This is a genomic window from Opitutus sp. ER46 (assembly GCF_003054705.1).
Taxonomy (GTDB): Bacteria; Verrucomicrobiota; Verrucomicrobiia; order Opitutales; family Opitutaceae; genus ER46.
In genome coordinates, this window is sequence record NZ_QAYX01000024.1 from 115,343 (window position 1) to 346,028 (window position 230,686).

A 230,686-nucleotide genomic window follows, 5' to 3' on the forward strand; every position below is an offset into this window, starting at 1 on the left:
TACGCGGTGATCCCGTCCACGCGGTCCACCACCGTGGGCAGCGTCTGGTGAAACAGCGCGTCGTACGCGGCGCGGTGCGCGGGGTCCTGCAGGAGGTCGGTGTTGAGCCCCTCGATCTCGTTGTTGCCGCACCAGAGCGCGAGGCACGCGCGGTGCCGCAACCGCCGCACCTGCTGCTCCGCCTCCTCCTCGACGCTCTGGAGGAATGCGCGGTCGCCGGGATAGATCGAGCAGGCGAACATGAAATCCTGCCACACGAGCAGACCGAGTTCGTCGCACAGGTCGTAGAAGTCCTCGCTCTCGTAGATCCCGCCGCCCCACACGCGGATCATGTTCATGTGCGCCTCCGCCGCGCTGCGGAGGTCGCGCGCATACGCCTCCCGCGTCAGCCGCGTCACGAACGCGTCCGCTGGGATCCAGTTCGCGCCTTTGGCAAAGAGCGCCCGGCCGTTCACCCGAAACTGGAAGGTCTCGCCGGCGGCGTCGGCGTGCCGGTCGAGTTCGATCGTGCGCAGGCCCAGCCGGCGAATCCATGTGCCCAGCGCGTGGCCGTCGGCATGCCGCACCTCCACCGCCAGGCTGTAGAGCGGCTGCGCCCCTTGGCCGTTGGGCCACCACAACTGCGGCTGCGCCACGCGCAGGCGCGTCCCCGTGCCTTCGGCCACGACGATGTTGCCGAGCTTCAGCCGGTGATGGCAGGTCACCGTCCGGTCCGCGCGCGCCAGTTCCGGCGTGAGATCGAGCGTCACCGAACCGTCGTCCGCGTGCTCCTGCGTCACCCGCACGTCGACGAGCCGGTTGCGCGTCCAGCCTTCCAGCCGGAGGCCCTTCCAGATGCCCGCGGTGACGAAACGGGGCCCCCAGTCCCAGCCAAATTGGCACGGCTGCTTGCGCACCACCTGGCTGCGGCCCACCGGGTCGTTGAACTCCCGCGGCTGATGCCCGCGCCGGTGCGTGCGGATGTAGCCCATCGCGCTCGCGAAGCGGATCGTGAGCCGGTTCCCCGTCGCGCGCAGGTGCGGCTTCACTCGCCAGCGGTGGCCGACGAACATGTTCTCCGTCCGGCCCACGCGGCGGCCGTTCAGCGTCACCGTCGCCACGGTGTCGAGCCCGTCGGCGGCGAGTTCGACGACCTCCTCCGTCAGCAGCGCCACGGGGACGTCAAACTCCGCCGTGTACTCCCAGTCGTGCTCCTCGATCCACTGCAGCGCCGTTTCGTTCGCGCCCCAGAACGGGTCGGGGATGACGTCGTGGCGCCGCAGGTCGAGGTGCACGCAGCCCGGCACCACCGCGTCCCGCCAGGGACCGTCCGCCGTGGCGTCCCGGAACTGCCAGTTGGCAGAGTTGAGCGGGTGGTGGCGCACGGCGGCGAAGCGCGTCAGCGCTTGAGCGAATGATCCTTGATGAACTGGACGATCTCCTCGGCCTGGCAGAAGCACAGCGCGGAGAAGGTGTCCGCGGCGCCATAGTAGATCGCGATCCGGCCCGTCGCGGCATCGCACAGGCAGCCCACCGGGAAGCACACGCCCGGCACGAAGCCGGTCAGCTCGTACGGCGCCTCCGGGCAGAGGATGGCCTGGTCGGCCGAGGCGATGAGCTTCCACGGCTGCTCCAGGTCGAGGAGCATCGCGCTCATCGAATAGACGTAGCCGTTGCAGGTGTTCGTGACCGCGTGATAGAACAGCAGCCAGCCCTCGCTCGTCTCGATGGGCGACGGTCCGGCGCCGATCTTCATGCCCTGGAACCACGGCCAGCCGCGGCCGAAGATGTGCCGGTGCCTGCCCCAGTGGGTCAGGTCGGGCGACTCGCTGACGAAGATGTCGCCAAACGGCGTGTGCCCGGTGTCGGACGGCCGGGAGAGCATCAGGAACTTGCCGTTCACCTTGCGCGGGAAGAGCACGCCGTTGCGGTTGTACGGCAGGAACGCGTTCTCCAGCTGCTCGAAAGTCACGAAATCGGTCGTGCGCGCGAGGCCGATGGTCGGGCCGTGGTAGCCGTTGCACCAGGTAATGTAGTGCACGCCGTCGATCGGGGTGACGCGCGGGTCGTAGGCGTACTCGTGACGCCGGACCTCCGGGTCGTCGCATTTGAAGTCGATCGGCTTGGGCTCGAACGTGAACTTCAGCCCGTCTGGGCTGCGGCCAACGTGGAGGTGCGGCACCCGGTCCATGCCCTCGGTGCGAAAGACGCCGATGAACTCACCCTTCCATGGCACGACGGCGCTGTTGTAGATGCCGGTGACGCGCGGCAACGGCCGCCGACCGATCACCGGATTGGCGTCATAGCGCCACACGAGGTCCTGGTTCCCGGCAGGACGTGGCTGCCACGGAATGTTGGGAAGAGGAGATCCGACGATCTTGAGTTGCATGGCGGTGAAGGATGGCGGGCTTCGATCCGCGGCGTGGAACGCGGGGGCAGGAGGGCGGGGAACAGCCTCAACTCTACGGGTGGGCGCCGTCGTTGTTAATGAGTTCTATTGTTCGGGTCTTGAGAGCGGGCGGCGGGAGCGACGGCGGGCGCCGCTCCCGGTGCGTTTCGACGCGGAAACCAGGCGTGTCGGGTGAATTAAGTCGGCGTCGGGCGCCGGTAGGGCTCGACTATCAGCGATGCTTAGCCGGCGCGTAGGCGGACTACTTGGCGGGGGTGAGCCGGAAGAGCGCCACGTCGTGGGTGTCCACGCGCACCGTCAGCGGCTTGGTCGTGTCGCCCGCCGCCCGCTTGGCCCAAAGGTCGCGTACCTGATAGGGCCGGCGGTCGAGGGTCCAGAGACGTTCCCAATCGATGGTGAGGTCGGCCGGCGCGTTGCCGGTGTTGAGCGCGCAGACGGCCCAGTCGCCTTCACTCAGAGGCTTGATCCAGATCTCGATGGCGCGCGCCGGTTCGGCCAGCGCCCGGAAGCCCTGCTTGCCGAGTTTGTCCTGGTCGATGGCAATCACCTCACGGTCCGTGAGGATGGCCTGGATCTCCGGCTTCATGTGCCGGACGTCGTTTCCGGCCATGAGCGGCGCGGCCAGGATGCACCACAGCGAGAAGTGCGCGCGCGATTCGGCCATGCTCAGCCCGGCGTTGCCCACCTCGAGCATGTCGGGGTCGTTCCAATGCCCGGGACCGGCGTATTTGCCGATCCCGTCGGGCCCGATCGAATCCACCAGCGAGTACTGGAGGTCGAGGATGCGCTTCCAGCCCATCTCCCAGCCTTTGCGGCCATCGTAGGAGTCGTAGATATCGCCGGATGTGCGCCAGAGGTGGCCGATGCCGGAGGCCCACTCCCAGGGCTTGTTCTGGCCCCATTCGCAGATGCTGAGGACCACGGGCCGGCCCGCGGTGTAGAGCGCGTCGCGGATCCGCGTGTAGGCGTCGCGCGCGTCGGCATTGCCGCGGTTGCACCAGTCGTACTTCAGGTAATCGATGCCCCACGCCGCGAAGGTGCGGGCGTCCTGGAACTCGTGTCCCCAGCTGCCGGGATAGTCGGCGCAGGTGCGCGGTCCGGCGCAGGAGTAGATGCCGAGCTTGAAACCGCGCTCGTGCAGGTAGTCCGCCAGCGCCTTCATGCCGCTGGGAAACTTGGCGGGGTCCGGCACGAGGTTGCCCTGCTCGTCGCGCTGCTTCTTCGACCAGGTGTCGTCGATCACGATGTACACGTAGCCGGCATCGCGCATGCCGTTCGCCACCATCGTGTCGGCCGTCTGCTTGATCAGCGACTCGTGGATGTCGCTGGCGAACGTGTTCCAGGTGTTCCACCCCATCGGCGGGGTGAGGGCGAGATTCTCGAATTTCTGAGCCATCGCGGTGAGGGCGAGCGTGGAGGCAAGCAGGAGGGCGAGGGGCTTTCTCATGTGACGGGGAGGTTCGCGCCGCGGGCACGGATGGTTTCGCGGTACCACGCGTAGGAGTCCTTCGGCGTGCGTTTCTGGGTCTGGTAGTCGACGTGGATCAGGCCGAAGCGGTCCTTGTAGCCTTCCTTCCACTCAAAGTTGTCCAGGACCGACCAGTAGAAGTAGCCGGCGACCGGCACGCCGTCCTTGAGCGCCCGGCCGATCGTCGCGAGGTAACGTGCCATGAAGTCGATCCGCTGCGGGTCGTGCACCTGGCCGTCGAGGTGAACGAAGTCCGTGTTGCAGAAGCCGTTTTCCGTGAAGACCACCGGTAGTCCGTAGCGCTCGTGCTGCATCCGCGCGGCCCAGTATGGAGCGGAGGGCGCGACGTTGAGCCACGAGAGCGTGCCGCGGGGATTGCCGATGCCCCAGCCGCCGGGCGCCTGCTCCGGTGTGCCGTCGGCCCGGGCGCGGACAAGCCAGCCCGAGTAGCAGTTGTAGCCCATGAAATCCAGCGGCTGCGCGATGAGCTTGAGATCGGCGTCGGTGAATGCCGGCACGTCGGCGCCGAACGCGCGCAAGCCCTCCTCGGGGTAGTGGCCCAGGTACACCGGGTCGCCCCACCAGGAGAGGTTCCACATCGAGCGATCGTGGCACGCGAAGTAGTCGCGCCGCGCCGCTTCGATGTCGGTCGCGCTCTCGGTGGCCGGGATGCGCTCCCGGCCGGTGAGCGCGAGCGAGACCTTCACGCGATCGCGACAACCCGCCCGCAGCGCCTGCACCGCGGTGCCGTGCGCGAGCAGGAGATGATGCGCGCCCAGCAGGCACTCGCGGAAACTCAGCTTGAGCCCGGGCGCGTGCACCGCCTCCTGCAGCCCGAGCCCGATCGAGCAGGGCGGCTCGTTGAAGGTCATCCAGTGCTTCACGCGATCGCCCAGCCGCTGCGCGACGATCGTCGCGTAGGCGCCGAACCATTCCACGAACTCGCGGTTCAGAAAGCCGCCGCGCTGCTGCAGCGCCTGCGGCAGGTCCCAGTGGTAAAGCGTCACCCATGGCGTGATGCCGGCCGCCAGCAGCGCGTCGATCAGCCGGTCGTAAAACTCGAGGCCCTTCGCGTTCGCCGCGCCAGTGCCGTCGGGTATGATGCGCGGCCAGGACAGCGACAGCCGGTACGCGCTGACGCCGAGGTCGCGCATCAGGGCGACGTCCTCGGCGTAGCGATGGTAATGGTCGCACGCCACGTCGCCCGTGTGGCCTTCGAAAATGTTGCCGGGCTGGTGCGTGTAGACGTCCCAGATGGACGGCGCGCGGCCGTCGAGCGCGGCGGCGCCTTCAATCTGGTACGCGGCGGCGGCGACACCCCAGGTGAAATCAGCGGGGAAGTTCATGGGCGGGTCGGGTTACTTGAGGCCGAGGAAGGTCACGACGCGGTCCTGGTTTTCCGCGCCCTGCTCGGGCGTGTAGCTGTGCGCGAGTTCGAGGGTGAGGCCGAGTTTCTTGGGCGCGGTGATGACGTTGTACGCGGCGAACATCGAGGTCGGCGGGCACACGTCGTCGTTGTAGCCCCAGTTGTAGTAGCCCGGCACCTTCAGGCGGCGGGCGAAGTTCACCGTGTCGTAGTAGGCCGTCGTCGCGATCTTCGCGGGCGTGGCGTGCGGCGAGGGCGCGGGATAATTCCACTGCTGGAACGGCCGCGGCCAGCCGCCGGCGCGGCCGTGCAGGTCACCCGTTTGGTCACAACCGGCGGGGTGCGTGACCACGAGTGCCGTGACGCGCGGGTCGAGCGCGGCGGTGACGATCGAGAGCTGGCCGCCCTGGCTGGCGCCGGTCACCACGAGCGTGCGGCCGTCCCAGTTGTCGCGGGACGTGAGAAAGTCGTTCGCGCGGAGGCAGCTCAGGTAGACGCGGCGGTAGTAGTAGGATTCGCGGTCATCGAGATTGTAGAGCCAGTAGCCCTTCAGCGCGCTGCCGTAGAGCGAATCGTACACCTCCTTGGCCAGATTCACCGGGATGCCGTGGATGCCGATCTCGAGCGTGATCGCGCCCTGCGCGGCGGTGCCGGGATCGCCGGCGTACGGACGCACCCCCGCACCCGGGACGCGGAGCAGCGCCGGGTACTTCCCGGCTTTCTTCGGCTCGCAATAGATGCCGTACACTCGCGCCTGGGGCGTCCAGCTCTCGCCCACGGTGCGGAAACTCACGTGGTACACGTTCACCGTGTCGGTGCAGGCCTCGGGCAGCAGCGTCATGCGCGCTTCGAGCGGGACCTTGGCGAGCGCTTCGCGACCCTGCGTCCAGAACGCGTCGAAGTCCTCCGGCTCCGTTTGCGTGGGCTTGATCTTCTCCGGCTCAAACGCCGCGGTCGCGACCCCGCGCCACGTGCGGCCCGCGATTTCGGCTTTCACCGTGCACCGCAGGAAGCCGGGCGCCTGCAACGTGCCGCCGTCGATCACCAGCCCCTCGGGCGGGACCGTGGCAGTCTTCTCCTCGGTCGGACGCGTCTCCTGCCCGGCGGTGTAGGTGATGGAGGCGCCCTCGATCGGCTCGTTGTCCGCAACCACGGTCACCTTGAACTTCGCGGTCTCGCCGAGGCGGTAGGTCCAGTCGCGATGGTCGGGGGCCACGCGCACCTGCACGGCGGCGACGCGCAACTCGACGCCGGGCGGTACGGGCGTGATGGCCACCGGAGTGGCGGCGGGAAGGAGCGCGGGCAGGGCAAGCGCCACGATGCTCGCGAATAGCGGACGGGGGTTCTTCATGGGCCGGGAGGGGAGGGGGCGCGGAGTTTAGCCCAATGCCGCCAGCGGCGGAATGAGCTTCGTTGTTACGCGATTAAGAAATCGCGTCGGCGATTTCTTCACCTTCACTCCGGCGGCGGTACAGCCGCCGCCGGTCAGCCTAGCTTCGAGACGAAGGCGGTCTGCGCCGTGGCGTCGGCGCGGAGCCACAGCGGCGCCGGAGCACCTTCGCCGCAGTCGATCACCCGGACCACGTTGGCGAACGCCTCCGCCGTCGGCTCCATCTTCAGGAGCTGGCTGGGGGCGTCCTTGAACCATTCGGTGTCGAGGAAGTTGTCGGTCTTCTTCGGGAAGTACGCCAGGTACAGCATGTCATGCTCGACCAGATCGTTGAAGAAATGCGTTCCCAGTGAGACGTCGGGGATGAGCCGTTCGTGCATCGCGACGACCTCGCAGATCACCGAGGCCCGGCTGATCTCCGCGAACGAGACGGGAATCCCCAGCGCCGGGCTGTGCGTGCCCCAGCGGCCGGGGCCGATCAGCATGAGCCCGCGGTCGTTCGCCGGATGCTGCTGGTTCAGCCGCCCGATCAGTCGCGCCACCGCGTAACGGTCGCGCTCGCGCAACTGCGCGTACGTGTCCTGCACGATGTAGATGATCCGGCTGAGCGGCTGCTCCCGGCTCACGCCAATGACCGCGCCGTGCGCCGCCAGCACGCTTGGCAATGTCGGGTGGGCTGGAGTCGTCACGGCGGTCGGCAGTTCGCGGCGCACCTGGAACGTGCGGCACTGCAGCAGGTGGATGCGGTAGGTGCCGTCGGGGAGGAAGTTCAGCGCAAACTCCGTGTCGACTGGATGCTCATACGCCTCCTCGAGCAGCGTCAGCATGTGACGCAGGTCCTTGGCCACTGCCGTTTCGGTTAGCAGCCGGTCGAACGTCACGCACGGGTAACCCTCGGCTTCGGTCGGCGTGAGGTACAGGTCGACCGGGAAGTCAGTCGGTTCGCAGATCGCCTCGGCGAGCGGCAGCGACACGAACTGACCCTCGCGCAGGTCGAGGCAGTCCATCCGGCGCTGCGAGTGCTCCCGCACCTCCTCAAAGTTGGCCTCGGGCCGGCGCGCCGGGGCGTTGAGCGCCACCAGTCGCGTGTAGTCGTCGTCGCAACGGTCGACCGCGCGGGTGCCGAGGCCGAAGACCAGGCGCAGCACGCCCGCGCGGGGATCGATGTCGGGATGCCAGGCAAAGGGATTGTAGGAGAGCCCGACGCCCGCGGCCTGCGGGTAGTAGTAGCGGCCATGCGGTGCGCCGGACACGCGCATGATCAGCAGCGCCATGCGTTCCTCGCTCTCGAGCAGCCCGCGGCGGCGGCGATAGCGCAGCGCCTCCTCGTCGAGCACGCTCGCGTACACCCGGCGGACGGCGGCGAGCAGCGCGGCCATGCGCTCCTCGCGCGTGCCGCGGTTCACCACGAACACGCTCTCGTACTTGCCGGAGAACGCGTTTCCGCGGGCGTCCTCGAGGATCGAGCTGGAGCGCACGATGTACGGCGACTCGCCGAAGTAATCCAACACGCCCTGAAATTGCTCCAGGATGTGCAGCGGGAATTTGCCCGCGAGGATTCGCTCCCGGCCTTCGTCGAGCTGATCGAGAAAGGTGGCCGGGTTCTTCTGCCGCTCGCGGATCCACCAGACGCTGTTTTGCACCAGGTAGGTGATGAAGACCTCTGCGCCGACGAAGAACGAGTCGTGCACCTCGAGGCGGCTGGCGAGGTCGGGGTCGTTGTCGCGGATGATGGCACGGGCCACGAGCATCCCGAGCGTCTTCCCGCCGACCGAGCCGATGCCGATCATGCGGTCCCGGATCGCCAGGAAATCCTCCAGACTCAGGTAACGCTCCACCAGCGGCGCGATGCCCGACCGGTGCACGCGCAGCGCCCAGCGCACGCGCTCCAGCATCGCCGCGTACCGCTCCGGCTCGCAGTTGCCGTCGCGCTTGTCCTGCGCCACTCGCTGCGCCTCCTGGAAAAGCCGGCGCCAGTGGCCCACGCGGCGGTCGCTCTGCAGCCGCGGCCATTGCGTGCGCGACAGGATCTGCGCCAGCACCGCGCTTTCCTTCACGGGCACGAATGCCGCGCCCTGCCACACGTGGATCGTGTTGATGACCTCGCGCGAGCGGTGCTGCACCTTCACCGGCCGCACATAGAGCCGCTCGTCCAGCCGGAAGACATCCAGCATGAACTGCGTCGTCGCGCGCACCGACTCGATCGCGTAGCTCGAGTGGCGGTCTTGCAGTAGTCCAAAATACGCCACCGTCTCGAGCTCGCGGAGACGCGGGCACGTGAGGCTGAAGAAATTGCCCAGGCTCTGGTCGGACCACCACGCGTCCGCCAGGTGCGTGAGGCAGTCGAACACGTACAGCGCGCCGCGCCCGGCCTCCTCGATCACCGCGTGCACCTGGCGCACGAACGACTCGAAGCCCGTGGTGCAATCCAGCGTGTGAATCTCCGCGCCCGAGTCCGCGGTGAGCAGCGGCGCGTGACGGGCAAAACGGAGGTACACCAAGTGGCGGCCGGCTGCCTTGGCCGCGGCGGCGAAGGGCGCGATCAGGTCGGGGTAGGCGTCGATCGAGTCGACCTGCCAGACGATGTTGTCCCCCGGCTCGATGCCATGGAGCACCCGGTCGAGGCCGGGGAGTCCGGTGGTGACCGGCGGGAGGGCGTGGGTGTGCTTGGGCCGGGTGGACATAACGGGGGGACGGGGTGGTCCGGAGGTGGTGATGAAGACAAAATCGCCGGCCGGGCGCGAGCGCGCGCTCCGGCCGGCGAAGGGGGAACGGGCTCCGCGCGGGGCGGGACCCGGAGGCAGGGACCTCAGACGAGGCCCTGGTCGAGCATCGCGTTGGCGACCTTGGTGAAGCCGGCGATATTGGCGCCGAGCACGTAATTGCCAGGCGCGCCGTATTCCTTGGCGGTGGCGCAGCAGTTGGCGTGGATGTTCACCATGATCTCATGCAGCCGCTGGTCGACCTCGGCGCGGCCCCAATTGAGGCGCATCGAGTTCTGTGACATCTCGAGACCGGAGGTCGCCACGCCGCCGGCGTTGGCCGCCTTGCCGGGGCCGTAGAGGATGCCGGCCTTGAGGTAGGCATCGATCGCCTCGGGCGTGGACGGCATGTTCGCGCCTTCGGAGACGAGCTTGCAGCCGTTCCTCAGGAGCGTCGCGGCATCGCTGCCCTCGACTTCGTTCTGCGTGGCGCTCGGGAAGGCGCAGTCGCACGGCACGGACCAAGGCCGCTGGCCCGCGAGGTATTTGGCGCCCTTGAAGTGCTCGGCGTACTCCTTGATGCGGCCGCGGCGCACATTCTTGAGCTGCATGACCCAGGCGAGCTTTTCGGTCGTGAAGCCCTCGGGGTCGTGGATCGTGCCGTCGGAGTCGGACAGCGTCACCGGCTTGGCGCCGAGCATGAGCAGCTTCTCGACGGTGTACTGGGCGACGTTGCCGGAGCCGGACACGGTGCAAACCTTCCCGGCGAGCGCCTCGTTGCGCGTCTTGAGCATTTCCTCGGCGAAATAGACGGAGCCGTAGCCGGTCGCTTCCGGGCGGATGAGCGAGCCGCCCCAGGCGAGGCCCTTGCCGGTGAGCACGCCGCTGAACTCGCTCTTCAGGCGCTTGTACTGGCCAAACAGGTAGCCGATCTCGCGGCCACCCACGCCGATGTCGCCCGCGGGCACGTCGGTGTTCGGGCCGATGTGCCGGAAGAGCTCGTTCATGAAGCTCTGGCAGAAGCGCATGACCTCGCCGTCGGATTTGCCCTTCGGATCGAAGTCGGTGCCGCCCTTGCCCCCGCCCATGGGCAGCGTGGTCAGCGAGTTTTTGAAGACCTGCTCAAAGCCGAGGAACTTCAGGATGCCGAGGTTGACGCTCGGGTGAAAACGGAGCCCGCCCTTGTACGGCCCGATCGCGCTGTTGAACTGCACGCGGAAGCCGCGGTTGACCTGCGGGCGGCCGGCGTCGTCCTGCCAGGCGACGCGGAAAATGATCTGGCGCTCCGGCTCCACGATACGCTCGAGGATCCGGTTGTCGCGGTACTTTTTGTGGCGCTCGATGACGGGCGCGAGGGTCTCCAGGACCTCGTGGGTCGCTTGGAGAAATTCGGGCTCGCCGGCATTGCGGCGCGCCACGAGGTCGAGGACTTCTGCGATATAACTGTTCATGTGTGCGTGGACAAAGGCTGGGGCAGGGGCTGGGGGGAGCCTGCACGGGCCACGCGCGGACGGACGGCTCAGGCAAGCGCGGGCACGCGACCGTCGGGAAGCGCCGGGGTGACGGCAATACGGAATCCCGTCTTCATGCGATATTTTCGCCGCCTTCTGTGCGGCAGCAGCGTGCGTGATCGCGTTGGCTCGTGGTCCGATACTTCGGCCTCTGGTGCGATCCGTGGCGCTTGGCCCGGATGCTCGGCGTATTCTTGGGAGCACTGCTTTCGCGCCGCCGGCAGTGACGTGGAATCGGGCATGTGACGCGGTGACGCCCTGACCCCGTCTTCAGAAAACGGGGTCAGGGCGTCACCACGTCACATTTCCACGGGGTCAGGCCGTCACTTTGTCACATACTCGCGGCCACTTGCGAGGAGGCTGGCACGGCTCCGAGACCGGCATCGTCTGTTTTGATGAAGGGCGTTCTCCGGCGCGGGGCTTGCGGGGACGCGACGCATGTGGTTCGAGTCACGACGCCTTCCATGCGTGCCCCTCAACTCCTCCTGCTGTCGCTCGCGGCGGCGTTCCTGTGTTCCATTCCTGCCGCGCTCGCGGCGGAGTCAGCGGCCGCCCTCGCGGGTCCGGCGCCGACGCTCGCCGTGATTCCGGCGCCGCTGACGCTCGAGAACGCGGCGGTCGCATGGTCGGTCATTGATGACCGCACGCTCGAACTCGTCGCGCCAAAGCACACCAACCTGTTCAACGCGCCGGACGGAAAGCTCATGCTCAAGGGCGCCCCGATGCTGCTGTTTCCCGCGGCGCCCGAGTTTCTGCTGACCGCGAGACTGTCCGCGCCGCTGACCTCGCGCTTCGATGTGGCCGCGCTCGTCGTGTACCAGGACGCCACGACCTGGGTGAAGTTCTGCTACGAGAACTCCGCCACCCGGCAGCCGACTATCGTGAGCGTCGTGACGCGCGGATTGTCGGACGATTGCAACGCGCTGCCCGCCCCGGCGACGCACGCCTATCTGGCGGTTGCGCGAAAGGGCTCCGAGTTCTCGCTGCACTACTCGGAGGACGGGAAGAGCTGGGCGCTGATCCGGCACTTTGCGCTCGAGCTGAAGCCAGAGGCCCGCGTCGGCTTTGCCGCCCACGGCGCCGGCGCGACCGACCTCGCCGCGCGCTTTTCCGAAATTACCTACGCCCCCGTCGCCCCGAAAAACATGCGCCACCTGCAACTCGCGCCGTAACCAGCGCACCCGCCAATGAACCCTCGATGCGCCGGGCACGAGGGCTGCAATTATTAAGTCCCCGTCAACAACGGCTAACGGGATAATGTCCAGATACTCGGAATAATGTCCGGATACTCGCCGCCCCGAGATGCGCCTCGGGATGGCTCGACCTTTCTGTTTTCGCGAAAGCGAAAACGGCTCAGTCGTCGCTGCCGACGTCCTTCATGTGACCGGAGAGGTAGGAGTCGAAGGCGGCGAGATCGAGGAGACCGTTGCCGGTCAGGTTGAACATCAGGACCTTCTTCTTCCCTTCCTCGCGGCAGCGCTTCGCTTCGTCGATCAGGACGGCGAGCGCGTGCGAGGACTCGGGGGCGGGCACGATGCCCTCGGTGCGGGCGAAGAGCACGGCAGACTCGAACACCTTCAGCTGCGGGCAGGCGACGGCCTCGATCAGGCCGAGCTTCCGGCAATGGCTCACCATCGGCGCCATGCCGTGGTAGCGCAGGCCGCCCGCGTGGATGCTCGGCGGCATGAATTTGTGCCCGAGCGTGTACATCATCATCAGCGGCGTCAGCTCGGCCGTGTCGCCGAAGTCGTAGCGCAGCTCGCCCTGGGTGAGCGACGGACACGAGGCGGGCTCGACGGCGACGATGCGGTACTTTTTCCCGTGCTTCAGGTTTTGCTCGATGAACGGGAACGCGATGCCCGCGAAATTGCTGCCGCCGCCCGCGCAACCGTACACGATGTCTGGCTCCTCGCCCGCCAGCTCCATCTGCTTGATAGCCTCGATGCCGATCACCGATTGGTGGATGCACACATGATTCAGCACGCTGCCGAGCGCGTACTTGGTGTGCGGGTGCTTCACCGTGTCCTCCACCGCCTCACTGATCGCGATGCCAAGGCTGCCATTGCTCTGCGGGTCCTCGGCGAGGGCCTTGCGGCCAAACTCGGTCTCCATGCTCGGGCTCGCGTGGACCGTTGCGCCGTAGGTCTGCATGAGCAGCTTGCGGTACGGCTTCTGTTGATAGCTCACCTTCACCATGTACACCGTGCACTCGAGGCCGAAAACCTGGCAGGCCATGGCGAGCGACGAACCCCACTGGCCCGCGCCCGTCTCGGTCGCGAGACGCTTCGTGCCGGCCACCTTGTTGTAGTACGCCTGCGGAATTGCGGTGTTGGGCTTGTGGCTGCCCGCCGGACTCACGCCCTCATACTTGTAATAGATGTGCGCGGGCGTCTGCAGCGCCTTCTCGAGCCGGACGGCGCGCAGCAATGGCGTGGGCCGGTACAACGCGTACACGTCGCGGACTTCCTGCGGGATCTCGATGGAGCGCTCCGCGCTCATCTCCTGCGCGACGAGGTTGGCGGGGAAGATCGCCGTCATCAGGTCCGGCGTCACCGGCTGCCGCGTGCCCGGATGGAGCGGCGGGGGCAGCGGCTCCGAAAAGTCGGCGTTCAGGTTGTACCAGTGCGTCGGGATATCAGCGGCCGTGAGGTTGAACTGAAGCGGAGTGCTCATTGAAGCGGGGGGAAGAAAGGGAGGGGTTAGCCCGGCGAAAAACCCGTCGACGCTGCACGAGCCGCGACGCGGCGTCACGAAAGTAGTGCGTCACCACGAGGCGGCCGGCTGGGCCGCCCGAAATTGTTCTCTTTCTCGTTCTCGTTCTCTCAATCCGGCGGCCCTGCGCCGAGCCGGGCGATGCGACCTCACGAGAACGAGAACGAGAACGAGAACGTCGCGCCAGCTAGCAGGGCGTGAGGAAGACCAAACGAACACAAAAAAGAGAACGTTAGGAATGAAACATGCCGAAGATACCCTGCGGGTGAACGAATCCCGCCCCGGAAGGCTGGCTGCCGCCGGGAAGCGAACATTGCGTAGCGCGACCGAGAGGAGCGCACGAAGCGTATGGAGCGAGGACTGAAGCCACGTGACTGACCTCCGAAAGTTCCGAAGCCGTGGTCTCCCTGTTCGTTCTAGGGGGGACGAGACCGAAGCACCCGCAGTAAGTCGTGACCGGAAAGGCACGCCGGCCAGGGGTGTGGAGGCTGGCCGGAGGCTAAGAAGGTGGCAGAGGTTCGAGCGGGTATCCTGTGAAGCTGGGAGAGCCGCCAAACCGCTCTGGCAACAGGGCGACTGGACCGCGAGGGACAACCGAAGCGGGCTGGGGAGGTTGGGCGGCAGTCTTAGCGGCCCCATAGTAGCGTTGAAAGCAGGCGAACCTTGGACCGGAGGGAGCCTGTGAGTAGCGAAGGGGAAAGCCGCCGGGCAGAGGAAAGTGCTGAGGGCGCAAACGCCGGGGAGCAACCGCCCCGAGACAGCGTTTCCCAGCGTCAGCAGCACATAGCGAAGATGGCGCGCAAGTATGTCGGCAGTCCGATCACCACGCTGAATCATCATCTTGATCAGCTGTGGCTGTACGAGGCGTACCGGCGAGTGCGACGGGACGGTGCCCCCGGGATCGATGGGCAGACGGTGGCGGACTATGGCCGCGACCTGGACGCAAACCTGAAGGACCTATGGGAGCGGGTACATAGTGGCCGCTACCGGGCGCCTTTGGTGAAGCGGGTGCACATCCCCAAGAACGAAACGGAAACGCGTCCCATTGGGATACCGACCGTGGAGAACAGGGTGCTGGAACGAGCGGTGCAGATGCTGCTGGAGCCGATCTATGAAGTGGACTTCCTGGATTGCTCCTACGGCTTCCGCCCCGGGCGCTCACCGCACGACGCGTTGGCCGCAGTGCGAGAGATCGTGATGCGGATGGACGGTGGTTGGGTGGTGGACGTGGATGTGAAGCAGTATTTCGACACGATCCCGCACCAGCAACTGCGAGACATCGTGAGCCGACGGATACGTGACGGAGTGATTGAACGGCTGATTGCCAAGTGGCTGAAGGCCGGCGTCTGGGAAGACGGGCAGGTGAGCTACCCAGAGGCAGGAACACCGCAAGGCGGGGTGATCTCACCCTTGCTGAGCAACATCTACCTGCACGAGGTGTTGGATCGCTGGTTCATGGAAACGATCAGGCCAAAGTTGCAGGGTAAGGCGGAGCTGATCCGCTTTGCCGACGACTTTATCGTGATCTGCGAGCGCCAGGACGAAGCCCTTGCCCTGGTGGCAGAGCTGCGCACCCGGTTCACCGCTCATGGGCTGACCATCCATCCGGAGAAGACCCGCGTGGTGGACTTCCGGCATCCGTGGAAAAGCGGCCAGGTCCCGCAGACCTTCGACTTCCTGGGCTTCACCCACTACTGGGGGAAGACGCAGCGGGGCGGGTATGCGGTGACGCGCCAGACCCGAGGCAAGAAGCTGCACGCGGTGCTGAGCCGAATCCGCGCCTGGTGCAAAGCGCATCGGCACGACCGGCTCAGCGACCAGCACCGTGAACTCAGCGCGCAAGTGCGCGGGCATTACCAATACTACGGTATCCGCGGAAACTACCGCATGCTCCAGCGCTTCCGCCACGAGGTCGAACGGGGCTGGGCGTACTGGCTGATGCGCCGCTCGCGGGAGCGGCGCGGTCCCGCGGCGATCTGGCGGCTGCTCCAAGGTCACTTGGCGCTGCCGTCCGCTCATATCGTCCACGGCGCCACCCTCGAACCTGGATGCCTGTCACTCTAGCGTAGCGAACTCCTCTGCTTGAAGAACCGGATGCGTTAATTGCGCTCGTCCGGGTCTGTGGGGGCGTCGGCGGCCATACCGCCGGCGCTACCCGGAAGAACGAGCTGCGGGGCGGCTACGATAGCTGCGTTCGACCCTCAATCCCTCAATCCCTCCAGGCAGGACACGGAGGCCACAGAGATCGGAGGAGGGGCACAGAGCGAAGGCCCGGCCGATTTTCCTCCGTGTCCTCTTCCGGCCTCGGTGCACTCTGTGACGAGAACGAAGATTGTCCCCGCTTCAGTTTTCGCGGAGTGAAAACTGCCCTCAATCCCTTGAGAGAAAGAGGAAGAGTAAGAGGAAGAGAAAGAGATCCCGGCTCAACCCTCCCAGCGGCCGTAGATGCCGCAGGGGAGGACCTTGCCGTCCTTCTGGATTGGCAGGCCGACTTCGCCGGAGCTGAGCTTGCCGCCGCGGTCGTGGAGGAGCTCGGCGAGCAGGTTCTCGACGACCGTCGGCGAGAGGCGGGCGGTGTAGGCGTTGATCAGGAAGAAGAGCGGGCGCTCGGACAGCAGCGCGCGGCATTCCACGAGCAGATTCCAAAGGTGCTCCTCGAGTTTCCAGAGTTCCCCGGTGCTGCCGCGGCCGTACGTCGGCGGGTCCATGATCACGGCGTCGTAACGGCGGCCGCGCTTCAGCTCCCGGCGGGCGAACTTGAGGCAGTCGTCGACGATGTAGCGGATCGGCGCAGCGGCCAGGCCGCTGAGCGCCGCGTTCTCGCGGCACCACTTCACCATGCCCTCGGCGGCGTCGACGTGGCACACGCTGGCGCCCGCCTTCGCGGCGGCGACGGTGGCGGCGCCGGTGTAACCGAAAAGATTGAGCACGTTGATCTCGCGGCCCTCCGCGCGCGCCGAGCGGATCAGCCGGCTGAACCAATCCCAGTTGACGGCCTGCTCCGGGAAGAGGCCGGTGTGTTTGAAGGACGTGGGCCGAATTTTCAGCGTGAGCCCGAGCGGGTCATACTTGATCTGCCAGGACTCGGGGAGCGGGCGGCGGAATTCCCATTTGCCGCCGCCGGTATCGGAACGGTGATAAAAGCCATCCCAGCCCTCCCAGCGCGCGGGGGTCGCGGCGCCGGTGCGGCTGCGCTCAGTGCCGCTGCGGGGCCAGATGATCTGCGGATCGGGGCGCACGAGGTTGAAGCCGCCCCAGCGCTCCTGCTTCATGCCGTCGCCGCAGTCGACCAGTTGATAGTCCCGCCAGTGATCGGCGAGAAGGAGGCTGGGTCGGGAGGCGGGCGCGGCCATGGTTCCGGGCAGGCAAGAGCCGCCGGGGGCGGCTGTCGAGCTGAGTTTGGGATGGCCGGGGCGGGCCGTTTTGGGTTATTGACCAGAGGTCACGAGGTTCTGAACGTTTCCCCCTGTATCCGGATAGGCGTTTCGGCGCAGCCGGGTGCCCCACCAAGAACACACCATGAACTCCTCACTCGTTTCCCGCGTGCTCCTGTGCGCCGCCGCGCTCGCGGCCGGCCGGCTGGCTGCTGATACCATCGATACCCGCAACGGCGCCCATCTGGTCGGCAAGATCGTCAAGATCGACGCCGGCGAGATCACGATCGACACCGACTTCGCCGGCAAGGTGAAGGTGAAGCAGGCCGAAGTCGCCAGCTTCTCCACCGAGGCGCCGATCGCGGTCCGGCTGGCCAGCGGCACCCGCTTCGACGGTCAGGTGACCGGCGCGACCGGCGGGACGCTCCAGATCACCGGCCCGGACGGCACCGTGAACACCACAGTGGCCAAGGTGGCTGCCAGTTGGGAGGCGGGCGGCGTCGACCCGGCGGTCGAGCAGCGCCACTGGGAATACGAGGCGTCGGTCGACGTCTCCGGCAAGACGGGTAACAAGGAGCAGCTTGGCACCGCCGGCGAGGCGCGCGCCCAGATGAAGACCTCGCGCGACACGTTGCAGTTCTACACCGCGTACAACCGGCAGATGAGCGACGGCGAGAAATCGGCCGACCAGTTCAAGGCCGGCACCGACTACCAGAACAACTTCGCCGGCAAGACCTCGTGGTACGTGCGCGACGAGGGTGGCTTTGACCGCGTGAAGGATATCGAGGTGTACAACATCGCCGCGGCCGGTCTGGGCGTCGATTTTGTGAAGAAGGCCAAGCACACGCTGACGGCTCGAGGCGGTGTGTCGTTCCGCTTTGAGAACTACAAGAACCCGCTGACCGAGGACGTGAAGAGCCTCGGCTTGGACATCGGGCTGCTGAATGAAATGGAGTTCGAGAGCTCGAAGCTCGTGACGCGCATCTCATTCGTGCCGTCGTTCGACGACTTCGCGAATTACAAGCTCGTCCACGAAAGCTACTATCAGATTCCGCTCGCCAGTCCGGCCTGGAAGCTCCGCCTCGGCGTGAGCAACGACTACACCTCCAAGCCCGGCGTCGGCGTCGAGAAACTGGATACCGCCTACTTCACCCGCCTCGTGCTGAACTGGTACTGAGATCGCCGGGACGCTTCCGCTTCGCCGCCGGGAGCAATGACCGAGGGCCGACCACCGTGGAGGAGGTCGGCCCTCGTGCGTTTTCCGGGCGCGGCGCCCCGAGCGGCCGGAGGAGTGGATGCCTATGCGCATGGCTACGCTGCTCTTGCCATCGGGCGGCGAGTGCGGTGGCGTTCGCGGCTCCCGCCGTGGGCCACCCCGCTTTGCGCCGCGTTACTCGAAACTTCCCGAGACTCCGCCGTCTCGCCGGCGTGCTGGCCTTCGCCGTGCTCTCCGGCCCGCTGGGCGCCGCTGGACCGGCTCCCTCCCGGGCGGAGCTGACCGCCCTGTTCGCGCCCGAACGGGTGTCGCAGGTGGCGCTCTCGCCCGACGGAAAAACCCTGGTGTGCGTCCTGCGGGAGGGCCGGGCGCTGCGGCTGGTCACCCGCGACCTCGACCATCCCGCCGCCCGTGTGCCCCTGCGCGTCGAGGTCGAACCCCGGGGTTCGGCGTCCGGGCCGGGCGGCGGGCTCGGCCTGCCGTATCTGTGTTTCATGGACGCCACGACGCTCGTGTATGTCGTGCGCCTGCCGGCGAAGACCGAGGACGCGGTGCCGTCGGAGGAACTCCATGGGGTGGATCTCCGCACCGGCCAGGACCGGCGCCTGCTGGACCAGACGGTCTTCGAGCGCGACTACACGCCGCCGGTGCGGCGCCGCCATGTGAACCTCGACATCGAAACGGATGAGCCGGGGGAGATTGGGGAGGAGGGCGAGGACACCACCGCCGTCGCGCTGCCCGAAACCATCGATGTGCCCCGCGCGTTCCGGGTGCTGGGCCCCGTGCCGGGCGAACCCGGCTTCCTGGTCGTGGAGGCGCTGGGCAATGCGCTGGTGCCCGTGGAAACGTACCGCGTCGACCTCCGGACCGGCGTGCGGACCGCGGTCGCCGCCGAGGAGGATCCGGCCCGGATGCTGTACGATGGCACGGGACGTCCGCGCGTGCGGGAAACCGCCCGCGTGCAGGGGGTGGGTGCCGACAACATGGAGGACGAGCGCAGCCCGGTGCTGGCCCGGGCCTCCGGCAAGATTGTGCCGCAGGTCTTTGAATATCGCACGGCTCGGGGCTGGCGTCCGCTCGACGCGCTCGTGGGCGCAGCGGCCGGGCTGCGTTTCAGCCACGCCGATGCGGAGTACTACGAACCGCGTTCACTGCCGCTCGCGTTGGGCGGCGATCCGCGGGTGCTCTATTACGCGTCCAACGTGGGCCGCGACACGTATGCGCTCTTCAGCCTGGACCTGGAGACCGGGGCGCGGACGTCGGTGTACGCCGCAGCGAAGGTCGATCTCGCCGGTCCGGGCGATGCGTTGAGCGAACGCCCCCTGGTGTTTGATCGCGCGCGGCGGCTCGTGGGCGTGCACGTGCCCGGCCGTCCCGGTACGACGCACTGGTTCGACGCCGGGCTGGCGCGGCTCCAGGAGGAGGCGGAGCGTGCGTTTCCGGGGCGCCGCGTGACGCTGCGGGAATGGAGCGACGCGCAGGATCGCGTGCTCGTTGAGGTGGGAGGGCCGGGCGATCCCGGACGCGTTTACCTGTTGGAGACGACGCCGCGGCTGCGGTACACCGAGTTACTGCGGCGGGCGGGCAACCTCGACGCCCGGGGGCTGGCTTGGGCGTTCCCCGTGGCGCTCCCGGCGGCCACGGGCGAACCGCTGGCCGGCAGCCTGACCGTGCCGCGGCGCACCCGCCTGAAGCTGCCGCCGCTGGTGGTGCGTTTGCGCGATGCGCCGGGCACGCGGGCGGAGCGGGACGAGTTCGATCGCTGGGCGCAGGCGCTCGCGGCGTATGGTTTCATGGTGCTGGACCTCGATTACCGGGGCGCGACGGCTGGCGACCGGCTGGCGGCGGACGGGTTGCGCCGCGATCCGGATGGAGCGCCGGTGCGGGACGTGGTTGCGGCGCTGGACGCGCTGGCGGCGCAGCATCCGTATGACCAGCGGCGCGTGGCCTTGTTGGGGGAAGGGTTTGGCGGCTACGTGGCGCTGCGGGCGTTGGCGCAGTTTCCGGCGCGGTTCCGCGGGGCGATCACAATCGATGCGCCCACTGACCTGCGGGCGTGGCTGGCGGAGACCGGCCCCGGGTCGACCGCCGAACTGGAGTCGATGCGTTCGGTCTTCTTCACGACCAAGGACGAGGGGCCGGACATCGACAAGATGCTCAATGAAGCTCCGAAGGCGCGGCGGGGTCGGCGTGGCTGGAACCGGCCGGTCCTGCCGGAGCCGATCGCGTGGCGCCGGGCCTATTTTGGCAACGCGTCGCTGGGCCAGGCTTCGGTGCTGACGCAGGCGGCGGCGTTGCGCGCGCCCGTGCTGATCCTGCAGGACGAAGACCGGGCTGATTTTTCGCCGGCGCACGGCCGGAAGCTGCGCGACGCGCTGGAGCGCGCCGGGCAGGAGGTGGAGTACGTGCGATTGCCGCCGACGTACGCGCAGCGCGATCCGGAGACGTTGGCCCGCGTCGCGCGCCGGATGGGTGAGTTCCTGAACGACCACCTGTTCGACTACCGCGTCGATGTGGGGAAGGAGCGGGAGGTGAAATGAAGCGCACGTCGTGGGCGAAACTCGGGACCGTGCTCCGGGCGCTTGGCTGGCTCGCGTTGCTGGCGTCGGCGCCATCGGGGACGGTGGCGGCACCGGCGGAGGCGCCGCTCGAAATGCCCCCGATGATCGTGTCGGAAGGCACGACGCGGAAGCCGTGGCGTTACGCGGCGGCGCCCGGGATCGAGATCCTCGGCCGGTGCGACGACTCCGACCTGCGCGATCTCATCCGGCGGAATCACGCACTCACGCACCTCATGCGGGTCATCCTGCCCGACGAACTCCAGTTTCACACCAGCGTTCCCCGGATGGTCGTGGTGGTGGAGGCGTCGTCGGCGCCGACGCTCGCGCGCGACTTTCTGGAACGGTTTGGGGAGGTCGCCGAGGGCGGCGGCGCGCGGCGACCGGGCGATGGGGCCGCGGCGCGGGCGGAGGGGAAGGCAGGAACGCAGGAGCCGGTGGCCGTTCCGCGCGACGTCCGCGTGTTCCCGAACCTGATGCTGCAGGACCTGGATGCGTTCATGATGTTCGCGATGGTGGAGCCGGGGGCCTTCAACGCGGCGGACTATCGGTTTACGGAAGAGCACCTGCGGGTGATGCTGACCAACCGCACCCCGGCGCTGCCGGTGTGGTTTGTTGAAGGCTGGCTGCGCATGTACCGGGCCTCGCGCTTCGGCGACGACGAGATCGTGCTGGCGCCGCTCGCGTGGCTCTCCGCCAGTGAAGTCGAAAACCTGCAGGCCGATCCCGACCTGCCGCGGCGTGTGATGCCGCTGCCGGCCTTCTTCGCGCTGCGTGCCGAGCCGACCGACGCCGCCGATGCGGCGGCTTGGCGTGGCCAAGCGGAGCTGCTGGTGCGCTGGATGCTTGCGACGCCGGAGCGGCGCGCCGCGATGGGACGCTTCGTGAGCGGGGCGGCGGCCGAGGGTGAATCTGAGGCCCTCGTGCGGACCTGCTTCGGCGTCGACTACGCCACGCTGCGTGACGAGCTCAGCGACTCGCTGCTTTCACAGGTCGTCGAGTTTCGCCGCATCCCGACGGAGCGGCCGCCGCGGCTGCGCGGGATGGTGAGCCACATCGCGACGCCGGCGGAGATCGGCCGGTTGAAAGGCGAGTGGGAGCGGCTCGAGACGAACTACGTGCGGCTCCGGCATCCGGCGTACGCGTCGAAGTATCTGGAGCTGGCGCGCGAGACGATTGCGAAGGCGCGCGAGTCGGCACCGGGCGACCCCGGGCTTTTGGCGGTGGCGGGTTTGCTTGCCTGTGACCAGGGATTGCCGGAAGAGGCGCGACCGCTCCTGGAGGCTGCGGCCGCGCGCCAGCTTTGCCGGCCGCGCGTGTACGCGGAGCTGGCCGGGCTACGGCTCGACGAAATGGGCAAGGGCGAGGCCGGGGAGGCGCGGCGGCTCAGCGTGGCGCAGGCGGAGATTGTGGTGGAGACCCTGGCGCTGGCGCAGAAGCAGCAGCCTCCGCTCGCGCTGACCTATGGCACGCTCGCGGCGGCGTGGGCGCGCAGCGACATGCCGCTGACCGTCGCTGACCTCGCGGTGTTGGCCGATGGCCTGCGCCGTTTCCCGCGCAATCTGCAGTTGTTGTACTTTGGGGCCATCCTGGAGGCGCGGCACCAATCGATCGCCCAGGGCCTGGCTCTGGCCGAGCGGGGCCTCGCCACCGCCACCACGCCGGCCGCCCAGCAGCGTTTCCGCGACCTGATCGCCGCGCTGAAGCGCAGCCCATAGCGCGCGTGCTTTCTGCCCCAAGACCCCGCAACGGCGGGGCCCGGCCGGATGCCCTGGAGCAAAATGTGACGCCGTGACGGCCTGACCCCGTTTGCCTGAGACGGGGTCAGGCCGTCACCGCGTCACATTCCGTTCATAATTGGGGGCAGCGCGTCAGTATCCCGTCTCGGGTCCAGATAACTTGATTGGTCTTCGACCTGAGCCAAGGGGGCATCCGGCGTGGGAGGGGTGAGAAAACCGACCGGACCGCCGGCGGGCATTCGTGTGTCGACCCCGAAGGAGCGCCGGTTCAGCCTACGCGGGCTCGTTACCCAGACCCGTTTCCGACTCTCTGTCCGCCTGTTTCGTTGCCCGTGTCGTCCTGCGTCAGATCGATTCTCGCCTGCGTCGCCCCGGCGCTTCTCCTCGTGCTCTCGCCCACCGCCGCGCGTGCGTCGGATGTGACGCGTGGGCAGCTGACAGCGCTCCTGAGCCCCGATCGGATCATTGCCGCCACGCTCGCTCCCGATGGTCGCCATGTCGCCTTTGTGGCCCAGGAGCCGGACCGGACGTCGCTGCTAATCCGTGATCTGGACGCCGCCGCGGCGGAGACCGTCACGGTGTGGAGCGGAGCTGGGACGGCGCGGACCTTTTCGTTTCGAGCGACGGCGTCGTTCTCGGATCGGGTGAACTTTCTTGGGTGGGCGGATGCCCAGACCTTCGTGTACGGGCTGCACGAGGGGGCAGACGGGCATGGTCCCGAGCTGGAACTGCACGTGGTGGACGCCAGCGGTCGCAATCGCCGCAGGCTGATCGACTCCGACTCACTGGCGGTGGTTCACGGCTCCGGCAGCGAGGCGAAGGCGAGGCCTTTCATTGTCCTTGGTTTTGCTGCCGGCGCCGCGCCTGAGGTTCTGGTGCAGGTCGGCTCCGGCATTGCGGGCGTCGAGGTCCTGGCGATCGATCCGCAGACGGGACGGCGCCGGACGATCGCCGATGAACGGCGGAGAGGACGCTACCTGTGCGACGCGACAGGCGAGCCACGGATTTTCTGCCCATTTGAGGAGGACGCGGGCAAGGACCCCCAGTTCGAATACCGCCCCGCCCACAGCAAGCGCTGGCAAGCGCTCGAGCAACGCGTCCCTGAACTACGCTTCCGGGCCAGCGACTCCGCGTATTTCGAACCACACGCCTTCCCGCTGGGCTTTGGTGGCGAGAGCGAGGGGCTGTACTTTGCGACAAACGTGGGACGGGACACGTACGCCGTGCGCCTGCTGAGGCTGGAACGTGAGGCGCACACGGCGTGTGTTGCCGAGGACGCCGCGTACGACCTTGCCAAGCCGGATGACGCCTTCGGTGAGGGGCCGCTGGTGTTCGATCGTGCGCGCCGGCTGGCGGGGGTCCGGCGACCGGCCGCTGGGGCCGGCACACGCTGGCTCAACCCTGAACTGCAACGGCTGCAGGACGAGTTGGACGCCCGGTTCGTCGGTGCATCCGTGACGATCATCGAGTGGACGGAGGCGTACGATCGCGTGCTGGTTCACGTCGCGGAAGACGGTACCGCTGGACGGCTGCATCTCGCACGCCGCGGCGCCACGCTCGAGGTCGCGGAGATTCTCCGTCCGTTGGACCCGACGTCGGCGGAGGCGCGGCCGACGGTCCTGCCGCTGGTGGTTACAGCGCCCGCCGGGCACACGCTCTCCGGGTGCATCACGTTGGCGCACGAACCCCGGCGCGATCCGGCTCCGTTGGTTGTTGTCCTGCATGACCTGCTCCGACCGGCACTGCAGACCGCGGACCCATCGGTTCCGTGGCGACCCATCAGTCGTCGGCATCGGCTGGCCCAGTCGCTCGCCGCGTTTGGTTTTCATGTGCTCGAAGTCGAGTGCCGCGGCACGTCGGGGCGGGGGGCGGCATTTCGGAACACGCTCAAAGATGCTCCGGTTCGCGCGCCGCTCGACGATGTACAGGCGATGCTGGCGGCCGCCGCTCGGGTACAGGCGTGCGACGTCCGGCGCGTTTCGATCGTCGGGGAAGGCTATGGTGGTTTGCTCGCGCTGCGTGCGCTGGGGTTGTTTCCGAACCAGTTCCGCGCCGCGGTGAGCATCCAGGCACCGATGGATCTCGCCGCCTGGATTCAGGCGCCAGTCACCGCGCCCCTGTTGCCAATCGATGAGAAGCCGCTGCCCTTCGAAGGAGGCGAGGGACGGCCGATGTTGATTGCGCCAGCGGTTCGCGGCCCGCACTGGCGGCGGTCGGCCTGGCAGATGCGTTTCGGAGCATTTTTCGGCGGGAATGCCGCCTGGTTGCGCGAGGCCTCGGTCACGACTGACGTCGGCGCGCTCGGAGCCCCGGTGCTCGTGCTCGAAGATCCAGCGCCGCTCCTGCAGCCGGGCCCGGGCGGACGCGAACTGTACCACCGCGTGAAGCGTGCGGGCAAAGCGGCGGAGTACCGCGCGCTGCACGGCCCGCTGCTGGCAGGCGCGGTGGAGGAGCAACTCGCCGCGGTGACGCATCTAGCCGGGTTCCTGAACACCCACCTCTACGATTACGCGGTGCAAGTTGGGGCCGAGAAGGAGGTGCCGTGAGCACGCCGTGGGCACGCGGATGGAGATCGCTGCTGTTTCTTGCGTTCGGCGCGACGCTCGTCGCGGGCGCGGGTGGTGCGCCGGCCGTTGACGCGGACAGGGTGGTGGCCTTGCCGCCCTTGATCGTGAGCGACGTTTCGGGGCGACAGCCCTGGCGTTATCTGGCCGCGCCCGGCGTCGAGATCCTTGGGCGCTGCGACGACGCGATCATGTGCGAGCTCGTGGAGCGGGAGCATCGGCAGAACGAGCGCATGCGCGTGCTGCTGCCGGAGGAGCTGCGTTTCCGCTCCGATGAACCGAAGACCGTCATCCTGGTGGATGCGCAGCTGGCGCCGAAGCTCGCACGCGGGTTTGTCGAACAACTTGGCGACGTGGCGGCTGGGCTGGCGGAGACGAGGGACACGGCGGTCGCGCGGCGGCCCCCGGCCGCGGCGGGTCTCGAGGCATTGCTGGCGAGCCTCAACGCGCGGCTCCTGCCGAACCTGGTGCTCGACGCGGAGGATCATTTCGTGACGTACGCTCTCGTGGAACGGGGACCCGCGGCGGGGCGTTTCTTCTTCACGCGGGAGCACTGGCGGCAGGCGATGACGCGGCGGACGCCAGCGTTGCCGCCATGGTTTGTAGAAGGATGGATGCAGCTGCTGGATGGGCTGAGCGGAGACGATGACGCGTTCGAACTGCGGCCGATGACGTGGCTGTCCCTCGAGGATACGGCTCGCTTGCAGCGGGATCCGGATGCGCCGCGAGGATTGCTCCCGCTCGCGGAGTTTTTCACGGCAAAGCCGAAGACGCTGACCGAGGCGGGGCGCCGGTTGTGGCTCGACCAGGCGGAGTTGCTGCTGCGGTGGGGGCTCGACGAGCCGAAGCGCCGCGAGGCACTGTGGCGGTTCGTCGCAGCGGCGGCGCGCAACGGCGTGTCGGACGCGCTGTGCCAGGAGAGCTTCGGGATGGGTTATGCGCGGTTGCAGGAGCGGCTCGGCGAGTTCGTCGAGGCGGCGACGAGCCGGGCCTGCGTGTTGCGTTTCCCCACCCTGGCGCGGGTGCCCAAATCAGAGGTGCGGGACGCAACGCCGGCAGAGATCAATCGCCTGAAGGGCGAGTGGGAAAGATTGGCGCTGGGCTATGTGCGGGCGCGCTATCCCGGGTATGACAAGCCGTATGAAGCGGCGGTGCGCGAGACCGTGGGACGTGGGCTCGACCGCGCGCCGCAGGATGCGGCGGTACTGGGGCTCGCGGGCTTGTTGGAGATCGACCTTGGTCGGACCGAGGCGGCGCGGGCCCTGCTGACACGAGCGGTGGACGCTGGGGCGACCCGCGCTCTCGTGCGAGTTCGCCTCGCGGCTCTGCGACTCGCAGAGGCGCGGCGGGAAGCTGGTCGCGACGGCGAGGTGGCGACGGCAGAGGTGGCCGAGTTGGAACACGTGCTTGCGCCCACGTGGCAACGGCAGCCGGCGCTCGCGAGTGGCTATGCGGTGCTCGCTGAAGCGTGGTATCGTGGCGGAGGTCCACTGACACCGGTGGCGCGCGAGCGATTGCAGGAAGGGCTAGCCTGTTTTCCGGAGCATCTCTCGTTGCTCTTTTTTGCCGCGCGCCTCGAGGCGCGGAGCGGCGATGCGCATGAGGCCGAGGAGTTGGCCGAGCGGGGCCTCGCCACCGCCACCACCCCCGCCGCCCAGCAGCGTTTCCGCGACCTGATCGCCGCGCTGAAGCGCAGTCCATAGCGCGGGTGCTTTCTGCCGCAAGACCCCGCAACGGCGGGGCCCGGCTGGAGATTTTCGTGAGAAATGTGACGCCGTGACGCCCTTGTATCTTGGACGGTGAAGGTCTGGTTGCGGCTTCCGAGAATGGGCCGTAGAGCTCGTCGGAGGAAGCCGCAACCAGACCGGAGGCGACTCCCTTTCCGAGCCAGATCGATAACACGCCCCTGAGATGCGAAAGCAATTTCGTGGGTCAGCGCGGTCGGCTTGGAACTCTTCATACAAACTCGAACCGTTGGCAGAGCGCGCGCCTTCCGGGGCCGCAGCTCGAATCACAAGGCAGAGCGCTATGAACACCACGACCGAACCAGTTCGGTCGTACGTTGGCGTCGATATCAGCAAGGAAGCGTTGGATGTATCGCTCTCGGCCCAGGGCTCCGAGCGGCATCACAATAATGCGGCCGGCATCGCCGGGTTGGTTAAGAGGTTGGGCCAGATGCCTGGCCCAGTGCACGTGATCTGTGAACCCAGTGGCGGTTATGAACAGGCGTTGCTGGAAGCGTTATGGGCGGCGGGTCTTCCCGTCAGCTTAGTCAACGCGGCGCGGGTGCGTTCCTTTGCCCGGGCGCAAGGCCTGCTCGCCAAAACCGATGCGATCGATGCGTGCGTCCTGCGCGCGTTTGGCGAACTCCTTCGGCCCGCGCAGACGGCGGCGCCTGCGCCCTCCCGTCGTCGACTGGCCGCGCTGGTGCAGCGCCGGGAACAACTCGTGGATCTCATCCCCATGGAAGAACAGCGCCTGACGCAAACGCGTGAGGCCGTCCTCAAAAAGTTAACGCGGCACTTACTGACGGAGCTGCACAAGCAGGTGCAGCAGCTCGAGGAGCTCATCAAAGCGCAGATCGATGATGACGCCACCTTGCGCGGACAGAACGCACGGCTGCAACAGGTCAAAGGCGTTGGGAAGGTGACCGCCGCCACGGTCCTCGCCGAGCTGCCCGAACTGGGAAAACTCAACCGCAGGCAGGTCGGAGCCCTCGCCGGAGTCGCCCCTTACAACCGCGACAGCGGCAACCTGCGAGGTCGCCGTACCATCCGGGGTGGACGAATTAAGGTGCGCCGAGTCCTCTACATGGCCGCCACCGTGGCCGTGCGCTTCAACCCAATCCTAAAGACCTTCTACCAACGACTCCTCTCCGTTGGTAAGCCCAAGAAAGTCGCCCTCACGGCGGTGATGCGTAAGCTCATCGTACTCCTCAACCACCTCCTCAAAGACCCTCAATTTTGTCTCGCCTGAAAGACCGTTGCTGACCCCGTCTCAGGCAAACGGGGTGACCGCGTCACATGCGTTCAATGGAGACCGGGGGCGGCGTCAGTTTGTCGGGTTCGCGGGGGGCAGAGAGGCGGCTTGGGCTGTGGCATGGCCGGTTGGCTGTCGTAAAAAGTTGTTGTGAATGGTGTTCGTTTGGCGCGACGGTGGCGTCCTGCGCTTAGATAACCTCCGCGTCCGTGTCCTACCCCGGCCGATACTTCACTTTTCTGGCGCTGATGGCGGCGTTGGTTGCGCCCGTTGAACGGGCGTCAGCCGCGCGCCCGCGCGATCCGTCGCGGGACGAACTTGCCGAACTGTTCCAGACCTCGCGGTTGTCGCAGGTCCTGCTCTCTCCGGACGGGCAGCGGTACGCCTACGTCGTGACCGAGCGCGGGGCGACGACCTTGCTGACGCGGAAGCTCAACGACCCGGAGGCGCGCGAGGCCTTGTTTGTCGAACTGAGGTCCAGCAATCCGCGCGAGTCGCCCAATCTGGGATACTTCGGTTGGGCCGATGCCGAGACACTGGTGTATCTGATCACTTTCCCGGACCGGCCGCCGGGTCGGGACCAGGAACTCCGGGCCGTGCGCGCGGACGGCCGGGATAACCGGCTCCTGCTGCAACCGGCCGACATGCCGGAGTACGTCGTTTTCAGCGACGAGACGGATGGGCCCGCCCTCAATATCCGCCGAAGCATGCGTGTGCTGGGTTTTGCACCCGATGTGCCGGACACGGTGTTGGTGGAGATCGCCGGCCATGTCGGCGCGCGGGGACGATATGACGTCGCGCGCGTCAACTGGCGCACCGGCGCGCGCACCCGCCAACCCGGCGACGACCGCGAAGGCCGCCTGCTGTTCGATGCCTCAGGCGTCGCCCGCGTGTACGAGTCGCCGCGCGTGACGCCGTCGATATTAACGAGCATTCGCGGCGCAAAGCCGGACCTGCCGTGGCTGTCATCCCAGCAGTCGGTTCACGTGCGCGGTCCCGGGCAGAGCCGCTGGAAACCCCTGGCGCGGCTGGGGGAGGCGGCCGCCCTGCATTTCGATCACGGCCCGATGGACGAGTTCAAGCCGCGCTCGGTGCCGCTCGCGATCGGCGCGGATCCGCGACTGCTCTATTTTGCGTCCAACGTCGGCCGCGACACCACCGGCCTCTACGCGCTCGACCTAGACACCGGCAAGCGCACCGACTTTGCGGTCGAGTCGGCGGAGTACGATATCATGGACGTGCAGGAGGTCTTTAACCCGCGCGCGCTCGTGTTCGACCGCCGGCGTGTCCTGGTCGGGGTAAGGTTGCCCGGGGTGCCGGCAACGACGCGGTGGTTCGATCCCGTGCTGGAGCAACGGCAACGCGAGGCGACGGCCCGTTTTCCGGAACGCGAGGTGCAGATCCTGGGCTGGAGCGAGGCGCGTGACGTGGTGCTGCTGGCGGTGCTGCCCGCGGGAGGTTTTGTCCGGTACATCGTGATGCGGGCCGGCCAGCCGCCGCAGTTCACCGAGATTCTGCGTCGTCTCGCGTTCAGCGGCGACCTGCCCCGGCCGCGCACCGTCCCGGTTGACTTCACCACGCCGGCGGGCGTGCGGCTGACCGGCGCGGTGACGCTGCCGCGTATGCCCCGGAGCAACCCTCCGGCCCTGATCGTGCGGTGTCGCGACCTGCCCGGCTCCGCGATCCTGCCGATGCTCTCCCAGCGCGAATCGCAGGTGCTCGCCGCCTATGGTTTCATGGTGCTCGACCTGAATCACCGCGGATTTTCCGGCCTTGGCACGCGGCACCGCGACGCGATCCGGGGCGCGTGGGAACGAGTGCCGCTCGAGGATATTCGGGCCGCGCTGGGCTGGCTGGGCGAACACCACCCGTACGATCGTCGCCGGGTGGGGCTTTTCGGCGAAGGCTTCGGCGGATACCTGGCGCTCCGCGCTCTGCAACAGGAGCCGCAGCTGTTCCGCTGCGCCGTGGTGTTTCACGGCCCCGCCGAACTCCACGGCTGGGTGGCTGGCATCGCCGCAAACTCGATGTCCCTGCCGGAGGCGAATCCGCTGATCGCCCGCCGCCGCGCCTTCTTCAATTTCTCGCCGGCCGCGCCTGAGCCTCCGTCGGTCCTGAGCACCGCTGCGGATCTGCGCCGACCGGTCATGCTCGTCGCCGATCCGACACGGCTCGATCCCGTGGCCGACCAGGCCCGGACCCTGCGCGACAAACTCAAGGCGGCGGGAACCGAGGTTGAGTACCTGGAGTTGTCCGGAACGCTGGCGCGCCAGGACGCAACGAACGCCGCGCGCGTGTTTGAGCGCATCGGCCGATTCTACGCCGGGAGAATGTACGACTATCGCGTCGAGGTTGGCGCAGAGCGGGAGGTCGATTGAACGCGCGCCTGAACCCACGGCTGCTCCTGCTCGCGCTCACCCTGGCACTTCTTGAGCGCTCCCCAGCAGGCGGCGCCGAGGAGCCGGCGACGGTGCAACTGCCGCCGATGATCGTGTCGGAGAACACCTCCGACCGCCCCTGGCGCTACGTCGGCACGCCGCAGATGGAGGTTCTCGGGCGCTGTGATGACGGTGTGCTCAAGGACATGGTGACCCGAACCTACCGGCTCAACGAGCTGCTGGGCATGCTCCTGCCGCCGGCGTTGCAGCACCAAACCACGCACCCACGTCAGGTGATCCTCGTTGACGCGAAGTCCGTCCCGGGGCTCTCCCGCGAGTTCCTTGCCCAGTTTGGCGGCCTCACGTACGCCCGGCCGCCGGCCACGTCGAACCCGTCGCCGGCCCCAGGCCGGCCCGGGCAACCCGGAGTCGTCGTCGACCCGTCGGTGCCAGGCACCGCGTTGCCGCCGCTCCCGGGCGAGGCGCGAATCCAGACGATCCCCAGTCCGGTGCTGTACGACCTGGACCGCGTTGCGACCTTCGCGATCGCCGAGCGCAGCTCGATCGATCTCACGGCAATGTGCTTCACGCCCGAATACGTCCGGCTGCTCCTGGTCGGGCGCACGCCGGAGCTGCCGGCGTGGTACGTTGCGGCTTGGTTGCGGCTGTATCCGGCGTGCGACTTTCGCGACAAGGCAATCCACGTGGCTCCGCTGATCTGGCTGAACGAGGCGGAGACGAGGGTACTGCGTGACGATCCGGATGCGCCGCGGCGGGTGATGCCGCTGGTGGACCTCCTGGGCGGCTGGCCGTCGGCCGCGGACAAGGCGGCGGTCGAGCACTGGACCGTGCAGGCGGAGCTCCTCCTGCGCTGGGCGTTGCTCAACCCGGAGCGGCGCGCGGCGCTGGCGCGCTATATCGGAACGGCGGCGCGGGCGGGGGACTCGGAGGCCCTTTTCCGCGAGTGCTTCGGCTTTGGTTACGCCGATGCGCGGGACTATCTCAGCGATTACCTGCCCACGGCCGTGCGGAAAGGGGTCGTCTTCGAGTTGGCGAAACCCGCCAAACCGCCGCGCCTGCGTCCGCGGGACGCCACCCCGGCGGAGATCGGTCGGATCAAGGGTGACTGGGAGCGGCTGGAAACGGCGTTCGTGCGGAAACGGTATCCGGAGTTTGTCGGGCCGTACCTGATGCTCGCGCGCCAGACGATCACGCGGGCGCGCGAGGTGGCCCCGCAGGATCCTGGGCTGCTGGCGGTGGCGGGGCTGCTCGAGTGCGACGAAGGTGATCATGCCGCGGCGCGTCCTTTGCTGGAGGCGGCGGTGGCGGGCGCACGCTGTTCGCCCCGGGTGTACGTGGAGCTCGCCGGGCTGCGGCTCGAGGACTTCACCCGGTCCGACGACAACGAGTTCCAGCCGCTGGGCCCGGGACAGGCCAGTTTTGTGCTCGAGACGCTGGCCCCCGCGCTGGAACAACAGCCGGCGCTGCCCGCGACCTACGCGCTGATGGCAGCGGTCTGGGCGCGCAGCGCGACGGGCGTCGGGCCGAAGGAGATCGCCCTCCTCGACGAGGCGCTCCTGCGGTTCCCGCGGCATATCCCGCTGCTGTATTTCGGTGCCATGGTCATGGCGCAGCACCGCTCGATTGACGCGGCCCTGACGCTGGCGCGAACGGGCCGCGCGCTGCCGCAGCCGGCCGCAATGCAGAAGCGCTTCGACGAGCTGACGGCGGTGTTGACGAAAGCCCAGGCTGATCGGGCTCCGCGCAAGTAGCGCGCCGGGGCGGCGCGGTTTACCGTCACGTGCCGAGGCGGTTGTTGCCGGGAAATTCTGTTTTCTCTTATTTCATCACGATGAACCCCAAAACCCTGCTCATCTCCGCCTGCATGCTGCTCGCGGCACCGTTCGCCTTTTCGGCAACTGCTCCGGCCCAGTTGACGCTCGATGCGTCGAAGACCGGCCCGGTAATCAACCGCAACATCTACGGCCAGTTCGCCGAGCACCTCGGCCGCTGCATCTACGAAGGGATCTGGGTCGGGGAGAACTCGACGATCCCCAACACCAAGGGCTACCGCAACGACGTGATCGCCGCCATCCGCGAGCTCAACGTGCCGGTGCTGCGCTGGCCGGGTGGCTGCTTCGCCGACGAGTATCACTGGCGCGATGGCATCGGCCCGCGCGAATCCCGCCCGGCCATGATCAACACCCACTGGGGTGGCGTCGTGGAAAACAACCACTTCGGCACGCACGAGTTTCTCGATTTCTGCGAGCTGCTCGGCATCCAGCCCTACGTCTGCGTCAACGTCGGTAGCGGCAGCGTCCAGGAAGCCTCGGAATGGGTCGAGTACATGACCTCCGACGCCAACTCCCCGCTGGCCAATCTCCGCCGCAAGAATGGGCGCGACAAGCCCTGGAAGGTGCCGTTCGTCGCGGTGGGCAATGAGAACTGGGGCTGCGGCGGCAACATGACCGCGCAGTTCTACGTCGATAACTACCGCCGCTATAACACCTACGTGCGCAACTACGCCGGCAGCCGCATCCAACGCGTCGCCGGCGGCCCGAGCGACTCCGACTACAACTGGACTGAGGTGCTGATGAAGAGCGCCGCCAAGCAGATGAACGGCCTCTCGCTGCACTACTACACCCGCACCAACCCCGGTTGGCCGCCGCGCGGCTCCGCCACCGAGTTCGGCGAGAACCTCTGGTTCGGCGTCCTCAAGAACACGCTCGTCATGGACGAGCTCGTCACGAAGCACGGCGAGATCATGGACAAGTACGACCCCGAGAAGAAGGTCGGCCTGGTCGTGGACGAGTGGGGCACCTGGTACGAGAAGACACCGGGCAGCCACGAGGGCTTCCTCGAGCAGCAGAACACGATGCGCGACGCCCTCGTCGCCGCACTGAACCTGCACATCTTCCAGCGCCACGCGGACCGCGTCTCGATGGCCAACATCGCGCAGTTCATCAACGTGCTCCAGGCGATGATCCTGACCGACAAGGAGAAGATGATCGTCACCCCGACGTACCACGTCTTCGCCATGTTCAAGGCCCACCAGGGCGCCACCTCGATCCCGTTTCAGCTCACTTCGCCGAACTACACGTTTGAGGGCGCCAGCATCCCGGCGGTGAGCGCCTCCGCCTCGCGCGACGCCCAGGGCCGGATCCATGTCTCGTTCGCGAACTGCGATCCGAACAACGCCGTTGTGGTCGAGTGCAAGCTGACCGGCGTCACCGCGAAGGCCGTCAGCGGCCGCGTGCTGACCGCTGCGGCGATGAACGCGCACAACACCTTCGCGCAGCCGGACGCCGTGAAGCCGGCCGACTTCAAGGACGCCCAGCTCAACGGTGAGACGCTCCGCGTGACGCTCCCCAGCAAGTCCGTGGTGATGCTGGAGCTGTGAGGGCGGGTTCGGGGTCTTACTCTTACTCGTTCTCTTTCTCTCCGGCTCAGCCAGTCGCCGCCAGCGACTGGCTCGAGAACGAGAACGAGAACGAGCCGGCGGGGGGTACGATAGCTGCGGTCGGCCCTCAATCCCTCAATCCCTCAATCCCTCAATCCCTCGAGAGTAAGAGTAAGAGGAAGAGAAAGAGTAAGAGGCGGGCCGGCGGTGGCCGGCCCGCGGGGACCGTCAGGCAGCGGGCGGACTTTCCCGGCGCTCTTAACCGCGTAGTTTCTTTCGCCGTGCGAATCCCCATTGCTGCTGCCCTGGTCCTGACCCCGCTGGCCGTCGCGTCCGCTTGTGCGGCGCCCGCGGTTGCGCCGCAGTCCGCCTCCGCCGCGCCGGCGGCCGTGACCGACCGCGTCGCGCCGAAGCCGTTGTATCGGGATCCTTTGTACGATGGCGCCGCGGATCCGGTTGTCATCTGGAACCCCGCGGTCGGCCGCTGGTGGATGTTCTACACCAACCGCCGCGCCAACGTCCCCGGGCTCTCCGGCGTCGCCTGGGTGCACGGCACGCCCATCGGCATCGCCGAGTCCGCTGACGGCGGGCTCACCTGGCGCCCCGCCGGTGAAGCCGTCATCCAGCTGCCGCCCGACGTCGCGGGCGAACAGCCCACGTGGTGGGCGCCGGACGTGCTCACGGCGCCGGATGGCACGCACCACATGTTTCTCACCGTGGTGCCCGGCGTGTTCGAGGACTGGAATCATCCACGGCGGCTCGTGCACCTCACCAGCCGCGACCTGCGCACCTGGAGCCAGGGACGCGTGCTCGCGCTGGCGTCGGATCGCGTGATCGACGCGGTGGTGCACCGGCTGCCCGACGGTACGTGGCGGATGTGGTACAACAACGAGCGCGACGGGAAATCGATCTACTACGCCGACAGCCCCGACCTGGAGAACTGGACCGACCGCGGCCGCTGCGCCGGCGTGGCCGGGCGTTGCGAGGGCCCTTACGTGTTCCAGTGGAAAGGCCGCGCCTGGATGATCGTCGACACCTGGCGTGGACTCGGGGTGTACCGGTCCGACGATTTCGAGCACTGGACCGGCCAGCCCGAGCTACTCCTGGCCAAGCCGGGCCGCGGAGCCGACGACGGCGTCAACGGCGGCCATGCCGGCATCGTGGTCAATGGCGACCGCGCGTTCTGCTTCTACTTCACACACCCGGGTCGCGCCGGGACGATCACGCCGCAGGACAAGAACGCCCTGGAGACACGCCGCAGTTCGATCCAGGTCGTCGAGCTCTTCGAACGCGCGGGGGTGCTCTCCTGCGATCGCGACACGCCGACGCGCATCACGCTCGTGCCGCCGGCCGCGGCGGCTCCGGCTAACGCGTCCCGCTGAGGACGACCTCGGGAGGAGGGCCAAACGTACGCGATTCCCGGCTGCCGCGCCGCAACCCCTCCCAGCCTCCTCTCATGCGTTTCCCTGCATCGCTGATTCCGTTGTTGGCGCCACGGGTCCACGCCGCCACCGGCGGTTGGCGGTGCCGACTCCCTGCCGTGCTCGCGCTGGGCGTGGGAATCCTTCTCGCTGGGGCAACCTCGGCGCGCGCGGAACCCTGGGTGCGGAGCGAGACGGCGGGGGCGGACTTTGCGCTGGTGGCCAGGGACGGGGCGACGGCGACGCTGATGGTTTCGCCGACCGACGCGAAGGTGGTGAACCTGGCGGCCGCGGATCTCGCGCGGGACATCGAGCGCGTGACCGGGCGGCGGCCCGCGATCGCGACGACTCCGTTCGCGGGCGCATCGGGTCCGCTGGTGCTGATCGGCACACTCGGCGCGAACCCGTTGATCGATCTGCTCGTGGCCGACCGAAAGCTCGAGGCGACGTACCTGTCCGGCGCCTGGGAGAGTTTCCTGATTGCGACAGTGACCGATCCTTTCCCCAACGTGCCCCGGGCGCTGGTGATCGTGGGCAGCGATAGGCGCGGCACGGCGTTCGGCGTGTATGAATTGGCCGAGGCGATCGGTGTGTCGCCGTGGCACTGGTGGGCGGACGTCGCGCCGGCGCATCAGGAGGCGCTGTATGTGGCGGCGGGCGCGCGCCGGTTTGGTCCGCCGTCGGTGAAGTATCGCGGCGTGTTCCTCAACGACGAGGACTGGGGCCTGCAGCCCTGGGCGGCACGGACGCTGGAGCCCGAGCATGGCGGCATTGGGCCGCGGACGTACGCGAAGCTCTTCGAGCTGATGTTGCGGCTGAAGGCCAACACCGTGTGGCCGGCGATGCACGCGTGCACCAAGGCGTTCAACGCGTTCCCCGAGCACCGGCAGTTGGCGGACGATTACGCGATGGTCATGGGCTCCTCGCACGCCGAGCCGATGCTGCGGAACAACGTCGGCGAGTGGACGGAGCCGGGCGAGCGTTATGACTACGTGAGCAATGCCGCGGGCGTGCGCGCGTACTGGGAGCAGCGGGTGCGGGAGAACGGCGCGTTTGAGAACATCTACACGCTCGGTATGCGCGGGGTGCACGACTCCGGCATCCAGGGCGCGAAGACCGATGCGGAGCGGATCGCGGTGCTCGAGCGGGTGTTCGCCGACCAGCGCGCGCTGCTCGCGCAGCATGCGCGGGGCGGGGGGCGGGCGCCGCAGATGTTCTGCGCGTACAAGGAGGTGCTCGGCCTGTACCGCCAGGGCCTGAAGGTGCCGGACGACGTGACGATCGTCTGGCCCGACGACAATTTCGGCTACGTTCGCAACTACGCCTCCACCGAGGAGCAGAAGCGCGCGGGAGGCTTTGGCGTGTATTATCATTTGTCCTACCTCGGCGCGCCGATGGCCTACCTCTGGCTGTACACGACGCCGCCCGCGCTGGTCTGGGAGGAGATGACCAAGGCGTACGCGCACGGCGCGCGCACGCTGTGGATCGCGAACGTCGGCGACCTGAAGCCGGCGGAGATCGGCACCGAGTTCTTCCTGCAACTGGCGTGGGACGTCGACCGTTGGACGCGCGAGACGGAGCCCGACTTCCTGCGCACCTGGGCGGCGCGGGAGTTTGGGGAGAAAGCGGCGCCGGAGATCGCCGCGATCCTGGCGGAATACTACGCGCTCAATTTCACGCGCAAGCCCGAGCACCTGCAGCCGTGGCTGCCGAAGCAGAGCCCGCGGCTGAGCGGGCTTTCCGTCGCGGACCGGCAGGCGCGGCTCGAGCGGTTCGACGCGCTGCGTCGGCGCACCGAGGCGGTGGGTCAGACGGTGCGGCCGGAATTGCGCGATGCGTTTTTCGAGCTGGTCGCGTACCCGGTGCACGGCAGCGCGCTGGCCAACGAACGTTTTCTGCGCGGGGAGCTGGCGGCGATCGCCCCGACGCCCGCCGAGCAGGAAGCCAACGCGCGGCACGCAATGGTAGCCGACGCCGCGCTCAAGGAGCTCACCCGCCGGTTCAACGAGGAGATCGCGGGCGGGAAGTGGCGCGGGTTCATGCATCTCGAGCCGGCGGACGAGCAGTGGAAGTCCTTCCGGCTCCTGCCGTGGACCCTGCCGGCCGCGGGCCTCACGGCCGAAAAGCCGACTTGGCGCTCGCTCCCGGCGGGCACAGTGGTGGTCCAGGCGGAAGCCTCGACCGGTTCGCGCCCGGGTGCGGCCGGCACGTGGGAGATGATTCGCGGGCTCGGTCACGACGGCGACGCCGTGACGTTGTTTCCGACGACCGCGCCGAGCGTGGCTCTGGCGGAGGTCGCGACGAAAGCGGCGCGACTGGACTACACGCTGGAGCTTGGCGCCGGCCAGACGCCCGTGACCTTTCACCTCATCCCGACGCAGCCGCTGCAGGCCGGTCGCGGACTGCGGTTCGCCGTCGCGCTCGACGACGCCGCGCCTCGCGAGGTGGTGCTCGACGTCAGGGACGGCTCCGGCGAATGGGCGCTTGGCGTGATTGCCAATGAGGTCACGGTGACCGTGCCGTTGGAGGTGGCGAAGGCGGGGACGCACGTGCTCCGGCTCTACGCGATCGACGCCGGCGTGGTCATCGACCGCCTGTCATTTCCGAGAAGCTAACGTCCGAACTGCCCCGCGCTCTCTCTCCCAACTCTTTCTCTTACTCTTCCTCTTTCTCTTACTCTCGCTCTTCCGGTCCGTGTCGCCGGTCGGCGACCAACGGATTTTGAGAGTAAGAGAAAGAGGAAGAGTAAGAGAAAGATTCCTGATGACCCCCTCCCCATGAACGCACCCCGATTCCTCCTCGCGACCCTGGCGCTTTTCGGCCCCGTGCTGGGAGCCGCTCGCGCCGCCCCGGCTCCGGTCACCTCGATCGCCAGCCCGGATGGCGCGCTGGTGGTCGACGTGCAACTCGCCCGGCCGGCGGGAACGCTCACTTACTCCGTCACGCGCGCGGGCCAGCCGGTGCTGGCGGCGTCGCGGCTTGGGCTCGTGCGGGACGACACGGACTTTACGCGCGGGCTGACGCTGGTCGCCGTGGAACCGGGGCGGGCGATCGAGGAGAAGTATGAGATTCTGACGGCGAAGCGTCGGGCGAACACGTACCGCGCCAACCGCCAAGTCGTGGAACTCGTCAACGCCGACGGCGCCAAGCTTCAGGTGGAGTTCCAGGTGTCGAACGACGGCGTCGCGTTTCGTTATGTGTTCCCGGGGACGAGCGCGGTCGTGCGCTGGCTGCGCGAGGAGGTGACGTCGTTCGCCTTCCTGCCGGGGACGCGGGCCTGGCTGCAGCCGATGTCAGAGGCAAAGACCGGGTGGTCGCGCGTGAACCCGTGCTACGAGGAATACTTTGAGAAGAACATCGCGGTGGGCACGCCCTCGCCGCAGGCGGGCTGGGTTTACCCGGCGCTGTTCCGGTCGGGCGACACCTGGCTGGTGGTGAGCGAAGCGGGGCTGGGCCGAGACTACTGCGGCACACGGCTGCGCAAGGAGTCGCCGAACGGCGAATATACCATCGGGTTTCCGGACGCGCGGGAGACGTTCCCGGGCGGACCGCTGAATCCGGTGTCGGTCCTGCCCTGGCGGACGCCGTGGCGGCTGATCGCGATCGGCAGCCTGCAGACGGTGGCGGAGTCGATGCTCGGGATCGACCTCGCAGACCCGGCGCCGGCGCGTGCGCCGGCCGGGCGGCCGGGCAAGGCGTCCTGGAGCTGGCCGCTGTTGGGTGATCCGCAGACGACCTATGACGTGCAGCGCCAGTTCATCGACTACGCGGCGGAGATGCACTGGCAGTACTGCCTCATCGATTCGATGTGGGACCAGCAGATCGGCTACGAGAAGGTGAAAGAGCTGATCGACTACGCCCGGACCAAGGGCGTGTCCGTCCTGCTCTGGTACAACTCGAACGGCACGTGGAACGACGCGCCGCAGACGCCGCGGCACCGGTTGCTCACGCATGCGAGCCGGATCCAGGAGTTTGAGCGCCTGAAGGCGATGGGCGTCGCCGGGCTCAAAATCGATTTCTTCGGCGGCGATGCACAGTCGATGATCGCGTACTACCACGACATCCTGGCGGACGCGGCGCCGTACGGATTCCAGATGAACTTCCATGGCGCGACGCTGCCCCGCGGCTGGAACCGCACGTACTCGCAGCTCATGACGATGGAGGCGGTGAAGGGCCTCGAGTACGTGACCTTCGACCAGCGAAATGCCGACGAGGAACCGGCGCATGCGACGATCCTGCCGTTCACCCGGAATCTCTTTGACCCGATGGATTTCACGCCGCTCGTGCTCGACCGGATCAACAAGATCGAGCGCCGTACCAGCAGCGCCTTCGAACTCGCGCTCGCGGTCGTGTTCACGTCAGGCATCCAGCACTACGCGGAGATTCCCGCGGGCATGGCCAAGGCGCCCGAGTACGTGCGCGAGTTCCTGCGTCACGTGCCGAGCGTCTGGGATGAGGTGCGGTTCATTGACGGCCTGCCTGGCGAGTTCGTCGTCCTGGCGCGCCAGGGCGAGGGCCGCTGGTACGTGAGCGGGATCAACGCCGAGTCGACGGCGAAGCCGCTCACGCTGGACCTGCGGCGGCTCGGGCTCCCGGCGGGACGCAAAGGCATGCTTATCCAGGACGGCGCCCCGGGGAACCTGTCCTTCCAGCAGTCGGCGGTGAACCTCGGGGCCGACCTGAATCTCCCTGTGACCCTCGCTCCGCGCGGCGGTTTTGTCCTGGTCTTTGAATAGTGCCGGCGCCCGCCTGCGCCGGACTCGTCGAACGGTCCCGCGCGGGCGTCGTTGGCGGGCGTCGTGACGATGCCTCTCCTTGTCCGCGGTTGATCCCGTTTCCCCATGAAATTTCTGCTCCTGCTCGCCTCCCTCGCGGCGTCCCTTGGTGCCGCGGAACCTCCGGCGGCTTTCGCTCCGGCTGAAGCTCCCATGCCGCCGCCCCGCGTGGCGGGCGTGCGCATCGGGGTGCATGACCCGGTGATGATCCAGCAGGGCGAGACCTATTACCTGTTCGCCACGGGTCGCGGGATCGCGGTGTGGTCCTCACGGGATCGCGTATGGTGGAAACCCGAGCCGCCGGTCTTCGCGGCGCCGCCGCCGTGGGCGGTCGAGGCGGTGCCGACCTTCAAGGGGCACATTTGGGCGCCGGACATCGTGCGTCATGGCGGCCGCTACCTGCTGTACTACTCGGTGTCGGCCTTCGGCAAAAACACGTCCTGCATCGGGGTGGCGAGCAACGTGACGCTCGATCCCGCGGACCCGCGTTTTCGCTGGGTCGATCATGGCAAGGTGATCCAGTCCTTTCCCGGGCAGACCAACTGGAATGCGATCGATCCGGCCTTCATCACCGACGAGCACGGCACGCCGTACCTGGCGTTCGGCTCGTTCTGGGGTGGGCTCCAGTTGGTGCGGCTGAAGCCGGACGGACTCGCGCCCGACCAGGACCCGGCGGAGGCGATCACGATCGCGAGCCGCAAGCGGGACCCGAACGTGCCGAATCCGCCGGCGCCGCCGGATGACCCGATGGCGGCGGCCGATGCGGGCGGGAATGCAATCGAGGCGCCGTTCATTTTCCGCCGGGGCGGCTGGTACTACCTGTTCGCGTCGATCGACCTCTGCTGCCGCGGGCCCAAGAGCACGTACAAGATGATCGTCGGGCGCGCGAAGGACGTGAAAGGTCCGTATCTCGACCGGCTTGGCCGCCGGCTGGCGAGCGGCGGGGGCACGCTCCTGCTGGCGGGCAATGCCGAGTGGTACGGCGTCGGGCATTGCGGCGTGTACACCTTCGACGGCGCGGACTGGGTGGTCTTCCACGGTTACGACGCGGCGGACCGCGGTCGCTCGAAGTTGCGCATCGAAAAGCTCACCTGGGACGCCGAAGGGTGGCCCGGAAAGGCGAAGGGAGAATGATGAATGCAGAATGCAGAATGCTCACGCCTGGGGGTGTGTTGGACCACGGGGAACGGTGAATGAGATGACTTCATTTCCTGAAGGACGGCGGGGTTGACGGTCAGTCATTCGATGGGGTTGTTGGCGCGGGCGGGCGGGGCAGAGTGACAGTCTGAATTTCCGGGCCTTCTTTCCCGGTCCGCGCGTCTCCCCTTTTCCCCATTTCTTCCATGCGCCTGCGTCCGTTCGTCCTTCATGCCTTCGTCGCGACCCTTGCCGCCGCCAGCTTTGCCGCCCCGGCGATTCCGGTCCGCATTACCATCGATGCCGCGGCGCGCGGCCATGCGGTCAGCCCGATGCTGCACGGGCTCTTCTTCGAGGACATCAACTACGCCGCGGACGGCGGATTGTACGCGGAACTCGTGCAGAACCGTTCGTTCGAGCACGACGAGGCGCTGTTCTCCTGGGGCACGGTGAGCCGCGGGGCGGATGGGCAGGTGACGATCGAGACGGCGCAGCCGCTCAATGAGCGCAACCCGCATTACGCGCGGCTGGCGGTGCGCGCGCCCGGCCGGGGCTTTGGGCTGGCGAATTACGGCTTTGGCGGCCTCCCGGTCGCGGCGGGGGAAACCTACTTCGTTTCGCTGCGGGCGCGCGGGCAACTCGCGGCGCCTACCCCGGGGCCGGCGACGGCGCAACCCGCCCTGCAGGTGATTCTGGAGGATGAAACCGGCCGCCGGCTGGGGGCGTGCGCGCTGGCGACCCCTACCACCGAGTGGTCGAAGCTCGAGGGCACGTTCAAGGCGTCGGGACCGGCGACCAACGGCCGGCTCGTCGTGCTGGTCAACGCGCCCGGCCAGGTCGACGTCGACGTCGTTTCGCTCTTCCCGGAGAAGACGTTTCACGGCCGCCGCAATGGCGTACGCGCCGACCTCGGTCAGATGCTGGCCGACCTGAAGCCTGCGTTCCTCCGCTTCCCCGGTGGCTGCATCGTGGAAGGCAAGGACTTGGCAAACCGGTACCAGTGGAAGGACACGATCGGCGACATCGCGGAACGCCGGCAAAACTGGAGCCGCTGGCGCGATGCGATCCGCAACCAGACCGCGCCGCAGTACTACCAGACGTACGGGCTCGGGTTCTTCGAGTATTTCCAACTCTGTGAGGACCTCGGCGCCGAGCCCGTGCCCGTCCTCAGTTGTGGCATGGCGTGCCAGTACCAGAGCGGCGAACTCGTGCCGCTCGACCAGCTGGATCCCTATGTGCAGGACGCGCTGGACCTGGTCGAGTTTGCCAATGGTCCCGTCACTTCGACCTGGGGCGCGAAGCGCGCGGCAATGGGGCATCCGGCGCCGTTCAACCTGAAGTACCTCGGCGTGGGCAATGAACAGTGGGGTGAGCAGTATTTCCCGCGGTATCGGGCATTCCATGACGCGTTGAAGGCCCGCTATCCCGACCTGCACATCGTGACCACGGCGGGTCCCGGCGTGGACGACGGAAGCTGGAAACTCGCGTGGGACCGCTTCCGGAGCGACACGCCAGCGGACATCGTGGACGAGCACTATTACCGTCCCCCGCAGTGGTTCCTGGAGAACGCGAGCCGGTACGATGCGCAGCCGCGGCCGGGTCCGAAGGTGTTTGCGGGTGAGTTTGCGGCGCACGAGCGGGATCGCCGGGCCACGCTGCGTGCGGCGGTGGCGGAGGCGGCGTTCATGACCGGGCTTCTGCGCAACAGTGACGTGGTGGTGATGTCGGCCTACGCGCCGCTGTTCGCGCGCGCCGGGGCGATCCAGTGGCAACCGGACCTGATCTGGTTCGACAACACGCGGGTGCACGCGACCGGCTCGTACCACGTGCAGCGCCTCTTCAGCCGCAACCGGCCGGATGTGCTCGTGGGCCTGCAGATCGCCGGCGAGCCGATCCGGCTCACGCCGCTGCCGGCCAAGGAAATCTCGACCTACGGCGCCGCGCCGTTGCCGCCGTATCACCCTGCATCGGTACCGACGGTGTTTGCCGTGGCGGGCATCGACCGCACGGCGGGCGAGTTGGTCGTGTTTCTCGTCAATCCCTTTGCGGAGCCGCGGGCGGCAACGCTCGACCTCCGTGGCGTGAACGGCACCAACGGCCGGGCGGTGGTGCTGACCTCGGCGTCGGCCGACGACACCAATACCTTCGCGGAGCCGACGAGGATCGCGCCGCGCGAGGAGTCGTTCACGCGCGGCACCGGCCCCCTGGTCCGGGAACTCGCCCCGCAGTCGGTGACGGTCCTGCGGCTGGGGCTGTGAGGCTCGCGTCTCTTACTCCTACTCTTCCTCTTTCTCTTACTCTCACATCCGTTCCGTTTGTGCTGCCGCCGTGCTCTTGGCGAACCGCGGACTGGGAGAAAGAGAAAGAGTACGAGTAAGAGAAAGAGGGGGCCGCCGACCTGTCCGAACGGCCACGGGCGGGCGCCTTGACCGGGGGCGAAGGCGCGAGTCGGCTACTGCGCGCGGGGCGCCGCCCCCGCCTTGGTGACCTGACCTCCTTTCGCTGACCGCCGCTCCCTGCTTCTCCCCCCGTCTTCCCCTTTCATGAAAACCCTCGCTGCAACCTGTGTTCTCGCCCTGTCGGTGATGGCCGGCCCGAAGCTGGCGGCGGCCGCGGCGCCGGACGTCCCGGCGACACCGGCCCGGCATACATTCGCGATCGGCTCGGAGGATTTCCTGCTCGACGGCCAGCCGCTGCAGATTCGTTGCGGCGAGGTGCATTTTGCGCGGGTGCCGCGCGAGTACTGGCGGGACCGGCTGCAGCGGGTGAAGGCGATGGGACTCAACGCGGTCTGCGCGTACCTGTTCTGGAACTACCACGAGTGGGAGCAGGGAAAGTTCAACTGGAGCGGCCAGGCGGACGCGGCGGAATTCTGCCGGTTGGCGCAGGAGGAAGGACTGTGGGTCGTGCTGCGGCCGGGACCGTATGCGTGCGCCGAGTGGGAAATGGGCGGGCTGCCGTGGTGGCTGCTGAAGCAGGAGGACATCGCGCTGCGGACGCGCGATCCGCGCTTCCTGGCGGCGAGCCGGGCGTGGCTGGCGGAAGTCGGCCGGGTGCTCGGGCCGCAGCAGGTCACCCGCGGCGGGCCGATCCTGCTCGTGCAGGTGGAGAACGAATACGGGTTCTTCGGCAACGACCTCGCGTACCTGCAGGAGATGCGGCGCGCGGTGGTGGACGCCGGTTTTGACGTGCCGCTCTTCGCCTGCAATCCGACGTCAAAGATTGGCAGCCCGACGCCGTCGGAGCTGTTCAAGGTCGTGAACTTTGGCCGCGATCCGGCCGCGGGGTTCAAGGCGCTGCGCGCGGTGCAGCCCACCGGGCCTTTGATGTGCGGCGAATTCTATCCCGGCTGGTTCGATACCTGGGGTGCGCCGCATCACCTCGGCAACACGCCGCAGTACCTGGCGGACCTGGCCTACATGCTCGAGCACCGCGGCTCGTTCAGCATCTACATGGCGCATGGTGGGACGAGCTTCGGGCTCTGGTCGGGGGCCGACCGACCCTTCAAGCCCGACACCAGCAGTTACGACTACGACGCGCCGATCGCGGAGAACGGCGCGCTGGGCGAGAAATTCGTCGCGACGCGCGCGCTGATGGCGAAGCACCTACTGCCCGGGGAAACGCTGCCGCCGGTGCCCGCGCCCATTCCCACGATGGCGGTGCCCGCCTTCCCGTTGGACGAAATCGCGCCGGTGTTCGCCAACCTGTCGGCGCCCCAAGCGGAGGCGCAGCCGCGGACCTTTGAGGCGTACGACTATGCGCGCGGTGCGATGGTGTACCGGACGACCTTGCCGGCGGGCCCGGCGGCGGTGCTCGAGGTCGGTGCCGCGCATGACTTTGGCTTTGTGTTCGTCGACGGTCGCCGCGTGGGCGTTCTGGACCGCCGCGCGCGCAGCTATCGGCTGGCGCTGCCGGCACGAGAGAAGCCGGCGCAGCTCGACCTCCTCGTGTACGCGCTCGGTCGGGTGAACTTCGGCGTCGAGGTGCACGACCGCAAAGGTCTGCATGGGCCGGTGACGCTGACCGCCAAGGCCAGCGCGCCGGTGACGCTCGCGGGCTGGCAAGTGTTTGCGGTGCCGGTGGAGAAAGGACGTGAGGCGCTGCGTTGGGAGAAGCGCGGAGCGGGGGGCGCCGCGGCGACGGGCCCGGCGTTTTGGCGCGGCGACTTCGAAATTGGGCAACCGGCCGACACGTTCCTCGACCTGAGCCACTGGGGCTTCGGCGTGGTGTGGGTGAACGGCCATTGCCTCGGCCGCTTCTGGAATATCGGGCCCACGCAGACCGCGTATGTGCCCGGCCCGTGGTTACGCGCCGGGCGCAACGAGGTGGTGGTGCTCGACCTCGTCGGCCCCGAGGCGCCAGTCCTGGCCGGACTCGCGCGACCGATCCTCAATGCCCTGCGGCCGGAACGCGATTTTTCACCCGTGGCCGCGCCGGGGAAGCTGCGGCTCGATGGCGTGAAACCCGTGCATAGCGGCACGTTCGCGCCCGGCGGCGACGCCCAGGAGGTGCGGTTCACGGCGCCCGTGACCGGGCGCCAGCTCTGCTTCGAGGCGGTGAATGCCCATGACGGCAAGCCGGTGGCGGCAATCGCCGAACTCGAACTGCTGGGTGTGGACGGCCAGCCGCTCTCGCACGCGGCCTGGACGCTCGCGTACGTCAGCAGCGAGGAGAAGGCGTTCGAGGACGGCTCGGCCGGCAACGCGCTCGATGGGCAGACGGCGAACGCGTGGGTCACGGCCTGGAGCTCCGGTGCGGCCGCGTACCCCCATCGTCTGGTGATCGACCTTGGCGCCCCGTCCAAGGTCAGCGGCCTGCGCTACACGCCGCGGAGCGGGGCGGATGCTGCCGGGCGCATCAAGGAGTACCGCGTGTACGTGGGCGACGCACTGGTGGCGCGGTGAAGGTTCAATTGCCCCGCGGCCGAAATCCACCGCCGACGGGGCGGTGGCTTCGGGCGCGATGCCAGCGAGTGTCTGCTGGGGCGGCTTGCCTTGGCGCCCCGCCGGACGGGGCGCTGAAATGGGGTGTTTCTTCCTGTTCCCTTCCGCGCCAGAGTCCGTCCTGCTTCCTCACCCATGATTAGCTTTCTTCGACCGGGCCGCCTTTCGCTGGCGGCATGCGTTGCGCTCCTGGCGGGCGTCGGGTCCACGAACCTCTCCGCGCTGGATCGTCCCGACCGCACGTTCCAGGTGTTCCAGTTTCCGCGGGACCGCATTCCGCGCGTCGACGGCGACGCGAGTGACTGGGCGATGGTGCCGGAGACGTACGCCATCGGGCTGCCCGAGTTCGTCGACGACACTGGCAACCACGCCACGCAGGATCCCGCGAATCTCGCCGTGAAGGTGCGCGTTGGCTGGGTCGCCGGACTGAACCGGCTCTATTTCCTCTATGAGGCGACAGACAACTGCCTCGATTTCGCCGACCCGACGCTGAACTGCGACACGTTTGAGGTGATCGTGGACGGCGATGCCTCCGGCGGGCCGCTGCTCGACGTGACGCACAAGGAAATCGCCACCCCTCGCCACGTCGGCGAGGCGTCGGTCGCGCTCGATCCGCGCATCGGCCCGGCGGAGGCGCACTGGGCGATTCACGGCGTGCACGCGCAGAACTATCACGTGTTCACGCCGGCGGTGGGCAAGGACTGGTGCATCTCGTGGAACGCGGCGTCGTGGACGAAGGAGTTTCCCTGGGCCAACGCGGTTTGTCGTCACGACGCGCCCGCGGGCAAGCCGGGCAAGGTGGTGCTCGAATTCTGGATCACGCCCTTCGACTACGCCGGGCCGGAGGGGCCGCAGCGGGCGGTGGAGTCGGTGCTGCGGGAGGGCAAGATCATCGGGCTGGGCCTGATCGTGATCGATTACGACAAGCCGATCCGCGGCCAGCGCGGCTTCTGGAATCTTTCGCGTCATCACACGTCGTACGGCGACGCCTCGGAACTCTGCGCCTTCCGCCTGATGCCAATTGAGCCGGCGCTCCTGCCGGCGCTCGATGCGCGCTGGTCGTTCCAGGTGGTCGACCACGACCGGGGTGTCGTGGCGTTCAAGGACGAGTCGGTCGGCCGGGTCACTGCCTGGAAGTGGACCTTTGGCGACGGCGAGACCTCGATCGAGGCGCATCCGGTTCACACCTACAAGCAGCCCGGCAACTACGTCACGACCCTCGAGGTGACTGACGCCGACGGCCGGACCTCCCGGCTCTCGCGCATCTGGGATGTTCAGCTGCGGCAAGGGCCGCAGCTGAAGTGAGGGTGAGAGTGAAGGTGAGAGTGGAAACTGACAGTGGGCAAACGTGGGCTCGGCGGCGTTGCGGTAACAATCACCGGAACTGATCCCGCGTGGACACGGCTCGCCGACTCCTCTCGTTCCGAGCCACTTTCACTCTCACTTTCACTGCGGCTGTCACTTTCACTCCGGCCGTGGCGGTGCCACGGCCGGTCAGGCAGGGCGGACGGCGATCCAACGATCGATGGTGGCGAGGAGTTCACCGATGCGGACCGGTTTCTGCAGGTAGTCGTTCATGCCGGCGGCGAGGCAGTCGGAGCGGTCGTCGGGGCTGTTGTTTGCCGTAACGGCGATGATCGGCGGGCTGCCGTCGGGGCGGCGGGCGCGGATCTGGCGGGTGGCCTCGATGCCGTCGAGTTCCGGCAGGCGGATGTCCATGAAGACGATGTCGTAATGGCGTTCGGTCACGAGCGTGACGGCCTGGGCGCCGGTGTCGGCGTATTCGGCGGAACAACCGAGGGCGGCGAGCATGCGGCCGAGGACGATCTGGTTGATGACATTATCCTCGGCAACGAGCGCGCGGTAGCGGCTCACGGGCATGCGGTGGAGCTCGGAGTTCGCAGCGGGGTGGGTCGTGCGCTGCCCTCGCAGGGCTTGGTTGAGCGCCTCGTGGGTGAGGATCGGCTTCACCACGACGGCGTCGAAGTCGCCGGGTTCCTCGGATGGGACCTCCGGATAGCGCAGCGAGGAGGCGAGCAGGATGCGGCGCACCGTGCCGAAGGTGGGGTGCTTGATCGCGAGGAGCAGGCTGCCGTCATCGGCCGCCAGCACGGAGTGATCGAAGATGAAGGCATCGTAGGCGCAGCCGCTGCGGGCCTCGCGTTGGAGCACCTCACGGGCGTCGCGGGCGGAACTGACGGCGTCCACCAGGGCGCCGCAGACCTGCAGCAACTCGGTGATCGCGTGGCGGGCCGGGGCGAGGTCGTCGGCCAGGAGGACGCGCAATGGACGGCCCTCAGCCATCGGCGGCATCGGCAGCTTCGGGTTGGGCTCGAGGGGGACGACGAACCAGAACTGCGAACCGCGGCCGGGTTCGCTGCGCAGGCCCATGGTTCCGCCGAGGAGATCGACGAGCGCGCGGCAGATTGCGAGACCGCGACCCGGGTGGAGCGGGCGTTCGCCGGGCGGCGGCTTGGCGAGCAAGGAGGCCTGTGCGGTGGGTTCGATGCCGATGCCGGTGTCGGTCACGGCGAAACGGATCGCGTGGAGCATGCCGGGAGTGGCGGCGGCGGTCAGTTTGCCCGCGTCGGTCACCTCGACGAGAATGTGACCCTGCGCGGTGAAGCGGACGGCATTGGTGACGAGGTTGAGGAGGACCTGACGGAGCCGCGCGGCGTCGCCGACGTAGCCGCTGGGCAGGGTGGCGTCGACGCGGAGGACGAGTTCGAGGCCCTGGACGTTGGCGCGCGGGGCGAGGATGCGCACGACATCGGCAGCGACGTCACGGAGCGAGAACGGACTGCGTTCGAGCTCGATGGTGCCGGCCTCGATGCGGGCAAAGTCGAGCAGGTCGTTGAGCAACGCGACCAGCGATTCCGCCGAGGACTGCAGGGTGGCGAGGCATTCGCGCTGCTCGGGGGCGAGGGGGGTGTTGCCGAGCAGTTCGGCCGAGGCGAGCACGCCGTTGAGCGGGGTCCGAATCTCGTGGCTGACGCTGGCGAGGAAGTGGTCGCGGGCCTCGCGCGCCTCCGCGAGCTGGGCCTCGGCGCGGTGGCGGGCGGACTCGAGCTCGGCGCGCGCGCGGCGCAGACGAACAGCCTGCCGCCACCAGGCGAGCACGGCGATCGCGGTGACGAGGAGAGCTGCTGAGACGGTGGCGAAGCCGGTGGACCCGAGTGGGGGCGGAGGAGCGAGGTCAGCTGCGGAGACCGCGGCGGGGAAGGCGAGCACTGGGGACAGCCCGCGCAGGAGGCGGAAGGTGCGATGCAGTCGGGGTAAGCGCACGCGGTGACTCTGCGCGGCGCGCCGGCTGAGGCAAGCCGCCCGCGCCTGACGCTGCCAACGGCTTCGCGGTTGGCGGCGCGGTGAAGTGCGGTAGATTTTCGGCATGCTCCGGTCACTCGTCGCCCTGCGCGTCTGGATTCCCCTTTGCCTTGCTCTCACGACGGTGGCGGCCGCGCCGCTCACCCTCACGCTCCCCGAGCCGAAACCCGCGGAGTCGGGGTATTTCAAGATGGGGGCAGCCCGCAGCCCCGATGGCCACATCCTCGCGGTGGACAGCCGCACGCTGCGCCGTGACGGCCGCGCGTGGCTGCCAGTGATGGGTGAGATGCACTACAGCCGTTATCCCGCGGCGGAGTGGCGGGAGGAGCTGCTGAAGATGAAGGCGGGGGGCGTGGACATCGTCGCGACGTACGTCTTTTGGATCCACCACGAAGAGGTGGAGGGCACCTGGGACTGGAGCGGCGCCCGTGACCTGCGGCGGTTTGTCGAGACGGCGCGGGACGTCGGGCTCGACGTCATCGTGCGCTGCGGTCCCTGGTGTCATGGCGAGGTGCGCAACGGTGGCCTGCCCGAATGGGTCGTGGCGCGGACGGATTGGAAGCTGCGCTCGCTGGACCCGGCGTTCCTGGCGGCGACGCGGCAGCTCTACGCGCAGATCGCGGCGCAGGTGCGCGGGCTGTTGTGGAAGGACGGTGGGCCGGTGGTCGGGATCCAGGTGGACAACGAGTATCCTGGCCCGGCGGAGTACCTGCTCGAGTTGAAGCGCATGGCGCGGGCGGAGGGGCTCGACGTGCCGCTCTACACGCGGACGGGCTGGCCGGCGCTCACGACGCCGATGCCGCTGGGAGAGATCGTGCCGCTGTACGGCGTGTACGCGGAAGGTTTCTGGGACCGGCAGACGACTTCGATGCCGGGCCGGTACTGGGCGGGATTTCACTTTTCGGCGCTGCGCACCGATGCGGCGATTGCGACGGAGATGTTGGGCAACCGCGCGGCGAAGGATGATGTGGACGCGGCGAAGTACCCGTATCTTACGTGCGAGATCGGCGGCGGCATGATGAACAGCTATCACCGCCGCATCCTGATCGATCCGTGCGACATCGAGGTGACCACGCTGATCAAGGTGGCGGGTGGCAGCACGCTGCCGGGCTATTACATGTACCACGGTGGCACGAACCCGGAGGGCGTGCGCACGACGCTGATGGAGGCGCAGGACACGCGGATGACGAATTACAACGACCTGCCGGTGAAAACCTACGATTTTCAGGCCCCCCTTGGGGAGTATGGCGAAGTTCGGCCGCAGTATCACCGCCTGCGCCGGCTGCACCTGTTCCTGCGTGAGTTTGAGCAGGAGCTGGCGGCGATGACGGTGGCGCTGCCGGACGTGCGTCCGGCCGGGCGGGACGATGTCACAACGCTGCGCTGGGCGGCGCGCTCCGACGGGCGGCGCGGTTTCGTGTTCGTGAACAACTACGAGCGGGGCCGGGTGTTGGCGCCGAAGGCGGGCGTGCAGTTCGCGCTGCGGCACGGGGAGGAGACCGTGACGTTCCCAACTCAGCCGGTGACGATCCCGTCTGGGGTGTCGGCCTGGTGGCCCTTCAACCTGAACCTGGGCGGCGTGACGTTGGTGTCGGCGACGGCGCAGCCATTCAGTCGCGTGGTCGAGCCGGACGGCAGCGAGACCCTCTTCTTTGCGGAGACGCCGGGCGTGGCGGCGGAGTTCGTCTTCAAGGAGGAGTCGGGCGTGGAGCTGACCACCTCGGGCCGGTTGGAGCGGACCGAGGGGCGTTGGGTGGTGCGCGACGTCGCCCCGGGCCGGGGCTGGGCGGTGCGGGCGGTGACCAACACGGGGCGCGTCCTACGCTGCGTCCTGCTCAGCGAGGCGGACTCGCTGGCGTTCTGGAAAGGGCCGCTCGGCGGTCGGGAGCGGGCGCTGCTGACGCGGGCGACCGTGGTTTTTGAGCACGACACCGCGCAGGTGACCGCGGCGGAGGGGGCGGACCAGGAGGTGGCCGTTTATCCCGTGCCGGCGGAGATGCGCGTGGTCGGCGCGGCGTTGTCGGTCAGCTCGGCGGGATTGTTCGGCCGCGTGCAGCTGCCGGTGACGGCGACGGTGCGCCCGGTGGCGTTCGAGCGCGTGCGGGAGGCGGGGCCGGCGCGGGCGATCAAGGTCGCGCCGACGAAGCAGGGCGTGGCGATGCAGCCGACGGAGGCGGAGTTTGCGGCGGCGGCGGTGTGGCGGGTGACGCTGCCCGAGGCGATCGATTGGGCGCGCCGGCCATTGCTGCGCTTCAACTACGTGGGCGACGTCGCGCGGGTGAAGCTGGGCGACACGCTGGTGACGGATGATTTCTACAACGGCCGGCCGCGGAACCTGGGACTGTGGCGCCATGCCGCCGCGTTGCGGCAGGGTGAATTGCGACTGGAGGTGCTTCCGTTGGTGAAGGATGCACCGATCTTCCTGGCTGAAGCCGCGCGACCGGCGTTCGCTGACGGAGCCCCTGTGGCCGAACTGAAGTCGGTCGAGCTGATCGAGACCGGCACGTGCACGCTATCGGCTGCGGCGGGGCCGCAGCCGAAGTGAAAGTGAGAGTGAAAGTGGGCGGGAGATGGAACGTGGATGAGAGCGAAGGGGCGGTGCGAAGGTGGAATGACTCACGTGCGCCCCGTTCGAGCGCCGTTCTGGTCGTCTGATCTCTTGTTTTCGCCAGCGGCGAAAACAAGAGGCAGTCAGCGGGTTGGGGGCGGGGCCTGGAAGAGCTGCGGCAGGAAGTCGGCGAGGTAGGGGCGCCAGACGCGGAAGCTGTGTTTGCCGGGCGTCTCCACCCAGGTGTGTTTCACTTTCCGCTCCTTGAGCCAGGCGACGAACGTCCGGTTTGGCACGATCAGGCCGTCCTCGGTGCCGCAGGCCATCCATAGCAGCCGCATGTCCAGCTTCTCGTCGGCATCGGGGAAGCGGGCCTCGAAATCGGTGGGCATGCCGCCGGCACTGAAGGCGCCGACCCAGGCGAACCGCTGCGGGGCGCCGAGGCCGAACAGGAGCGACTGGGTGCCGCCCATCGACAGGCCCGCGATGGCGCGCGACTCGCGGTCGGTCTTCACGCGGTAGCTGCGCTCAACGAGGGGGATGATCTCACGGACGAGGGATTCGCCGTACTTCTGGTTGCTCTCCATCCAGATGTCCCGGCCCGCGGCCGAGCGTACGGTATTCCAGCCGCCCGCGACGACGTCGCGGTTGCCATAGCCACGCGGCATCACGATCAGCATCGGCTGGGCCGCGCCGCGGGCGATGAGGTTGTCGACGATGATATTGGCGCGGCCGACGGTGACCCACGCGTCCTCGGCGTCGCTGTAGCCGTGGAGCAAGTACAGCACGGGGTAGGTGCGGCTGGCGGCGGCATCATAGCCGGGCGGCGTGTACACCCAGACGTCGCGCTCCTCGCCGATCACGGCGGAACGGTAGTGGTGCCGATGCAGGACGCCGTGCGGGACCTCGCGGATCGTCCAGGCGTTGTCGCCGGGGACCTCCACCTGGTTCTCGGTGCCGAAGAGGTTGTACTTGATGAAGGGATTGAGCGGATCGAGGACGCGCTGGCCGTCGACCATGAGCGAGTAAACGTAGATGTCGGGCGCGACCGGCGGGGTCGTGAGCGTCCAGGTGCCCTCGGCGTCACGCGTGAGCGGCTGGGCCGCCGGGAGGGCCTCGCAGCGCAGCATCACCTCCTTCGCGTTGGGCGCGACATGGCGGAACGTGATGCTGCGGTCCGCGTTGATAACGGGGGAGGTGATGACGTCGGCGGGGAGTGAGGACATGGTACCGAGGGCGGTGAGCCCGAGGAGGAGGGCGAAGGAAAACTTCATGATGAATCGGGGAAAGGGGAAACGAGGGCGGTGTCAGTCGCGATTGGGGACGCGACCGCGGGTGAATTTGTCGAAGACCCGCGTGACCGGCAGGGCATTGCCGTCGGCGTCGAACATGCCGCGGCTGTGGATCGGGCCGGGTGGCACGGCGGGCTCCCACCAGAAGACGCCTTTGCCGAGGCCGTACGGCGTGGCGAGGACGGCGCGGTTCACCTCTTCGAGAAAATCGCGCTGCCCTTCCGGGCTCTCAGGGAACGGGGCGGGGTAATCCTTATACTCGGCGGGGCGCCAGTTGTAGGCGACCTCGACGAGGATGATGTCCTTCCGGTAGCGCTCGGCCATGGCGGCGAGCCCCTGGCGCAGCTGCAGGAGCGAGCCGTGCCACCAGGGGTAATAGGACTGGCCAATCACGTCGAACGTGACGCCGCGCTTAAGCAACTCGTCGAAGAACCACTGCGTGGTGGCCACGTCGCCGGGCTTTTCGATCTGGATCAGGATGCGCGGGGCGACGGCGTTGCCCGTGCCCGCCCGCACGCCGGCGATGCCGGCCTTCACGAACCCGGCGAACGCGTCCCACTGCTCGGGCAGTTTGCCGTGGGGCCAGAGCATGCCGGGCGTGATCTCGTTGCCGATCTGGACCATGTCGGGCATCGCGCCCGCCTCGCGGAAGGCGATGATCGTGTCCCGCGTGTAGTCGTGGACGGCCTGCGTGAGCTGGCCGCGGGTGAAGCCGGCCCAAGCCTGCGGGGGAGTCTGCCGGTGCGGGTCGGCCCAGGTGTCGGAGTAATGAAAATCGAGGAGGAACTGATAACCCAGGGCCTTGGCCTGGCGTGCGAGGGCGATCGTGTAGGGCAGGTCGTTGGGGAGCCGGGTCGGGGTGTGAAACAGCCGCAGCCGGATCCAGCTGTAGCCGTGGTCACGGAAGAGCTGCAGCCCCGGTTTTACCACGCCCTCGTCCTTGAACTGCACGCCGCGGGCTTCCGCGGCGGCGAGAAAGGAGAGGTCGGCGCCGACAGCGTAGGCGAGCGGCGCGCGTGGGGTGGCGGCGGTGGCCGGCGTCGACGTTGTGGGGGCGGGGCTCGTGCAGGCGCCGACGAGCAGCGCGAGCGTCGCGGCCAAACCCGCGGGCAACGAGCGGCGCCAGGCAGGGGGAAGAGCGTGCATGGGGCGGAAAGACGCGGCGCCAGCTGAACCGTGACACCGCGGGAACGCGAGCCTGCGGCCAGAGGAAAGCCGCCGGTGCGTCCGTCAGCACCGTCGCATTGCCGCGGCGCACCGAAACGCTTCGCTGAACGTCTCGCGTTCGTTTCCCTTCCTCCCTCGTGGCCACCCGTTCTCCCATCTCCCGTCTGTGCGCCCTCTCGTTGGTGGCGCTTGCTGTGATCCTCTCCTCCTGTGCCGGCCCGACCGACGTGCGGGCGCCCTTGCCGCCGGCGACGCAGTCGCTCGCGGGCGAGTGGCGGTTTGCCCTCGACCGCGCGGATGCGGGCGTGGCGGAGCGCTGGTTCGAGCGCGCGCTCGACGGCCGGATCAAGCTGCCGGGGATCCTGCAGGCGCAGGGATTCGGCGATGAGATTCGGACCGACACGCCCTGGGTGCTGATGCTGGGCGATGCCTGGTGGAAGCTGCAGCCGGAGCGCCTGCGGGCGAAGTTCTCGCAGCCCGGCCACGTCGAAGTGCCGTTCCTCTCGCAACCCCCGCGGCACTATCTCGGCGCCGCCTGGTACCAGCGCGACGTCGAGGTGCCGGCGGCGGCGGCCGGCCGGCGGTTCGTGCTCTTCCTCGAGCGTCCGCACTGGGAAACGACGGTATGGGTCGATGACCGCGCGTATCCCGCGCAAAACAGCCTCGTTGCCCCGCATGTGACCGACCTCGGGCGGCTCGCGCCCGGGAAGCACCGGCTGACCGTGCGGATCGACAATCGGCAGATCGTGCGCGACCCGAGATTCGACGGCCATGGGCCGGACAGCCACAGCGTGTCGGACGCGCTGGGCGCCACGTGGAACGGCGTGGTTGGACGCATCGAGCTGCAGTCGACGCCGCTGGTGTGGCTCGAGGACGTGCAGGTTTTCCCTAATGTGCGCCGCCGGTCGGCGCTGGTGCGCGTGCGCGTGGGCAACGCGACCGGTGAACCCGGCGCAGGCACGGTCACGGCAGGCGAGGGGACAGTCCCCGTGCAATGGGATCGCACCGGCGGTGCCGCCGACATCGAGGTGGCGCTCGGGGCCGACGCGTCCCTCTGGGACGAGTTTCATCCCGCGCTGCATGACGTGCGCGTGGTGCTGCGCACGCCGGCGGGCGAAGAGGAGCGCACGGTGCGGTTCGGGCTGCGCGAGGTGGCGTGGCGCGACAAGGAACTGCTCGTCAACGGCCGGTCGGTGAACCTGCGGACGACGCATTTCGGCGGCGACTTCCCGCTCACGGGTTATCCCGCGACGGACGTCGAGACCTGGCGCCGGATGTTCCGCGTGTGTCAGGACTTCGGGCTCAATGGCATGCGGTTCCATTCCTGGTGTCCGCCGGAGGCGGCGTTCACGGCGGCGGACGAGCTGGGCTTCTACCTGCAGGCCGAGTGCGGGCTGTGGGCGCCGTTCAACCCCGGCAGCCCGTACACGCGGTACCTCGAGGAGGAGACGCCGCGGCTGCTGCAGGCGTACGGCAATCACGCCTCGTTCGTGTTGTTTTCGCCGAGCAACGAGCCGGCGGGGAAATACGTGGAGATCACACCGGCCTGGGCGGCGCGCTGGTACGAGAAGGATCCGCGCCGGCTGTATTCGGCGGGCACGGGCTGGGGGCGGCGGCCGCAGGTGACGGACGGGCCGCAGTTCGCCGCGCTGGTGGAGTTCGCGCGGCAGGACCTGCGCAATTGGAGCGGCTGGTTCGGGCGCGACTATCGCGCCGCGCTGAGCGACGTGCACATCCCGGTGCTCGCGCACGAGATCGGCCAGTGGTGTGCGTATCCGGATTTCTCGGTCATCGATGCGTTCACCGGCTACCTGCAGCCGGGCAATTTCCGGATCTTCCGGCATCTTGCGGAGCAGACCGGCGTGGCCGGGTTCAACCACGACTTCGTGCAGGCGTCGGGCGCGTTCCAGCTCGCGTGCTACAAGGAGGAGATCGAGGCCAACCTGCGCACGCCCGGACTGGCGGGTTACCAGCTCCTCGACCTGCGCGACTACCTCGGGCAGGGCACCGCGCTCATCGGCGTGGTTGACGCGTTCTGGCGGCCCAAGCCGTACGTCACCGCAGAGACGTTCCGTCGCTTCAACGCGACGACGGTGCCGCTCGCGCGCCTGGCGGAGCGGACCTTTACGACCGCCGAAACCCTGACGGCGGACGTGGAGCTGTATCATTTCGGCGCGCAGCCCCTCGCGGAGGCGCGGCCGTACTGGAAGGTGGTCCGCGCGGACGAGCCAGCTGCGGTGGTGGCGCAGGGCGAGTTTGCGACGCGCGACGTGCCGATCGGAAAGAACCTGCCGCTTGGCCGCGTGAGCGTGCCGCTGGCGTCGCTGCGCGCTCCGGCGGCGTACCGCCTCGTGGTGGGCCTTGCCGGCACGACCGTGGAGAACGACTGGAACGTGTGGGTGTACCCGGCGCACATCGAGCCGACGACACCGGCGGAGGTGCTGATGACTTCGAAATGGGCCGAGGCGGAGGAGCGGTTGGCTGCCGGAGGCAAGGTGCTCTTCATTCCGACGGCGGCGGACCTGCCGCGCGGCCGGAGTCCGGAAATGAGCCGCACGCCGGTGTTCTGGAACATCCAGATGACGGTGCGGCCGCCGCGGAATCCGAAGCCGCAGTTCGATGCGATGCTGGGGCTGCTGTGCCAGCCGGGGCATCCGGCGCTGGCAGGATTCCCGACGGGGATCGGCTGTGACTGGCAATGGACGCCGCTGATTGATGGCGTGCGTTCGGTGAACCTGACCGAGGCGCCGCGGGCATTGCGGCCAATTGTGGCGACGATCGACGACTGGAACCGCAACTGGCGGCTCGGCGTGATCTTCGAGGCCCAAGTTGGCGGCGGCCGGCTGCTGGTCTGCACGATCGACGTCGGCGCGGCGGACGCGCCGGTCGGGGCGCGGCAACTGCGCCGATCGCTGCTCGACTACATGGCGGGCGACGCATTTCGGCCGGCGGCTAGCCTGACACTCGAGGACGTGCGCGCGCTCTGGCGACCCGCGCCCGAAGCCGGCGAGGTCGACCAGCGCGAGTTCGATCCGGACCTGAACGACGGCCGCCGGCGTGCGGTGCCGGGCGCCTGAGCGGCTGAGGCCACCGGGCAGAGAGCCGGCTCAGGAAGCCACTTACCGGCCGGCGGCGAGACGCGGCGGCTACCATGAATGGGTAGAAACGACTAGGGCGAAGGGCTCGACGGCGTCGCGAAAACGCTGTCATGTCGTGGCTACCAGCTTCTCCCCATCATGGCGTGCTTCCGTTTTCCGGTCCTGGTTTGTGCGTTGCTCCTGCCCGGCGTCGACGGCGCCGCGGAGATCGACGGCGCGTGGCGCGCGGAATTCGACAGCGCGGTGGGGATTCAAAAGTACGTGTTCGAGTTGAAGGCGGACGGGCAGAAGCTGTTGGGGCGCGCGCTGGGGGAGCGCTCGACCGACAAGTCGGAGACGCCGATCACCGATGGCCGCCTGACAAAGAACGAAGTCTATTTCGTGGAGCGGCTGAACTACCAGGGTGTGAGCCTGCGCGTGGATTACCGTGGCACGGTGAAAGGGGACGAACTGGTTCTGACACGCATCGTCGGCGGAGTTTTCACTGAGCAATTGGTGGCGAAGCGGCTCAAAACCAAGGGCTGAAAGCTGAAGCCCGAAGGCAAATGGAGAATTTAGAATGCAGAATGTAGAATTCTGCGCGGTGGAGGCGTGAGGAGCGGAGGAAGTTCGAGAGATCTGGGGGGCACCGCCCATGGGGTTCTCCGTCCACGCTCACTCTCACTTTCACTCCCAACTTTCACTCGGATTTTTCGCGTTCGGTTTCGGGGCGTGTGGTGACCTAGAGTCGGAACATGACCGGATCAGATGCAGAACTGCTGCAGCGTTACGTGTCCGCAGGGGCCGAGGAAGCCTTTGCCGAGTTGGTGCGTCGTCATATCGATGGCGTGTACTCGGCGGCGGTGCGGCGCGTGGGCGGTGACACGCATCTGGCCGAGGACGTGGTCCAGCAGGTCTTCGCGGCGTTGGCGCAGAACGCGGCTGCGCTGGTCCGCCATCCTGCGCTCTCGGCCTGGCTGTACGTCAGCACCCGGAACCAGGCGGTGAACGTGGTGCGCCGGGAACGACGGCGCAAAACCCGCGAACTGGAGGCCATGGCCATGCGCGAGAACGAACCCGAAGCCGAGGCGATCGACTGGAGGCGGGTGGCGCCCGTGCTGGATGCGGCGATCGACCAGCTCAACGAGACCGATCGCACGGCAGTCGTCCTGCGCTACATCGAGCGCCGTAGTTTTGCGGAGGTGGGCGCCACCTTGCGAGTGTCGGAAGACGCGGCGCGGATGCGCGTGGATCGCGCGCTGGAGCGCATGCGGCTGAGCCTGCAGCGGGCAGGAGTGTCCTCGACCGCGGCGGCGCTTGGCCTCGTCCTGACGAACCATGCCGTCGGCGCGGCGCCGGTGGGTCTGGCGGCGAGCGTGACGACCGCGGCGCTGACGGCGCCGCCGGTGGCGGCGGCTTCGGGCGCGCTGATCGGGTTTATGAGCACCACCAAAGTGATCGCCGGGGCGGTGGGCATCGCCGCGCTGGTGGCGATCGGCACCGCGACGCGCCAGGCTTATGTCCTGCGCCAGGCCGAACACGCCTTGACGGCCGCCACGCAGGACAACGAGAGCCTCGACACCCGCCGGCAGCTGGCGGTGCGCCGGGCGGTGACGGCGGAGGAGGCGATTACCGGCCTGGACAAATCAATCGCCGACGCCCAGGCGGCGAAGGCCCAGCAGGAGCAGCGGGCAAAACTGCTCGCGGCCGCGACCGGCCGACCCTCGGCGGCGGCGCTGAGTGCGGGGCAGGCGCTGATGGATCGGTATCCCGAGTTGCGCCAAGCGGTGATCGCCTACGCCCGCGCGCAAGTTTACGCCCGGTTCGGACCCTACATGCGGAACCGGAACCTGACTCCGGAGCAGGAGGAGCTCTTCGTGAACTGGATGGTCCTCGACTCGGGGTCGGTCCGCCGGCTCACCGGTCCCGACGGCGAGCCGATCATGCTGGCGGTGCCTGACTGGGGTAATCGCGAAAAGCGCCGGGAAATGGAGCGGACCCTCGGGCAGATGCTCGGGATGGAGGCGGGCCAGGAGCTGCGGACGTTCGTGGAGCAGTACCCGGCCCGCACCCTGGCATCCTCGCTGGCGGGGTCGCTGTACTTCACAGACACGCCGTTGACGGCGGAGCAGAGCACCGCGCTGGTCGCGGCCGTGGCCGAGGCGAGCAAGCTGAACCGGAAAACCGGCTGGAATGGCCAGTACGACTGGGCCGCGGTGCTGCCGAAAGCGAAGCCGGTGTTGTCGGAATCCCAATACGCGGTGCTCACGTCGTATCAGACGCAGCAGGTGTTTGAGGCCAGGATGATGGCAGCGCTGCGCGGGGATGGCGCGGCGGCGCAGGCATCCACCAACCCGAATCGCTGACCCATGAATGCAAAAATCGTGCTTTGGCTGGGCGCCCTGCTGGGTGTCGTGGCGACCCTCACGACCGTGCGGTTGAGCCGTGCGGTGACCGAGAACCGGGCGGGTGCCGCGGTGCTGCAGGAGAAGCGGGTACGACTCGAAACGGAGACGCGGCAGGCCGAGCAGCGGGCGACCGAGGCGGAGCAGCGGCGGGCGGCGCTCGAGGCCGAACTGACGGAAGCCCGTGCGGTGAAACCCCAGGCGACCGCCGCGCCGGCGGCCGCAGCGCGGGAGCGCACGATGCGGGACGTGATCCTGAACGATCCGGCGCTGCAGGCCATGTGGCTCGAGGGCAATCGGGCGCGCGCGGGGCGGACCTACGGCCCGCTGCTGGCGCAGCTCCAGCTTCCGCCAGAGAAGGCCGGGCAGTTCATGGATGCCGTGATGAAGCGGGCGGAGCAGCAGCTGGACCTCGCCGGGACGGCGCAGGCACAGGGCGTGGAAGGCGCGGAAGCGGTGAAAACGCTGGCGCACCAGTTGCAGGAGGAGTGGGTGAACAGCCAACGCGAGCTGCTGGGCGAGGAAGGGTTCGCGCAGTTCAAGGAATTTGAGCGCACCGCGCAGGTGCGCGCGCTTGTCGAAAAGCTGGCGGGCAGCCTGGTGCTGGACGCCGAAAAGCTCACGCCGGCGCAGGCGCAGCAGCTGATGCAGGCGGTGGCCACGGCGACGCCGAAGTATGCCGCGGGTGAGACGGCCGAGCTGACGTCGGTGAACTGGGAGTTGGCCGACGCGCAGGCGCGGCAGATCCTGAGTCCCGCGCAGTTCGCGGCATACGAGCGCGGGGTGCGCCTCGACGTACGCCTGGAGAAGGTGCTCGGCGAGGTCGTCAAAGCGGAAAAGCTGACGCGGAACTAAGGAGTGAAAGTGAGAGTGAGGGTGAAAGTGGGAGCGAAAGTGAGGCGGCGGCGTTGACGGGCCTGGCGGCGTTGCAGGTGGAAAAGTTGCAAGTGGGAAGGTTGAGCGGGCGGCCACGCACACGCCGAAATGGGGTCGGATCTTTGTCTTCCTCTTCCTCTTTCTCTTTCTCTCCGGGGCCGGCCCGAGGGGGCTGAGCGGGCGCGCGAGAATTTCGTAACTTTGACGCGAATTGCCGGGTAATCGGGGGAGCGCCGCGTTGTGCGGGCGCGTCCCCCCACCATGCATTCATTCCTTCAAGATCTGTGTCACTCGTTCCGGCTGCTGGCGCGCACCCCGGGCTTTACGCTCACGGCGGTCCTGATCCTTGCGCTCGGCATCGGCGCGAACACCGCGGTGTTCAGCCTGGTGCAGGAGCTATTGTGGCTGCCGCAGCCGTTCCAGGAGCCGCAGCGGATCGTGCAGCTCTATTCGCAGGACCAAAAGGACCCGCGGAGCTTCCGGCTGTTTTCGTACGGCACGTATCGCGACCTGGCGGCGCAGGACCAGGTGTTTTCGGGGGTGCTGGCGCACAATCTGACGATGGTGGGAATCGGCGAAGGCGGGGAGGCGCGGCGGGGGTTCGCGGCGATCGTGAGCTCGAACTATTTTTCGGTGCTCGGGGTGCCGCTGGCGCAAGGGCGGGCGTTCTCGGCGGAGGAGGAGCAGCCCGGGAGCCGGATCCCGGTGGTGATTGCGAGCCACGCATACTGGCAGCGCACCGGCTTTGATCCGGCGCTGGTGGGCAAGACGGTGCGGGTGAACGAGCGGCTCTACACCGTGGTGGGGATCACGCCGCCGCGGTTCGCGGGCACGATGACGATCATGGGGCCGGAGCTTTATTTCCCCCTCGGCGTGTACGACTGGGTGGCGCGCGGCGCCGCGAACGATGGCCGCGAGGTGCTGAACCAGCGGTCGGCGCACGAGCTCTTCCTGCTTGGGCGGCTGAAGCCCGGCATGAGCGTCGAAGCGGCGCGGCCGGTGCTGGCGACGATGGCGGAGAACCTTGGCCGGAGTCAGCCGGTGGACGAAAAGGAACGCGTGTACTTTGCGGGGCCCCTGCCGCGGCTGAGCACGAGCGTGAGTCCGACGGGGCGCGGCGGGCTGGGCGTGATCGGCGGCCTGCTGCTGGGCATGGCGGGGATCGTGCTCCTGATCTCGTGCCTGAACCTGGCGAACCTGCTGCTGGCGCGCGGGCGGGCGCGGCGGAAGGAGATCGCGGTGCGGCTGGCGCTGGGCGGCAGCCGGGCGCGGATCGTGCGGCAGCTGCTCACCGAAGGCGCAGTGCTGACCCTGCTCGGTGCGGCTGCGGGGCTGTTGTTGGCGCGCTGGGGCACCGACGCGCTCGTGGCTTCGATGGCGGCGCGGGTGCCGCTTGCGCTCTTCTTCCAAGGCGTGACGAACGGGGCGGCCTTTGCCGCGACGCTCGGGTTTGCAGCGCTCGCGACGCTCGGTTTTGCGCTCGGGCCGGCGCTGCGGCTCACCGGGGCGGCGCGGCCGGAGGATTTGAAGGAGCAGCCGGGCGAGGACGCGCCCACGCGGCGGCGCCGGGCCTGGCTGCCGCGGCATCCGCTGGTGGTGGCGCAACTGGCGCTCTCACTCGGGTTGTTGTGCACGGCGGGATTGTTTGTCCGCGGGGCGCTGAAGGCGGCGCGGATCGACACGGGTTTTCGCGCAGACGCGACGCTGCTCGCGGAGCTCGACACGCGGCTCGCGGGGTACGACGAGGGGCGGGCGCTCGACGTGTATCGCGCGCTCGTGGAGCGGCTCGCGGCGCTGCCCGGGGTGGAGGCGGCGAGCGTGGGCTCGGTGGTGCCTTTCGGGGACACAAGCATGGGCCGGGAAGTACGGCGGGCGGGGCTGGTGTTGGAGCCCGCGGCGCGGCCAGCGACGGCGGCCGAAGGCCGTGGCTATCAGGCGCGCTGGTCCAGCGTGGGAGCGGACTATTTCCGGGCCATGGGACTGCCGCTGCTACGCGGGCGGGGTTTCACGTCGGCGGAGGCGGACCAGAAAGGGGCGCCGCGGGTGGTCGTGATCGACGAGGTGCTGGCGCGGGAGCTGTATCCCGACGGCAACGCGCTGGGTCAGCGGGTGGAGTTTGGCGGGCCGGGGCGGAAGCCAAAGCCCGAGGACAGCATGGAGGTGGTGGGCATTGTGCCGGCGACGCGCTGGACGTTTTTCAAGGCTGAGGGCGAGGGGGCGGTCTACGTGCCCTTCGCACAGGGCTTTGAGAGCAACGCGTTCCTGCATGTGCGCGTGGCGGGCGGCGCGCCGGAGGCGGCGCAGGCGTTGAGCGATGTCGTCCGCCGGGAAATCAGGGCGGGCGCGCCGGCGGTGCCGCTGTTTCGCGTGAAGAGTTTTGCGCAGCACCTCGATGGGAGCATCCAGCTTTGGGTGGTGCGCACGGGCGCGGTGCTGTTTGGGAGTTTCGGCGTGCTGGCGTTGCTGCTGGCGGTCGTCGGCGTGTACGGCGTGAAGAGCTACGCGGTGAGTCGGCGCACGCGCGAGATCGGCATCCGGATGGCGCTCGGCGCCGACGGCGCGAAGGTGCGCGCCATGATCCTGCGCGAGGGGGTGGCGACGATCGTGGCCGGACTGGCGCTCGGCGGCTTGCTCGGCGTGGCGCTGGGGCAGGCGTGTCGCGGACTGCTTTACGACGTGAGCGCGATCGATCCGGTGGCGTTTGTGACGGCGATCGTGGTGCTGACTGCCGCGGGTCTTGCCGCCTGCTGGTTCCCCGCGCGTCGCGCCACGCGGATCAGCCCGATGACCGCGCTGCGGACGGAGTGAGATGGCCGGAAGCCGGAGGCCAGAAGCCAGAGGCCCGAAGTCGGAAGCCGGAAGCCGGAAGCCTGAGGTCGGAAGCCGGAAAGCAGACGTCAGAAGACGGAGGACAAAGCCAGAGGCACGCAGTCGGACGACAAACGATAACTCGCCAAATCTGGCTAGTTACGCCCGATAACTCGCCAGAATTGGCTAGTTATCGCATTCGGGCCGGCTGCGGGTCTCTGCCTTTCATTTGGCTGCCCTCCGCTCCCGCCCACTTTCACTCGGCTTCCCGCTGATCTCTGACATCTGACGTTTGACCTCTGATTTCCGGCTTCTGGCTTCAGGCCTCAGGCCTCCGGCTTCGGGCCTCCGGCCTCTGGCTTCCGGCGGCTGCCGCTCACGTGCCGTAGAGGCGGTCGCCGAAATCGCCGAGGCCGGGAAGGATGTATTTCCGGTCGTTGAGCTGGCGGTCGAGGGCGGCGGTGTGGATGGGGGTGCCGGGGTGATGCTTCTCGACCTCGGCGACGCCTTCAGGGGCAGCGACGATGCACACGAGCGTCGGGTTCTTCGCGCCCTGTTCCTTGACGATGGTGAGCGCCTGCACGGCGGAGCCGCCGGTGGCGAGCATCGGGTCGACCAGGAAGACGTGCCGGTTGGAGAGCGGCGGGAGTTTGCAGTAATAGCTGCGGGCGACGGCGGTGGCGTGGTCGCGCTCGAGGCCGATGTAGCCGACGCTCACGTCGGGAAAGAGATCGCTGAACGGCTGCACCATGCCGAGGCCGGCGCGCAGGATGGGCACGACGACGAGGGTTTCGTGGGCGAGTTCGCGGCCCGTCATCCGCTCGAGCGGGGTTTCGATCTCCTTGGCGGAGGTCTCCACGTTGGCGGTGGCCTCGATCGCGAGCAGCATGCTGATCTGGTATGCGAGCGTGCGGAACGTGGCCGGCTTCGTGGTCTTGTCACGCAGGTGCGTGATGATGTGAGCCGCAAGAGGATGATCGAGGACGTTGAGCATGACGGAAGAGGCAGGTTGGACCGGAGTCCGACCGCACGGTGCGCGGGACGCGGTGACGACCGGCCGGCGGCTCCGATGGACGGACAAGGGACGCTCGCGTTATGGCGACGGCGGCGGGGCGCGCCAACCCGCAATTTCGGTGCGGGCGGGGCATTTTGCCCGACGCAATGGGCCATGGCGTCGAATGCGGCGCCTGCGACGGGGCGGCGATGGCGTCAGAGCAGGTCCCGCTCGACCTTGGCCTTGAGGCGGGACTCGAACTCCTTGCGGAGGGATTTGCGCTTGCCGCGCAGGCCGGGCAGCAGCGCGAGCCACTGGTAGGCCTCCTCCCGGAGGTATTTTGGCATCGTGGGCTCGGTCGCCAGCACGCGGTCGAGGGCGCGGACGCACTGGGCGGCGGTTTGCTCGCACACGAGCTGCGCGGTGGCGGAGCCGTGCTGGCCGGCGAGCCGGAGCACGTCGTCGAGGCCGTGATGGCGCAGGCGGCTGCGGTAGAGCGGCAGGCTGGGCACGATCACATGCGCAGTCCGCGGGAAACCGGACGCCATGAGGTTCCACGGGGTGGACCGGGCGTCACCCCCGTGGCGGACGTCGCTGCGGACGAGGACGGCCGGGATGTCGGCAAATTTCGCCATCATGAACTCGACGACGGTGCCGCTATCGAGGTCGGAACCGTCGAAGCAGAACACGGCGAGATCGCAGGCGACGAGGGCGCGGAGCAGTTGGTCGCGGATCGAACGCGAGCCGCGGCCGGGCGGCACGAGGTCCTGGGGCAGCAGGCAGCGAAAACGCCCGTGCGACTTCTCGTAGATGGCCTCGGCGAGCCAGGCGTTGCCGATGAGGTGCTTGAGGTCGAACATCTCGCCGCCGAGATAGACCGTGTAGCTGGGGCGGGTGGCTTTCAGAGTGAAAGTGGAGGAAGTAAAAGTGAGAGTGAGAGTGGGACGGAGGGGGGTGAGACGGAAAGGTCGAGCTTCAGGGTGGGGTGAGGGTGAGCGTGTGAGCGGTCGGGCCGGGGAGGAAGGGGGTGGGTTCGCCGCGGGCCCAGGCCTCGTGGCCGGCGCGGTAGAAAGGCGAAAGCGGATGGCCGCTCTGGCCGCACGGCATGTGGAAGATGCCCTCGGCCTCGTGGCCCGGGGCGACCACGAAGCGCTCGCTGGCACCGTGCTTGGGGCGCTGGACGCGCGGCATGTCGATGTCGCCCGGCTGCGGGTCGGCGGGCATGTCGAGCTTTGAGCGGAGGAACCAGGGCAGCGTGTAGCTGAACGGGTGGCGGATCTCGGCGCGATTGCGGAGGCCCCAGGTGGCGTGCGGCAGGCGCACCTCGGCGCGGTTCAGTTCCGTGATCGTGTCATCGACGGCCGCCACGAGGAGTGCGTCCCACGACGGATATTTGGGGTCGAGAAGGTGGGCGGGTTTCTCCTCGAGGATGCGCCAGACGGCGTCCTCAAGCAGGAGCGAGTTCCACCGGAAGTCCTTGTTGGCGGAGGTGCACGCGGCGAAGGCCGGGGTGAAGACGTGGGTGTAGACGGCGACGCGGAAGAGACGGACGATCGAGTAGCTGATCGCGTCGACGCTGGCGCGGCCCTCCCATTTCTCGGCGTAGCCGCGCAGCGCGCCGCGCACGTCCTTCTCGGCGATCGCTGCGGGGGTGAGGGTGGCCATGAGGAGCTTGTGCCAGCGCTCGAGGAACAAGGCGCGGTCGTCGAGCTGGATGGCGAGCAGGTCGCGCGGGGTGGCCTGCTGCAGGCGGGCAAGATCGTCGCGGAGTTGGGCGGCGCGCGCGGGGCGGGCGTAGGCGGCGTCGCCGAGAACCTTGAGGGCGTCGCCGCCGAGCATGCGCTGGTTGCCGGACCAGATGCGGCCGTCGGGCGCGGCCTGTTCCGCGCCGTGCCCGGTGAGGCGGGAGGTGATGACGGGGATTTGATCCGCGGGCGTGTAGCCCTCCCAGCTGCGATCGCCGTACTGGAAGGAGACGGGCAGGCGGCCATCGTAACCGGCGCGGCGCGGGAGGCGGCCGGCGATGGTCCACGCGATGTCGCCGGCGGCGTCGGCGGCGACGAGGTTCTGGGGGGGCAGGCCGGCGCGGTGGGCGATGGCGACGGCAGCGGAGACGTCGGTGGCGTCCTCCATGAGCAGGAGGTCGAGGTTCATCGCGGCGGGATCGTGTCCGGTCCACAGATACACGAGCGGACGGCCGGTGTCGTCGTGGTCGACGACGGGGCCCCAGATGGTCCAGTCGATGGTGACCTTCTCGGTCTTGGCGCCCTTGACGGCGATGGTTTCCTCGCGGGACTCGATTTCGAGCAGATCGGCGTGGCCGGGGGCGCGGTAGAGGCGCGGGTGGACGGCGTTGGTGTCGACGACGATGATATCGCCGGTGTCGGCGTAGGCGTTGGTGAAGCTCCAGGCGACGCGACCGTTGCTGCCGGCGATCATGAGCGGCGTGCCGGGGAGCGTGACGCCGGTGATCTTGCGGCCGCCGAACTCGAAGGAGGCGCGATACCAGGTGTTGGGGACGGAGAGGGTCAGATGCATGTCGCTCGCGAGGAGCGCGGCGCCATTGGCGGTGTGAGTGCCGGCGAGGGCGAGCGCGTTGGATCCCTGCTTCTGCTCGGGGTCGCGCGCGAGAAGGTCGAACGGCTCGCCGGCGTGGCGGTTCGTGGCCGCGAGGGCGGCGGGCGCGGGCAGCGCGAGCTGCGTGATGGACTTGCCGCGGACGTCGACGACGTGCGGGCCCGGGATGGGAGCGACGGCGCCGCGGGAGCCGTCGAGGGCGGCGTCGGCGGACGTCTGGAGCGGGGCGAAGAAGGCGAGGCCGGAGGCCCCCATGACGTTGCGGAGCGTCATCAGCGTGCGTTCGTAGCGACCCGTGCCGTCCTGCAGATCGATGATCATGGCGGCGTTGACGAGCATGGTGTCTTCGGGGCGCCAGGGCGCGGGGGTGGCGCGGGAGATGACATACTCGAAGGGCGGTTCGCGGAGGGCGGCGAGGCCGGCGTTGACGCCCTCGGCATAGGCTTCGAGCAGCGCGCGGTGTTCGGGGGGGAGGGCGGCGACGGTCTGCCGGGTAAGGCGGCGAAACCCGTGCTGCCGCATGGCCTTGTCGGTGGGGAGGGTGCGTTCGCCAAACAACTCGGAGAGTTCGCCGGCGGCGAGGCGCCGCCAGACGTCCATCTGGAAGAACCGATCCTGGGCGTGGACAAAGCCGAGGGCGCGGGCGACGTCGGCGCGGGTTTGTCCCCGGATCGTGGGTACGCCCAGCGCGTCGCGCTCGACGCTGACGGCGGCGGTGAGACCGGGCACGGCGGCAGAGCCGTCGAGTTGCGGCAGGCTGCGTTGGATCCGGCTGTAAACCCAGGCGACGGCGATGACGGCGAGGAGAACGAGGACGCTGACAGCGCTGGCGAGGAGGCGGAGACGTTTCGAGAGGGCGGGTTTCACAGGGAAAGGGCGTGGCGGACGGAGGCGACGATGGCGGCGGGTGGCGGCGTGACGTCGATCGTCAGGGCGCCGTGCGGAGGTTCAAGCGTGGCGAGCTGGGTGTCGAGGAGGTGGCCGGGAAAGAAGTGTCCGGTGCGGCCGGCGAGGCGGGACTGCAGCAAGGCGGGAGCGCCGGTGAGGTGGACGAGTCGGACGCGCGAATCGTCGGTGCGGAGGAGTTGGCGATAGGATTCGCGGAGGGCGGAGCAGGCGAGGACGACGGGGGTGTTCGTGGCGAGGGCGGCGTCGATGTGCTGGCGGAGGGCCTGAAGCCAGGGGAGGCGGTCGGCATCGGTGAGCGGCTGGCCGGCCTGCATTTTGGTGCGGTTGGCGGGCGGGTGGAGATCGTCGGCGTCGAGGAAAGACCAGCCGAGGTCGGCCGCGAGTCGGCGGCCGATGGTGGACTTGCCGCTGCCTGCGACGCCCATGACGAGGATGACCCCGGGTGGCGGGACGGGCGGGGAGGGAGGAGTGGGTGTCGTGCTGGTCACACGCGCCGCCGGAACGGCCATCAGACGGAGGTCCAGGCGTGGGAGGCCACGGGATCGCGGCCCTCGTCGAAATCGAGGTAGTCGAACATCGTGTGGATGGGACGGCCCTCGAGGCGGCTTTCCCTGATGCGGGCGGCGAGGGTGTCGGCGGCGGAGTCGCGCCAGCCGCGTTTGGCCATGAACCCATTCCAGACCTCGCATTCGTCGTCCCGACGGCGGCCGCCACGCTGCTCGGCCCAGGCGAGAATCTCCTCGTCGGTGGCGCCGGAGGAGAGAGTGTGGGCCTTGAGGTCGGCGTAGGCGACCTGGAGGAAAGTGCAGCAACGAAGATCGAAACCCTTGCCGAGATTGGCGCCGTATTCGTCGAGCGGCAGTTGGCCGGCGGCCTGCAGGCGGATCTTGTCGAGCATGCGGCCGAAGTACACGAGGCGGCCGACTTTGGTGTAGGGGCTGCGCAAACCGGGAACGTAGGACATGGGAGTAGGTTAGGAGGCCCCAGATGCCATGGATTCGGTGGGACCGCAACCCCGGGGCCCGGGAGGGAGGCGGAAGGAATCGGGGTGGGTTTGCGAGCGGGCGTGGCCGTTCAGCGGACGCGCCCGTAATAGGTGACCGTGGCGAGCGTGCCGAGGAGCCAGGTCGGCAGGTTGACCCAGAGGGCGTCGAATGGAACCGGGTAGTGGTGGACGCACCAGATCACGGCGACGTGCTTGAGGGCGATGAGGAGCCAGCAGATGAGGATGAGGCGCTCGACGCGAGGATTGCGACGCTCCCGTTCGCGGGTGCGTACCTCCTCGACGAACGCGGCGCACTCCGTATCCGGAGAACTCGAGCCGGTGAAGAGACGGACCAGAGCGGAGAGCATGGCGCGCGGGCAAGATAAACCTTTGGCGCCAAAGGCAACGCGCCACGGGGAAAAGGGCGTGGCGTCGGCCGCCGAGCGGACAACCGCTGATGGCCGCGCAGTTGTGTTGCTTTGACCTCGGAACCTTTGGGGGGCAGTGTCCGTCACATCCGACAACTATGAAACCCACGATGCTCCTTGTGGCCGCTGCGTTGGCGGCCATGCCGTCGATGCAGGCGGCAAGTCAGGCGACGCCGGCTCCTGACGCGCGGGCCGAGGTGGCCTTTGTGTCTCCCGACAAGTTTACGGACGTGCGCGACAGCTACACCGGCTCCGAGTCGGCGCGCGACGCAACCCTCGAGCAGATTCGCGAGTACTTCGTCGAACAGGCGAAGCGTTTCGTGCCGGAGGGCTACAAGCTTTCGGTTTCGGTGACTGACATCGATCTCGCGGGTGACTTCGAACCGTGGCGCGGCCCGAACTGGGACGACGTGCGCGTGGTGAAGGACATTTATCCGCCGCGCATCACGATGTCGTTCCGGCTGACGGACAGCACGGGCAAGGTGGTGAAGGAAGGGAAGCGCGACCTGCGCGACCTGGCCTTCATGATGAAGATCACGACGGTGTTCCGCGATGATCCGCTGCGGCACGAAAAGACCCTGATCTCGGATTGGTTCCGCGACGAGTTCCGGGACATCCGGAAGTCCTGAGCCCATGCACGCGGCCAGGAGTTGCGCGGTGGCTGGCGCCGGCTTTCTTCTCTGATCCTTGAGCAAGCCGGCCCCCGCTTCCGCCAACCGCCTCGACAAGTGGCTATGGGCAGTTCGCGTGTTCAAAACGCGAAGCCTCGCCACCGATGCGTGTCGTGCGGGCAGCGTGGAGATCAACGACCAGCCGGCGAAGCCGGCGCGTGAAGTGCGGTCAGGCGAGCAGGTGAAGGTGCGTCAAGGCGTCGTGACGCGAACCCTTGCCGTGGTCGCCGTGCCGCCCGCGCGGGTCGGAGCGCGACTGGTGGCGACGTACTGCACGGAACTCACACCGCCGGAAGAATTCGAAAAGGCGCGCGAGCAGCGCGTGCAGCATTTTCTCGCTCGCGAGAAGGGCAGTGGGCGCCCGACCAAGCGCGACCGGCGCTTGATCGACCATCTGCTCGAGTCGTAACGGCACGGTTGCTGCCAAGGGCGAACGCTCGGGCAACCGTGTTCTTCGTGCTCTGGGCCGCGGCAGAGCGGGGCCCTGAAATGGTTCTGATTCGCGATAAGCCCAAGTCGATTGGAGGCCCGAGCCATGCGTGTGTAAACTATACTAAATTAACGACTTGAGCGAATCTGCGTGCTGCTTAATCCGGTCTAGAAACGGCGCAAATGGAGCGGCTTTTTGCGATATGCAACCCATGCCGCGCGCCTGTCTTTTGTTAGTCGCTGCCATTAGCTTTTTTGCGCGAGTGTTTGCCTGCGCATTAGCCAGATTTGCCTTGCCAGAAGCCAAACCGCCTGCACGTTTTCGGCGAATCGTTAGAGAAAGCGTTGAGATGACAGTTTCTGGTGAGTCGTTGGCTGAGCGTTTGGCTTAAGTGATGATTTCGAAACCCAAGTTGGGAACGGACTGCCAGTAGACGGTGGATCTACGAGACATCACTAATGAGTAACTCCAAACTGTACGTCGGTAACCTGTCCTTCAAGACGACCGAGGATGAGCTGCGCGCGCATTTCGGCCAGTTCGGCAGCGTGACCGACGTTTACGTCGCGATGGATAAGATGACCGGCCGCCCGCGCGGTTTCGCGTTCGTCACCATGGGCACGCCCGAAGAGGCCAAGGCCGCGGCGGAAAAGATCAACGGCACCGAGCTCGGTGGCCGTCAGCTCACCGTCAATGAAGCGCGTCCGAAGGAAGAGCGTCCCGCCGGTGGTTTCGGCGGTGGCGGTCGTGGCTTCGGCGGCGGCGGCGGTGGCCGCGGTGGCTTCGGTGGCGGTCGTGACCGCGATCGTGGCGAGCGTCGCTACTAATCCAGCGTCCCTAACCTAGCATTTTCGAGGGACGAATCCCTTCGGGGGTTCGTCCCTTTTCTTTTTCGCAGCCCGAGGCTGCGCAAAAGGGAAGGGCTCCGAGAACGGAGGCAGGGGCTGTGGTGATCACTGGCCGTGCGCGTTTCTTTTTTTCCCTCGATCCCAGACTCCGGTTTTTGCCGCGCATCGCGGCGTATTTCTCATGCCTTTCAAAGCTCTCAATCTTTCCCCAGCGGTGCTCCGCGGCGTCCAAGCCGCGGGCTACGCTGAACCCACGCCGATCCAGACGCGCGCGATTCCCGTCGTGCTCGGCGGTGGCGACCTCATCGGCTCGGCCCAGACCGGCACCGGCAAGACGGCGGCGTTTGCGCTGCCGATCCTGACGCGGCTCGGCGCTTCCATGGCCGGCCGTTCCGGGCCCCGCGTGCTCGTGCTCGAGCCCACGCGGGAACTCGCGGCGCAGGTTGAAACCGCGTTTCGCGATTTCGCCCGCTTCTCCGATTTGCGCCCGCTCGCCGTATTCGGCGGCGTCGGCTATGGCCACCAACGGTCCGAGCTGCGGCGCGGCGTCGACATCATCGTGGCCACGCCCGGCCGGCTGGTGGACTTCCTCAAGGAGGGCGCGCTTTCGCTGCGCGACGTGCAGATCCTCGTCCTCGACGAGGTCGATCGCATGCTCGACATGGGATTCCTCCCGGTGGTGAAGGACATCATCGCGCGCTGCCCAAAGGAGCGCCAGACGCTGTTCTTCTCGGCCACCGTGCCCCCGGAGATCGCGGCCGTCGCATCTTTTGCACTACGCCACCCGACGCGCGTCGAGATCGGCGTGAACCGCTCGATCACGAAGTCCGTGAGCCATGCGCTGTACCCGGTGGCCTACGAGCAGAAGTTTGAACTGCTCGAGGCGCTGCTCGCCCGCACCGACTTCGACAGCGTGCTGATCTTCTCGCGCACGAAACACGGGGCCGACCGCATCGCGCGCCGGCTCAAGCACCAGCACAGCGTCGCCGTGCTGCATGCCAACCGGTCCCAGAACCAGCGCATCGAGGCGCTTGCCGGGTTCAAGAGCGGCAAGTACGCGATCATGGTCGCGACCGACATCGCGGCGCGCGGCATCGACGTCGCGGGCGTGTCCCATGTCATCAACTACGACGTGCCGGAGAACCCCGAGGATTACGTGCACCGGATTGGCCGCACCGGCCGGGCGCAGGCTGTGGGCGACGCGTTCACGATCGTCACGCCGGAGAATGCGTCCGACGTGCGCGACATCGAGCGGTTTATCGGGGCGAAGATCCCGGAGCTGCAGCTCGAAGGCTTTGCGTATCAGCCGATGGGCGCGCCGCGGCCGAAGCCGCAGCGCGGCCAGCAGGGGCAGCGCGGCGGCTTCTCGCGTGGCGGCCGCAACGGTTCGTCCCGCCAGGAACCGCGCGGTGGCCAGCGTGGCGGTGGCGGCGGGCAGCGTGGCGGTGGTCACGCGGACTCACGCGGAGCGAACTCACGTTCCGCTGGCGATTCGACGCCTCGCGGCGGCGACCAGCCGCGGGCTTCGGGTTCCGCCCCGGCGGCAGCCCCGGCGGGCGGCCAGGCAGCCGAACCCAAGCGCCGGTTCTTCCATCTCTGGCGCGGCCGTCGCTAAGCGACGCCTGATTCGCCTCATTTCCGGCCGGCGGCGCGCACGCGTTCGCCGGCTTTGTTTTTCCCGGCGAGCAGCTTGCGGCAGTGCCCTGTCGCCGGGGTGGACTCGGCGACGCCACGGCCCTGCAATGGCCGGCCATGCCGGTCTCCCGCTCCGCCCTCGAACGCCACTTCGCCGCGCTGCGCGCGTGCGAGCGGTGTCCCCGCATGGTGCGGCCGCCGGTGCATGGTCGTCCGGTGGCGAGCCGCGTGCTGCTGGTCGGGCAGGCGCCGGGCGACAAGGAGCCGGTGCTCGGCCGGCCGTTTGCGTGGACGGCGGGGAAGACGCTCTTCAAGTGGTTTGAGGCGGCGCTGGGCTGGACGGAAGACGAGGCGCGCGACCGGATCTATTTCGCGGCGGTGTGCCGGTGTTTCCCGGGCAAGCGGCCCGAAGGGGGCGACCGCGTACCGGCGCCAGAGGAGATCGCGGCGTGCTCCCACTGGCTTGAGCGCGAGTTCGAGCTGTTGCGGCCGAAACTCGTGCTGCCCGTGGGCAAGCTCGCGATCGCGCAGTTCCTGGGCGAGCGTCCGCTCGTGGAGACCATTGGTCGCAAGTTCCCGGTCGAGTACCGCGGTCACCTGGCGAACTGCATCCCGCTGCCCCATCCCTCCGGCGCCTCGACCTGGCATCGCACCGAGCCCGGGAAAACCCTGCTCGTCCAAGCGCTTGCGCTGCTCGCGAAGGAAATTCGGGAGTGAAAGTGAGCGCAGGAGTGAGAGTGAAAGTGAGCCTGAAGGTGGGGCGGAATGGCTGGGGAGAATTTGGCGTCGGGATGGCGATGGCGTTGAGGCGTGAGCATCGGCGTGAGCACTTTCACCCTCACTTTCACTCTCACTCGGCCGCGGCGGACAGCCGCGGCCTTCTTCGCTCTTGTTCTTGCGGGGGCTTCTGTGTTCGCTCCCGGCGACTTTCTCCACCGTGCTCACCGTGAAATCTCTGGCTAAACTCCTTTTTGGACTCTCGCTGACCATGCTCGCGGTGTCCCCGGCCTTCGCGCAGCGCGAGAAGCTGCCTCCGGAGGACCTGGAATACGTCGAACAGAATTGGCCCGACGCCAAGAAGACGACGACCGGGATCCGCTATGTGGTCATGCGCGGTGAAGGCCAGGGCGAGCCGGCGCGGCCGGGCGACAAGGTCAGCGTCAATTACGTCGGCCGGCTCCTGCGCGGAAAGATCTTCGACCAGAACAACAGCAAGGAGCGCCCGTTCATGGTGCGGGTGCGCCGCAACGAGGTGATCGAGGGCTGGGACCAGATCCTGCAGCTGATGCGGAAGGGCGACAAATGGCTCGTGATCATTCCGCCGGAACTTGCCTACGGCACCCGTGGCCAGCCGCCGGATATTCCGCGCGCGTCGACGCTGGTGTTCGAGATGGAGATTCTCGAGATCGAGCGCACCGCTTCCAACATCCCGCCCCCGCCGGAGCCCAAGCGGAAGCGGAAGGGTTGATCAATCGCGGCCGAGCGCGGCGACCCGCTTGCGCTGGGTCCAGATGCTGTCGGCCGTGTAGAGGGCCAGGCCGGCCCAGATGAAGCCGAAGCAGAGCACGCGTTCGTGCGGGAACGGCTCGTGGTACACCCACACGCCGAGCACGAACTGCACGCTCGGGGTGATGTATTGCAGCAGCCCAAGCGTCGACAGCCGTATCCGCCGCGCCCCATACGCGAACAGGATCAGCGGGACCGCGGTGATGACGCCCGCGCTGACCACGAGCAGGCTGCGGCCGAGGCCCACGCGCCCGAGCGCGCCGACGCCGGTGTGGTGCCACCACAGGAGCAGCGCGATGGCGAAAGGCGCCAGCAGCAGCGTCTCGACCGTCAGACCGGTGAGCGCGCCCAGCGGCGACTGCTTGCGCATGAGGCTGTAGCCGCCCCAGGTGGCGGCGAGCGCCAGCGCGATCCACGGCGGCCGGCCGAGCTGATACACCAGCAGCGCGACGCCGAACGCGGCGCAGGTGATGGAAATCCACTGCGCGCGGCGCAGGTGCTCGTGCAGGAGGAAGCGGCCGGTCGCGACATTGACTAGCGGCACCAGGAAGTAGCCGAGACTCGCCTCGACGACATGGCCGGTGTTCACGCCCCAGACATAAACCAGCCAGTTGCCGGTCAGGAGCGTCGCGCTGACGAAGTTGATGAGGAAGGCGCGCGGACCCGAAAGCGCGGCGCGCACGTCGCGCAAACCGCCCTGCAGCAGCACGAGACCGAGGACAAACACGAGCGACCAGACATGCCGGTGCGCGATGAGCTCGAGGGCGTTGATGTCCGCCAACTGCTTCCAGTACAGGGGCACGAGACCCCAGAGCAGGTAGCAGGCAATGGCGGCGAAGGCGCCGCGTGAGGCGGCGGGTGTGGGAGGTGCGGGAGGCACGGGATGAATCCGTGCGACCGGCCGGCTGGCGTCAATGCGCGGGCCGGCTGTGCCGGTGGTCGCGGCGGGCTGCTAAGCCCAGCCGGGGCGGGTTACTTGAGCTTGTCGGCGAAGCTGAACTTCTCGTGAAACTCCTGCCGGGCCTGCTGTTCGGCGGCGGCGCCGGTGACGCCCTGGGCGGCCAAGTCGCTCACCCGGCGGGCGATCCAGCGGTCCCGGAACTCGAGCTCGGTCTGCGTCGCGATGGCGGCATTCTCCTTCGGCTTCTTTCCCTTGGAGGATTTGCGGAAGAACATGCAGCCCGTGGAGGAGAGGACCGCGATCGTCAGCAGGCAGAGGATCAGGCGTTTGGTCATCGGTTGAAGCAAGTTAGGACCCATGCTCCGAACGGCGAGCGAAACTTTAGTTCCGTGGCGACGGACGGGACCCGGGAGACGAGCGGGGATGACGCGCGGGATTTTAGCGTGTTTTTGGTTTCGCGCTGCCTGGCGAAACGCGTTTGATCGACCCCCATGAGCGACGAGCCCGCGCCGATGCCATCGCTTCGCCTGAAGCCCCGCCTTCAATCGCAGCCGGACCCGGCCGCGGCCCCCTCCGAGCCCGCCGCGACGATTCCGCCGACCCCGCCTTCGCCGCCGCCCGTGGCAGAGCCGGTGGCAACGATTCCGCCGACCGTCGCCGACCCTGCGCCCCGCATTCGCCTGAAGCCGCGCTTGGTGGCAGAGACCGGTCCCGCGGCTGAGCCTGCCGCCGCCGCGCCATCCGCCCACGAGCCTCCTCCTCCCGCGACGATCCCGCCGACCGAGGTCGTTCCAGCAACGATTTCCCCCGCCGCGACGATTCCGCCCACGGCAACGATTCCACCCGTGGCGCCGGTACCGTCGGCGGCATCCAGTGTGCCGCCGCCCGTCCTTTTTCGTTCCGACCCGATTCCTCCGGTGCCCGCACCGACCCTCCCGCCCTCCGATGCCAATGCCGCCTCGACGCCCGGCGGCGATGAGTCGGCGGACGCGCCGAAATTCAAGCTCAAGCCCAAGGCGCCCGGCGTCACTCCGCCCCCCGCGGTCATCGGCGCGCTCCCGCCCGCGGTCATCCTGCCTCCTCCTCCGGCAGTGGCCGAGCCGATCCCTGCCGTCGTGCCGCCGCCGCCGCTGCCGAAGCCGGTGGTTGCCGGGCCGGGCAGTGAGGCGGGGAAGCCACCGAGTTTTCCGGTCGTCGCCCCGGCAGCCGGGGCGACGGCCCCCGCGCCGAAGCCAATTCCCCACATCAAGCTGAAGAAGCCGCAAGAGCTGATCGTTGACGCACCGCCTCCGGCCGCGCTCGCGCGCAGACCCACCCGCGCGAAACCGCCCCGGCTCAAGCTGATGCTCGGCCTTGGTGCCGGGGCGCTCGTCGTCGTGCTTGGCGCGATCGTTTGGTTCACCGTCTTCCCCGCAGATTCATTGCCAGCGGCCCGACCTGTGCCGGCGAAGGCCAAGCCCGCCCCTTCGCCCGCCCCGGCGACGAAATCACCGCCGTCGACGCCCGCCCCTGTGCCCGCGCCGACGCCGACGGCCTCGGCTCCGACACCTTCCGCGACGCTCAACGCCCTCGCTCACGCGCCAGCCCAGGCCGTCAACAGGGCGCAGGCGGTCGTCAACACGCAGGCGGGCCGCGCCCAGGGCACCAATGCCATCGTGACGAGTGACGCCCCGGTGCCGAGTCCGACCACCGTCGCACCCGCGGCCACGCCGCCTCCCGCGCCGGCCTCCACCGCTTCATCCGCGCCCGCCGCGTCCACCAAGCGGCCCGCGACGGTCACAAACGTCACGCCGACGGTGACCGAACTCGGAGAGGGCGTGTCCGCCTCGCGTCCAGGGGAAGTGAGCGGGGCGAATGCGGCCTTCCGCACTTTTGTGGCCAACGCCCGCGTGTCCGGGGTGATTGGCGGCTCGTCGCCGAAGGCCCTCATCAACGGCAAGCTCGTGCGCGTCGGCGAGACCGTCGACGCCGGTCTCGGCATCATCTTCGACGGCGTCCGCGACAATCAGCTCATCTTCAAGGATCGCTCCGGTGCGACGCTCGCGCGCCGGTACTGAAGGCGTGGGTGGAGCGGCGGCGCACCTGGGCGCGGTGATGCCGAGCGGATCACCGCGCGCGCGGTGTCGGCAGCTCAACGGCCCTGGAACGCGGCGCGAATGGCGCCGATGACTTCCTTGTCCGTGAGGATGCCGAGCACGCCGTTCACGACGAACTGGATGCCGATGCACAGGATCAGGAAGCCCATGATCTTCGAGAGCGCCTGCATCCCGTTCACGCCGACGATCTTCACGACGCGGTCGGCGAGCCGGAGCGTGATGTAGGAAATGATCGCGACGATCACGATCCCGAGGATGATCGCGACGTAGTCGGTCCACGCGGTGGCGAGCGAGGTGAAGCCGATGGTCATGGCGATCGAGCCGGGGCCGGCGAACAGCGGCATCGCGAGGGGCGAGAACGAGACGTCACGTTTCGCCTTCGCCTCGTCGCGGGCGTCGTTGGTGAGGTCACCGCCGGGGCCCATCAGCAGGCCGGAGCCGATGCCTGCAACCAGCAGGCCGCCGGCGATGCGCAGGCCCGGAATGGAGATGCCGAAGAAGCCCATGATGAACGTGCCGCCAACCAGGAAAGCCACGAGGATGGCGACCATGTAGAGGCACGCCGCGCGGAGCTGCTGGTGCCGCCGTTGCGGCGTGTCGCCTTCCGTGATCGCCAGGAACGTGGGGGCAGAGGCGAGCGGGTTGATCAGCGGAAGCAGGGCGATGACGGTGCCCAGGGTGAGTTCCCAAAAGTGGCGGAAGTTCTGCATACGCGGAGAGAACGGCGAAGCGAAGCGGCAGCGTACCCGGCCAAAGGATCCGAGTGGACACCAATTTCAAACCGCGGGCGGCTTTGCTGCTTTTGGGGGATGGGCGACTCCGGGGCGGCCGACCATCAGCGGCCAGGGCGAAGCCAGCCGCTGCAACGCGACCAGGAGGCGCTCGGAAGGAGCCGGAGGGGACGAGCGGTGCAATTATTATCGACGTCGCATCAACGACTAACGGGATAATGTCCAGATACTCCGAATAATGTCCGGATACTCCGCGATAATGTCCGGATACTCGCCCGGTCGCCGAACTGCGGGCTGGGGCAGCATGCGCTGGCTTCCGACTCCCGGGGGAAGGCAGCGGCCGGCTCGGCGCTACCAGAGCTCGACCGGGCCCTTGGGGACGGGGATGGCGTCGCGTTCGCCATCTTCGCTCTCCGGGCGCATGAATGACGCTACGAGCGGGGCGGGCGCATAGCGCACGTCGAGCCGGCCGCTGGCGTCGCAAAACTGGGCGCGCCACTCGAGGTACTCGGCGATGGCGGCCTCGAAGTCCGCGCGCGAGGTGATGGTGATGATCCGGCGCTTGAAGGGTTTCGCCGGGCCGAAGCGCTTGGCGTACCACGGGGCCACCCGGCGGAACAGCCGGGCGCCATGTTCCTCGCCGTAGAACTCCACGTAACGTTCGAAGTGGCGCCGGAGGACGTGGATGCGCTCGGCGAACTCCGGTTCGGGCAACAGTTCGCCCGTCGTGAGGAGGCGGTGGGTACGCCGGAAGATCCACGGGTCGTAGAAGGCGCCGCGGCCGATGCTCACGCCGGCGCAGCCGGTCTGGGTGATCATCTCGCGCGCGGCCTCGGGCGTGGTGACGTCACCGTTGCCGATCACCGGGATGTGGCGCGCGGCGGCGACGACCTGCCGAATGCCCGCGAGATTCACGCGGCCGGAGAAACCCTGCGCCCGCGTGCGGCCGTGCACGAACACCGCGGCGATGCCGGCGTTCTCGAGCACGCGGACGAGGTCCGGCGCGGTGAGGTTCTGGTCGTCCCAGCCGAGCCGCATCTTGGCGGTCACGGGAATCTTCACCGCCGCGACCATGCCGCGCACGAGGGCCGCGGTCTTGTCGAGTTCGGTCATCATGGCCGAGCCGCCGCCGACGCGGACGACTTTTGGGACGGGGCAGCCCATGTTGATGTCGACCGACTGGGCGCCGAGTTCCTGGCAGATGATGGCGGCATCGCGCATCTCCTCGGGCACGCCGCCGAAGAGCTGGATCGCGAGCGGCTGGTCCTGGGGCGCGGTGGCGACGAGGCGCATGGCGCCGCGGTTGCGCTCGATGAGCGAGCGGGCGTTGACGAGATCAGTGGTGGCCCAGCCGAGCCCGCCGAGTTCGCGCACGGTCAACCGCATCGGCAGGTTGGTGTAACCAGCCAGTGGAGACAGGAACAGGTTCGAGGAGAGCTCGTAGGGCCCCAGGCGCATCGGGCCGAAGGTCGGGCATCGCTGCGCCGACGTCCAATCCGATTTCGGCGCGGCGCGGTGCTGCGTCCGGGCGGCGGATAAGGGTGGTGGTCGCGTCCCCGCGGACGGGCGGCGTCAGCCGCGGAGCCCCTGCTTCATCCGCCGTAGCGCTTCAGCGAGGACCGAGCGCGGGCAGCCGAAATTCAGGCGCAGGTGGGAGCCGCGCGGGGCACCGAAGAAGGCGCCGTCGCTGAGGCCGACGCCGTGCTGCTCGAAATGGGCGACCGGGTCCGGCAGGCCGAGTGCGCTCACGTTGAGCCAGGCGAGGTAGGTGGCCTCGATGGGGGCATCGACGCGGATCGCAGGCATTTCGCGGGCGAGAAACTCGAGGAGAAAATCACGGTTGCCGCGCAGCGTGGCGAGGAGGGCCTGCCGCCACGGTTCGCAATGGCTGTACGCCGCCTCGCAGGCCGTGAAGCCGAGCGTGGTGACCTCGGCCACGATCCCGGCGGTGGCGCGGACGAACTGCGCGCGGAGCGCTGAGTCGGGGATGACGGCGAAGGAGGTGCCGAGTCCCGGCACGTTGTACGTCTTGCTCGGCGCCATCAGCGTGATGGTGCGCGCGGCAATGTCGGCGCCCAGCGATGCGGTCGGCACGTGGGGCAACTGGGGGTCGAGAATCAGATCGCAGTGAATCTCGTCCGAGCAGAGCACCAGGTTGTGCCGCGCGCAGAAGTCGGCGAGCCGGAGGAGTTCGTCCCGCCGCCAGACCCGGGCGAGCGGGTTGTGCGGGTTGCAGAGGAAGAAGAGCTTCGTGCGCGGCGTGACGGCGGCCTCGAGCTGCTCCCAGTCGATCTCCCAGCGGCTGGTGCGGCCGGCCCAGGGGACGGTCACGGAGACGCGCCCGCTGTTCTTGGGCGCGGTCATGAACGGAGGGTATACGGGGCTCAGCGAGAGCACCTCGTCGCCCGGGGCGGCAAAGGCCTGGGCGGTGACGTTCAGGCCGACCACGAGTCCGGGCAGCCACACGAGCCACGCCGGGTCGATCGCCCAGCCGTAGCGTTGCGCGAGCCCCTGCACGACCGCGGTCACCGTGGAGTCCGTGGGGCGCGCGTACCCGAAGACGCCGTGGTCCACGCGCCGGTGCAGGGCCTCGAGGATCGCGGGCGGCGAGACAAAGTCCATGTCCGCCACCCACATCGGCAGGACGTCACGCCCCGCGTACTTCTGCCACTTCTGTGAATCAGTGCCGTGCCGGTTGATCGGCGTCTCGAAATCGAAAGTCATGCGGTGGGTCGTCCAGTGAACCAACATTCGCGCCCAGGGCACGGAGTTTTTTGGCCTGGCGCGTCATCGCCGCCAGTGCTGGGAAATTCTTGCGCGGTGTGACGGCGCGGTGGGGCGTTTTTTCCCAGGGGCCGGGTGGGGTCATGTCGCCAAGTTGCGGTGGCAGCGCGGGTTGGCGCGCGCGCGGCGCTGGTCCGCGGCATGCAATCACGGGGGCATTCATCGCAACCAAAAGGAGAACACCACCATGAGACTCATCCGTTACACCTATCCCAACTACCGCAGCCTGGCTCCTTCCTACAGCGGGCTGGGCCGCTCGCCCTGGTCCGGTCTCGAGACCGAGATGGACCGGCTCTTCGAAACCGCGCTGCGCGACTTCGGAGGCGTCGTGAACAACGACCAGTTCCCGGTCGATCTTTTTGAAGATGCCGACCACGCGTACGTCCGGGCGGAGCTGCCCGGTCTGAGTCGCGACGACATCAATGTCGAGATGGCCGAGGGCAATCTGACGATTTCCGGCAAGCGCAAGTCCGAAGGCCCGGAGGGCGAGGAGACCTTTTCGTTCAGCCGCTCCGTCCGCCTGCCCGACGAGGTCGATTCCGGCAAGGTCAGCGCCAGCTACGAGCACGGCGTCCTGACCGTCACGCTGCCGAAGCGTGAGGAAGCCAAGCCGAAGAAGATCACGGTGTCCGTGAAGTAAACCGGCGCCGCATCATCCCACCCGAATCTCACAACCTGAACCTCACTTCATCATGTCTCTTCTCAACACTCTGATTCCCTCCCTCTCCCGTTCGCCTGCTTCGCGGCCGAGCGAGAACTCCACCAGCGAGCCGACGATCCGGCCGGCCTATGAGATCAAGGAAAACCCCGACGCGTACGGGCTGACCGTGTACCTGCCGGGCGTGACCAAGGAGAACCTCGAGATCACGGCCGAGGAAGGCCAGCTCCGGGTCCTGGGCCGGCGCGCCTGGAAGCGTCCGGAGGCTTGGTCGGTCGTGTACCGCGAGAGCACGGACGCTCCGTTCGAGCTGGTGCTCACGCACGACAACCTGATCGATCCCGACAAGATCGTGGCTGAGCTGAAGGATGGCATCCTGCGCGTTTCCCTGCCGAAGCACGAAGCGTTGAAGCCGCGCAAGATCACCATCGCCTGATTCTGACTCCCGCGCGGAGTCCGTCACTCCAACCGCCGGACCTTTCGGGTCCGGCGTTTTCTTTTGGCGTGGGTACGTGAGCGCGTCGCCGCCGGCGGGGGCTCAGTTGTGGTCGTCGCCCTTCGGCGTGACCACCGGAGTCTTGTCGGCGCCCGCCGCCGGGATGAGCAGGCTCATCAGAATCGAAGTGGCCAGGACGCAGCCGATGACGGCGAGGGAGGTGCCAGTGGTGATATGGAACCAGTGTTCGCCGAGCATCTTCACGCCGATGAAGCAGAGGATTACGGCGAGGCCGATCTTCAGGAAGCGAAAGAGCTTCATGATGCCGTTGAGGGCGAAGTAGAGCGACCGGAGTCCGAGGATCGCGAAGATGTTCGAGGTCAGCGCGACGAAGCTGTTCTTGGTGATCGCCAGCACGGCCGGCAGGGAATCGAGCGCGAAGACCACGTCGGTGGTCTCGATGACGATCAGGACGATGAACAGCAGGGTGGCCACCCAGCGGCCATTCTCGCGGACGAAGAAATGCGAGCCGTGGAAGCGGTCGCTGACGGGGAAGTGGCGGCGGAAGAACCGGACGGCGATGTTGTGGGAGGGATCGACCTCCTCATCCTTGCCGGGCAGGGCGAGCTTGATGCCGGTGTAGATCAGGAACGCGCCGAAGATGTAGAGGATCCAGTGGAAGCGGGAGATGATGCCGACGCCGATCAGGATGAACGCGGCGCGCATGACCACGGCGCCGATAATGCCCCAGAAGAGCACCCGATGCTGGTATCTCGGTTCCACGCCGAAGAACGAGAACACCACGATGAAGACGAAGACGTTGTCGACGCTCAGGCAGAGCTCGACGAGGTAGGCAGCCAGATATTGTTGGCCGAGCTCCGCGCCTTCGGTCCACCAGACGAGTCCGCCGAAACTGACGGCGAGGGTGGCCCAGACGCCGCACCAGATCAGGGCTTCGCGCATCTTCACCTCGTGGGCGTTGCGCTGGAAGACACCCAGATCGAGCGCCAGCATGAGCGTGATCAGCACAAAGAAACCAACCCACGCCCACCAGGGCATGGTCGAAATCACAGCTAGGGCGGTAGACATGGGGGCGGGAGTGTGGTCACCGTCATGCGGCGCGCCAAGTCGGTAACGTTCCGAAAATCATCGGCGTTTCCATCCTGCCGGTCTGGGCGCGCCTCGATGGGGGCCAACGGCCCCGGAGGGATGGGACCGGGGCCAGCCCGCCGCCTCCGGCTTTGACAACCCGGCCGGGGTTTCTTCAGTCCTCGGCCCTTATGAAGCGCGTGCTGCAGTTGATGTCCCTCGTGGTGGCCTGCTGGGCCGCCATCCCAGCGATGGCTGCCGAGTCGCAGTCGACCGAGCCGGCGGCAGCGGTGGCAGACGGCAAAACGACCGTGGTGCAGACCGACACCGGGAGTAGCACCCAGGTGGTGGCGGCCACGGCGGGGGCGACGGGGACGGCGCCCAACGTGACGGTCGTGAACAAGGGCAGGACGGTCGCGACCGACCTGCTTGAGCGCTTTGTGAGCTGGTTGCACCGGTTTTTCCCCCAGGTGGATGACCAGTTGTTCCACTGGATTGCGTGCGGCATCATCGTGCTCCTGGCGGTCGTGCTGCGGCACCTGATCACGAACATCATCTTTTTCTATCTCAAGAAGCTGGCTTCAAAGACGGAGACGACGCTGGACGACAAGCTCTTCCCGGCGATGGAGACGCCGACCGCCACGCTGGTCATGGTCGTGGGTATCTTCGCGGCGCTGACCGTGCTGCAACTGTCGCCGGAATCCGACGTGCTGATCGGCAATAGCGCCAAGATGGCGATCCTGGCCGTGATCGTCTGGGGCCTGATTCGCGCGGGTGGCGCGCTCCTCGATCACCTCGAGGAGGTGGCGCACGGGCGGCAGATGACGGTGGCGACGTTCATGCCGCTGATCAAAAAGACGCTGCTGGTCTTCGCGGTCATCCTCGGCGTCCTGATCATCCTCGATAGCGTGGGCGCGCCGGTGAAGGTGTTCCTGACCTCCCTGGGCATCGGTGGCCTGGCCTTCGCCCTGGCGGCGCAGGATACGATCGCCAACCTCTTCGGCTCGTTCGTGGTGGTGATGGATCAGCCGTTTCGCGTGGGCGACACGGTCAGGATCGCCGGCCAGGTCGGCACGGTGGAGGACATCGGGTTGCGTTCCACCAAGTTGCGGCTGGTGGACAAGTCGCTGCTCGTCATCCCGAACAAGTCAGTCGCTTCGGAATCGATCACCAATCTGGCGCGCTTCGCCCGTCGCCGCGTGGAGCAGGTGATCGGCCTGACGTACGACACGAAGCCCGAGCAGCTCGATACGATGGTGGCCGATCTGCAGAAGCTGATCAGCAGCCAGCCCGAGGTGGATCCGGCCTCGGTCATGGTCTACTTCCGCGATTTCAACAGCTCGTCGCTCGATCTCTGGATGGTATACGAGACGCCGGACCCGGATTTCCGGAAGCACATGGTGGTCCGCCAGCGACTCAACCTGGCCATCATGCGGCTCGTCGAGTCGCGCGGCCTGTCGATGGCGTTCCCGACGCAGACCATCCAGTTCGACGGTCCCGTTGCCCGCCAGCTCGCCGCCGCCAAGACGCCGGCCGTGCCGCAGGCGAAGTAGTCCCGCGCGAATCGCATCCTCGTCCGAGTTCACGGGCCGCCGCGGGGCGGCCCGTTTGTTTTGGTGGCCCGCGACAGGCGGGTCAGCCGGTGGTCTTGTGGAACCGGCTCACGGCGAAAGCCATGACCGCGATGCCGAGGGCGACGAGGGCTGCCATCTGGGGCCAGAGCACGTCGAAACCCACGCCCTTGAGAAACACGCCGCGGATGATGACCAGGAAGTACCGCAACGGATTGAGGAACGTCAGCCACTGCACCGCGATGGGCATGTTGGCGATCGGGTAGATGAACCCGGAGAGCAGCATGGCCGGGAAGAAGAAGAAGAACGTCGTCATCATGGCCTGCTGCTGCGTGCTGCTGACCGTGGAGATGAACAGGCCGATGCCGAGGGTGCTGAGCAGGAAGCAGGCGGTGCCTCCGAGGAGCAGGAGGAAGCTACCGCGGATTGGAATCTCGAACCAGTACACGCCGACCAACGTGACGAGGGCCACGTCGACGAAGCCGATCACGATGAACGGGGCGAACTTGCCCAAGATGAACTCGAGCGGCCGGATCGGCGTGACCATGATCTGCTCGATCGTGCCGACCTCCTTTTCGCGCACGATCGCCATGCCGGTGAGCATGAGCGCGATCAACATGACGAGCACGGCCATGACGCCGGGCACGAAGTAGTTTCGGCTCTCCAGGTTGGGGTTGAACCAGGCGCGGGGACGGAGCTCCACGGCGCCGATGCTCAAGGGTCTTCCTGCACGCCGCAGGGTGGAATCCAGCATGACCTCGTTGTTGTAGCCCGTCGCGATGACGGAGCTGTAGTTCAGTACCAGTCGGGCGGTGTTCGAATCGGAGCCGTCCACGATCAGCTGCACGGGCGCGGGCCGGCCGCTGCGCAACTGTGCCTCGAAGCCGGCGTTGATCTGCAGGATCGCGGCCGCGCGTGTGGCGTCGATTTCCGCCCGCGCGACGGCCTCGTCCTGCGTGGTGGTCACCGCGTCGAAATAGTCGGACCCCGTGAAGCGCGCGATGAGCGTGCGGCTGGCGGGCGTACCGTCGCGGTCGATCACCACGAGCCGCACGTGCCGCACATCCATGGTGACGGCGTAGCCGAAGATCAGGGTCTGGATGATCGGGATGCCGAAGATGACCATGCGCATCCGGGGATCGCGGAACACGGAACGGAACTCCTTCCGGAGCATGGTGAGGATGCGTTCCCACATGGCTATTGGAGCTTTTTGCGGAACCGGGCGACGGCCAGGCCGAGCACGATGGTGGCGAAGAGGGTGAGGAAGAGTGCGTCGGCCCAGAGCGTCTCGAGCCCCACGCCGCGCAGGTAGATGCCCTTGACCAGTGCGACGAAGTAGCGGGCCGGTACGATGGTCGTGATGACCTGCACGGGAATGGGCATGTTCGCGATCGCGAACATGAAGCCCGACAGCAGGAAGGCCGGCAGGAAGGTCGAGACCATGGCGAGCTGGCTCGCGAGCAGCTGCTGACGGGCGATGATGCTGAGCAGGATGCCCTGCGACAGGGTGCCGACGATGAAGAGCGCGGCCATGGCGAACAGCAGCGCGACGTTGCCGCGCAGCGGGACGTCGAAGAGGTAGACGGCCATGAGCACGGCGATGAGGACATCGAGCATGCCCACGACGAAGTAGGGCAGCAGCTTGCCGATGATCAGCTCGGCCGGCTTCACCGGCGTCGAAATGAGCTGCTCCATCGTGCCGCGTTCCCATTCGCGCGCGATCGTGAGCGAGGTGAGCAGGGCGGCGATCAGGCCCATGATGACGGCGATGAGCCCGGGGATGATGAAGTTCTTGGACTCGAGGTCCGGGTTGAACCAGACGCGCGGTCGGAGATCGAGCGGGGCCACCGCGGCGCCCCCGTTGCTGCGCCGGGCCTGGTCGAGCAGGATCTGCTGGTTGTAGCCGAGGGTGATCGCCTGCGTGTAGCCGAGCACGATGGCGGCGGTGTTGGAGTCCGAACCATCGATCACGGCCTGCAGCGAAACCGTGCGGCCGGCGCCGAGTCGGGCGCCGAAATCAGGCGGGATCACGAGCGCGAGCAACGCGTCCCGCGTATCGATCACCCGGTCGATCGACTGGTAGTCATCCCGGGCGCCGACGAACGAAAAGTAGCGGGAGCCGCTGAACCGCGCGACCAGTTCGCGGCTTTCCGGCGAATGACTCTGGTCCCACACGACGAACGGCACACGGTCGACGTCGAGCGTCAGCGCGTAGCCGAAGAGCAGGATCATCAGCATCGGGATGCCGATCGCCATGCCCAGGCTGCGCGGGTCGCGCCGGATGTGGAGGGATTCCTTGCGGGCGATGGCCCAGAGTCGCTGGAAGTTCATTGGTGCACCTCCGACTGCGGCGAACCGGCGCGGTCGCGCGCCTCGATGAGCGAGACGAAGACGTCCTCCAGCGTGGGCGTGATCCGGCCCACGTGGTGCGGCGTGAACCCGCCGCGTTCCAGGGCGGCGCGGGTCGCCTGGAGCGCGGTGTCGGCGTCGCGCGCAACCGCGTGCAGCCCGCGGCCGAACAGCGCCACTTCGGAGATCTCGGGCAGCGCCTCGAGCACGGACATGGCGTCGTTGGCGCGGGGGCAGTCGATCTCGAGGACGGCGTCGGTCATGTGCCGCGTCTTGAGCTCGCGCGGCGTCCCGAGCGCGATGAGCTCGCCGCGGTACACGACGCCGAGACGGTCGCAGTACTCCGACTCCTCCATGTAGTGCGTCGTCACGAAGACCGTCACGCCGCGCCCGGCCAGCGTATAGATCAGATCCCAGAACTGGCGGCGGCTGTTGGGATCCACGCCGGAGGTGGGCTCGTCGAGGAAGAGGATGGGCGGTTCGTGCAGCACGGCGCAGCCGAGCGCGAGCCGCTGCTTCCAGCCGCCGGACAGGTCGGACGTGCGCGAGCGGCGGTGTTCGGTGAGGCCTGCCATCTCGAGCACCCAGGCCTTGCGTTCGGCCTTCTTCGCCGGCGGGAGCCGGTAGATGCCGCTGTAGAAGTCGATGTTCTCCTCGACCGTCAGCTCGTCGTAGAGGGAGAACTTCTGGCTCATGTAGCCGATGCGGGTCTTGATCGCCTCGGTCTGGCGGCGGATGTCGAAGCCCGCGACCCGGCCCTCGCCGCCGGTGGGCGTAAGCAGCCCGCAGAGCATGCGGATGGTGGTGGACTTGCCGGCCCCGTTGGGCCCCAGGAAACCGAAGATCTCGCCGCGTCGGACCGAGAACGAGATGCCGGCGACGGCGCGAAACGAGCCAAAGCGTTTCTCGAGGTTCGAGACCTCGACCACGACTTCGGTGACGGCATCGGGTTGGGTGGGCATGGGATCAGTTCTGCGAGTGGGGCTCCCCATGGTCGTCGTGCCCGCCGGAATCGGTGGCTGCGAGGACGGTCAACAGCGCGAGGACGATGACGGCGTAGATCATGACGCGGCCTTTTGGTTCGCCAGCACGGCAACGAACACGTCCTCGAGCGACGGCTCAATGGGGTGCAGGGAAAGAAGTTCGATCCCGGCGTCGCGCAGGAGCTGGCGCACCCGGGCTTCGGTGGCGGCGGCGTCGCGTGCGGCGACGTGGAGCCGGTCGCCGAACAGGCCGACGGTGGCGTTGGTGAGTGCGCCGCGCAGGACGGCGGCGGCGGCGCGCGGCGCGGGCACACGGACCTCGAGGAGGGCGCCGGGCATGAGCTGCTTCACTTCGTCGGGCGTGCCGAGCCCGAGGAGCCGGCCGGCGTGCAGCAGCGCGAGCCGGTTGCAGCGTTCCGCCTCATCGAGGTACGCGGTTGACACGAAGATCGTCACGCCGTCGCGCACAAGCTGGTAGAGGATGCGCCAGAAGTCGCGGCGGGAGACCGGGTCGACGCCGTTGGTGGGCTCATCGAGGAACAACACGCGCGGCGTGTGAATGAGCGCGCAGGCGAGACCGAGCTTCTGCTTCATGCCACCGGACAGATTGCCGGCGAGCCGCTGCTTGAAGGGCGTGAGGTTGCTGAAACCCAGGAGCTGGTCGAGCCGCTCGGCGCGTTCGCGGGCGGTGACGCCGTAGATGTCGGCGTAGAAGCGGATGTTCTCGAGGACGGTGAGGTCGGGGTAGAGGCCGAAGCGCTGGCTCATGTAGCCGACATGCGCCTTCAGCGGCTCGGCCTGGCGCACGACGTCGTAGCCGGCGACTGTGGCGGTTCCGCTGGTGGGCGGGAGAATGCCCGTGAGCATCCGCATGGTCGTCGTCTTGCCTGCGCCGTCCGGGCCGACCAGGCCAAAGATCTCGCCCTCGGCGACCTCGAGATCGAGGGCGTCGACTGCCTTCGTGGGACCGAAGGAGTGGGACAGAGCGCGGGTGTGGATGGCGGGCATTTCAGATGTCAGAGGTCAGATGTCAGAGGTCAGATCTCGGAAGCCAGAAGTGAGAGGCCAGATGTCAGATGTCGGAGGTCAGATGTCGGAGGGCGGGGGATGACAGGCGCGGAGCGAGGGCGGCGGGCCGAAGGTGATTTGGAATGGTAATGTGATCGGTGGCTGGCTTCCGGCCTCAGGCTTCCGGCTTCTGGCCTCCGGCCTCTGGAATGTGCACGTCGGCGGGCATGCCGGGCTTCAGCTCGTCGTTCGGGTTGTTGATGTCGACCTTCACGCGGAAGACCAACTTCACGCGCTCCTTGGTGGTCTGGACGGTCTTGGGCGTGAACTCGGCCTCGGAGGCGATGAAGCCCACGATGCCTTCGTACGACTTGCCGGGGAAGGAATCGGTGGTGACAGCGACCTTTTGGCCCCGGCGGAGGCGGCCGAGGTCGGACTGATCGAGGTAGGCGCGGACCCAGACGTGGACGGTGTCGGCCACGGTGACGACGGGCGTGCCGGGGGAGACGAACTCGCCGGGCTCGAGGTGGTGGGAGAGAACGACGCCGGTGAGCGGCGACACGAGCCGGGTGTTGTCGACCTGGGTTTCGGCGAGGGCAACGGCGGCGCGGGCCTGCGCGACGCGGGCGCGCGCCTGCTGGATGACCTCGGCGCGCGGACCCTCGCGCACGAGCTGGAGCTTCTCGCCGGCTTCGACGACGCGGGCCTCGGCGACTTTGAGCTGGGCCTCGGCGGTATCGTGTTCGCGGGTGGAGATGGCGGCTTGTTGCAGGAGCTCCTGCTGGCGTTTGAAGTCGACCCGGGCGCGATCGCGTTCGGCCTCGGCGCTTCGCAGGGCGGCGGCGGCAGCGGCGATCTCCTGCGGACGCGAACCGGCCTCGAGCTCCGCGAGCGCGGCCTCGGCGGCGGCGAGTTCGGCGCGGCGCAAGGCGAGCTGCTGCTTCTGCTCGATGTCATCGAGCTGGGCGACCAGCTGCCCCACCTTCACTGGATCGCCCTCAAATACGGGCCGCTGGGCGATGCGCCCTGCGATCTTGAAGCCGAGCTGCGCGTCGACGACTTCGATGTTGCCGGAGAGAACCCGGGCGCCGTTGGGATCGACCCGGGAACGGTTGCAGCCGACGGCGAGGAGGAGCGCGGCGCAGGCGAGGGAGAGGGCGGCGGATTTCATGTCAGGCGGAGAAGAAGGAGATCAGGGCGTTGAGATAGCCGGCCGGGTGGTCGGCGGGAGCCGAGACCGGCGGGACGCGCGTGGCGCGAGTGCGGCGGCGGGCGACGCGGCTCGAAGGGCGCGTCCGATCCGGGAGGCTGGGGCGCCGCTGCGGAGGCTTGGGTTCAGGTGCTCTTTTCATATTCCTTGCGGCCCGCGGGGGTGAGCAGTCCGGAGAAGAACAAATGCAGGCCGCGCTGGAGCGTCTGCGGAAGGGTAAGCTGGGTCCGTTCGAGGACGGCAGGCTGCACGAGGCCGCGGATCGCCTGGAGCCAGAACTCGGCGGCAAACGCGGGATCGACATCGGCGCGGACCTTGCCCTCGGCGATGCCCATGCGAACGAGTTGTCCGAAGACCACGGGAATGGTCTGGCTGCGGATATCCTCGATCTTGCGGTACGTGGCGGGGGCAAAGCGCTCGAGATCACGCAGGACGGCGGGCGACAGGCGCGCGAGGTTGGCGCTGGCGACGTCGACCACGCCCGAGATGCGCTGGGGAAACGTGAGGGTGGGATCAGCCAAGACCGCCTTCATGCCGCCCTGGATGCTGGCGCCCATCAGGTCGATGATCTGGTTGACGATGGCGTCCTTGCTGGGGAAGTGCACGTAGAGCGTCTTCTTGCTGACGCCCAGCTCGTGCGCGAGCTGATCCATGGTGAACGCCTGGTAGCCGTAGGTGAGCATCAGTCGGCGGGCCGCGTGCAGCAGGCGCGCGCGCTCAGGCGGCTGCTGATCGAACACGGTATCGGCGGAGTAGGCTGGGCGAGAAACCATGGAAACCGAAAGAGGTCCTAGAGTTTCCAATTGTCAAGCCGCCCGCCGCGGCGCCGCCGGAACCGGCTTGTTACGTAACAACTTCGGATGACGCGCATCGCGCGTTGACGCCGCGCCGGGGACGCGTCTGCTCGCGTCATGTCGCTCTCCCTCGTTGTCCTCGCTGCCGGCATGGGCTCCCGCTACGGCGGCCTGAAGCAGATCGATCCTGTCGGACCCGCGGGCGAAACCGTTTTGGATTACGCCGTGTTCGATGCGCTGCGGGCCGGGTTCACGCGCGTGGTGTTTGTCATCCGCCGCGATTTCGAAGCGGTGTTCCGGGAGAAGATCGGCGCGCGGTATGCCGGACGCGTGGCGGTTGAGTACGTGTTCCAGGCGGCCGACGTGCTGCCGTCAGGTTATGCGCCGTTCCCGGGACGGGAAAAACCGTGGGGCACCGGGCATGCGGTGTGGTGTGCGCGCGACGCGGTGCAGGACAACTTCGCGGTGATCAACGCGGACGACTTTTACGGCGCCGACTCGTTTCGGCGGCTCGCCGGCTTCTTGCGCGGCGCGAACATGCGCGGGCCGCGGGCCGCGTTCGCGATGGTGGGCTTCCGGCTGGCGAACACGCTGTCGGAGCACGGTACGGTCTCGCGCGGGGTGTGCACGACCGGGGCCGACGGAGCGCTGCAGGCGATCGTGGAGCGGACGAGCATCGCGCCGGCGAACGTTGGCCCGGGGCTTGCGTATTCCGGCCAGGAGATCGTCTCGATGAACTGCTGGGGTTTCACTCCGGCGCTCTTCCCCGCGCTGGAGGCGCAGCTGAGCGATTTCCTCGCGGGCGTGACGGCGAGGCCGCCGGGGGCCGGCGTGGATCCGATGAAGGCTGAGTTCTACCTGCCGGCGGCGGTTTCCACCATGATCGGGCGGCGCGAGGCGGACGTACAGGTGCTGCCCACGGACAGCAGTTGGTTTGGAGTGACGTATCGCGAGGACAAGCCGCGGGTCTCGGCGGCGATCGCCGACCTCGTCAAGGCGGGCACGTACCCCGCGCAGCTGTTCTGACGAATTGCGGCGGCCGCTGGACTTTGCGGTCGACCGCGTGGAACGTTTGCGCTCCGACATCACCGCGGGCGTTCCGGCAATGGGTGCCGGGAGGCGGCGGCTGTCGCTGCTCGCATGGCCAAACTGATTCGCGCTGCTGCCAATCGAAACGCCCCGATCGTCGAGCCGGGTGCTGAGACCCTGACCCTCAGCTACTTCACGGTGTTGCGGCTGTCCGCGGGACAGACCCAGACCCTCGACGTGCCGCAATGCGAACTGCTCTGCGTGGTGTTGTCGGGGCGCGCCGACATCGCGGCGGGCGCGCGGGAGTTTCGCAACGTGGGGCGCCGCGCGGATATCTGGGACGGACCGGCGGACTCGGTGTACTGCGGGACCTGCCCGCGCATGACCGTGCGCGCGGCGCGCGACGGCACGGAGGTGCTGGTGGTGGGCGGGCTTTGCGAGCAGCCGTTCGCCCCGTTCCGCATCGCGCCGGAGGAGGTCGAGGCGATCGACATCGGCTCGGTGGAGACGCATTCGCACCGGCGGATGTACTGCATTCTCGGACCCGCGGCGACGGGACGCGTCGGCCGTCTCTATGCGGCCGAGATGCTGGTGTCAGAGGGTTGCTGGATGGGTTATCCGCCACACAAGCACGACCAGGAGCAATTGCCGGACGAGGCGGATTTCGAGGAGGTGGGCCACTTTCGCTTCCGACCTGAATCGGGTTTTGCGGCGCAGTTCTGCTACGACGGCACCGTGGCCGAGCCGATGTGCTTCAAGGCGCAGCACGGCGACACGTTCCTCGTGGACCGCGGGTACCATCCCGCGGCCATGGCGCCGGGCTACCAAGGGTATGTTTTCCGCGCCATGGTAGGTCGCCAGGGGCGGAGGTTCGCCCCCAAGTTCGAGGCGCAGCACCGCCACTTGGTCGACCGGATCCCGGGCGTGGCGGCGATGGTGGAACGCTTCCAGCAATGACCGGTGGCGGCGCGTGCGCCGCGCCGGTGGCTCAGCTCTTGTCCGCCGCGAGAACCTTGAGGACGTCGGCCGCCTGCTGGTCGGTCTTGGCCTTGTAGTCCGCCCAAACGATCTTGCCGTCCTTGATGAGGAAGGCCTGGCGCGCGGCGAACTCGCCGATGGCCGGGACGCTGCGCACGGGTACGCCGAAGGCCTTGATCACGGCCCGGTCCGGGTCCGCCAGCAGCGTGAACGGGAAATGCTCCTCGGCCTTGAACTTGGCCTGCGCGGCGACGTCGTCGGTGCTGACACCGAACACCGCGACGCCCTGGCGGGTGAGTTCCTCGTAGGCGTCGCGCAGCGAGCAGCCCTGGGCGGTGCAGCCGCTGGTGCCGGCGCGCGGGTAAAAATAGACCAGCGTGTAGCGCTGTTTCTTATACGCGTCGCCGAGGTCGATCCGGGTGCCGGCGTCCGTGGTGGCGGTGACCGCGGGCGCCGGGTCCCCGACTTTGAGCGGTTCGGCGTGGGCGCGGGCGGAGGCGAACAGAAAGGTGAGCAGCGACATAAGGGCGAGGGGGAGGCGGGTTTTCATGCCGCCGCACCGTGCCCAGAACCCCGCCCGACGCAAACGGCCCTCAGGCCGCCGCACCGCTGGCGCGGGCGGCGCGGACGGAGAGGACGGCGCGGGCCGTGACCGCGGTCAGGACCACGGCGCCGCCCACCAGCGCGAACGGGGATGGCCGTTCCCCGCTCCAGAGGAGGACCCAGATGGGGTTGAGGATCGGCTCGATCACCGGGATGAGCACGGCCTCGAGGGCGGTGACATGCCGGATGGCGCGGGCGTACAGCCAGTACGACACGCCCAACTGGACGACGCCGAGCGTCAGCAGCGCGCCCCAGCCGATGCCCGGCAGGGCGGGAGATTGGACGATCCACCAGAGGCCGACGGCGAACGCGAGGAAGTTGCCGAGGATGATCGATTCGACGGCGGAGGTGTTCTTCTGGCGCCGCAGGGCGACGGTCATCGCGGCGAAGCAGACGCCGCTGATCACGGCGATGACGTTGCCGAGGACGTGCGTGAGTTCGAGGGCATCGGCGAAGAACAGGGCCATGCCGAAGAGCACGGTGCCGATCGTGATCCAGTCGGCGCGCGAGGCGCGCTCGCCGAGAAACCAGGCGCCAAGCAGGGCGACCCACACCGGGGCGGTGTACTGGAGCAGGATGGCGTTGGCCGCGGTGGTGAGCTTCGTGGCGGTGCAGAACGTGACGGTGCAGGCGGCGTAGGCGATGGCGCCGATGACCTGGTCGCGGGAGAAGTGAAACCGCAGCGCGCGATTCGTCGCCAGCAGGAACACGCCGGCGATCAGGCCGCGCGCGCCGGCGACGGCGAGGGGAGACCAGGTGACGGCCTTGATCAGCAACCCGCCGAGGCTCCAGCACAGGGCGGCGGCGACGAGCAGCAGGACGGAACGTGAATGAGCGGCGTTCACGGAGATGAAGGGCCAAGTGGTGGCAGCCGGGCGCCCGCGGGCAACGGCAAACCCGCCGGGGCCACGGTGTGCCGGCGGGCCGCGCGGGCTGCTGTCCGGTTTCGAGCGACGATGGCGCTAGCGTTACCGGGCCGCGTTGGCCCGGGGCGCCGAAGAGAGCGGGGTGGGCGGGAGCCGGCGGGCGGGGCGCAGGACGCTGTGGTTGACCGGCCGTAATTGGTCGGGCGTGAGTCGGGGGAGATCGGGCAGCGTGTCGCGGCGGACCTCGCGCAGCCAGTCACGAGCGAGAGCGCGGAAGGTATCCCAACGCTCGGCGAGGAAAAGGTCGCGGTCGCGCCAGCCGGAGGCGGGACCGATGAGCGGGCCGGCATGGGCGACCTGCCGCAGCAGGCTACGCCACTCGGTGAGGAGGCGGTCGATGTCGCCGCGACCGGCGGTCTCAACCTCCGCGATGACCTCGCGGGCGCGGGCGCCGTCGGCGATCAGGGCGCGCACGGCTTCGCTACCGCCGGAACCGTACTGCGGTGGCAGGCCCTCCTGGAGCCAGCCCTCGATGGTGAGCCGCCGGTAGGCGAAATTGCACGCGGCGGCGAGCCGGCCGAGACGCCGCGGGTTGGTGCCCGAAAAGCGGTCGCCGGCGAACAGGTTGGCGGCGTCGAACAGCAGGTCGTCGACGGGGTACCGGCGATCCTCGAGCGCGGCGGAAAGCGCAAGGCCTTCGGGACCCAGGAAGCAGGACACGATCTCGCCGCGCGCGGTGAGCCGCAGCTGGCGGTCGAGCACGCCGGTGCGCTGCCATTGCCAGAGGAGGGTGGGCTGCGGCGAGAAGCCGAGGCACTCGGCGCGGTGGCGGCACCCCTGGCAGCCGGGGAACGGATGACGCTCGCGCCGGACGAGCCGGGCGCGGCCGGTGTCGGTGTGCTCCCCGCAAGGCAGGGCGGTGGGGTCGAGCTGCGCGGTCTGTTCGGATCCGAGCGCGACGTGTTCCTCGCTGAAAAAGCGGCCGGACTCAGTGCCGGCGAGCTCCAGGGCGTCGCGGCCGGCGCGCAGTTGCCGCAGGAAGAACGCCCAGGGCAGCGGGGCGGCGCGCTTGAGGCGCAGGGGTTCGGCCCGGCGCATGCGCAGGCTGCTGCTGCTCACGAGCACGTAGCCCACGTCGTCGAGTCCGCGCCGACCCGCGCGGCCGATCATCTGCAGGAGGTCGTGCGGCGCGATTTCCCGGTCGAGCTGGTCGTGGCGGAAACTGCTCGCGGTGATCAGCACGGAGCGCAGCGAAAAGTTGATGCCGGCGCTGAGCCCGAGCGTGGCGACGACGGCGCGGAGCTGCCCCGCCTTCGCCAGCGGCTCGATGACCCCGGCGCGCTGGGCGTAGCTGAGCCCGCTGTGGTGGTAGGCCACGCGGTTGCGCAGGAGCTTCGCGAGGGCCGGGCCACACATCTGCTCCTGTTCCGGCGTGAGCGTCAGCGGGTCCGGGAGCGGGAGCTCGCGGGCGAACTGCCGGGCCAGCCGCTCGGCATCGCGCCGGTGCGGCGCAAACACGAGCACGGGGCCCATGCCCTCGCGCAGGGCGCCGGCGACGCGCTTCGACCAGAAACCCTCGATGCAGCGTGGGAGCCCGTGGATGAGTTCATCGACTTCGACCTCCTCGAGCTGCACCGGGCGGATGTGATGCTCGATCACCTCGGCATCGCGGCCGAGCCGCCGCAGCCACGCGGCCACGTCGTGCGGGTTGGCGACAGCGCCGGAGAGCAGGAGGAGCTGCAGGCGTCGCGGGGCCGCGAGCAGCACGCCTTCGTAGTGATTGCCGCGGTGCGCATCGGCGAGCCAGTGGTACTCGTCCACGACGAGCAGCGAGAAGCTGGCCGCGCGCGGGGCGGCGCCGCGGCGGGCTTCCGCTGCGGGTGAGGCCGCGGCGTCGGGTTCGCGCCGCCACGCGGCATCGTCAACCACCAGACCCTGCACGGCTTCGAGCGTGGCAACGACCACGGGGGCGTCGGGATCGACGCAGAGATCGCCGGTCGTGATGCCCACGTGCCAGCCGCGGGTGCGCCACTCGGCGTACTTGTCGTTGGCGAGTGCGCGCGTGGGCACGGTGTAGAGCGCGCGCCGCGCGAAACTCGTCTGCTCGGCCCAGCGCTCAAAGACGTAGGTTTTCCCGGCTCCGGTCGGTGCGTCGACGATCACGTCGCGTCCGGCGCGCAATCCCGCCAACGCCAACGCCTGCCATTTGTCTGGCAGCATCAGCTTTTGCAGGCCGGCGAAGGCGTCGGAGAGCACGCCGGCATCGTGCGCCTGCGCGGCGGGTCGTCAAATGCCGGGACGTGCGGAAATCGTTCGCCGGCTCGGCGGCGCACGGTGGATTTCGCCGCAGCGCTGAGTCAACCGTTCGGCGCCCGCCGTTCGGCCTTGATTTGGCGCTAGAAGCGAATGCCAGCGACGGCCTGCCAGACCCGGCCGGCGTCGATGGTGTAGCGATACCAGGAGCCGACGTAATAGATGTCCCGATTGTCGAACAGGTTGGTGACCTTGAATGACAGGTTGTACGTGCACCGGCGGGCCTTGCGCTTGTAGCTGACGATGGTGTCCACGCGCCAGTAGTCGGGGAGGGGGCCCCAATTCGGTTCGTTGTGGATGGTGGCGTTGGTGAGGTCGCGTTCGCCGGTGTAGATGGTGCCCAGGCTGAGGCCCAGGCCCTTCAGTTTGCCGCGGCTGAAGTTGTACTTGTTGAACAAGGTGAAGCGAAAGCGCGGGGAGAGATCCTTGGCCACGCCGGTAAGCTCATTGCGGGCATCGGTGTCGGAAAAGCCGCCGATGACGAGCCAGTCGTCGGTGATGCGGCCGTTGACACTCACCTCTGTGCCGCTGCTGTGCTGGCCGCTGACCTGGACGTAATAGTCGGTGCGCCCGGGGGTGGTGTCCTTCTGGGCGACGTTGTCCTGCATGATGTCGAACCATGTCACCAGGCCGGAGATACGGCCGCGGAGGAGACTAAAGCGGGCGCCAACCTCCTTCTGGTTTCCTTCCTCGGGTTTCAGTTCAGAGCCGTCGGGCTGGAGGGTGTACACCGGCGAGAAGGAGCTGTTGAGGTTGGCGTAGAGCGAGAGGGTCTTGGCGGCATTGGCGTGCCACACCACGCCGACGCTGTGCGTGGTAGCGTCAGCGGTTTGGTAAGTGGTGGGCTTGCTCTCGAGCAGGACCTTGTTGGGGAAGGTGCCGCTGGCGAAGGCGATCGTCTTGCGGGCGTAGTGCGACTGCCGCACGCCCGCCATGACGTAGAAGCGGTCGTGCCAGAACGAAAACACGTCGTTGGCGTAGAGATCCTGGTTGGAGGTGTAGGTTCTGGTGGAGGTGTCGAGGTAGAGCGGCGAGCGCGCGTCGACGGCGGGGGTGGGGGTCTCAAGGCCGCGATCCAGCAGGTTGATGGGGAGCAGCAGGTTCGGGTTGAAGCCGGCGAGCCTGGGGTTGGCGAGGAACTCGGCGTAGCTGAGGTTCGGGTAGGTGAAGTACTTTGCCGAGGCCGAGGCATCCGCGATGCGGCCGTCGCCCGCGAGCTTGGCGCCGGTGAGGCCGCCGTAGTTCTGGCTGGACCGCATGATGGTGTTGGTGTCGTAGACTTGGATCCAGCCCTGACCGAGGAGGAGCCGATGATTCAGGGGGCCGGTGCGGGCTTGCCAGACGAGTTCGTTGCGCAAGCGATAGTTGTCCGTGTTCTGCGGCCGTGAACGCCATTGGCGCGGCATCAGCGCCGCGTCCTTCAGGATCACGAGGCCATCGGAGAGCGCCTGGGTTTCGACGTTGTTCTGGGCTCGGTTCTCGAACTGGAACTGGGACCGGAACTGCAGCGAATCGGAGAACGCGTGACGGAAGTCGGTGGAATAGACGCGTCGCAGGTTGCGCCGGTAGTCATCCGGACTGATCCAGGCGATCTTGCGGGGGAACTTGTGGTAGGTGCCGTCGCCCGTGACGATGCCGTAGGGGTCGCCGTTGTGGACGGGGGTCTCCCAGCTGGCCTGGCTCTCCTTCCAATTGTAGAAGTAGTCGATGATGAGCTTCGTCGGCTTGGCGATCTGCCAGGCGAGGGAGAGGGCGAGGCCGTCCTCCTGGCGGCGCTGGCCGAACCACGTGTAGCCGCGATCGTAGATGCCGTTCGCGCGGAAGAGGAGGGTCTTGCCGCCGAAGACGGGGAGGGGCTGGTTGTAATCGACCTCGCCGCGGTACGAGCTGTGGTCGCTGGCCACCACGCGCGCGCTGGTGAACCAGCGCGGCTGCGGCTGCTTCGTGATGCGGTTATAGGTTCCGCCATACCCGCCAGCGCCGTAGAGGATCGCGGCCGGGCCGCGGATTACCTCGACCCGCTCGATGTTGGCGAGCGGCTGCGAGCCGAAGCCGCTCGTCTGGGCGAATCCGTTCAAGAAATTGGTCCCCACGCTGGCGGACCCGCGCGCCATAAAGCCATCGTTCTCCGTCGTTTTCATGGACGACGAATCGTACGCGAGCAGGTCGGAGGAGTCGGTCGCGAGCAGGTCCTCAATGAACTGTTGGTTGAACACCGTGACGTTCATCGGGATATCCTCGATTGCGGTGTTCATGCGGGTGACCTCGGCGGCATTGGTGGAAAGGTAGCCGACGTCCTTTGACGAGGTTACCTCGAAGACCGAGAGCTGGATGGTCTCGTCCTTGGCGGGGGCATCCGTGGTGGAGGCCGGTGAAATGGACTGGGCGTGGGCTGCAGGAACGACGCCGAGGGCGAACGCGAGGGTGCAGGCAAGGTTTCTGATAGCATTCATGGCAGGGCTTTGCGTTGGGGAGGCGATGGGGAGGCGGGAGGGAGGGCGGACGCCGAAGCAGCGCGCGTGAGGCATCAGCCGGAGTACCCGCTGCGGCTGGCGAAGGAATGCCCGACCAGTGGTGCCAAAAGGAGACCACTGTGCCCGTCGACTCCCCGCGCGGCGTGCCGCCGCCGCCTGCCCCGACTGGGGTTAGTCCCTCAGCCACCGGGACCATGCGGCCCAGACGTGCGTCAAAAACCGATCACAAATCGGCGGTTGGGGCCGAGTCCATTGACCGGCCTGCCGCTCGTGCCGATACCGCCCCTGATGCAACGCTTCGCTCTCCTGACTTTTCTCCTGCTCGCCGCGCCGTGGGCGCGCGCGGATTGGTGCGAGTTGCGTGCGGGCATGGATCGCGATTCCGCATGGCGCTGCGCGGGGGTGCCGTTGCTGCAGAACGAGGCCCGCGGTGGGAACGCCATGTGGACCTACGATCGCTGTGGCTACATCATCTTCGAGCGCGGGCGCGTGGCCTATTGGGATGCGCCGAAGCCAGAGCCGAAGAAACCTGCCCTAGCGAAGACAACGCCGCCGGCGCCGGCGCCGGCGCGGCCCGCGGCTCCCGCTCCTGCTTCCAGAATTGCGGCCGAGCAGCACACGCCCGTGGCCGCGCCCGCGAAGTCCTGAACGTTCGACGCGGGCCGGGCGGTGCGGGGCCACCCGGCAGGCGTTGCAGGGCTTACGGCAGGACGACGTGCAGCGGCTCACCGCGGTACGTCACCGTTTGCAGGATCTTGGGCATGAACTCGAAGGGCGTGCCGCGCGACGCGGACACGAGCACGATCTGGAAGGTGCGTTGCTCGAGCATGCCGGGGAAGCGGCCCGCGCGCGCGCCGATGGTCAGCGTCTTCTTGGCGTCATTCCACGCCAGCGGGATGCGGGCGAACTCGCCGCGCTCGTAGCCGTAGCTCAGCCCGTCGTCCTCATAGAGGCTGAAGAGGCCGTCGGCGCCGGCGTAGATGCGGAGGGTGATCGGATCCGCCGGCTTTTCCGTGGTGTACTGGCGATCCGGTCCGAACGGCACGATTGAGCCCGCGCGCACAAAGAGCGGCATCTGCTCGTAGGGTGCCGCGACGGTTTCCGTGCCGGCTTTGGCGTGATGCGCGCCGGTCCAGAAGTTGTACCAGCCGCCGGCCGCCTGCGGCAGGTACACGCTGCGCTCGCGGGCCTTGTACTCGGTCACGGGCGCCACGAGGAACGCGGGCCCGAACAAGTACTGCGTGGAGTCACGCGCGGCGATGGCGTCGTTGGGGAAGTCCATCACCAACGGCCGCATGAAGGTGGCGTCGTCGTGGGTGACGGCGCCGGCGACGGCATAGATGTAGGGCAGGAGCTGGTAGCGCAGCCGGTTGAAGGTGGTGATCGTCTGGTACACCGGGTGCGTGTCACCGCCGAAGGCCCACGGCTCGCGGGGTTGTGATTCGCCGTGGAGGCGAACCAGCGGGACGAACGCGCCGAACTGGAACCAGCGGGCATTGAGCTCGCACCACTCGTCGCGAGCCTCCGCCGTCAGCTTCTTGCCGAGGAAGCGCGGCGGGGCGGTGAATCCGCCGATGTCCATGCTCCAATAGGGAATGCCGGACATCGAGTAACCGAGCCCCGCGGCAATCTGGCGGCGCATGCTGTCCCAAGTGCTCGAGATGTCGCCCGACCAGGTGGCGCTGGCGTAGCGTTGGAGACCGGCGAAACCCGAGCGAGTGAGGATGAACACGCGTTGGTCGGGCGCGGCGGCGCGCTGGCCTTCGTACACCGCCCGGCTGTTCATCAGCGCGTAGGCGTTCAGCACGCGCGCGCCGGTGCCGAGCGCGGTCGGATTCATGCGCAGCTTTTGCTGGGTGAGGTCGGGCGGGGAGGAAATATCCGGCTCCGTGGCATCCATCCACCAGGCGTCCACCTTCTTGGTGAACAGGCTGTCGTGCACCTGGCTCCAGAACAGCTCTCGCGCCTCGGGATTGAAGGCGTCGTAGTCGGTATAAGGATACCCGACCCAGTCCTTCACGCCTTCCCAGAGCAGTGGTGGGTAGAGGAAGCCGCGCCGGTGCAGCGCGTCGAAGTGCGCCGTGCCGGGGTAGAACTTGCCCCAGACGGAGATCATGAGCCGGGCGTGGTACTGGTCGTGAATGGCGTCGATCCAGGCCTGCGGATCGGGAAAGCGCGCGGGATCGAAGGCGTGGGAGCCCCATTCGGCCTCCTTCCAGTAGAACCAGTCCTGCACGATGTTATCGATCGCGATACCGCGGCGGCGGAACTCGGCCAGCACGTCGAGGCTTTGCTGGGCCGTCTCGTAGCGCTGCTTCGATTGCCACAGCCCGAGCGTCCAGACCGGCAGGAGCGAGGCGCGGCCGGTCAAGGCGCGATAGCCGGCGATCACCTGGTCGAGCTGCGGGCCGTAGACGAAGGTGTAGTCGATGCCGTCGCCCACCTCGGACCAGAGCGTGATCGGCCGGTCCGCGGCGGGCGTCTTCCAGCGCAAATTCATCTCGTTGCCCGAATGGTCGCGGGTCCATTCGACGCGAATCCGGTGGGTGCCGGCGGTCAGGGCGACCCGCGCCTGCTTCGGATACGGCAGCCAGTCGTGCCACCAGTTCTGGATCACGAGCTGGTCGTCGATCCAGACCGCGGCTCCGTTGTTGGAGTAGGTCTGGAAGGTGTGCGCGCCTGCCACCGCGACGTCGAACGTGCCTTCCCAGCGCACGCCAATCGTGCCCTTGGGTGGCAGCCCGGGATGGACCGCGGTGTTCGGCTGGCTGGGCCCTTTGGGCAGCGAGATGGCTATGTCGTCCGCGCGATGGCGAAACAGCGGTTGCTGGAACCGGCCGTCACCGAAGTAGGTGACGGTGAGCGCGCCGGGCTGACCGTCGAGGTCCTTCAAGGCCTTCGCCGGCAAGGGGGCAAATGGCCGCAGGTCGCCGAAGCGGGTGTACGAGGGGTTGTCCCAGAGGAGGCCATAGCCGCGGCTGGAGACCAGGAATGGCACGGCGACGGTGCCGTTGTGCTGCCAGAGTTCGAGATCGGTGTCGCGGATGTCGACGACGCCAAGCTGGTGCTGGCCGAGGCCATGCAGGGTTTCGTCGCCGACCGCCTCCCATTGCTGCTGCACATGGGCGGTCGTTTCACCCTGGACGATTGCCCGCTCGATTTTCCGACCACCGGTGCGCTCCGCAAGGATCGGCTCGCCCGCCGCAGTCAGGAAGCCGACGGCGCCGCTGGCGCGGTCGACCCGTACCTGCAGCCGGGCGGTCCGGAGGGTGAGTGTCGCGTCCGTGGCGTCCGCCGTCCATGCCGGCACGGAGGCGAGCCGGTCGGAGGTGACGATCAGGCTCTCGCGGTCGAAGAACGCCCGGTCGGCCGCCACCGCGATGCGGACGATCGTGTCCCCGCGGACCTGGAGTCGCAACCAGCCGGCGGGAACCGGCGCGACGATGCCGTCGGCGAGACGGGCGAACGGCGCGGCGGGGCTGGGCGTTGGCGCAGGAGCGGTCGGCGCCGCGGCGGAGACGCAAGCGCTCAGCAGCAGCGCGGGGGCGAGGAGATGCAACTTCATGGGGAAAGGGGCGCGCCGAGCGGAGACGGTTTCCGCACCGACGGCAATGGCAACCACCGGGCGCGCGGGTTGACCGCCAAACGCCAGCCACTCGCGCCAGCGGCCATTGGCGTATCAAAGTATAAAATACCGTAACGAACGCTATGCTCGACCTGCGTAGTAACCGCAGCCTTGGCGGATTCAATCGCCAAGCCGGTGGTGCCGATTCCACCCTTCTGACGCGTCGCCCCAGAACCATCCCGCCGGAGTTCCATCGCTGGACCCCGAGACGGACGCTGTTGTCCGTGCCTGGGCGCGGGTGGCGCGCCATTTCCCCCATCATGCGCATTCCCAACCTGACGGCCCGAGCCGCCACTCTCCTGCTGTGTGTCCTGGCATTCCTGAGCCCGTCGCCCTCGGCGAAGGCAAGTGAGACGGTCCTGATCACGCCGAACCTGGTGACGTTCGGAAACGCGGACGACGCTTTCTCCGGTCCGTTCAACATCGGGTTCACGTTCAAGTACTGTGGCGTCGACTACACCCAGTTCTACGTCTCAACCAATGGCGTCCTCTACTTTGCCGGGGCAGATGGGGCGTTTTCGAACACCGCCCTCACCGACCGTACGGGCAACTTGGGCGTGTATGCGCTCTGGGATGACCTCTGGATCACGAACGGCGTCACCAAGGTGCTCTACACCACGACGGGTGAGGCGCCCAACCGCCGCTGCATTCTCCAGTGGACGAATCTCTACAGCTACAACGAGCCCTACGAGGTCGGCACGTTCAACATCGTGCTGCACGAGGAGACGGGAAAGATTGAGATCTTCTACCGCAATATGCTCGGGGCGAGCGCCCAGCGCCGCTATGGGACCTCGGCCACCATCGGCCTGGTGGGCACCGCCTACACGACCCAGTTCAGCTTGAACTCCCCGGTGGCCACCGAGGCGCTCCAGCTGACCTACACGCCCACGGGCGTCGGCCTCGCGCCCTACAACGCGACCACGCAGACGGTGACGGTCGCGAATGCCTCGAGCATCCCGACCTACTATCTCGCCTACACCGACTCGCCGAAGACGCCGGTGACGCTTTCCGCCAATCCGGATGCGGGCCAGGTCATCCTGTCCTGGGACTTAAGTTCGCTCGGGCAGACGCCGACGGGCTACCGCGTGCGCGTATCCAGTGATGCCACGATGGCCGGCTTGACGGAGTACACCGTGGACGCGGCGAATGTGGCCGGCCGGACGCACACGCTTACCGGACTCACCCCGAACGGCGTCTACTACTGGCAGGTGGTCTCGATCGCCGGCACGTCGACGATGGTCTCGCAAGTGGCGAGCTTCACGAACAAGCCAAACCAAAGCCCGGTGGCGGCGAGCGCGTCGTTCACCACCGACCAGAACACGGCGTACAACGGCACGCTCACTGCGACCGACGCCGAAGGCGACCCGCTCATCTATTTCATCGTGAGCCAGCCCCGCAACGGCCGGCTCAGCATGCCCGATTCCTCCTCTGGCGCGTACACCTACACGCCGCTCACCTCCTTCTCCGGCACGGATACGATCACCTTCAAGGCCTTCGACGGCATGGCGTACTCCAACCTGGCCACGATCAGCATCACGGTGGGCGCCCCCGTGGCGGCGGCGACGTTCACCGAGCTGCCGGTCTCCCGCGTGCGCATGGTGGGGCAGCCGGTGTCCTTCAGCATCGCGGCCACCGGCGCCGGGCCGCTGTCGTATCAGTGGGTCAAGGACGAGGTGGCAATCTCGGGTGCGACCGACACGACCTACACGATCGCGGCGGTCGCGGCGGCCGACGCTGGCGAGTATCGGTGTGTCGTGACGAATCCCTCTGGCCCGGTGATGTCGGCCGCGGGCGTTCTTACCGTTCAACCTCCGATTGCCTGGACTCCCGCCACGCTCAACTACGGCACCCCCCTCGGGGCGGCGCAGCTCAACGCGTCCGCCGGAATTACCGGCACGTATGCCTACACGCCCGCGGCTGGCACCCAGCTCGGGGTTGGCACGCACACGTTGAGCGTCACGTTCACCCCGACTGACTCAGATACCTACCTGCCGGCGACGACCACTGCGACGCTTACGGTTGCGAAGGCGCCTCTCACCGTGACGGCGGCGAATGCCTCGCGGGCCTACGGCCAGGCCAATCCCGCGCTGACGGTTTCCTACAGCGGCTTCGTGCTGGGCCAGACGGTAGCGGCGCTGACGACTGCGCCGACGGCGAGCACGGCTGCGACCGCGGCCAGCGCCGTGGGCACCTATCCGATCGTTCCGGCCGGTGGCGTTGCGGCCAATTACAGCTTCATCTACACGAGCGGTACGCTGACCGTGACGCAGGCGCCCGTGGCCGTGTCCGTGGGGCCGCTGGACTTCGTGTACGACGGGACCCCGAAGGTCACGCAGGCCGTAACGAGTCCCCCGAATCTTTCGGTGCGCATTACCTATGCGGGCTCCACGACGGCGCCCACCAACGCGGGCACCTATGTGGTGGTCGGCACGGTGACGGAGGCAAATTACGTGGGCAGTGTGACCTCGCGGCTCGTGATCGCCCGGCAGGCGCAGACGATCAGCTTCCCGGCGCCGACGGTTCGCCTGGGCGAGCCGGTGGCGCTGGCGGCGACCGCCAGCAGTGGCCTGCCGGTCACCTACACGGTGGTTTCCGGCTCGGCTACGATCAGCAACGGTAGTCTGACCGTGACCGGTGGCGGCGCGGTCCGGATTCGCGCCACCCAGGCGGGCAACGACAACATCGAGCCCGCCTCGGCGGAGTTGACGGTCACGGCGGCGCCCAAGCAGGACCAGACGATCACGTTCGCCGCCCCGGCGAACCACTCGTCGACCGACGCACCGTTTGCGCTCGCGGCGACCGCCACGTCGGGCCTGCCGGTGACCTTTACCCTCGTGAGCGGCCCGGCGCTGCTCTCCGGCAATCAGGTCACGCTGTCGGGCGGCTCCGGCATCGTCGTGGTGCGCGCTTCCCAGGCGGGCAACGACACCTGGAACCCGGCGCCAGACGTGGTGCGCACGTTCACGGTCACCGCAGTCGGCCCGCTGGTTTATTTCGGGCGCGTCGGAGACACTGGCTTTGCGGCCAGTGTGAACGCCGATGGCCATTCGGGCACGATGATCGGCACGTTGCCGGGCAGTGGGGAGGCGTTTGTCGTCTCCTTTACGCCGACGGCCGATGGCACGTGGACGGCGACGGTGAACACGGTTCCGTTTGGCACGAACTCGGTCAGTGCGTCGGCCGAACGCTTCCTTGAAATCACGAAGGGCCTGTCGCTGCCGGAGTCCGAGGACGGCGCGGCCGATCCGGTCATGGGCGCCGCGGCGGCCACGACGCGAACCTTCCGGGGCCAGCTTTCCGGCTCAGTTTTGACCGGGACCATCGACGATCTCGGGCTGACGTTTAGCGCCGTGCTGGTGGCACCGGCGGGACCGACGGCACCGATCGCCGGCTATTATCAATCGGCGACGCTGGATTCGGCGGCGGGCGCGATTTACTCGATCGTGGGCACGCAGAACGAAGCCTACGTCCTTGCGATCACGCCCACGTGCGTTGCCGGCAACGTCGGCACGGCGTCGGCGGATGGCGTCATCGCCGTCGATCTGGGCAATGCGACGAAGGTCGAGGCCAAGGTGGATGCGCCGACGACGGTTGTGACCGGCACGCTGACCACTTCGGGTGGGGTGCCGGAGTCATTTGCCGGGTTGGCCGGTACGGCGGTCCGGACGGACCGGCTGGTTAACCTGTCGACGCGGTCGCGCGTGCAGGCAGGCGTGGCGGAACTCATCACGGGTTTCGTGGTGGCTGGTTCCCAGCCCAAGACGATGCTCCTGCGCGCGGCGGGGCCGACGCTCGCGCGCCTCGGCGTGGCCGACGCGATCTCCGCGACGGACCTGAAACTCTATGACCAAAGCGGCCAGCTCCTGCAGGCGGTCAGTGGGTGGAAGAGCGATGCCCGCCTGGCGGAAACCTTCGCGCGGCTCGGCGCGTTTGGCCTCTCGCCTGACGACCGCGAGTCCGCGCTGCTGGTGACGCTTTCGCCCGGCCTGTACACGATGCACGTGGTGCCGGGCCAGGGGGCCGCGGCGGCGGGCGGCGTGGCGCTGGCGGAAATCTACGATGCCAGCGAGAACCCGCAGGCGGATTACCAGCGGCTGGTGAACATCTCCTCGCGCGGCCGCCTGACCTCAGGCGACGGCGTCCTGATCGGCGGCTTCGTGATCACCGGCAACTCGCCCAAGCGCATCCTGATTCGCGGCATTGGCCCGGGACTGGCCGACCTTGGCGTGAGCGGGGTGCTCCCCAATCCCATGCTCGCGGTTTACGCCAGCGGCGGGGTGATCGCCCGCAATGACAACTGGGGCACGCCGGTGACGCTGAGCGCGGCGCAGGTGGCCGCTACCGCCACGCAGATCACCGCCGCGGGCACCGAGGTCTACGCCTACCCGCTGCGGGCGGGGAGCTGCGATGCCGCGGTGATCGTGACCCTCGCACCCGGCACCTATACCGCGATGCTGAGCTCGGCCGATGGTGGCACGGGCGCGGCGATGATCGAGGTGTACGAGATCGCGCAGTGAGCTCGGAGTGAAGGGGCCCCAGCGAAGATGGGGCACTGAAGCAGTGAACGAGGACCGCGCGCCCGCCGGCGCCGGTCCTCTTTGTTTTCCCAACGCTTCAGGCGTCCTCCATTCAAGCACGCTTGCCCTCGGCTGCTGCGCGCTTCGCTGGGCCACTTCAGCGTTCGCGGTCGCGAATGCCGGGACTAGGAGGGGACGATGGCTGCAATTATTACTACCTAATGGACAGCGAGTAGTGGGATAATGTCCAGATACTCGCGGATAATGTCCGGATACTCGGGCACCAGGATGGTGCCCGCCCACGCCTCGTTTGCTCCCTCAGCCGTTCGCTCAGGCTGACGGGGCGGCATTGCCGCCGACGGACTCCGCGCGCGGGAGCGCGTTGAGCACGATGGCGGGGGTGAGGAGCTCGGGGAGGATGACGGGGTCGGCGCGGCCCGGCAGCCAGATCACGTTGAACGGGACGGCGGAGCGGCCGTATTTCGCGAGCTCCGTGGTGATCCGCGGGTCGCGGTTGGTCCAGTCACCGCGCAGGGTCGCGATCTTCCGGTCGGCGAAAGCGCGAAGCACGTCGTCGCTGTGGAACACGAGGCGCTTGTTCGCCTGGCAGGTGGCGCACCAGCGCGCCGTGAAGTCGACGTAGACGATCCGGCCCTCGGCGCGCAGCCGTGCCACGGCGTCCGGGCTCCACGGTTCCCAGGTGACTTCCGGCGCCTGCGTGGACGTGGCGGACGGCGCGGCGACGCTGCGCGGCCAGCCGAGCCAGAGACCAAGCGCGCCAACAACGATGAGCGACGCGAGGCCGAAGCGCGCGCGGCCGGCGGAGGCGCCGGGGGTGCGCCAGCGGCCGTACATCCAGACGGCGAGCGCCACAAGGACGAAGCTGAAGAGCGCGCTGAGGAAACGTTCCTCGCTGAGCTGTCCGGCGAGCACCCACGCCAGGTAGCCGGCGGTCGCATACAGCGGAAACGCCATGAACTGCTTGAACGTTTCCATCCATGCCCCGGGCCGCGGGAGTGCCTTCACCGCCTGCGGGAAGATCGAAAGCAGGAGGTATGGCAGCGCGAGGCCGAGGGCGATTGCGGTGAAGATCACGAACGATTCGACCGTGGAAACCGCGAGTGCGGCCCCGAGCGCGGGAGCGAGGAACGGCGCGCTGCACGGCGTCGCCACAACGGTCGCCAGCACACCGCTGAAGAACGAGCCGCTGTAACCCGACTTCATTTGCAGGTCGGAGCCGACGGACGTCGCGCTGAGGCCGAACTCAAAGACCCCGCTCATGTTCAGGCCGAACACCAGCATCAGCACCGCCAGCGCGTAAACGAACGCAGGCGACTGCAACTGGAAGCCCCAGCCGAGTTGGTCGCCGCCGGCGCGCAGCACCGCGAGCAGTCCCGCCAGCGTCCAGAAGGAAAGGAGCACACCGAGCGCAAACGTCAGCCCGTGCAGCGCAACCCGCCGCCGTTCGTGTCCCGCCTGATTCACGAAGCCCAGGATCTTGATGCCCAGCACGGGGAAGACGCAGGGCATGAGGTTGAGGATGAGCCCGCCTACGAAGGCCAGCAGGAGGGTGCCGGCGAGGCCGCCGGTCGCGGCGGAGCCTGCGGCACTGGTGCCCGGGGCCGCCGCGTTGGTGTTGGTGGCTCCCGCCGGGGTGGCGGTCGCGATGGGCGCGTCCGAGAGAGGAGCGTCAACGCGCAGTCCCGGCAGCGCGCCCTCGGGGCGCCAGCCCGGATCGGCGGCGAGCACGCCGCGCAGGTGCGTCGCGTCCTTCGGCCCATCAGGTGAGAGGGCAAGCGTAAGCGTGGTCGCGCCCCCGCGGACCTCGGCCGGCTGCGGCTGGTCGTAGGCAACGAGCCCGTCGTCCGCGAAGAACCAAAGCTTGGCGGGAACCGGCGCGCTGGCGGCCGCCGGCCGCACGGTCAGCGTAATGGTTTTCCCCTGACGCGTCGCGGTGGTGGCCCAGGCCGGATCGGTCCGCGGCAGCGTGTCGCGAGCGCGCTGCACCCGTGCGCCCCAGGTGGCGTCGGGTGTGGGCGCCTCGGTGCGGATTGGGAGCGTGACGCTGACGTCGGCATTGCCCGGCACGCAGGTGGCGGCGCACATGAGCCAGTCGGCGCTGGCGCGGAGGGTAACGTTGGTGCCGGGCGCGAGGTTGGCGGGAGGCGTGAGCGTGACGGGGAGGAGAACCTCGTCGCTGTAACCGTTGCCCGTGATCGTGCCGGTGTGATCGCGGATGATCGTGGGCGTGGGCCACTGGATGTCGCCGGCCTCCCAGCCAGCCGGGAGGTCCCAGGTGAGCGTCGTGGGCAGGCCGGTGCCGGGGTTGATCCAATAGGTGTGCCAGTGCGGGGCGTGGACCAGGCGCAGGGCGACCGTGACCGGCCGGCCGGGCTGGATCGACGCCTCCGCGGCGACAAGCGTTGCCTGCACATGGGAAGGCTCGGCGCCGCGGGCGGGCAGAAAAGCGACGAGGATGAGCAGGAAGAATCCGAGGAGACGGCGAACGGACGGCATGGCAGTGGAGAACGTGGTGATTTGGGGCGCGGCGGCAAACCCGCACCGGGAAACGCCGCCGGCCAGGGCTCCGGGGCGTGGTGGCAACCTCCGGATGCCGGCGGTTTAGTGATCGAACAACGGCGTCGAGTAGTAGCGCTCGGCGCGGTCACAGAGCACGGTTACGACGCGCGCGTCCGGGCCCAGCTCGCGGGCGAGCCGGAGCGCGGCGGCGACGTTGCCACCGCTCGAGGTGCCGACGAGCAGACCGAATTCGCGGCTCAGCCGGCGCGCCATGCTCACTGCCTCGCCGCTGGCGATCTTGACGATGCCGTCGAGGTTGGCGCCGACGAGCAGTGGCGGCACGTAGCCGCCGGCGATGCCTTCGATGAGATGACAGCACGGGCACTCGCCGGAGAGCATGGCGGCCTCGGCGGGTTCCATGGCGAAGACGCGGACGTTGGGGCATTGGCGGCGCAGACCCCGGCCGCAGCCGACGAGCGTGCCGCCGGTGCCGTACCCGGCGACGAACGCGTCCACGCGTCCCCCCGTTTGCTCCAGGATCTCGACGGCGGTGCCTTCCTCGTGGTCACGGGCGTTGATCGGGTTTTCGAACTGGCGCGGGAGAAAGTAGCGGGGCTCGCGGGCGGCGAGCTCCAGGGTGAGGTTGATTCCGGTGGCGTAGCCCTTGGTGGCCTTGAAGAGATGCACCTCGGCGCCAAGCTGGTGCATCAGGTGGCGGCGCTCGATGCTCGCGGTGTCGCTCATCGCGATGTGCACCTGATAGCCCTTGGCGGCGCCGACCATGGCGAGCGAGATCCCGGTGTTGCCGCTGGAGCACTCGAGAATGATCGAATCCGGCCGCAGCAGCCCGCGCGCCTCGGCGTCCTCGATGAGGCAGCGCGCGAGCCGGTCCTTGATCGAACCGGAGGGATTGAGGAACTCGGCCTTGGCCCACACCGTGAGGCCCTCGGCGGCGAAGCGCAGGGGCATGAGGGGGGTGTGGCCGATCAGGTCGAAGACCGGCGGATGGGCCGGGGCAGACGAAGCGGACATGGCGGCATCCTAGCCTGCGGATCCGGCTGCTGGCTATGGACCAAAGGGAGTAAACGTTCGGCGTTCGGCGGACCGTCCGAAAAACGGTTCGACAACCGGCGGCGATTGGCGCACCTGTTCGGGCACCCCATCACCCCAATGACGCCTGTTTCCCACGGACAAGGCCGTCCTTCCGCATCGGCGGTTGCCAAGCGCGAGGACCACGAGCTGGAGCTGCTGGATGAGACGATCCACCACCTGCCGAAACGTTGCCGCGAAGTGCTGGTGTTGCGCATGCGCCACGGCCTGACGCTCACCCAGATCGCGCGCGAGCTGGGCCGCAGCGAGGAGACCGTGGTGTCGCAGGCCTGCGCGGGCGTGCGGCGCGGCATGGAGTCGTTTGCCGACGAGGCCGCCGCGGCGCCGGGGGACGTCACCGACGAGATTCGCAATGCGGCCGCGGAGTGGGTGGTCGAGGAGGATCGCGGGCTGTCGCCGCCGGAGCGGGCGGAGCTCGAGACCTGGCTGGCGGCGGCGCGGGGCCACCGGGCGGCGTGGGAGGAAGCGCGCGCGGCGTGGCGACACCTGGAACGGTGCACGGAGCTTTCGGAGCGCAATGTGATGACGGGGGAGGACCTCACGCCGCTACCGGCGGAATCGGCGACCCCGGCGCGGCCGGCAGACGAAGGCGAGGGCGGGCCGACGATTGGAGTGTGGTCCAACTGGATGGCGGTCGCGGCAGCAGGGCTCCTCGTGCTGATGGGCGCGGGCTATGTGACTTACCTGCTCTAGCCTAGCCGGCCGGTCGCCATCGGCTGGCGCTACTGCAGGATCGTGATCAGCCGGGCGCGGCTGGGGACGCCGGCCTTCGCCAGGATGGAGTGCAACTGCTTCTTGATCGTGGGGACTGATTTCCCGAGCGCGGTGGCAATTTCCTTGTTGGCCAGGCCGCGGCGGAGGAGCGGCACGAGCTCGCGTTCCGCCCCGCTGAGGCGCGCCAGCAGCGCGGTGGTGTTGGGTCCGGGGTCCTGGTGGGCCGGACTCAGGTGCGTGACCTCGGTGATGCGGATGAGAAACGTGGGCGCGGAAAGGCGGAGGGCGTGCGGACGCAGGAGCGTGATCGTGGCCTGCAGCTCCGGGTGCGCCGGATGGGAAATCGTTCGCCGCAGGAGGCGGATCGCGCCGGGTTTCGGGCTGCTCCAGCTCTCGCGCAGTTCCCGGCAGGCGGTGCGCAGGTCCTCGGGGACCTCGAGGCGCGCGGGTGTTTTCAGCATCCGGGCCGCGCCCCGGCCGTGGGCCCAGGCGGCGCACATGCGGGCGGCATAGCGGTTGGCGTGCTCGAGTCCCAGCTGCCAGTTGAGCAGGACGGTGGCGACCGGCAGATCGAGCAGCGACGTCTCGAGATCCGTGCGAATGGCGCGGGAGTTCTCGAGCAGCCGCACGCGCTGCAGCGCCGAGGCAAAGTAGGGGTAGGCTTCCTCGAAGAGCGCGGCTTCGTCCGGGGAGAAGGTCGGCTGGTTGAAGGCGCGGTTGATGAAGAGCGAGCTGTGCACGATCGGGCCGGTCCGGAAGGACATGCCGAGGAAGTCGTGCCACCCCTCGGGCACCATCACCTCCTGGAACCAGATCGTCTTTTCCAGCTCGGCAAGCGCCGGGAGCGTCTGGTTCTGGCCGCGGTACACCTGGGTGTTGGGGTGGCGTTCGAAGTAGGCGCCGACGATCTGCGCGTGTTCCTGCCGGAAGGCGCGCTCCTCCGGGGTGCGGCCGCGCTTCGTGGGGAAATCGCTGCGCACGATCAGGGCCTGCTCGGTATCGACCTCGAAATCGAGGTAGTTGAGGAAGACCTCGCCGCCGGTGTGCGGCACGGCCGTGCGGCAGAACTTCACCGCGGCGTCCGCAAAATCTTCATACGTCACCGCCGCGCACACATCGAGCAGCGCGGTGGCGAGAGCGGGTTGGCGGGTGAGCAGCATGGCTGGTGGAGACGTCCGCGCGTCGAGTACGCAGGCATCAAAGCCAAGGCCGTGCCAGCGGCAGGGCAAGGCCGGAGCCCGTCAGCGCCCCGACGCAGGCTGGTCGCTGGCCACTGAAGCTGCCACCGTCGGCTGGACGGCCGCGCAGTTACCTGTTGCGCCGCAGCCGCTAGGCACCCTGGGCGGCGCCTCCCGGGTGGCGCGGGGGCAGATGCCTGGGACCGAGGTGAACATGACACGCCGCGGTCGCTTTCAACCTTACGGACCATTGGTGGTGGTCCGAAAACTGGTGTTTAATCCTTGTGTCCACAGCGTCCGGTCAGCTTCCGCCACACACACCTATGCAAAACGTGACTTCGCGCCGCCTGCGGGCTGCGCTTTTCGCGACGATTCCCCTGCTCGTCGCCCCGGTGACTCGCGCCGCCAGCGAGCCGACCGTTCCCGCCCCTGATCGTCCCCCGACCGCTCCCGCCGTGGTGCCGGTACCGAAGGAACCCGACGAAATCAGCGCCACGGCGCCGACGAAGCTCGCGCCCGTGGAGGTCACCGGTTCCCGGATACGCACGCTGGGCGCGGAGGTGACCTCGCTGCCGGTCTTTTCGCTCAACCAGATCGAGCTTGAGCGCCGCGGCGTCGAACGGCTGGCGGACATCCGCTGGGCGATTCCGCAGCTCGGCGCGGCGGTCGGCTTCAATGACAACCTGATGAACGGCGGCACCTCGCGCGCGCAGCAGGTGGGTACCTCCTTCAACCTCCGCGGCATCGGCGGCAACTCGACGCTCGTCCTGATCGACGGTCGCCGCATTCCGCACACCGGCCAGGAGGCGCCCGGCGGTGCCGGTGGCCGCGAGGACTTCAGCGTGGATGGCATCCCGATCTCGGCGATCGAGCGCATCGACGTGCTGCCGGAGGGCGCGGGCGCGGTCTATGGCTCGGAGGCCATCGCGGGCGTCGTGAACATCGTGCTGAAGAAGAACTACACGGGCGCCGAGCTGCGCGTGGTGTACGACAACACCTTCGACAGCGACGTCGGCCAGACGACGGTTAGCCTGGTCGCCGGCTTCCGCGCCAAGAAGCTGAGCACGTTCCTGACGCTCTCGTACGAGAATCAGAACGGGTTGGCCGCGAAGGACCGCTGGTTCTCGGCGACCTACGACACCCGCATCTGGGGCAGCACGAGCACGAGCTTCCTCTACAACGGCGCCGCCGGCACGGGCACGCTGGGTTCAAGCAGTTATCCGTTCTATCCCGGGCAGGCCAACCTGCCGGGGCTGACCACCAACAAGGTCAGTATCCCCACCGGCTCGAATGGCACCACCGCGGCAAACGCGGCCTACACGACCACCGGCGCGACGATTTACGATGCGGCGCAGTATGCCATGAGCATCGATCCCGCCACGCGGAAGAGCGTGATCTGGAAAAATGATTACGACCTCCTGCCGTGGGCGCGCGTGTACGGCGAGGCGCGCTGGAGCCGTTTCGAAAACAGCTATATCGGCAGCCCCGTCTCGCTCACCACGGCGCTTCCCGCCGGATACCCGGGCAACCCGTTCTCCTCGACCGCCTACCTCAGCAAAGTGTTCTGGGACCTCCCGCGGCCGCAGACCGAGTCAGCCCAGGAGAACATGGCTGTTACTCTGGGAGTGAAGGGCGACTTTCTTTCAACCTGGCGTTACGATGTGAATGCGAGCTGGGCCCGCAACGTCGTCAGCGACGACGCCATCGCCGCCGGGTTCAACTACAGCCTGCTTAACGCCGCCATGAACTCGGCCAACAAGCCGATCCTGGCCTACGACAGTCTGAACGGGCGCGATCCCAACGCCGCGGGCGTGCTCGCAGCGCTGATGCCGGTGGCGGATCACAAGGACACGACCGACACTTACCAATATAGCGCGACGGCGGATGGCACCGTTTGGGATGGTTGGGCGGGGGCCCTGCGGGCGGCGGTGGGCGTCGAAGCCGGCGAGGAGAAGGTGAAATTCTGGCGCGAGCCAAGTCCGGTGACGCCGACGTACGTCCTGACGAAGCCATTCTCGCGCCGGCTGGAGGCAGCGTTTGCGGAGGTGACGGTGCCGCTCCTCTCCAAGGACCAGCACATCCCGCTGGTGCATCGATTGGAGGTCGGCGGAGCGGTGCGCGCGACGGATTACTCCGATGCGGGCTCGGTCACCACGCCGACGTACCGCGCGCTGTTCCAGCCGGTGAAGTGGCTGACGGTTCGCGGCTCGCGCTCGGAAGGGTTCAAGCCGGTCCGGCTGTACGACCTGCAGGCGCCGGTTTCAAAGTTCACCTCCACACTCACGAGCACGAGCCGGGTGTTCGACCCGCTCCGCGGCAATGAAGCCGTGCTCGGAACGTATGACTACCTGAGCGGTGGCAATCCGACGCTCAAACCCGAGGACTCCGTCTCCCGGAATGCCGGCATCGTGATCGATATCCCGGGTCGTTGGTTCAAGGGTTTCTCGGTGTCCGCCGACTACTACGACCTCGAGTACTCGGACCGCTCCGGCTCCACGAGCCTGCAGAACCTGCTGAACTACTTCCCGGAGCGGATCTCACGCGCCACGCCCACGGCCGACGACATTGCGCATGGGTATGCGGGACGGATCACCGGCTGGGATGCCAGCAATCTCAACCTCGCGAAGGTCTGGACCAAGGGGTGGGACTACCAGGTCCGTTACCATCGGATGTTTGGCGCGAACGAGATCTCGATCATCGCGGCGCTCTCCGATCCCAATGTGATCTACACGAAGGCGACCCCGGCGGCGACCCCGTCCTCCACCTATGGCCACCAGCCGAAACGGGCGCGTTACTCGGCATTCTGGGCCAACGGTCCCTGGAGCGCCGGCGTCTCGGTCGCGCAGCAGGGCAAGTACTTCATCAACGGGCTGAGCTCTACGGCGTACCCGTCCATCATCACCTGGGATCCCCAGGTCTCCTACAACTTCGGCGGCAATCCCCGCTTCCACAAGGAAGCCCAGGAGTGGTGGGTGCGCGGACTGTCGGGCATGAAGGTGTCGTTGACGATCGTGAACGTCTTCAATCGTGAGCCGTCGATGGCCGATGCCGCGAACGGTCGGATCGTCGTCGATCCGCGGCTGCGACGCTACATCGTGAGCGCGGCGAAAAAGTTCTGATCGCGTCGGCTGGTGCTGCGCGATGCGGCGCCAGCCGAAGTGGCGGTCGACGGCGCCTTCACCGGCGCCTCCCTTTGGCTTCACTCTCGTCACCCCCATAACCGTCCTCCGTTTTCCTATGAAGAAGTCCCTCCTCCTGCTGTCGGCGGCGCTCGCCCTGACCGCGCAAGCTGCGCCTGACGCCAAACCGACCGGTGCCAGCGAGTCGTCTGCCGCCACCCCGGTCCCGGCGGTCGAAGCCAAGAGCCAAATCGAAGCCGACTATGACGCGGTGTTCACGATCTGGCGGCGCAAGGCCCCGGAGGAGCTGAGCCGGAAGGATCGTGCCTTCTGGAGGTTTCAGGACGAGACGATGCGGGCGTTCGCGGCGGCGGCGCGGGCGTTCGCGCAGAAGTACCCGAACGATCCGCGCCGGTTCGACGGGCTGGTGCAGTCGAGCTTCACGCGTCCATGGTTCATCGAGGATTTCAAACCCGCGTTCGACGCCCAGCCGGGCGAAAGAAACTTGATCGTGGACCAGGCGAAGCTCGACGCCTTCCAGGCCGAGCAGGCCAAGCTGCTGAGCGAGGTGGCGGCGGCGCCCGACGCGAGCCCGCGCCAGCGCGGAGGCGCGTTCTTTGCGTTGCTGGCGGACGCTCGCGGCAAGGCGCGGGCGGCCGGGCAGGCCTTTGACATCACGCAGTATCAGCCGCTCGTGGACCGCGTCGTCACGACCCTCGGTGACGAACGCATGATGCCGGTGGTCGAGCAATATGTTGGCGGATTGCGCGAACAGGCGCCGGCGGCGGCGGACGCCTTTGTGGCGCAGCTGAAGACGAACCCGAAGGTCGCGGTGGCGCTGCAGGCCGCGGAGGACCGCCAGAAGGCGGAGGAGGTCAAGGCAGCCGAAGCGGCGAAGCGCCGGGCGGCCGAGATCGGCACGCTGAAGTTCACCGCCGCCGACGGGCGCGAGGTGGATCTGGCCAAGCTGCGCGGCAAGGTCGTGCTCGTCGATTTCTGGGCGACCTGGTGCGGGCCATGCGTGGCGGAGATCCCGAACGTGGTCGCGAACTACCAGAAGTACCACGACCGCGGCTTTGAGGTGATCGGCATCACGCTCGAGAACCCCGCCTTTGCCCAGAAGGACGACGCTGCGGCGAAGGAGCGGAAGCTCGCGGCGGCGAAGCAGAAGATGCTCGATTTCGCCGCGAAGCGGCAAATGACCTGGCCGCAGTATTTTGACGGCAAGTGGTGGAAAAACGACTACGCCGTCGCGTATGGCGTGAACGCCATTCCGGCCATGTTCCTGCTGGATCAGGAGGGCCGGATCGTCTCGACCGAGGCGCGCGGACCGAAGCTCGAGTCCGAGATCCGGCGCCTGCTGAAGATTACCGACTAAGCCGGGGTTCCGGCCGGCAGGGGTTCGCGGGCCGGCCCGCGAACCCGGCGGCGGGTATTCAGGCCGAACTTACAGTTTGAAGCCGGCGGACTTGAGGGCCTCGTCCAAGGCTTCCTCGGTGTCAGGACCGGCGCCGACACCGGAGAACAGAATTTTCCCGTCCTTGCCGATGAGGTAGAACGTCGGGATGCCGGAGACATTGTACTTGGCCTTGGCGATGTTGCCGGGCGCACGGCCGGCCGGGTCGAATACCTTCAGGTAGGTCGTCGGCACCTCGGGTTTGGTCTGCCAGCCATCGAATGCCTCCTGCTTGTCCCAGACGCAGACGCCGAGGACCTGAAGGCCCTGCGCGCCGAGCTTCTGATGGAGGTTTTCCATGTGGGGCATCGCCTTCTTGCAGGGGGGGCACCAGGTAGCCCAGAAGTCGACGAGGACGACCTTGCCGCGGAAGTCGGAGAGCTTGACCGGCGAGCCGTCGGGCTTGTTGGCGGTGAAATCAGGAGCGTCGGTGCCGTTGGCAAGAAGTTGCGGACGATTCTGAGCTTGGGCGGAGAGGCCGAAGGCGGAGAGGAGCAGGGCGAGCGTAAGAAGCAGGCGAGTTTTCATGGTAGTACCGGCGGAAACTGGCGGAATCCGGGCGGATGGCAACTCGCCGGCGGCGGCCGCGGCGCCGCCCCCCAGTCGGGGAGGACGGCGTGGCGCGGGAGGAACTCAGAGCGGTTCGAATCGCGCCTGGAAGAACCGCAGGTTCTCGGGCTCGTAGACCATTTTGAGGCCGCGGGGCTTGTCCGGATTCTGGAACACGGCGGTGACGGACTCGGCGACGACATCCATGTGCGCCTGCGTGTACACGCGGCGCGGGATGGTGAGCCGGACGAGTTCGAGCTTCGGGTAATGGTGCTTGCCGGTCTTGTGGTCACGGCCGGCCGAGACGATGCCGCGCTCCATCGCGCGCACGCCGGCATCGAGGTAGAGCTCGGCGGCGAGGGTCTGCGCGGGGAACTCGTCCTGGGTGAGGTGTGGGTAGAACCGGCGGGCATCGAGGTACACGGCGTGACCGCCGATGGGCAGGACGACGGGCACGCCGGCGACCTGGAGCAGTTCGCCGAGGTACTCCACCTGGCCGATGCGCGCGCGCATGTGATCGTCCTGGACGGATTCCTCGATGCCACGGGCCATGGCCTCCATATCGCGGCCGGCCATGCCGCCGTAGGTGTGGAGGCCCTCGTACACGACGACCATGTTGCGGGCCTTGTCGGCGAGTTGGTCGTCGTTGAGTGACAGCCAGCCGCCGATGTTCACGAGCGGGTCCTTCTTGCCGCTCATGGTGCAGCCGTCGCTGTAGGAGCAAAACTCGCGGAGGATTTCGCCGCAGGAGCGCTCGGCGTAGCCGGGCTCGCGGGTCTTGATGAACCAGGCGTTCTCCACGGCGCGGGTGGCATCGAGCATGATGGGCACGTGCTGGCGGGCGCAGAGCTCCCGGACGGCGCGCATGTTGGCCATGCTGATGGGTTGCCCGCCGGCCATGTTGACGGTGGCGGCGACGCAGACGTACGGGACGTGCTTGGCGGTCGTGAGAACGCGCTCGAGCTTCGCGAGGTCGACGTTGCCCTTGAAGGGGGCCGGGTTCGCGGGGTCGTGTCCCTCGTCGACGACGACATCGACGAACTGAGCGCCGGCGTGCTCCTGATGGTAGCGCGTGGTCGTGAAGTACATGTTCCCGGGGACGGTGTCGCCGGGCTGGATCATGATCTGGCTGAGGATGTGTTCGGCGCCGCGGCCCTGGTGGGTGGGGATGAGGTGCTTGTAGCCGTAGTGGCGGCGGACGGTGTCCTCGAGGTGATAGAAGTTCTTCGAGCCAGCGTAGGCCTCATCGCCGAGCATGAGCCCGGCCCACTGCCAGTCGCTCATCGCGCTGGTGCCCGAATCAGTGAGGAGGTCGATGTACACGTCCTCCGAGCGAAGCAGGAAGGTGTTGTAGCCGGCGTCGCGGAGGGCGGTGGCGCGCTGGGCAGCAGTGGTGACCTTGATGGGTTCGACCATCTTGATCTTCCAAGGCTCGGCCCAGGAACGGCGGCGCAGTTGCTGGCCGGTGGTGCGGATCGGGGTGGAGGGGGCGGGTTCGGGGGGCATGGGGAAGGGAAAGTGAAAGTGAGAGTGAGAGTGAAAGTGGGGGCTGAGGGGAGTGTGGCGCCGCCGTTGCAGGGGGGGGTGAGTTGCAGGTCGGAAGGTTGCAGGTTCGATGGTTCGGCGGCGCGGAGTTTCAGGAGTCTTTCTCTTCCTCTTCCTCTTTCTCTTTCTCTCGGGGCCTGCTCGGCCGGCGGCGGGCGGGGGAGAACGAGAACGAGAACGACGGGACGGGGGAGGGGGTGAAGGGATAATATCCCGTTCGGCGGGTGGGCGCCAATGCGCCAAAGGGAGCAAAAGGCCCGGGCGGGGGGAGGGGCGGCTTTTGGGGCTCGGACGCACCACGGGAAAGAATTTGCCGCAGGCGGGGGCGGCCGCAGGTTCAGGCGCATGAAGGCACGGCTATTCGGACACACGGGGCGGAGCGTCGGCGAAGTGGGCCTGGGCACGTGGCAGCTCGGCGCGAACTGGGGCAACGTGACGGATGACGTGGCGCTTGCGACGCTGCGCGCGGCGTGGGATGCGGGGACGACGCTGTTCGACACGGCCGATGTGTACGGGGCGGGACGGAGTGAGACACTGATCGGGCGGTTCCTGCGGGAGACGCGGGCGAAGGTGTTCGTGGCGACGAAGCTGGGGCGCTTCAGCCCGCCGGGCTGGCCGGGGAATTTCACGCGGGCGGCGATTCGCGAGCACACCGAGGCGTCCTTGCGCCGGCTCGGGGTGGAGACACTCGACCTGACCCAATTGCACTGCATCCCGTTCGAGGTGCTGCAGCGTGGAGAGGTGTTCGAGCACCTGCGGGAGTTGAAGCGCGAGGGAAAGATCCGCGATTTCGGCGTGAGCGTGGAGTCGATGGCGGAGGCTGATTTCTGCGTCCGGCAGCCGGGCCTCGCGTCTCTCCAGATCATTTTCAACGTGTTTCGGCAAAAGCCGATTCACACCCTGTTCGCCGAGGCGCGGCAGCGGAACGTGGCCCTGCTGGTCCGGCTGCCGCTCGCGAGCGGGCTGCTCGCGGGCAAGTTTACGACGGCGACGACGTTTCCGGCTGACGATCACCGGAACTTCAACCGTGACGGGCAGCAGTTCAACGTGGGTGAGACCTTCGCCGGCCTGCCGTTTGCGAAAGGCGTGGCGCTGGCCGATGCGCTCAAACCGCTCGTGCCGGCGGGCCTGACCCTCGCCGAGCTGGCGCTGCGCTGGTGCCTCGATTTCGAGGCGGTGAGCGTGATCATTCCCGGCGCGAAAAACCCGGAGCAGGCGCGGGCCAATGTGCGGGCGTCGGAGCGGTCGCCGCTTGGGCCGGAACTGCACGCGCGCCTCGCGGATTTCTACCGGCGCGAGGTCGAGCCGCATATTCGCGGCGCCTACTAGTCAGGCCGGCGCGTTGGTGGCCTTGAGGGCGGCGGCGATGGCGTCGAGCAGCTCGGGTTCGCCATAGGGCTTGTCGAGCACGGTGGTGACGCCGAGCGCACGGAGTTGCTCCCGGCTCTCGTCGTCAGACGTCGGCGAAATCATGCCGGACATCGCGATCACGGGAAGCTTGGGGTAGCGCTGCCGCACTTCGCTCGTGAGGCGGATGCCGTCGAACTTCGGCATCATGATGTCGGTGATGACGACGCGAATATCGGTGGGGCGCAGCTCGAGTTCCTGCAGCGCCTCGGCGCCGTCGGCCGCGGTGTGCACGGTGAAACCGGCGCGCCGGAGCACGGAGGAAAGGACGGTGAGAATGGCGAGCTCGTCGTCGACCACGAGCACGTGTTCGCCCTGGCCGATCTTGCGGTGCGAATTGGCGCCCGCGGCGGGCGCGGGGGTGCTTTCGGGACCGGCGGACGGAAGGAAGACCCGGAACTCGGAGCCGTGGCCGAGCTGGCTCGAGACATCGACAAACCCGCCGTGGCCGCGGACGAGACCGTGAACCGTGGAGAGGCCCAGCCCGGTGCCGCGACCGCGGGGCTTGGTGGTGAAGAACGGCTCGAACAGATGGTCGAGCACGTCGGGTGTGATCCCCGTGCCGGTATCGACGACGCTGATGCAGACGTACTCGCCCTCCACGGCCGAGGGAATGCGCAGGAGGTCTTCCGCGGTGATGTGGTGGTTCCGGGCGCCGATCGTGAGGGTGCCACCCTGCGGCATGGCGTCGCGCGCGTTGAGCGCGAGGTTGAGGAAGACCTGGTGGAGCTGCGTGGGATCACCGACGACCGGGCGGGCGTCCGCGGCGATCTCGAGCTTGTGGACGATGTTCCGAGGGAAGGTCTCGCGGATGATGCTGCTGAGCTCCTTGAGGAGAATCTTTGGCTCGATGGCGAGCCGCTGGCCCTCGGCGCCGCGCGAAAAGGTGAGGATCTGCTGGACGATGCTGCTGCCCCGGCGGGCGGCGGCCTCGATGGGTTTGAGCAGTTGGGCGTCCTCCGGCGAACGATAGCGCATTTCGAGGAGGCCCGTGGAGAGGAGGATCGGCGTGAGGACGTTGTTGAGGTCGTGGGCGATGCCGCTGGCGATGAGGCCCACGCTTTCGAGCCGTTGCGCGCGCAGCAACCGCTTCTCGAAGTCCTTGCGCTCGGTGATGTCGCGGGCCGACGCACAGGTCACGCGGCGGCCGTGCAGCTCGAGGGCAACGGTGACCACTTCGACATCAAAGGTGCTGCCGTTGCGGCGACGGTGGCGGGTCTCGACGCGCACGGGCCGGACGCCGATCTGTGACAGGCGCCGGCGCAGGTCGTCGCCCGGATCGATCGTCCAATCCTCAAGGCACAGCTGCCCGATGTCGCTGCGGCTGAAGCCGCGCTGGCGGAGAAAAGTGTCGTTGGCCTCGATGAGCCGACCGTCCCCGTCGAGGAGGTGGATGGCGTCGACGGAGACGTCCATCAGCGCGCGGTAGCGGGCAACCTCGCTGGCGAGCGCCTGGTCGATGACGCGGCGTTGGGTGATGTCGCGAGTGACGCCGAGCAGCCCGGTGAGGCGGCCGTTGGCGTCGTGAAATTCGCTCACCCGCATCTCGGTCCAGACGGTGGAGCCGTCGGCGCGGCGCTGCTGGACCTCGAGCAGCCGGGTGCTGATGGGCTGGTTGCGTTCCACGGCCTCCCTCGTTTCCCGCAGCAGGTCATCGAACGCCCCGATGCTGTCCGGAGTAAAGATCTCGCTGGGTCGCAACTTGAAGCACTGGGCCGGGGTGTAGCCGAGGAGGCGCTCGATGGCCGGGCTGACGTATTGGAGCGTCGCGTCGAATCCGATGACCCAGATGACGTCCTGGCTGTTCTCGGCCACGAGCCGGTAGCGTTCCTCGCTGCTGCGCAGGGCGGCTTCCGCGGCGGCGCGCAGGTCTTTTTCGGCGAGTGCCTCGATGCCGAACTCGAGGTCGGCCGTGAGCTCGTTGAGCATGCCGAGGATGTCGGGCGTGAAGTAGCCCGCGGCATCGCTGTACACGATCAACGCCATGGGCGCCGAACCGGCGGGGCGGAACGGGATCGCGGCCAGCGACTTGGCGCCGCAGCGCTGACGCATGGAGGCAAGTTCGCCCGCCCGGGGACCGAGTTGTTGGAGGGAAACGGGCCGACCGAGGCGCAGGGTGTCGACGACGCGGGCGAGATCAGGGTCGACCGCGAGTTCGGCCGCGGTGATGGCGCTGGGCGGTGGCGGGCCGGCGTGGGCGATCGACACGGTGACACTCTCCGCGCTGTTGCTGCGGCCGATCCAGGCGGCGCAGAAGCCGCCCGGCTCAAGCAGGGCGTCGCAGATGGCCTGGCAAAGGGCCACGGTGTCGGTGGGGCGGATGATGCGGTGGTTGACGGCGGTGACAGTCGCATACATCCGGCGCGTCTGCTCGGCTCGGACCCGGGCGAGGGTGAGGGCCTCGGTTTCTTCGATCGTGCCGGAGTAGAAGCGACGGGCCCAGACATAGAGGAGCCCGGCGGTGATGCCGATGAAGAGGAATTCCTTGAACGCATCGAAGGCGATGCTGCGGTAGAGGTCCTCCACGGCCGATTCGAGCAGGACTTCGGTGACGAAAACCCACGCGATGCCGGCGGCGGCATAGGCGAGCGTGAGTTTTAGAGGCTTGGAGAGGGAGCGGGCTGACATACTGGCGGGAAGGCCGGCAGTGGCGCGGCTCAAGGATAGTGCGGGCGGCGGGGGAAGCGCTTGGATAAATCGGCGCGGGAAACGCGTAGCCGAGGGGAGGGCGCGACCATGCCCCTGCGTTGGCGGCAAGTAAAGCCACCTGACGGCCCCCGGGGCGAATTCACCCGCTCGGGCGTGAGCTTCGCGTGGGCGTCAGGCCGGCTGGCGAAGCCGTGCGCAGACGATCCCGGCGGCGACCGCGGCGTTCAGCGATTCCGCGCCGCCGAAGCGCGGGATCGTGATCCGTTGCGTGAGACGCGCGGCGACGGCGGGAGAAAGCCCGCGGCCCTCGCTGCCGATGACCACGATCGCATCCGCCACCGGCGTGAGTGCGTACAGGTCGGTGCCGACAAGGTCGCAGCCGAGGATCGGCACGCCCGGGCTGACCGTCGTGAGCGTGACCGGGAGGTCGGCGCGAAAGGCCGGCATGCGGGCGAAGGATCCCATGCTGGCGTTGATGACCTTTTGGTGGAAGAGGTCCGCGCAGTCGCGCGACAGCACGACACGGGCGAAGCCGAACCAGTCCGCGATGCGAAGGAGCGTGCCGACGTTGCCCGGATCCTGGACGCCATCGAGGGCGAGGGTGAGACCGTGGTCCAGTTCGCCGGACGCCAGGATGCGGTCGGGAATCACGCCGACGGCGAGGACGGAGGACGGTGTCGGGAAGTGGCTCACGCGCTCCATCTCGGCGACCGAGACCGACGTCACGCGCGCAGGCGAGTCGGGCGTCGGGCCCGACCACTCCGGGGTGACGTAGAGTTCCGAGAGCGGCAGCCGGGCAGCGAGCAGTTCGGTGACAACCTTCTCACCCTCGACAACGAACAGGCCGAGATCTTCGCGGTGTTTCTTCTCGCGCAGGGAACGCAGACGCTGGATTTCGGCCTTGGTGAGCACGGGAGGAGCGTCGCCGGTTGGCGGCGGCGCCGCAAGCGGGCAGAAGGTCAGATGTCAGATGTCAGATGTCAGATGTCGGATGTCAGATGTCAGATGTCGGATGTCAGACGTCAGAGGCCGGACGCCGGATGCCAGAAGACTGAGGCCGGATGCCAGAAGACGGAAGCCCGAGGACGGAAGACGGAGGACGGAGGACGGATCGGTCCGATCCGTCGGATCAGCCGGATCGTGGCCTGGCGCAGGGGCTAGGCGCTGGGGGCTGGGGCGAGCTCGAGCACGGGGCGGCAGAAGGCGCCGGAGCAGCCGGGCCAGTTTAGCGGAAGGGCCCAGAACTTGACCGGGGCGGGCAAAGCAAAGGCGGCGGGCGGGAAATGGAGATCCTCGACGACCCACACGCCGGCGCCGAGGAGGACGGTGTGGGTCTCCTCGTTCTGCGGGCCGCTGCCCCCGATGGAGTAATGGTCGATCCCCACGCCGCGTATCCGGTGTTCGACGACCCAGCGCGCGGCATCGGGGGCAAGGAATGGTGAGTGGTGCAGCCATTCGGGCGTCTTGGCGCGCTTGTCGCCCCAGCCGGTCGCGAGCAGCACGATGTCGCCGGGCGAGACGCGCGGCAGCTTCGGCGCGAGCAGGGCGGCGGAAATGGGGGCGTTGGCCGCGATGCCGCGCAGGTCGACGATCCAGGCCGGCCCCACGAAGGTTTCGAGCGGCATCTGGTCGATGGACTTGCCCCCCGCGATCTTGTGCAGCGGCGCGTCGAGGTGACTGCCGGTGTGCGTGGCCATGGCGATCTCCTCCATGCGCCAGCCGTCCTGCGGATGATCGGCGGTGCGCCGGAACGAGACCGGCACATGCACCGGGCAGTTCGGCGCGGCATCATAGAGCGGCTGGGAGAGGTCGAGGAGCATGGAGGAAGGGAATGAGGGAAGATGGGAGTGAGGGAATGAGGGCAAAAGCGGGGCCGGAAGGGCGAAGTGACGGAGGGGGGCGATTCAGGATCTTTCTCTTTATCTTACTCGTCCTCTTTCTCTCAGCGACGTCGGCCTATCGACTGGCCCACCGTCACCCTCGCGGTTTCATTTTTCCGCCTTGGCCGGCTTGAATTTGAAGGTGGCTTGGGTGCGGACGACGACAGGCTTTCCCTTGCTCTTGGGCGGCTCGTACCACCAGGCGCTCACGGCCTGCACGCCGGCGTAGCCGAACGACGGGGCGGTGGCGCTGACGATGCGCGGCAGGAAGACGTGGCCCTCCTCGTCGACGAGAAACTCCACGACGGCCTCGCCTTCCTGATTGGCGAGTTCCGCGGTCACCGGCCGTTTCGGGCCCGAGCGGGAAATTTGCTTCAGCGGCTCGTCGAGCGCCTCCGGGGACACGATGCGCTCGGGCCGGTTCTTCTCGAGCTTGAGGAGGGCATCGGTGTCCTCGTCGCGGTACTCATCACGGTTGAACGCCTGCTCGAACTTCAGCATGTGCGGGACCGGTTTGCCGTTCAGGCGCGCGGGCTCGAAGTCGAACCGCTCGAGGGCCGCCGCCGTGGCCAGCCCGAACTCGGGGACACTGGCCGCAACGACCTTTACGTCGGTGACCGTGCCGCGCGCGTCGATGAGCGCAACGACCGTCGCGCTGCCCTCGGTGCGGCCGAGACGGAGTGCATAGGGATACACCGGAAGCTGCACGTTGCGGAGCTTTGGGGCCGTGTCGTAGCGGAATTCCGGCGGCAGCTTCGACTGGTCCTTGATGACCGGAATAACGAAGGCCTCCCGGCCGCGATTAAGGGTGAACTGAATGGGGACCCGGATGCGTGACTTGACCGCTTTCCCTGCGCGCTCGGCGGGCCGGAATGTCCACTCACGTACCGCGGCCAGCGCAGGTCGGTTGAAGGCGGGATTGGTGGAGGAGCGAACGGTGGCGCGTTCGACCTTGCCAGACTCGCTCACCACGAAATCGACGGTGACCGTCCCTTCGAAGCCGTACCGGCGCATCGCGGCGGGATATCTTGGCGGCATACGGGTCAGCGGCTTGGCCGGGGTGGTCAGTGCCCACGGCGCGCTGGGCGGCGGCAGGCAGACAACCTTCATTTTCAGCTCGGCGGGGATGGGCGTGCCATTGTTGCGCGCGGGGGCAAACCGCCAGGACTTCACCGCCTGTTCAATCACGGTGGCGGCCTCGTCCTCGACGTTGTCCGGCAACTTCACCGTCGTGACGCTGCCGTTGGGGTCGACGGCGAGGGTGACGGCGACCTGCGCCTGGGGTTCGTTGCCGGCGGTCGGGTGTACCCGCGGAAACGCCGGGGTGACACTCAGGAGCCGGGGGGTGGCGGTGGGAGCATTTTCGACCGCGGAAACGGGGTTGAAGATGACCGCGAACCAGATGTTGCCGCCCACCTTTTTCCCGGCGCGCCGGGCGGGTGAGAACTGCCACTCGGACAGCCGTTCGCCGGCGGCGTCGCCAAACGCGCCATGGGTCGCGGCCACGACGGAGGTGCCGGTGCTTTTGCCATCGGCCGTGAGCTCACGGCGCACGATCGTGTAGCCCGGTACGGTGGTTCCGAGTGCCTTGGCCGGGTACTCCAGAATGAAGGGGGCCTTGGGCGCCGGCATCTCGTCGGGCGCCGGGTCGGCACTGTACCAGACGGGACTGGTGACGAAAGCGTCTTGGGCGCGGAGGGCGGGGCTGAGCAGCGTGGCGCAGAGCGCGAGGACAACGGGGAGGCGACGAGGCTTCATGGGGTGGCGTGCCGGCGCAAAGCGAGGTGGCGCGAGCACTTTGTGCAACGGGATGCCCAACTGCTTTGGCGTTGGCAAGCCGCGGAGCGGTCGTAGGCAACCAACCCCTCGAATTGGGACATTCGCCGCGGACGTCGTCGCCGCGTCTCCGTCCCATGTGGGTCCGGCGCAATGGGTGCAATCGGCCAGGAGCGCTGATGACCCAATCCCGCCGCGAGCGGGAGCTACTTCTTCGACTCGTCGACGACGACGAACCGCGTGCCGCCGGCGCGCCAGATCAGGATCATGACCTTGGGGCCCTTGATCTGCTCGCTGAGCTTAACGGCCTCGTCGGCGTTGCGGGTCGGCTTGCGGTCGAGCTCCAGAATGACGTCGCCCTCGCGCAGGCCCTGTTTGGCGGACGGGCTGTCGGGATCGATTTTCGTGATCAGGGCGCCCTTGATTCGCGCCGGGATCTGCAGCTCGTCGCGCATCTCGGGGGTGATGTCGCCGACGGTCACGCCGTTGAGCACGCCGTCGTCACTGGCTTCGGCGTCGTTGTCCTCGTCGCCACCGGTGCTGCCCGCGAGCCGGTTGGGGCGCAGGCCGAGCTTGGCGCGGACCTGGGCAGGCTTGCCGTCGCGCAGGTAGTCGACGGTGACCTCGGTGCCGGGTGCGAACTGGGTGACCTGGAGCTGGAGGTGGCGTTGGTCGCGGATCTCCACGCCGTTGACCTTGGTGATCACGTCGCCGGCCTTCAGGCCGACCTTCTCCGCGGGACTGTCGGCGCTGACCTCGGTCACGAGGGCGCCGCGCTCGGCGCCGAACGAGGCAGCGATGTCCTCGGTGAGATCTTGGGTGGAGACGCCGAGGAAGCCGCGTTCGACGCGGCCCTTGGTGACGATCTGTTCGGCGACGAAGCGGACGAGGTTGGCGGGAATGGCAAAGCCCACGCCGTTGAACCCGCCGCTACTGCTGAGGATGGCGGTGTTGATGCCGACGACGCGGCCGTCGCTGTCGATCAGCGCGCCGCCGGAGTTGCCGGGGTTGATGGCGGCATCGGTCTGGATGAAGTCCTCGAGTTGCTCGATCCCGAGCTGGCCGCGGCTGAGCGCGCTGACGATGCCGCGGCTAACGGACTGCCCGATGCCGAACGGATTGCCGATCGCGAGCACGACGTCGCCCACCTGCAGTTGGTCGCTGTCGCCGAACACGGCGGGCGCGAGCGGGGCGACCGGCTCGATCTTGAGGACGGCGATGTCGGCGAGCGCATCGCGGCCGATGACCTTGGCGACCTGCTTTTTGGTCGACTCGCCAATGGAGACCTCGACCTCGTCGGCGCCGGAGATCACGTGGTTGTTGGTGAGGATGTAGCCGTCGGCGGAGACGACGACGCCGGAGCCCAGACCGCGCTCGACGCGGTCCGGCATGCGACCGCTGCGCCCCTGGCGGTGACCGGGGATGTCGAAGAAGCGGCGGAACATCGGGTCGTTGAGAAACCCGGAGAGATCCTGGCCCTTCACGGTCTTCTTCGAATAGACGAACACGACGCTCGCGGCGGTCCGGCGGACGACGGGAGCATAGCTGACGCGATCGGGTGCGTCGCGGTTGATCGGCTTCGGGTCGATGACGAGCCTGAGCGGCGCGCGCTTGGCAAGGTCGGCGGCACTGTCCGCCGGTTCGCCCTTGGCCGGCTTCTTCGCGTCGCCCTTGCGCAGGGATGGCTCGTCGGGAACGACGGTCTTGCCGGGCGCCAAGGCGCCTTCCTGCGGCTGGACGCGCTCGCTGGCGGCGGGCTGGTCCTTGGCGTTGCGCTTGTTGTCGATCAGCGCGTCGCCCGCGAGGGCGCGGCTGAGTGGCAGTAGGGTGAACGCCAGGGCGAGGAGAAGGCGCGGGGAGGACCGACGTGAAAAGGGATGCATGACGAGGGAAATGGACCGGCGCGAGGAGGCGAGGTGACGGAGGAGGCCGAGGGTGTGCCAGAGAACGGGCACATTGGGTGCTCGATCGTGGCAATCGGCTCGGGTGGAGGGAGGTTGCTACACGCCGTGGGGCGAAAAGCAAACCGGGGGCTGGTGATTGAGCGTTTCACGGGCGGGACACGGAGGTCACAGAGGTCGGAGGAGGGCACGGAGCGGAGACCTGACCGGGCTGGGGGTTTTCCTCCGTGTGCTCCTCCGTCCTCTGTGCGCTCTGTGACGAGAACGAGAACGAGAACGAGAACGAGAACGAGAACGAGGGCCAGGGCGGCTATCGTAACGGGGACCGGCCCTCAATCCCTCCTCTGTGACGAGAACGACGGTCGCTTAGGTCCGGGCGAGGGTCGCGCGGTCGCGCAATTGTTTCACGCGATCGTGGGCGGCCTGGATCTTTTCGTAATGGGTCTGCAGGAGGGCGTGCGTCGCGGGATCGATCCCGTCGGTGCGCAGCGCCGCCTTGATCGCGTCCACGGCGATGTCCTCGCCGCGTTCCATTTCGGTGAGCAGGGCCGCGGTCGGGTTAGCGGCGGTGGCGGAACGGAGGTCCATCCAGGTCCGATGGACGCCGCCGGCTGCGGTGGCGGGCGCATCGTCCGGGTCGCCTCGGAGGACGCGAATCCGCTTGGCGCATTCCTTGACGAGGCGGAGGAGTTCCTTCCGGTACGGCTCGAGTTCGCGGCGCACCTCGAGGTCAGGGAGATCGCGGGCGGCGGTGGCATAGCCCTCGGCGCTGTCGCGGTAGATTCGCAACAGCGCGAGGAGCGTGGACAGGGCAATGTCTTCCTCGGGACGCATTCGCCCCATAGTGTCCCCGGCGAGCCGATGGTTCGCTACCGGGGACTCGCCGGAGCGGCAGCGGTGTGAGGCCGGCATTGACCGCGCCCGCGGCACCCGGCTAACTCTCGCGCCTTATGTCCGCCGAATCCTCCGCTCCTGCCGCGTCCATGGACGCCATCGTCGCGCTCGCGAAACGCCGTGGCTTCATCTTCCAGTCGTCCGAGATCTACGGCGGTTTGAACGGCTTCTTCGATTACGGTCCGCTGGGCGTGGAGTTGAAAAAGAATATTCGCGACTGCTGGTGGAACGACATGGTGCGCCGCCGCGAGGACGTGGTGGGCCTCGAGAGTTCGATCATCATGCACCCCAAGGTTTGGGAAGCGTCTGGCCACGTGGCCGGCTTCACGGATCCCCTGGTCGACTGCAAGGTGAGCAAGCAGCGTTACCGGGCGGACCAGCTGTTCTTCGCCCCCGTCGTGGTTGACGGCAAGGTGGTGGGCTACGTGTCGGCCCTCGAGAGCGAGCGCACGACGGCTGCGCTGCAGGAGGCGGCCGAGACCCTCAAGCGCAAGAAGGCGATCCAGGGCCAGCTCGCGCCGGTGCAGCCCCGCGACATGACCGAGGCGAAGCCGGAGGAGATCGCGCTGATACCGTCGCCGGCGACGGGCGAGCCGGGCAGCCTGACGCCCCCGCGCGCGTTCAACATGATGTTCGAGACGTACGTCGGCCCGATGCGCGACTCGTCGGCGGTGGCTTACCTGCGGCCGGAGACAGCGCAGGGCATGTTCGTGGATTTCCGCAACGTGACCGACACCGGCCGCGTAAAGCTGCCCTTTGGTATCGCTCAGGTGGGCAAGTCCTTCCGTAACGAGATCACGCCGCGCAACTTCATCTTCCGGTCGCGTGAGTTCGAGCAGATGGAAATGGAGTACTTCATCCATCCGGACGCCGACTGGCTGAAGTGCCACGAAGAGTGGCTGCAGTGGTGTCAGAACTGGCTGCTCTCGATCGGCTTGCCGGCTTCGAAGCTGTCGCTGTTTGAGCACGCGAAGGAGAAACTGGCGTTCTACTCGCGCCGGACGGTGGACATCATGTTCGAGTACCCGTTTGGCGTGCAGGAGCTTTGGGGTATCGCGGCGCGCAGCGACTACGATCTCCAGCAGCACCAGAAGTTCAGCGGCGTGCCGCAGACGTATTTCGACGAGGCGACGAAGCAGAAGGTCGTCCCGCACGTGATCGAGCCGGCGGTCGGCGTCGACCGCATTCTCCTGGCCGTGCTTTGCGCCGGCTATGCGGAGGAGGACGTGACTGACGACAAGGGCAAGGTCGAGAAGCGGACGGTGCTGCGGCTGTCGCCGCGCGTTGCCCCGGTGAAGGTGGCGGTGCTGCCCTTGTTGAAGAACAAGGAGGCGCTGGTGGCCCGGGCGCAGGCGCTCTACACGAAGCTGAAGCGCAAGTACGCGGTGTTCTACGACGAGGCGGGCGCGATTGGCCGCCGGTATCGTCGTCAGGACGAGATCGGCACGCCGTGGTGCGTGACCATCGACTTCGACACGATCGAGAAGGATGGCACCTTCACGCTGCGCGAGCGCGACTCCATGCAGCAGCGCCGGATCAACGAAGCCGAGCTCTTCGCGCTGCTGGACGAAGCCGTGTACTGATCGACGGCAGTCGCGCGCGCTGAACCGCGCGCGCGACGTTCGCACGTTGCAGGTTCCCGAACCACGGAAGGGCGGAGGGTGGAACCGCGAAAGGCGCGAACAGGCGCGAAAACGTGGGGTGGGCGGGCGGTGGCGCCGATGTTGGCAGGTTGCAGGTTTGAAGGTGGCAGGTTCGGAACCACGGAGGGCCGAGGACCGCGGATTTTCGCGGGTGGGTTTGCGGCCGTTCGCGGTTCAAACCGGGCTTAACCACGAATGCACACGAATGGACACGACGGTTGGGAGACGGAGTCCTGCCGTGGAACGGCTGGACCGTTCGTTCGCTTGCACTTGGGCGGGGCATGCGCCCAGTGTTTCCGCTTTCCTGATGTCTCTGCTCGACCGACTTGAACGAATCTTTGGCCGCTTCGCGGTGCCCAACCTCGCCCTGTACCTGGTGATCGGGCAGGTGTTCGTGTTTGTCTCACGGATGTTCGGGCTGCTGCCGGTGGAGAAGCTGATGTACGCGCCGGTGCTGGTGCTGCAGGGCGAATGGTGGCGGCCGCTCACGTTCATGTTCGTGATCCCGCTCCCGCAAGGGTTGTTCGGGTACGTGTTCACGGCGTTCGGTTGGTACCTGTTCTACATGATGAGCAGCGCGATGGAGTCCTACTGGGGCGTCTTTCGCTTCAACCTGTTCCTCTTCACTAACTGGCTGCTGACGGCGGCGCTGGCGTTCGTCACGCCCTACACGCCGGTGACGAATCTCTACATTCTGGGCGCGGTGTTCCTGGCGTATGCGTTCATCAACCCGGACTTCGAGTTGCTGCTGTTCTTCGTGCTGCCCCTGAAGATCAAGTGGATCGCGCTCTTCACGTGGGCGCTGTACGGCGTGAACTTCTTCCTCGGCAGCTGGGGGCTGCGGCTGCAGATCGCGGCGGCGGCGATCACGTTCCTGCTGTTCTTCGGCAGCACGATGCTGCGCGGCGCGCGGCAGAGTCAGCGGCAGTCCGCCGCCCGCACCGAACGCGCGCGTGAGCAGGTGCAGCCGCGGCATGTGTGCTACGTCTGCGGCAAGACCGACCTCTCGCATCCGGACCTGGATTTCCGCTACTGCTCCAAGTGCGCCGGCGACCAGTGTTACTGCCCGGAACACATTCACAATCATGCCCACGTCGTCGCGTCGGAAGACCAGGCCGGCCACTGATCCCTTCGCGGGCGCCGCGGCGCTCGAGACGCCCGGGGCGTGGCTCGCTTTCGCGGAGAAACTGCTCGAGGAGCGCGGCGTGGCGCTCGGGCAGGTCGCGACCGACGCGCATGACGAGGCGTTGTACCTGATTCTTCGGACGCTCGGGTTTGAGCTCGATGTGCCGGTTTCGGTGCTGCGGCGCCGGCTCACGCCGGCGCAGCGCGCGAGTCTGGAGGCCGTCTTTTGCCGGCGCGTGATCGAGCGCGTGCCGGCGGCGTACCTCACGCGCGAGGCGTGGCTGGGTGAGCACCGGTTCTACGTCGACGAGCGGGTGATCATCCCCCGCAGCTACTTTCTCGAACTCATCCCCGGGCAACTGGGCGAGTGGCTGCCGGAGGGTGGCGCGAACGTCCGCCACGCGGTCGACGTCTGCACCGGCTCGGGCTGCCTCGCGATCCTGCTCGCGCACCAGTTTCCCTCGGCGCGCGTGGATGCCTGTGACCTGTCGGCCGACGCACTGGCGGTAGCGAAGCGCAACGTGCACGAGCACGGCGTGGCGTCGCGCGTGCATTTGTACCAAAGCGACGTGCTCGATGCGGTGCCGCCGGCGAAGTACGACATCATCCTCAGCAATCCCCCGTACGAGCCAAGCGGACTCGTGGACCAGCAGACCCCAGAGTTCGCGGCGGAGCCGCGGATGGCGCACGACGGCGGCGCCGACGGGCTCGTCGTCATTCGCAAGCTGTTGCGGCAGGCCCGAGCGCGATTGCAGCCGCATGGCATCGTCGTGATCGAGGTCGGCGGGCTGCGCGAAGCGATCGATCGCGAGTTCGGCAAACTCCAACCGCAGTGGCTGCCCACGGCGGACGGCACCGACTGCGTCGTGCTCTTCCAGGCACACCGGCTCGGGGAAGGCTGAAGGAAGCCAACGCTGAAGGAAGCGAAGGTTGAAGGCGGAAAGCTGATAGGCGGAAATCGGACGACTGAAAGCTGAGGGTGGAAGGCGGAGGTTGGGCCAGCGAGAACGCCGCTTATATCCACTTTCAGTCTCACTCTCACTTTCACTTCGGCCGGGGCTTATGACACGGTCTTGGCTCTTGTGAGCTTCAACTTTGAAACCGTGTTGGGGACTACCCCAATGAATGGCCGGCAGCGGCTGGCCGCGGCGCTGTTGATCGTGGGTGGTCTGCTCGCGTTGCTGCCGTGGACACCGCCCTGGGCCGCGTTGCTGGCCGGGGCCGCGCTGGCGCTGACGCTGGGCAATCCGATTGCGCAGCGCACCGGCGTCGCGGCCAAGCATCTGCTGCAGTTTGCGGTGATGGGCTTGGGCGCTGGCGTGAACCTGACGATCGTCGCGCGCGTCGGCAGCCAGGGGTTGCTCTACACGTTGGTCGGACTGCTCGCGACCTTCGCGTTTGGGGCCTGGCTGACGACGCGGTTTGGCATTGCGCCGAAGGTCGGCGCGCTGATCAGCGCGGGCACGGGCATCTGCGGCGGCAGCGCGATCGCGGCGGCGGCGCCGGCGGTGGGCGCGCGGCCGGAGGAAACGTCGGCGGCGCTCGCCGTCGTGTTCCTGCTCAATGGCGTGGCGCTGCTCGTGTTTCCGCTCGCGGGCACCTGGATCGGCTTTGATCCGCACCAGTATGGGCTCTGGTGCGCCCTTGCGATTCACGACACGAGCTCAGTCACCGGTGCGGCGCTCACGCATGGGCGGGAGGCGCTCATGGTGGCGACCACGGTGAAACTGGCGCGGGCGCTTTGGATCGTGCCCGTCGCGCTCGTGCTCGGGATGTGGGCCCGGCGGAGAGACCCGGAGACCTCGCATGGCGGTCGGCTGCCGATTCCATGGTTTATCGGCGGGTTTGTGCTGCTTTCGGCGGTGTTCACGTTCGTGCCGTCCCTTGCGCCGCTTGCGCCTTGGGTGACGGCCGGGGCGCGCGCGTTGCTCACCCTGACGCTCTTCTTCATCGGGGCCGGGCTGACCCGCGAGGTGATCCGCCTGCTCGGGCTGCGGCCGCTTGCGCATGCCGTGACCTTGTGGATTGTCGTCGCCGCAGCCACGGCCGGTGCGATCCACGCGGGCCTGATTCACTGATCATGAGCGACACTTTCTGGGACCAACGCTACGCCAACGCCTCCTATGTGTACGGCACGCAGCCGAACGACTTCCTGGTCTCGATGGCCGGTCGCATCCCGCGCGGGCCGGTGCTCTGCCTCGCGGAGGGCGAAGGCCGCAACGCGGTGTTTCTCGCCGAGCGCGGCCATGCGGTGACTGCGGTCGATGGCTCGGCGGTCGGCCTGCGCAAGGCGCAGGAATTGGCGGCGAGCCGCGGCGTGTCGCTGGTCACGCAGGTGGCCGACCTTGCCGACTTCGCGATTACGCCCGGAGCGTGGGCCGGGATTGTGTCGATCTGGGCGCACCTGCCGCCGGCGCTCCGGCAGCGGGTGCACCGGCAGGTGGTCGCGGGGCTTCAGCCCGGCGGCGTTTTCATTCTCGAGGCCTATACGCCGGCGCAACTGCGCCATGGCACCGGCGGACCGAAGGATCCGAGCCTGTGCATGACGCTGCCGGCGCTGCGCGCGGAACTCACGGGCCTCACGTTTCACGTCGGCTGCGAAATCGAGCGCGACGTGAAGGAGGGCGTGGGGCACACCGGCCTGGCCGCCGTCGTCCAGGTGTGTGCCCACCGGCCGGCCGCGGGCGGGCCGCGCTAGGCTAGAGCCGCCAGCGCAGCTGCGCGTAGAGGTAGCGGCCGGGTTCGCTGATCAACAAGCCGGCGGCGAACGGGTCGCGGGTGTAGGCGTTGTGCACCGCGTAGGCGCGATCGAGCAAGTTTTCCACCCCGGCGGAGAGCGTCAGCCCATGGCCGAGTGCGTGCTCCGCGCGCAGGTTGAGCGCGGCGTGACCGCCGAGCGGGCGCTCGCCAGCGTCGGTATCCACGCGGTTCTGACGCGCGGACCACTGGGTTTCGAACTGCGCCCACGTGCCGGCGGACTCCCAGCGCAGCGCGGCGCGGCCGCGCCAGGGCGGGATGTCCGGCAGGTCGCGGTCGGTGTCGTTGGGGGCGAGGCTGCGTTTGCGGCCGCGCTGCCCGGCGGCGTCGAAGGCGGCGGTCCAGCCCGGCGCGAGCCCGACCTGGATCTTGGCCTCGGCACCGGTCAGTTCCGCGCCGATGCCAAAGTAGCTCTCGGTGCGGGCGGGATTGGCGGTCGAGCCGGGGGCGGGCGTGAGGCGCCCGAGGACGATGTAATCGTCGAAGCGCAGGTGAAACGCGCGGGCATTCCAGCTCACGCGGCCGGCGGTGCCGCGGGCGCCGGCGGTGAGTTCGGTGCCGCGCACGGGATCAAGCGTGGGGTTGCCGACCCAGTCGGTGCCGGTGCCGGGTCGGTTGACCACGGTGTAGCGCTCCTGCGGATCCGGGACGCGTGCGCCATGGCCCACGCCGCCAAACAGCGTCACGGCCGGCGTGAGCACGCGCTCGCCGAACACATGCCCCATCAGCGCGGCGTCGGTCTGCCGATTGCGGTCGGTGCCGTGCGCGCGTTGGGCGAAGCTGACGTCGCGCGACGCGGCGCTGCGCCACGCCTCGGCGCGCAGGCCGGCGCGCAGCCGCCACGGGCCGGTCGCGCGTTCCGCCTGCGTGTACGCGGCCACGTTGCGGATCGTCACGTCGGGGATCATCGCGTTGGCGCTGGCGCCGATCACGTTGTCGGCCACCCAGTGCCGGGCGCCGGCCTGCGCGCCGGTGGTGAGGGTGGTGTCGCCGCGGCGCACGTCGGTCTCGAGTTGCGCGCCGTAGTTGGTCGTGGCCGCGATGGTGCGCATCATCCAGCCGCGGGCGGCGAACATGCCCAGGGAGGACTGGCGGAAGGCGTCGCTCATGTCGTGCTCCACGCGGTGGTGGTAGAGCTGGAGGCGCCAGTGATCGGCCCAGGGCAGTTGCACCGGCGCGGCCCAGGTGGCGCCGAGGCGGGTCGCGCGATCGCGTTGGGCATCCATCATCAGCGCCGGGTAAAGCACGTCGACGCCGTCATTGATGGCGGCGCGCAGGCCCAGTTCATGCCCGGTCGCGTCCGCCCAGCGGGCATGGACCTCAGCGTGGCCGATCGCAAAGGCCGTGGCGTCGCGCCATTCGGGCCGATAGTTCAGTCCCGGCGTTTCCGAGATGCGGTGGCCGGTGCCGTCGCGATAGCTGAGACCCTCCTGGTAACTGCCGGCGGCGAGGAGTCGCCAGCCGCCGCCGACCGGCCCGCCGACGGCGGCGTCGACGTTGCGCAGATCGGCCGAGCCGCCGAGGAGCCCGAGGGTAGCAAAACGCTCGGCGGGGGGCGCGGCGGACTCGACGGCGATCACGCCGCCGGGCGCGCCGCCGCGTCGCACGTCGAAGGGGCCGGCGCCGATGGCGATGTGTTCGATCAAGGGTGAGCTGACGTGAAACACCGGCGGGTCCATCCGGCCCGGGCACGCGGCGTGGGCGGGAGCCCCGTCGAGGGCGACCGTGACGTTGTCGCGGCCGAGACCGCGGAGCAGGACGTCGGAAGCGACGCCGCCGCGGCGCACGGGAGAGACGGCAGCGACCTCGCGGGCGACGAGCGCGCCGACGTCGACCGGCAGGTGCGAGCGGACCGCGTTGGAGGTTACGCCCGTGGCATCGGACGCGAGGGGTGGGGCGTTGACGTAATAGCGATCGAGCAGGATTTCCTGCCCGAGGAGAGAGGCGCTGGCCGAGCCCAGGAGCATGGCGACGCCGGGAGCGTGGAGGGAACGAAAAGAGAAATGCATGAGAACGACGGACGGGAGCGAACCGCGCGTCCGGATGGCCACGCACAGCGTGGTCTGATCCCGTGGCGTAACGGTTCAGGTGGTAGGACAGATGCGCGGCATGGGCCGCGCGACGATCTCGCTACACGAGACTCCCGCGCGGCGGCGGCGTGGGCACCCGTGGCACCCAATTGGCGGGGACGAGCGTTACGGGCGCCAGCGGCGCCAGAACGCCGGGCGGAGTCAGAGGTTGGTCCACGACTTGGAGTGCGAGCACCACCTTGACATTGTCGCGCTCGGGCGTCGGCGCCGGGGCGTTGCGGGCGGCATCGGTGCGGGCCTCGCGCACGGCGAGGCACATCGCGCAGGGCCGCGCGGGATCGAAGGTCCGCGTCAGCGCCTCGGACCAATCCATCGTCGCGGCGTAGCCGGTGAACATGCGCGCCCAGGCGACGACCTGCACCGAGTCAAGCAGCGAGCCCTGCGCGCAGAGCCAGGCGAGGCTCAAGGCAACAAGGGCGGTGGCGCGGCGCATGGCCCGAACGAAAGTGCATCGTCGGCAAAGGCAAACCAAGCGGCGCTGGCGGCATGACTTGGATCAAGCCGGGGACGTTTCGGGCGGGGGCAATCGCGCGGTGAATCACCCGTGGGCTTTCTCGCCGCAAACCGCGTTCGAGCGCTTGTCACGCCTGCTGTCGGCCGCATCGTGGCGGCGTGCCTGCTCCCGTTCACCCAGCGATTGCGCCCTGCGGCCCCGAGTGCCGCGCGGCGACGCCGATCCCCGGTACCGGGGGCGACTGGGTGTGGTGTGCGCGGCGGGGTGAGCCCCGGGCCGTGCGCCACGGCCATCCGGATTGTCCGTGGTTCACGCCGTCGGACGGGCTGGATACGCCGGGGAGTCGTCCCGCGAACGAGCAGTTGCGCTTCACGCCGCGGCCGCCGGCCTGAGCGGAGAGATTCTGGTGACGCGCGACGGGCGCGGCGGCGCCGCCTGCGGGGGGGGCGCCATTTTGCGTTCCGGCAAAATTCGAGATTCCCGGCCACGGGAATCCCGTGCTACACTCCGGGCACCCCGGTGACGGAAGCGTCACTTCATTCTATGCAAAAACACCCCCGCTTCGTGATGGCCGCGGCCCTCGCCGCGGTGTTTGTCGGATGCCCGCTGCGCGCCCAGGAGGCGCCGGCCGCGGTCGAGGCTGAGTTCGTTGATCCCTATGACCCCGAGGCCCGGAGCTATGTCAGTGCCGGTTCCTATGCCATCGACCGGCTGGCGATGACGATGATCACGGACGCTGCGGCGGCGGTGTCGCGCGGCACCGAGGTGGCCGCGTTGCCGACGTGTCACTTGAAGGATGTCCCGATGAAGAACGGGACGGTCGGCGGGTTGCCGCGGATCACGGCGCTGAAGCTGACGAGCCTGAAGCTGCGCAACCCGGCGAACGCGCCGGACGCGGCGGAGGCCGAGGCGCTGAAGAAGGTGCATTATGCGTTGATGGGCGGAGTGCCGCCGAAGCTGCTCGTGCAGCGGATCAAACAGGCGTCGGGCGCGTATGAGTGGCGCGTGTACAAGCCGCTGGCGACGATCCGGCAGTGTGGCAGCTGCCACGCGAAAGCGGAGGAGCAGTCGGCCGAGCTGCGGGCGGCGCTGCAGCAGAAGTACAACAACGACGATTCCAACAGCTACGGCCCGGGCGAGTGGCGCGGGCTGATCCGCGTGACGGTGGCCGATGCGGCGGCTCCCGCGGCGACGCCGGCGCCGGCCGCGACCGAGGCCCCCAAGCCCGGCTCGCCCGCCTCGCCGGTGAAAGTGAAGCGGCGGTAGCGGCGCGCCGCTACGCGTTGCAGGTGGAAACGTTGAACGTTGGAAGGTTGGGGTCGCGGAACCTGCAACGTGCCAACCGGGAACCTGCAACGGGGACCGGCTGGCCCACCTGCAACTTTCCAACTTGGAACCTGTAACCTAGCCGCATTCCGCCGGCCCGGCGGAATGCGGTCAGTAGCTCATCCGGTCGAGGCGAACCTTGCCGCGGAAGATGTAGTAGATGCTTGCCGAGTAGGCCACGACGATGGGCACGCCGATCAGGGCGATGGTGAACATCACGCCGAGGGTCTTCTGGGACGAGGCGGCGTTCACGACCGTGAGGCTGTGCTCGGGGTGCGGGTTGCTGTACAAGAGATTCGGGTACATCCCGACGCCGAACAGCGCCATGAGCCCGACCATGGCGGCGCAGGAGGAGAGGAAGGCGAAAAAGTGCTTCTGGCGGGTCATCTCGCGCGGGATGTTGGCGATCGCGAGCACGGCGGGGATGACGAGCGCGAAGAACCAAGGCTCGCGTTTGAACGCTTCCACCACGTGCGGCACGTAGAGGAGCGTCGCTGGGGTGAGGATCGCGTAGCAGAGGATGAAGCCGATGATGGATGGGTTCACCCAGCGGCGCAGGCGGTCCTGCAGCTCGCCCTCGGTTTTCAGGACCAGGTAAATGGCGCCGTGCATGGCGAAGAGGGCGACGGTGGTGACGCCCATGAGGAGCGCATACGGGTTGAGCAGGCTCAGGAACGTGCCGGCGTATTCGCCGCGGGCGTCCACGGGCACGCCCCACGCGATATTGCCCATGGCCACGCCGATCAGGAAGGCGGAGAAGATGCTGCCGCCGGCGAAGCTGAGGTCCCAGAAGCGCCGCCAGAGCGCCGAGGGATGCTTGCTGCGGAATTCGATGGCGACGGCGCGGAAAATCAGCGCGCAGAGCAGCGCCATGAACGCCAGGTAGAAGCCGGAGAAGACGGTGGCGTAAACGTCGGGGAAGGCGGCGAAAAGCGCGCCGCCGCCGGTGACGAGCCACACCTCGTTGCCGTCCCAGACTGGCCCGATCGCATTGAGGAACACGCGACGCTCGTGGTCGGTGCGCGCGGCGAACAGGTGGAGCACGCCGACGCCCAGGTCGAAGCCGTCGAGGATCACGTAGCCCGTGAACAGGACCCCCACGAGGATGAACCAGACGGTGTTGAGATCGAGGGAGCCGAAGCTCATGCGGCACCTCCCTTCGCGCCGCGGACCGCGCCCTGGATGTTCTCGTACGGGTCGAGCAGGTCGGCGTCATCCGGCCCGTGGTGGATCTTGCTGTTGAGGAGGAAGACGAAGACGGCGAAGAGCAGCGCGTACACCGCGGTGAACATGATCATCGAGGCGACGATCATATTGGCGGAGACAACCTCGGAGAGCCCCTGGGAGGTGCGCAGCAGGTTGTAGACGATCCACGGCTGGCGTCCGACCTCGGCGGCCCACCAGCCCGCCTGGTTGGCGATCTGCGGGCCGAGCACGGCGAACGTGAGCAGCCACAGCGTGACGGTGGAGCGCTCGAGCTTGCCGCGGTACGCGAGGTAGAACGCCCAGGCGGCGAGGGCGATGAGGCCGCTGCCGATGGCGATCATGAGGTGGAAGAGCTGGAAGCTGAAATGAATGGGCGGGCGGTCGGCGGGCGGGATGTCGTTGAGCCCGGTGACCGGGGCCTTCGGGTCGTTGTGGGCGAGGAAACTGAGGAGGCCGGGGATGGCGATGCCGTGGGTTTCGCCCTTCTTCTCGTCGACCCAGCCGACGACGTGCAGCGGCGCATTGCCGGTGGTTTCCCAATGGCCCTCGAAGGCGGCAAGCTTGGCCGGCTGGTTCACGGCGACACCCTGCGCGCTGCTGTGGCCGGTCCAGAGTGACGCCAGCGAGGCGATCAGTGCGACCCCGAGCCCGAGCTTCACGGAGGTGAGGGCAAATTCACGATGGCGGCGGCGCAGGAGATAGAACGCGCCCACGCTGACCATGAGCCAGGCGCCGGCCTGCCACGCGCCCATCAAGGTGTGCGAAAGCCGGTCCATAGAGGACGGGTTGAACACCATGGCCCAGAAGTCGGTGATCTCGGCGCGGGCGTGAATGCCCTCGCCGACGATGTGGTAGCCGGCGGGCGTCTGCATCCAGGAGTTGGCGACGACGATCCAGATGGCGCTGAAGTGGGCGCCGAGCGCGACCATGCACGTGGCGAAGAAGTGCATCTTGGGGCCGACCTTGTCCCAACCGAAGAGCAGGACCGCGAGGAAGCCGGATTCGAGGAAGAAGGCGAAGATACCCTCGGCGGCGAGGGCGCTGCCGAAAACGTCGCCGACGTAGCGGGAGTAGGTGGCCCAGTTGGTGCCGAACTCGAACTCCATGACGATGCCGGTGGCGACGCCGATGGCGAACGTGAGCGCGAAGACCTTGGTCCAGAACCGCGCCATCTGGTGGTAGAGCGGGTTGCGGGTCTTGAGCCACATGCCCTCGATCAGGACCAGCAGGACGCCGAGGCCGATGCTCAGCGGCGGGTACAGGTAGTGGAAGCTGATGGTGAACGCGAACTGCAGGCGTGAGAGGAAAAGCACGTCCATGGTGTGGGAGGACGCTACCAGAGCAGGCACCTCGGGTGGAACAACTTTGACGGGAGAGTATTACCCCGGGCCACGTGGCCGTGGACGACCTCTAATGTGGGGGCCGACGGCGCGGCGCGGTCGAAGCCGCCGCTGGCAACCCCCGTCTCAGGTGGAAAAGTTGGCAAGTTGCAGGTCCGGCGGCGTCGCGAGCTGGATCCGGGCAAGGGTGGAGTGGGCAGCGCCGGTCGTCCGAGCAGGCAGACTAAGAACGATCTCCAGCGGGCACGCGGTCGACCTCACCCTCACTTTCACTACGGCGGGCGACCGCCCGCCGTATCAGGCTTCCATCTCGGCCAATTCGGTGGCGGCTTTTTCCCAGGCGTTGGTCGCGGCGGAGATTTCGTCCACGAGGGAGGCGAGTTCGCGGTTGAGCTGATGGAATTTGCCCTTGTCGGCGTAGGTCGCGGGATCCTCGAGTGAGGCGGTGATCTCGGCCTGGCGGGCCTCGAGCTCCACGACACGTTTCTCAAGCTGACCGACCTGTTCGCGGAATTTCCGGAGCTGGTTGGCGGTCGGCTTCTTCTTCGACGAGGTGGCGCTGGTGGCCGGGGCGGTGGCGACGACAGGCGTCGGCTCCTGCTTCGGGCGCGCGTCGGTGAAACCGGCGGTCAGGGCGGCGCGGGCATCGGTCGCACGCGATTTCTCGAGGTAGTAATCGTAATCGCCGGCGTAGGCGGTCAGCCGGCCGCTGTGGACGTGGAGCACGTTCTGCGCGAGCGAACGGATGAAGTGCACGTCGTGGCTGATGAAGATGAGCGTGCCCTCGTAGGCCTTGAGCGCGTTCACGAGCGCATCGATCGAGGCGATGTCGAGGTGGGTCGTGGGCTCGTCCATCAGCAGCAGGTTCGGCGGCTTCACGAGGAGCCGGGCGAGCGCGAGGCGGGACTTCTCGCCGCCGGAGAGGACGCTGACGGGTTTGAAGACATCATCCTTCCGGAAGAGGAACGCGCCCAGGATGGCGCGGGCCTGCTGCTCGGTGAGCTGGTTCTCGTTGGTCCGCAGCTCCATCACGTTTTCGAGGACGGAGAGCTTGGAATTGAGGTTATCGAGCCGGTTCTGGGCGAAGTAGCCGGTGACGACGTTCTGGCCGAGCTCGCGGGTGCCGCCCTGGATGGGGATCACGTCGCCGAGGATCTTGAGCAAGGTGGACTTGCCGGCCCCGTTGGGCCCGACGAGGACGATGCGCTGGCTGCGTTCCGCGGTGAAGTTGAGGTCGCGGTACACGACGTGGTCGCCGTAGGCCTGTTGGACGTTGGCGAGCTCGATAACCTTGAGGCCGGAGCGGGGCGGCTGCGGGAACTTGAAATTGATCCGCTTCAGCTCCTCTTGCGGCTCCTCGATGGCGTCCTCCTTGAGCCGTTCGATCTGCTTCTCCTTGGACTTGGCGCGGGAGGCCAGGGTTGCCTTGGCGCCAAACCGGTCGACGAAGCGCTGGAGGTGGGCGATCTCCCGCTGCTGGTTCTTGTAGAGGGCGGCCTGCTGGGCTTTGCGCGCTTCCTTTTCCTGCAGGAAGTTGTCGTAATTGCCGTGGTAGTAGTGCAGCTCGCCGCCGCGGAGCTCGAGCATGCCGGTGCACAACGCGTTCAGAAAGGCGCGGTCGTGGGAGATCACGAGCAGGCCGCCGGGGTAGCGCGTGAGGTAATCCTGAAACCAGAGCAGCGCCTCGAGATCGAGATGGTTGGTAGGCTCGTCGAGCAGAAGCAGGGCGGGCTCGGCGACGAGCAGACGTGCGAGGTGGGCGCGCATGACCCAGCCACCGGAGAAGGTCTTCGCGTGCTTGTCCGCATCGCCCTCCTTGAAACCGAGGCCGGCGAGGATCTTCTTCGCGCGCGGCTCGAGGGTGTAGTCGATGTCGAAGTTGTCCTCGGTTGGCTCAAGGTGCTTCCCGCTCGTGGCAATCTGGAGGATGGTCTCGTCGCCCGCAGGGGCGCTTTCTTGCGGCAGGAAGCCAAAATCGGCGCCGCGCTCCCACTCGATGGTCCCGGTGTCGGGCTTCTCCTCGCCCAGGATCAGGTTGAACAGGGTGGATTTGCCGGCGCCGTTGGGTCCGACGAAGCCCAGCCGATCGGTGCGCGCGACGAAGAGCGACACGTCGCTGAAGAGCGTGCGGGTGCCGTAGGACTTCGAAACATCGGCGATGGTGAGCATGGGAACCGGCCAAAAGACCGATCTGCGGCGCAATCGTCAACCGTGGGGTTTGGGCGGGTGAGGGCGGGGACGGGCGTTTTAAGTGCCCTGCCCATCTTTCTCTTACTCCTACTCTTTCTCTTACTCTCTGATTTCGGCCTGGGACTAGATCGTTAGACACTGAGAGAGAAAGAGTAAGAGTAGGAGTGAGAGAAAGAGGTGTTTTGGGAGACGGGGCCCTCAATCAGCGCGGGAGGGATTCGCTCAGGCCGGAGAAGGTGAACCAGAAGGTGGCGCCCTGGTCGACGCGGGCTTCGGCATGGGCGGCGCCGCCGTGGCGATGGAGGATGCGGGCGATCATGGCGAGCCCGACGCCGTTGCCCTCGAATTCGGCCGGGCCGTGCAGGCGCTGGAAGACGCCGAAGAGCTTGTCGTAGTAGCGCATGTCGAAGCCGACGCCGTTGTCCTTCACGAAGATCATGGGCTGGGCCTGCCGGACTTCGGTGCCGATCGTGATGATCGCGGGCCGGCGGGGGCGGGAGTATTTCAGCGCATTGGCGATGAGGTTGACGAAGACCTGGCGCATGAGGGCCCGGTCGCAGGCGGCGACGGGCAGGGGGCTGGTGCGCCAGACAATCTCGCGGCCGTGGGCTTCGGCGGCCAGTTCGGCGCGCGCCTCCTCGATGAGCTGGTTGAGATCGGTGGGCACGACGGCGAGCGGGGTGCGGCCGAGCCGGGAGAATCGCAGGAGGTCGTCCACCAGCCGCAGCATCTTCTCGTTGCCGTGCAGGATGCGCTGCACGTGGCTGGTGACCTCGGCCGGGATCCGCCCGGCGTAGTCCTCGGCAATGATGGCGGCAAAGCCGGCCATGTTGCGCAGCGGGGCGCGGAGGTCGTGCGAGATGGAGTAGATGAAAGCCTCGAGGTCGCGGTTTGACTCCTCCAACTCGGCGGTGCGCTGGGCGACGCGCTGCTCGAGAATGTGGGTGAGGCGTTCGGCCTCCTGCTCGGCCTGCTTGCGGGCGGTGATGTCGATCAGGGCGGTGAGGCAGAGCGGCTCGACGCTCAGTTCGCCGCGCATGAGCCGGCTGACCAGGTGGACGTGGCGCGTGGCCTGGGCGGCCTTGGCGGCGAGGGTGAGCTCCTGCGTGTGCTTCTCCGGGTTCTGGAAAACGGAGTCGAGGTGGTGCCGGAAGCGAACCTTGGAGGACTCCTCGAGGTAGGCGGTGAGCGGCGTCTGCAGGGCGCGCTGGCGGTCGACGTGGAGGAGTTCCGTCGCGGCGAGGTTGAGCGCCTGGATGGAGCCGCGGGCGTTGCAGGTGAGGTATGCGACCGGGGCGAAGTCGAAGAGCTCGAAGTACCGCGCGCGGGACTGCTCGAGCTCGTTCTTGGCGCGCGTGAGCTCCTGATTCTGCATCTGGAGCTCGATCTGGTGGGTATGCAGATCGTCGGCGAGTTTGCGTTCGATTTGGGACCGGTCGGCGACGGGAGCGGCGGCCGCCTGGCGGCGGGGACGGGGGCTGGCGGAATCGGACATCTCAGGAACTGGGAGGCGAAGAGCGCGCCACGCGGGAATCGAGCGGCTGCTGGGGGGTGAGGTTGAAGTGCGCGACGGCGATGCCGGACTCGCTGGGGTTGAGGGGAAGCGCGTGGACGCGGTACCAGCGCGGGTGGCGCGGATCGACGTCGGCGTAGTCGTAGGAAAAACGCGGCAACTCGCCGCGGAGGACCTGGCGCATGCCGGCCAGCGTCTCGGCGGCGGGCTGGTGGCCGGCGCGGGCGGCCGTCTCGCAGGCTTCGAAGTAGTTGGAGCCGACGTCGAGCTCGCCGGGCGCCGGGGCGATCGGGTGGTTCTCCGCGTCGCGCCAGGCCTTGTTCTGGTAAAGGATGCAACCGTCGCGGTCCACGACGGCGACGCTGGCATCCATCGTGTCGAGCACGCTCTGGGTGATGGCGACCTGGTCGCGTAAACGCTTTTCGGATTCGTGGCGCTCGGTGAGGTCGACGAGGGAGAGCACGACGCCCTGGATATGGCCGAGCTCGTTGCGGAAGGGGACGCAGCGCAGGAGCAGCCAGCGGTTGGCGAGGCGCTCGATCTCGGTCTCCTCGGGCTGGTTGCGGCCGATGACGCGCTGGGCCATCGCGGGGAGGTCGGGCAGGCGGAGGATGCGGGCGACGGTTTCGACCGGCACGCCGAGGTCGGCCTCGGTGAGGTCGAGCAGCAGGAGGGCGGAGCGGGAGGCGCGGCGCACCCGCAACTGGGCGTCGACGAGCAGCACGCCGATGGAGGCGGTGGCGAGGAGGTTGTTGATGTCGCTGGTGAGCTGGGAGAGCTCCTCGATGCGGCTCTGGTTCTCGGCGTTGACGGTGTGCAGCTCCTCGTTGACCGACTGCAGCTCCTCGTTGGTGCTCTGCAACTCCTCGTTGGCAGCGAGCAGTTCCTCGTTGGCGGCTTGGATCTCCTCGTTGGACGACTCGAGATCCTGGACGGTGGCCTGGAGGCTGTCGCGGGTGAGCGACAGGTCGCGCTCAAGTTCGGTGATGCGGGCGGACATGGGGGCGTCGTCGCGGCCGGGGCGGCCGGGCGGGGCGGCGGGAGCCGGAGCGGGCTCGATCAGGACGAGGCGGACGCCGGTGGACTTGCCCTGGGCGTCGAGCATGGGGCGGACGTGGAGTCGGACGGCGACGGTCTTGCGGCCGATTTTGAAGCGCACGTTCTCGTGGGTGAACGTGTCGTTTTTCTGCTGGCCCCGGATGAGCGAGGAGCGGAGGGCGCTGGCGAAGTTGTGGGCGGTGAGCTTGAAGATGTTGCGCGTGAAACCGCCGGGTGGGTGGCGCAGGTAATCGCCCGCGGAGCCGAGGATGTGGACGACCTCGTCGCGGTGGTCGATGACGAGGCAGGCGGGGGCGAACTCCTCGGCGATGCACCGGTGGATCTCCTCGATGGTGGGCATCTCGCCCGCACTAAGGCGGGCGGACGCGCGGCGGAGGGCGGGGGAGGGATCGGTCGCGGGGCGGACGACGCGGGTGGATGGGCTGAGGGGCGGCGGCGGCTGGCCGGAGCGGCGGTTGCGGTAGAGGTTGGCGCGGGTGGCGAGCGGGTGGAACCGGTCGGTGGCGTCGCCGATGCTTTCGCTGCCGCCGAGGAAGAGGACGCCGCCCTGTTGCAGCGCGAAGCTGAAAAGCGTGAGCACCCGCTGCTGCATGGGGCCCTGCAGGTAGATGAGGAGGTTGCGGCAGGAGACGAGTGAAAGCTTGGTGAACGGCGGATCGCTGAGGACGTTGTGGCTGGCGAAGACGACCATCTCGCGCAGCCGGGTGCGGACGCGGTAGCCGGAGCTCTCCTTGGCGAAGAACTGCTGCAGGCGCGCGGGCGAGACGCCGGTGAGTTCGCTTGGCGAATAGTAGCCGCGGGCGGCGTGGCCGAGGGCTTCCTTGGCGATGTCGGTGGCGAAGATCTTCACCGGCCGGTGCAGGCGAAGCCGGTCCATCTGCTCAGCGACCAGCATGGCGAGCGAATAGGCCTCCTCGCCGGAGGAGCAACCGGCGACCCAGGCACGAAACGGCTCGTTGGGGCCGAGGTTCTTGAGCAGGGAGGGAAGCGCGTCCTTGGCAAGGGTGTCCCACGCGGCGCGGTCGCGAAAGAACGAGGTGACGTTGATCAGGAGCTCATCGAACAGCAGGCCGATCTCGCGGGGTGAGTGCGCGAGATGGCGGACGTAGTCGGCGAGCGACGCGATCTGGCAGACGTTCATGCGGCGCTCGATGCGCCGGTCGATCGTGGCGGACTTGTAATGGGAAAAGTCGACGCCGCACTGCTGGCGGAGCAGGGCGAGAATTTCGTTGAGGAGCGGATCGGCGCCGCGGCCGAGCGTCCGCCCGGCCGCGCGGGGGCGCGTTGGATGCTGGAGGTGGGAGACGAGCTGCGCGGCCATCTTGCCCGGCGGCAGGACATAGTCGGCGAGGCCGGTGGCGATCGCGCTGCGCGGCATGCCGTCGAACTGGGCGCTCTCCTCGTTTTGCACGAGGACGAGCCCGCCGGCGTCCTTGATCGCGCGGATGCCGGCGGTGCCGTCGCTCCCCGTGCCGGAGAGGACGATGCCGACGGCGCGGGTGGTCTGGTCCTCGGCCAGGGAGAGGAAGAACTGGTCGATCGGGAGGTGGAGCCCGCGGCGCGGATCAGTCTTCTCCAGTTGCAGGCGGCCGGCGCTGATCGTGAGGAGGACCTTGGGCGGGATGAGGTAAACGTTGCCGGCGGCGACGGGTATGGCGTGCTCGGCGCGCTGCACGCGCATGGCGGTGTGCTTGGCGAGCAACTCGACCATGAAGCTGCGAAAGTCAGGCGAGAGGTGCTGGACGACGACGAAGGCGGCGGGCGGGGCGGGCGGCAAGGCGTCGAAGAATGCCTGGAGCGCCTGCAGGCCACCGGCGGAGGCGCCGATGCCCACGATTGGAAACGCGGTGCTCGCGGGGGCGGCGGACTTGCGGGTCGCGGCCCGGCGGGAGTTCGCGCCGCGGGGCGGAAGGGGGGCGGAGGTGGAACGGGACTTCGGGACGCGGCGCAACTTCATCTCGCAGAGCGATCCAAGCTTGGCCCGGCTTGCCGCGGGTCAAGGAGCCGGGCGCCGGAGCCCGCCTGAACGCGCTATCGGGAAATGTCCCGCTGCGTCAGCACGCGGTGGCCGCGCTGATTGAGCGCCTGCGCGGCGATGTCGGCATCCTCGACGTTGAACACGACGGCCGACCGGCCCTCGGGCCGTTTGATGAAGCTGTAGATGTAGTGGATGTTGATCTCGGCCTCGAACAGCGCGGCCAGCACGCCGTGCAGCTGGGATTCGTCGAGCAGCTCGACGGCGAGAACGTCGCACTCCACGTAGGGAAAATCGTTGTTCACCATCAGCTCCCGCGTCTTGTCGGGGTCGTCCACGACGAAGCGCACGATGGCGCTGTCCGTCGTATCCAGGACGGTGATGCCGATGACGTGGACGTCGTTGGCACGCAGGAGCGTCGTCAGGTCGAAGAGTCGACCCAGACGGTTTTCGGCGAAGACCGAGAACTGTTTCACAGGATCATTTGGCGACATGCTGATCTGCGCGGCCATTGTGCGGCATCAGCCTTGCTTTGAAAAACGGGTCGGTCAATTGCTTGCTGGCCCGCGCGCCGGGCGCTCACGCCATGACTGATTCGGAGACTTTTGCCCCTCGGCAGGACCCGTACACCGCCACGCAACGGCGGGCGGAGGCGAGCGCGCGGCTGGTGCTGCGCGGCATTATGCTGAACGTGGTGCTGGCGGGCGTGAAGATCGCGGGGGGCATTTTCGGGCACACGTATGCGCTGATTGCGGACGGGGCGGAGTCGACGATCGATGTGTTCTCGTCGTCGCTCGTCTGGGCGGGCTTCCGGGTGGCCGGGCGCCCACCGGATGCGAATCATCCCTACGGTCACGGCAAGGCGGAGCCCCTGGCGGCGCTGGCGGTGGCGGTGTTCATCTTTGCGGTGGCGGTGTGGGTGGCGGTCGAATCGGTGCATGAGATCCTGACGCCGCACGTGGCGCCGCGCTGGTGGACGTTGCTGGTGCTGGCGCTGGTGGTGGTGACGAAGTTCTGGGCCTCGCGGCGGATGCGCGTGGCGGGGCAGCGCGAGGACAGCACGGCGCTGGGCGTCGAGGCGCAGCATCACACGTCCGATGCGCTGACCTCGTGTGCGGCCTTTGTGGGCATCACGGTGGCGCTGATCGGCGGACCGGGGTGGGAGAACGCCGACGACTGGGCCGCGCTCCTCGCGTGCGGTGTCATCGCTTACAACGGCGTGGCGATGATGCGGAAGGCGCTCTTCGAGGTCATGGACGAGGCGGTGCCGCAGCGTTTCGAGGAGGAGGTGCGGGCACTGGCGCTCAACGTGCCGGGCGTGGGAGCGCTGCACCGGGTGCGGGTGCGCAAGAGCGGCCTGAGTTACCTGGTCGACATCCAGATCCGGGTGGATGGCCAACTCACGGTGCGGGCCGGGCACGACATCGCGCACGCCGTGAAGGATGCGCTGCTGGGCTCCGCGCCGCACCGGATCACCGATGTCACCGTGCACGTGGAACCCCTGCCGGAGGGGCCGGTGGCGCCCGCTCATTAGGCCGCCGAATCCTGTGCCTTGTGCGCATAAAGATGCGCGCAAATATTTGGGACAAAACGGGGCGAGCACGCGCGAGTTTTCCCCGCTGGCCAACGAGACCGATTTTCGCTTGCGCCCCGGCGGCCTCATGACGTCGGGACGAGTCGATCGAGGAAAACGATGGCACAAAAGTTTCCTTAATGGGTGATCGTGAACGTCCGGATACAAACTTCGAAAAATCAGAAGTTTGGGCGGCATTTACGCCGACCTGAAAGTGGCTTTCGGGTCCCGTCATAAACCCGAGCTACTACTGAGTTTCGCCTGAACCTAATCCCTCGTGCGACGCGGGCTTCTTCCATTTGGCGCCGCGGCTTTCCCGTTTACTCGGGGACTCCGCACCCTAGGTTGCGCGCCGCTTACATGAAAAAACGCAACCCTTCCAAACCCCTTAGTAACAACCAGCACCTGCTCAAGTGGGTGGAGAAAATGGTCGAACTCTGTCGCCCCGCCGCGGTGCACTGGGTCGACGGTTCGGAGGAGGAGCGCGATGAACTTTATGCGCTGATGGTGAAGACCGGCACCATGACCAAGCTGAACGAAAAGCTTTGGCCGGGATGCTATTATGCGCGCAGCGACGCCAGCGATGTCGCCCGTGTTGAGGAGCGCACCTTCATCTGCTCCCTGTCCAAGGAGAATGCCGGCCCGACCAACAACTGGGTCGAGCCCGGTGAAATGCGGAAGAAGCTCAAGACGCTCTTCCACGGCTGCATGGTCGGTCGCACGATGTATGTGCTGCCGTACTCGATGGGTCCGATCGGCTCCCCGATCTCGCAGATCGGTGTCGAGTTGACCGACTCTCCGTACGTCGTGACCAACATGCGCATCATGGCCCGCATCGGCATGCCGGTGTATGCCGAGATCGACAAGGGCGAGAAGATGGTCGTGCCCTGCATGCACACCGTCGGCATGCCGCTCGAACCCGGCCAGCCCGATGTGCCGTGGCCGTGCAACAAGGAGAAGTACATTGTTCACTTCCCCGAGACCCGCGAAATCTGGAGCTATGGTTCCGGCTACGGTGGCAATGCGCTGCTCGGCAAGAAGTGCTTTGCCCTCCGCATCGCGTCCAACATGGCCCGCGACGAAGGCTGGATGGCCGAGCACATGCTGATCCTCGGTGTCGAGGATCCGAACGGCCAGAAGACCTACGTTGCCGCCGCCTTCCCGAGCGCCTGCGGCAAGACGAACTTCGCGATGCTGATCCCGCCCGCGAACTTCAAGAAGAAGGGCTGGAAGGTGTGGACCGTCGGTGACGACATCGCCTGGATCAAGCCGGACGCCAACGGCCAGCTGCGCGCGATCAACCCCGAGTACGGCTTCTTCGGCGTCGCCCCGGGCACGTCGACCAAGACGAACCCGAATGCCATGGCCGCCCTGGCCAAGAACACCATCTTCACGAATGTCGCCCTGACGAAGGACGGCGGCGTGTGGTGGGAAGGCATGGGCGAGGCGCCGGCGGAGTGCACCGACTGGCAGGGCAACAAGTGGACGCCCGAGATCGCGGAGGCCAGCGGCGCCAAGGCCGCCCACCCGAACTCCCGCTTCACCGCGCCCGCCTCGCAGTGCCCGACGATCGACCCGGCTTGGGAGAACCCCGAGGGCGTGCCGATCAGCGCGTTCATCTTCGGCGGTCGCCGCGCGACCACGATGCCCCTGATCTACCAGGCCTTCAACTGGACCAGCGGCGTGTATGTCGGCGCGACGATGGGTTCGGAGATGACCGCGGCCGCCGCCGGCACCGTCGGCAAGGTCCGTCGCGACCCGATGGCCATGCTGCCGTTCTGCGGCTACCACATGGGCGACTACTTCCGGCACTGGATCTCGATGCAGCGCCGCGTCTCCGAGATGCCCCGCATCTTCCACGTGAACTGGTTCCGCCGCGATGCGAACGGCAAGTTCATGTGGCCGGGCTTCGGCGAGAACATGCGCGTCCTGAAGTGGATCGTCGACCGCGCCCGCGGCCACGGCGCCGCGAAGGAAACCGCCATCGGCTGGATGCCTCACTACGAGGACATCGATTGGACGGACATCGGCTTCACGCGCGCGCAGTTCGAAGAGATCCAGGCCATTGACCGCAAGGCCTGGCGCGCCGAGGTCATCGGGCACGAGGAACTCTTCCTCGATCTGCACGATCATCTCCCGCAGGAACTGCTCCACGAGCGTCAGCTGCTGATCAGCCGCCTGTAAGCACGGCAGATTCGTTTGCCCTGGCTCCCGGCAAGGGAGCCCGCCGCCCGTCCCGGTCTCCGGGGCGGGCGGTTGCTTTTTGGGGCCCTTTACATCGCGGGGTTTCTGGCGATGCTCGCCGCGATGTCCGTCGATCTCGCGCTGACTCGCGACCACATCCTGGATCACGCCCACTCGCTGCCTGCCGCCCCGCGGGTGATGGCGTCGCTTTGCGACCTGCTGCAGGACATCAACACCGACCTCGATCAGATCGCCTACGTTATCCGGGCCGATCCGGCGCTGGGCGCGCGGGTGATCCGCATCAGCAACAGCGTGGTGTACGGCGGCGACTGGCAGGTGGCCTCGATCGACGAGGCGGTGAACCGCGTGGGCTTCGAGGAGGTGCTGCGACTCGTCGGCACCGCGAGCGTCGCCGGCTTTGTCGACCGCTCGCTGATGACGTACCACCTCGAGGCCGAGCACGTCCGGGCCTCGCTGCTCCTGCACGCGCTGGCGAGCGAGTCGCTGGCCCGCCGGGCCGGCATCGACCCGCGGACGGCGTACACCGCAGGCCTGCTGCGCGCGCTCGGCATGATGGTGATCGACCGCGCGGCGCGCGGCCGACTCGCGCCGGCGCGGACGTATGACAATCGTGAACACGCCACCTACCTCGACTGGGAGGTGGCCCGCTTCGGCGTGGGCGCGCCGGACGTGACCCGCATGATCCTCGACGAATGGCGCTTCCCGGACCCGATCGTGAACGCGATTGCGCTGCACCTGCTCCACGACGAGACGGCGGAGGCGGATCCCTTTGCCGCCCTGCTCAATGTCGCCGGCGCGATCGTGAATGCCGCGAGTCTCGCGCTGCCCGGCGAGACCCGGCATTGGGAGCTGACGCCGCGAAAGCTGCAGGCCGCGCGGCTCACGGAGTCGCAGTGGCGCGCCGCTTTGGATGAGGCGCTGACGCGTTTCGGCCGGCAGCGCGCGGGGCTGGTGCTCAGCCTGCCGCGCTGATGCAAGCCGGCGGCGACGGTGCGCATCGTGGCGGCGGGCAGGTTGCGCGCGGTTGCACCGTGTCTTCAGGCGTCAACGTTCTTGCCCTCCGGCTGGTTGCCGATGCCTGCTGAACCCGCATCCGCTCCTGCTGTCTTTCGCGCCATGCTCCGATGGTTCCTCTGCTCGCTGGGTCTGCTGACGACGCTCGTGGCCGCAAAGGCGGCGGGCGGGCCGCCGGAGGCCGCGCTGTTGCAGGAGGCGGTGGAGAGGTGGCTGGGCGAGCGGGATCAGTGGGCGTTCACGCAACGGGCGGTCGAGTACGATCCGCAGGGCCGCTACGAACGGCTCGAGCGGTTCGATCCTTCGCGGCGCGGCCAGGAGCGCTGGCAACTGCTGGCGGTGAACGGGCGCGAGCCGACTCCGGCCCAGTGGCGCGAGTGGGCGGACCGCAAGTTCCGCCGGCCGCCGCGGCGCATCGACACCGCGCTGAGCGAGTACTTCGACTTCTCGGCCGCGACGGTGGTGGCGCAGACGCCGCAGCGCGTGCGCTTCAACGTGCCGCTACGGCGCGACAAGAACTGGATCTTCCCCGTCGACAAGGTGGGGGTCAGAGTGACGGTGAACCGGGACACGCGGGCGCTGGAGCAACTCAGCGCGCACGTGCGCGAGCCGTTTCGCATCCTGCTGGGGGTCGCGCGCATCACCGACGGCGAACTCAACCTCGATTTCACGCTGCCGGGCGCCGCGGGGACCGAGGCGCCCGGCCGGCCCAGCGGCGAGGTGCGGGTCAGCGCATTCCGGCTCGGCGAGCGGGTGGACTACACCTGGACCGAGTTTGAGCGGGTGACGCCTTTCCGCGAGCCTCGACCGGGCCGGCGGCGGGCGGCGATGCAGGAAGCGGACGGCGAGCCCTAGAACACTGCGGCAGGGCGGGCGCCGGCTTGGTGTTTTTTTTACCTTAGGGCGGACTACGGGGTGACGAAGGAAGGCTTTACTTCTTCGTATGCCGATGACCCGCGAACAGTACCTCGCCTTGGGCAATAAACTTGCACCGGCGGCGGCTACCTTGGCGCGACTCAGAAACCTGCTGCTTGATCCGGACACGGCGATGGACGAGATCCTGCGGCTGGTCCGGCTCGATCCGGCGCTGACGTACCACGTGGTGCGCATGAGCAACAGCGTGCTGTTTGGCCTGCGCGAGCGCACCGACTCCCTCGACATCGCGGTCGCGCGCGTCGGGTTGAGTGAGGTCTTCCGGTTGGTCGGCTTGGCGGCGGTGCAACAGGTCTGCCAAAACGACCTGTTGCGGTATCGACTGAAGGCGGTGCGCATCTGGGAGAACGCCGTGGCGACAGCGGCAGCGGCGGAAGTTCTGGCCGGCCGGGCCGGGCGTGATCCCGGGCTGGCGTACACCGCGGGCCTGATGCGTACGATCGGCCGCGTGGTGTTGGACGCCGTGCCGGTCGAGGAAACCTATCCTGGCGAGGCGGAGTGGCCGTCCGTGGCGGACTGGGAAATAAAGGTCTTTGGCACCACCGCGACGGAGGTGACCACGCAGTTGCTGGAGTACTGGCGGTTCCCGGGCGACGTGATCGAGTCGATCGACGCGCACTTCGATCCGCTGGCGAGTTCGAGTTCGAACGTCGGGGCGTGCGTGCTGAACCTGGCGTGCGGCGTGTCGGCCCGCTTCGGGCTGGATCTGCCGGGCGAGAGTGGAAACTGGATTTGCACGCCGGCGAAGCTGACGCTGGCCGGCGTGAGCGAAGCGGATCTCGAGGACTGTGCGACCCGCGCGCGCGCGCACTACGTGCTATTGTGCGCGAGCGTGGTGTGAGCCGCGCGACCACGCGGGCCGCTATTCGCCGGCCTCGGGCGGCGTGAAGCCGCGGCGCATGACATTCTCGGCGATGACACGCGGAAACAGGAAGTTCTCCAGGTAACCGCGGCCGCCGGCCTTGGTGCCGCCGCCGCTGAGCTTGAAGCCGCCAAACGGATGCCGCGCCACGATCGCGCCCGTGATGCCGCGGTTGAGGTACACGTTGCCCACGAGCAGCTCCTGGCGGGCGCGTTCGAGGGCCCGCGGACTCCGGGAGAACAGGCCGCCGGTCAGCGCGTAATCGCCGGCGTTGGCGAGCGCGAACGCGGCGTCGAGGTCGCGGGCGCGCAGGATCGCCACCACCGGACCGAAGATCTCCTCGCGCGCGATGAAGGCCTCAGGCGCGACGTCGATGAATACGGTGGGCGGCACGTAATAGCCGCCGCTTGCGGTGAGCGCGGGCGGAAGCTTGGCCTGGAACGCGAGCCGCGCCTCCTTCGTGCCCTGCGCAATGGCGCCGAGAATCTTGTCCCGCGCCTCGGCGTCGATGACGGGGCCGACGACCGTGCCGGGGGCCGACGGATCGCCGACCGGCACGCTGCCGCACGCGGCGACGAAGCGTTCGACGAACGCGGGATAGACTTCGTCGAGCACGATCAGCCGCGAGAGGGCGGAGCACTTCTGCCCGCTGAAGCCGAAGGCGCTGTAGAGCGCGGCGGGAATCGCCTCATCGAGGTCGGCATCGTTGTCGATGATGAGCGCGTTCTTGCCGCCCATCTCGCAGACGACCTTCTTGAGGTTTGCCTGCCCCGGCGGCGTGCGCCCGGCTGTCTCCCAGATGCGACTGCCTACCGCCCGTGAGCCGGTAAACGCGATGAAGTCCACCTGGGGGTGCGCCACGAGGTGCGCGCCGACGTCCTCGCCATAGCCGGGGAGGAAGTTGACGGCGCCCGCCGGGATGCCGGCCTCGAGCAGAAGGTCCGTGAGCGCCGCCGCGATGAGCGACGTCTGCTCCGCGGGCTTGAGAATGACGGTGTTGCCGGCCACCAGCGGTGCGACGGCCAGGCCGGTGAGGATGGCGAGGGGGAAGTTCCACGGGGCAATCACGACGCCCACGCCGCGCGGCGTGTAAACCTGCACGTTGTGTTCGCCGGGCACGCGCTGGGTGATGTGTGGCGCATCGAGCCGGCGCATCTCGGCGGCGTAGAAGCGGCAGAAGTCGATGGCCTCGCTGATGTCGGCGTCGGCCTCGATCCAGGGCTTCCCGGCTTCAAGCACCTCGAGCGCGTTGAACTCGAAGCGACGGGTGGACATGAGATCGGCGACGCGCTCGAGGCGCTCGGCGCGGGCGGCGACACCGAGGGCGCGCCAGGCGGGGAACGCGGCGCGGGCGGCGGTGACGGCGGCGTCGGCATCGGCCGGCGTGGCGCGCGCCCAGTATCCGACAATCTGCGCCGGGCGCGCCGGGTTGACGGAGGGAATCCATTCGCGGTCGCTGACGCGGCGCGAGCCGATGACCAGCGGGCAGCGGCGGCCGAGGTGGGCGGAGAGTGCGGCGAGCGCAGCCCGCTGCTGTTCGCGGTTCGGGGCGAGACCAAAGTCGCGGTTGGGCTCGTTGGCAAACGACGCCGCGGGGGCGGCTGCGGCCGAGGACGACGGGCGGGCGGGGACGCTCGCGACGAGGTCGGCGGGGTTGGCGAGGAGCTGCTCGCGCGAGGCTTCGCCGAGATTCTTCAGGCGGAGGAAGCCCTCGTTGCTGGTGTTCTCGAGCAGGCGGCGAACGAGGTAGGCCATGCCGGGCAGGAGTTCGCCGATGGCGCAGTACTCGCGCACGCGGTGGCCGGTTTCGATCCAGGCCCGCTTGAGTTCGTCGGCCATGCCGAAGAGCGCCTGGAACTCGTACGCGCGCGGGTCGATGCCGCGGCGCTCGGCCTGGGCGATGGCGTGGGCGGAGGAACGGACGTTGTGCGTGGCGAATGCCGGAGAGATGAGACCGATGTGATCGAGGAGGACGTTCGTCAGCTTCTCGTAGTTCGCGTCGGACTCGGCCTTGCGCGACCACACGGGGACGGGCCAGCCGCGCTGTTGGGCGAGGACGGTCTCGTAATCCCAGTATGCGCCCTTCACGAGCCGGACGCCGATGGGGTGCTGGTGGCGCCGAGCCCAGGCGATGAGTTCGTGCAGGTCGCGTTCGCAGTCGCGCAGGTAGGCCTGCAGGGCGATGCCGACCTGGGCGGTGGAACCGGTCGGGGTGAATTCCGGCTCTTCGAGAATGGATCGAAACAGGGCGAGCGTGAGGTCCTTCAGCTTGTAGCTCTCCATGTCGAAGTTCACGAACGCGCCGACCTCGCGGGCGCGCCGCAGGATGGGTCGGAGCCGCTGCTTCAGCGCGGCGAGGGAGGATTCCGGGTCGGCCGGGTGCACGTCGGGCGTGAGCGCGGAGATTTTGACGGAGAGGTTGAGCCGCGGGAGCGGGCCCGCGGGGCCGAGATCGCTGAAACCGGGCTGTGGCTCGCGCGCGAGGGCGGCGGCGACCGTGTTGAGGACGTCGAGATTGCGCGCGAGGAAGACGTCGGCTTCGGCCTCGCTCACGACGGTTTCGCCGAGGAGATCGATGGTGGTGGCGATGCCCTGCCGGGTGTTGGCGCGCAGACGGGCAACGAGTTCCTCGGGCGTGGCGCCGGCGACGAACTGGGCCGCCATCGCACCGACGTTGGCCTTCACCGGGCCCGCGACGAGGGCGGGGGCGAAGGAGGAGACCGCGAGCCCGGCCTTCATGGCGGGGTTCAGCTCCACGGCTTTGTCGCCGAGGTACTCCTGCAGGTGGCGGACAATTTCGGCGCTGGATTTGAGCGCGGGCAGCACGTCGACGAAGCGGAAGAGCTGGGCCTTGAAGGCGGGGTCCTTCATCGACCAGTCCATCACGCGGGCGTACGCGCCCTTTTTGGAAAAGATGCCGGGGGACGGAAACGCGTCCATCGCGGTGAACAGCTGCAGGCCGATCTCGCGCACGCGGTCTTCAACCGTCGCCTGGACGGTGGGGGAAGAAGCCATGGTGTGGGTGGGTTGGGCGGGACTCTCGCCGCCGGGGGCTGAAGTCGCAAGGGTGCGGCATTAGGCCGTTCGGGTGAAATCCAAGGCTGAAGAAACGAACGCTGAAAGCTGAAGGGGCCCGGCCGATCGACGGAATCGGCCGGCCGGGCGGCGGACGGCGCGAGGGTCGCGGTTTGGCGCTGCGGGGCGCACGGAGACTGCAGGCCACCCTGGCTGGACGGTGCAAACGTATGCGCGCCACGCATAAGCCTGGGGCCGGGCGGAGGTTGGCGGTGTCGCCGGCCTTGCGTTCGCCGCGGGGTCGACATGATGGGGTCGCCGATTTTGCGAATGGCCACCTTTCGCGAGAGAATCCTCGAAGTTGCGAGGACCCTACCCCCTGCGCCCCGTGTTTTTGCGGAGCTGGACCGGCTATTGCGCGACGCCAACAGCGGCCTTGATGAGATCGCGGCGTTGATCAAACGGGATGCGACCCTGGTGGGGCACGTGATTCGCGTGAGCAACAGCACTGTGTACGGCGGCGAGCAGCCGACGGGATCGGTCGAGGAAGCGGTGGTGCGGGTCGGCTTCCAAGAAGTGTTCCGCATCGTGGGCCAGGTGGCGATGTCGCGCCTGGCGGAGCGCCCACTGCGAGCGTACGGCGTGGATGCCGACCGGCTGCGCGAACTGATGCTGCACACGGCCTTTCTCTGCGAGCACCTGGCGACGGAGTGCGGCATCGATCCGCGGAGCGCGTACACCGCCGGGCTCATGCGCCCGCTGGGCTTGCTGATCCTTGATCGGCTGGCGGACCGGCACGGTCACCTCGAGGTCTACAACCCGGCCGAGCACGAGGATTACGAGGAGTGGGAAGGGCGGGTGTTTGGTCTCTCCAGCGCGGAGGTGGCGGCGCTGGTCCTCGACTCGTGGAGTTTTCCCCAGGATATCGTCCAGGCCATTCGCGCGCAGTATCTCGTCCGCTCGGAGGACCTGACCCTGCGTTTTGCCTGCCTGCTGAACCTGGCGAGCGGTGTGGCGGCCGAGCAGGGGCAGGGGCTTCCTGGCGAGCTGTGCCACTGGACCGGGCAGGCGTGGAAGCTGGAGACGCTTGGCCTGACGGAGACGCGCTTCAACGTGGCGGTGGCGCGTGCGCAGGATGCCTATGCGGCGTTTCGCGGCCGTCTGCTACCGGAGGATGGAAGCCAGAAGCCGGAAGCCGGAGGCCAGAGGCCGGAAGCGGGAGGCCAGAAGACAGATGTCGGAGATCAGATGTCAGAGGTCAGAAGCCGGAAACCGGAGGCCGGAAGCCGGAGGCCGGACGACGGAAACGAGAGGCCGGAGGGCGGAAGTCAGAGACCGGAAACCGAAGGGCGGGCGCTGGTGGCGGAACTGCCGGCCGCAGGCTTGGCGAAGGTGGAAGCTTCGGCGATTCAGGTGGATCCGCAGGCCCTGCCGGAAAACCGCAACTTTGCCACGGGGCCGCGTGTTCTCGGAACGAACGATGGACCGCCTGTGCAATCATCAACCGCCGCCCCCGCCGAGCTCTCCCAGCCGGAAACGACCGAGCCTGTCGTGGCGGCGGTGAGCCCGCCCGCCGACGACTTCACTACGTTCATGCGCAACTACCAGGACATGGTTTACTCGACCGCCGCACGCGTCACCGGCAATGACGCGCAGGCCGAGGACATTGCCCAGGAGGTGTTCCTGAAGGCGTACGAGAACTTCGACCAGTTGCGGCAGAGCCCGACGGCGGGAGGCTGGCTCAAGACCGTCGCGACCAATCTCTCGATCAACCACCTCTCGCGGTATCGGAACCGGTGGCGCTTCTTCTCGGAGTTCCGCCGCTCCAGCGATGCAGGCGACGAGGACGAGGCGCCGATGGAGTTTGCCGCGCCGGACAATTTCTTCGCGAACCTTGATGCTGCCGACCGGCGTGAGCTCGTTGATCGCGCGCTGGCGCAGTTGCCGGAACACCAGCGGGTGCCGCTGGTGCTCTACCATTTCGAGGACATGCCGTACGATGAGATCGCGCGCAAACTGCGCGTCAGCCTCGCCAAGGTGAAAACCGACATCCTCCGCGCGCGCGCCGCCCTCGCGAAGATCCTCCAGCGCAGCGGCACGGCGCACGAGCAACCCAGCTACTGAATTTTCCATCCTTTCCCCGCCATGAATCCCCAGGACCAACAGAAACTCGAACAATGGGTGAACCGCGCCGTCCGCGATCTGCCGTCGCGCCGGGCGCCGCGTTCGCTTGAGGAACGGGTGCTGGCCGAGTTGTCGCGTCGCGCGGCGCTGCCGTGGTGGCGCAAGAGCTTCGCGAGCTGGCCGCTGGGCGCGAAGCTCGTGTTCATTGCCGTCAGTGCCGGCGTCGCCGGGCTGTGGCTGTTCGCCACGCATTGGGCCACGCTCGCCACCACGGCGGTGCAAACCAAGGCCGCCTCGTTGCCGGCGCTCCAGGCCGCGCAGACGGCGGGTCGGTTGTTCAGTACGGTCGGCGAATTCGGCCACACGGTCGTCAGCAGCATTCCTCCCCTTTGGCTGTATGGCGGGGCCGCCGTGATCGTCGGCCTGTATCTGGCGCTCTTCGGTTTGGGCGCCGCGGCCTACCGCACCCTCTACGCTTCATCTTAATCATGAAAACGTCTTTGCGCCTGCTGCTTCTCTCCGCGTTCACCTGCGCCGGCCTGGTGACGTTTGCGGCTCCGGCGGAACCGGCGGTGCCACCCTCGCCGGACCAGCCGGCCGCGGCCGCTCCCGCCCCGTCGGCCACCGCGTCGACCGACAGCGCGGCGGTCGTACCGGACGCCAGTGCGCCCCCCGCCGCTCCAGTCGCACCTGCCGCTGCCGCCGCCCCCGCGGCGCCGGTCGAGACGGAGGCAAAACCGGATAGCGGCCAAAGCGCCGGTGGTGAGTTGCGCCGGCTGGACACCGCCGCCACCGAGGCGACGGACGCCGCGGCGACTCCGGCCAGTTCTGCGAAGTCGCAGGAAAAGGTGACGGTGCGCTCGTCGCGCCCGCCTCGCACTGGCTCGTCCCGGGTGATGATTTTCGAGAACGCGACGCTCTCCAAGGGCGAGAACGCCGACGCGGTCGTTGCGCTGATGGGCAATGCGACTGCCGACGGTGACGTCGCGGACGCCGTCGTGGCCGTGATGGGCAATGCGCGGGCCACGGGCACGGTGGGCGATTCGGTCGTCGCGGTGATGGGCAACGTGTACGTCGACGGCAAGGTGCGCGACGTCGTGGCTGTGCTTGGCAACGTGGAACTTGGGCCAAATGCCGAGGTGCGCGGCGATGTCGTTAGCGTGGCAGGGCGGGTGAAGCGCGACCCCAAGGCGGTGGTGCGCGGCTCGGTGCCCGCGATCGGGCTGCCCTTTGGCGTCGGGAGCGCGGGCGGCTTCGGCGACTATCTCAATGCCTGCCTGTTGAAGGGGCGGTTCCTGGCGTTTGCTCCCGGGCTGGGCTGGGCGTGGGGCGTCGCCGCCATCTTCCTGGCGTTCTATATCGTGCTCGCGCTGCTCTTCCGCGGCGGCATGGAAAAATCGGTGCAGACGCTCGAGACGCGCCCCGGTGGGTCGATCCTGGCGGCACTCCTGACGCTGCTCCTGACGCCGGTGCTTATCCTCCTGCTGATCATCACGGTGGTTGGCATCGCCGTGGTGCCGTTCGTCGGCATCGCCCTGCTGCTCGCCACCCTGTTCGGCAAGGCGGTGATGATTGGCTGGCTGGGCCGGCGGATCACGCGGCTCTTCGCGCAGGAAGGACCGATGGCACATCCGGCCTTCGCGGTGCTCGTGGGCGGCGTGATCGTGATGCTGCTCTATACCGTGCCGGTGCTTGCCTTCATCACGCACAAATTACTCGGGGTGATGGGGCTGGGGGTCGTGGTCTACACCCTGATGCTGGCCTCCAAGCGCGAGAAGCAGTCACGGCCCGTGACGCCGGCTCCCGCATTTGCGGGTGGGGTGACGCCGCCGGCGGCGCCTGCGAGCAGCGCGGGGTTGGTTGGCGCCGCCATGGCGACGCCGGCTGACCCTGCGGACATTGGCGCGCAGCCTGCGGCGGCGGTCGCGCCTGAGTTGGGAGCGACTCCGTTTGCCGAGTCGGCCGTACCGCCGGTCATGCCGGTGCCGACGGTGGCCGGGGTGCCGCCGCGCGTGCTGCTGGCGAGCCTGCCGCGGGCCGGGTTCTGGATTCGCACGGGCGCGATGGCGATCGATGCGATGCTCGTCTGGGTGATTCTCATGCTCTTCCTCGGCATCTTCCCCGATCGCTGGGACCTGCACGTCTTCCCGCTCTTCCTGCCGGCGCTCGCGGCCTATGGCGCGGCGTTGTGGAAGCTGCGCGGCACGACGATCGGTGGCATCATCTGCGGGCTGCGGGTGGTGCGCGTGGACAACCGGCCGATCGACTGGGCAACGGCTGTCGTGCGGGCGCTCGGCTGCTTCGTGTCGCTCCTGATCGTCGGGCTCGGCTTCATCTGGGTCGCGATCGATGACGAGCGGCAGTCCTGGCACGACAAGATCGCCGGGACCACCGTGGTGCTCTCCCGCGAAAACATGGCATTGGTGTAGCGCCGGGCTGCGTCCGGGCCGTTTCCGACCGAGGTCGGAACGATCCCGGACGGGCTTCGCGCCAGGACCAGAGAGGGCGCCGGCCGAAATTGGCCGGCGTTCGTGTTTTCGTTTGCCGAGGGCGCGGCTTCTTTTCCTAGTTTCCGCCTCCTATGGCCACCCCCACACCTGTCGTTGGAATCATCATGGGCAGCACGTCCGACTGGGAGACGATGCAGCACTGTGCGAAGACCCTGGATCAGCTTGGCGTTGCGTACGAGAAGCGCGTGATCAGCGCGCACCGCACGCCGCAGCTCGCTTTCGAATGGTGCGGCGGCGCGCGGGACCGCGGGCTGAAGGTGATCATCGCGGCGGCGGGCGGCGCGGCGCACCTTGCGGGCGTCGCGGCGGCGCTCACGCCGTTGCCCGTGCTGGGCGTGCCGATGGAGTCGGCCTCGCTCAAGGGCCTCGATTCGCTCCTTTCGATGGTGCAGATGCCGGGCGGGGTGCCGGTGGGCACCTTCGCGATCGGCAAGCCAGGCGCGATCAACGCGGCGCTGTTTGCCGTGGCCATCCTGGCGCTCGCCGACCCGAACGCGAAGCAGGCGATCGACGAGTACCGCGCGACGCAGAGCCGCAAAGTGGCCGAAGCGACGCTGCCCTGAGCGGGCGCGCATCCGGAAAGCGGTGACGGCCAGGGCCGTCACCGATCCCGTGCCAGGGGACGGCTTATTTGGTTGGCCGGTCAGGCGCGCCGTGGTCCATCACGTAGCGCCACGACCCATCGGGCTGCCGTTTCCAGATGGTGAGGAAAAAGCCGCCGCGGACGGAGTCCTGGCCGTCGGGACCCGGCAGCCGCGACTCGTACCGCCCGTAGTCGTAGCCGAGCGTGCCATCGTCGGACACGTCGACGAACAGCGCGGACCAGGAAAGGCGGAGCCCGGGCGGTGAATTCTTGAGGTGTTCGCGGACGGCGGCGGGGCCGCGCCATTGGCGCGGGTCGGTGGCGACGAACGCGACGTCGGGGGCGGCGAAATGTTCGAAGGCGGCGAGGAGACCTTTTTCCTGCGCCATGGCGGAGAAGGCGGCCTCGGTGGCGGCGATCTCCGCCTTGAGCTTTTCCTTGTCGGGTTTATCGGCCGCGGCGGCGAGGACGGCGGCGCTAAGCACCGCGAGGAGGAGACTGAGGGAGCGGAATTTCATGTGGGGAAGGGGGAGTGCCAGCGTGACTGGCGTAGTCGGCGGGGGAATCGAGGTCGACCGCGAGCTCCGGCAGATCGACGGTGGCGACGGGGAACGTGTCGCCCTGAAGCAGGGGCCGGGCACCCTCTTCGCCCGTGAGCGCGGCCAGGGCGGGGAAGTGTTCCCGCAGGAACAGGGCGGGCGCGCCGCGGCGGTTGGCGTAGCGGGCCGCGACGATGGTGCGACCGGTGGTCCGGTGGGCGGTGATCAGCTGGACGACCGTCGTGGAGGAAAACGCGGGCTGGTCGCAAAGCGCGATCACGACGGCGTCCATCATCCGCGAAAACTGCTGGAGCGCGGTGATCCCGGCGCGGATGGACGAGGCCATGCCCTCGGGCCAGGCGGGGTTCTCCACGGTGAGGACGGGCAGGTGGGCCAGGGCAGGGCGGATCTGTTCGGCATGCGCCCCGAGGACGACGATCACGGGCCAGACGGGCGCGCCGAGGGCGGACTCGACGGTGCGGACCAGGAGCGGTTTGCCCTCGATGGGCAGGAGTTGCTTGGGGGAGCCCATGCGCGTCGACGCGCCGGCGGCGAGGATGATCGCGCCGACCCGGGGCGGGCGGGCGGATGGGGCAGCAGGGTCCGGTCTGCTCATGGCAGGCTAATGGATCGAGAGGCGGACGGACTCCGGGGTGGCGAACACCTGATGCAGCGGCGCGGCACTGCGCTGGGCAAGGCAGGCCTGGATCTCGGCGACGATGGCGAGCGCAACCTGTTCCGGGCCGTCGGCGCCGAGGTCGAGTCCGATGGGGGCGTGCAGCCGGGCGCGGTCGGCGGAGGAAAGCGTGAGGCCGCCAGCGGCGAGATCGGCGAGGATGCGGTCCGCGCGCTTCCGGGGACCGAGCAGTCCGAGATAGGCGAGCGGGCGGGGGAGAAGCGCGCGCAGCAGGGGCAGGTCGTGGACGTAGTGGTGGGTCATCACGACAACCAGCGAGTGGGCGTCGAGGCCGGCCGCGTCGGCGAGCTGATCGGGCGGCTGCACGACCAGGCGAGCGGCCGACGGAAAGCGGGCGGGGGAGGCAAAGGTGGCGCGCGGGTCGGCGACGATTGTTTCCCAGCCAAGTTCGGTGGCGAAGCGGACGAGCGGCTGGGCGTCGTCACCCGCCCCGAACACGACCAGCCGAACCGGGGGCGGGACGAGTTGCACGAAGACATTGGCGGAGCTGACGGCGTCGGCGGCGGTGAGGGCGGTGCCGAGGGCGTGCGGATCGTCGTGGCGGTGGGTGATGGCCAGGTGCGTCGGCCGACGCGCGGTGAAGTTGTCGGCCAGCGCGACGGCCCAGGCGGGGCGCTCGGGCAGAGGCTCGATCAGAAGGCGGACCACGCCCTGGCAGCCGAGTCCGACGCCCCAGACGATATCGTTCTCGGACGTCGTGTCGTACACGACGGTGTCGGGTTCGCGGCGGGTCAGGACGCGTTGGGCGCGCTCGATCACGTCCTGCTCGAGACAGCCGCCGCTGATGGAGCCGACGTGCGTGCCATCGGCGAGGAGCAGAAGCCGGGCGCCCGGCCGGCGGTACGAGGACCCCGTGACGCTGACGAGGGTGGCAAGGGCGGCGGGTTGCGCGCGACCGCGGATGAGGGCGCCGACGATGGCTTGGATCTCTTTCACGGGAAGCGAGGCAAGTTCGCAGGGGCGGGGGGCGGGTGTCGAGGAAGCGATACGGGGTGCAGCCGGAGGCAAATCGGAGGGCAAGTTGACTGACCAGCTGTTCGGCCCCAGTGACGTCGGCTTCACGCCTGAGGTGAACCTGCTGCCCCATGGTGCGGCTGATACGCCGGACAACTACGTCGTCGGGCAGGGCCAGATCCGCGGCGGCTCGAATCCCGAGCTGAAGCCGGCTCGCTCCAAGGCGTACACGGTCGGCGTGATCTGGTCGCCCAAGGCGCACCGCGGGTTCTCGGCCGAACTGACGTACTGGAAGGTGAAGGAAAAGGACGTCGTCGGCGTCATCGCGGCGCAGACCATCCTGCAGTCGGTGGAGGACCTCGGCCCGAATTCGCCGTACATCCGCAATCTTCCGAACGGCCAGCCCAACCCGGCCTACACTGGCAATCGGGCCAGCGCGGTGTCGTACGACGTCCGCGTCGAGGGCTTCGGAGACGACGGCACGCCGATCACCGCTCCGGGCCAGGTCGCGAACAATATCGACTCGGTCTATATGACCCGGCCGCTGGTGAACATCGCGACGCAGGACGCCTCCGGCTTCGATTTCACGCTCAAGCACAAGTTCGAGCAGGGCGCGTACAAGTTTCACCTGTCGTCCAACTTTGCCTACTGGAAGGATTACACCTTCGACGGCGAGAAGCTGGCAGGACGTGCGACGGTCACGGCGGGCACGATTCCGCGCTGGTCCAACTATACGCTCCTCACCGTGAGCCGCGGCGGCTGGCAGGGCTTCATCGGCAACCGCTACATCCCGAAGACCTTTGCCCCGGATGAGACGGCCTCGGGCAAGACCCACGCCGAGGCGTACGACTCCGTCGACGTCGGCATCGGGTACATGTTCAGCGATCGCGGCCCGCGGTTCCTGCGGGGGATGAAGATCTCCTTCAGCGCTGAGAACCTCACACAACACGAAGCCGCCGCTGCTGCCGGACACGTTTTCGGAGTCCAACGCGGACATCGCGACGTACGATCCGATCGGCCGGAAGTACCTCGTGAAGGTCGACTGGAAGTTCTGATTGGAGTGACACGCCGTCCTGCAAGACGGTGGCGGACGAGGCGGCCGGCCCAGGGGTCGGCCGCCCTATTTTGGGGGTGGTAAAGCGGCAAATTCGGACCGTCCCGTCACAGGTAAACGCGAATCAGAGGCGGCGATACGCTGGCGGTTGGCGGGGAAATTTACGATTGCTTCGCCGGGCGGCGTTCCTGTGTGATGATCGGTCCAATTGACTTGACCGACGGAGACGTCGGCCCGGTTTGTCCAACACACACTACGAACTATGAACAAGTCGCTGCTGCAGGCCGCGTCGTCGGCATTGCGTTTGACTGCGTTATTCGGACTGACGGTCGGAATTGCGTCCGCCCAGTCGAGCTCCACTCAGAACCAGACCAAGAAGGACGAGCCTCAGAAGCTCGAGGCCTATGAGGTCACCGGTTCCCGTATCAAGCGGATCGATTCGGAAGGCCCGAATCCGGTTGCCGCGTTCACCCAGGAAGACCTGACGATTTCCGGCTACGGCACGGTGGGCGAGGCCCTCCGCAGCATGCCGATGGTCAGTGGCTCTTCGCTGATGCCGAATGGCTCGAACAACAGCTTCACCCCCGGTGCTTCGACCGTGAACATGCGCGGTCTGGGCAACAACAACGTGCTGGTGCTCCTCAACGGCCGCCGCGCGGCTCCGCTGAGCAGCCCGGGCTTCAACGGCCTGCAGACGGTGTTCGACCTCGACAGCATTCCGGCCGGCGCCGTGGAGGCGATCGAAGTCCTCAAGGACGGTGGTTCCGCCATCTACGGTTCGGACGCGGTTTCCGGCGTCATCAACGTCAAGTTGAAGAAGAACTACAGCGGCCTGACCACGAACGTCGAAATCGGCAACACGGTGAAGACGGATTCGCTCGAGAAGTCCTTCTCGGTGGTCGCCGGCGCTTCCGATGCGAAGAACTCGATCGTGGCGGTGGTGGACTGGAAGGAGCGCAATTCCATCAAGGATCACGACTACAACTTCTCCAGCCAGGCGAACACGACCGCGCTGGGCGGCGATGACTTCCGCAGCTATGCGGGTTTCCCCGCCTTGGCGTATGTCCCGAGCCTCGGCGACTACTACACTCTCGCTGCCCCGAAGGCTAACCCGACGCGCAATGACTTCGTGGTCGCCGATGTCAGCCACGGTACCTACAACTTCCAGAACGTGACGGATCTCGCTCCGGCGACGCGGAAGTACGGCTTCTACACCCGCGGCCGGCACGACTTTAACCCGAACATCTACGCCTTCACGGAGGTTTCGTTCCGCCGCACGCGGACGACGATCGACGCCGCTCCGGCCCCGGTTTTCAGCTACAGCGAGAATGGCACGGGCCCGAACACCGGCGCCCTGACCATTCCGAGCTGGAATCCGAACAATCCATTCGGCGAAAACCTCGAGGACGAGTGGTATGCCCGTCTGGTCAGCGCGGGTAACCGCATCAACGACGTCACCTCCGACTCGCCCCGCGTGCTCGTGGGCCTTGGCGGCGAGATCCCTGGCAGCAACAACTGGACCTGGGAGTCGGGCTACGTCTACAGCTCGAACGAGACCTCGAATCTGAATCGCGGCACCGTGTTCGATGACCTGTACCAGAAGGCGCTGAACGGCGTCACGATCGGCGGCACCACCCTCTATGCCAACCCGTTTGGCCCCGAGGACCCGCGCGTGACCGCCTATTACACGCACGAGAATCCCAATAGTTCGGAGTTCGAGCTTCGCACCTGGGACATCAGCGCGAGCGGTGATCTCTTCCAGCTCCCGGCGGGCGCGGTCGGCCTCGCGGTCGGCGGCGAAGTTCGCACCGAGGACTTCAAGAACATCCGTTCCAAGGACGAGATCGCCGGCAACGTGATCGGTGGCTCCGAGGGCGCCTCCGTTTGGGGCACCCGTCGCGTGAACGCGGCCTATGCCGAAATCAGCGTCCCGATCGTCAAGGGCCTCCAGGCTCAGGTCGCCGGCCGCACCGAGCACTACAGTGACTTTGGCAGCGCCACCAAGCCCAAGGTCGCCGTGTCCTATCGTCCGACGCCCTGGCTGCTCCTCCGTACGTCCTTCGGCCAGTCCTTCCTCGCGCCGAATCTGTCGTACCTCTACACGAGCCAGGTCACGCAGTTCTCCAGCTCGAGCCTGAAGGATCCGAAGCGGCCGAATGACGCCCCGCGCCAGATCCAGACCAAGTCCGGCGGCAACCCGGCCCTGCAGCCGGAAGAGACGGACACGATCTACGCCGGCGTGCAGTTTGAGCCGACGCTGCCCGCGCTGAAGGGCCTCTCGGTCTCGATCGACGCCTTCCAGTTCAAGCAGACCCAGCTGATCTCCCAGCTTGGCGAGTCGTTCATCCTCAAGAACGAGGACACCCTCCCGGGCAAGGTCATCCGCAACGCTCCCGCCGCCGGCGAGACGTACGGCACGATCAACTACATCATCGATACGTACGACAATATCGACGAGCAGACCTACCGCGGTGTCGACGTCGAGGTGGCCTATGACTTCAAGACGAGCCGTCTCGGCCGCTTCCGCTTCGTGGCGTCCGGCACATACCTGTCTGAGTTCAAGCTGAACTCGACGGACTACGCCGGCACCTACAACCAGCCCCGCTGGCGCAGCGTGTTCTCGACGACCTGGAGCAAGGGCAACTGGTCGGCCGCCGTGTACGCAAACTACATCGGCACCTTCGAGAACTACAACGAGGTCGGCGACATGTCCTCGCAGATCATCATCAACCCGCAGGTGAGCTACACCGGCTTCGGCCGCACCAAGATCACCCTGGGCGCTCGCAACGTGTTTGATCGCAACCCGCCGTTCGACTCCTCTGCGTCCACGGGCTGGGATTCGGATATCCACGAGTCCGAGAAGCAGTTCGTCTACCTGCGCGTTTCGAAGGACTGGTAAGCGGTAGTCACTAGTTAACTACCAGCCAAAGACTTGAATCAGGGCCCCGGCCAACCGCCGGGGCCCTTTTTTGTGCCGAAATCCCGGGATTTTCCCGGGATCGAATCGGAAAAGGAATGGATCCTGCATCAGGGGGCCGCAAACCGAAGGGTTCCGCCATCCGGTGTAAATTCCGAGTAATTCAATATTGCTTATTCGGGAGAAGCCCGTGTGTCATAACCCGGTCCAACCAACCCCCAGCTGGTGTAACCACCCGCTGGCTACGCACAACACACACTACGAACTATGAACAAGTCGCTGCTGCAGGCCGCGTCGTCGGCACTGCGTATGGCCACATTGCTCGGATTGACCGGAAGCATTGTGGTCGCTCAACCCGCTCCGAACACCACGGACAACACCAAGAAGACTGACGAACCCCAGAAGCTCGAGCGTTTCGAGGTCACGGGTTCGCGCGTCAAGCGCATGGATTACGAGACCCCTGCGCCCGTCGCGTCCTTCACGGCCGAAGACATCGAGATCAAGGGCTACACCAGCATCGGTGAATTCGTGCAAAGCCTGCCGTTCAACTCCGGCACGGCGAACTCGATTTACCAGACCGCCAGCTTCACCCGCGGCGCCGCCACCGCCAACCTGCGCGGCCTCGGCTCCCAGCGCTTCCTCACCCTCGTGAACGGCCGCCGTGCGGTCCCGTACGCCCTGGTGAACAGCGCCAATCGCTCGGTCTTCGATTTCAACAACCTGCCGTTCGCCGCGGTCGAGAGCATCGAGCTCCTGAAGGACGGCGCATCTGCCATCTACGGTGCCGATGCGATCTCGGGCGTGCTGAACATCAAGCTGAAGAAAAACTTCAGCGGCCTCGCGGTCGACGCGTATTACGGCAACACGCTCAAGGATAGCGGTGGCGACACCGGCACGATCATTTTGAGCGCCGTTGCTGGCGCCGGCACCGCCAAGACCAAGATCATGACCGCCCTCGAGGTGAAGACGGAGAATTCAAACTTCATCCACGACTACGGCATCACCGACACTGACTACAGCTACCTTGGTGCGAACAAGGGCCAGAATAACAACTCCACCGCCAACTGGCCGGCGAACTTCACGCTGACCCGGGCGCAGGCGACGGCTCTTGGCTATACCATCCCGAGCCAGACTGCATCCAGTTGGACGTTCGTGGTCACCGGCGGCAAGCCGACCGGCTCGCCGACGCTGGCCTCGTTCAGCCCCGCCCCGGCCTCGGCCAGTGGTGGCGCCGCTGTGCCCAATGAGAATCGGTACAATTTCGCGCCGACGTATGCCATCTACCCGTCCTCGGACCGCATTAGCTCCTTCACAAGCGCGGAGCACGAGTTCAATGACAACCTGAAGGCGTTTGCCGAGGTGATGTATTCGAAGAACTCGACCTACTACGCCTTCACTCCGGGTGTCATCACCTATTCGACCGAAGGGCTCTCGCTGCCGGCCAACAATCCGTACAATCCGTTCGGTGTCGCGCTGACCACGCTGTCGGGTCGCAGCAACTTCGGCCCCGTCCGCAAGTTTGATACCGAAGGTATCGCCTCCAATGTCTTGGCTGGCCTGCGCGGCACGTTCATGAACAACTGGGACTGGGAAACGGGTGTCAGCTATGGCTACAGCCAGGTGACGACGGTCAACCGCAACGCGATGCGCGCGACCACCTATCAGGCGGCCCTCAACGGCACCCTCTCGGGCTACGTGGGCAAGTTCCTGAACCCGTTCGGCCCGTCTGATGAGGGGCTGACCAAGGCGCTGTTCACCAGCTCGACCGGGACTTCGAAGGCCGACGGCCTGACGTGGGACGCCAGCGTCTCCGGCAAGCTCCTCACGCTGCCCGCTGGTGATCTCGGCATCGCGGCTGGCCTTGAGATGCGCAATGAGAAGCTCACCACCAATCCCGACACCGCGGCCTATCTCGGTTCCGGTGGTGGTTTGCCGCTCACCGGCAAGCGCTCGGTCGCCTCGCAGTACGTCGAACTCACCGCCCCGGTCTTCAAGGCGCCGTACGTCGGTTCCGCCGAGGTGCAGGTCGCCGGCCGGCACGAACACTACAGCGACTTCGGCAACACCAAGAAGCCGAAGGTCGGTGCGAAGTGGCGTCTTCCGGACAACCGAATCGTCAATGTGATGCTTCGCGGTTCGTATTCCGAGTCCTTCCAGGCCCCGGCCCTCGGCCTCCTCTACGCCTCCCAGACGACGGCCTTCTCCTCGACGCTGCTCCAGGATCCCCTCCGCCTGCAGGATCCTCCTGTCCAGCAGCGCATCGTGACCGGTGGTAATCCGAACCTGGTGCCGGAGACGGCCCGCGTGAAGTACGCCGGCGTCGTGATCGAAGTTCCTGCGGTCAAGGGTCTGACCTTTGCAATCGACTACTTCGACATGCGGATCAACTCGGTGATCGTCACCCCGAGCGCGACCTTCCTCCTTTCGGAGCGTGGCCGCGCGCAGTTCCCGAATGCCATCGTGCGTGACAACACCCTCGGCAACCCGGGCCCGATCCTCCGGATCGAGTCGGTGCCGCAGAACAACACCGCCGCTTACCAGTTGTATCGTGGTTTCGACTACGAAGTGCGGTACCAGCTTCGCAATACGCGCGTCGGCAGCTTCAACTTTGTGGCCCAGGCCACCCAGATCACCAAGACGGGCTCGGATTCGGGCCTCGGCTCCGGATTCTTCGACAACACGGGCTTGTATTACAACCCGGAGTGGAAGGCCAGCGTCAACGCGGGCTGGCGCTACAAGGACTTCGGCGCGAACGTGAATGTCGACTGGACCGGGAAGTACTTTAACGACAACTACACGGCGGCCGGCTGGGGTGAGAACCCCTATACGCTCGTGTCGCCGAGTTTCTCGTACGCCGGGTTCTGGAATACGAAGATCACGGTTGGTGCGACGAACGTCTTCAATAATCGTCCGCCGGCGAATGGCCGCGAGACCCTTCTCTTCGACCCGAATGCTTATAGCGCCGGCGCTTTGGGCCGGTTCCTGTACGTCCGAGTCTCGAAGGAATTCTAAGCCTGGCTACCGCCAGTGCTGAGATTCTGAACCAAATTGAGCGTGCCCCGAAAGGGGCACGCTTTTTTTCTCTCTGCTTCCGTTTACGTCATGAAACGATTTCTCGCTTTTCTGCTGCTTGGTTCGTGCGTCTTTGCCGCCGATCCCGCCACCCCTGCCGCTGCTGTTCCGCCGGAGCTCCCCGTCGAAACGTTCTTCATCTCTCCCAAGATCAGCTCCCTGGTGTTCTCGCCCAACGGCAAGTACATCGCCTGCCTCGTGCCCTACGAACACCGGCTCAATCTCGCCGTGATCGATCTCGAGAAGGGGACGAAGAACCTTGTGACCAATTTCAAAGACAAGCAGGCGCTGCAGCCGCTCTGGGCCAACAACGACCGGATCCTGTTTCACGTCGATGACGGTGGGCGCGAGTCGTACGCCTTGTATGCGGTCAACCGGGATGGTTCAGATCCGTCCGTTCTCGCCTCGGGATATTCCAAGGCGGGGACGACGCAAGAACTCAACCTGCGCTTTGCCGGCCTCCTGCGCCGCCTCAAGCAGGACTCCCGCAATATCCTGGTCCGGGCCAACCTCACGCATGGGGATTGGTCCGATGTCGCCAAGCTCGACCTGAAGACGGCGGCCATGCGCACGATCGTCGGGGCGCCCGGTAAGGTGGACACCTATGTGCTCGACCATAACGACGAGGTGCGGCTGGCCGTCGTGGAGGAGGAGCAGATCCGACGCGTCATGGCGCGCGATGTGAAGACCGGTGCTTGGTCCAAGCTGGCCGAGCATCACATGGATGAGCCTGGCTGGGAGCCGATCGAGTTCGATGGGGACAACCGGACGGTCTTCATCTGGTCGGACGTCGGCCGGAAGACGAAGGCGATCTACCGCTACGATCTGGTCGAGCGCAAGCAGCTCGACCTCGTGTATGCGGATGACACCTACGACGTGACTGACGTGATTTATGACCAGTCGAAGCAGAAGATCGTTGGCATCACGTACGACGGTGACCGCCAGCGGTTCGTCTGGCTCGATGACGAGATGAAGGCCCTGGCGGCAAAGCTGGACGCCTCCCTCCCCAACACCGTGCATTATCCCCGGCAGTTTTCGGAGGACGGTTCGAAGATCATCTTTGCCTCCCAAAGCGACCGCGACCCCGGCGTGTACTACATGTACGACAAGGCGAAGAAGAAGCTCGAGGAGATCGCCGTCATCAAACCCGGCATCGATCCTGACCGCATGGCGCCCATGCAGCCGGTGACATTTGCCGCCCGCGACGGCCTCACCCTTCACGGCTATCTGACGCTGCCGCTGGGGCGGAAGCCCCACGGCTTGCCGCTCATCATTCATCCCCACGGCGGGCCGTTCGGCCCCCGGGACAACTGGGCGTACAATGCCGAGGTTCAGTTCTACGCGAATCGGGGCTATGCCGTGCTCCAGATCGATTACCGCGGCTCGGGTGGCTATGGCCGCGAGTTTGAAGCCGCCGGCTACAAGCGCTGGGGCTTGGAGATGCAGAACGATCTCTCGGACGGCGTGGCGTGGGCCGTGGCACAGGGTATTGCCGACCCGAAGCGCGTAGTTATCAGCGGCGCCAGTTACGGCGGATACGCCGCGATGGCCGGGCTGACCTTTACCCCCGAGCTTTACTGCGCGGGCATCAATTACGTCGGTGTCACGGACATCGAGCTTCTGATTCCGAAGGCCGTCGCGTCGGGTCGGATGTATTGGCGACACACGCGGCTAGGTGATCTGGGAAAGAGTGAGGATCGGAAACGCATCTACGACACCTCTCCGGTGCACTTTGCGGACCGGATTCAGGCCCCCGTGCTCATGGCCTACGGCAAGAACGATCCACGCGTGGTGATCAACCATGGCTACGACATGGAACGCGCGCTAAAGAAGGCGGGGAAGCCGTACCGGATGATCATCGAGAAGGACGAGGGACATGGCTTCCACATGGAGGAGAAGAAGATCGCGTTCTACACCGAGGTGGACGCGTTTCTCAAAAACAACGTCCCGGGACTCGTCCGCGTGGGCCCGGAAAAGGTCATCGCCATGCCGGCCGAGGAGCCGGTGAAGAAGTAGGCGGACCTGTTCGGATTGAACCCAAGGCCCCGGATCGGTTCACGCCGTCCGGGGCTTTTGCTTTTCAAGCAGACGGCAGGCGGGGCCGGGCCCAGGCGGTTGCGCCAGCCTCGTCGCCAAACGCGCCGTCAAGCTGGGCTTCGAACGCTGCGTCGAGGATCGGCTTCATCTCGGGCCCAGGCTTCATGCCGAGCGCGAGCAGGTGGCGGCCAAGGAGGATCGGCTTCGGGGCCGCGTCCGCGAGCTGGAGCGCATGGGCTCTGGTGACGAGCTCGTCGATGCGACGGTGCGTCTCCGGCGTCTGGATCGGCGGCCGGCCGTTGGCGTCGGAGCGCATCACGACCGCCAAGTCGTCGATCGTGGCCGGGGCCAGTTTCCGGGCGAGGCGCCGGACCGCGCTGTCGCTGAACTCGGCCTGGCCGTGCTGGTGGGCCAGGTGGTTGACGACGAGGGCGCTGACGGGGTCGTCGAGTTCGAAGGGCGCGCCGATGCGGCGTAGAAACGCGCGCGTCGGCGCGGCGCCCGCCGCCTCGTGTCCGGGGCTGACCCAGCGCATCGCGCCGCGTTTCTCGGCGCGCGCGGTGGTGGCGGGTTTGCCAAAGTCGTGCGCCAGCACTGCCAGCATGAGCAGTCGGCGACGCGCGGGGGTGCCGGTCTGGTACTCCGGCAACGCGACTAGGGCGTCCACACAGCACTGGGTGTGCGTGAAGACGTCGCCCTCGGGATGCCACTCGGGTTCCTGGGGCGTTTCGCGCAGCGCCGCCACCTCCGGGAAGTGGGCGAGCCATCCGGTCTCCTCAAGCACTGCCAGCCCTCGGGAGGGTTTCGCTGCCTTGGTCGCCCATTTGTCCCACTCGCCCCAGACGCGCTCCACGGGCAGTTCGGCGTACGTGCCCGCAATGCTGCGGCAAAGTGCGGCGGTCTCGGGCGCGAGCGTCAGGTCAAAGCGCGCGGCGAGCTGGAAGGCCCGCAGCACCCGCAGGGGATCCTCGACGAACGCCGCGCTGGTGTGGCGCAGCAGACGGGCCTGCAGGTCGCGCTGGCCCCCGTGCGGGTCGATGATCTCGCCCGTGAAGGGATCGAGCGCGATCGCGTTGATGGTGAAGTCGCGCCGTGCCGCGGCCTCCGCATCGGTCAGCGTCGGATTGGGCGCGACGGCAAAGCCACGATGACCCGACCCGGTCTTGGATTCCCGGCGTGGCAGCGAAAAATCGTACTCATCGCCGCTCGTGGCGCTGCGCACCTTGATGACGCCAAAGCTGCGCCCGATGACGTCGGTTGCGCCGAACATCTCGAGGGCGCGGTGCAGCCGATCAAAGTCCGTGCCCGCGACCTCGACGTCGAAATCCTTCGGCTTCAGGCCGAGCAGCCAGTCGCGCACGCCGCCGCCGACCAGGTGGGGTCGCCCTACGCGGCGGGCAGCCTCAAGCATGGGATACAGGTCGGCGGGAATCTGAAGCGGAGCAGGCATGGGTTAGCGGCGGCTATCGGTGTCATCTTTGCTGAAGGCGCTCGCCAGCACGAGCCCCCAGCCGACCAGGAGGGCGATGCCGCCCAGCGGGGTCGCATAGACCAGCGGGCGCGGGCCGCCCAAGGCGAACCAATACAGAGACCCCGAAAAGAGCAGAACGCCGACTGCCCAGGCCCATGCGGCGACCGCGAGCCGGCGCGCGGCGGACGCGTTCGCGCTGCGGTGCAATGCCGCGACTGCCAGGAGGGCGACGGCGTGGAACAGGTGGTAGCGCGCACCGGTTTCCCAAGTCGCGATCATGCCGCGCTGCGCCAGGAGCGGCCCCAGGCGGTGCGCCCCCAGCGCCCCGAGCGCAACTCCCGTCAGGCCAAGGAAACCGGCGAGAAGCAAAAGGATGCGGTGAGTGGATGCGCACATGGTATTCATCGTCCAATGATCGGTGTCGTGAAACAAGCCCATGGTTGTCTTCCTGCAAGCCTCTGGAGCCGGCTGCGGGCGAAGGGCAACGCGCGGTCCATTTGCAGCTTGCCGCCAAAGGACGGTCCTTCGGCCGGTGCACCGACGCCTGCGGAGTGCCGGGCGAGGGCCGGGGTGGGGTGCTTTGTGAACAAGTTTTCGAACCGGCGCGGAAAACTCGATTGACAAGGCTTTTTTTCACCCTAGCTCTTGGCCTCTTTTCGCATGAAAACGTTTCTCGCCAAGAAGGAGACGGTGCAGCCGAAGTGGTATCTCATCGATGCCGCCGGGGTTCCGCTCGGTCGTCTCGCGGTCAAGGCTGCCAACATGGTCCGCGGCCGCCACAAGCCCACTTACACCCCGCATGTCGATACCGGCGATTACGTGATCGTGATCAACGCGGAGAAGGTCGTCCTCACCGGCAAGAAGGAAGAGCAGAACGAGTACATGTTCTTCTCCGGCTTCGTTGGCGGCGAAAGCTACCGCAAGGTTTCGCTGATGCGTGAGCGTCACCCCGAGTTCATCGTCAAGCATGCCGTCAAGGGCATGCTGCCGCAGAACATCATCGCGGCGAAGATGCTGCGTAAGCTCCGCGTGTTCGCGGGTCCGACGCACACCCACGAGGCCAACAACCCCCAGAAAGTGACCGTCTGATTCCTGTTCGAACATGAGCGCTGCTACACCTGCTAACGTCTTCCTCGGTACCGGCCGTCGCAAAACCTCGACCGCGCGCGTGCGCATCACCGAGGGCACCGGCAAACTCCTGGTCAATGGCCGCGAGTTCGAAAAGTACTTCTCCCACGAAAACTTCGCCAAGCAGGCCTATGCGCCGCTCCTGACCGTCGACATGCGCGAGAAGATCGACGTCACCGCGAACGTCGCGGGTGGCGGTGTTGCCGGCCAGGCCGGCGCCGTGGCGCACGGCATCGCGCGCGCGCTGCAGAAGCTCAACGCCGAGCTCCGTCCCGCCCTCAAGAAGGCTGGCCACATGAAGCGCGATCCGCGCGAGAAGGAACGCAAGAAGGCCGGCCAGCCGGGCGCCCGCAAGCGGTTCCAGTTCTCGAAGCGCTAAGCGTCCGATACGCTCCCTTTCAACGCCGCTCCCGGTTCGCCGTGGGCGGCGTTTTATTTTTCCGGACTCCCGGGGTGCTCCCGGTCGGGCCTTTCGTTCCACGGGCTGGGAACAGGTGCAAAATGGCATACGGTAGAACTTGGCCTGCCCTCTGCTATGGAATCAGCGGTTCACCCATCCGCCTGATGGTCCGAGCCGCAACGAAAACTATGAACCTACGCCTGATCACCTCACTCACCCTCTGTCTCTCGCTTGCTGCTGGCGTCTCGGCGCAGACCGCGGCCCCGGCCGCGCCGGCTGCCGCTCCCGCGGTGACGACCACCGTCACCGGCGCCGTTGTATCGCAGTACATGTTCCGCGGCGTTCGCCTTGGCGGCGCGTCTTTCCAACCCGCCGTCGAAGTCGGTGCGGGTAACCTTGCCGTCGGCCTCTGGAGCAACTTCCCGATGAAGGATAAGGTCGAGGGCCAGTCGGACCCGGAGCTCGACGTCTACGGCTCCTACAAGATCGTGTTCAATGATACGTTCAACCTGCAGCCTGGGTTCACCTGGTACAACTACCCGCAGGCCGAGGAGAGCAACGGGTTCTACCGGACGACCTTTGAGCCCAGCCTGGCGGCCAACGTCACGCTCGCCGGCATCACCTTCACGCCGAAGGTCTATTACGACCTGGTGCTCGATGGCCCGACCTATGAGCTGAACGCGTTCTACGCGCTGCCGCTGAAGGCCATTGGCAGTGAGCTCGATTTCACCGCTAGCGCGGGCACGTTCAAGTGGACGGACGCCTGGGAGCTGACGCAGCCGAAGATGAAGAACTGGGGCGATTACTGGCTCGTGGGCGTCGCGATGCCCTATCAGGTGACGAAGAACTCCAAGCTCACCGTCGGCGTCGCCTACACCAAGGGGTCGGGCAACTACCTCAAGCAGGGCACCGATCCCAAGGTTGAGAATTCCGCTGCCGTGGGCCGCGGGGTCGTCACCGTCGCCTACGCGATGACCTTCTGATATTACCGCGGCGGATCCCTGCCGCGTTGGTTGGGTTGCCGTGGCGGCGTGACCGGAGCAATCTCGTCACGCCGCCTCTGCGTTTTTAGGGGCTCAGACGAGCCCGGCGGTCTCGTCGAAACCGCACCAGAGATTCATGAGCTGGATGGCCTGGCCGCTTGCGCCCTTGACGAGGTTGTCCTCGGCCGAGGTGAGGATGAAATTGCCGGTGCGGGCGTCGTACACCGCCGAGATGTCGATGCGATTCGTGCCGACGACGTGGGCCGTGTCGGGCGTCTCGCCCGTGGGCAGTACGTGCACGAAGGGCCGGCCGGCGTAGGCGCCGCGCCAGGCGGCATATGCCTGCTCAATGGTGCCCCCGGGCGTCGCCGGGACGGTGATCGTCGTGGCGATGCCGCGCCGCATCGGCGCGAGGTGCGGGTTGAACTGGATGATGGTCTTGCCGCCGGTGTGCACCGCCAACTGCTCCTCGATTTCAGCGAGGTGCCGGTGCTTCGTCAGGCCGTAGGCCTTCACGCTCTCGGCGCGTTCGACGTAGAGGTACATCTCCTCGGCCTTCTTGCCGGCGCCGCTGACGCCGCTGTACGAGTTCACCACGATGTGTTCGCGGGTGACGATGCCGGCGCGCAGCAGCGGCACGAGCGGCACGAGAATGCTGGTGGGGTAGCAGCCGGGCGCCGCGACCAGCTTGGCTTCCTGCTTCCACGCCGGGGGCGTTAGTTCGGGCAGCACAAACCGCGCGCCAGGCAGCAGCTCGGGGGCATGGTGTTCGCCGTAGTACTTCTGGTAAACCGCCAGGTCGGCGATGCGGAAGTCGGCGCTCAGATCGATCACGCGTTTGCCCGCGGGGACGAGAACCTTCGCGTACGTGGCCGCCGCGCCATGCGGCAGCGCGAGGAAGAATAGGTCGATGTCGCTCGCGGCCAGCGCCGCCGGGTCGGAGTCGACGAACTTGAGGCCGCGATCGATGCCACGCACCGCCGGGATCACCGCGGCCAGGTTTTTGCCCGCGTGGGTGCGCGAGGTGACCGCCGCGAGCGTGACCTTCGGATGGCCGAGGAGGAGTTTGACCAGGACTTCGCCCGAGTAACCGGATGCGCCGACGATGCCGACTTTCATAGAAGACCCACCATCGCCCACGCGTCCCGGCGAATCCAGAAGGATTTTGCGCCCGGCCGGTGCAGGCACGCGGCGGAAAACTCCCCGCCTGACAAGCCGTGCGGTTATCACGCACCGTCCGAGCTGGAATACACTTGTCAGCGCGCGCGCGCGCCGCGCATTCTCCGCTGCAATCGCGTCCCCAGGATGTTCCTGGCCGTCGCCGGAACCGGAGACGCATGCTTCAACCCTCGGAAATCATGATCGAATTCAATCACCGTATTCTCTTCGTCGGCTTCGGCGCGGTGGCCGAATGCACGCTGCCGATCCTATTCAAGCACCTCAAGGTGCCGGCGAAGAATGTGACGGTGATGGATTTCGAAAACCGCGTCGCGAAGCTGAAACCGTGGACCGCCAAGGGCGTCCGTTTCGTCCGCGATCGCGTCACGCAGGAGAACATGGATCGCCTGCTTTCGAAACACCTCGGCGAAGGTGATCTCCTTATCGACCTCGCGTGGAACATCGACGCCTGCGAGATCCTACAGTGGTGCCGCGACCACGGTGTGAAGTATGTCAATACGTCGACCGAGCTGTGGGACCCGTACAGCGGTGAAGGCGCGCATCCGACGACCAAGACACTCTATCACCGCCACATGAACCTGCGCCGCCTGACGGCGAAGTGGAAGGGCCCGGGCGCCACGGCGGTGATCGAGCACGGCGCGAACCCCGGCCTCATCTCGCACTTCGCGAAGCAGGGCCTGCTCGATATCGCGGCGGCCGCGCTCGCGGAGAAGCGCCTCAAGGGCCGCACAGCCGAACGGGTGCAGCAGCACGTCGCCGACCTCGCGTTCAACCATCTGGCGCACGAGCTCGGCGTGAAAGTCATTCACGTCAGCGAGCGCGACACGCAGATCACGAATCTGCCCAAGCAGGTCGACGAGTTCGTGAACACGTGGAGTATCGAAGGCTTCCGTGAAGAGGGCCAGACCACCGCCGAGATGGGCTGGGGCACGCACGAGAAGGAGCTGCCCGCGCTGGCCTACCAGCACAAGGAGGGCCCCCGGAATCAGATCTGCCTCGCGCGGATGGGCATGAACACCTGGGTCCGGACCTGGGTGCCCGACTACAACATCTACGGCATGGTCATTCGCCACGGCGAAGCGTTCACCATGTCTGACAAGCTCACGGTGTGGGAGGGCCGCAAGGCCGTGTACCGCCCGACGGTGCACTACGCGTACTGCCCGTGCGACGAGGCCATCGCCTCGCTGAACGAGATGCGCGGCTACAACTACCGCCTGGTCGAGAAGCAGCGGATCATGAACGACGAGATCACCAGCGGCTCCGACATCCTCGGCGCCCTGCTGATGGGCCATACGTTCAATTCCTGGTGGACCGGCAGCGACCTCTCCATCGAGCAGTCCCGCAAGCTCGTCCCGCACCAGAACGCCACCACGATGCAGGTCGCCATCTCCGTCGTCGCCGCGTCGATGTGGATGATCGAGAACCCGCTCGAAGGGCTCAAGGTGCCGGATGATCTCCCGCATGACTACGTGCTGAAGATCGCCAAGCCCTATCTTGGCCGCTGGATCTCCAAGCCGAAGGACTGGACGCCGCTCCAGAATCGCGTGAATCCGTTCAAGGGCTTCAACCAGCCCGACCTCGACCAGAAGGATCCGTGGCAGTTCAAGAACTTCCTCGTCACGGACCACACGGGCTGAGTCCCGTCCGCTCCGCCGCCCTGCGACGGCAGCCATAAGCTCAAACACCTCAACGCCCGCGAGTGCCGGTTCGTCCCGCGCCGCTTCCCCCGGAAGCGAGCGTGCGACGAGCCGCGAGCTCGCGGTTTTTTTGTCGGCCCCTCTCGCCTCCGAATTCCTCGCTTGAAGCCGGGCCGTTTCCCCTTACCGCCTTCTAGTTTCAGCCTATCGCCAATCCATCATGATCTCCCTCTCGCGGCTGCAGAAGCTCGCCAAAACCGAAGGAACCCCGCTGTTCGTGATCGATCACGACGCGCTGCGTAAGGCGTACCGGCAGTTCCGGCGCCATCTTCCCCGCGTGCAGGCCTATTACGCGGTGAAGGCGAATCCCAATCCGGAGATCGTCCGCACGCTCTTCCAGGAGGGCGCCAGCTTCGACGTCGCGTCGATGCCGGAGTTCATGATCGTGTACGAGAACATCAAGAAGCTGCCCGCGCGGGAGCGGCAGCAGTGGATCTGGGACAAGATCATCTACGCCAATCCAACCAAGCCGACCGAGACCCTCGAGGAGCTGAACAAGTACAAGCCGCTCGTCACCTTCGACAACCTCGAGGAGATCCAGAAGATCAAGAAGCATGCCCCCGAGGCCGGGCTCGTGCTGCGCCTCAAGGTACCGAACACCGGCGCGATGGTGGAACTGTCCTCGAAGTTCGGGGCGGCGCCCGGCGAGGCCGTTGACCTGATCCTCGCGGCCGACAAGGCCGGCCTCACCGTCGAGGGCATCAGCTTCCACGTCGGCAGCCAGACCACGAATTTCGAAAACTACGTCCAGGCGCTCAACCTCTCGGCCGGCATCTTCAAGGAAGCGCGTGATCGCGGGTACACGAAGATGAACCTGCTCGACATCGGCGGCGGGTTCCCCGCGCCGTACGACGACTCCGTCAAGCCGTTCGAGGAACTCGCGAAGGTCATCAACAACGAGCTCGAGCGGCTCTTCCCGAAGGAGATTCAGATTCTCGCCGAGCCGGGCCGCTTCCTAGCCGCCGTCTGCGGAACTTCGGTCGCCAAGGTCATCGGCAAGGCGGTCCGCGATGGGAAGACCTGCTACTACATCAACGACGGCGTCTATCACACGTACTCGGGCGTGATCTTCGATCACTGCAAGTACCCGGTGAAGGCGTTCAAGAAGGGCCCGACCTCCATTTGCTCCGTGTTCGGTCCGACCTGCGATGCGCTCGACGTGGTGTCGATGGCGGAGAACCTGCCCGACCTGCAGCGCGGCGACTTCGTTTACAGCGAGAACATCGGCGCCTATAGCCACGCCTCCTCGACGTACTTCAACGGCTTCCCGCCGGCGAAGATCGTTCACGTCAACCAGTAAGCCGGCCCGGCCGGGCGCGCGCGGCGGTCGCCGGCGCGCCGCACGTTCCGAAGCCACCACGCGACCGAATCGGGTCGCGCGGCCCACGCGCGCGCGGCGCCGTAGCTCGGCTCAGCTCCGGTAGTCGGCGTTCTCGCTGACGTACTCGTGCGTCAGGTCGCCGCCGATCACCGTCGCGGCGCCGCTGCCGGTGCCGAGGTCGAGATCGATCTCCACGCAGCGTTCGTGCGGCGGAAAATGAATCGGCGGCGCAAAGACGCCGTCCTGCGGCGGGGCGCTGGCGTACAGCTCGGCCGCCCGAAAATGCGCGACGAGCGCGACCTCCTTCTCGGGGTTCAGCTGAAACACGCCCCGGGCGAAAATCACGATGCCGCCGATGCTCGCGCGCAGCTTGGAGAGATCCGTGTCCGGCGCGTGGGCGCCGACGAATTTCCCCATTGCCTGCACGAGGCGGCCCACGTTCGGGTCGTTGCCGGCGACGGCGCACTTGAACAGCGGCGCATTGACGATCGCCTTGCCGAGGGCGCGCGCCAGCTCCGGCGTGGCGGCGTTCCGCACCGCGACCCGCACCACGTGGCGAACGCCTTCGCCGTTGCGCACGACATCCTCCGCGAGGTCCTGGCACACCTGCCGCAGGGCGGCTTCGAAGGCCGCGAGGTCCGGGCAGGGGACGCGGCCGGAGGAGAGCGCCACCACGGTGTCCGAGGTGCTCGTGTCGCTGTCGATGCTGATGGTGTTGAAGCTCGTGCCGACGACCCGGCTCAGGATGGCGCGCAACTCGGCCCGCGGCACCACGAGATCGGTCAGCAGGTACACGAGCATCGTCGCGAGGTTGGGCTCGATCATCCCGGCGCCCTTCGCGATGCCGACGATGCTGCCGCTGCCGACGGTGGCCCGGCGCACCTTCGGATAAAGGTCGGTGGTCACGATACCCTCGGCGGCCGGCATCACGGAGCCGCCGGCCAGCGCCTGCGCGGCCGCGGGCAGGCCCGCGACCATGGCATCGACCGGGAGCGTCCAGCCGATCACGCCGGTGGAACTCGGCAGCACCTCTGTTGGCGCCAGGCCGAGGAGCTGGGCGGTGGCGGCGCAGATGCGCTCGCTCGCCTCGACGCCGCCCGGTGCGCACACGTTCGAGATCTTGTTGTTGACGATGATCGCGCCCAGGCGCGGCTCGGCGAGGCGCTTGCGGCCCACGATGACCGGCGCGCCGGGAAACGCGTTCTTCGTGAACACGGCGGCGAAGTCTGCCGTCGGGCGGTCGAGCGCGATCAGCGTGAGCGTCATCTTCGCCGGCTTCGGCGCCTCGCGCGGGACGAAGTCGAAGCGGGTTGTCCCCACGCGGAAACCCGCGGGCAGGGCCGCCTGGGTTGCCAGCCAGGCGCGATGGGCGGAACGATCGGCAAACGTGAGATTGGTGCTGGGCACGATTCACCAGTGCCACGCCGCGCCGTGGAGAAAAGCAGAAATTCTCCCGGGATTTCCCCGGCTCGGCGGCATTGCGTTGCGACGATGCGCCGCTCGCCGGGATGTCGCATCTCCGTTGCGCAGAATTAAGTGGAAATGCCCGGCATGCCTGACTTATTCCACTCTCCTCTTATCCAAACTGTGAGCGCTTCCTTTCCTTCCCTCTCCGCGGCGATCAGCCGCGTGTCCTGACTGCCGATGAACGTCGCCGAAGTCACCGCCAAGGCCAAGGTCCTCCTCGAAGCGCTGCCGTACATCCAAGATTTTCGCGGCTCCACCTTCGTCATCAAATACGGAGGCAGTTTCATGGATGAGCCCGATCCGATCGCCCGCGCGCGCGTCGCCTACGACATCGCGTTCCTGGCCGGCGTCGGCATCAACGTCGTCGTCGTGCACGGCGGCGGCAAAGCCATCACGAAGGCGATGGCGGAGTCGGGTTTGAAGGCCAATTTCGTCAACGGCCTCCGTGTCACCGACGAGCCCACGATGGGCGTCGTGAAGCGCACGCTCGACGAGGTCGTGAACCGCGACGTCTGCGATGCCCTGGCGATGGCGAAGGCCAAGCCGAAAGGTCTCCCGGGCGACACCGTCCTCGTGTGCCAGAAGCTCACGACCGACGATGACGGCAACGAGGTCGATCTCGGCTACGTCGGCGACGTGACCGAGGTGAAGGTGAAGCTCATCAAGAAGGAGATCGCCGATGGTTTCGTGCCGGTGATCTCGCCGGTGGCCGAGGGCTACGACGGCAAGCCGTACAACGTGAATGCCGATCTCGCCGCCGGCCGCGTGGCGAGCGCCCTGCGCGCGCGCCGGCTCGTGTACATGAGCGACGTGCCCGGCCTGCTCTCGAACCCGCCCGATCCGGCTTCGCTCATCTCGACGCTCAAGACCAACCAGGTCGAGGAGCTGAAGAAGAAGGGCATCATCGACAAGGGCATGCGCCCGAAGGTGCAGAGCGCGATTCGCGCGCTGCAGGAGGGCGTCCAGCGCGTGCATTTCATCGACGGCCGCCTCTCGCATTCGCTGTTGCTCGAGATCTTCACCGACAAGGGCATCGGCACCGAGATCGTGCAGGAGTGAGTTCGCCGCGTCGCGCGGCGCCAGTCGCGGGCACCACTCGGATTGTGAGGCCTGTTTTCCCGGGGCACCGTGCTGCCCTGATCAGGGCTGCGTGATTGCAGTCACTGGCAAACTCGTCGATTTACACCTTCGCATTTTCGCATCCAAAAACCTGCCATGAATAGTCCGTCGATCGTTCGCACCAGCACTGCCGAGCTCTACGACGCGCACGTTCTAAAGAACTACGCGCGTCCCTCCCTCACGCTCGTGCGCGGCCGCGGCACGCAGGTGTGGGACGACGCTGGCAACTGCTATCTCGATTTCACCTCCGGCATCGCGGTCAGCGCGCTGGGCCATTGCCACCCGCACTGGGTTTCGGCGATCCAGCAGCAGGCCGCCGAGCTGATCCACGTCAGCAATCTTTTCCGCAACCCGCAGCAGGGTGAACTCGCGCGGCGGATCGTGCAGCGGGCCGGCCCGGGGCGCGTGTTCTTCTGCAACAGCGGCGCCGAGGCCAACGAGGGCATGATCAAGCTCGCGCGGCTCCATGGCGTGACGAAGGCCGGCGGCGAGGAGGGCAAGTGCTACAAGATCGTGGGCGCGAAGAGCGCCTTTCACGGCCGCACCTACGGGGCGATGAGCGCCACGCCCCAAGAGAAAATCCAGAAGGGCTTCCGTCCCCTCGTGCCGGGCTTCTCCTTTGCCGAGCTCAACAATCTCGAGAGTTTCGCCGAACTGATCGATGAGCACACCTGCGGCGTGATCATCGAGACCGTCCAGGGCGAAAGCGGCATCAACCCCTGCACGCCCGAATTCCTGCGCGGCCTGCGGCGGCTGTGTGACGAACGCAACGTGCTCCTGCTCCTCGACGAGGTGCAGTGCGGCATTGGCCGGACTGGCCGCTTCTACGCCTACGAGCACGCCGGCATCGTGCCGGACGCGATCGGCATGGCCAAGGGGCTCGCGGGCGGTTTCCCCATGGGCGGCATGTGGGTGCGCGATCGGTTCGCCGAGCTCTTCCATCCCGGCCACCACGGTACGACTTTTGGGGGCACGCCGCTGGCCTGCGCCGCAGCGCTCGCGGTCCTCGATGTCATCGAGCGCGAGGAGTTGCTCCGGAAGGTTTCGACGCAGGCACCGGTCTGGCTGAAGCAACTCTCCGACCTCCAAACCGCTTTCCCCAACCAGGTGCGTGGCGTCCGCGGCATCGGCTACCTGGTCGGCGTGCAGATGACCGGCGACCAGGTGCCCTACGTCACCTTGGCCCGCGAGCGTGGCCTCCTGGTGCCGACGGCCGGCAACAACGTCATCCGCTTTCTACCGCCGCTCAACGCCACGGCCGACGAACTCACCCGCTCGGTCGAGATCTTCCGGTCTGTCCTGGAGACGAAGGCGCGGACGGCCTGAGCGCCGCTGCGCGGCGAAGGCTGAAGGATTGAAGGCTGAAAGCTGAAGCTGGCGGCATCTGCCATAGCCGATTGACCGGTCCTGGATATCTTGCCCGCCCCCAGGCTGGCGGCGGGCGGATACTCCGACTGTGCCCTCAATTGCGGGGGCGGAGGTGACGGAGATGGGCGGTTTTTTCACTCGTCGCCCCCTGGACGCTGCCTAATCTGGCCAATTCCCATGAAGCACTTTCTGAAGGAGACCGACTTCACGGCATCTGAGTTGCCGGCGCTGTTTGCCCTGGCGCGAGAGTTCAAAGCCAACCGCGGCCGGCACGCAACCCCGCTCGCCGGCCAGACCTGGGCGATGATCTTCTCGAAGTCATCCACCCGCACCCGCGTCTCGTTCGAGGTCGGCATCCACGAGCTCGGCGGCAATCCGCTTTTCCTGAACAAGAACGACATCCAGCTCGGCCGCGGTGAATCCATCGAGGACACCGCGCGCGTGCTGTCGCGTTTTGTCCACGGGCTCATCGTCCGCACCTACGACCACGCCGAGGTCGAGCGGCTCGCCGAATTCGGCACCATCCCGGTGATCAACGCGCTCACCGATCTGCTGCATCCGTGCCAGATCTACGCCGACCTTTTCACGCTCGCCGAACGCTGGAGCAACGGAGGTGACCTCCTGGGCTCGCTCCGCGGCAAGAAGATCGCGTTCGTCGGCGACCAGGGCTGCAACGTCGCGAACTCCTGGATTCTCGGCGCCGCGATGGCCGGGATGAAGATTTCGCTCGCCGGCCCCGAGGGCTTCGATGCCGCCCCGGCCTTCAACCAACTGCTCGCCCGCGAGGGGTTCTCCGACGCCTACCAGTTCACGACCGACGCCTACGAAGCCGTGCGTGACGCCGACGTGGTGTACACCGACGTCTGGGTCAGCATGGGCAAGGAGGAGGAGACCAAGTACCGGCTGCGCGTGATGGCGCCCTTCCAGGTCAATTCGAAGCTGTTCGCCGCGGCCAAGCCGGGCGCGCTCTTCATGCACTGCCTCCCGGCCCACGCCGGCGAGGAGGTCACGCAGGAGGTCATCGACAGCCCGCGCTCGATCATCTTCGACCAGGCGGAGAACCGCCTGCACATGCAGAAGGCCATCATGGCCACCCTCGCCGCTGCGCGCGGCAAGTAACCTCCCCAGAACTTTCGCCATGAAAATTGTCCTCGCTTACTCGGGCGGTCTCGACACGTCCGTCATCGTCAAGTGGCTCCGCGAAACGTACGACGCCGAAATCGTCACGTTCGCGGCAGACATCGGCCAGGAGGAGGAGCTGCGCGGTCTGCCCCAAAAGGCGCGGAAAACCGGCGCGGCCAAGCACTACACCCTCGACCTCGTCGAGGAATTCGCCCGCGACTTCATCTACCCGATGGTCCGCGCGAACGCCATCTACGAGGGCCAGTACTACCTCGGCACCTCGATCGCGCGCCCGCTGATCGCCAAGGCGCAGATCGATATCGCGAAGAAGGAGAAGGCCGACACCGTCGCGCACGGTGCCACCGGCAAGGGCAACGACCAGTGCCGCTTTGAGCTCAGCTACATGGCGCTCGCCCCGAACCTCACGATCATCGCCCCGTGGAAGATCGAGCAGTTCCGCGACCTGTTCCCCGGCCGCGCCGAGATGATCGCCTACTGCCAGGAGCACAAGATTCCGGTCGAGGCCTCGCTCAAGAAGCCGTACTCGATGGACCGGAACCTTCTCCACATCTCGTACGAGGCCGGCATCCTCGAGGATCCGTGGTTCGACCCGACGACCAAGGAGAACAAGGGCATGTTCAAGCTCTCCGTCTCCCCGGAGGATGCGCCGGATCGCGCTGAGTACGTTGAACTCGATTTCGTTCGCGGCGACTGCGTGGCCGTCAACGGCAAGAAGCTCTCGCCCGCCGGTGTCCTCAAGACGCTCAACAAGCTCGGCGGCAAGCACGGCATCGGCCGCGTCGACCTCGTCGAGAACCGCTTCGTCGGCATGAAGTCGCGCGGCGTGTACGAGACCCCGGGTGGCACGATCCTCATGCACGGCCATCGCCAGGTGGAATCGCTCACGATGGATCGCGAAGTCATGCACCTCCGCGACTCCCTGATCCCGAAGTACGCCGAACTGGTGTACTACGGCTTCTGGTTCGCCCCGGAACGCGAGGCGCTCCAGGCGCTCGTCGACGAGAGCCAGCGCTACGTCACCGGCACCGTCCGCCTCAAGCTCTACAAGGGCAACATCATCACCTGCGGCCGGAAGTCGAAGTACTCGCTCTACGACATGAACGTCGCGTCGATGGAGGGCGTGAAGAGCTGGTACAACCAGAGCGACGCCACCGGCTTCATCCGCCTGAACGGCCTGCGCCTCCGCGCCCGTCACCTGGCCCAGACCGGCCGCTGACGCGCGCCCGCGCCGAGCATTTCAACGCGAAGGGCGGCTCCCCAAAGAAAGGGGCCGCCCTTTTTTTGGACCTCTTTCTCTTACTCTTCCTCTTTCTCTTACTCTCAAATCCGTCCGCGCCGCATCAAACCGCGGACAGAGCTGAGAGTAAGAGAAAGAGGAAGAGTAAGAGAGAGAGTTGGTCGGTGGAGCGCTGCTGACGCCGCGAACCGCGGCGTCAGAACAGGCCGTTGGCGACGACACCCACCGCGGTGATCGGGCCGCTGTCGCCCATGCCGTCGAGCGCGCGGTCGGCCTTCTTCATCACGGCCTGAGCGTCGCGCAGGAGGCTGTCGTCGCTGATCAGCTTGCCGAGAGTGCCTTCGCCGCGGGCGATCTTGTCGGAGACAGAGCGCAGGTTGGCGATGGACGCCTTGAGGTCGTCGCCGGCCTTCTGGTCAAAGACGAGTGCGCCGACCGCGCCTTTGCCGGACTTCACCTGGTCGACGATCGCCTGCGCATTTGCCACGAAGGTTTTCGCCTCGCCGGCGGCGCTCTTGATCTCGCTAACCGTGGCGAGGAGCTCGTCGTGGAGCTGCGGGGAGTTGATCAGCTTGCCGAGCGTGCCGTTGCCCTGGTTCACCTTGTCGGTGACCAGCTTCAGGTTCGCGATCGTGCTGGTGATGTTTTCCCGGTTCTCGGTCACGAGCTGGTCGATCTTCTTCACCAGGCCGGGGTTGTTGGCGTCGCCGCTGAGCGCGGATCCGAGGCTGCCGAAGGAAGCTTCCAGCTTCTTCCCGAGATCGCCGATCTGGGCCATGACCTTGTTGAGGTCGGCGGCCTCGCGGGTGCGGATTTCGGCGCCGGCGCGGAGGATGTCGGCGTTGGCCGAGCCCAGGTCGATGCTGATCGTGCTCGAGCCGATGAGGCCCTGCATCTCGATCGCGGCGACGGAGTCGCTCTTGATCTGGACGTCGGAATTGATGCGCAGGATCGCCTCAGCGCGCCGCCCGGCGAGCTGGGTCTTCTGCACTTCGCCGATCTTCACGCCGGCCATGCGCACTTCGTCGCCGGGCTTCAGCGACTTCAGCGTCTCGAAGCCGGCCACGAGGGTGTAGCCCTTGTCCTTGAAGACCTGCCCGCCGCTGAGGGTTTCAAACGTGACCCAGATCAGCGCGAGGCCGAGGAGGAAGAATAGCCCGACGCGGGCGGTTTGTTGTGAGTTGTTCATGGCGCAGTCTCCGGAGCCCCGCGGAAGCGGGGCTGAGGTTTTGATTGGGAAGTTGGTGCGGTTAAGGTGGCGGACAAGTATCCGGACGGGTCAGGCCTCCAGGGCCTTGAAGCGCGGGTTCTTGAGATCGATCTTTGGGTTCAGGAAATCCGCGACGCGGGGATCCTTGGGCGTGCGGAGGTCGGCTGGCGGCCCCAGGAAGAGCAGCTCGCCGCCCATGAGGATGCCGACGCGGTCGGCGATGTTCAGGGCGAGGTCGCGATCATGGGACACGACGATGGTCGTGACGTGGTACTGCTCCTTCAGCGTGGCGATGATCTCGGCGATCGTGGCGCTCATCACCGGGTCGAGCTCGCTGGTGGGCTCGTCGTACAGCATGAGCTGCGGCTCCATCACCAGCGCGCGGGCGATGGCGACGCGCTTCTTCATGCCGCCCGAGAGCTCGGAGGGGAACTTGTAGGCGGCATTCTCGAGCGAGAGGATCTGCAGCGCGCGCATGACCTTCTCGCGGATCCCCGCCTCGTCCGTGATCTGGTGCTCACGCGGGTAGAGTGCGAGGTTGTCGTACACGGAGAGCGAGTTGAAGAGCGCGCCGGCCTGGAACACCAGGGCCATGCGGATCTTCTCGCGCGTGTCCTCCGCGGCGGCATCGAGCCCGTCGATGGTCACGCGACCGGCGGTCGGCTGCTCGAGGCCGACGACGTGCTTGAGCAGCACGCTCTTGCCCGAGCCGCTGGGGCCCATGAGCACGAAAATCTCGCCGGGCTCGACGGCGAAGGAGACGCCCTTGAGGACTTCGAGCCGGCCGAAGCTCTTGGTGAGCCCGTCGACTTTGACGCTGACGGCCGGCGTCTCGCCGTGGGTGAAGGGATTGCGCGTGGCGCTGGCGGAGGTGTCCGGCATGGTCACAGGAGGGCTTTCGTGACGAAGTAATCGAACACGAGGATGAGGATGAGCGACGTGACGACGGCGCGGGTGACGGAGGCGCCGATCTCGCGCGGACCACCGCGGGTGTTGAGCCCGATGTTGCAGCAGACGAGGACCACGACGAAGCCGAAGACCTCGGCCTTGACGAGGCCGTTCCAGACGTCGCCGAAGTCCATGTACTGGCGCATCGTGGCGAAGTAGGCCTCGGGCTCGATCGCGATGAAGTTGGTGTACTTCGCCACGATCGCGCCGCCGAACCAGCCGACGAGGTCGGCGATGATCGTGAGGACGGGCATCATGACGAGCACGGCAGCAAGCCGCGGCAGCACGAGGATCCGGGCGGGCGGGATGTTCATCGTCTCCAGCGCGTCGACCTCCTGGTAAACCTTCATGGAGGCCAGCTCGGCGGCGATCGCCGAGCCGACGCGGCCGGCGAGCAGGACGGCCACCATCACCGGACCGAGTTCGCGCGCCATCGAGAGGCCGACCAGGAGGCCGATGAACTGCTTGGGCCCGACATTCTGGGCGGCGTAGCCCGACTGCAGCGCGAGGACGCTGCCGATGAAGAAGCTCAGGATCGCGACGATGGGGAGCGTCGTGTACCCGATGAGGTAGCACTGCTCGATGAAGCGCCCGAATTGCCGCGGGAGCGTCGGGACGTACCGCAAGGCACGGAGCAGCAGCAGAATTGTGCTGCCGATGCCGTCGAGGACGCGGGTGAGTTGTTTCATGTCAGCGAGACGGTTGCGCTGCGGCGTTCACAGCGGAGGAGGGGAAGTTGAACCAGCGGAGTTTCCAGCCGCTGCCGGGCGCGCGCTCGAGCGCCACCACGCCGTTGCCGAGGGCGATGCGGCGGGCCGCGCCGAGCCGGCTCGAGCTGAACAGCGGGCCGAGGTGAAACTCGCGGGCCTGGCGGGCGTCGTCGCGCCGCCACGTGATCGCGTTCCAGAGGAGCGACGTCCGGGTGGTGCCGGGCTGCTTCTGCTCGAACCGGGCGACGGCGAAAAGGGGAGACCACGCGGCGCGAACCTTCTCGTTGTTCGGGAAGAACACCTCGAACGGGCTGAAGAACTGCACCTGCTTCCGGCCGGCGCCATTGTCCCACGTGCTGACCAGCGGCCAAAGGTGGGTGAGTGTGGCGGCGGGCAGGCCGGGGTTCGTGGCACTGCGCTGCTGTTCGGACCAGTAGAGGAAAAAGAGCAACTGGGTTCGCTCGCGGCTGAGTCCGTCGGTCGTCCAGCGTGCGTGCCGCAGGACCGGCCACGCGTACCAGGTCTTGTCGTAGCCCTTGACCACCGAGTGCGTGTAAACCGGGCCCCAGCGGTTCACGTAGCGATTGTCGCCGCGGCCCTGCACGAGGAATGGCCAGAGGTATCGGGTCTCCCGGTACGGGACCGGGCTGCGCCGGTCAGTGTAGCCGAAGAACGGCCACAGGTAGGTTTCGTCGATGACGCCCGGGCCGGAGTGCCGCGCGTAGAACGGCAGCACGCCGACCTCCCGCACCGGGGGCGTGCCGGCGGGGGCGTCCTCGGCGGGCTGGCGGGTGTTGTTGTAGCCGAGCGGCCACAGGTAGGTCTCGGTGCGGAAACGGCCCGGCTGCTCGCGGATCTCGAACAGCGGCCAGATGCCGAAGCCATGCGCCGCCCCCCGCGTCACGCGCACGATGGGCCAGGGCGTGTAGGTGGTGGTGGCGCCGCGCTTTTCGACGGCAGCGTAGGCGGGAAAGATCACCCAGCTCGCCTTCTCCATCCCCAGCTTGTTCTTCACCGTGCCCGCGACCGGGAACAGCGCGCGATAGCTCATCTCCGGATCGCCGGTCTGGCGTGAGAACCAGAAAGGCCAGACTTCGAACAAGCCGTCGCCCTTGGCGGTCGCCGCGGGCGTCGCGGCGCCGGCCCGGCCGCCGGAGCGGCGGATGAGCTCAAAGACGTTCCACTGGTATGTGGACTCGTCGGCGCGATAGCTGAAAAGCGGGTAGAGGAACGAAGCCGAGCGGAGGTGGCCGGCGGTATCGCTCTGTTCGATCCAAACCGGCCGGAGCCCGCCCGCCGAGCCGGAGCCATCCGGGGCGGTTTGCCCGTAGAGCAGGGGGCCCACGCTGGTCCATTGCCGGGCCTGGCCGGAATCATCGGTCTGCTGGACGATGATCGGCCAGTTGTTGCGCTCGCGCTCGGCGCCTGGCGCTTGGCCCCACAAGGGCGCGACGAGCACGCTCAGCGCCGCCGCGGTGAGAACACCGGGACGTAGAGTCAGGCGGGGAGCGTGCATGGTAGGCAGTTCAAAGCGGACGCGAAAAAGGCCGCGACGTGTGGGAGCAGTCGGCAAGCTCCCGCTGGTGCGCGGTTAAAGGAAGAACAGTGCGGAAAGATGAAGTTCGTGCAAACGCTATGTTAACTGCTTGGACCGCCGGGTTTGCCATGGTTCCGTCGTGTTGCGCCGCAACAGTTTGCCCGCGTACTGTCCACCCGCGGCACAATGGCGCCGGGCCGGAGTTTCCCGTTGAATCGCCGCCCTTGCCGGCGTGTCATGCCGCGCCCGGGTGTCATCCCGGACTCAACCCATCATGCGGAACCTCCCTCCTTCGCGTACCCGGACCGGATATCGCCCTCTGCCCGTGTGCCTTATGGCGCCCCGTCTGGGCCGACAGGAGGCGTCATGCGCATAAGTGGCGGTGGCGCACGGGGAATCACGCTGCAGGTGCCACGCGGCGACGCCGTGCGGCCCGCGACGGACGGCATGCGCCAGGCGTTGTTTTCGAGCTTGGGCGCGCGGGTGGTGGACGCGCGTTTCTTGGATCTCTTTGCCGGCAGCGGCGCGTACGGCCTGGAGGCGCTGAGCCGGGGCGCGGTCGGCGGCGTGTTTGTTGAGCAGAACGCCAAGACCGCCGGCTGTGTTCGCCAGAATATTGCGGCTGTGTGCAAGAGTCTCCGCCGGCCGACGGACGGCCTCGTGGTTGTTCAAGCCGACGCCCGGAGCGTGCCGCTCGGCGGCGGCGAGGTGCCGGACTTGGTCTTCATCGATCCGCCCTACGACCTCATTGCCGAGATCACGCCGGCGCTGTTCGCCCGGCTCAGTGACACCCTCGCGTCCAAGCCCGACACCCTCGTCTGCTTTGAGGCGCCCGGAGAACTCGAACTCGCGCCGACCGGCTGGACGCTGCTCAAGCGGATTGGCAAAGGCGCCCGCCAGCCCACGGTGTCGATCTTTCGCCGGGAGGGGTAAGTCGTTCGGACCTCGGCGTCCGATGGCGACGCACGGCCGTCGCCTTGACGCGTCGGCGCGCAGTGCGGATTTGCTTGGAGTCAGCTGGCTGGAAGATCGGCGACCGAGACACAATCATCGCCGCGCATGCTCTCGCGCTTGGCGCGGTCATGGTCACCCGCAATACGCGCGAATTTGACCGCGTGCCTGGGCTGCGGGTGGAGAACTGGGAGGAACTCAGTGGAGTAGAAGCAGGGAGAGCGCGGCGATGACGGCCGTTTCGGTGCGCAGGACACGTTCGCCGAGGTGCACGAAGGTGAAGCCGTGGTCCCGCAGGAGCACGCGTTCCGCCGCGGACCAGCCGCGCTCGGAGCCGATCGCCAGGACGACGGGGCTGCCGCGGCGCGGCGCGGCTGCGGCCAGCGGACGCGCAGCCTCGTAGTTGTCGAGCGTGAGCCGGACCGCCGCGCCCGCGCTCACGCCCGCCGCGGGGGCGGGACACGTCTCCTTCAGTACCTCCGCGATCGTCCGCCCGTGCGTGACTTCCGGCACCTGCGTGACGAACGCCTGCTCCGCGCCAGCGAGCACGTGCCGCCGCCACTCGCCGGAGGACCACAGCGAACTCTGGGCGTAGCTCGATTCGCCCTTTTCGGTGCGCACAAAGTGGATCGCGCCCACGCCGACCGTGGTCGCGTCGCGGAGGACGTCCCGCGCGGTCTGCGGCCGCGGCAACCCGACGAGCAACGTGATGGGCGGAGCAACGGGAGGCGGAGTCGTGGCGACAAATGTCAGCGCGAGGTGGTCCGCGGTGATGTCGGTCACCGTTGCCTTGCCCCGCGGGCCGTTGACGAGCCCGGCATCGAAAGCGTCGCCCACCTGCCGCCGCAGCACCTGCAGCACATGCACGGCGCGACGGTCCGTCCGTGGCAGCGGCGCAGCGAGTTCGTTGGGATCAAAAAGGACGAGGTTCACGGGCAGGACGGGAGAGCGAACGATGCGCCTCACATGCCAGTGCGTGGCCCCGGCCGCAAGCGGACGCACGTGGCGCCGCAGCGAGTATCCGGACATTATTCCGGAGTATCTGGACATTATCCCGTAAGTCGCGAAGTGCTGGGCAGTAATAATTGCAGCGCTCGTGCCCTCGTGCTCGTCTCGCAGGCCGGTCGGCGTGCACGCCGACCGGCCTGCGAAGTGAAAGTGAGAGTGAAGGTGAAAGTGTCGAGCGACAGCGCCGCGGCGACCGGATGTGGGGCTGCACCGCGACCGGTGCGCGGAGTGGAGCGACCAGGCCGCTGAGAGTAAGAGAAAGAGCAAGAGAAAGACTTGGAATGATCGCCGGGCGGCTGCCTCAGGGGAGCGGGGACGCTGGCGCGGGGGCCGTGCTTTCGGCGACCAGCCGGGCGGCCGCGACGGGCTCGCCGGGCAATGTCAGCGCACCGGGGAGTCGGGTGAAGGCGGCGCTGGCACCGTTCCGACGAAAGAGCCCCAGACGGCGGAAACCGGTTTCGGCCACGACGAGGTGCAGGCCATCGCTCAAGAAGACTGCGAACTGCGGTCCGCCGTCGACGGCCAGCTGCTGCGCGGGCTCGTACCCCGCCGCGTTCCGCCGCAGCAGATGCACGCGGCCGGCCTGCCCGAACCGAGCATCGTGTTCGTCCGTGACCCCGAACCCGTGCATGCAGCTCGCGGCGATCCACTCGCCGTCGGGACTGAGGTCCAATCCTTCCGGCACTCGGTCCACCGTGATTCGTTGGCGCACGCGCAGCGCCTCGCGATCGAGGTCGACGAACACGATCTCGTTCGAGCCGATGTGCGCCACCGCCGCGCCGCGGCCGCCCGGCAGGTAGCGAATCACGTAGGGGCCGCGGCCGAGCGACGCCCGGTGCAACACGGTCGGCCGCGCGTCTGCATCGAGCGCCAGCAGCACCACGGCGTCGCTCTGGTTGAGCGAGGCCAACGCGTGCCGCCCATCCGGAGCCACTTCGACGTGGGCGACGATCTCCTCTGCGCGGGCAATGGAAACGCGCGCCGACTCCCGCACCCCTGCTGCGCTCAGCTCTAGGACGGAGAGCGTGCCGTCGCCGCGGTTCGCCACGAGGGCATGCCGACCATCGGGGTGCAGTCCGATGCTCGCCGGCTGCAACCCGAGCTCGAGCGTCTGCTGCACCGCTGGGACCTCGCCGCGCCACCGGACCAAGGTGAGCGCGCGATCCGGCAGAAAAGCGGCGGGAACATCGCCGCCCACCCGGCTGGAACCCGCGACCAGCGCAACGGGCTGCCCGGGGACGGCGGCGAGCGAGGTCGGCGGTCCGATGTAGCTCAGCGCTACCGGCAGGGCCCAAGTCAGCTGCAACCTGCTGTCCACGACCCCGACGCGAGCGACCCGGCCGGGCCCGCCGGCGCGGGGCTGCGCTTTGCCCGCCACGTAGGTGATCGACGTGTCCATTCCCACGAGCAGTGACGAATCCGCCGCCGCGCCCGAGGCCGCTGCGAGCGCCGCACCCCAGGCGCAGGCGGCGACCGCCAGGGCGGCGGCGCGACGTTGAAGAGCGATCGGCCGGGTCAACACGACGTGGTCAGCGTTTCGACGCCGGCACCGCGGTTTCGCGCAGCGGAGTCGCGCGGTTGAGGATCGCCTGGAAACGGCCGCGGAGCGCGCCGACATCGGAATCGATGCCAAAGTGAGTGAAACCCTGGGCGCGGAGATTGGGCAGGTCATCGAGGTTGCGCACGAGAATGCCGGCGGGCTTGCCCACGCGCCGGGCGGCGGCGGTCACGACCCCGAGACAGTCCTCGAAGCTGGGCGCCCCAGGATCGCGCCGTGCGCGTAGGTCGAACCCCAGGTCCGCCGGTCCGACGAAGACCATGTCGACGCCGTCCACGGACGCGATCGGCTCGGCGTTGCGCACGGCCTGCAGCGTCTCGATCTGGGCGATGAACACCGGCTCGGGCAGCGCGGCGTCGTCGCGCGGCGCGCGCAGGCCGTAGCCGTACACGCGGCCGGAGCGCGAGAAGCCGCGGCGCCCGCGGGGCGGGTAGCGCATGGCTTCGACGCACGCGGCGGCTTCCGGCGCGGACTCGATGTGCGGCACCATCACGCCCTCCGCGCCCCAGTCGAGCACGCGCAGGATCAGTTCCGGATGGGGCGCGCCCACGCGCACGATCGGGATCGTGCCCGAACCGCGCACGGCCTGCAGATTGTTCAGCAGCGTGGCGTCCGAACCACAGCCGTGCTCGAGGTCGAACAGCACCCAGTCGAAGCCGCATTCCGCGGCGAGCTCGGCGATGACCGGCGAACCGATCGAGAGCCATGTGCCGACGGAGGGCTGCTGCCCGCGGAGGCGTTGAGGAGAGGAGGTGATCATAGCGTGGTGGGATCCCGGGAATCACGGAGGCCGGCGAGCGCGGTGCGGATGCGGGAAAGCGTAAACTGCTTCAGGTCCCCACCGGTTCCGCCCGGACCCACCAGGAAGAAGTTGCTGCCGAGGTCAAAGTAGCCGGCGCCGACGCGAATGACGGCCTTCATGACCATGTTGCGCAGCAGGTGTAGCCAGAAGCGCGGGCAATAGTCCGACGGCAGCGGCCGCACACTCGCGTAACCTGCGAACGTGGCGCTGAGCGTCGGCCCGTCGTGAAAACAGCCGAGCAGCGACAGGTCATCCATCGGGTCGCCTGCAATGCAGTCGTCCCAGTCGATCACCGAGACGACGTCGGTCGTCGTTCCGAGCACGTTCCACAGCGCGAGATCCTTGTGCACGAGGCAGCCCGAGGGCAGGTCCAGCAGGGCGCGGCGGTCGTTGATCTCGCTGCGGATGGCGGTCGCCTCGTCGCTCGACAGAAAATCGCGGCCGACGAGGAACATGAGATGCCGGTCGAGATGCAGCGTGAAATAGTCCGCGTAGCGTGCGTGATGTCCGAGCAGCTGACCGCTCGTGGCCACGACATCGCTGCGGAACGGACCGAAGCCCGCGGGCGTGATTGCCTGCCAGCGCGCCACCGCCGCGCCGATCTGCCGCGCGGTGCGCTCGAGGTCGAGCTGCCCCGCCTTGTACCAGTGGTTCAGGTCCGGGTGCGGCACCCGCTCGAGCACCTGCCAGGCAAAGGGCTCGGTGCCGCGGCTCGCGTCCAGTCCGTACACTTCCGGCGTGAGCACACCTACCTCGCGCACGAGCCGGAGTACGTGGCTCTCGACGAGAAAGTAGTCGTCCCGCTCCGGGCCATCCTCGACGCGGATGAAGCTGTCGCGCCCGCCGAGCGTCGCGCGAAACGTGGCGTGATTACCCTGGCCGCCGGCGGGACGCAAATCCTGGGCCGGCGCGCCGAAATAGCGCTGGAGGGCGGCGGCGAGGCCCGGCTGCAGGTCGGGACGCTCCCGCGTGGCGGTGTCCTGGCCGACGCTGTGCAGCGCCGCCGGGCGGTCGCATTTCCAATAGTAGATCTGGCTGCGGGGAGAGGGCATGGCGGATCAGCGCGTGGCGTTCGTGTCGACGTCTTCATTCCCGGTCGGCCGCTGCCGCCACCAGGTGGCGAGGGCGGAGCCAGTCACGTTTTGCAGGGCGCCGAAGATGGCGGGCGCGAGCCCAAGCGTGGCGACCTGGCCCATTTGCATCGCGATGCCGGAGGCGAGGCCGCCGTTTTGCTGGCCGATCTCGATCGCGATCGTGCGGCAGGAGCGTTCGTCCATCCGGAAGAGCCGGGCGGTCCAGTAGCCCAAGGTGTAGCCACCGATATTGTGGCAGAGGCAGGCGACGAGGAGCCACAGACCGATGGTGAGGAGATTATCGCGGCCGGCGGCGGTGATGATGGTCAGGATTACGCCGAGGCCGGTCATCGAGAACAGGGCCATAACGCTGGAGATCTTCTGCTTGTTGCCGTCGAGCAGGTGCCCGAGCACGGCACCGGCGAGCAGCGGCAGGACGAGTGCGAGGCCCAGCAGCGAGGCGATCGTCACGGGGTCAATCGGCTTGCCCCGCGCGAGCGTGAGCACGACCTGCACGAGAATCAGCACGCCGGCGAAGATGCCAGTCTGCTGAAGTCCGGCGCGGCGAAAACCCTGGCCGGAGCTGGCGAGGTGGAACGTGATGCCGGCCATGATCGGGTAGATCACGATCTTGATGATCTCCGCCATCATGCCCCAGAAATCGACCGGCACCATCTGGCCGGCGAGGGTCTTCATCCAGAACGGCATCAGCACCGGCGCGACCAGGGTGGCGCAGGCGGTGAGGGTGACGGACAGCGCCAGGTTCGCCTTGGCGAGGAAGCACATGACGTTCGACGCCATGCCGCACGGGGCGCACCCAATCAGGATCACGCCCGCCGCGATTTCCGGCGTGGCCAGGGGGAACAGCCGGGCGAGCGAGTAGCCCAGCAGCGGCATGATGACGAAATGGGCGGTGAGCCCGATCACGACCATGCGCGGCATGCGGAGGACGCCCTCGAAATCCTTCAGCCCCATCTGGGAGCCGACCGTGAACATGATGCCCTGCAGCAGCGGCACAATGAGGGTTTTGAGCTCGAGACTGCCCACCCGCTGGAACGGCCACGGGAAGAACAGCGCCATCGCGACGAGCGTCATCATCACCATCGTGTACGTGGCGCCGCGGAAGCGCTCGGTGCGATAGCACAGCAGCGCCGAGGCGAGGAAGAACGCCATCGTCGCGCCGCCGGCGAGCGGCACGGCGCGAGCCAGCCCGGCGCCGACGGCGAGCAGCCCGGCGGCCGTGGCCACCAGCGCAAGAGGTTTCGTGATCCGGGATGAAGCAGACGTCATGGGGAAAGGGATACCGGAGGGCGCGCCGCGGCGGCGGCGGCATCGGCGGCCGCCCCTTCACGGTCGGTCGCACCCGCAAAACCGGGCCCGCCGGCGGCCACGTAGCCGTAGCTCGCGCCGCTGCGATCGGGGCTCACCCAGAAGGCGTACAGGCGGCCCTGCGTGAGATGAAAACGGAAGCGGACCGGCCGGTCGCGCAGCGCGGCGAGGGTCTCCGCCTGGCGCCAGCGGACTTCGCGGCGCGTCGTATCCGCGGAGACCGGCACGCATTCCGCCGCGCCGAACGGCGCGATCACGTTACCCTCGGGATCGAGCACTTCCACACGCAGCGCGCCCTGCGGACAGGCGACGTTCACAAAGAGCCGCTCGCCGGCAAAGCGCACCGGCCGCGTCGTGAGACTGCCGCCCTCGGCGCCGGTGTCCATGGAGGCAAAACCGTCCCGCCGGAGTCGGGCGAGGCCGATGCTCGCGCCGGTGTACATGCCGCGCCAGCCCGAGGGCGCGACGCCGGAGAAGCCGGTGTACGGGAAATAGAGCCAGTCGCCGACCACGACGCACACGCCGGTGGGGCAGTGCAGGTAGCCGCGGTTCCACGCGCCCTCGCGCCGGCTCGCGCGCAGGAAGGGCTCGCGGTTGGGCCGGTCCCAATGAAAGCCGTCGCGGCTGAAGCCGAGCTTCAGCTCGGTGATCTTGGGGAAACGTCCCGCCTCGCAGACCTCGTTGGTGGGGCCGAGGTGGATCGAGAACACGCCGAGGATGAGGCTCTCGTAGGCGATGCCCTGCAGGTTGTAGAGCTGGGGCGCGGCGCCCACCTGCGGGTCGGGCGAATCGAGGCGGTCCGCGTTGGTCCAGTACACGGACTGGCGATACACGCCCGCGGTCATGAACGTCCGCGACTCGGCGTAGTGCCGCTCCCGGCCGCGCGGGCCGTTGCGCTTGATGCTGTGCACCCAGACCTGGCGAAACGGGTTGTAGAAGAACGTGCAGTAGTCGGCCGCGGGTCCGGTCTGGACTCCCGCCGACCAGGTGAGGCCGTCGGCCGACACGTGAAGCGAGTGATCTTTTGAAGAACGCTGGGTCAGAAATTTGTAGCGCTCCGCCGCTGGCGCCTGCAGGTCCAGCCACACCCCGTTGTCCCAGCCGGCGCGACCTTTGCCTTCCGGCAGGACGAGATTGTCGCCGGCGCGCCCGAGTGCGGGCCGCTCCCAGTGAATGGCGTCACGGCTGGTCGCGAGTGCGAGGCCGCCGCGCCAGCCGGCGGTGTACCACAGCTTGAACTGCTGCGCGGCGGGGTCGAACCAGACGCCGCCCGAGCCGAGGTAGCACACCGCTTCCTGCGCGCCCTCGATCCCGGTGGTGCGCGTGAGTTCCGGCGGGGTCGTCGCGGCGAGGATCGGGTTGCCGGGGACTTCCTCCGCGGCGTGCCACGTGCGGCGCAGTGTCGAGTTTGCGATGAGATAGTCGTCGACGAAGAGCTGCCGCCCCACGTCGATCGGGATTACGGCCGGCGGCGCGACCAGATAGGGCACCGGCATGGGCTCGCGCGATTTCGCGTCCAACGTGCGCTCCGGCCACACCGGCGGCAGCACGATGCCGTTCGGCAGCACTTCGCCCTGCCGCGGCTCCGCGGCGGCACCGTCACTGGCCAGCGCGCAGGCGGCGCAAGCCGCGACGACGCCGGCGAAGCGGGAAGAGGCGAGTGACGTGATCATGCCGACGAATGGCGCGGGGCGGTGTGGCGGGCAACGGCTAGAAACGCAGCTCGTAACGTCCGAAGTACGCCCGTTCGTCGTTCTTGCGGCCCGAGGCGGACCACCATTCGCGGTTGGCGAGGTTCTTCACGCTGAAACCAACGATGTGACGGTAGCGGCCCGTCTCGAACCGATAGGTGATGAAGGCGTCGTAGATCGTGGCCGAGGGGCGGATCTCCTCGATGCGGTTCGTCGGGCCGTAGTTCAGGCGCAGCTGGTTGGTGACAGCGCCTGTGCCGGTGACCTCGGAGCCCGCGGTACCGTAGCGCGCGACGTAGTCGTCGGTGTAGCGGGCAGACCCGCCGAGCTTCAGCCCGTGGAGCGGGCCGTCCTTGAACTGGTAGGTGAGCGAGAGGCTGCCGGTGCGCCGCGGCGTGCGCAGCAGGACGACGCCTTCCTTGGCGACGTCGGTCGGGCACTTGACCGTGCGGGCATCGAGGTAGCCGCCGGTGGCGGTGAGCGAGAGCGATTCCGTGACATCGGCGAACACCTCGACCTCGCCGCCACGGGCGCGCTCACGGCCGGAGCCGACGTACTGCGGGACGCCGGTGTTGAAGTCGTCCTCGTCGGCGTAGAGCGGGTTCAGCTGGGGGATGTCCTTGCGGATGATTTCGTAGGCGGACGCGGTCCAGAAGAGGCGGCCGGCGAGGAGCTCGCCCTTGAAGCCGCCCTCCATGCCTTCGGCCGTGATGCTGTCCTGGAGCTTGCCGGTGCCGCGGTCCCGCGTGAGCTGAGGCGTGAAGGAGGTGCTTTGGTTGGCGAAGGCGACGAGTTGATCGCCGAGCAGCCGGTAATTGGCGCCCACGCTGTAGCTCGACTGGCCGACACGCTTGCTGCCCGAGGCGGCGGGATCGATGAGGTCGACGTTGTCGACCGCCATGCGGTCGTAGCGATACGAGGCGAACAGCAGCGCGCGCCGGCCGATGGCCATGCGCTCCGAGACGAGCGCGCCGAGCAGCGTGCGGTCCATGGTGTTGTGCTCAACCTGGCGGGTAAGGAGGCTGCGGTCGTAGCCGGAGAAGTCGGGGGCGGCGACGCTGAGGGTCTTGAGGCTGGCGGGCAGGGCGTTGCGGTCGGCGGTGGACATCTTCCACGACCAGTCTTCCGAGCCGTAGTCCGAGCCATCGATGGTCATCAGCAGCTTGTTCGCGGTGGGACCGAGCTTGAACGTCGCGAGCAGGTCGACCTGGCCCTGCAGGGTGCTGACCTGGGCCTCACCGTGGATCGGGTCGCGGCTGTTGAAGTTGCCGGACGAGACGGAGTAGTTGGCCACCGAGCTCGTGGAGGAGGTGGTGGTCCAGGACCACGAGTCGTACGGCCGCTCCCACCACTGGAAGTTGGCGCGGAGGCTGAGGAACGAGTTGATCCGGTGCTCGGCGCGAAGGTCGACGGTGGTGACGTCGCGCTGCTGCACGAAGTCGCGGCCCAGCGGATTGAACCCGGCGCGTTCGAGACCCTCGGCGATGCCGCCGGTGACAGTCTGACCTGACTTGCCGGAGACCGGGCTGACCCAGGACGAGGCGTACACCTTCGTGATGCCCGGTTGGCCGCGATTCATTGTCCGGCGGAGGCGCTCGACCTCGAGGGTGAACGTGGTGGCCTTCGACGGCTGGTAGGTCACGGCGCCGCTCGCGGCGAAGGTCTTGTTATAGAAGAATTGCTGGAGCCCCTTCGTGTCCGTGTAGGTGGCGTCGAGGCGGGAGAAGAGCTTCTTGGCCACGAGCGGCTGCGTCACGTGGGCCTCGTAGCGCTGGTAATCATACGAGCCGAATGTGGTCTTGAAGCGCGCCGTGGGTTTTCGGAAGGGACGCTGCGTCACATAATTCACAATCCCGCCCGGCTCGGTCAGGCCGAAGGTGGCGGCGAGCGGGCCCTTGATGAACTCGACGCGCTCGAGGTTTACGACCTCGGCGATGCCGATGCGTTGAAAACCGTTGCGGAAGAACTGGGGCTGGAAGCCGCGGAACGAGACGTACCCGCCGGTGCCACTCTGGCGCTCGCCCGCGAGGTTGCCGCCGGCGATGAACGAAAGCTGGTCGTCGATTTCTTCCAGCATGAAGTTGTCGACGAACTCGCGGGGCAGCACGGCGACCGCCACGGGTGATTCGATCAGGCGCGTGTTGATACGCAGGGCGCCGACGGTCTCGTCGGTCTTCGCGTTCTCGACCGTGGCGGCGCCGCGGACGTGGAACTCATCGAGCACGTACACCTGCTCGGGGGTGGCATTGGCGCTGGCGTCGGACTTGGCTTGGGCCGCGGCGGCCTGGGCGGAGGAAGTCGCGGGCAGGGCGGCGGTGGCCGCGAGCACGCCGGCGATCCGGACGAGACAAGGGAAGGGCTTCATGGCTTTGGGGGACGGGTTTGCCTGGCGGCCCGACGCTGCGAAACGAGGCGGCGGGGAAAAGGGTGCCGTAACGAAAGTCGTTACGTGAATCCGGCGCGGTGCGCCCGCTATTCGAGGGCGGCGAGCGGTACGCGGGAGAGCGCGATCTCCTCCTTGTTGACGGAGTAGAGAATGAAGAGCGCGCCGTCGTGCACCAGGGCGCTCGGATAGGAGAACCCGATGCCGCGGCCGGTGATGCCTGCCCAGCGGTGTTTGCCCGGAGCGCCGGCGCGAAGCGCGAAGACGCGGTCGAAGGTTTCGCCGTCGGGGCTGAGCGCGAGCGTCAGGGGGTCGCGGCGAAGATGCTGAGCTTGGTCGAATCGGGTCGCGATCTGATTGCCCACGAGGACGACGCGCCCGTCCGGCAGCCGCAGGGCCTGCGCGCGACTCGGTGCGTCGGGGATGTTCGTCGGTTGTGGGATCGACCAGCCGCCCTCGGCCGTGGGAAAGGAGACGTACAGCCGGTTTCGCTGGCGCGGCTTGGTGTCCGCGCCCTGCGCCGAACGGAGGCAGAGCACCGGCCCGTGGACGCTGCGGTAGCTGAAGGGCTCCATCAGGGCGGCGCCATCGCTGGCGCGCGCGGGCACGCCCTCGCCGGCGACGTGCGACCACCAGCTCACGAGGTCGTGATCGACGTAGTACTGCCGGATCGCCGCGGCCTCCGCGGGCGCGACGGCGAGGTCCGGGGCGAAGCGCGGCCGGAGCGCGCCGGCGGGGAGCGGACGCAGGAGGAACACGGGGCCGAGCCGGCCGTCGGGTTCGACCCGCCGGGCCACCGGGTACACGGGGGTGCCGTGGACGTAGGTGACGGCGTACAGACCCGCCGGCGTGGCGACCCAGCGGTCGGGCTTCAGCGCGAGACCCTCCTCGCCGGCGCGGCGATACGGTCCGGGCGCGGCAAAGAGTTCGCGCGGAGTCGTCCAGCGTCGCCCGTCTGCGGATACGGCGAACAGGACCCGCTGCCCGGGCGCGTCCTCGCCCAGCGGGTGGTTGGCCCAGAGGGCATAGAACTGCCCGGCGTGGTGGATGAGGGCGGCGTAGTGGTTGTAGCCGCCTTCGTCGCGGCGCGCCGGGCGCCACACCGTCACGTGTTCGGCACTGCGCACGAGTGGCCAGGTGGCGGGCGCGGGTGGGTTGCCCGGCGGCAGGGGCGCGGTCCATCGCGGGACAACCGGGATGCCGTCGGCGGTGAATTGCCGGGTAGTGACGGTGCGGTCGCCGAGCGTGAGGGTGACGGCGGCGGGCGCGGCGGCGCGGAGCGGGGCCGGTGAAAGCACGAGCGCGGCGATGAACACGAGCGCGACCGCGCGGAGAAGGGGGCGAAACGGGACCATGGGTGGTGACGTTCGCCCGATCAGGAAGATATCGGCCTTGAGCTGAAGTCGCGCGTGCCGACTATCGTTACGCGTCATGGCTTCACCAGTCAGCATGCGCGATGTCGCCCGCGCGACGCGGGTATCGGTCGCGACCGTCTCCAAGAGCCTCGGCAACAAGCGGGACGTGTCGGCGACGACCCGGCGTCGGGTGCTGGCGGCGTGTCAGCGCCTGGGCTACCGGACGAATCCGCTGGTCGCGGCCCTGATGCGGAGCCGGCGCAGCCACGCGTCGCCGACAAGCAGCCTGACGCTCGCGTTTGTGACCGCGTTTCCGACGCCGGACGGGTGGCGAACGCATCCGGCGCCGATCTTCCGGCAGATGTTCGCGGGCGCCCAGGCCCGGGCGCAGGAGCGCAACTATCGGCTGGAGCACCACTGGCTCTTCCGCGAGGGCATGAGCAACCGCCGGTTCAGCGACATGCTCGAGGCGCGTGGCATCCGCGGGGTGCTCTTCGCTCCGGTTCCAAATCTGCAGACTGAGATCGAGCTCAACTGGCCGGCGTTCTCCACGGTCGTCCTGGGGCTCACTCCATCGACGCGGCATTTCCACCGCGTGACGACCGACTACTATCAGTCGATGCTGCTGGTGATGGAGAAGTGTCGGCAGTGCGGCTACCGCCGGCCGGGCCTGGCGGCGCGCCGCGAGACGGCGACGCGGTTGGAGCACCGCTGGGAGGCCGCGTATCGCGTGGCGGCGGCGGCGTATGGCGCGCGGGCGGCGTTACCGCGGCCATTGATCGTCGAGGAATGGGAGCGCGAGCGGGTGGCCGCGTGGCTCGACCGGGAGCGGCCGGACGTGGTGATCGGGCCGGTGCTGGGCAAGCTCGAGGAGACGATCGCGGCGGCGGGCAAGCGCGTGCCGGATGACATTGGCCTGGTCGGTCTGCTCGTGCCGCGCGCCGGCGACCGGTTGAGCGGTGTGCTACAGGACGGCGAGATCATCGGGCGCACCGCAGCGGATCAGTTGATCGCGCAGCTGGAGCGCAACGAGACCGGCATTCCCGAGCATCCGATCACCCACACGATGCTCGGACGCTGGAACGAAGGAGAGACGGTCAGGATCCTGCCCGCCGCCCGGCAGCGTTGAACCGACTGGGGACGCCGCGAGTATCCGGACATTATCGCCTGAGTATCCGGACATTATTCCGGAGTATCTGGACATTATTCCGTAAGTGACGAACTCCGGGGCGGTAATAATTGCAGCCCTCGTGCCCTCCCACTCCTCGAGTCGGGGTCGGCCGGGCCTCTCGGAATCTTTCTCTTTCTCTTTCTCTCGCAGTCCTACCCGATCCGCCCCCCCGGGCTCGGTCACCGCGGAGCAGCCGTTCCACACTGTCACTCTCATTCTCACTCTCACTCTCACTTTCACTTTCACTCCTCACCTTCACTTCAAAGCCCGGTCGGCAGCGCGCCGACCGGGCTTTGAGAGAAAGAGGAAGAGTAAGAGAAAGATTCGGACGCGGCTCCGAGCGTCCGGGGCCGGGGCCTGCCTCAACTGAACCGCTTGAGGCGCGAGGCGACGTCGTCGCGGAGTCGGTCGAGGTAGCCGAGGGTGTACGCGGCGATGTCGAGCTTGGGATCGGCGATCAGGGGCGTGAGGTCCATGGCCCAGGTGATGCCCTTGAATTTATCGGTCGCGTGCGAGGTGTGGAACGTCGCGTGAGCGAGGCGGCGGCCGAGGGCCGCGAGATCGTAGCGTTTGCCGCCGGTCACTTGGGAATCGAAGACCTTCATCAACTCGCCCGCCAATTCCACATGGCGGCCGGCGTCGAGCGCGACCTTGTCGGCGTCGAGCAGCCAGTCGAGATCGCGCCAGACCTCGGCGCCGAGCACGCGTTTCGGCCGCTGGGCCGCCGGGAGCGAGCGGATCGCCTCGAGGCAGCGCAGGAGCACCGCCACGTGCGTGTCGTGCTTGTCCGCCGGGTTGTGCAGGTAAACCACCTCGGGCGTGCAGCCGGCGAAGATCGCGCGCAGATCGGCGACGACGCCCGGATGCCCGGCGCGCTTCACGTCGGCGCTCGGGTGCGCGAGTTGGAGCTGGATCGCGTAGCGGCCCAGCTGGGCGGCCTTGCGCTGCTCCTCGCGGCGGACGTCCTGCATCTGCTCGTCGGTCAGGTGCGCGTACGGGCCGGTGCGGGGAGAACCGGCGCCGTTGGTGACCACCACGCCGCCGAACGCCTTGGCCGGCGCGCCGTCGAGGCAGTCGCAGATCCCGGCGTGGGCCAGGATCTCGATGTCGTCCTGATGCGCGGCCACGCAGAGGTGCGTGACGCGGGCGAGGGCGGCGGTCGCGTCGCCACCAGTCGGAACGAAGACGTCAGCGCGAGGATGGGAGAATTTCATGGGCGAAACGAAAGGGAGAGACGGGTGCGGGCGTTCGTCAACGGCGGCACCGGCGGCGCGGCGCCACCGGTCAAGGTGGCGTCACGCGCAGGGCCGGCCGGCGGGCGTGCGTTGCGCTCAACGGGCGTCGTCGTGCCAGCGTTGGAACGCCTCGATCGCCTCGTACTCGGCGAGGCCGAGGGCGTCGTAGGTTTTGGCGAGCGAGCGGGCTGCGGCCTCGGCCTGCTGCCAGGCCTCGTGCAGGCCGGGTTCGAACACCGGCATCTGGCTGCGCTGGCTCTTGTGTTGGTAGACGGCCTGGATTTTCTGCGTGAGCTGCGCGGGGCTGAGCGGCACGGCCATGTCGATCTCGTGCGCGGCCCAGGCCTTGTCGGGCGTGCGGTAGAGCCACACGCGGCAATCCTGCCACCAGCCCTCGGTCTTGACCTGCTGGATGGCGGAGCGAAGCACGTCGAAGCACATGCCGCTCACGCTGGCGGGGTCCTGGCCGGCGCCGGTGGCGAAGATCTGGTGCGGCTTCAGCTCGCGGAGGACGGCGGCAACCTGCGCGACATCGGCTTCGGTGGCGCGGAACTGGCGGTAGCGGCCGTTCTCGTAGAACGCGAGGTCGAGGAAGCGCTCGGTGCCGGAGGGCACCGCCGCATTGCGCAGCGCCGCGCGGGCCTCCCCACGGCGCAGCAGGCCCTTGAGGCGGCGCGTATCCGCGGTGTCCTGACCCTTGGCGGTGCTCTGCTTGGCGGCGATGGCGTCGCGCACGCGGCGGGCGGCGGTGGCGGCGCCTCCCGCCTGGCTGGTGGCAAATTCGAGGACGAGGTCGGCGGCAACCATGGCCTCTTCGTCGGGCACCGCGAGGTTGCCGGACGTCAGGTACACGACGGTAACGCTGTGGCCCTGCTCGATGAGCCGGGTGAGCGTGCCGCCCATGCCGAGCATTTCGTCGGACGGCTCGGGCGAGAACACGACGACGCGTTTCGGGTGCGGCGAGGCGCGCTCGGGCCGGTGTGAGTCGTCGGCGTTCGGCTTGCCGCCGGGCCAGCCGGTGATCGTGTGCTGAATCTCGTTAAACGCGCGGATGTTCAGGTTGTACGCGGGGCCCTGCTCGGTGAGGAGGTCGGCCATGCCGTGTTCGCCGTAATGCTCGTCGAGGAGCTTGAGCACGGGCCGCTTGGCGGTGCTCGAAAGCCAGGCGATCGCGCGGCGGGCCAGCGGAGGCGTCCATTCCACCGGCGTGACGAGCCACGGATGCTTGATCCGGGTGAGCTCGGCGGCGGCGGCGGGATCGAGGAGGAAGCGGACGTCGGGGTGATCCTGGAGGAGCGTCGCGGGGATGGTCTCGTTGGGCCGGCCCTCGGTGGCCTGGGCGATCATGCGGGCCTTGGCCTCGCCCCAGGCGAGGAGGACGACCTTGCGCGCCTCGAGGATGGTGCCGACGCCCATCGTGATCGCGTAGCGCGGCACGTTGGCCTCGCCGAGGAAGTCGCGGGCGGCGTCGCGGCGGGTGAGGGAATCGAGGGTGACGAGGCGGGTGCGGGAGTCGCGGGCGGAGCCGGGCTCGTTGAAGCCGATGTGGCCGGTGCGGCCGATGCCGAGCACCTGCAGGTCGATGCCGCCGGCGGCCGCGATCTTCTGCTCGTAGGCGCGGCACCAGGCGAAGACTTCGCCGCGCGGCACGCGACCGTCGGGGACGTTGCTCTGGCTGGCGGGCAGGTCGATGTGGTTGAACAACTGCTCGCGCATGAACCGCGAGTAGCTCTCGGGGTGCTCGGGCGTGAGGCCGTGGTACTCGTCGAGGTTGAACGTGATGACGTTCCGGAAGCTGAGGCCCTCCTCGCGGTGGAGGCGGATGAGCTCGCGATAGAGCGGCACCGGCGTGGAGCCCGTGGCGAGACCGAGGACGACGTTGCGGCCCTCGGCGGCGCGGGTGCGGATGAGAGTGGCAATCTCGGCGGCGAGGCCGCGGCAGGCCACGACGGCGGAGGGGTGCACCTCGGTGTAGATGCGTTCGCGTTGGCGGGCTTCGATGTTGGATTTCATCGCGGTCATGGAGGTGGGCCGACGCGGGGGTCGGCAGGTTTACGCTTCCCATCATAGCCCTGCTCGGGCTGATTTTCGATAGCCGCACCGCCTATGTTGTTAACAAAAGCGCCAGCCAAATCCGCCCGGGCCTTTGCGCTGCTTGCCGCCCGGGCGCGCCGCCTGCCGTCGCCGGAACATCCCCTCCATGGCCGTCGCCGCCTGCCTCCGCCGTTGCCGGAGAACATCATCTGTTTCCAGCGGCGCAACGCGGCCGAGTTGAACCGCCCAAGCCAGGGACGCGCGTTGCATCACCGCCACGTGCTGATCGTGCCGCTGCAGGGCGCGGCGACCGTGTGCGTCGACGACTGCACGCATTCGCTGCATCCGGGCAAGGGCCTGGTCGTACTGCCCTACCAGTTTCACCACTACACGCGCACCTCGAACCGCCGGATCCTCTGGCTGTTCGTGACGTTCGAGTACGCGCAGGGCGTCACGCTCGAGCCGCTGCGCAACACCACGTTCAACGTCAGCGCCGCGATGGCCGACGAGCTGCGCGAACTGCTCAAGGACCAGCGCAGCCTGTCCGAGGGCGGCCTGCCGGAGCTCCGCCTCGCGCTGCTGCTGTCGCAGCTCACCCCGCCCCCGGCGCCGGGTGACGCCACGACGGGCGCCGGGTACGCCGAGAAGGTCATTGCGCTGAAGGTGAACAACGAAATGCAACGCCGCCGGCCCCTGGCGCCAACCATCCGCGAACTCGCGAGCCAGCTCGGCATGAGCCAGAGCCACCTGCGCGCGCGTTTCGCGGCGTCCTGCGGCGTGAGCCTTGGCCGGCACATGCGGGGCCTGCGGCTGGAGCGCGCGTGCGGCCTGCTGCGCATGAGCTCGAAGCGCGTCTCGGAGATTGCAGAGCAGTGCGGCTACGGCTCGGTGTATAGCTTCAGTCGCGCGTTTCACGCCGCCTACGGCCTTTCGCCGCGGGCGTACCGGAACCAGATGGCCGACGCTGGTGCACCGCGCGCCGAGGGCTAACCATCGCGACGCGTCCGGCGGCGGGGAATCGTTATTCGCCTTGCGGCGGTCACCGCGGCGGCGGCTTGCTCTGCGACACCCCATGTCCTGCTGCTTCCTCCGCCCGCTTCGCCACTCTACCTTTCACGTCGCCGCGCGGTTCGCCGCGCTCGGCCTGGGCCTTGCGCTGGGCGCGCTGCCGACTCGAGTCGCGGCCGCAGGCGCGGCGCCTGCTTCCGGTCCAGTCCGGCTCATTCTCGACACCGACATGGGCAATGACGTCGACGACGTCCTCGCCCTGGCGATGATCCACGCGCTGCAGAACGAAGGCCGCTGCGAACTGCTCGCGGTGACGCTCAGCTCGCCGTATCCGCTCGCCGGCGCGTTCGTCGACGCGGTTAACACGCGCTATGGCCGGCCCGACGTGCCGATCGGCGTGAATCCGCGGTCGCCGGTGGGCTTGTCGCCCGCGCGCGATTACCTCCCACTCGTGCAGGAGCGCACGACGTATCCGCATGACTTTGACGCGAACCGCGCTCCGGCCGCGCTCGAGGTGCTGCGACGGACCCTGGCGGCGGCGCCGGACCACGGCGTGGTGCTGCTGCAGGTGGGCGCGTTCAACAATCTCCGCGATCTCCTGCAGAGCCGGCCTGATGCGATCAGTCCGCTCGGCGGCGAGGAGCTGGTGCGGCGCAAGGTGCGGGTGCTCTCGCTGATGGCCGCGGATTTTCGCGCCCAGCAGCCGAAGAAGGCCGAGTTCAACGTGCGCCTCGATCTGGCGGCCGCGCGCGAGGTCACGGCGTCGTGGCCAACCCCGATGGTGTGGAGCGGATGGGAGGTGGGCGCGGCGGTGACGTTCCCCGCGTCGGCCATCGAGCGCGGCCTCGCGCCGGGCGACATCCTGCGCGAGGCCTACCAACGTTATCGGGCGTTGCCGCACGAGCGTCCGTGTTGGGACCTGACCAGCGTCTGGTGCATGGTTTTCCCGGACTCCGATCTCCTCACCTGGTCTGCACCGGGGCGCGTCGAGATGAATGCCGAAGGATTTACCCGCCACGTCGTGGCGGAAGGTGGGCGCGATCGCGTCCTGGCGATCACCGCGGAGCAGGCGGAGCAGTTGCGCCAGCGGATGGCGGAACTAGCCGTGCGGCCGCCGGCGCCCCGGTGAACCGGCCGCTCCTCCTGGGCGGGTGAGGCGTTTGCGCCAGCGTGCTGCCCTGGGCCGCTGGGCGGGAGCAGGCTTGCAGAGCCGCGTGTAAGTCATTGGCGGGACTGCCACCAACGCGCTGGATCAGCGGTTTAGGGAGGAAGAATCCCGTTCAGTTTTGCCGGCGTGAGCCGCTTTTGGGGAGAACCATGCGTTTGTCCCTCCCATGTGCACTCTTGGGCGCCTTGGCGTTTGCCCAGGTGGCGGTTGCCGGTGCCCCGGCGCCGGCGGGGACAGCCGCGACCGCGCCAACCCGCCCGAACGCGCCCATGACGCCTGCTGCGCCGGCGTCCGTGACCACACCGGCCCCGCGGGCGGCGAGTGTGCCGCCGGTGGCGGCCAAGCCCGCCGACGCGACGACGCTTCTGGCCAACGTCCTCACGCGCAACACGCGGCGGGACATTATCCTCAGCCGGGTGCAGCCGAACGGCAGCCTGCGGCCGTATTTCGATGAGAATGCCGTGCTGATGCTCGAGTCCGTGCCGTACGCCGAACTCCGTGTCGGCGACGTCGTCACCTTTTTTCATCCCCAGTTGAACGCGGTGGTGGTGCACCGCCTGGTGGAGAAGCGCGACGGGATGTTCTGGTCGCGCGCGGATCGCAGTGCGGGGGCGGAGGCGGTGCACGTCACCCCTGAAAATTACCGTCGGCGCCTGGTCGGCGTGGTGTACGTCAATCCGCAACCCGCGGGCAACGGCCCCGGCACGACGAGCAGGCCTGCGACCTACGCCGCGCAGCCGGACTGAGGCCTGAGGCCAGAAGCCGGAGGCCGGAAGCCTGAAGCCAGAGGCCGGACGTCAGATGTCGGATGTCAGCGGCACCGATGAGGCTTCCGGCGGTTCGGGACGCTGACATCTGACTTCTGACATCTTTCCTTCTGATTGCCCACTAGCGCTCGAAGTGGGCTTCGATTTCCTCGAGGGTCTTGCCCTTGGTTTCGGGCAGGAAGAACATCGCGGTCACGAAGTACACAACGGTGCAGCCGGCGAAGATGAAGAACATCGTGCTGTACCCGTACTTTCCGACGGTCGGCAGGAAGACGGCGGCGATCACGGTGGACACGGCCTGGTTGATCAGAAGTGCGATGCTCATGCCGTTCGAGCGGATGCGCGTCGGCATCAGTTCGGACAACGCGAGCCAGACACACACGCCGGGGCCGACGGCGAAGAACGCCATGAACGCGAAGATGCAGACCGCGGTGATCCAGCCGTTGCGCGCGCTGGGCACCGGCGTGATCAGGGCGTTTTCGATCTTGAGCGGCGCGGTGCGCGCGGCGGTCAGGTCGGCGAACGGATTGGAGAAGAACGCGACGACCTTGTTGGCCGGCACGCAGCTCCCGCGGTTGATCTCCACGGGCCGCGCGGTGGCGTCATCCGAGCGCACCACCGTCGTGGCCGCGCGGAAATCGCCGTAGGAGTAGATGACGATCAGCGAGACCGGCCGGCTGGCGAGGGCCTGGCCCGCGGGACCCGCGTGCGCGAGCAGTTGCTGCGCGGTCGTCGCGGAGAACGCGATCTTGGCGGTCTGGTCCGGCTGGACGAGCGCCTGGACCGCGGGGCTGCAGTCGACCCGCTGCGCTTCCGTGCGGTGGAACAGCGTGCCCACGGCGATGAGCGAGGCGATGATGCCGGCGCTGCCGACGGAGAGGAGGAACTTGCGGCCCTTGCGGTCGACGAGCACGACGGCGCCGATCGTCACCAGGAAATTCACGAGCGTGAGACCAACGTAGCCCAGGTGGGCATGGAAGTCGGAGAGGCCGCTCTGCAGGAGGATCGTGGCGTTGTAGCCGATGATCGAGTTGACGCCGGTGGCCTGGTTGCAGGCGAGGATGATGCAGGCGAGGACGAACGGGATGACGTACTTGCGGCGGAAGATCGAATCGCGCGGCTTGCCGGCCTGGCCTGTGGAGGCGGCCTCAGCCTGGACTGTGGCGGCCATCTCCTGGAACTCGACTTCGGCCTGGGCCGCGGAGCGGGATCGCAGCAGCGCGGCGCGTGCCGCCTCGTGGCGCCCGCGGCGGTAGAGCCAGCGCGGCGATTCGCTGACCATGAAGCTGCCGATGACGAACAGCAGGCCGGGCGGGAGCGAGACCCAGAAGATCTGGCGCCACGCGGCGTCCTTGAAGGCGAAGATTTTCGCGGCGTCACCGCTCTGCGCGACGTGTTCGAGGCGGTAGCTGAAATAGAAGCCGACGACCGCGGCGGCGACGATGCCGAGCGTGAGCAACCACTGGAAGATGCCCGTGCCCTTGCCGCGGTCGGCTGCACCGAGACACTCCGCGAGATAGAGCGGAACGACCACGCCGATGAAGCCGGCGCTGATGCCCTGCAGCAGGCGGCCGAGGACGAGCGGCTCGTAGCCGTGCGCGAGGGCGATCATCGGGATGCTCACCACGAACAGCAGGCCACTGAGGGCCATGAGCCGCTTGCGGCCCATCCAGTCGGCGAGCACGCCGGCGAACAGCGTGGAGATCACGCTGCCGAGCAGCACGGCGGCGACCACGAAGGAGAGCTGCCCTTGGTTGAAGCCCGAGGTGGCTTCGAGGTACGGCAGGGCGCCGGAGATGATGCCGACATCGACGCCGTAGAGCAGGCCGCCGAGACCGGCGACGAGGAGGAGGAAGCGGTTGTAGCCGACCTTGCCAGACGGGGCGGAGGGAGAGGTTTGCATATCGGGGCGAGATACTCGGCGCGCGCGGAAGCAGGAGAAGCAAACGCGCGGGAGCCGATCCTCGGGATGGAATATTCCCGGACGTGGTCAAGGCGGCGTTAATTATTCTGCGTGTAACGGCCTTTCTGTGACACGCTGTTACACGCTAAACGAGAGGGACGGAGAGGGGTGTGATGCGCGTTGCCAGGTCACCGCGATCAGGCCTTCCTCGGTGAGCAAATCCCCTTCTCCCCATGCGCTTCGCTCCTGCTTTGGCTGTGTTGCGTCCCGTGCTGCTGGCCTTGTTTGCGACGGCCAGCCTTGTGACGGCCGAACCCTCGGCCGGCCAACCCACCTGGCGCATTCCACCGGGCCGGATGACCACGAGCTGGGGTGACCAGGTCACGCCGGCAAATGCGTGGCGCGAGTACCCGCGGCCGCAGTTCGTGCGGGCGGCGTGGGATAACCTCAACGGCCTTTGGGAGTACGCGGTCACGCCCCGCACGGCGGCAGCGCCGACCGATTACCAGGGTCGAATCCTCGTGCCGTTCGCAATCGAGTCGGCGCTCTCGGGTGTGGCACGCGCGTTCACGCCGGACGACCGGCTGTGGTATCGCCGGGCTTGGACAGTGCCGGCGGCGTGGCGCGACCAGCGGGTGCTCCTGCATTTCGGCGCCGTGGACTACGCGTGCACGCTCTGGGTGAACGGCGGCCTCGTGGGCTCGCACGTCGGCGGCAATGACGCGTTCACATTTGATGTGACGGCGTTCCTGCGCGACGGCGCCAACGAGATCGTGCTCGGCGTCACCGATCCGACCGACACCGGGGAACAGCCGCGGGGCAAACAGATGCTGAAGCCGCACGGCATCTGGTACACCCCGGTCTCCGGAATCTGGCAGACGGTTTGGGCCGAGCCGGTGCCCAAGGAAATGCACCTCGCCGAGCTGCGCTGCACGCCGGACGTGGAAAACTCGCGGCTGCGCGTGACGGCACTGACCGACGCGGCGTATCAGGACAACGCGCTGGCCGTGCGATTCACCGCGAGCACGCAGGGGCGCGTCGTGGCGACGACGGTGGTGCGCATCAATCGCGAAGGCTGGCTCGACCTGCCACAGCCGCGCCTCTGGTCGCCCGAAGATCCGTTCCTCTACGACCTGAAGGCGGAGTTGATTCGGGTGAAGAGCCCGCATCGGCCCGCGGGGAAGGAAGGTGAGGGGAAACCGGTGCTGCCGGCGTTTGGGGCGAGCGAGCGCGTGGCGTACGCCAAGGCGGAGGTCCTGCCGGGCGAGCCGCTGGACGTGGTCACGTCGTATTTCGGGCTGCGGCAGTTGAGCCTCGGTGCGGGCCCCAAGCTCGGCCAGCCGCACCTGCGGCTCAACGGCCAGGCGATCTTCCAGCACGGTCCCCTTGACCAGGGCTGGTGGCCGGATGGGTTGCTGACGCCGCCGAGTGACGCCGCGATGGTGTGGGAGCTCGAGTGGCTGAAGCGCGCCGGGTTCAACATGCTGCGCAAGCACATCAAGGTGGAGCCGGCCCGCTACTACTACCATTGCGATCGGCTCGGGCTGCTCGTGTGGCAGGACATGCCGTCGGGGTACAACCGCGGGCTGAGCAACGCCCCGTGGGATGAGGGTGAACCGCCGCGGCTGTCGGACGGCCGTGCGCAGCACGAACTGGAGCTGCGCCGGATGGTCGGTGCGCTCTACAACCATCCCGCGATCGTGATGTGGGTGATCCACAACGAAGGCTGGGGCCAATATGAGACCCCGGCGCTCACGGCCTGGGTGAAGGCGATCGATCCCTCACGCTGGTGCAATGCCACGACCGGCTGGCGCGACGAGAACCGCGGCGACGTGTACGACATTCACACCTACCAGGAGGACGTGCGCGCGCCGGTGAACAAGGAAGACCGTGCCATCGTGGTGGGGGAGTACGGCGGCGTGGGCTGGCCCGTGGCGGATCACCTTTGGGACGCGACCAAGCGCAACTGGGGTTACCAGACGTACCATGATCAGCCGACCTACGTGGCGCAGGTGAGCAAGCGGATGGCGGCGATCGAGAAGCAGTGCCGGGAGATCGGACTCTCCGCGGCGGTGTACACCCAGACGAGCGACGTCGAAGGCGAGGTCAATGGACTGCTCACCTATGACCGACGCGTGGAGAAGATGCCGCCGGAGACGCTCGCCGAGATCAACCGACGGCTGGTGAAAAAAGGGCTGAAGGACTGAAGGTCTGAAAGGCTGAAGCCTGAGGCCGGAGGTCGGAAGCCGGAGGCCATGGTGCCGGTACGTTGTGCCGACCTGTCCACCGTAGCCGTGCCGAAGGGGAAGCGCAGCGAAGTCGGAGGGCCGGAGGCCGGAGTTCGATGCTGTCGCGATCGGGTTGGCTTCAGGCCTCCGGCTTCAGGCTTCTGGCTTCCGGCCTCCGATCTACCGTCGGCTGCGGTCGATCAGGGCGCCGACGGTCATGCCGGCGACGCCGAGGAAGATGGCCCAGACGAGCCAGTGGCCGACGAATAGGCCGATGCCGAGGCCGACCACTATGCCGGCGAGGGTGCCCCAGCCGATCATGGCGTGTTCTTCGTGCGAGGGCTGTTGGTTGGAGGATGGTTTCTTGCTGGAGGAATTCATGAGAGAGGTGGCGGCATTTTGCCGCCGGAGGAGGTTGTAATGGTGGCGCCAGCCGCGTCGGGCGGGGGTCAAGGCCCGCTCACGAACGTCGGTTCAAGCGCGTTGATCAGCGACCCAACCGGTCTCTCTCAAAGTCGTAGCTCCACCACGCCAACAAGGTTCGGGCGGGGGAAAGAGTGGCGGGCATGCTGCGGCGGTTGCTGCCGAATCCAAGCCGCGGCACGGCGCCGCGCGGGCGCGTCTGCCCGGCAGAGAAGCAGTGGAACGTGCGGGCGGGACTTGGCGGCGGTGAGCGGCTTGGCCGTATCACCGGCAACGACGAGCAGAAACTCCGGGGCCTTTTCGCGTCCGAAACGCGGATGCGCGGCTTGGCCGGCGGCGGCCTCCGCAAACCGGCCGCCAGTCGCCCAGACCACCGCCGTCGCGAGGACGGCGAGGAGCAGATGGGCGAGCGGACGGGGGAGTTGCACCTGGCGAGATCGTCGGCTGCGCCCGGCGGTGTCAAACCGGCAGGCGCAGGATTCTGGCGGCGGGTTTACCGCACCCCGAGGAGGGCCAGCAGGATGCCGCCGGAGATGGCGGTGCCAAAGACGCCGGCGAGGTTCGGGCCCATCGCGTGGTAGATGAGGTAATTCCGCGGGTTGGCCTCATGGGCGACCTTGTGTGACACGCGGGCGGCGATCGGCACGGAGGCAATGCCGGCGGAGCCGACGAGCGGGTTGATCTTCTGTTTGAGGAACAGATTCATGAACTTCGCCGTGACGACACCGGAGCCGGTGCCGAAGACGAAGGCGATCAGGCCAAGGCCGACGATGGCGAGCGTCTTGCTGGTGAGGAACGTGTCCGCGGTCATCGTCGAGCCGATCGCCATCGTAAGGATCAACGTGATGATGTTGAGGATCGTGCCGCCGGCGGTGTCGGCCAGACGTCCGACGAGGAGAACTTCGCGCAGGAGGTTGCCGAGCATGAGCATGGTCACGAGCGGAGCGACGGGCGGGAAGAAGAGGTTCACCACGAGGGCGATGACGATCGGGAAGAGAATCTTCTCCAACCGGGTCACATCGCGGAGCTTGGGCATGCCCATTTCGCGTTCAGCCTTGGTCGTGAGCAGGCGCATCACGGGCGGCTGGATGAGCGGCATCAGCGCCATGTACGAGTAGGCGGCGACAGACACCTGGGGGAGCAGGTGAGGCGCCAGTTTCATCGTGACGAAGATCGCCATCGGTCCGTCGGCGCCGCCGATGATTCCGATCGCGCCGGCCTCCGCCAGGCTGAAGCCGATGAGCTTGGCGAGGATCAGGGCCACGAAGATGCCGAGGTGGGCACCCGCGCCGAGGAGCACGAGCTTCGGGTTGGCAATCATCGGGCCGAAGTCGGTCAGCGCGCCGACGCCCAGGAAGATGAGCGGCGGCACGATCAGCAAAGCGACACCGCGGTAGGCGTAGTGGAACAGGCCACCCGGAAGGATGAGGTCGGAGCCCGGCACGTTGACGACGATGCAGGCAAACCCGATGCCGATCAGGAGGAACGGCTCGTACTTCTTTACGACCGCCAGGAACACCATGGTGGCGCCCACGGCGATCATCACGAAGTTGCCCCACCAGAAATGGGCCAGACCGGTCTGGGCGACCAGGGAGTGAAGGACGCTCTGAATCTGCTCGATCATGGAGACGGCGATAGGGGCGCGATGGCTCAGTGGCCGCTGCGCAGTTTGGTCTCGTCGAGTTTCCAGCGCTTGTTGACCAGCGGCAGAAGCGCCAGCGCGACGCCAATGCCGGAAATGATCACAAAGCTCAGCGCGAAATCGATCAGGCTGATGATGACGGCGCCCGTGACAGTATCAGGAATGTTGGCCATGACTGGGCCATCATGCCTCACGAGCCGAAAACGTGCTCCGCGAGTTTTGCTGTTTACGCCGCGTTTATATCATGCGGAATTCGCTGGTCTCGAATTTCGCATATAAATCTTAAGTAATTGGTGAAGAATAACTATCTGATAGGGAAGTTGTAAACGAAAGCGTAAATAGCGAGTGGGCTAGGCGGGGTCGCTGACGAGGCGGTAGCCTATGGTGGACTCGGTCTGGAGGTGCTTGGGCGAGTTGGGCTCGTCCTCGATCTTGCGGCGCAGGCGCATCATGAAGACCCGCAGGTAATGCGTCTGGCCCTGACCGTCGGGGCCCCAGACATCCTCGAGAATCTGGGAGTGGGTGAGAACCTTGTCCCGGTTGGTGATCAGCAGCCGGAGGAGGGCGTATTCCTTGGCCGTGAGCTTCACCATGGCGCCGGACTTGGTCACGCGGCGCTGCACGAGGTCGACCTCGACGTTGCCGAAGCGGATAACGGTGTTGGTCTCGGTCGGCTTCACGCGGCGAAGCAGAGCGCGCAGCCGGGCGAGTAACTCCCCGCCGCTGAAGGGTTTGGTGAGGTAGTCGTCAGCCCCGGCGTCGAGCGCGCCGACCTTGCTGCCTTCCTCGCCGAACACGGAGAGCACGAGCACGGGAATGGCGCTCCATTCACGCAGGCGCTTCAACACCTCCTGGCCGGAAATGTCGGGCAGGCCGAGATCGAGGATGATCGCGTCGGGCGCGCGGTGGGCGATGGCGACCAGACCCTTTTGGCCGCAATCCTCCTCGCGGACGGAGTAACCGGCGTCCTCCAAGGTGAAGCGCAGCAGACGACGGATCTGCACCTCGTCATCAATCACCAGGATATCGAGCTTCGCGGGTGTCTGGGTCATTCTTGCGGAACCGTTTCGTGGACCTGATGCGGCAGGTAAAGCGTGAATGTTGCGCCACCGCCGGGAGTGTCAGCAAGTTGCACATCCCCGCCTTGGGCGAGCATGAAACCGCGCACGATGGAGAGCCCGAGTCCGAGGCCGGTGGCGGTGGCGTGCGCGCCGCGCTGGAACTTCTGGAAGACGGCAGCACGTTCTTCGGCGGGGATGCCGGGCCCGTGGTCGGCGACGGTGATGAAGACGCGTTTCCCCGAAGGATCGACGCCGGCCGACAGGTCGATGCCGGTGTCGGGCGGGGTGTGGTGGGCGGCGTTGAGGAGGAGGTTGGCGAGCACGTGCTCCATGAGCGCGGCGTCGGCCATGAACAGCGGCATGTCGTCGGGAATCTCGATCTTGAGCGGCCGGCCGGAGAGGGCGTCGCCGAGCATGCGCCGGCCGGCGGTGATGAAGTCGCGGGCGTCGCACCAGTCCAGGCGCGGGGAGAGGCGGCCGGCTTCGAGGCGAGTCTGGCTGAGGAGGTTGTTGACGAGGCGGTCGAGGCGCCGGGTGGCGGTGAGGATCTCACCCGCGAGTTCCTCCCGGCGCCGGCCGGTCTCGCGCGAGATGCGTTCGGCGGCGCCACGCAGGACGGCGATCGGGGTTTTGAGCTCGTGGGAGACGCTGTCGAGGAGCGTGCGGTGGAGGCGTTCGGACTCGGCGAGCAGTTTCTCGCGCTCCCGGGCGGCGTGCAGTTGTTCGCGCTCGATGAGGGCGGCAATCTGCGTGGCGAAGTTCTCCAGCAGTTCACGCTGTTCTCGCGTGAGCGCGGGGTGGGCGTTGGGCCGGCTGATGGACATCACGCCGAGAACCACCCCGCCGCGCTGCAGCGGCATGTGCCAGGTGAGGGCGGGCTCGGGCGGGCGGCCGTAGTGCTGGATCGCGGTGGCGGTCTTCCGGGCCTGATGCGCGAGGGCCAGATTCGTGGGGTCGAGGAGCAGCGAACTTTCCGGGCGCAGGTCGAGCCACCCTTCGGGGTCCACGAGCAGCAGCGCGGTGCGGCCGCGAAAGAGCTCGTCGGCCTGCTCGCGGGCGAGTTGCAGACCTTCGCCGAGCGTCCGCGCGCTGCTCAACGCCCGGGTGAGGTGGAACAGCGTGGTGGCGCGCTGTTCGCGCAGACGTTCGTGCAACTCCTGGCGGCGAATGCGGGCGGTCAGCTGGCCGGCGATGATGGCCACGACGAAATACGTGCCAAGAAACACGCCCTCCTTCAGGTCGACGCGGGAGAAGGACATCCGCGGCGGCATGACCGCGTAATTCCACGCCACGACGCTCAGCACCGCGGCGAACAGGATGGGCCATGGACCGACGCGAAGGCACAGCGCGATCACGCCGAGAAGGTACACATCGCCCCAGACGCGCGCGTCGACCGGGATCAACCAGGCGGCGATCGTGATTACGGCAATGACGGCTGTGACCTCCAGGTACTCGCGCAACGCCGCCCACGCCGGGTGGGCGATGGGAAGCGAGGAAGGCTGGGGCGACGCGGCCGGCATGTCGCCCGACGATGGCGCCGGAAGCCAGAGGTCGGAAGCCAGAAGTCGGCAGGTCGGAAGCCAGAAGCCGGAAGCCAGAAGCCGGAAGGCAGAGGCAAAGCCGGACGACGGAAGCCGGCTTACCGGTGCCAGACGTCGGACGTCAGATGTCGGCAGGATGTTTGAACCCCCCATCTGTTCTGGCTGCTTCTGGGTTCAGGCTTCTGGCCTCTGGCTTCCGACTTCGGCCCCAGGGCGGGTCAGTGCACGGCGGCGGCCACATCCACTTTTTGCTGGAGGGAGGCGAACAGCTGATCGAAGGGTTCGGTGAATTTTGTGAGTCCCTCCTCCTCGAGCTCGCGGGCGGTTGCCTCGAGATCGATGCCGCACTCGCCGAGCTCCCTCAGCGTGGCGCGCACTTCGTCGAGGTTCTTCTCCAGCCGGGGCGTGGGGTCGCCGTGGTCGCGAAACCCCTCGAGGGTTTTGAGCGGCATCGTGTTGATGGTGTCGGGCCCGATCAGGGCTTCCACGTAGCGGACGTCGCGCTCCTTGGGGCGTTTTGCGCTGGTGCTGGCCCAGAGCAGCCGCTGCGGCCGGGCGCCTTGCACGGCGAGTTTGTGGAAACGTTCACGGCCGAAGAGCTCCCGGTAGATCTGATACGCTTGCTTGGCGCAGGCGATGGCAGCCTGGCCCTGTAGCGCGGCGACGCGGGCCGCTGCCTCGGCGCTCTCGCGGCCGAGTTCCGCGAGCCGAGGGTCCACCTTGAGGTCGATCCGGCTCAGGAAGAACGACGCCACGGAACTTACTCGATCCACCGGTTCGCCGGCGGCCGCCCGCTGTTGCAGACCGGCGAGATACTCTTCGGCGACGGCGCGGTAGCGGGTGAGGCTGAAGAGCAGGGTCACATTGACGTTGATGCCGTCGGCAGTGAGCGCGCGGATGACGGGCAGGCCTTCGATTGTGCCTGGAATCTTGATGTAGAGGTTGGGCCGGTCGATCCGCGACCAGAGATCGCGCGCCTGGCGGAGGCTCCCCTCGGTGTCGCGGGCGAGGTGCGGCGACACCTCGAGGCTGACGTAGCCGTCGCGACCCTGCGTCTGCTCGTACACGTCGCGGAGCTCGTCGGCCACCCGCTGGATGTCCTCGGTGACGATTTCGAGGTACGCTTCCTCCGCCGGGAGGCCGCGCTTCGCGGCGTGCTCGATGGCGGACTGGTATTCGGCGCCCTGGCTGATGGCCTCGGCGAAGATGGCGGGGTTCGAGGTGACGCCGGTGAGGGCGTCCTCGTTGATGAGCTTTCGGAGCGAGCCGTTTTCGACGAACTGGCGGCGGGTGAAGTCGAGCCAGACGGATTGGCCGTGCGAGGCGAGGGTTTGGAGAGGATTCATGGTGTGGAAGCCGCGCGGTGGCGGCCGGCGATGGACGCGCTCGGCGCAGGACTCGCGGTGGCTGCAAGGCTACTCCGAGACGAGGTGCGGTTGCCATGGGGCGAACGCGGAAGTGAGGGGCGGGAGCCGCCCCAGCATGGATCGTCGTGTGGCGGAGAAGCCTCTGGCCAAGGCGGGGCTTGACGCTCTGGGAAACCGGGCGAAGCTCCTGCCCCACGCCAGAAGCGGGCGTAGTTTAGTGGTAAAACTCCTGCCTTCCAAGCAGGCCTCGTCGGTTCGATTCCGTCCGCCCGCACCAGCCTTCGCTCATCCGCAAGCGGATGAATCTACGGCTGGCAGGCCGGATCTACGGATCTACACCTGCGTCCGACCACTAGGCGAAGGCTGCCCGCCGGAGGCTCTGCGGAGGTGGGCCAAGCGCTCGAGAACCGCACCGGATATTTTCACCAGCAGCATTCCGCGAGGCTGCGGCGACAAGACGACAGGCAGATGCCAACTCCTCCAGCCCAGCCATGCACTACGTGTACATTCTCGAGTCGGTGAATGAGCCGACGGAAAAATACGTCGGTCGGGCAGATGATCTCCGCGTTAGGCTTGCGGACCACAACGGTGGGAGATCGCCGCACACCGCTAAGCACCGCCCTTGGAATCTGGTGTGCTATCACGCATTCGCCGATGAACGCTGCGCGGCAGGGTTCGAGCGCTACCTGAAAACAGGCTCCGGTCGCGAGTTTCGTCGGCGCCACTTCGGCGCTTGAACCCGGTGCCTCAGCCGCGTGTTTCTCCCGTTCCCCATGATTGCGAAGGTGACACTGGGTCTTCTGCTTCTCGGTACTATGGCGCTGGCCGCCTATGCTTGCCGATGGCTCTGGCTGAAGTCGCCCTATGGTCGCATGGCCTGCGTCGTCGGGATTGCCGTCGTCGGTTACCAGGCATGGAACGCGGTCTTTCCGCCATCGTCGTTCTACCGCGATGAGTTCGCGCTTCGCACCGGGATTGCGGCGCCTCCGTCGGCCAGGTTCGTCTTCAAGCACGCGAGCTTTCCAGACCTGCATGGAGATTACGCTGCCGAATGCCTGTTTCGTGTTTCCAAAGCGGATTATGCCTGGCTGGCCCGCGCCGCGGCGATCCCTGCCGATGGGGAGAAGCGGAGCGAGTATGGCCTGTACCGGAGTCAGGCGGAGGCTGCGTACGGGGGCGTGTTGCGGGCGGTGGTGCGTGGACAAATTCGCGCGCGGGCAGGGGACCAACACGGAGGATGGGCGCTGCTCGATGACGGCAAGACGGTGCATTTCTGGTTCGTGCAGACGTGAGCGCGCGGGTGAGCGCAATATTACGTAGGCGAACGGGGGGCGGGGATGGTGATGTCATAAGCCGCTATCGAAATGGAAGTTGCAATTAAAGCATCCACTTCGGCGGTGTTCGCTGAAGAGCCGCTGCCGTGATTCCGCCACTTGGCAGAAATCGCGGGCCCAGCTATGGTAGCTCGGTCGCCGCGACGTAGTTACAAATCCTCTACGCCTGTCCTTTCCACTTCGGCCGACTCAACTTTCCCCACTCCATGTTCAGCCAGGCCATGTTTCTGGTGCGCACGTCTGCCGCCCGCTCGGCGCGCCTGGCGGGCGGCGGGGCGTGGCGGGCGTCGGCGCTGGCGGTGCTCGTGGCGGGTTCGGTTGCGACCGCTGCGCCGCCGCCGGCAACCCTCCGGCTGGGATGTGAGTCCTGGCCGCCCTACGAGTATCATGACGGCACCCGGGCGCGTGGCTTCTCCGTCGAGGTGGTGCAGCGGGTGCTCGGGCAAATGGGCGCGACAAGCGGGCAGATCCAAATTCTCCCGTGGGCGCGGGCGCAGGAGATGGCCTACCGGGGCGAACTCGACGCAGTGTTCAGCACCAGTTTCAGCGAGCAGCGCAGCGAATTCTGCCATTTCCCGGCGGAGTCGCTGATCGAATCGCGCTGGGTCCTCTTCATCCGCCAAGCCGACCTCGGGCGCCTTCGCTTTGAGCGCTTCGAAGACCTCAAGGGCCACCGGGTGGGTGTCGTGCGTGGCTACTCCTATACCCCCGAGTTTTGGGCCTTTCTCTCGGCCAATCTCGGCTTCGAGGAGACGCCGTCGGACCTGCAGAACTTCCGCAAGCTCGGGGCTGAGCGCATCGATTACGTCGCCTGCGAACTCAACGTGGGGCGCCATCTCGTGCGCACACTTGGCCTCGAGGGGAAGATCGTGCCGCTCGTCGACCACCCCCTCAAGGCCGGCGGGCTGTATGTAATGTTCAGCAAGAAGACGGTGCCCCGGGAGTTCGTGGACCGGTTCTCGACGGCGCTGAAGGCGTTCAAACAGACTCCCGACTACGCTGAGATGCAGCGACGCGACCTATGACGACCTGTGCCTTGGCGAATGCAGGGCATGCCACGTGCGGTCGGCACGGATGCTGCCATGCCGAGCCGCGCAGCCGCGCGGGTGCCATCTCATTTCGGGCGCGCGGCCCCGCGCTCTGCTGATCATGAAGCCCCGCCTGCGCATCTCCCTCTCCTGGTTGCTGGTGTCCGCGGTCGCGCTGGCGTCCATACTCATGACCGGCCTCTTTGGCTGGCTGGGCTATTCGGTGGCGTCGCGCTGGATGCGCGAGGAGACGGCCGCGCGCCTGGATTTGTTGGTCAATGAGCTTGAGTGGAACGTGGAGATTCCGCTCTGGAATTTCGACGACGAGCAGTTCGCGCGCGTCATCGAGACGGCGCTGCAGGGGAACGATATTCGCGCCGTGGTTTTCCAGGAACCCAACGGGATGGCCGAGACGTTTATCCGGCGCCTTGGCGGTGGCATGCTGCGCCAGCCTGGCATTGTCGCCCCGCCGGAATTTGCCTCGATCGAGAAGGTGGTGGAGGTCCGCCACGAGGGCCGGTTCCTCGGCAAGCTGCGGGTGTGGGTCTCGGATGAGACGCTGGCCGGTCAGCTTCGGCGGCTCCGGGTGACGACCATTGCGGCCGTCGGCCTGATCTGCGTCAGCCTGGTCGTCCTGCTGTATTGGATGATCTGGAAGTGGGTTCTGCGGCCCATCCAGTACCTCGAACACTACTCGCGGGTCGCGAGCGAAGGATGCGCGAGACCGGCCCTGCCGGCGCGGGAGAGTTTCGTCACTGAGATTGGCAGTCTCGGGGACTCGATCACCCGCACACTGGACCTGCTCGATGCGAGATTCGCGGAGGTCCAGGTGTCGGAAGCCAAGTATCGCCTGCTCGCGGAGCACGTCGGCGACCTGATCTGGACGGTGGATCGCGCCGGGGTGCTGGCCTACATCAGCCCGTCGTGTCGGGCACTGCTCGACTTCGCGCCTGAGGAGCTGCGGGGGCGCACGTTCGCGTCGTTGCTGACGCCTGCCTCGGCGACGATTTTCGAGCGCATGCTGGAGGAGGCGTGGTCGATGGCGCGCGTGCGGGGGGGCGTGGCCAAAGGAGAGTATGAGATGGTCTCGCGGGCGGGAACGACGGTCTGGACGGAGGTTGTGCTGGAAGGACTGAACGGCGGAGGGACGGAGCAGCGCCAGTTGGTGGGCGCGTCGCGTGACATCACCGAACGGAAGCGCTACGAGACGGAGCTGCGCGCGGCGGAGGAGAAATACCGCGGGATCTTTGAACACTCGCCGCTCGGCCTGGTGCAGTGCACGCGCGAAGGCCGGCTGCTCGCCATCAATCCCGCGGGAGCGCGCATCCTCGGCTACGAGTCGTCGGAGGAGCCGGTTGCGGGCGCGCCGTCACTGCTCGATCTGGTCAACCTGTCCGCGGACGACCGGCAGCGGCTGGAGGCGCAATTGGAGAGCGCAGGCTACGTCGAGAATTTCGAATGCGAGATCCGCCGGCGGGATGGCACGCTGCGGTGGATCTCAGTCGCGGTGAGTTCGCTGGCGGTCGACGGCGAGGCGCCCGGGTCGTACCAGGCGAGCATTGAGGATATCACCCGCCGCAAGAACGCGGAGGACACCCAGGCCAAGATGGAGCAGCAACTGCGGCGCACGCAAAAGCTCGAGGCCATCGGCACGCTCGCCGGCGGCATCGCCCATGATTTCAACAACATCCTCGGCATCATCCTCGGTTACGCCCATTTCGTGCGCGAACGCGTGGAGGACCGGCCGGAAGTCGTGGCGGATCTCGATTGCATGCAGAAGGCGACGGACCGCGGCCGGAACCTCGTGCGGCAGATCCTGACGTTCTGCCGCCGCACCGCACAGGAGCGGAAGCCCGGCGATGTTCGCATCGTCGTGAAGGAAGCGGTCGGCTTCCTGCGTTCCACCGTGCCGGCGAGCATCCAGATTGTGACCGAGCTGCCGGAGGGGCTGCCGCAGGTGGCGATGGATTCAACCCAGATCTACCAGGTCGTGCTCAACCTCTGCACCAACTCGGTGCACGCGATGCGCGGCGGGAGTGGCAAGCTGACGGTGACGCTGGAGGCGGTTTACCTGGACCAGGACGCGGTGCGCACCCTGCCGGGGCTCGTTCCGGGAAGCCACATCAAGCTCCGCGTCGCGGACACCGGCCATGGCATGGACGAGCAGACGCAGAAGCGGATCTTCGAGCCGTTCTTCACGACCAAGGCCCCGGGCGAGGGCACCGGGTTGGGGCTGTCGGTCGTCCACGGTATCGTGCGGGACCATCGCGGCGCGGTGTCCGTTTACAGCCGGCCGGGCGAGGGTACCGCTTTCAACGTCTTCCTGCCGACGGCGCGTGACGCGGCGGCGGAGGCGCCCGAGGCCGCGCCGGCGATTGCCCGCGGCCACGGCGAACGCATCCTGTATGTCGACGACGAGCCCCTCCTCGCCGATTACGTGCATCGGGGACTGACGCAACTGGGCTACCAGGTCGCGACGTGCACGCATGCACCGCAGGCGTTCGAGCAGGTGGTCGGCGCGGAGCAGACGTACGATTTGATCATCACGGACTACGCGATGCCCAAGCTCACGGGACTCGACCTGGCGCTGCGCTTGCGCGCCCATGGCATCGAGACGCCGATCGTGATGGTTAGCGGTTATTTTGGCGACCTGCAGCCTGACGCGCTCAAGGCAGCCGGTATCGCGGAGATGGTCTACAAGCCGGTCCCCCAGGCGCAGCTCGCGCAACTGGTCGAGCGCCATCTCCAGCGTCGGGTGGTGATCTCCTGATCGTCGGCGCCCGTTGTTGGGTGGCTCCCGTCGGTGGTCGCGCCGGATCTTGGCAACGCCGTGGGCGTGATCGTAGTGTGCGCGCCCGACGTCCTCCGGCCCCGCATGACCGCTTCCTCCTCCGCTGACGACAACCCCGCCGCGGTCCCACCGGACCGGGGGCGGTTCGCCGCGACGCAGTGGTCGATGGTCCTGCAGGCGGGGCGGGCGGACTCGGGTGACGCGCAGGAGGCGTTGGCCCGCCTGTGCGAGACGTATTGGTATCCGCTTTACGCGCACGTGCGTCGGCGGGGGTACGCGGCGGCCGATGCGCAGGACCTCACGCAGGAGTTTTTTCTGCGCCTGCTTGACCGGCGCCTGCTGGCGCAGGCGGATCCGCAGCGGGGGCGGTTTCGGTCATTCGTCCTCACCGCGCTCGACCATTTCCTGGCGGATGCTCGCGCCAAGGCCCAGGCGCAGAAACGCGGCGGCGGCGCGGCGGGGTTGTCGCTGGATTTCGATTTTGCCGAGAGGCGATTCGCGATCGAGCCGGTGGACGCGGCCGCGCCGGACAAGATATTCGACTGGCAATGGGCGCTGGCGCTGCTCGAGGCGGTGCTCCGGCAACTCGCGGCCGAGTATGCGGCGCAGGGCCAGGAGCGGGTGTATGCGCTGCTCAAGGATGCGCTGATCCGCGGTCGGGACGGCCTGTCGTACGCCGAAATCGGAGGAAAGCTGGGCCTGAGCGAAGGCGCAGTGAAGGTGGCCGCGCACCGGCTGCGCCGACGCTATCGGGAGTACCTGCGCGCCGAGATTGCGCGTACGGTGGCCGCGGAGGCGGACGTCGCGGATGAAATGCGTCACCTGATGCGCACCTTTTCTGGCGAATGACCGGTAACCTTTCGCCGCATTTTCCGTAGCACGGGGCAGGAACCACCATGGATACCTCATCCGTCTGCCCGCGTTGCGGCAAATCTCTCCCCGCTGGGGCCCCGCAGGGGCTCTGTCCCGCCTGCCTGCTGGCGGCCGGCTTCGCCGCCACGACCCAGGCGGTGCCCGGAGCGCCGGCCTCGGAGCCTGCCGCGGGCGGAGCAGGGTTCGAACCACCTCCGCCGGAGGCGTTGGCGCCGCATTTCCCGCAGCTGCAGATCGAGGTGTGCGTGGGCCAGGGCGGAATGGGCGCCGTGTATCGGGCGCGCCAGCCGGCGCTCGATCGCATCGTGGCGCTCAAGATCCTGCCGCCGCACCTGGCGGACGTGCCGGGCTTCACGGAGCGGTTTACGCGCGAGGCGCGGGCACTCGCGCGGCTGAGCCATCCGCACATCGTGGCGGTGCACGATTTCGGCCAGGCGGGCGGGTATCACTACCTGCTGATGGAGTACGTCGACGGCGTGAACCTGCGGCACCTGTTGAACGCGGGGCGGGTTTCGCCGCGGGAGGCGCTGGCGATCGTGCCCCCGGTGTGCGAGGCGCTCCAGTTTGCGCATGACCGCGGCATCGTGCACCGCGACATCAAGCCGGAGAACATCCTGATCGGGAAGGACGGCCAGGTGAAGATCGCCGACTTCGGGCTCGCGAAGATCGTGGGGGCGGAGCCGGGCGCACCGGCGCTCACGATGGCAGGCAACGTGATGGGCACGCCGCATTACATGGCGCCGGAACAGATCGAGCATCCGACCGAGGTCGATCACCGCGCCGACATCTATTCGCTCGGCGTGGTGCTCTACCAGATGCTCACGGGCGAACTGCCGCTGGGTCGCTTCGGGCCGCCCTCGCGCAAGGTGCAGATCGATGTGCGGCTCGATGAGATCGTGCTCCGCGCGCTCGAGAAGGAGCCGGAGCTGCGTTACCAGCAGGCCGCCGGGCTCCGGACCGACGTGGAAACCGTGGCCGCGGGTGCGGCCAGAGCGGGTGGGGGCGCGGCGGCCGCCGCGACCGCGTCAGGCGCGATCCCGCCCCCGCCGCGACCCGTAGCCGAGG

Annotated in this window: 166 protein-coding genes and 1 tRNA gene (2 of these 167 cut by a window edge); 83 read left to right on the forward strand and 84 right to left on the reverse strand. The window is 67.6% G+C overall.

Annotated elements, in window-relative coordinates; translation table 11 throughout:
• From DB354_RS16005 to gdhA, 7 genes are all read right to left on the reverse strand, one after another.
• Positions 1–1,364, reverse strand: partial view of a glycoside hydrolase family 2 protein gene (locus DB354_RS16005; protein ID WP_107836657.1) — the 5' portion only. It extends 1,129 nt beyond the left edge of the window; only the first 1,364 of its 2,493 coding nucleotides appear in the window; it begins with the start codon at positions 1,362–1,364; its stop codon lies off the left edge, out of view.
• 14 nt (positions 1,365–1,378) lie between these two features.
• A complete protein-coding gene (locus tag DB354_RS16010) occupies positions 1,379–2,368 on the reverse strand; it encodes a glycoside hydrolase family 130 protein (protein ID WP_107836658.1) in 990 nt (329 codons plus the stop codon).
• A gap of 262 nt (positions 2,369–2,630) precedes the next feature.
• The gene (locus tag DB354_RS16015; RefSeq protein ID WP_107836659.1) at positions 2,631–3,836 is read right to left on the reverse strand and encodes a glycoside hydrolase family 27 protein; all 1,206 of its coding nucleotides are present in this window, start codon (positions 3,834–3,836) and stop codon (positions 2,631–2,633) included.
• Complete coding sequence (locus DB354_RS16020) at positions 3,833–5,203, reverse strand: GH1 family beta-glucosidase (protein WP_107836660.1); 1,371 nt, start codon at positions 5,201–5,203, stop codon at positions 3,833–3,835. Before DB354_RS16020 ends, DB354_RS16015 begins: the two co-directional genes overlap by 4 nt.
• A 12-nt stretch (positions 5,204–5,215) precedes the next feature.
• Positions 5,216–6,574: an acetylxylan esterase gene (locus tag DB354_RS16025; protein WP_107836661.1), complete on the reverse strand. Its 1,359-nt coding sequence runs from the start codon at positions 6,572–6,574 to the stop codon at positions 5,216–5,218.
• 134 nt (positions 6,575–6,708) lie between these two features.
• A complete protein-coding gene (locus DB354_RS16030; protein ID WP_107836662.1) occupies positions 6,709–9,297 on the reverse strand; it encodes a PEP/pyruvate-binding domain-containing protein in 2,589 nt (862 codons plus the stop codon).
• A 125-nt stretch (positions 9,298–9,422) separates the two neighbouring features.
• Positions 9,423–10,766, reverse strand: coding sequence for an NADP-specific glutamate dehydrogenase (gene gdhA, locus DB354_RS16035; protein WP_107836663.1), 1,344 nt, complete (start codon positions 10,764–10,766; stop codon positions 9,423–9,425).
• A 524-nt stretch (positions 10,767–11,290) separates the two neighbouring features.
• On the opposite strand from gdhA, the gene DB354_RS16040 reads away from it, so the two are divergent.
• Positions 11,291–11,998, forward strand: coding sequence for a DUF1349 domain-containing protein (locus DB354_RS16040; protein ID WP_158277568.1), 708 nt, complete (start codon positions 11,291–11,293; stop codon positions 11,996–11,998).
• A 181-nt stretch (positions 11,999–12,179) separates the two neighbouring features.
• Here the strand turns inward: DB354_RS16040 and DB354_RS16045 are convergent, their stop codons facing one another.
• Positions 12,180–13,499 carry a TrpB-like pyridoxal phosphate-dependent enzyme gene (locus DB354_RS16045; RefSeq protein WP_107836665.1) on the reverse strand — a complete coding sequence of 440 codons (1,320 nt, stop codon included), beginning with the start codon at positions 13,497–13,499 and terminating at the stop codon, positions 12,180–12,182.
• Between the two features lie 831 nt (positions 13,500–14,330).
• Between DB354_RS16045 and ltrA the strand changes: the two genes are divergently transcribed.
• On the forward strand, positions 14,331–15,602 hold the full coding sequence (gene ltrA, locus DB354_RS16050; protein WP_107836666.1) for a group II intron reverse transcriptase/maturase: 1,272 nt from the start codon (positions 14,331–14,333) through the stop codon (positions 15,600–15,602).
• A 359-nt stretch (positions 15,603–15,961) separates the two neighbouring features.
• Here ltrA and DB354_RS16055 read toward each other — a convergent pair whose 3' ends face one another.
• Positions 15,962–16,891, reverse strand: a complete 930-nt coding sequence (locus DB354_RS16055) for a class I SAM-dependent methyltransferase (RefSeq protein ID WP_107836667.1) — start codon at positions 16,889–16,891, stop codon at positions 15,962–15,964.
• Positions 16,892–17,057: 166 nt separating this feature from the next.
• Here DB354_RS16055 and DB354_RS16060 point away from each other — a divergent pair, with 166 nt between their 5' ends.
• From DB354_RS16060 to DB354_RS16135, 16 genes are all read left to right on the forward strand, one after another.
• Positions 17,058–18,089, forward strand: coding sequence for a DUF481 domain-containing protein (locus DB354_RS16060; protein ID WP_107836668.1), 1,032 nt, complete (start codon positions 17,058–17,060; stop codon positions 18,087–18,089).
• A gap of 251 nt (positions 18,090–18,340) precedes the next feature.
• Positions 18,341–20,668: an alpha/beta fold hydrolase gene (locus tag DB354_RS16065; RefSeq protein WP_107836669.1), complete on the forward strand. Its 2,328-nt coding sequence runs from the start codon at positions 18,341–18,343 to the stop codon at positions 20,666–20,668.
• Positions 20,665–22,404 (forward strand): hypothetical protein, encoded by a 1,740-nt coding sequence (locus DB354_RS16070; RefSeq protein ID WP_107836670.1) that lies wholly within the window; start codon positions 20,665–20,667, stop codon positions 22,402–22,404. The genes DB354_RS16065 and DB354_RS16070 overlap by 4 nt, the downstream gene beginning before the upstream one ends.
• Positions 22,405–22,757: 353 nt before the next feature.
• On the forward strand, positions 22,758–24,971 hold the full coding sequence (locus DB354_RS16075; protein WP_158277569.1) for a prolyl oligopeptidase family serine peptidase: 2,214 nt from the start codon (positions 22,758–22,760) through the stop codon (positions 24,969–24,971).
• 125 nt (positions 24,972–25,096) lie between these two features.
• Complete coding sequence (locus tag DB354_RS16080; protein ID WP_146180286.1) at positions 25,097–26,692, forward strand: hypothetical protein; 1,596 nt, start codon at positions 25,097–25,099, stop codon at positions 26,690–26,692.
• A 325-nt stretch (positions 26,693–27,017) separates the two neighbouring features.
• A complete protein-coding gene (locus DB354_RS16085; protein ID WP_158277570.1) occupies positions 27,018–27,965 on the forward strand; it encodes an IS110 family transposase in 948 nt (315 codons plus the stop codon).
• Positions 27,966–28,177: 212 nt separating this feature from the next.
• On the forward strand, positions 28,178–30,346 hold the full coding sequence (locus DB354_RS16090) for a prolyl oligopeptidase family serine peptidase (RefSeq protein WP_146180287.1): 2,169 nt from the start codon (positions 28,178–28,180) through the stop codon (positions 30,344–30,346).
• Positions 30,343–32,118: a hypothetical protein gene (locus tag DB354_RS16095; RefSeq protein ID WP_107836675.1), complete on the forward strand. Its 1,776-nt coding sequence runs from the start codon at positions 30,343–30,345 to the stop codon at positions 32,116–32,118. Before DB354_RS16090 ends, DB354_RS16095 begins: the two co-directional genes overlap by 4 nt.
• An 80-nt stretch (positions 32,119–32,198) precedes the next feature.
• Positions 32,199–33,746: an alpha-N-arabinofuranosidase gene (locus DB354_RS16100; protein WP_199226867.1), complete on the forward strand. Its 1,548-nt coding sequence runs from the start codon at positions 32,199–32,201 to the stop codon at positions 33,744–33,746.
• Positions 33,747–34,027: 281 nt separating this feature from the next.
• A complete protein-coding gene (locus DB354_RS16105; RefSeq protein ID WP_199226868.1) occupies positions 34,028–35,128 on the forward strand; it encodes a glycosyl hydrolase in 1,101 nt (366 codons plus the stop codon).
• A gap of 74 nt (positions 35,129–35,202) precedes the next feature.
• Positions 35,203–37,782 (forward strand): glycosyl hydrolase 115 family protein, encoded by a 2,580-nt coding sequence (locus tag DB354_RS16110; RefSeq protein WP_107836676.1) that lies wholly within the window; start codon positions 35,203–35,205, stop codon positions 37,780–37,782.
• Positions 37,783–37,944: 162 nt separating this feature from the next.
• A complete protein-coding gene (locus DB354_RS16115; protein ID WP_107836677.1) occupies positions 37,945–39,903 on the forward strand; it encodes a glycoside hydrolase family 97 protein in 1,959 nt (652 codons plus the stop codon).
• 105 nt (positions 39,904–40,008) lie between these two features.
• Positions 40,009–41,076 carry a family 43 glycosylhydrolase gene (locus tag DB354_RS16120; RefSeq protein WP_199226869.1) on the forward strand — a complete coding sequence of 356 codons (1,068 nt, stop codon included), beginning with the start codon at positions 40,009–40,011 and terminating at the stop codon, positions 41,074–41,076.
• A 209-nt stretch (positions 41,077–41,285) separates the two neighbouring features.
• Positions 41,286–43,337 carry an alpha-L-arabinofuranosidase C-terminal domain-containing protein gene (locus tag DB354_RS16125; protein WP_107836678.1) on the forward strand — a complete coding sequence of 684 codons (2,052 nt, stop codon included), beginning with the start codon at positions 41,286–41,288 and terminating at the stop codon, positions 43,335–43,337.
• A gap of 285 nt (positions 43,338–43,622) precedes the next feature.
• Positions 43,623–45,983: a beta-galactosidase gene (locus DB354_RS16130; protein ID WP_199226870.1), complete on the forward strand. Its 2,361-nt coding sequence runs from the start codon at positions 43,623–43,625 to the stop codon at positions 45,981–45,983.
• A 174-nt stretch (positions 45,984–46,157) separates the two neighbouring features.
• Positions 46,158–47,327: a PKD domain-containing protein gene (locus DB354_RS16135; protein WP_107836680.1), complete on the forward strand. Its 1,170-nt coding sequence runs from the start codon at positions 46,158–46,160 to the stop codon at positions 47,325–47,327.
• A gap of 189 nt (positions 47,328–47,516) precedes the next feature.
• Here the strand turns inward: DB354_RS16135 and DB354_RS22065 are convergent, their stop codons facing one another.
• Positions 47,517–49,307: a response regulator gene (locus tag DB354_RS22065; RefSeq protein WP_158277571.1), complete on the reverse strand. Its 1,791-nt coding sequence runs from the start codon at positions 49,305–49,307 to the stop codon at positions 47,517–47,519.
• A gap of 103 nt (positions 49,308–49,410) precedes the next feature.
• Between DB354_RS22065 and DB354_RS16150 the strand changes: the two genes are divergently transcribed.
• Complete coding sequence (locus DB354_RS16150; RefSeq protein ID WP_107836681.1) at positions 49,411–51,891, forward strand: beta-galactosidase; 2,481 nt, start codon at positions 49,411–49,413, stop codon at positions 51,889–51,891.
• Positions 51,892–52,037: 146 nt separating this feature from the next.
• Here the strand turns inward: DB354_RS16150 and DB354_RS16155 are convergent, their stop codons facing one another.
• Entirely contained in the window at positions 52,038–53,168 is a 1,131-nt protein-coding gene (locus DB354_RS16155; RefSeq protein ID WP_107836682.1) for an esterase, read from the reverse strand.
• A 33-nt stretch (positions 53,169–53,201) separates the two neighbouring features.
• Positions 53,202–54,332: a glycosyl hydrolase 53 family protein gene (locus DB354_RS16160; protein WP_107836683.1), complete on the reverse strand. Its 1,131-nt coding sequence runs from the start codon at positions 54,330–54,332 to the stop codon at positions 53,202–53,204.
• Positions 54,333–54,490: 158 nt separating this feature from the next.
• Here DB354_RS16160 and DB354_RS16165 point away from each other — a divergent pair, with 158 nt between their 5' ends.
• The 5 genes from DB354_RS16165 (at position 54,491) to DB354_RS16185 (ending at position 63,519) form a co-directional block, all read left to right on the forward strand.
• Positions 54,491–57,430: a sugar-binding domain-containing protein gene (locus DB354_RS16165; RefSeq protein ID WP_107836684.1), complete on the forward strand. Its 2,940-nt coding sequence runs from the start codon at positions 54,491–54,493 to the stop codon at positions 57,428–57,430.
• A 159-nt stretch (positions 57,431–57,589) separates the two neighbouring features.
• Complete coding sequence (locus tag DB354_RS16170) at positions 57,590–57,976, forward strand: hypothetical protein (protein WP_107836685.1); 387 nt, start codon at positions 57,590–57,592, stop codon at positions 57,974–57,976.
• 209 nt (positions 57,977–58,185) lie between these two features.
• Complete coding sequence (locus DB354_RS16175; protein WP_107836686.1) at positions 58,186–59,796, forward strand: sigma-70 family RNA polymerase sigma factor; 1,611 nt, start codon at positions 58,186–58,188, stop codon at positions 59,794–59,796.
• Between the two features lie 3 nt (positions 59,797–59,799).
• The gene (locus DB354_RS16180; RefSeq protein ID WP_107836687.1) at positions 59,800–60,690 is read left to right on the forward strand and encodes a hypothetical protein; all 891 of its coding nucleotides are present in this window, start codon (positions 59,800–59,802) and stop codon (positions 60,688–60,690) included.
• A gap of 282 nt (positions 60,691–60,972) precedes the next feature.
• Positions 60,973–63,519, forward strand: a complete 2,547-nt coding sequence (locus DB354_RS16185; protein ID WP_107836688.1) for an ABC transporter permease — start codon at positions 60,973–60,975, stop codon at positions 63,517–63,519.
• A gap of 376 nt (positions 63,520–63,895) precedes the next feature.
• On the opposite strand, the gene upp is transcribed toward DB354_RS16185, so the two are convergent.
• From upp to DB354_RS16210, 6 genes are all read right to left on the reverse strand, one after another.
• A complete protein-coding gene (gene upp, locus DB354_RS16190) occupies positions 63,896–64,513 on the reverse strand; it encodes a uracil phosphoribosyltransferase (RefSeq protein WP_107836689.1) in 618 nt (205 codons plus the stop codon).
• A 215-nt stretch (positions 64,514–64,728) separates the two neighbouring features.
• Complete coding sequence (locus tag DB354_RS16195) at positions 64,729–65,598, reverse strand: nucleoside 2-deoxyribosyltransferase (protein ID WP_343205587.1); 870 nt, start codon at positions 65,596–65,598, stop codon at positions 64,729–64,731.
• Entirely contained in the window at positions 65,489–67,957 is a 2,469-nt protein-coding gene (locus tag DB354_RS16200; protein ID WP_107836691.1) for a penicillin acylase family protein, read from the reverse strand. The genes DB354_RS16195 and DB354_RS16200 overlap by 110 nt, the downstream gene beginning before the upstream one ends.
• The gene (locus DB354_RS22535; protein ID WP_199226871.1) at positions 67,954–68,508 is read right to left on the reverse strand and encodes a gluconokinase; all 555 of its coding nucleotides are present in this window, start codon (positions 68,506–68,508) and stop codon (positions 67,954–67,956) included. Before DB354_RS22535 ends, DB354_RS16200 begins: the two co-directional genes overlap by 4 nt.
• On the reverse strand, positions 68,508–68,963 hold the full coding sequence (locus tag DB354_RS22540) for a DUF5069 domain-containing protein (protein WP_199226872.1): 456 nt from the start codon (positions 68,961–68,963) through the stop codon (positions 68,508–68,510). The genes DB354_RS22535 and DB354_RS22540 overlap by 1 nt, the downstream gene beginning before the upstream one ends.
• Positions 68,964–69,073: 110 nt before the next feature.
• Positions 69,074–69,352 carry a hypothetical protein gene (locus DB354_RS16210; protein ID WP_107836692.1) on the reverse strand — a complete coding sequence of 93 codons (279 nt, stop codon included), beginning with the start codon at positions 69,350–69,352 and terminating at the stop codon, positions 69,074–69,076.
• Positions 69,353–69,510: 158 nt separating this feature from the next.
• Between DB354_RS16210 and DB354_RS16215 the strand changes: the two genes are divergently transcribed.
• The 6 genes from DB354_RS16215 to DB354_RS16240 all read left to right on the forward strand — a co-directional run bounded on the left by DB354_RS16215 (position 69,511) and on the right by DB354_RS16240 (position 74,461).
• Positions 69,511–70,041 carry a DUF3016 domain-containing protein gene (locus tag DB354_RS16215; protein ID WP_158277572.1) on the forward strand — a complete coding sequence of 177 codons (531 nt, stop codon included), beginning with the start codon at positions 69,511–69,513 and terminating at the stop codon, positions 70,039–70,041.
• 58 nt (positions 70,042–70,099) lie between these two features.
• Positions 70,100–70,492: an RNA-binding S4 domain-containing protein gene (locus DB354_RS16220; protein ID WP_107836694.1), complete on the forward strand. Its 393-nt coding sequence runs from the start codon at positions 70,100–70,102 to the stop codon at positions 70,490–70,492.
• A 479-nt stretch (positions 70,493–70,971) separates the two neighbouring features.
• A complete protein-coding gene (locus DB354_RS16225; RefSeq protein ID WP_107836695.1) occupies positions 70,972–71,337 on the forward strand; it encodes an RNA-binding protein in 366 nt (121 codons plus the stop codon).
• Between the two features lie 202 nt (positions 71,338–71,539).
• Positions 71,540–72,973, forward strand: a complete 1,434-nt coding sequence (locus tag DB354_RS16230; RefSeq protein WP_107836696.1) for a DEAD/DEAH box helicase — start codon at positions 71,540–71,542, stop codon at positions 72,971–72,973.
• A 137-nt stretch (positions 72,974–73,110) separates the two neighbouring features.
• Entirely contained in the window at positions 73,111–73,710 is a 600-nt protein-coding gene (locus tag DB354_RS16235; protein WP_107837075.1) for a uracil-DNA glycosylase family protein, read from the forward strand.
• Between the two features lie 229 nt (positions 73,711–73,939).
• A complete protein-coding gene (locus DB354_RS16240; RefSeq protein WP_146180289.1) occupies positions 73,940–74,461 on the forward strand; it encodes an FKBP-type peptidyl-prolyl cis-trans isomerase in 522 nt (173 codons plus the stop codon).
• On the opposite strand, the gene rarD is transcribed toward DB354_RS16240, so the two are convergent.
• Positions 74,462–75,379: an EamA family transporter RarD gene (rarD, locus tag DB354_RS16245; protein ID WP_107836698.1), complete on the reverse strand. Its 918-nt coding sequence runs from the start codon at positions 75,377–75,379 to the stop codon at positions 74,462–74,464.
• Between the two features lie 92 nt (positions 75,380–75,471).
• Complete coding sequence (locus tag DB354_RS16250) at positions 75,472–75,735, reverse strand: hypothetical protein (protein ID WP_107836699.1); 264 nt, start codon at positions 75,733–75,735, stop codon at positions 75,472–75,474.
• Between the two features lie 582 nt (positions 75,736–76,317).
• Between DB354_RS16250 and DB354_RS22070 the strand changes: the two genes are divergently transcribed.
• A complete protein-coding gene (locus tag DB354_RS22070; RefSeq protein WP_146180290.1) occupies positions 76,318–77,457 on the forward strand; it encodes a hypothetical protein in 1,140 nt (379 codons plus the stop codon).
• Positions 77,458–77,531: 74 nt separating this feature from the next.
• Here DB354_RS22070 and DB354_RS16270 read toward each other — a convergent pair whose 3' ends face one another.
• The 3 genes from DB354_RS16270 to DB354_RS16280 form a co-directional block, all read right to left on the reverse strand.
• Complete coding sequence (locus tag DB354_RS16270; protein WP_107836703.1) at positions 77,532–78,206, reverse strand: MarC family NAAT transporter; 675 nt, start codon at positions 78,204–78,206, stop codon at positions 77,532–77,534.
• A gap of 372 nt (positions 78,207–78,578) precedes the next feature.
• A complete protein-coding gene (gene dusB / locus DB354_RS16275) occupies positions 78,579–79,685 on the reverse strand; it encodes a tRNA dihydrouridine synthase DusB (RefSeq protein ID WP_107836704.1) in 1,107 nt (368 codons plus the stop codon).
• Positions 79,686–79,799: 114 nt separating this feature from the next.
• Complete coding sequence (locus DB354_RS16280; RefSeq protein WP_107836705.1) at positions 79,800–80,951, reverse strand: PatB family C-S lyase; 1,152 nt, start codon at positions 80,949–80,951, stop codon at positions 79,800–79,802.
• Positions 80,952–81,198: 247 nt separating this feature from the next.
• Between DB354_RS16280 and DB354_RS16285 the strand changes: the two genes are divergently transcribed.
• Both DB354_RS16285 and DB354_RS16290 read left to right on the forward strand, forming a co-directional pair.
• Entirely contained in the window at positions 81,199–81,651 is a 453-nt protein-coding gene (locus tag DB354_RS16285; RefSeq protein WP_107837076.1) for an Hsp20/alpha crystallin family protein, read from the forward strand.
• A 52-nt stretch (positions 81,652–81,703) separates the two neighbouring features.
• Positions 81,704–82,105, forward strand: a complete 402-nt coding sequence (locus DB354_RS16290) for an Hsp20/alpha crystallin family protein (RefSeq protein WP_107836706.1) — start codon at positions 81,704–81,706, stop codon at positions 82,103–82,105.
• Between the two features lie 102 nt (positions 82,106–82,207).
• Here the strand turns inward: DB354_RS16290 and DB354_RS16295 are convergent, their stop codons facing one another.
• A complete protein-coding gene (locus DB354_RS16295) occupies positions 82,208–83,194 on the reverse strand; it encodes a TerC family protein (RefSeq protein WP_107836707.1) in 987 nt (328 codons plus the stop codon).
• Between the two features lie 191 nt (positions 83,195–83,385).
• Here DB354_RS16295 and DB354_RS16300 point away from each other — a divergent pair, with 191 nt between their 5' ends.
• Entirely contained in the window at positions 83,386–84,747 is a 1,362-nt protein-coding gene (locus tag DB354_RS16300; RefSeq protein WP_107836708.1) for a mechanosensitive ion channel family protein, read from the forward strand.
• Between the two features lie 82 nt (positions 84,748–84,829).
• Here DB354_RS16300 and DB354_RS16305 read toward each other — a convergent pair whose 3' ends face one another.
• The 6 genes from DB354_RS16305 to DB354_RS16330 form a co-directional block, all read right to left on the reverse strand.
• Positions 84,830–85,960, reverse strand: a complete 1,131-nt coding sequence (locus tag DB354_RS16305) for an ABC transporter permease (RefSeq protein WP_107836709.1) — start codon at positions 85,958–85,960, stop codon at positions 84,830–84,832.
• A 2-nt stretch (positions 85,961–85,962) separates the two neighbouring features.
• On the reverse strand, positions 85,963–87,096 hold the full coding sequence (locus tag DB354_RS16310) for an ABC transporter permease (protein WP_107836710.1): 1,134 nt from the start codon (positions 87,094–87,096) through the stop codon (positions 85,963–85,965).
• The gene (locus tag DB354_RS16315; RefSeq protein WP_107836711.1) at positions 87,093–88,076 is read right to left on the reverse strand and encodes an ABC transporter ATP-binding protein; all 984 of its coding nucleotides are present in this window, start codon (positions 88,074–88,076) and stop codon (positions 87,093–87,095) included. The genes DB354_RS16310 and DB354_RS16315 overlap by 4 nt, the downstream gene beginning before the upstream one ends.
• A 99-nt stretch (positions 88,077–88,175) precedes the next feature.
• Entirely contained in the window at positions 88,176–89,105 is a 930-nt protein-coding gene (locus DB354_RS16320) for an ABC transporter ATP-binding protein (protein WP_107836712.1), read from the reverse strand.
• A 175-nt stretch (positions 89,106–89,280) separates the two neighbouring features.
• On the reverse strand, positions 89,281–90,276 hold the full coding sequence (locus tag DB354_RS16325; protein ID WP_107836713.1) for an HlyD family efflux transporter periplasmic adaptor subunit: 996 nt from the start codon (positions 90,274–90,276) through the stop codon (positions 89,281–89,283).
• Between the two features lie 164 nt (positions 90,277–90,440).
• Positions 90,441–91,088: a TetR/AcrR family transcriptional regulator gene (locus tag DB354_RS16330; protein ID WP_107836714.1), complete on the reverse strand. Its 648-nt coding sequence runs from the start codon at positions 91,086–91,088 to the stop codon at positions 90,441–90,443.
• Between the two features lie 138 nt (positions 91,089–91,226).
• Between DB354_RS16330 and DB354_RS16335 the strand changes: the two genes are divergently transcribed.
• Positions 91,227–92,135, forward strand: a complete 909-nt coding sequence (locus tag DB354_RS16335; protein ID WP_107836715.1) for a sugar phosphate nucleotidyltransferase — start codon at positions 91,227–91,229, stop codon at positions 92,133–92,135.
• A 114-nt stretch (positions 92,136–92,249) separates the two neighbouring features.
• Positions 92,250–93,095, forward strand: coding sequence for a 5-deoxy-glucuronate isomerase (locus tag DB354_RS16340; protein ID WP_107836716.1), 846 nt, complete (start codon positions 92,250–92,252; stop codon positions 93,093–93,095).
• Between the two features lie 31 nt (positions 93,096–93,126).
• Here the strand turns inward: DB354_RS16340 and DB354_RS16345 are convergent, their stop codons facing one another.
• From DB354_RS16345 to DB354_RS16360, 4 genes are all read right to left on the reverse strand, one after another.
• Positions 93,127–93,666, reverse strand: coding sequence for a peroxiredoxin (locus DB354_RS16345; RefSeq protein ID WP_107836717.1), 540 nt, complete (start codon positions 93,664–93,666; stop codon positions 93,127–93,129).
• Positions 93,667–93,709: 43 nt separating this feature from the next.
• Entirely contained in the window at positions 93,710–94,564 is an 855-nt protein-coding gene (locus tag DB354_RS16350) for a DMT family transporter (RefSeq protein ID WP_233256665.1), read from the reverse strand.
• Between the two features lie 123 nt (positions 94,565–94,687).
• Complete coding sequence (locus tag DB354_RS16355; RefSeq protein ID WP_107836719.1) at positions 94,688–96,841, reverse strand: DEAD/DEAH box helicase; 2,154 nt, start codon at positions 96,839–96,841, stop codon at positions 94,688–94,690.
• 140 nt (positions 96,842–96,981) lie between these two features.
• Positions 96,982–99,351, reverse strand: coding sequence for a TonB-dependent receptor plug domain-containing protein (locus DB354_RS16360; protein ID WP_107836720.1), 2,370 nt, complete (start codon positions 99,349–99,351; stop codon positions 96,982–96,984).
• 309 nt (positions 99,352–99,660) lie between these two features.
• Between DB354_RS16360 and DB354_RS16365 the strand changes: the two genes are divergently transcribed.
• Positions 99,661–100,020 carry a hypothetical protein gene (locus tag DB354_RS16365; RefSeq protein ID WP_107836721.1) on the forward strand — a complete coding sequence of 120 codons (360 nt, stop codon included), beginning with the start codon at positions 99,661–99,663 and terminating at the stop codon, positions 100,018–100,020.
• A gap of 52 nt (positions 100,021–100,072) precedes the next feature.
• Here DB354_RS16365 and DB354_RS16370 read toward each other — a convergent pair whose 3' ends face one another.
• On the reverse strand, positions 100,073–102,937 hold the full coding sequence (locus tag DB354_RS16370; RefSeq protein WP_107836722.1) for a TIM-barrel domain-containing protein: 2,865 nt from the start codon (positions 102,935–102,937) through the stop codon (positions 100,073–100,075).
• Between the two features lie 320 nt (positions 102,938–103,257).
• Between DB354_RS16370 and DB354_RS16375 the strand changes: the two genes are divergently transcribed.
• Positions 103,258–107,514: an MBG domain-containing protein gene (locus DB354_RS16375; protein WP_158277573.1), complete on the forward strand. Its 4,257-nt coding sequence runs from the start codon at positions 103,258–103,260 to the stop codon at positions 107,512–107,514.
• Between the two features lie 330 nt (positions 107,515–107,844).
• On the opposite strand, the gene DB354_RS16380 is transcribed toward DB354_RS16375, so the two are convergent.
• A complete protein-coding gene (locus tag DB354_RS16380) occupies positions 107,845–110,031 on the reverse strand; it encodes a protein-disulfide reductase DsbD domain-containing protein (RefSeq protein WP_107836724.1) in 2,187 nt (728 codons plus the stop codon).
• Positions 110,032–110,136: 105 nt separating this feature from the next.
• Positions 110,137–111,066 carry a cysteine synthase family protein gene (locus DB354_RS16385; protein WP_107836725.1) on the reverse strand — a complete coding sequence of 310 codons (930 nt, stop codon included), beginning with the start codon at positions 111,064–111,066 and terminating at the stop codon, positions 110,137–110,139.
• A 138-nt stretch (positions 111,067–111,204) separates the two neighbouring features.
• Between DB354_RS16385 and DB354_RS16390 the strand changes: the two genes are divergently transcribed.
• Positions 111,205–111,837 carry a sigma-70 family RNA polymerase sigma factor gene (locus DB354_RS16390; protein WP_158277574.1) on the forward strand — a complete coding sequence of 211 codons (633 nt, stop codon included), beginning with the start codon at positions 111,205–111,207 and terminating at the stop codon, positions 111,835–111,837.
• 29 nt (positions 111,838–111,866) lie between these two features.
• On the opposite strand, the gene DB354_RS16395 is transcribed toward DB354_RS16390, so the two are convergent.
• Positions 111,867–113,018, reverse strand: coding sequence for a helix-turn-helix transcriptional regulator (locus DB354_RS16395; protein ID WP_107836727.1), 1,152 nt, complete (start codon positions 113,016–113,018; stop codon positions 111,867–111,869).
• A 341-nt stretch (positions 113,019–113,359) separates the two neighbouring features.
• Between DB354_RS16395 and DB354_RS16400 the strand changes: the two genes are divergently transcribed.
• Together DB354_RS16400 and DB354_RS16405 are read left to right on the forward strand one after the other, a co-directional pair.
• Complete coding sequence (locus DB354_RS16400) at positions 113,360–116,155, forward strand: TonB-dependent receptor (protein WP_107836728.1); 2,796 nt, start codon at positions 113,360–113,362, stop codon at positions 116,153–116,155.
• A 118-nt stretch (positions 116,156–116,273) separates the two neighbouring features.
• A complete protein-coding gene (locus DB354_RS16405) occupies positions 116,274–117,533 on the forward strand; it encodes a TlpA disulfide reductase family protein (RefSeq protein ID WP_107836729.1) in 1,260 nt (419 codons plus the stop codon).
• A 69-nt stretch (positions 117,534–117,602) separates the two neighbouring features.
• Here DB354_RS16405 and DB354_RS16410 read toward each other — a convergent pair whose 3' ends face one another.
• On the reverse strand, positions 117,603–118,139 hold the full coding sequence (locus DB354_RS16410; RefSeq protein WP_107836730.1) for a TlpA disulfide reductase family protein: 537 nt from the start codon (positions 118,137–118,139) through the stop codon (positions 117,603–117,605).
• A gap of 105 nt (positions 118,140–118,244) precedes the next feature.
• Entirely contained in the window at positions 118,245–119,666 is a 1,422-nt protein-coding gene (locus tag DB354_RS16415) for a tyrosine phenol-lyase (RefSeq protein WP_107836731.1), read from the reverse strand.
• A 384-nt stretch (positions 119,667–120,050) separates the two neighbouring features.
• On the opposite strand from DB354_RS16415, the gene DB354_RS16420 reads away from it, so the two are divergent.
• The gene (locus DB354_RS16420; protein WP_107836732.1) at positions 120,051–121,034 is read left to right on the forward strand and encodes an aldo/keto reductase; all 984 of its coding nucleotides are present in this window, start codon (positions 120,051–120,053) and stop codon (positions 121,032–121,034) included.
• On the opposite strand, the gene DB354_RS16425 is transcribed toward DB354_RS16420, so the two are convergent.
• The 6 genes from DB354_RS16425 to DB354_RS16455 all read right to left on the reverse strand — a co-directional run bounded on the left by DB354_RS16425 (position 121,035) and on the right by DB354_RS16455 (position 130,152).
• Entirely contained in the window at positions 121,035–123,740 is a 2,706-nt protein-coding gene (locus tag DB354_RS16425) for a PAS domain S-box protein (protein WP_107836733.1), read from the reverse strand.
• Positions 123,741–123,932: 192 nt separating this feature from the next.
• A complete protein-coding gene (locus DB354_RS16430) occupies positions 123,933–124,673 on the reverse strand; it encodes an RNA methyltransferase (protein WP_107836734.1) in 741 nt (246 codons plus the stop codon).
• A 245-nt stretch (positions 124,674–124,918) separates the two neighbouring features.
• Complete coding sequence (locus tag DB354_RS16440; RefSeq protein ID WP_107836736.1) at positions 124,919–125,581, reverse strand: cyclase family protein; 663 nt, start codon at positions 125,579–125,581, stop codon at positions 124,919–124,921.
• Positions 125,582–125,749: 168 nt separating this feature from the next.
• A complete protein-coding gene (locus tag DB354_RS16445; protein ID WP_107836737.1) occupies positions 125,750–127,399 on the reverse strand; it encodes a TonB family protein in 1,650 nt (549 codons plus the stop codon).
• A 224-nt stretch (positions 127,400–127,623) separates the two neighbouring features.
• Positions 127,624–129,300 carry a Do family serine endopeptidase gene (locus tag DB354_RS16450; protein ID WP_146180294.1) on the reverse strand — a complete coding sequence of 559 codons (1,677 nt, stop codon included), beginning with the start codon at positions 129,298–129,300 and terminating at the stop codon, positions 127,624–127,626.
• 384 nt (positions 129,301–129,684) lie between these two features.
• Positions 129,685–130,152 carry a PA2169 family four-helix-bundle protein gene (locus tag DB354_RS16455; RefSeq protein WP_158277575.1) on the reverse strand — a complete coding sequence of 156 codons (468 nt, stop codon included), beginning with the start codon at positions 130,150–130,152 and terminating at the stop codon, positions 129,685–129,687.
• Between the two features lie 116 nt (positions 130,153–130,268).
• Between DB354_RS16455 and DB354_RS16460 the strand changes: the two genes are divergently transcribed.
• The 5 genes from DB354_RS16460 (at position 130,269) to DB354_RS16480 (ending at position 135,678) form a co-directional block, all read left to right on the forward strand.
• On the forward strand, positions 130,269–131,795 hold the full coding sequence (locus DB354_RS16460; protein WP_107836740.1) for a glycine--tRNA ligase: 1,527 nt from the start codon (positions 130,269–130,271) through the stop codon (positions 131,793–131,795).
• 367 nt (positions 131,796–132,162) lie between these two features.
• Positions 132,163–132,981, forward strand: coding sequence for a rhomboid family intramembrane serine protease (locus DB354_RS16465; protein ID WP_107836741.1), 819 nt, complete (start codon positions 132,163–132,165; stop codon positions 132,979–132,981).
• Positions 132,941–133,882 carry a 50S ribosomal protein L3 N(5)-glutamine methyltransferase gene (gene prmB / locus DB354_RS16470; RefSeq protein WP_107836742.1) on the forward strand — a complete coding sequence of 314 codons (942 nt, stop codon included), beginning with the start codon at positions 132,941–132,943 and terminating at the stop codon, positions 133,880–133,882. Before DB354_RS16465 ends, prmB begins: the two co-directional genes overlap by 41 nt.
• Positions 133,883–134,101: 219 nt before the next feature.
• A complete protein-coding gene (locus DB354_RS16475) occupies positions 134,102–135,058 on the forward strand; it encodes a putative sulfate exporter family transporter (RefSeq protein ID WP_107836743.1) in 957 nt (318 codons plus the stop codon).
• Positions 135,059–135,060: 2 nt separating this feature from the next.
• Positions 135,061–135,678 carry a class I SAM-dependent methyltransferase gene (locus tag DB354_RS16480; protein WP_107836744.1) on the forward strand — a complete coding sequence of 206 codons (618 nt, stop codon included), beginning with the start codon at positions 135,061–135,063 and terminating at the stop codon, positions 135,676–135,678.
• A gap of 1 nt (position 135,679) precedes the next feature.
• Here the strand turns inward: DB354_RS16480 and DB354_RS16485 are convergent, their stop codons facing one another.
• Entirely contained in the window at positions 135,680–137,746 is a 2,067-nt protein-coding gene (locus DB354_RS16485; protein WP_107836745.1) for a TonB-dependent receptor, read from the reverse strand.
• Positions 137,747–137,867: 121 nt separating this feature from the next.
• Positions 137,868–138,260, reverse strand: coding sequence for a hypothetical protein (locus tag DB354_RS16490; RefSeq protein WP_107836746.1), 393 nt, complete (start codon positions 138,258–138,260; stop codon positions 137,868–137,870).
• A 564-nt stretch (positions 138,261–138,824) separates the two neighbouring features.
• Here DB354_RS16490 and DB354_RS16495 point away from each other — a divergent pair.
• The gene (locus tag DB354_RS16495) at positions 138,825–139,547 is read left to right on the forward strand and encodes a DUF3365 domain-containing protein (RefSeq protein ID WP_107836747.1); all 723 of its coding nucleotides are present in this window, start codon (positions 138,825–138,827) and stop codon (positions 139,545–139,547) included.
• A 171-nt stretch (positions 139,548–139,718) separates the two neighbouring features.
• Here DB354_RS16495 and cydB read toward each other — a convergent pair whose 3' ends face one another.
• The 6 genes from cydB to DB354_RS16525 all read right to left on the reverse strand — a co-directional run bounded on the left by cydB (position 139,719) and on the right by DB354_RS16525 (position 149,402).
• Positions 139,719–140,753, reverse strand: coding sequence for a cytochrome d ubiquinol oxidase subunit II (gene cydB / locus DB354_RS16500; protein ID WP_107836748.1), 1,035 nt, complete (start codon positions 140,751–140,753; stop codon positions 139,719–139,721).
• Positions 140,750–142,132: a cytochrome ubiquinol oxidase subunit I gene (locus tag DB354_RS16505; protein WP_107836749.1), complete on the reverse strand. Its 1,383-nt coding sequence runs from the start codon at positions 142,130–142,132 to the stop codon at positions 140,750–140,752. The genes cydB and DB354_RS16505 overlap by 4 nt, the downstream gene beginning before the upstream one ends.
• 318 nt (positions 142,133–142,450) lie before the next feature.
• Positions 142,451–144,322 (reverse strand): ABC-F family ATP-binding cassette domain-containing protein, encoded by a 1,872-nt coding sequence (locus DB354_RS16510; RefSeq protein WP_107836750.1) that lies wholly within the window; start codon positions 144,320–144,322, stop codon positions 142,451–142,453.
• Positions 144,323–144,545: 223 nt separating this feature from the next.
• Positions 144,546–145,838: an ATP-binding protein gene (locus tag DB354_RS16515; protein WP_146180295.1), complete on the reverse strand. Its 1,293-nt coding sequence runs from the start codon at positions 145,836–145,838 to the stop codon at positions 144,546–144,548.
• 1 nt (position 145,839) lies between these two features.
• Positions 145,840–148,872: a chemotaxis protein CheB gene (locus tag DB354_RS16520; protein ID WP_107836752.1), complete on the reverse strand. Its 3,033-nt coding sequence runs from the start codon at positions 148,870–148,872 to the stop codon at positions 145,840–145,842.
• Between the two features lie 74 nt (positions 148,873–148,946).
• Positions 148,947–149,402: an acetolactate synthase gene (locus tag DB354_RS16525; protein ID WP_107836753.1), complete on the reverse strand. Its 456-nt coding sequence runs from the start codon at positions 149,400–149,402 to the stop codon at positions 148,947–148,949.
• Positions 149,403–149,476: 74 nt separating this feature from the next.
• Here DB354_RS16525 and DB354_RS16530 point away from each other — a divergent pair, with 74 nt between their 5' ends.
• The 5 genes from DB354_RS16530 to DB354_RS16550 all read left to right on the forward strand — a co-directional run bounded on the left by DB354_RS16530 (position 149,477) and on the right by DB354_RS16550 (position 155,456).
• Entirely contained in the window at positions 149,477–150,424 is a 948-nt protein-coding gene (locus tag DB354_RS16530; protein ID WP_233256666.1) for a cation diffusion facilitator family transporter, read from the forward strand.
• Between the two features lie 399 nt (positions 150,425–150,823).
• Positions 150,824–152,647 (forward strand): phosphoenolpyruvate carboxykinase (GTP), encoded by a 1,824-nt coding sequence (locus tag DB354_RS16535; RefSeq protein WP_107837078.1) that lies wholly within the window; start codon positions 150,824–150,826, stop codon positions 152,645–152,647.
• A 123-nt stretch (positions 152,648–152,770) separates the two neighbouring features.
• Positions 152,771–153,640, forward strand: coding sequence for an HDOD domain-containing protein (locus DB354_RS16540; RefSeq protein WP_158277576.1), 870 nt, complete (start codon positions 152,771–152,773; stop codon positions 153,638–153,640).
• Between the two features lie 144 nt (positions 153,641–153,784).
• The gene (locus tag DB354_RS16545) at positions 153,785–154,537 is read left to right on the forward strand and encodes a hypothetical protein (protein WP_107836755.1); all 753 of its coding nucleotides are present in this window, start codon (positions 153,785–153,787) and stop codon (positions 154,535–154,537) included.
• Positions 154,538–154,631: 94 nt separating this feature from the next.
• Positions 154,632–155,456, forward strand: a complete 825-nt coding sequence (locus DB354_RS16550; protein WP_233256667.1) for an HDOD domain-containing protein — start codon at positions 154,632–154,634, stop codon at positions 155,454–155,456.
• A 21-nt stretch (positions 155,457–155,477) separates the two neighbouring features.
• On the opposite strand, the gene DB354_RS16555 is transcribed toward DB354_RS16550, so the two are convergent.
• Positions 155,478–158,492 (reverse strand): proline dehydrogenase family protein, encoded by a 3,015-nt coding sequence (locus DB354_RS16555; RefSeq protein WP_107836757.1) that lies wholly within the window; start codon positions 158,490–158,492, stop codon positions 155,478–155,480.
• A gap of 330 nt (positions 158,493–158,822) precedes the next feature.
• On the opposite strand from DB354_RS16555, the gene DB354_RS16560 reads away from it, so the two are divergent.
• The 4 genes from DB354_RS16560 to purE all read left to right on the forward strand — a co-directional run bounded on the left by DB354_RS16560 (position 158,823) and on the right by purE (position 163,689).
• The gene (locus tag DB354_RS16560) at positions 158,823–160,616 is read left to right on the forward strand and encodes a sigma-70 family RNA polymerase sigma factor (RefSeq protein WP_158277577.1); all 1,794 of its coding nucleotides are present in this window, start codon (positions 158,823–158,825) and stop codon (positions 160,614–160,616) included.
• A gap of 21 nt (positions 160,617–160,637) precedes the next feature.
• A complete protein-coding gene (locus DB354_RS16565) occupies positions 160,638–161,102 on the forward strand; it encodes a hypothetical protein (protein ID WP_107836759.1) in 465 nt (154 codons plus the stop codon).
• A 2-nt stretch (positions 161,103–161,104) separates the two neighbouring features.
• Entirely contained in the window at positions 161,105–163,045 is a 1,941-nt protein-coding gene (locus DB354_RS16570) for an RDD family protein (RefSeq protein ID WP_107836760.1), read from the forward strand.
• A gap of 152 nt (positions 163,046–163,197) precedes the next feature.
• Entirely contained in the window at positions 163,198–163,689 is a 492-nt protein-coding gene (gene purE / locus DB354_RS16575; protein WP_107836761.1) for a 5-(carboxyamino)imidazole ribonucleotide mutase, read from the forward strand.
• A 64-nt stretch (positions 163,690–163,753) separates the two neighbouring features.
• Here purE and DB354_RS16580 read toward each other — a convergent pair whose 3' ends face one another.
• Genes DB354_RS16580 through DB354_RS16590 form a run of 3 tightly spaced genes read right to left on the reverse strand, consistent with a single transcriptional unit; the run spans position 163,754 to position 165,881 of the window.
• Positions 163,754–164,227: a nuclear transport factor 2 family protein gene (locus tag DB354_RS16580; RefSeq protein WP_107836762.1), complete on the reverse strand. Its 474-nt coding sequence runs from the start codon at positions 164,225–164,227 to the stop codon at positions 163,754–163,756.
• Positions 164,187–164,864 (reverse strand): nucleotidyltransferase family protein, encoded by a 678-nt coding sequence (locus tag DB354_RS16585; protein ID WP_107836763.1) that lies wholly within the window; start codon positions 164,862–164,864, stop codon positions 164,187–164,189. Before DB354_RS16585 ends, DB354_RS16580 begins: the two co-directional genes overlap by 41 nt.
• Positions 164,865–164,870: 6 nt before the next feature.
• On the reverse strand, positions 164,871–165,881 hold the full coding sequence (locus DB354_RS16590) for an XdhC/CoxI family protein (protein ID WP_107836764.1): 1,011 nt from the start codon (positions 165,879–165,881) through the stop codon (positions 164,871–164,873).
• 85 nt (positions 165,882–165,966) lie between these two features.
• Here DB354_RS16590 and DB354_RS16595 point away from each other — a divergent pair, with 85 nt between their 5' ends.
• From DB354_RS16595 to DB354_RS16610, 4 genes are all read left to right on the forward strand, one after another.
• Positions 165,967–167,037 carry a TonB-dependent receptor gene (locus tag DB354_RS16595; protein ID WP_158277578.1) on the forward strand — a complete coding sequence of 357 codons (1,071 nt, stop codon included), beginning with the start codon at positions 165,967–165,969 and terminating at the stop codon, positions 167,035–167,037.
• Between the two features lie 178 nt (positions 167,038–167,215).
• On the forward strand, positions 167,216–169,852 hold the full coding sequence (locus DB354_RS16600) for a TonB-dependent receptor (protein WP_107836766.1): 2,637 nt from the start codon (positions 167,216–167,218) through the stop codon (positions 169,850–169,852).
• A 285-nt stretch (positions 169,853–170,137) separates the two neighbouring features.
• Entirely contained in the window at positions 170,138–172,882 is a 2,745-nt protein-coding gene (locus DB354_RS16605; RefSeq protein ID WP_107836767.1) for a TonB-dependent receptor plug domain-containing protein, read from the forward strand.
• A 90-nt stretch (positions 172,883–172,972) separates the two neighbouring features.
• On the forward strand, positions 172,973–174,958 hold the full coding sequence (locus tag DB354_RS16610; RefSeq protein WP_107836768.1) for a S9 family peptidase: 1,986 nt from the start codon (positions 172,973–172,975) through the stop codon (positions 174,956–174,958).
• A gap of 64 nt (positions 174,959–175,022) precedes the next feature.
• Here DB354_RS16610 and DB354_RS16615 read toward each other — a convergent pair whose 3' ends face one another.
• Both DB354_RS16615 and DB354_RS16620 read right to left on the reverse strand, forming a co-directional pair.
• The gene (locus tag DB354_RS16615; protein WP_233256668.1) at positions 175,023–176,429 is read right to left on the reverse strand and encodes a polynucleotide adenylyltransferase; all 1,407 of its coding nucleotides are present in this window, start codon (positions 176,427–176,429) and stop codon (positions 175,023–175,025) included.
• A gap of 3 nt (positions 176,430–176,432) precedes the next feature.
• Positions 176,433–176,888: a DUF423 domain-containing protein gene (locus DB354_RS16620; RefSeq protein ID WP_199226873.1), complete on the reverse strand. Its 456-nt coding sequence runs from the start codon at positions 176,886–176,888 to the stop codon at positions 176,433–176,435.
• A 222-nt stretch (positions 176,889–177,110) separates the two neighbouring features.
• Between DB354_RS16620 and rplM the strand changes: the two genes are divergently transcribed.
• From rplM to DB354_RS16635, 3 genes are all read left to right on the forward strand, one after another.
• A complete protein-coding gene (rplM, locus tag DB354_RS16625) occupies positions 177,111–177,539 on the forward strand; it encodes a 50S ribosomal protein L13 (protein ID WP_107836769.1) in 429 nt (142 codons plus the stop codon).
• Between the two features lie 13 nt (positions 177,540–177,552).
• Entirely contained in the window at positions 177,553–177,957 is a 405-nt protein-coding gene (gene rpsI, locus DB354_RS16630; protein WP_107836770.1) for a 30S ribosomal protein S9, read from the forward strand.
• Positions 177,958–178,166: 209 nt separating this feature from the next.
• Positions 178,167–178,961 (forward strand): TorF family putative porin, encoded by a 795-nt coding sequence (locus DB354_RS16635; protein WP_158277579.1) that lies wholly within the window; start codon positions 178,167–178,169, stop codon positions 178,959–178,961.
• A 93-nt stretch (positions 178,962–179,054) separates the two neighbouring features.
• On the opposite strand, the gene argC is transcribed toward DB354_RS16635, so the two are convergent.
• Positions 179,055–180,080: an N-acetyl-gamma-glutamyl-phosphate reductase gene (gene argC / locus DB354_RS16640; RefSeq protein ID WP_107836772.1), complete on the reverse strand. Its 1,026-nt coding sequence runs from the start codon at positions 180,078–180,080 to the stop codon at positions 179,055–179,057.
• A 239-nt stretch (positions 180,081–180,319) separates the two neighbouring features.
• On the opposite strand from argC, the gene DB354_RS16645 reads away from it, so the two are divergent.
• Positions 180,320–181,777 (forward strand): saccharopine dehydrogenase C-terminal domain-containing protein, encoded by a 1,458-nt coding sequence (locus DB354_RS16645; RefSeq protein ID WP_199226874.1) that lies wholly within the window; start codon positions 180,320–180,322, stop codon positions 181,775–181,777.
• 220 nt (positions 181,778–181,997) lie between these two features.
• Positions 181,998–183,137, forward strand: coding sequence for a type III PLP-dependent enzyme (locus tag DB354_RS16650; protein WP_107836773.1), 1,140 nt, complete (start codon positions 181,998–182,000; stop codon positions 183,135–183,137).
• 111 nt (positions 183,138–183,248) lie between these two features.
• Here DB354_RS16650 and DB354_RS16655 read toward each other — a convergent pair whose 3' ends face one another.
• A complete protein-coding gene (locus DB354_RS16655) occupies positions 183,249–184,565 on the reverse strand; it encodes a bifunctional ornithine acetyltransferase/N-acetylglutamate synthase (RefSeq protein WP_107836774.1) in 1,317 nt (438 codons plus the stop codon).
• 237 nt (positions 184,566–184,802) lie between these two features.
• Here DB354_RS16655 and argB point away from each other — a divergent pair, with 237 nt between their 5' ends.
• The 4 genes from argB (at position 184,803) to DB354_RS16675 (ending at position 189,471) form a co-directional block, all read left to right on the forward strand.
• Positions 184,803–185,684, forward strand: coding sequence for an acetylglutamate kinase (argB, locus tag DB354_RS16660; protein WP_107836775.1), 882 nt, complete (start codon positions 184,803–184,805; stop codon positions 185,682–185,684).
• Between the two features lie 156 nt (positions 185,685–185,840).
• Positions 185,841–187,070, forward strand: a complete 1,230-nt coding sequence (locus DB354_RS16665; RefSeq protein ID WP_107836776.1) for an aspartate aminotransferase family protein — start codon at positions 185,841–185,843, stop codon at positions 187,068–187,070.
• A 219-nt stretch (positions 187,071–187,289) separates the two neighbouring features.
• Positions 187,290–188,231 (forward strand): ornithine carbamoyltransferase, encoded by a 942-nt coding sequence (argF, locus tag DB354_RS16670; protein WP_107836777.1) that lies wholly within the window; start codon positions 187,290–187,292, stop codon positions 188,229–188,231.
• 19 nt (positions 188,232–188,250) lie between these two features.
• Positions 188,251–189,471: an argininosuccinate synthase gene (locus tag DB354_RS16675; RefSeq protein ID WP_107836778.1), complete on the forward strand. Its 1,221-nt coding sequence runs from the start codon at positions 188,251–188,253 to the stop codon at positions 189,469–189,471.
• A 217-nt stretch (positions 189,472–189,688) separates the two neighbouring features.
• Here the strand turns inward: DB354_RS16675 and DB354_RS16680 are convergent, their stop codons facing one another.
• The 4 genes from DB354_RS16680 to DB354_RS16695 form a co-directional block, all read right to left on the reverse strand.
• Complete coding sequence (locus DB354_RS16680; RefSeq protein ID WP_107836779.1) at positions 189,689–190,681, reverse strand: MlaD family protein; 993 nt, start codon at positions 190,679–190,681, stop codon at positions 189,689–189,691.
• Between the two features lie 90 nt (positions 190,682–190,771).
• Positions 190,772–191,584, reverse strand: coding sequence for an ATP-binding cassette domain-containing protein (locus DB354_RS16685; RefSeq protein WP_107836780.1), 813 nt, complete (start codon positions 191,582–191,584; stop codon positions 190,772–190,774).
• 2 nt (positions 191,585–191,586) lie between these two features.
• Positions 191,587–192,339 (reverse strand): ABC transporter permease, encoded by a 753-nt coding sequence (locus tag DB354_RS16690; RefSeq protein ID WP_107836781.1) that lies wholly within the window; start codon positions 192,337–192,339, stop codon positions 191,587–191,589.
• A gap of 1 nt (position 192,340) precedes the next feature.
• Positions 192,341–193,876, reverse strand: coding sequence for a hypothetical protein (locus DB354_RS16695; protein WP_107836782.1), 1,536 nt, complete (start codon positions 193,874–193,876; stop codon positions 192,341–192,343).
• Positions 193,877–194,263: 387 nt separating this feature from the next.
• Here DB354_RS16695 and DB354_RS16700 point away from each other — a divergent pair, with 387 nt between their 5' ends.
• A complete protein-coding gene (locus DB354_RS16700; RefSeq protein ID WP_107836783.1) occupies positions 194,264–194,830 on the forward strand; it encodes an RsmD family RNA methyltransferase in 567 nt (188 codons plus the stop codon).
• Positions 194,831–195,046: 216 nt separating this feature from the next.
• Here the strand turns inward: DB354_RS16700 and DB354_RS16710 are convergent, their stop codons facing one another.
• From DB354_RS16710 to DB354_RS16755, 8 genes are all read right to left on the reverse strand, one after another.
• The gene (locus tag DB354_RS16710; RefSeq protein WP_233256669.1) at positions 195,047–195,781 is read right to left on the reverse strand and encodes an RsmE family RNA methyltransferase; all 735 of its coding nucleotides are present in this window, start codon (positions 195,779–195,781) and stop codon (positions 195,047–195,049) included.
• 376 nt (positions 195,782–196,157) lie between these two features.
• Positions 196,158–197,378, reverse strand: a complete 1,221-nt coding sequence (locus DB354_RS16715) for a beta-propeller fold lactonase family protein (RefSeq protein ID WP_158277580.1) — start codon at positions 197,376–197,378, stop codon at positions 196,158–196,160.
• Positions 197,379–197,385: 7 nt separating this feature from the next.
• On the reverse strand, positions 197,386–198,174 hold the full coding sequence (locus DB354_RS16720; RefSeq protein ID WP_107836786.1) for an aldolase/citrate lyase family protein: 789 nt from the start codon (positions 198,172–198,174) through the stop codon (positions 197,386–197,388).
• Positions 198,171–199,268, reverse strand: coding sequence for a phosphotransferase (locus DB354_RS16725; protein WP_107836787.1), 1,098 nt, complete (start codon positions 199,266–199,268; stop codon positions 198,171–198,173). The genes DB354_RS16720 and DB354_RS16725 overlap by 4 nt, the downstream gene beginning before the upstream one ends.
• 6 nt (positions 199,269–199,274) lie before the next feature.
• Positions 199,275–200,579: a bile acid:sodium symporter family protein gene (locus tag DB354_RS16730; RefSeq protein WP_199226875.1), complete on the reverse strand. Its 1,305-nt coding sequence runs from the start codon at positions 200,577–200,579 to the stop codon at positions 199,275–199,277.
• On the reverse strand, positions 200,576–202,291 hold the full coding sequence (locus tag DB354_RS16735; protein ID WP_107836788.1) for a glycosyl hydrolase family 32: 1,716 nt from the start codon (positions 202,289–202,291) through the stop codon (positions 200,576–200,578). Before DB354_RS16735 ends, DB354_RS16730 begins: the two co-directional genes overlap by 4 nt.
• A gap of 37 nt (positions 202,292–202,328) precedes the next feature.
• Entirely contained in the window at positions 202,329–204,674 is a 2,346-nt protein-coding gene (locus DB354_RS16740; RefSeq protein ID WP_158277581.1) for a TonB-dependent receptor, read from the reverse strand.
• A 107-nt stretch (positions 204,675–204,781) separates the two neighbouring features.
• A complete protein-coding gene (locus tag DB354_RS16755; protein WP_146180297.1) occupies positions 204,782–206,125 on the reverse strand; it encodes an exo-alpha-sialidase in 1,344 nt (447 codons plus the stop codon).
• Between DB354_RS16755 and DB354_RS16760 the strand changes: the two genes are divergently transcribed.
• Positions 206,124–207,176: a LacI family DNA-binding transcriptional regulator gene (locus tag DB354_RS16760; RefSeq protein WP_107836791.1), complete on the forward strand. Its 1,053-nt coding sequence runs from the start codon at positions 206,124–206,126 to the stop codon at positions 207,174–207,176. The two genes, DB354_RS16755 and DB354_RS16760, sit on opposite strands and share 2 nt — an antisense overlap.
• Before the next feature lie 404 nt (positions 207,177–207,580).
• Here the strand turns inward: DB354_RS16760 and DB354_RS16765 are convergent, their stop codons facing one another.
• Together DB354_RS16765 and nagB are read right to left on the reverse strand one after the other, a co-directional pair.
• Positions 207,581–208,432, reverse strand: coding sequence for a PIG-L family deacetylase (locus DB354_RS16765; RefSeq protein WP_107836792.1), 852 nt, complete (start codon positions 208,430–208,432; stop codon positions 207,581–207,583).
• Between the two features lie 117 nt (positions 208,433–208,549).
• Positions 208,550–210,466 (reverse strand): glucosamine-6-phosphate deaminase, encoded by a 1,917-nt coding sequence (nagB, locus tag DB354_RS16770; RefSeq protein WP_199226876.1) that lies wholly within the window; start codon positions 210,464–210,466, stop codon positions 208,550–208,552.
• 93 nt (positions 210,467–210,559) lie between these two features.
• Here nagB and DB354_RS16775 point away from each other — a divergent pair, with 93 nt between their 5' ends.
• The 3 genes from DB354_RS16775 to DB354_RS22545 all read left to right on the forward strand — a co-directional run bounded on the left by DB354_RS16775 (position 210,560) and on the right by DB354_RS22545 (position 213,409).
• Positions 210,560–211,477 carry an AraC family transcriptional regulator gene (locus DB354_RS16775; RefSeq protein ID WP_107836794.1) on the forward strand — a complete coding sequence of 306 codons (918 nt, stop codon included), beginning with the start codon at positions 210,560–210,562 and terminating at the stop codon, positions 211,475–211,477.
• Positions 211,478–211,559: 82 nt separating this feature from the next.
• The gene (locus tag DB354_RS16780) at positions 211,560–212,624 is read left to right on the forward strand and encodes a nucleoside hydrolase (RefSeq protein ID WP_107836795.1); all 1,065 of its coding nucleotides are present in this window, start codon (positions 211,560–211,562) and stop codon (positions 212,622–212,624) included.
• Positions 212,625–212,932: 308 nt separating this feature from the next.
• The gene (locus DB354_RS22545) at positions 212,933–213,409 is read left to right on the forward strand and encodes a hypothetical protein (protein WP_199226877.1); all 477 of its coding nucleotides are present in this window, start codon (positions 212,933–212,935) and stop codon (positions 213,407–213,409) included.
• A 142-nt stretch (positions 213,410–213,551) separates the two neighbouring features.
• On the opposite strand, the gene DB354_RS16790 is transcribed toward DB354_RS22545, so the two are convergent.
• Positions 213,552–215,333, reverse strand: coding sequence for an MFS transporter (locus tag DB354_RS16790; RefSeq protein WP_107836796.1), 1,782 nt, complete (start codon positions 215,331–215,333; stop codon positions 213,552–213,554).
• Between the two features lie 233 nt (positions 215,334–215,566).
• Between DB354_RS16790 and DB354_RS16795 the strand changes: the two genes are divergently transcribed.
• Entirely contained in the window at positions 215,567–217,540 is a 1,974-nt protein-coding gene (locus tag DB354_RS16795) for a sugar-binding domain-containing protein (protein ID WP_199226878.1), read from the forward strand.
• A 201-nt stretch (positions 217,541–217,741) separates the two neighbouring features.
• On the opposite strand, the gene DB354_RS16800 is transcribed toward DB354_RS16795, so the two are convergent.
• The 7 genes from DB354_RS16800 to tal form a co-directional block, all read right to left on the reverse strand.
• The gene (locus tag DB354_RS16800; RefSeq protein WP_146180298.1) at positions 217,742–217,942 is read right to left on the reverse strand and encodes a hypothetical protein; all 201 of its coding nucleotides are present in this window, start codon (positions 217,940–217,942) and stop codon (positions 217,742–217,744) included.
• Positions 217,943–218,070: 128 nt separating this feature from the next.
• Positions 218,071–218,412 (reverse strand): hypothetical protein, encoded by a 342-nt coding sequence (locus DB354_RS16805; RefSeq protein WP_107836798.1) that lies wholly within the window; start codon positions 218,410–218,412, stop codon positions 218,071–218,073.
• Between the two features lie 65 nt (positions 218,413–218,477).
• The gene (locus DB354_RS16810) at positions 218,478–219,608 is read right to left on the reverse strand and encodes a sodium ion-translocating decarboxylase subunit beta (RefSeq protein WP_107836799.1); all 1,131 of its coding nucleotides are present in this window, start codon (positions 219,606–219,608) and stop codon (positions 218,478–218,480) included.
• A 26-nt stretch (positions 219,609–219,634) separates the two neighbouring features.
• Positions 219,635–219,799: a hypothetical protein gene (locus DB354_RS22550; RefSeq protein ID WP_199226879.1), complete on the reverse strand. Its 165-nt coding sequence runs from the start codon at positions 219,797–219,799 to the stop codon at positions 219,635–219,637.
• Positions 219,800–219,976: 177 nt separating this feature from the next.
• A complete protein-coding gene (locus DB354_RS16815) occupies positions 219,977–220,678 on the reverse strand; it encodes a response regulator (RefSeq protein ID WP_107836800.1) in 702 nt (233 codons plus the stop codon).
• Entirely contained in the window at positions 220,675–222,207 is a 1,533-nt protein-coding gene (locus DB354_RS16820; RefSeq protein ID WP_107836801.1) for an ATP-binding protein, read from the reverse strand. Before DB354_RS16820 ends, DB354_RS16815 begins: the two co-directional genes overlap by 4 nt.
• Before the next feature lie 239 nt (positions 222,208–222,446).
• A complete protein-coding gene (gene tal / locus DB354_RS16825; protein WP_107836802.1) occupies positions 222,447–223,574 on the reverse strand; it encodes a transaldolase in 1,128 nt (375 codons plus the stop codon).
• Positions 223,575–223,798: 224 nt separating this feature from the next.
• On the opposite strand from tal, the gene DB354_RS16830 reads away from it, so the two are divergent.
• From DB354_RS16830 to DB354_RS22555, 7 genes are all read left to right on the forward strand, one after another.
• Positions 223,799–223,872, forward strand: a tRNA-Gly gene (locus tag DB354_RS16830).
• 214 nt (positions 223,873–224,086) lie between these two features.
• A complete protein-coding gene (locus tag DB354_RS23020) occupies positions 224,087–224,332 on the forward strand; it encodes a GIY-YIG nuclease family protein (protein WP_107836803.1) in 246 nt (81 codons plus the stop codon).
• Between the two features lie 36 nt (positions 224,333–224,368).
• Positions 224,369–224,887: a hypothetical protein gene (locus DB354_RS16840; RefSeq protein WP_146180299.1), complete on the forward strand. Its 519-nt coding sequence runs from the start codon at positions 224,369–224,371 to the stop codon at positions 224,885–224,887.
• Between the two features lie 248 nt (positions 224,888–225,135).
• Positions 225,136–225,954 carry a transporter substrate-binding domain-containing protein gene (locus DB354_RS16845; RefSeq protein WP_107836805.1) on the forward strand — a complete coding sequence of 273 codons (819 nt, stop codon included), beginning with the start codon at positions 225,136–225,138 and terminating at the stop codon, positions 225,952–225,954.
• Positions 225,955–226,078: 124 nt separating this feature from the next.
• Positions 226,079–228,727, forward strand: a complete 2,649-nt coding sequence (locus DB354_RS16850; RefSeq protein WP_158277582.1) for a PAS domain-containing sensor histidine kinase — start codon at positions 226,079–226,081, stop codon at positions 228,725–228,727.
• Positions 228,728–228,832: 105 nt separating this feature from the next.
• Entirely contained in the window at positions 228,833–229,597 is a 765-nt protein-coding gene (locus DB354_RS16855; protein WP_107837086.1) for a sigma-70 family RNA polymerase sigma factor, read from the forward strand.
• Between the two features lie 47 nt (positions 229,598–229,644).
• Positions 229,645–230,686 carry the 5' portion of a serine/threonine-protein kinase gene (locus DB354_RS22555; protein ID WP_107836807.1) on the forward strand. 1,577 nt of this gene lie beyond the right edge of the window, so 1,042 of the gene's 2,619 nt are visible here — the first part of the coding sequence; the start codon lies at positions 229,645–229,647; the stop codon falls past the right edge of the window.

Excerpts from the sequence above, each read along its gene's own strand:
- DB354_RS16010 (WP_107836658.1), bottom strand. The coding sequence starts at position 2,368 with ATGCAACTCAAGATCGTCGGATCTCCTCTTCCCAACATTCCGTGGCAG.
- DB354_RS16015 (WP_107836659.1), bottom strand. The coding sequence starts at position 3,836 with ATGAGAAAGCCCCTCGCCCTCCTGCTTGCCTCCACGCTCGCCCTCACC.
- DB354_RS16020 (WP_107836660.1), bottom strand. The coding sequence starts at position 5,203 with ATGAACTTCCCCGCTGATTTCACCTGGGGTGTCGCCGCCGCCGCGTAC.
- DB354_RS16025 (WP_107836661.1), bottom strand. The coding sequence starts at position 6,574 with ATGAAGAACCCCCGTCCGCTATTCGCGAGCATCGTGGCGCTTGCCCTG.
- DB354_RS16030 (WP_107836662.1), bottom strand. The coding sequence starts at position 9,297 with ATGTCCACCCGGCCCAAGCACACCCACGCCCTCCCGCCGGTCACCACC.
- gdhA (WP_107836663.1), bottom strand. The coding sequence starts at position 10,766 with ATGAACAGTTATATCGCAGAAGTCCTCGACCTCGTGGCGCGCCGCAAT.
- DB354_RS16040 (WP_158277568.1), top strand. The coding sequence starts at position 11,291 with ATGCGTGCCCCTCAACTCCTCCTGCTGTCGCTCGCGGCGGCGTTCCTG.
- DB354_RS16045 (WP_107836665.1), bottom strand. The coding sequence starts at position 13,499 with ATGAGCACTCCGCTTCAGTTCAACCTCACGGCCGCTGATATCCCGACG.
- ltrA (WP_107836666.1), top strand. The coding sequence starts at position 14,331 with ATGGCGCGCAAGTATGTCGGCAGTCCGATCACCACGCTGAATCATCAT.
- DB354_RS16055 (WP_107836667.1), bottom strand. The coding sequence starts at position 16,891 with ATGGCCGCGCCCGCCTCCCGACCCAGCCTCCTTCTCGCCGATCACTGG.
- DB354_RS16060 (WP_107836668.1), top strand. The coding sequence starts at position 17,058 with ATGAACTCCTCACTCGTTTCCCGCGTGCTCCTGTGCGCCGCCGCGCTC.
- DB354_RS16070 (WP_107836670.1), top strand. The coding sequence starts at position 20,665 with ATGAAGCGCACGTCGTGGGCGAAACTCGGGACCGTGCTCCGGGCGCTT.
- DB354_RS16085 (WP_158277570.1), top strand. The coding sequence starts at position 27,018 with ATGAACACCACGACCGAACCAGTTCGGTCGTACGTTGGCGTCGATATC.
- DB354_RS16100 (WP_199226867.1), top strand. The coding sequence starts at position 32,199 with ATGAACCCCAAAACCCTGCTCATCTCCGCCTGCATGCTGCTCGCGGCA.
- DB354_RS16110 (WP_107836676.1), top strand. The coding sequence starts at position 35,203 with ATGCGTTTCCCTGCATCGCTGATTCCGTTGTTGGCGCCACGGGTCCAC.
- DB354_RS16115 (WP_107836677.1), top strand. The coding sequence starts at position 37,945 with ATGAACGCACCCCGATTCCTCCTCGCGACCCTGGCGCTTTTCGGCCCC.
- DB354_RS16120 (WP_199226869.1), top strand. The coding sequence starts at position 40,009 with ATGAAATTTCTGCTCCTGCTCGCCTCCCTCGCGGCGTCCCTTGGTGCC.
- DB354_RS16125 (WP_107836678.1), top strand. The coding sequence starts at position 41,286 with ATGCGCCTGCGTCCGTTCGTCCTTCATGCCTTCGTCGCGACCCTTGCC.
- DB354_RS16130 (WP_199226870.1), top strand. The coding sequence starts at position 43,623 with ATGAAAACCCTCGCTGCAACCTGTGTTCTCGCCCTGTCGGTGATGGCC.
- DB354_RS16135 (WP_107836680.1), top strand. The coding sequence starts at position 46,158 with ATGATTAGCTTTCTTCGACCGGGCCGCCTTTCGCTGGCGGCATGCGTT.
- DB354_RS16150 (WP_107836681.1), top strand. The coding sequence starts at position 49,411 with ATGCTCCGGTCACTCGTCGCCCTGCGCGTCTGGATTCCCCTTTGCCTT.
- DB354_RS16155 (WP_107836682.1), bottom strand. The coding sequence starts at position 53,168 with ATGAAGTTTTCCTTCGCCCTCCTCCTCGGGCTCACCGCCCTCGGTACC.
- DB354_RS16160 (WP_107836683.1), bottom strand. The coding sequence starts at position 54,332 with ATGCACGCTCTTCCCCCTGCCTGGCGCCGCTCGTTGCCCGCGGGTTTG.
- DB354_RS16170 (WP_107836685.1), top strand. The coding sequence starts at position 57,590 with ATGGCGTGCTTCCGTTTTCCGGTCCTGGTTTGTGCGTTGCTCCTGCCC.
- DB354_RS16175 (WP_107836686.1), top strand. The coding sequence starts at position 58,186 with ATGACCGGATCAGATGCAGAACTGCTGCAGCGTTACGTGTCCGCAGGG.
- DB354_RS16180 (WP_107836687.1), top strand. The coding sequence starts at position 59,800 with ATGAATGCAAAAATCGTGCTTTGGCTGGGCGCCCTGCTGGGTGTCGTG.
- DB354_RS16185 (WP_107836688.1), top strand. The coding sequence starts at position 60,973 with ATGCATTCATTCCTTCAAGATCTGTGTCACTCGTTCCGGCTGCTGGCG.
- upp (WP_107836689.1), bottom strand. The coding sequence starts at position 64,513 with ATGCTCAACGTCCTCGATCATCCTCTTGCGGCTCACATCATCACGCAC.
- DB354_RS22535 (WP_199226871.1), bottom strand. The coding sequence starts at position 68,508 with ATGGCCGTTCCGGCGGCGCGTGTGACCAGCACGACACCCACTCCTCCC.
- DB354_RS22540 (WP_199226872.1), bottom strand. The coding sequence starts at position 68,963 with ATGTCCTACGTTCCCGGTTTGCGCAGCCCCTACACCAAAGTCGGCCGC.
- DB354_RS16210 (WP_107836692.1), bottom strand. The coding sequence starts at position 69,352 with ATGCTCTCCGCTCTGGTCCGTCTCTTCACCGGCTCGAGTTCTCCGGAT.
- DB354_RS16215 (WP_158277572.1), top strand. The coding sequence starts at position 69,511 with ATGAAACCCACGATGCTCCTTGTGGCCGCTGCGTTGGCGGCCATGCCG.
- DB354_RS16225 (WP_107836695.1), top strand. The coding sequence starts at position 70,972 with ATGAGTAACTCCAAACTGTACGTCGGTAACCTGTCCTTCAAGACGACC.
- DB354_RS16230 (WP_107836696.1), top strand. The coding sequence starts at position 71,540 with ATGCCTTTCAAAGCTCTCAATCTTTCCCCAGCGGTGCTCCGCGGCGTC.
- DB354_RS16235 (WP_107837075.1), top strand. The coding sequence starts at position 73,111 with ATGCCGGTCTCCCGCTCCGCCCTCGAACGCCACTTCGCCGCGCTGCGC.
- DB354_RS16250 (WP_107836699.1), bottom strand. The coding sequence starts at position 75,735 with ATGACCAAACGCCTGATCCTCTGCCTGCTGACGATCGCGGTCCTCTCC.
- DB354_RS16270 (WP_107836703.1), bottom strand. The coding sequence starts at position 78,206 with ATGCAGAACTTCCGCCACTTTTGGGAACTCACCCTGGGCACCGTCATC.
- dusB (WP_107836704.1), bottom strand. The coding sequence starts at position 79,685 with ATGCGCCTGGGGCCCTACGAGCTCTCCTCGAACCTGTTCCTGTCTCCA.
- DB354_RS16280 (WP_107836705.1), bottom strand. The coding sequence starts at position 80,951 with ATGACTTTCGATTTCGAGACGCCGATCAACCGGCACGGCACTGATTCA.
- DB354_RS16285 (WP_107837076.1), top strand. The coding sequence starts at position 81,199 with ATGAGACTCATCCGTTACACCTATCCCAACTACCGCAGCCTGGCTCCT.
- DB354_RS16290 (WP_107836706.1), top strand. The coding sequence starts at position 81,704 with ATGTCTCTTCTCAACACTCTGATTCCCTCCCTCTCCCGTTCGCCTGCT.
- DB354_RS16295 (WP_107836707.1), bottom strand. The coding sequence starts at position 83,194 with ATGTCTACCGCCCTAGCTGTGATTTCGACCATGCCCTGGTGGGCGTGG.
- DB354_RS16300 (WP_107836708.1), top strand. The coding sequence starts at position 83,386 with ATGAAGCGCGTGCTGCAGTTGATGTCCCTCGTGGTGGCCTGCTGGGCC.
- DB354_RS16305 (WP_107836709.1), bottom strand. The coding sequence starts at position 85,960 with ATGTGGGAACGCATCCTCACCATGCTCCGGAAGGAGTTCCGTTCCGTG.
- DB354_RS16310 (WP_107836710.1), bottom strand. The coding sequence starts at position 87,096 with ATGAACTTCCAGCGACTCTGGGCCATCGCCCGCAAGGAATCCCTCCAC.
- DB354_RS16315 (WP_107836711.1), bottom strand. The coding sequence starts at position 88,076 with ATGCCCACCCAACCCGATGCCGTCACCGAAGTCGTGGTCGAGGTCTCG.
- DB354_RS16320 (WP_107836712.1), bottom strand. The coding sequence starts at position 89,105 with ATGCCCGCCATCCACACCCGCGCTCTGTCCCACTCCTTCGGTCCCACG.
- DB354_RS16325 (WP_107836713.1), bottom strand. The coding sequence starts at position 90,276 with ATGAAATCCGCCGCCCTCTCCCTCGCCTGCGCCGCGCTCCTCCTCGCC.
- DB354_RS16330 (WP_107836714.1), bottom strand. The coding sequence starts at position 91,088 with ATGGTTTCTCGCCCAGCCTACTCCGCCGATACCGTGTTCGATCAGCAG.
- DB354_RS16335 (WP_107836715.1), top strand. The coding sequence starts at position 91,227 with ATGTCGCTCTCCCTCGTTGTCCTCGCTGCCGGCATGGGCTCCCGCTAC.
- DB354_RS16340 (WP_107836716.1), top strand. The coding sequence starts at position 92,250 with ATGGCCAAACTGATTCGCGCTGCTGCCAATCGAAACGCCCCGATCGTC.
- DB354_RS16345 (WP_107836717.1), bottom strand. The coding sequence starts at position 93,666 with ATGAAAACCCGCCTCCCCCTCGCCCTTATGTCGCTGCTCACCTTTCTG.
- DB354_RS16360 (WP_107836720.1), bottom strand. The coding sequence starts at position 99,351 with ATGAATGCTATCAGAAACCTTGCCTGCACCCTCGCGTTCGCCCTCGGC.
- DB354_RS16365 (WP_107836721.1), top strand. The coding sequence starts at position 99,661 with ATGCAACGCTTCGCTCTCCTGACTTTTCTCCTGCTCGCCGCGCCGTGG.
- DB354_RS16370 (WP_107836722.1), bottom strand. The coding sequence starts at position 102,937 with ATGAAGTTGCATCTCCTCGCCCCCGCGCTGCTGCTGAGCGCTTGCGTC.
- DB354_RS16375 (WP_158277573.1), top strand. The coding sequence starts at position 103,258 with ATGCGCATTCCCAACCTGACGGCCCGAGCCGCCACTCTCCTGCTGTGT.
- DB354_RS16380 (WP_107836724.1), bottom strand. The coding sequence starts at position 110,031 with ATGCCGTCCGTTCGCCGTCTCCTCGGATTCTTCCTGCTCATCCTCGTC.
- DB354_RS16385 (WP_107836725.1), bottom strand. The coding sequence starts at position 111,066 with ATGTCCGCTTCGTCTGCCCCGGCCCATCCGCCGGTCTTCGACCTGATC.
- DB354_RS16390 (WP_158277574.1), top strand. The coding sequence starts at position 111,205 with ATGACGCCTGTTTCCCACGGACAAGGCCGTCCTTCCGCATCGGCGGTT.
- DB354_RS16395 (WP_107836727.1), bottom strand. The coding sequence starts at position 113,018 with ATGCTGCTCACCCGCCAACCCGCTCTCGCCACCGCGCTGCTCGATGTG.
- DB354_RS16400 (WP_107836728.1), top strand. The coding sequence starts at position 113,360 with ATGCAAAACGTGACTTCGCGCCGCCTGCGGGCTGCGCTTTTCGCGACG.
- DB354_RS16405 (WP_107836729.1), top strand. The coding sequence starts at position 116,274 with ATGAAGAAGTCCCTCCTCCTGCTGTCGGCGGCGCTCGCCCTGACCGCG.
- DB354_RS16410 (WP_107836730.1), bottom strand. The coding sequence starts at position 118,139 with ATGAAAACTCGCCTGCTTCTTACGCTCGCCCTGCTCCTCTCCGCCTTC.
- DB354_RS16415 (WP_107836731.1), bottom strand. The coding sequence starts at position 119,666 with ATGCCCCCCGAACCCGCCCCCTCCACCCCGATCCGCACCACCGGCCAG.
- DB354_RS16420 (WP_107836732.1), top strand. The coding sequence starts at position 120,051 with ATGAAGGCACGGCTATTCGGACACACGGGGCGGAGCGTCGGCGAAGTG.
- DB354_RS16425 (WP_107836733.1), bottom strand. The coding sequence starts at position 123,740 with ATGTCAGCCCGCTCCCTCTCCAAGCCTCTAAAACTCACGCTCGCCTAT.
- DB354_RS16440 (WP_107836736.1), bottom strand. The coding sequence starts at position 125,581 with ATGCTCCTCGACCTCTCCCAGCCGCTCTATGATGCCGCGCCGAACTGC.
- DB354_RS16445 (WP_107836737.1), bottom strand. The coding sequence starts at position 127,399 with ATGAAGCCTCGTCGCCTCCCCGTTGTCCTCGCGCTCTGCGCCACGCTG.
- DB354_RS16450 (WP_146180294.1), bottom strand. The coding sequence starts at position 129,300 with ATGCATCCCTTTTCACGTCGGTCCTCCCCGCGCCTTCTCCTCGCCCTG.
- DB354_RS16455 (WP_158277575.1), bottom strand. The coding sequence starts at position 130,152 with ATGCGTCCCGAGGAAGACATTGCCCTGTCCACGCTCCTCGCGCTGTTG.
- DB354_RS16460 (WP_107836740.1), top strand. The coding sequence starts at position 130,269 with ATGTCCGCCGAATCCTCCGCTCCTGCCGCGTCCATGGACGCCATCGTC.
- DB354_RS16465 (WP_107836741.1), top strand. The coding sequence starts at position 132,163 with ATGTCTCTGCTCGACCGACTTGAACGAATCTTTGGCCGCTTCGCGGTG.
- prmB (WP_107836742.1), top strand. The coding sequence starts at position 132,941 with ATGCCCACGTCGTCGCGTCGGAAGACCAGGCCGGCCACTGATCCCTTC.
- DB354_RS16475 (WP_107836743.1), top strand. The coding sequence starts at position 134,102 with ATGAATGGCCGGCAGCGGCTGGCCGCGGCGCTGTTGATCGTGGGTGGT.
- DB354_RS16480 (WP_107836744.1), top strand. The coding sequence starts at position 135,061 with ATGAGCGACACTTTCTGGGACCAACGCTACGCCAACGCCTCCTATGTG.
- DB354_RS16485 (WP_107836745.1), bottom strand. The coding sequence starts at position 137,746 with ATGCATTTCTCTTTTCGTTCCCTCCACGCTCCCGGCGTCGCCATGCTC.
- DB354_RS16490 (WP_107836746.1), bottom strand. The coding sequence starts at position 138,260 with ATGCGCCGCGCCACCGCCCTTGTTGCCTTGAGCCTCGCCTGGCTCTGC.
- DB354_RS16495 (WP_107836747.1), top strand. The coding sequence starts at position 138,825 with ATGCAAAAACACCCCCGCTTCGTGATGGCCGCGGCCCTCGCCGCGGTG.
- cydB (WP_107836748.1), bottom strand. The coding sequence starts at position 140,753 with ATGAGCTTCGGCTCCCTCGATCTCAACACCGTCTGGTTCATCCTCGTG.
- DB354_RS16505 (WP_107836749.1), bottom strand. The coding sequence starts at position 142,132 with ATGGACGTGCTTTTCCTCTCACGCCTGCAGTTCGCGTTCACCATCAGC.
- DB354_RS16510 (WP_107836750.1), bottom strand. The coding sequence starts at position 144,322 with ATGCTCACCATCGCCGATGTTTCGAAGTCCTACGGCACCCGCACGCTC.
- DB354_RS16515 (WP_146180295.1), bottom strand. The coding sequence starts at position 145,838 with ATGTCCGATTCCGCCAGCCCCCGTCCCCGCCGCCAGGCGGCCGCCGCT.
- DB354_RS16520 (WP_107836752.1), bottom strand. The coding sequence starts at position 148,872 with ATGAAGTTGCGCCGCGTCCCGAAGTCCCGTTCCACCTCCGCCCCCCTT.
- DB354_RS16525 (WP_107836753.1), bottom strand. The coding sequence starts at position 149,402 with ATGGCCGCGCAGATCAGCATGTCGCCAAATGATCCTGTGAAACAGTTC.
- DB354_RS16530 (WP_233256666.1), top strand. The coding sequence starts at position 149,477 with ATGACTGATTCGGAGACTTTTGCCCCTCGGCAGGACCCGTACACCGCC.
- DB354_RS16535 (WP_107837078.1), top strand. The coding sequence starts at position 150,824 with ATGAAAAAACGCAACCCTTCCAAACCCCTTAGTAACAACCAGCACCTG.
- DB354_RS16540 (WP_158277576.1), top strand. The coding sequence starts at position 152,771 with ATGTCCGTCGATCTCGCGCTGACTCGCGACCACATCCTGGATCACGCC.
- DB354_RS16545 (WP_107836755.1), top strand. The coding sequence starts at position 153,785 with ATGCTCCGATGGTTCCTCTGCTCGCTGGGTCTGCTGACGACGCTCGTG.
- DB354_RS16550 (WP_233256667.1), top strand. The coding sequence starts at position 154,632 with ATGACCCGCGAACAGTACCTCGCCTTGGGCAATAAACTTGCACCGGCG.
- DB354_RS16555 (WP_107836757.1), bottom strand. The coding sequence starts at position 158,492 with ATGGCTTCTTCCCCCACCGTCCAGGCGACGGTTGAAGACCGCGTGCGC.
- DB354_RS16560 (WP_158277577.1), top strand. The coding sequence starts at position 158,823 with ATGGCCACCTTTCGCGAGAGAATCCTCGAAGTTGCGAGGACCCTACCC.
- DB354_RS16565 (WP_107836759.1), top strand. The coding sequence starts at position 160,638 with ATGAATCCCCAGGACCAACAGAAACTCGAACAATGGGTGAACCGCGCC.
- DB354_RS16570 (WP_107836760.1), top strand. The coding sequence starts at position 161,105 with ATGAAAACGTCTTTGCGCCTGCTGCTTCTCTCCGCGTTCACCTGCGCC.
- purE (WP_107836761.1), top strand. The coding sequence starts at position 163,198 with ATGGCCACCCCCACACCTGTCGTTGGAATCATCATGGGCAGCACGTCC.
- DB354_RS16580 (WP_107836762.1), bottom strand. The coding sequence starts at position 164,227 with ATGAAATTCCGCTCCCTCAGTCTCCTCCTCGCGGTGCTTAGCGCCGCC.
- DB354_RS16585 (WP_107836763.1), bottom strand. The coding sequence starts at position 164,864 with ATGAGCAGACCGGACCCTGCTGCCCCATCCGCCCGCCCGCCCCGGGTC.
- DB354_RS16600 (WP_107836766.1), top strand. The coding sequence starts at position 167,216 with ATGAACAAGTCGCTGCTGCAGGCCGCGTCGTCGGCATTGCGTTTGACT.
- DB354_RS16605 (WP_107836767.1), top strand. The coding sequence starts at position 170,138 with ATGAACAAGTCGCTGCTGCAGGCCGCGTCGTCGGCACTGCGTATGGCC.
- DB354_RS16610 (WP_107836768.1), top strand. The coding sequence starts at position 172,973 with ATGAAACGATTTCTCGCTTTTCTGCTGCTTGGTTCGTGCGTCTTTGCC.
- DB354_RS16615 (WP_233256668.1), bottom strand. The coding sequence starts at position 176,429 with ATGCCTGCTCCGCTTCAGATTCCCGCCGACCTGTATCCCATGCTTGAG.
- DB354_RS16620 (WP_199226873.1), bottom strand. The coding sequence starts at position 176,888 with ATGGGCTTGTTTCACGACACCGATCATTGGACGATGAATACCATGTGC.
- rplM (WP_107836769.1), top strand. The coding sequence starts at position 177,111 with ATGAAAACGTTTCTCGCCAAGAAGGAGACGGTGCAGCCGAAGTGGTAT.
- rpsI (WP_107836770.1), top strand. The coding sequence starts at position 177,553 with ATGAGCGCTGCTACACCTGCTAACGTCTTCCTCGGTACCGGCCGTCGC.
- DB354_RS16635 (WP_158277579.1), top strand. The coding sequence starts at position 178,167 with ATGAACCTACGCCTGATCACCTCACTCACCCTCTGTCTCTCGCTTGCT.
- argC (WP_107836772.1), bottom strand. The coding sequence starts at position 180,080 with ATGAAAGTCGGCATCGTCGGCGCATCCGGTTACTCGGGCGAAGTCCTG.
- DB354_RS16645 (WP_199226874.1), top strand. The coding sequence starts at position 180,320 with ATGATCGAATTCAATCACCGTATTCTCTTCGTCGGCTTCGGCGCGGTG.
- DB354_RS16650 (WP_107836773.1), top strand. The coding sequence starts at position 181,998 with ATGATCTCCCTCTCGCGGCTGCAGAAGCTCGCCAAAACCGAAGGAACC.
- argB (WP_107836775.1), top strand. The coding sequence starts at position 184,803 with ATGAACGTCGCCGAAGTCACCGCCAAGGCCAAGGTCCTCCTCGAAGCG.
- DB354_RS16665 (WP_107836776.1), top strand. The coding sequence starts at position 185,841 with ATGAATAGTCCGTCGATCGTTCGCACCAGCACTGCCGAGCTCTACGAC.
- argF (WP_107836777.1), top strand. The coding sequence starts at position 187,290 with ATGAAGCACTTTCTGAAGGAGACCGACTTCACGGCATCTGAGTTGCCG.
- DB354_RS16675 (WP_107836778.1), top strand. The coding sequence starts at position 188,251 with ATGAAAATTGTCCTCGCTTACTCGGGCGGTCTCGACACGTCCGTCATC.
- DB354_RS16680 (WP_107836779.1), bottom strand. The coding sequence starts at position 190,681 with ATGAACAACTCACAACAAACCGCCCGCGTCGGGCTATTCTTCCTCCTC.
- DB354_RS16685 (WP_107836780.1), bottom strand. The coding sequence starts at position 191,584 with ATGCCGGACACCTCCGCCAGCGCCACGCGCAATCCCTTCACCCACGGC.
- DB354_RS16690 (WP_107836781.1), bottom strand. The coding sequence starts at position 192,339 with ATGAAACAACTCACCCGCGTCCTCGACGGCATCGGCAGCACAATTCTG.
- DB354_RS16695 (WP_107836782.1), bottom strand. The coding sequence starts at position 193,876 with ATGCACGCTCCCCGCCTGACTCTACGTCCCGGTGTTCTCACCGCGGCG.
- DB354_RS16700 (WP_107836783.1), top strand. The coding sequence starts at position 194,264 with ATGCGCATAAGTGGCGGTGGCGCACGGGGAATCACGCTGCAGGTGCCA.
- DB354_RS16720 (WP_107836786.1), bottom strand. The coding sequence starts at position 198,174 with ATGATCACCTCCTCTCCTCAACGCCTCCGCGGGCAGCAGCCCTCCGTC.
- DB354_RS16725 (WP_107836787.1), bottom strand. The coding sequence starts at position 199,268 with ATGCCCTCTCCCCGCAGCCAGATCTACTATTGGAAATGCGACCGCCCG.
- DB354_RS16730 (WP_199226875.1), bottom strand. The coding sequence starts at position 200,579 with ATGACGTCTGCTTCATCCCGGATCACGAAACCTCTTGCGCTGGTGGCC.
- DB354_RS16735 (WP_107836788.1), bottom strand. The coding sequence starts at position 202,291 with ATGATCACGTCACTCGCCTCTTCCCGCTTCGCCGGCGTCGTCGCGGCT.
- DB354_RS16740 (WP_158277581.1), bottom strand. The coding sequence starts at position 204,674 with ATGAAGCCCTTCCCTTGTCTCGTCCGGATCGCCGGCGTGCTCGCGGCC.
- DB354_RS16760 (WP_107836791.1), top strand. The coding sequence starts at position 206,124 with ATGGCTTCACCAGTCAGCATGCGCGATGTCGCCCGCGCGACGCGGGTA.
- DB354_RS16755 (WP_146180297.1), bottom strand. The coding sequence starts at position 206,125 with ATGACGCGTAACGATAGTCGGCACGCGCGACTTCAGCTCAAGGCCGAT.
- DB354_RS16765 (WP_107836792.1), bottom strand. The coding sequence starts at position 208,432 with ATGAAATTCTCCCATCCTCGCGCTGACGTCTTCGTTCCGACTGGTGGC.
- nagB (WP_199226876.1), bottom strand. The coding sequence starts at position 210,466 with ATGAAATCCAACATCGAAGCCCGCCAACGCGAACGCATCTACACCGAG.
- DB354_RS16775 (WP_107836794.1), top strand. The coding sequence starts at position 210,560 with ATGTTGTTAACAAAAGCGCCAGCCAAATCCGCCCGGGCCTTTGCGCTG.
- DB354_RS16780 (WP_107836795.1), top strand. The coding sequence starts at position 211,560 with ATGTCCTGCTGCTTCCTCCGCCCGCTTCGCCACTCTACCTTTCACGTC.
- DB354_RS22545 (WP_199226877.1), top strand. The coding sequence starts at position 212,933 with ATGACGCCTGCTGCGCCGGCGTCCGTGACCACACCGGCCCCGCGGGCG.
- DB354_RS16790 (WP_107836796.1), bottom strand. The coding sequence starts at position 215,333 with ATGCAAACCTCTCCCTCCGCCCCGTCTGGCAAGGTCGGCTACAACCGC.
- DB354_RS16795 (WP_199226878.1), top strand. The coding sequence starts at position 215,567 with ATGCGCTTCGCTCCTGCTTTGGCTGTGTTGCGTCCCGTGCTGCTGGCC.
- DB354_RS16800 (WP_146180298.1), bottom strand. The coding sequence starts at position 217,942 with ATGAATTCCTCCAGCAAGAAACCATCCTCCAACCAACAGCCCTCGCAC.
- DB354_RS16810 (WP_107836799.1), bottom strand. The coding sequence starts at position 219,608 with ATGATCGAGCAGATTCAGAGCGTCCTTCACTCCCTGGTCGCCCAGACC.
- DB354_RS22550 (WP_199226879.1), bottom strand. The coding sequence starts at position 219,799 with ATGGCCAACATTCCTGATACTGTCACGGGCGCCGTCATCATCAGCCTG.
- DB354_RS16815 (WP_107836800.1), bottom strand. The coding sequence starts at position 220,678 with ATGACCCAGACACCCGCGAAGCTCGATATCCTGGTGATTGATGACGAG.
- DB354_RS16820 (WP_107836801.1), bottom strand. The coding sequence starts at position 222,207 with ATGCCGGCCGCGTCGCCCCAGCCTTCCTCGCTTCCCATCGCCCACCCG.
- tal (WP_107836802.1), bottom strand. The coding sequence starts at position 223,574 with ATGAATCCTCTCCAAACCCTCGCCTCGCACGGCCAATCCGTCTGGCTC.
- DB354_RS23020 (WP_107836803.1), top strand. The coding sequence starts at position 224,087 with ATGCACTACGTGTACATTCTCGAGTCGGTGAATGAGCCGACGGAAAAA.
- DB354_RS16840 (WP_146180299.1), top strand. The coding sequence starts at position 224,369 with ATGATTGCGAAGGTGACACTGGGTCTTCTGCTTCTCGGTACTATGGCG.
- DB354_RS16845 (WP_107836805.1), top strand. The coding sequence starts at position 225,136 with ATGTTCAGCCAGGCCATGTTTCTGGTGCGCACGTCTGCCGCCCGCTCG.
- DB354_RS16850 (WP_158277582.1), top strand. The coding sequence starts at position 226,079 with ATGAAGCCCCGCCTGCGCATCTCCCTCTCCTGGTTGCTGGTGTCCGCG.
- DB354_RS16855 (WP_107837086.1), top strand. The coding sequence starts at position 228,833 with ATGACCGCTTCCTCCTCCGCTGACGACAACCCCGCCGCGGTCCCACCG.